This is a genomic window from Cytobacillus oceanisediminis 2691 (assembly GCF_000294775.2).
Lineage (GTDB): Bacteria > Bacillota > Bacilli > Bacillales > Cytobacillaceae > Cytobacillus > Cytobacillus pseudoceanisediminis.
Genome location: NZ_CP015506.1, coordinates 2,110,815 through 2,341,500, shown reverse-complemented (window position 1 = coordinate 2,341,500; position 230,686 = coordinate 2,110,815). Strand labels below are relative to the sequence as shown.

The 230,686-nt window shown below is 40.4% G+C and carries 233 protein-coding genes, 3 pseudogenes and 3 riboswitches (2 of these 239 only partly in view); of the genes and pseudogenes, 47 read left to right on the top strand and 189 right to left on the bottom strand.

The features are described 5' to 3' along the window. Nucleotides 1-476: the 3' portion of a YczE/YyaS/YitT family protein gene (locus A361_RS11930; RefSeq protein WP_009334785.1), read on the top strand. Its footprint begins 151 nt before the window's first position; only the last 476 of its 627 coding nucleotides appear in the window; the start codon falls outside the window, past its left edge; it ends in the stop codon at nucleotides 474-476. Nucleotides 477-510: 34 nt separating this feature from the next. On the opposite strand, the gene A361_RS11925 is transcribed toward A361_RS11930, so the two are convergent. Continuing rightward, complete coding sequence (locus A361_RS11925) at nucleotides 511-2,802, bottom strand: ATP-dependent DNA helicase (RefSeq protein ID WP_019382951.1); 2,292 nt, start codon at nucleotides 2,800-2,802, stop codon at nucleotides 511-513. A gap of 159 nt (nucleotides 2,803-2,961) precedes the next feature. Between A361_RS11925 and A361_RS11920 the strand changes: the two genes are divergently transcribed. Together A361_RS11920 and A361_RS11915 are read left to right on the top strand one after the other, a co-directional pair. After that, a complete protein-coding gene (locus A361_RS11920) occupies nucleotides 2,962-3,396 on the top strand; it encodes a hypothetical protein (RefSeq protein ID WP_019382950.1) in 435 nt (144 codons plus the stop codon). Nucleotides 3,397-3,501: 105 nt separating this feature from the next. Beyond that, a complete protein-coding gene (locus A361_RS11915; RefSeq protein ID WP_009334788.1) occupies nucleotides 3,502-3,687 on the top strand; it encodes a hypothetical protein in 186 nt (61 codons plus the stop codon). A 71-nt stretch (nucleotides 3,688-3,758) separates the two neighbouring features. On the opposite strand, the gene A361_RS11910 is transcribed toward A361_RS11915, so the two are convergent. After that, on the bottom strand, nucleotides 3,759-4,793 hold the full coding sequence (locus A361_RS11910; protein ID WP_019382949.1) for a mechanosensitive ion channel family protein: 1,035 nt from the start codon (nucleotides 4,791-4,793) through the stop codon (nucleotides 3,759-3,761). A gap of 138 nt (nucleotides 4,794-4,931) precedes the next feature. On the opposite strand from A361_RS11910, the gene A361_RS11905 reads away from it, so the two are divergent. After that, nucleotides 4,932-6,017 carry an AI-2E family transporter gene (locus A361_RS11905; protein WP_009334790.1) on the top strand — a complete coding sequence of 362 codons (1,086 nt, stop codon included), beginning with the start codon at nucleotides 4,932-4,934 and terminating at the stop codon, nucleotides 6,015-6,017. 111 nt (nucleotides 6,018-6,128) lie between these two features. Continuing rightward, a complete protein-coding gene (locus A361_RS11900; RefSeq protein ID WP_009334791.1) occupies nucleotides 6,129-7,178 on the top strand; it encodes a M42 family metallopeptidase in 1,050 nt (349 codons plus the stop codon). A gap of 44 nt (nucleotides 7,179-7,222) precedes the next feature. On the opposite strand, the gene A361_RS11895 is transcribed toward A361_RS11900, so the two are convergent. From A361_RS11895 to A361_RS11885, 4 genes are all read right to left on the bottom strand, one after another. Next, on the bottom strand, nucleotides 7,223-7,780 hold the full coding sequence (locus A361_RS11895; protein WP_019382948.1) for a M15 family metallopeptidase: 558 nt from the start codon (nucleotides 7,778-7,780) through the stop codon (nucleotides 7,223-7,225). 128 nt (nucleotides 7,781-7,908) lie between these two features. Further along, nucleotides 7,909-8,283, bottom strand: coding sequence for a Mov34/MPN/PAD-1 family protein (locus A361_RS11890; protein ID WP_157380242.1), 375 nt, complete (start codon nucleotides 8,281-8,283; stop codon nucleotides 7,909-7,911). Between the two features lie 52 nt (nucleotides 8,284-8,335). Further along, on the bottom strand, nucleotides 8,336-8,539 hold the full coding sequence (locus A361_RS29925; RefSeq protein WP_009334794.1) for a hypothetical protein: 204 nt from the start codon (nucleotides 8,537-8,539) through the stop codon (nucleotides 8,336-8,338). A gap of 28 nt (nucleotides 8,540-8,567) precedes the next feature. Further along, nucleotides 8,568-9,995: a hypothetical protein gene (locus tag A361_RS11885; RefSeq protein WP_019382946.1), complete on the bottom strand. Its 1,428-nt coding sequence runs from the start codon at nucleotides 9,993-9,995 to the stop codon at nucleotides 8,568-8,570. 124 nt (nucleotides 9,996-10,119) lie between these two features. Between A361_RS11885 and A361_RS11880 the strand changes: the two genes are divergently transcribed. After that, nucleotides 10,120-10,722, top strand: coding sequence for a hypothetical protein (locus A361_RS11880; protein ID WP_009334796.1), 603 nt, complete (start codon nucleotides 10,120-10,122; stop codon nucleotides 10,720-10,722). Nucleotides 10,723-10,743: 21 nt separating this feature from the next. Continuing rightward, nucleotides 10,744-11,628 (top strand): glycosyltransferase, encoded by an 885-nt coding sequence (locus tag A361_RS11875; protein ID WP_009334797.1) that lies wholly within the window; start codon nucleotides 10,744-10,746, stop codon nucleotides 11,626-11,628. 91 nt (nucleotides 11,629-11,719) lie between these two features. On the opposite strand, the gene sat is transcribed toward A361_RS11875, so the two are convergent. From sat to A361_RS11835, 8 genes are all read right to left on the bottom strand, one after another. Next, nucleotides 11,720-12,883, bottom strand: coding sequence for a sulfate adenylyltransferase (sat, locus tag A361_RS11870; protein WP_009334798.1), 1,164 nt, complete (start codon nucleotides 12,881-12,883; stop codon nucleotides 11,720-11,722). A 19-nt stretch (nucleotides 12,884-12,902) separates the two neighbouring features. After that, nucleotides 12,903-13,496, bottom strand: coding sequence for an adenylyl-sulfate kinase (cysC, locus tag A361_RS11865; protein ID WP_009334799.1), 594 nt, complete (start codon nucleotides 13,494-13,496; stop codon nucleotides 12,903-12,905). Nucleotides 13,497-13,529: 33 nt separating this feature from the next. Beyond that, nucleotides 13,530-14,387, bottom strand: a complete 858-nt coding sequence (locus A361_RS11860) for a sulfite exporter TauE/SafE family protein (RefSeq protein WP_019382945.1) — start codon at nucleotides 14,385-14,387, stop codon at nucleotides 13,530-13,532. 135 nt (nucleotides 14,388-14,522) lie between these two features. Beyond that, the gene (locus A361_RS11855; protein ID WP_019382944.1) at nucleotides 14,523-16,271 is read right to left on the bottom strand and encodes a glycosyltransferase; all 1,749 of its coding nucleotides are present in this window, start codon (nucleotides 16,269-16,271) and stop codon (nucleotides 14,523-14,525) included. Continuing rightward, complete coding sequence (locus A361_RS11850; protein ID WP_226280721.1) at nucleotides 16,264-17,007, bottom strand: glycosyltransferase; 744 nt, start codon at nucleotides 17,005-17,007, stop codon at nucleotides 16,264-16,266. Before A361_RS11850 ends, A361_RS11855 begins: the two co-directional genes overlap by 8 nt. 139 nt (nucleotides 17,008-17,146) lie before the next feature. After that, nucleotides 17,147-17,920 (bottom strand): sulfotransferase domain-containing protein, encoded by a 774-nt coding sequence (locus A361_RS11845; protein WP_009334803.1) that lies wholly within the window; start codon nucleotides 17,918-17,920, stop codon nucleotides 17,147-17,149. 441 nt (nucleotides 17,921-18,361) lie between these two features. Then, nucleotides 18,362-19,075 carry a glycosyltransferase gene (locus A361_RS11840; protein ID WP_019382943.1) on the bottom strand — a complete coding sequence of 238 codons (714 nt, stop codon included), beginning with the start codon at nucleotides 19,073-19,075 and terminating at the stop codon, nucleotides 18,362-18,364. A gap of 20 nt (nucleotides 19,076-19,095) precedes the next feature. Then, complete coding sequence (locus A361_RS11835) at nucleotides 19,096-19,491, bottom strand: DUF4915 domain-containing protein (protein ID WP_064328214.1); 396 nt, start codon at nucleotides 19,489-19,491, stop codon at nucleotides 19,096-19,098. Nucleotides 19,492-19,690: 199 nt separating this feature from the next. Here A361_RS11835 and istA point away from each other — a divergent pair, with 199 nt between their 5' ends. Further along, nucleotides 19,691-21,199: an IS21 family transposase gene (gene istA / locus A361_RS11830; RefSeq protein ID WP_019380290.1), complete on the top strand. Its 1,509-nt coding sequence runs from the start codon at nucleotides 19,691-19,693 to the stop codon at nucleotides 21,197-21,199. Between the two features lie 17 nt (nucleotides 21,200-21,216). Next, on the top strand, nucleotides 21,217-21,939 hold the full coding sequence (gene istB, locus A361_RS11825) for an IS21-like element helper ATPase IstB (RefSeq protein ID WP_019380289.1): 723 nt from the start codon (nucleotides 21,217-21,219) through the stop codon (nucleotides 21,937-21,939). Here istB and A361_RS11820 read toward each other — a convergent pair. Further along, complete coding sequence (locus A361_RS11820) at nucleotides 21,917-22,354, bottom strand: hypothetical protein (protein WP_064328213.1); 438 nt, start codon at nucleotides 22,352-22,354, stop codon at nucleotides 21,917-21,919. The genes istB and A361_RS11820 overlap by 23 nt on opposite strands. Nucleotides 22,355-22,484: 130 nt before the next feature. Here A361_RS11820 and A361_RS11815 point away from each other — a divergent pair, with 130 nt between their 5' ends. Further along, a complete protein-coding gene (locus tag A361_RS11815) occupies nucleotides 22,485-23,627 on the top strand; it encodes a glycosyltransferase family 4 protein (protein WP_019382438.1) in 1,143 nt (380 codons plus the stop codon). 205 nt (nucleotides 23,628-23,832) lie between these two features. Here A361_RS11815 and A361_RS11810 read toward each other — a convergent pair whose 3' ends face one another. The 5 genes from A361_RS11810 to A361_RS11790 form a co-directional block, all read right to left on the bottom strand. After that, the gene (locus tag A361_RS11810) at nucleotides 23,833-24,735 is read right to left on the bottom strand and encodes an NAD-dependent epimerase/dehydratase family protein (protein ID WP_009334807.1); all 903 of its coding nucleotides are present in this window, start codon (nucleotides 24,733-24,735) and stop codon (nucleotides 23,833-23,835) included. Beyond that, complete coding sequence (locus A361_RS11805) at nucleotides 24,732-25,559, bottom strand: dTDP-4-dehydrorhamnose reductase family protein (RefSeq protein ID WP_009334808.1); 828 nt, start codon at nucleotides 25,557-25,559, stop codon at nucleotides 24,732-24,734. Before A361_RS11805 ends, A361_RS11810 begins: the two co-directional genes overlap by 4 nt. After that, the gene (locus A361_RS11800) at nucleotides 25,560-26,546 is read right to left on the bottom strand and encodes a polysaccharide biosynthesis protein (RefSeq protein ID WP_009334809.1); all 987 of its coding nucleotides are present in this window, start codon (nucleotides 26,544-26,546) and stop codon (nucleotides 25,560-25,562) included. Then, the gene (wecB, locus tag A361_RS11795) at nucleotides 26,539-27,630 is read right to left on the bottom strand and encodes a non-hydrolyzing UDP-N-acetylglucosamine 2-epimerase (protein ID WP_009334810.1); all 1,092 of its coding nucleotides are present in this window, start codon (nucleotides 27,628-27,630) and stop codon (nucleotides 26,539-26,541) included. Before wecB ends, A361_RS11800 begins: the two co-directional genes overlap by 8 nt. Before the next feature lie 187 nt (nucleotides 27,631-27,817). Continuing rightward, a complete protein-coding gene (locus tag A361_RS11790) occupies nucleotides 27,818-29,053 on the bottom strand; it encodes a hypothetical protein (protein WP_236888030.1) in 1,236 nt (411 codons plus the stop codon). Between the two features lie 154 nt (nucleotides 29,054-29,207). Here A361_RS11790 and A361_RS11785 point away from each other — a divergent pair, with 154 nt between their 5' ends. From A361_RS11785 to A361_RS11770, 4 genes are all read left to right on the top strand, one after another. Next, entirely contained in the window at nucleotides 29,208-30,392 is a 1,185-nt protein-coding gene (locus tag A361_RS11785) for a hypothetical protein (RefSeq protein ID WP_019382440.1), read from the top strand. A 97-nt stretch (nucleotides 30,393-30,489) separates the two neighbouring features. Continuing rightward, entirely contained in the window at nucleotides 30,490-31,434 is a 945-nt protein-coding gene (locus A361_RS11780) for a hypothetical protein (protein WP_019382441.1), read from the top strand. 44 nt (nucleotides 31,435-31,478) lie between these two features. Beyond that, complete coding sequence (locus A361_RS11775) at nucleotides 31,479-32,180, top strand: hypothetical protein (RefSeq protein WP_019382442.1); 702 nt, start codon at nucleotides 31,479-31,481, stop codon at nucleotides 32,178-32,180. A 116-nt stretch (nucleotides 32,181-32,296) separates the two neighbouring features. Continuing rightward, nucleotides 32,297-32,488 (top strand): CsbD family protein, encoded by a 192-nt coding sequence (locus A361_RS11770; protein ID WP_019382443.1) that lies wholly within the window; start codon nucleotides 32,297-32,299, stop codon nucleotides 32,486-32,488. A 43-nt stretch (nucleotides 32,489-32,531) separates the two neighbouring features. Here A361_RS11770 and A361_RS11765 read toward each other — a convergent pair whose 3' ends face one another. The 11 genes from A361_RS11765 to A361_RS11715 form a co-directional block, all read right to left on the bottom strand. Further along, entirely contained in the window at nucleotides 32,532-33,518 is a 987-nt protein-coding gene (locus A361_RS11765; protein WP_019382444.1) for a LysM peptidoglycan-binding domain-containing protein, read from the bottom strand. 294 nt (nucleotides 33,519-33,812) lie between these two features. Next, nucleotides 33,813-35,690: a selenocysteine-specific translation elongation factor gene (selB, locus tag A361_RS11760; protein WP_033196596.1), complete on the bottom strand. Its 1,878-nt coding sequence runs from the start codon at nucleotides 35,688-35,690 to the stop codon at nucleotides 33,813-33,815. A 76-nt stretch (nucleotides 35,691-35,766) separates the two neighbouring features. Beyond that, the gene (gene coaW, locus A361_RS11755) at nucleotides 35,767-36,570 is read right to left on the bottom strand and encodes a type II pantothenate kinase (RefSeq protein ID WP_019382446.1); all 804 of its coding nucleotides are present in this window, start codon (nucleotides 36,568-36,570) and stop codon (nucleotides 35,767-35,769) included. Next, nucleotides 36,545-37,297, bottom strand: coding sequence for a TIGR02206 family membrane protein (locus A361_RS11750; RefSeq protein ID WP_019382447.1), 753 nt, complete (start codon nucleotides 37,295-37,297; stop codon nucleotides 36,545-36,547). Before A361_RS11750 ends, coaW begins: the two co-directional genes overlap by 26 nt. A gap of 66 nt (nucleotides 37,298-37,363) precedes the next feature. Next, the gene (locus A361_RS11745; protein ID WP_009334820.1) at nucleotides 37,364-37,738 is read right to left on the bottom strand and encodes an SET domain-containing protein; all 375 of its coding nucleotides are present in this window, start codon (nucleotides 37,736-37,738) and stop codon (nucleotides 37,364-37,366) included. Nucleotides 37,739-37,773: 35 nt separating this feature from the next. Further along, the gene (locus tag A361_RS11740; protein ID WP_019382448.1) at nucleotides 37,774-38,451 is read right to left on the bottom strand and encodes a diphthine--ammonia ligase; all 678 of its coding nucleotides are present in this window, start codon (nucleotides 38,449-38,451) and stop codon (nucleotides 37,774-37,776) included. A 64-nt stretch (nucleotides 38,452-38,515) separates the two neighbouring features. Continuing rightward, nucleotides 38,516-41,650, bottom strand: a complete 3,135-nt coding sequence (locus tag A361_RS11735; protein WP_019382449.1) for an AAA family ATPase — start codon at nucleotides 41,648-41,650, stop codon at nucleotides 38,516-38,518. Then, complete coding sequence (locus A361_RS11730; RefSeq protein ID WP_019382450.1) at nucleotides 41,647-42,792, bottom strand: exonuclease SbcCD subunit D; 1,146 nt, start codon at nucleotides 42,790-42,792, stop codon at nucleotides 41,647-41,649. Before A361_RS11730 ends, A361_RS11735 begins: the two co-directional genes overlap by 4 nt. A 179-nt stretch (nucleotides 42,793-42,971) precedes the next feature. Further along, nucleotides 42,972-44,255 (bottom strand): Na+/H+ antiporter NhaC family protein, encoded by a 1,284-nt coding sequence (locus A361_RS11725; RefSeq protein WP_019382451.1) that lies wholly within the window; start codon nucleotides 44,253-44,255, stop codon nucleotides 42,972-42,974. Nucleotides 44,256-44,341: 86 nt separating this feature from the next. After that, a riboswitch (SAM riboswitch) is annotated at nucleotides 44,342-44,446 on the bottom strand. 161 nt (nucleotides 44,447-44,607) lie between these two features. Continuing rightward, nucleotides 44,608-45,192 carry a DUF421 domain-containing protein gene (locus tag A361_RS11720; protein WP_019382452.1) on the bottom strand — a complete coding sequence of 195 codons (585 nt, stop codon included), beginning with the start codon at nucleotides 45,190-45,192 and terminating at the stop codon, nucleotides 44,608-44,610. Between the two features lie 117 nt (nucleotides 45,193-45,309). Next, nucleotides 45,310-45,510, bottom strand: coding sequence for a cold-shock protein (locus tag A361_RS11715; protein ID WP_009334826.1), 201 nt, complete (start codon nucleotides 45,508-45,510; stop codon nucleotides 45,310-45,312). A gap of 335 nt (nucleotides 45,511-45,845) precedes the next feature. On the opposite strand from A361_RS11715, the gene A361_RS11710 reads away from it, so the two are divergent. Further along, complete coding sequence (locus A361_RS11710) at nucleotides 45,846-46,124, top strand: phage holin family protein (RefSeq protein WP_372675447.1); 279 nt, start codon at nucleotides 45,846-45,848, stop codon at nucleotides 46,122-46,124. 52 nt (nucleotides 46,125-46,176) lie between these two features. On the opposite strand, the gene A361_RS11705 is transcribed toward A361_RS11710, so the two are convergent. The 4 genes and pseudogenes from A361_RS11705 to A361_RS11695 all read right to left on the bottom strand — a co-directional run bounded on the left by A361_RS11705 (nucleotide 46,177) and on the right by A361_RS11695 (nucleotide 49,088). Next, nucleotides 46,177-46,503 carry a hypothetical protein gene (locus A361_RS11705; protein WP_019382453.1) on the bottom strand — a complete coding sequence of 109 codons (327 nt, stop codon included), beginning with the start codon at nucleotides 46,501-46,503 and terminating at the stop codon, nucleotides 46,177-46,179. A gap of 128 nt (nucleotides 46,504-46,631) precedes the next feature. After that, nucleotides 46,632-47,387 (bottom strand): SDR family oxidoreductase, encoded by a 756-nt coding sequence (locus A361_RS11700; RefSeq protein WP_026041758.1) that lies wholly within the window; start codon nucleotides 47,385-47,387, stop codon nucleotides 46,632-46,634. 351 nt (nucleotides 47,388-47,738) lie between these two features. Beyond that, nucleotides 47,739-47,889: pseudogene (rpmG, locus tag A361_RS29375) on the bottom strand (50S ribosomal protein L33). Continuing rightward, nucleotides 47,886-49,088 carry a GTP-binding protein gene (locus A361_RS11695; protein ID WP_019382455.1) on the bottom strand — a complete coding sequence of 401 codons (1,203 nt, stop codon included), beginning with the start codon at nucleotides 49,086-49,088 and terminating at the stop codon, nucleotides 47,886-47,888. The pseudogene rpmG and the gene A361_RS11695 overlap by 4 nt, the downstream one beginning before the upstream one ends. 297 nt (nucleotides 49,089-49,385) lie before the next feature. On the opposite strand from A361_RS11695, the gene A361_RS11690 reads away from it, so the two are divergent. Further along, nucleotides 49,386-50,378 (top strand): permease, encoded by a 993-nt coding sequence (locus A361_RS11690; RefSeq protein WP_009334831.1) that lies wholly within the window; start codon nucleotides 49,386-49,388, stop codon nucleotides 50,376-50,378. Nucleotides 50,379-50,388: 10 nt separating this feature from the next. Further along, nucleotides 50,389-51,363: a TIGR03943 family putative permease subunit gene (locus tag A361_RS11685; protein ID WP_009334832.1), complete on the top strand. Its 975-nt coding sequence runs from the start codon at nucleotides 50,389-50,391 to the stop codon at nucleotides 51,361-51,363. Nucleotides 51,364-51,395: 32 nt separating this feature from the next. On the opposite strand, the gene A361_RS11680 is transcribed toward A361_RS11685, so the two are convergent. The 9 genes from A361_RS11680 to A361_RS11655 all read right to left on the bottom strand — a co-directional run bounded on the left by A361_RS11680 (nucleotide 51,396) and on the right by A361_RS11655 (nucleotide 59,576). After that, nucleotides 51,396-51,947 carry a methyl-accepting chemotaxis protein gene (locus tag A361_RS11680; protein WP_019382456.1) on the bottom strand — a complete coding sequence of 184 codons (552 nt, stop codon included), beginning with the start codon at nucleotides 51,945-51,947 and terminating at the stop codon, nucleotides 51,396-51,398. Between the two features lie 365 nt (nucleotides 51,948-52,312). Beyond that, nucleotides 52,313-53,341, bottom strand: a complete 1,029-nt coding sequence (locus tag A361_RS11675) for a VanW family protein (protein ID WP_019382457.1) — start codon at nucleotides 53,339-53,341, stop codon at nucleotides 52,313-52,315. A 169-nt stretch (nucleotides 53,342-53,510) separates the two neighbouring features. Then, a complete protein-coding gene (locus tag A361_RS30460) occupies nucleotides 53,511-53,672 on the bottom strand; it encodes a hypothetical protein (protein WP_019382458.1) in 162 nt (53 codons plus the stop codon). A gap of 23 nt (nucleotides 53,673-53,695) precedes the next feature. Beyond that, complete coding sequence (locus tag A361_RS30455) at nucleotides 53,696-53,839, bottom strand: hypothetical protein (protein ID WP_019382459.1); 144 nt, start codon at nucleotides 53,837-53,839, stop codon at nucleotides 53,696-53,698. A 119-nt stretch (nucleotides 53,840-53,958) separates the two neighbouring features. Then, the gene (locus A361_RS11670; RefSeq protein ID WP_019382460.1) at nucleotides 53,959-55,458 is read right to left on the bottom strand and encodes a sodium/proline symporter; all 1,500 of its coding nucleotides are present in this window, start codon (nucleotides 55,456-55,458) and stop codon (nucleotides 53,959-53,961) included. After that, on the bottom strand, nucleotides 55,455-55,580 hold the full coding sequence (locus A361_RS31240) for a hypothetical protein (RefSeq protein ID WP_019382461.1): 126 nt from the start codon (nucleotides 55,578-55,580) through the stop codon (nucleotides 55,455-55,457). The genes A361_RS11670 and A361_RS31240 overlap by 4 nt, the downstream gene beginning before the upstream one ends. A gap of 23 nt (nucleotides 55,581-55,603) precedes the next feature. Next, nucleotides 55,604-56,395, bottom strand: coding sequence for an enoyl-CoA hydratase (locus A361_RS11665; protein ID WP_019382462.1), 792 nt, complete (start codon nucleotides 56,393-56,395; stop codon nucleotides 55,604-55,606). A 13-nt stretch (nucleotides 56,396-56,408) separates the two neighbouring features. After that, nucleotides 56,409-57,956 (bottom strand): AMP-binding protein, encoded by a 1,548-nt coding sequence (locus A361_RS11660; protein WP_019382463.1) that lies wholly within the window; start codon nucleotides 57,954-57,956, stop codon nucleotides 56,409-56,411. 252 nt (nucleotides 57,957-58,208) lie between these two features. Beyond that, nucleotides 58,209-59,576, bottom strand: coding sequence for a sigma-54 interaction domain-containing protein (locus A361_RS11655; RefSeq protein ID WP_019382464.1), 1,368 nt, complete (start codon nucleotides 59,574-59,576; stop codon nucleotides 58,209-58,211). 171 nt (nucleotides 59,577-59,747) lie between these two features. Between A361_RS11655 and A361_RS11650 the strand changes: the two genes are divergently transcribed. Continuing rightward, the gene (locus A361_RS11650; protein WP_009334884.1) at nucleotides 59,748-59,930 is read left to right on the top strand and encodes a hypothetical protein; all 183 of its coding nucleotides are present in this window, start codon (nucleotides 59,748-59,750) and stop codon (nucleotides 59,928-59,930) included. Nucleotides 59,931-60,019: 89 nt separating this feature from the next. Here A361_RS11650 and A361_RS11645 read toward each other — a convergent pair whose 3' ends face one another. Further along, entirely contained in the window at nucleotides 60,020-61,561 is a 1,542-nt protein-coding gene (locus A361_RS11645; RefSeq protein WP_019382465.1) for a DHA2 family efflux MFS transporter permease subunit, read from the bottom strand. A 189-nt stretch (nucleotides 61,562-61,750) separates the two neighbouring features. On the opposite strand from A361_RS11645, the gene A361_RS11640 reads away from it, so the two are divergent. Together A361_RS11640 and A361_RS11635 are read left to right on the top strand one after the other, a co-directional pair. Continuing rightward, complete coding sequence (locus A361_RS11640; RefSeq protein ID WP_009334886.1) at nucleotides 61,751-62,641, top strand: TetR/AcrR family transcriptional regulator; 891 nt, start codon at nucleotides 61,751-61,753, stop codon at nucleotides 62,639-62,641. Nucleotides 62,642-62,763: 122 nt separating this feature from the next. Then, nucleotides 62,764-64,254 (top strand): spore germination protein, encoded by a 1,491-nt coding sequence (locus A361_RS11635; RefSeq protein WP_019382466.1) that lies wholly within the window; start codon nucleotides 62,764-62,766, stop codon nucleotides 64,252-64,254. 25 nt (nucleotides 64,255-64,279) lie between these two features. On the opposite strand, the gene A361_RS11630 is transcribed toward A361_RS11635, so the two are convergent. Continuing rightward, nucleotides 64,280-65,695 carry an FMN-binding glutamate synthase family protein gene (locus A361_RS11630; RefSeq protein ID WP_009334888.1) on the bottom strand — a complete coding sequence of 472 codons (1,416 nt, stop codon included), beginning with the start codon at nucleotides 65,693-65,695 and terminating at the stop codon, nucleotides 64,280-64,282. Between the two features lie 135 nt (nucleotides 65,696-65,830). Here A361_RS11630 and A361_RS30450 point away from each other — a divergent pair, with 135 nt between their 5' ends. After that, on the top strand, nucleotides 65,831-65,986 hold the full coding sequence (locus A361_RS30450; RefSeq protein WP_009334889.1) for a hypothetical protein: 156 nt from the start codon (nucleotides 65,831-65,833) through the stop codon (nucleotides 65,984-65,986). Nucleotides 65,987-66,021: 35 nt separating this feature from the next. Here the strand turns inward: A361_RS30450 and A361_RS11625 are convergent, their stop codons facing one another. From A361_RS11625 to A361_RS11570, 13 genes are all read right to left on the bottom strand, one after another. Then, nucleotides 66,022-67,107, bottom strand: coding sequence for a nitric oxide synthase oxygenase (locus tag A361_RS11625; protein ID WP_009334890.1), 1,086 nt, complete (start codon nucleotides 67,105-67,107; stop codon nucleotides 66,022-66,024). A gap of 753 nt (nucleotides 67,108-67,860) precedes the next feature. Next, nucleotides 67,861-68,148 carry a DUF3986 family protein gene (locus A361_RS11620; protein WP_009334891.1) on the bottom strand — a complete coding sequence of 96 codons (288 nt, stop codon included), beginning with the start codon at nucleotides 68,146-68,148 and terminating at the stop codon, nucleotides 67,861-67,863. Nucleotides 68,149-68,399: 251 nt separating this feature from the next. Beyond that, nucleotides 68,400-68,885, bottom strand: a complete 486-nt coding sequence (locus tag A361_RS11615; RefSeq protein ID WP_019383537.1) for a DinB family protein — start codon at nucleotides 68,883-68,885, stop codon at nucleotides 68,400-68,402. A 2,270-nt stretch (nucleotides 68,886-71,155) separates the two neighbouring features. Next, entirely contained in the window at nucleotides 71,156-71,644 is a 489-nt protein-coding gene (locus A361_RS11610; protein ID WP_019383533.1) for a hypothetical protein, read from the bottom strand. A gap of 361 nt (nucleotides 71,645-72,005) precedes the next feature. Next, nucleotides 72,006-72,551 (bottom strand): GNAT family N-acetyltransferase, encoded by a 546-nt coding sequence (locus A361_RS11605; RefSeq protein ID WP_009330420.1) that lies wholly within the window; start codon nucleotides 72,549-72,551, stop codon nucleotides 72,006-72,008. A 256-nt stretch (nucleotides 72,552-72,807) separates the two neighbouring features. Then, a complete protein-coding gene (locus tag A361_RS11600; RefSeq protein WP_019383532.1) occupies nucleotides 72,808-73,692 on the bottom strand; it encodes a GGDEF domain-containing protein in 885 nt (294 codons plus the stop codon). A 279-nt stretch (nucleotides 73,693-73,971) separates the two neighbouring features. Continuing rightward, nucleotides 73,972-75,300, bottom strand: a complete 1,329-nt coding sequence (gene ltrA, locus A361_RS11595) for a group II intron reverse transcriptase/maturase (protein WP_019382772.1) — start codon at nucleotides 75,298-75,300, stop codon at nucleotides 73,972-73,974. Nucleotides 75,301-76,132: 832 nt separating this feature from the next. After that, complete coding sequence (locus A361_RS11590; protein ID WP_019382748.1) at nucleotides 76,133-76,933, bottom strand: protein phosphatase 2C domain-containing protein; 801 nt, start codon at nucleotides 76,931-76,933, stop codon at nucleotides 76,133-76,135. A 213-nt stretch (nucleotides 76,934-77,146) separates the two neighbouring features. Next, the gene (locus tag A361_RS11585) at nucleotides 77,147-78,832 is read right to left on the bottom strand and encodes a glycoside hydrolase family 13 protein (RefSeq protein ID WP_019382749.1); all 1,686 of its coding nucleotides are present in this window, start codon (nucleotides 78,830-78,832) and stop codon (nucleotides 77,147-77,149) included. 226 nt (nucleotides 78,833-79,058) lie between these two features. Continuing rightward, the gene (locus tag A361_RS30225) at nucleotides 79,059-79,256 is read right to left on the bottom strand and encodes a hypothetical protein (RefSeq protein WP_026041784.1); all 198 of its coding nucleotides are present in this window, start codon (nucleotides 79,254-79,256) and stop codon (nucleotides 79,059-79,061) included. 76 nt (nucleotides 79,257-79,332) lie between these two features. Continuing rightward, nucleotides 79,333-80,343 carry a LacI family DNA-binding transcriptional regulator gene (locus tag A361_RS11580; protein ID WP_009330424.1) on the bottom strand — a complete coding sequence of 337 codons (1,011 nt, stop codon included), beginning with the start codon at nucleotides 80,341-80,343 and terminating at the stop codon, nucleotides 79,333-79,335. A 220-nt stretch (nucleotides 80,344-80,563) separates the two neighbouring features. Continuing rightward, a complete protein-coding gene (locus A361_RS11575; protein ID WP_019382750.1) occupies nucleotides 80,564-81,364 on the bottom strand; it encodes a uroporphyrinogen-III synthase in 801 nt (266 codons plus the stop codon). A gap of 266 nt (nucleotides 81,365-81,630) precedes the next feature. Continuing rightward, entirely contained in the window at nucleotides 81,631-83,634 is a 2,004-nt protein-coding gene (locus A361_RS11570) for an LTA synthase family protein (protein WP_019382751.1), read from the bottom strand. 286 nt (nucleotides 83,635-83,920) lie between these two features. Between A361_RS11570 and A361_RS11565 the strand changes: the two genes are divergently transcribed. Then, a complete protein-coding gene (locus A361_RS11565) occupies nucleotides 83,921-85,135 on the top strand; it encodes a serine hydrolase domain-containing protein (RefSeq protein ID WP_019382752.1) in 1,215 nt (404 codons plus the stop codon). A 13-nt stretch (nucleotides 85,136-85,148) separates the two neighbouring features. Then, nucleotides 85,149-85,340, top strand: coding sequence for a hypothetical protein (locus A361_RS11560; RefSeq protein WP_236888065.1), 192 nt, complete (start codon nucleotides 85,149-85,151; stop codon nucleotides 85,338-85,340). Between the two features lie 36 nt (nucleotides 85,341-85,376). Here A361_RS11560 and A361_RS11555 read toward each other — a convergent pair whose 3' ends face one another. The 22 genes from A361_RS11555 to A361_RS11450 all read right to left on the bottom strand — a co-directional run bounded on the left by A361_RS11555 (nucleotide 85,377) and on the right by A361_RS11450 (nucleotide 105,259). After that, entirely contained in the window at nucleotides 85,377-86,051 is a 675-nt protein-coding gene (locus A361_RS11555; RefSeq protein WP_009330429.1) for a lysozyme family protein, read from the bottom strand. A 249-nt stretch (nucleotides 86,052-86,300) separates the two neighbouring features. Beyond that, complete coding sequence (locus A361_RS11550) at nucleotides 86,301-87,194, bottom strand: NAD(P)-dependent oxidoreductase (RefSeq protein WP_019382754.1); 894 nt, start codon at nucleotides 87,192-87,194, stop codon at nucleotides 86,301-86,303. Further along, nucleotides 87,191-87,952: a hydroxypyruvate isomerase family protein gene (locus A361_RS11545; RefSeq protein WP_019382755.1), complete on the bottom strand. Its 762-nt coding sequence runs from the start codon at nucleotides 87,950-87,952 to the stop codon at nucleotides 87,191-87,193. Before A361_RS11545 ends, A361_RS11550 begins: the two co-directional genes overlap by 4 nt. A 201-nt stretch (nucleotides 87,953-88,153) precedes the next feature. Beyond that, nucleotides 88,154-89,032, bottom strand: coding sequence for an MBL fold metallo-hydrolase (locus tag A361_RS11540; protein ID WP_019382756.1), 879 nt, complete (start codon nucleotides 89,030-89,032; stop codon nucleotides 88,154-88,156). 111 nt (nucleotides 89,033-89,143) lie between these two features. Continuing rightward, entirely contained in the window at nucleotides 89,144-90,754 is a 1,611-nt protein-coding gene (locus A361_RS11535) for a glycoside hydrolase family 43 protein (RefSeq protein WP_009330433.1), read from the bottom strand. Nucleotides 90,755-90,782: 28 nt separating this feature from the next. Further along, complete coding sequence (locus A361_RS11530; protein WP_019382757.1) at nucleotides 90,783-91,445, bottom strand: YesL family protein; 663 nt, start codon at nucleotides 91,443-91,445, stop codon at nucleotides 90,783-90,785. Between the two features lie 27 nt (nucleotides 91,446-91,472). Continuing rightward, nucleotides 91,473-92,372: a carbohydrate ABC transporter permease gene (locus tag A361_RS11525; protein WP_019382758.1), complete on the bottom strand. Its 900-nt coding sequence runs from the start codon at nucleotides 92,370-92,372 to the stop codon at nucleotides 91,473-91,475. Between the two features lie 18 nt (nucleotides 92,373-92,390). Beyond that, nucleotides 92,391-93,266, bottom strand: a complete 876-nt coding sequence (locus A361_RS11520) for a carbohydrate ABC transporter permease (RefSeq protein ID WP_019382759.1) — start codon at nucleotides 93,264-93,266, stop codon at nucleotides 92,391-92,393. A gap of 77 nt (nucleotides 93,267-93,343) precedes the next feature. Further along, nucleotides 93,344-94,657 carry an extracellular solute-binding protein gene (locus A361_RS11515; protein WP_019382760.1) on the bottom strand — a complete coding sequence of 438 codons (1,314 nt, stop codon included), beginning with the start codon at nucleotides 94,655-94,657 and terminating at the stop codon, nucleotides 93,344-93,346. A gap of 101 nt (nucleotides 94,658-94,758) precedes the next feature. Beyond that, entirely contained in the window at nucleotides 94,759-95,550 is a 792-nt protein-coding gene (locus tag A361_RS11510) for a response regulator transcription factor (protein ID WP_019382761.1), read from the bottom strand. Continuing rightward, nucleotides 95,519-97,303, bottom strand: coding sequence for a sensor histidine kinase (locus tag A361_RS11505; RefSeq protein WP_019382762.1), 1,785 nt, complete (start codon nucleotides 97,301-97,303; stop codon nucleotides 95,519-95,521). Before A361_RS11505 ends, A361_RS11510 begins: the two co-directional genes overlap by 32 nt. Before the next feature lie 196 nt (nucleotides 97,304-97,499). Continuing rightward, nucleotides 97,500-97,973, bottom strand: coding sequence for a RidA family protein (locus A361_RS11500; protein WP_019382763.1), 474 nt, complete (start codon nucleotides 97,971-97,973; stop codon nucleotides 97,500-97,502). A 302-nt stretch (nucleotides 97,974-98,275) separates the two neighbouring features. Further along, a complete protein-coding gene (locus A361_RS11490) occupies nucleotides 98,276-98,626 on the bottom strand; it encodes a 2Fe-2S iron-sulfur cluster-binding protein (protein ID WP_009330441.1) in 351 nt (116 codons plus the stop codon). 106 nt (nucleotides 98,627-98,732) lie between these two features. Beyond that, nucleotides 98,733-98,903, bottom strand: a complete 171-nt coding sequence (locus A361_RS29915; protein WP_157380155.1) for a hypothetical protein — start codon at nucleotides 98,901-98,903, stop codon at nucleotides 98,733-98,735. Nucleotides 98,904-99,115: 212 nt separating this feature from the next. Beyond that, complete coding sequence (locus tag A361_RS11485) at nucleotides 99,116-99,823, bottom strand: GntR family transcriptional regulator (RefSeq protein ID WP_019382766.1); 708 nt, start codon at nucleotides 99,821-99,823, stop codon at nucleotides 99,116-99,118. Nucleotides 99,824-99,847: 24 nt separating this feature from the next. Continuing rightward, nucleotides 99,848-100,378, bottom strand: a complete 531-nt coding sequence (locus tag A361_RS11480; protein ID WP_019382767.1) for a chromate transporter — start codon at nucleotides 100,376-100,378, stop codon at nucleotides 99,848-99,850. Then, nucleotides 100,375-100,971 (bottom strand): chromate transporter, encoded by a 597-nt coding sequence (locus A361_RS11475; RefSeq protein WP_019382768.1) that lies wholly within the window; start codon nucleotides 100,969-100,971, stop codon nucleotides 100,375-100,377. The genes A361_RS11480 and A361_RS11475 overlap by 4 nt, the downstream gene beginning before the upstream one ends. A gap of 84 nt (nucleotides 100,972-101,055) precedes the next feature. Then, the gene (locus tag A361_RS11470; RefSeq protein WP_019382769.1) at nucleotides 101,056-101,535 is read right to left on the bottom strand and encodes a GlcG/HbpS family heme-binding protein; all 480 of its coding nucleotides are present in this window, start codon (nucleotides 101,533-101,535) and stop codon (nucleotides 101,056-101,058) included. A gap of 18 nt (nucleotides 101,536-101,553) precedes the next feature. Then, entirely contained in the window at nucleotides 101,554-103,026 is a 1,473-nt protein-coding gene (locus A361_RS11465) for an aldehyde dehydrogenase family protein (protein ID WP_082919433.1), read from the bottom strand. 112 nt (nucleotides 103,027-103,138) lie between these two features. Further along, entirely contained in the window at nucleotides 103,139-103,870 is a 732-nt protein-coding gene (locus tag A361_RS11460; RefSeq protein WP_019382771.1) for a TenA family transcriptional regulator, read from the bottom strand. Nucleotides 103,871-104,095: 225 nt separating this feature from the next. Then, entirely contained in the window at nucleotides 104,096-104,866 is a 771-nt protein-coding gene (locus tag A361_RS11455; protein ID WP_009330448.1) for a creatininase family protein, read from the bottom strand. A gap of 60 nt (nucleotides 104,867-104,926) precedes the next feature. Then, the gene (locus A361_RS11450; protein WP_009330449.1) at nucleotides 104,927-105,259 is read right to left on the bottom strand and encodes a 2Fe-2S iron-sulfur cluster-binding protein; all 333 of its coding nucleotides are present in this window, start codon (nucleotides 105,257-105,259) and stop codon (nucleotides 104,927-104,929) included. A gap of 919 nt (nucleotides 105,260-106,178) precedes the next feature. Here A361_RS11450 and A361_RS11445 point away from each other — a divergent pair. After that, entirely contained in the window at nucleotides 106,179-106,514 is a 336-nt protein-coding gene (locus A361_RS11445; RefSeq protein WP_009330450.1) for a hypothetical protein, read from the top strand. Nucleotides 106,515-106,972: 458 nt separating this feature from the next. Then, nucleotides 106,973-108,355: a hypothetical protein gene (locus A361_RS11440; RefSeq protein WP_019382032.1), complete on the top strand. Its 1,383-nt coding sequence runs from the start codon at nucleotides 106,973-106,975 to the stop codon at nucleotides 108,353-108,355. Between the two features lie 25 nt (nucleotides 108,356-108,380). On the opposite strand, the gene A361_RS11435 is transcribed toward A361_RS11440, so the two are convergent. Both A361_RS11435 and A361_RS11430 read right to left on the bottom strand, forming a co-directional pair. Beyond that, the gene (locus A361_RS11435) at nucleotides 108,381-109,061 is read right to left on the bottom strand and encodes an NAD(P)-binding domain-containing protein (protein ID WP_019382031.1); all 681 of its coding nucleotides are present in this window, start codon (nucleotides 109,059-109,061) and stop codon (nucleotides 108,381-108,383) included. A gap of 91 nt (nucleotides 109,062-109,152) precedes the next feature. Further along, on the bottom strand, nucleotides 109,153-110,598 hold the full coding sequence (locus A361_RS11430) for a hypothetical protein (RefSeq protein WP_009330453.1): 1,446 nt from the start codon (nucleotides 110,596-110,598) through the stop codon (nucleotides 109,153-109,155). Nucleotides 110,599-111,144: 546 nt separating this feature from the next. Between A361_RS11430 and nadX the strand changes: the two genes are divergently transcribed. After that, nucleotides 111,145-111,951, top strand: coding sequence for an aspartate dehydrogenase (gene nadX, locus A361_RS11425; RefSeq protein ID WP_009330454.1), 807 nt, complete (start codon nucleotides 111,145-111,147; stop codon nucleotides 111,949-111,951). A gap of 29 nt (nucleotides 111,952-111,980) precedes the next feature. On the opposite strand, the gene A361_RS11420 is transcribed toward nadX, so the two are convergent. Next, nucleotides 111,981-112,655: a GntR family transcriptional regulator gene (locus A361_RS11420; protein WP_009330455.1), complete on the bottom strand. Its 675-nt coding sequence runs from the start codon at nucleotides 112,653-112,655 to the stop codon at nucleotides 111,981-111,983. Nucleotides 112,656-112,747: 92 nt separating this feature from the next. Further along, complete coding sequence (yyaC, locus tag A361_RS11415; protein WP_019382030.1) at nucleotides 112,748-113,368, bottom strand: spore protease YyaC; 621 nt, start codon at nucleotides 113,366-113,368, stop codon at nucleotides 112,748-112,750. Between the two features lie 273 nt (nucleotides 113,369-113,641). Between yyaC and A361_RS29910 the strand changes: the two genes are divergently transcribed. Further along, nucleotides 113,642-113,791 carry a hypothetical protein gene (locus tag A361_RS29910; protein WP_019382029.1) on the top strand — a complete coding sequence of 50 codons (150 nt, stop codon included), beginning with the start codon at nucleotides 113,642-113,644 and terminating at the stop codon, nucleotides 113,789-113,791. A 39-nt stretch (nucleotides 113,792-113,830) separates the two neighbouring features. Here A361_RS29910 and A361_RS11410 read toward each other — a convergent pair whose 3' ends face one another. Beyond that, nucleotides 113,831-114,958, bottom strand: coding sequence for a M14 family zinc carboxypeptidase (locus A361_RS11410; RefSeq protein WP_019382028.1), 1,128 nt, complete (start codon nucleotides 114,956-114,958; stop codon nucleotides 113,831-113,833). A 308-nt stretch (nucleotides 114,959-115,266) separates the two neighbouring features. On the opposite strand from A361_RS11410, the gene A361_RS11405 reads away from it, so the two are divergent. After that, a complete protein-coding gene (locus A361_RS11405; protein WP_033196557.1) occupies nucleotides 115,267-116,217 on the top strand; it encodes a DMT family transporter in 951 nt (316 codons plus the stop codon). A gap of 35 nt (nucleotides 116,218-116,252) precedes the next feature. Here A361_RS11405 and A361_RS11400 read toward each other — a convergent pair whose 3' ends face one another. Together A361_RS11400 and A361_RS31235 are read right to left on the bottom strand one after the other, a co-directional pair. Next, on the bottom strand, nucleotides 116,253-117,500 hold the full coding sequence (locus tag A361_RS11400; protein ID WP_019382026.1) for a helix-turn-helix domain-containing protein: 1,248 nt from the start codon (nucleotides 117,498-117,500) through the stop codon (nucleotides 116,253-116,255). A 684-nt stretch (nucleotides 117,501-118,184) separates the two neighbouring features. Further along, nucleotides 118,185-118,376, bottom strand: coding sequence for an alpha/beta hydrolase (locus A361_RS31235; RefSeq protein ID WP_082919373.1), 192 nt, complete (start codon nucleotides 118,374-118,376; stop codon nucleotides 118,185-118,187). A 17-nt stretch (nucleotides 118,377-118,393) separates the two neighbouring features. Here A361_RS31235 and A361_RS11395 point away from each other — a divergent pair, with 17 nt between their 5' ends. Further along, nucleotides 118,394-119,089: a response regulator transcription factor gene (locus A361_RS11395; RefSeq protein ID WP_019382022.1), complete on the top strand. Its 696-nt coding sequence runs from the start codon at nucleotides 118,394-118,396 to the stop codon at nucleotides 119,087-119,089. Between the two features lie 49 nt (nucleotides 119,090-119,138). Here the strand turns inward: A361_RS11395 and A361_RS11390 are convergent, their stop codons facing one another. The 6 genes from A361_RS11390 to A361_RS11365 all read right to left on the bottom strand — a co-directional run bounded on the left by A361_RS11390 (nucleotide 119,139) and on the right by A361_RS11365 (nucleotide 125,495). Continuing rightward, entirely contained in the window at nucleotides 119,139-120,413 is a 1,275-nt protein-coding gene (locus tag A361_RS11390) for a serine dehydratase subunit alpha family protein (protein ID WP_009330461.1), read from the bottom strand. 139 nt (nucleotides 120,414-120,552) lie between these two features. Further along, a complete protein-coding gene (locus A361_RS11385; protein ID WP_009330462.1) occupies nucleotides 120,553-120,900 on the bottom strand; it encodes a hypothetical protein in 348 nt (115 codons plus the stop codon). Between the two features lie 116 nt (nucleotides 120,901-121,016). Continuing rightward, nucleotides 121,017-122,534 (bottom strand): osmoprotectant update ABC transporter permease/substrate-binding subunit OpuFB, encoded by a 1,518-nt coding sequence (gene opuFB, locus A361_RS11380; RefSeq protein WP_019382021.1) that lies wholly within the window; start codon nucleotides 122,532-122,534, stop codon nucleotides 121,017-121,019. Continuing rightward, on the bottom strand, nucleotides 122,531-123,484 hold the full coding sequence (locus A361_RS11375) for an ABC transporter ATP-binding protein (RefSeq protein WP_019382020.1): 954 nt from the start codon (nucleotides 123,482-123,484) through the stop codon (nucleotides 122,531-122,533). Before A361_RS11375 ends, opuFB begins: the two co-directional genes overlap by 4 nt. Before the next feature lie 177 nt (nucleotides 123,485-123,661). Then, the gene (locus A361_RS11370) at nucleotides 123,662-123,958 is read right to left on the bottom strand and encodes a hypothetical protein (protein ID WP_019382019.1); all 297 of its coding nucleotides are present in this window, start codon (nucleotides 123,956-123,958) and stop codon (nucleotides 123,662-123,664) included. A 331-nt stretch (nucleotides 123,959-124,289) separates the two neighbouring features. Further along, nucleotides 124,290-125,495 carry an NAD(P)-dependent malic enzyme gene (locus tag A361_RS11365; protein ID WP_019382018.1) on the bottom strand — a complete coding sequence of 402 codons (1,206 nt, stop codon included), beginning with the start codon at nucleotides 125,493-125,495 and terminating at the stop codon, nucleotides 124,290-124,292. Nucleotides 125,496-125,637: 142 nt separating this feature from the next. On the opposite strand from A361_RS11365, the gene A361_RS11360 reads away from it, so the two are divergent. After that, complete coding sequence (locus A361_RS11360; RefSeq protein WP_019382017.1) at nucleotides 125,638-126,531, top strand: LysR family transcriptional regulator; 894 nt, start codon at nucleotides 125,638-125,640, stop codon at nucleotides 126,529-126,531. Between the two features lie 48 nt (nucleotides 126,532-126,579). Here A361_RS11360 and A361_RS11355 read toward each other — a convergent pair whose 3' ends face one another. Next, nucleotides 126,580-127,284, bottom strand: coding sequence for a gamma-glutamyl-gamma-aminobutyrate hydrolase family protein (locus tag A361_RS11355; RefSeq protein ID WP_019382016.1), 705 nt, complete (start codon nucleotides 127,282-127,284; stop codon nucleotides 126,580-126,582). A gap of 132 nt (nucleotides 127,285-127,416) precedes the next feature. Further along, a complete protein-coding gene (locus A361_RS11350; protein ID WP_009330470.1) occupies nucleotides 127,417-129,066 on the bottom strand; it encodes a catalase in 1,650 nt (549 codons plus the stop codon). A gap of 236 nt (nucleotides 129,067-129,302) precedes the next feature. Here A361_RS11350 and A361_RS31230 point away from each other — a divergent pair, with 236 nt between their 5' ends. The 3 genes from A361_RS31230 (at nucleotide 129,303) to A361_RS11340 (ending at nucleotide 131,579) form a co-directional block, all read left to right on the top strand. Continuing rightward, entirely contained in the window at nucleotides 129,303-129,428 is a 126-nt protein-coding gene (locus tag A361_RS31230; RefSeq protein WP_019382015.1) for a hypothetical protein, read from the top strand. 138 nt (nucleotides 129,429-129,566) lie between these two features. Then, on the top strand, nucleotides 129,567-130,508 hold the full coding sequence (locus A361_RS11345) for a nucleoside hydrolase (RefSeq protein ID WP_019382014.1): 942 nt from the start codon (nucleotides 129,567-129,569) through the stop codon (nucleotides 130,506-130,508). Between the two features lie 441 nt (nucleotides 130,509-130,949). Continuing rightward, nucleotides 130,950-131,579 (top strand): hypothetical protein, encoded by a 630-nt coding sequence (locus A361_RS11340; RefSeq protein WP_019382013.1) that lies wholly within the window; start codon nucleotides 130,950-130,952, stop codon nucleotides 131,577-131,579. 42 nt (nucleotides 131,580-131,621) lie between these two features. Here A361_RS11340 and A361_RS11335 read toward each other — a convergent pair whose 3' ends face one another. Together A361_RS11335 and A361_RS11330 are read right to left on the bottom strand one after the other, a co-directional pair. Next, a complete protein-coding gene (locus tag A361_RS11335; RefSeq protein ID WP_009330474.1) occupies nucleotides 131,622-132,407 on the bottom strand; it encodes a glucose-1-dehydrogenase in 786 nt (261 codons plus the stop codon). Nucleotides 132,408-132,426: 19 nt separating this feature from the next. Next, nucleotides 132,427-133,279 (bottom strand): annotated as a pseudogene (locus A361_RS11330) (GRP family sugar transporter). 295 nt (nucleotides 133,280-133,574) lie between these two features. Between A361_RS11330 and sstT the strand changes: the two are divergent. Further along, complete coding sequence (gene sstT / locus A361_RS11325) at nucleotides 133,575-134,807, top strand: serine/threonine transporter SstT (RefSeq protein WP_019382012.1); 1,233 nt, start codon at nucleotides 133,575-133,577, stop codon at nucleotides 134,805-134,807. Between the two features lie 113 nt (nucleotides 134,808-134,920). On the opposite strand, the gene A361_RS11320 is transcribed toward sstT, so the two are convergent. The 28 genes from A361_RS11320 to A361_RS11185 form a co-directional block, all read right to left on the bottom strand. Further along, nucleotides 134,921-135,316: a VOC family protein gene (locus A361_RS11320; protein WP_019382011.1), complete on the bottom strand. Its 396-nt coding sequence runs from the start codon at nucleotides 135,314-135,316 to the stop codon at nucleotides 134,921-134,923. A gap of 596 nt (nucleotides 135,317-135,912) precedes the next feature. Next, nucleotides 135,913-136,326: a class I SAM-dependent methyltransferase gene (locus A361_RS11315; protein ID WP_236888025.1), complete on the bottom strand. Its 414-nt coding sequence runs from the start codon at nucleotides 136,324-136,326 to the stop codon at nucleotides 135,913-135,915. Nucleotides 136,327-136,530: 204 nt separating this feature from the next. After that, complete coding sequence (locus A361_RS11310) at nucleotides 136,531-137,430, bottom strand: NAD(P)/FAD-dependent oxidoreductase (protein WP_009330479.1); 900 nt, start codon at nucleotides 137,428-137,430, stop codon at nucleotides 136,531-136,533. Nucleotides 137,431-137,520: 90 nt separating this feature from the next. Next, nucleotides 137,521-137,937: an Rrf2 family transcriptional regulator gene (locus A361_RS11305; protein WP_009330480.1), complete on the bottom strand. Its 417-nt coding sequence runs from the start codon at nucleotides 137,935-137,937 to the stop codon at nucleotides 137,521-137,523. Between the two features lie 185 nt (nucleotides 137,938-138,122). Beyond that, complete coding sequence (locus A361_RS11300) at nucleotides 138,123-139,577, bottom strand: SLC13 family permease (RefSeq protein WP_019382009.1); 1,455 nt, start codon at nucleotides 139,575-139,577, stop codon at nucleotides 138,123-138,125. Between the two features lies 1 nt (nucleotide 139,578). Further along, entirely contained in the window at nucleotides 139,579-140,760 is a 1,182-nt protein-coding gene (locus A361_RS11295) for a glycerate kinase (protein ID WP_019382008.1), read from the bottom strand. A 391-nt stretch (nucleotides 140,761-141,151) separates the two neighbouring features. Further along, nucleotides 141,152-141,586 carry an SRPBCC family protein gene (locus A361_RS11290; RefSeq protein WP_019382007.1) on the bottom strand — a complete coding sequence of 145 codons (435 nt, stop codon included), beginning with the start codon at nucleotides 141,584-141,586 and terminating at the stop codon, nucleotides 141,152-141,154. Between the two features lie 14 nt (nucleotides 141,587-141,600). Then, nucleotides 141,601-142,377, bottom strand: coding sequence for an SRPBCC domain-containing protein (locus tag A361_RS11285; protein ID WP_019382006.1), 777 nt, complete (start codon nucleotides 142,375-142,377; stop codon nucleotides 141,601-141,603). 194 nt (nucleotides 142,378-142,571) lie between these two features. Continuing rightward, complete coding sequence (locus A361_RS11280; RefSeq protein WP_019382005.1) at nucleotides 142,572-146,960, bottom strand: TIM-barrel domain-containing protein; 4,389 nt, start codon at nucleotides 146,958-146,960, stop codon at nucleotides 142,572-142,574. A 33-nt stretch (nucleotides 146,961-146,993) separates the two neighbouring features. Further along, nucleotides 146,994-147,947, bottom strand: a complete 954-nt coding sequence (pfkB, locus tag A361_RS11275; protein WP_019382004.1) for a 1-phosphofructokinase — start codon at nucleotides 147,945-147,947, stop codon at nucleotides 146,994-146,996. Then, nucleotides 147,934-148,764, bottom strand: coding sequence for a tagatose bisphosphate family class II aldolase (locus tag A361_RS11270; RefSeq protein ID WP_033196579.1), 831 nt, complete (start codon nucleotides 148,762-148,764; stop codon nucleotides 147,934-147,936). Before A361_RS11270 ends, pfkB begins: the two co-directional genes overlap by 14 nt. 29 nt (nucleotides 148,765-148,793) lie before the next feature. After that, nucleotides 148,794-149,948, bottom strand: coding sequence for an N-acetylglucosamine-6-phosphate deacetylase (gene nagA / locus A361_RS11265; protein WP_019382002.1), 1,155 nt, complete (start codon nucleotides 149,946-149,948; stop codon nucleotides 148,794-148,796). Next, on the bottom strand, nucleotides 149,948-150,370 hold the full coding sequence (agaF, locus tag A361_RS11260; RefSeq protein ID WP_019382001.1) for a PTS galactosamine/N-acetylgalactosamine transporter subunit IIA: 423 nt from the start codon (nucleotides 150,368-150,370) through the stop codon (nucleotides 149,948-149,950). The genes nagA and agaF overlap by 1 nt, the downstream gene beginning before the upstream one ends. A gap of 22 nt (nucleotides 150,371-150,392) precedes the next feature. After that, nucleotides 150,393-151,268 (bottom strand): PTS system mannose/fructose/sorbose family transporter subunit IID, encoded by an 876-nt coding sequence (locus A361_RS11255; protein ID WP_019382000.1) that lies wholly within the window; start codon nucleotides 151,266-151,268, stop codon nucleotides 150,393-150,395. Further along, the gene (gene agaW / locus A361_RS11250) at nucleotides 151,258-152,034 is read right to left on the bottom strand and encodes a PTS N-acetylgalactosamine transporter subunit IIC (protein ID WP_019381999.1); all 777 of its coding nucleotides are present in this window, start codon (nucleotides 152,032-152,034) and stop codon (nucleotides 151,258-151,260) included. The genes A361_RS11255 and agaW overlap by 11 nt, the downstream gene beginning before the upstream one ends. Before the next feature lie 20 nt (nucleotides 152,035-152,054). Then, entirely contained in the window at nucleotides 152,055-152,528 is a 474-nt protein-coding gene (gene agaV, locus A361_RS11245; RefSeq protein ID WP_009330493.1) for a PTS N-acetylgalactosamine transporter subunit IIB, read from the bottom strand. Nucleotides 152,529-152,548: 20 nt separating this feature from the next. Next, on the bottom strand, nucleotides 152,549-153,718 hold the full coding sequence (locus A361_RS11240; RefSeq protein WP_019381998.1) for an SIS domain-containing protein: 1,170 nt from the start codon (nucleotides 153,716-153,718) through the stop codon (nucleotides 152,549-152,551). A 36-nt stretch (nucleotides 153,719-153,754) separates the two neighbouring features. Then, nucleotides 153,755-154,666 carry an ROK family protein gene (locus A361_RS11235; protein WP_019381997.1) on the bottom strand — a complete coding sequence of 304 codons (912 nt, stop codon included), beginning with the start codon at nucleotides 154,664-154,666 and terminating at the stop codon, nucleotides 153,755-153,757. Nucleotides 154,667-154,792: 126 nt separating this feature from the next. Beyond that, on the bottom strand, nucleotides 154,793-155,524 hold the full coding sequence (locus A361_RS11230) for a GntR family transcriptional regulator (protein ID WP_009330496.1): 732 nt from the start codon (nucleotides 155,522-155,524) through the stop codon (nucleotides 154,793-154,795). A gap of 283 nt (nucleotides 155,525-155,807) precedes the next feature. Continuing rightward, on the bottom strand, nucleotides 155,808-156,641 hold the full coding sequence (locus A361_RS11225; protein WP_019381996.1) for a carbohydrate ABC transporter permease: 834 nt from the start codon (nucleotides 156,639-156,641) through the stop codon (nucleotides 155,808-155,810). 14 nt (nucleotides 156,642-156,655) lie between these two features. Beyond that, complete coding sequence (locus tag A361_RS11220) at nucleotides 156,656-157,609, bottom strand: carbohydrate ABC transporter permease (protein WP_051005556.1); 954 nt, start codon at nucleotides 157,607-157,609, stop codon at nucleotides 156,656-156,658. A 56-nt stretch (nucleotides 157,610-157,665) separates the two neighbouring features. Further along, nucleotides 157,666-158,916 carry an ABC transporter substrate-binding protein gene (locus tag A361_RS11215; protein ID WP_019381994.1) on the bottom strand — a complete coding sequence of 417 codons (1,251 nt, stop codon included), beginning with the start codon at nucleotides 158,914-158,916 and terminating at the stop codon, nucleotides 157,666-157,668. 217 nt (nucleotides 158,917-159,133) lie between these two features. Continuing rightward, nucleotides 159,134-160,408, bottom strand: a complete 1,275-nt coding sequence (locus A361_RS11210; RefSeq protein ID WP_019381993.1) for a Gfo/Idh/MocA family protein — start codon at nucleotides 160,406-160,408, stop codon at nucleotides 159,134-159,136. A 93-nt stretch (nucleotides 160,409-160,501) separates the two neighbouring features. Then, nucleotides 160,502-161,551, bottom strand: a complete 1,050-nt coding sequence (locus tag A361_RS11205; RefSeq protein ID WP_009330501.1) for a LacI family DNA-binding transcriptional regulator — start codon at nucleotides 161,549-161,551, stop codon at nucleotides 160,502-160,504. A 105-nt stretch (nucleotides 161,552-161,656) separates the two neighbouring features. After that, a complete protein-coding gene (locus A361_RS11200; protein WP_019381992.1) occupies nucleotides 161,657-161,989 on the bottom strand; it encodes a rhodanese-like domain-containing protein in 333 nt (110 codons plus the stop codon). Nucleotides 161,990-162,129: 140 nt separating this feature from the next. Next, entirely contained in the window at nucleotides 162,130-163,047 is a 918-nt protein-coding gene (locus tag A361_RS11195; RefSeq protein ID WP_019381991.1) for a macrolide 2'-phosphotransferase, read from the bottom strand. A gap of 43 nt (nucleotides 163,048-163,090) precedes the next feature. Then, a complete protein-coding gene (locus A361_RS11190; protein ID WP_019381990.1) occupies nucleotides 163,091-163,687 on the bottom strand; it encodes a TetR/AcrR family transcriptional regulator in 597 nt (198 codons plus the stop codon). A 449-nt stretch (nucleotides 163,688-164,136) separates the two neighbouring features. After that, the gene (locus tag A361_RS11185) at nucleotides 164,137-165,804 is read right to left on the bottom strand and encodes a M4 family metallopeptidase (protein WP_009330505.1); all 1,668 of its coding nucleotides are present in this window, start codon (nucleotides 165,802-165,804) and stop codon (nucleotides 164,137-164,139) included. A 522-nt stretch (nucleotides 165,805-166,326) separates the two neighbouring features. On the opposite strand from A361_RS11185, the gene A361_RS11180 reads away from it, so the two are divergent. Beyond that, the gene (locus A361_RS11180) at nucleotides 166,327-166,653 is read left to right on the top strand and encodes a hypothetical protein (protein ID WP_019381989.1); all 327 of its coding nucleotides are present in this window, start codon (nucleotides 166,327-166,329) and stop codon (nucleotides 166,651-166,653) included. 54 nt (nucleotides 166,654-166,707) lie between these two features. Here A361_RS11180 and A361_RS11175 read toward each other — a convergent pair whose 3' ends face one another. Both A361_RS11175 and A361_RS11170 read right to left on the bottom strand, forming a co-directional pair. Next, nucleotides 166,708-167,358: a YdeI/OmpD-associated family protein gene (locus A361_RS11175; RefSeq protein ID WP_019381988.1), complete on the bottom strand. Its 651-nt coding sequence runs from the start codon at nucleotides 167,356-167,358 to the stop codon at nucleotides 166,708-166,710. A 90-nt stretch (nucleotides 167,359-167,448) separates the two neighbouring features. Continuing rightward, nucleotides 167,449-167,901 carry an SRPBCC family protein gene (locus A361_RS11170; protein WP_019381987.1) on the bottom strand — a complete coding sequence of 151 codons (453 nt, stop codon included), beginning with the start codon at nucleotides 167,899-167,901 and terminating at the stop codon, nucleotides 167,449-167,451. A gap of 138 nt (nucleotides 167,902-168,039) precedes the next feature. On the opposite strand from A361_RS11170, the gene A361_RS11165 reads away from it, so the two are divergent. Further along, nucleotides 168,040-168,438, top strand: coding sequence for a polyketide cyclase (locus A361_RS11165; RefSeq protein ID WP_009330509.1), 399 nt, complete (start codon nucleotides 168,040-168,042; stop codon nucleotides 168,436-168,438). Between the two features lie 347 nt (nucleotides 168,439-168,785). Continuing rightward, nucleotides 168,786-169,775 carry a GMP reductase gene (gene guaC, locus A361_RS11160; RefSeq protein ID WP_009330510.1) on the top strand — a complete coding sequence of 330 codons (990 nt, stop codon included), beginning with the start codon at nucleotides 168,786-168,788 and terminating at the stop codon, nucleotides 169,773-169,775. A 115-nt stretch (nucleotides 169,776-169,890) separates the two neighbouring features. Here guaC and A361_RS30445 read toward each other — a convergent pair whose 3' ends face one another. Then, the gene (locus tag A361_RS30445; protein WP_019381986.1) at nucleotides 169,891-170,067 is read right to left on the bottom strand and encodes a hypothetical protein; all 177 of its coding nucleotides are present in this window, start codon (nucleotides 170,065-170,067) and stop codon (nucleotides 169,891-169,893) included. A gap of 143 nt (nucleotides 170,068-170,210) precedes the next feature. Continuing rightward, nucleotides 170,211-170,660 carry a GNAT family N-acetyltransferase gene (locus tag A361_RS11155; protein ID WP_009330512.1) on the bottom strand — a complete coding sequence of 150 codons (450 nt, stop codon included), beginning with the start codon at nucleotides 170,658-170,660 and terminating at the stop codon, nucleotides 170,211-170,213. 228 nt (nucleotides 170,661-170,888) lie between these two features. On the opposite strand from A361_RS11155, the gene A361_RS11150 reads away from it, so the two are divergent. The 3 genes from A361_RS11150 to A361_RS11140 are packed head-to-tail and all read left to right on the top strand — an operon-like array spanning nucleotide 170,889 to nucleotide 171,948. Continuing rightward, on the top strand, nucleotides 170,889-171,254 hold the full coding sequence (locus A361_RS11150; RefSeq protein WP_009330513.1) for a DUF2089 domain-containing protein: 366 nt from the start codon (nucleotides 170,889-170,891) through the stop codon (nucleotides 171,252-171,254). Between the two features lie 12 nt (nucleotides 171,255-171,266). Next, complete coding sequence (locus A361_RS11145; protein WP_019381985.1) at nucleotides 171,267-171,656, top strand: SHOCT-like domain-containing protein; 390 nt, start codon at nucleotides 171,267-171,269, stop codon at nucleotides 171,654-171,656. Nucleotides 171,657-171,666: 10 nt separating this feature from the next. After that, nucleotides 171,667-171,948: a hypothetical protein gene (locus A361_RS11140; protein ID WP_009330515.1), complete on the top strand. Its 282-nt coding sequence runs from the start codon at nucleotides 171,667-171,669 to the stop codon at nucleotides 171,946-171,948. A gap of 127 nt (nucleotides 171,949-172,075) precedes the next feature. Here the strand turns inward: A361_RS11140 and A361_RS11135 are convergent, their stop codons facing one another. Together A361_RS11135 and A361_RS11130 are read right to left on the bottom strand one after the other, a co-directional pair. After that, complete coding sequence (locus tag A361_RS11135) at nucleotides 172,076-173,266, bottom strand: PLP-dependent aminotransferase family protein (RefSeq protein ID WP_009330516.1); 1,191 nt, start codon at nucleotides 173,264-173,266, stop codon at nucleotides 172,076-172,078. Between the two features lie 68 nt (nucleotides 173,267-173,334). Next, entirely contained in the window at nucleotides 173,335-173,907 is a 573-nt protein-coding gene (locus A361_RS11130; RefSeq protein WP_019381984.1) for a GNAT family N-acetyltransferase, read from the bottom strand. 92 nt (nucleotides 173,908-173,999) lie between these two features. Between A361_RS11130 and A361_RS11125 the strand changes: the two genes are divergently transcribed. Further along, the gene (locus A361_RS11125) at nucleotides 174,000-175,376 is read left to right on the top strand and encodes a PLP-dependent aminotransferase family protein (protein WP_019381983.1); all 1,377 of its coding nucleotides are present in this window, start codon (nucleotides 174,000-174,002) and stop codon (nucleotides 175,374-175,376) included. A 34-nt stretch (nucleotides 175,377-175,410) separates the two neighbouring features. Here A361_RS11125 and A361_RS11120 read toward each other — a convergent pair whose 3' ends face one another. The 7 genes from A361_RS11120 to A361_RS11090 all read right to left on the bottom strand — a co-directional run bounded on the left by A361_RS11120 (nucleotide 175,411) and on the right by A361_RS11090 (nucleotide 186,461). After that, the gene (locus A361_RS11120) at nucleotides 175,411-175,794 is read right to left on the bottom strand and encodes a PH domain-containing protein (RefSeq protein WP_019381982.1); all 384 of its coding nucleotides are present in this window, start codon (nucleotides 175,792-175,794) and stop codon (nucleotides 175,411-175,413) included. 24 nt (nucleotides 175,795-175,818) lie between these two features. Beyond that, nucleotides 175,819-176,397 carry an O-methyltransferase gene (locus A361_RS11115; RefSeq protein WP_009330520.1) on the bottom strand — a complete coding sequence of 193 codons (579 nt, stop codon included), beginning with the start codon at nucleotides 176,395-176,397 and terminating at the stop codon, nucleotides 175,819-175,821. A gap of 105 nt (nucleotides 176,398-176,502) precedes the next feature. Further along, nucleotides 176,503-176,609: riboswitch (SAM riboswitch) on the bottom strand. A 73-nt stretch (nucleotides 176,610-176,682) separates the two neighbouring features. Next, nucleotides 176,683-181,143, bottom strand: a complete 4,461-nt coding sequence (locus A361_RS11110) for a hypothetical protein (RefSeq protein WP_019381981.1) — start codon at nucleotides 181,141-181,143, stop codon at nucleotides 176,683-176,685. After that, nucleotides 181,121-181,870, bottom strand: a complete 750-nt coding sequence (locus A361_RS11105) for a DUF6063 family protein (RefSeq protein WP_157888533.1) — start codon at nucleotides 181,868-181,870, stop codon at nucleotides 181,121-181,123. Before A361_RS11105 ends, A361_RS11110 begins: the two co-directional genes overlap by 23 nt. Continuing rightward, complete coding sequence (locus tag A361_RS11100; RefSeq protein WP_236888064.1) at nucleotides 181,867-183,378, bottom strand: hypothetical protein; 1,512 nt, start codon at nucleotides 183,376-183,378, stop codon at nucleotides 181,867-181,869. Before A361_RS11100 ends, A361_RS11105 begins: the two co-directional genes overlap by 4 nt. Beyond that, a complete protein-coding gene (locus A361_RS11095; RefSeq protein ID WP_019381978.1) occupies nucleotides 183,369-184,442 on the bottom strand; it encodes a Wadjet anti-phage system protein JetD domain-containing protein in 1,074 nt (357 codons plus the stop codon). The genes A361_RS11100 and A361_RS11095 overlap by 10 nt, the downstream gene beginning before the upstream one ends. Before the next feature lie 843 nt (nucleotides 184,443-185,285). Next, the gene (locus tag A361_RS11090; protein WP_019381977.1) at nucleotides 185,286-186,461 is read right to left on the bottom strand and encodes a styrene monooxygenase/indole monooxygenase family protein; all 1,176 of its coding nucleotides are present in this window, start codon (nucleotides 186,459-186,461) and stop codon (nucleotides 185,286-185,288) included. Between the two features lie 702 nt (nucleotides 186,462-187,163). Between A361_RS11090 and A361_RS31450 the strand changes: the two are divergent. Further along, nucleotides 187,164-187,350, top strand: a pseudogene (locus tag A361_RS31450) (toxin C-terminal domain-containing protein); the annotation flags it as partial. A 422-nt stretch (nucleotides 187,351-187,772) separates the two neighbouring features. Here A361_RS31450 and A361_RS11075 read toward each other — a convergent pair. The 3 genes from A361_RS11075 to A361_RS11065 form a co-directional block, all read right to left on the bottom strand. Then, the gene (locus A361_RS11075) at nucleotides 187,773-188,144 is read right to left on the bottom strand and encodes a DUF5367 family protein (RefSeq protein ID WP_019381974.1); all 372 of its coding nucleotides are present in this window, start codon (nucleotides 188,142-188,144) and stop codon (nucleotides 187,773-187,775) included. 107 nt (nucleotides 188,145-188,251) lie between these two features. After that, nucleotides 188,252-188,734, bottom strand: coding sequence for an AraC family transcriptional regulator (locus tag A361_RS11070; protein ID WP_019381973.1), 483 nt, complete (start codon nucleotides 188,732-188,734; stop codon nucleotides 188,252-188,254). Between the two features lie 126 nt (nucleotides 188,735-188,860). Beyond that, a complete protein-coding gene (locus A361_RS11065; RefSeq protein ID WP_019381972.1) occupies nucleotides 188,861-189,391 on the bottom strand; it encodes a cell wall hydrolase in 531 nt (176 codons plus the stop codon). Between the two features lie 232 nt (nucleotides 189,392-189,623). Between A361_RS11065 and A361_RS11060 the strand changes: the two genes are divergently transcribed. After that, a complete protein-coding gene (locus tag A361_RS11060; RefSeq protein ID WP_019381971.1) occupies nucleotides 189,624-190,127 on the top strand; it encodes a GNAT family N-acetyltransferase in 504 nt (167 codons plus the stop codon). 87 nt (nucleotides 190,128-190,214) lie between these two features. Here A361_RS11060 and add read toward each other — a convergent pair whose 3' ends face one another. From add to A361_RS11025, 7 genes are all read right to left on the bottom strand, one after another. Next, a complete protein-coding gene (gene add, locus A361_RS11055; RefSeq protein WP_009330532.1) occupies nucleotides 190,215-191,216 on the bottom strand; it encodes an adenosine deaminase in 1,002 nt (333 codons plus the stop codon). Nucleotides 191,217-191,270: 54 nt separating this feature from the next. After that, nucleotides 191,271-191,370, bottom strand: a riboswitch (purine riboswitch). Between the two features lie 45 nt (nucleotides 191,371-191,415). After that, nucleotides 191,416-192,438 (bottom strand): multifunctional transcriptional regulator/nicotinamide-nucleotide adenylyltransferase/ribosylnicotinamide kinase NadR, encoded by a 1,023-nt coding sequence (gene nadR / locus A361_RS11050; protein ID WP_009330534.1) that lies wholly within the window; start codon nucleotides 192,436-192,438, stop codon nucleotides 191,416-191,418. Further along, on the bottom strand, nucleotides 192,439-193,134 hold the full coding sequence (pnuC, locus tag A361_RS11045; RefSeq protein ID WP_009330535.1) for a nicotinamide riboside transporter PnuC: 696 nt from the start codon (nucleotides 193,132-193,134) through the stop codon (nucleotides 192,439-192,441). A gap of 30 nt (nucleotides 193,135-193,164) precedes the next feature. Next, entirely contained in the window at nucleotides 193,165-193,929 is a 765-nt protein-coding gene (locus tag A361_RS11040; RefSeq protein WP_019381970.1) for an NUDIX domain-containing protein, read from the bottom strand. A 202-nt stretch (nucleotides 193,930-194,131) separates the two neighbouring features. Further along, nucleotides 194,132-195,499, bottom strand: a complete 1,368-nt coding sequence (gene glpT / locus A361_RS11035; protein ID WP_009330537.1) for a glycerol-3-phosphate transporter — start codon at nucleotides 195,497-195,499, stop codon at nucleotides 194,132-194,134. A gap of 263 nt (nucleotides 195,500-195,762) precedes the next feature. Continuing rightward, a complete protein-coding gene (locus A361_RS11030; RefSeq protein WP_009330538.1) occupies nucleotides 195,763-196,737 on the bottom strand; it encodes a bile acid:sodium symporter family protein in 975 nt (324 codons plus the stop codon). Between the two features lie 4 nt (nucleotides 196,738-196,741). Then, complete coding sequence (locus tag A361_RS11025) at nucleotides 196,742-198,133, bottom strand: FAD-binding oxidoreductase (RefSeq protein WP_019381969.1); 1,392 nt, start codon at nucleotides 198,131-198,133, stop codon at nucleotides 196,742-196,744. A 199-nt stretch (nucleotides 198,134-198,332) separates the two neighbouring features. Between A361_RS11025 and A361_RS11020 the strand changes: the two genes are divergently transcribed. Then, nucleotides 198,333-199,043, top strand: coding sequence for a FadR/GntR family transcriptional regulator (locus A361_RS11020; RefSeq protein ID WP_019381968.1), 711 nt, complete (start codon nucleotides 198,333-198,335; stop codon nucleotides 199,041-199,043). A gap of 128 nt (nucleotides 199,044-199,171) precedes the next feature. Here A361_RS11020 and A361_RS11015 read toward each other — a convergent pair whose 3' ends face one another. The 5 genes from A361_RS11015 to A361_RS10995 form a co-directional block, all read right to left on the bottom strand. Continuing rightward, entirely contained in the window at nucleotides 199,172-199,777 is a 606-nt protein-coding gene (locus A361_RS11015; RefSeq protein WP_019381967.1) for an ABC-2 transporter permease, read from the bottom strand. Next, nucleotides 199,770-200,636, bottom strand: a complete 867-nt coding sequence (locus A361_RS11010) for an ABC transporter ATP-binding protein (RefSeq protein ID WP_019381966.1) — start codon at nucleotides 200,634-200,636, stop codon at nucleotides 199,770-199,772. The genes A361_RS11015 and A361_RS11010 overlap by 8 nt, the downstream gene beginning before the upstream one ends. Nucleotides 200,637-200,640: 4 nt before the next feature. Beyond that, nucleotides 200,641-201,012 (bottom strand): GntR family transcriptional regulator, encoded by a 372-nt coding sequence (locus tag A361_RS11005; RefSeq protein ID WP_009330543.1) that lies wholly within the window; start codon nucleotides 201,010-201,012, stop codon nucleotides 200,641-200,643. 159 nt (nucleotides 201,013-201,171) lie between these two features. Continuing rightward, the gene (locus A361_RS11000) at nucleotides 201,172-203,247 is read right to left on the bottom strand and encodes a DUF4179 domain-containing protein (protein WP_236888023.1); all 2,076 of its coding nucleotides are present in this window, start codon (nucleotides 203,245-203,247) and stop codon (nucleotides 201,172-201,174) included. 160 nt (nucleotides 203,248-203,407) lie between these two features. Then, on the bottom strand, nucleotides 203,408-204,319 hold the full coding sequence (locus A361_RS10995; RefSeq protein ID WP_019381963.1) for an SDR family oxidoreductase: 912 nt from the start codon (nucleotides 204,317-204,319) through the stop codon (nucleotides 203,408-203,410). Between the two features lie 97 nt (nucleotides 204,320-204,416). On the opposite strand from A361_RS10995, the gene A361_RS10990 reads away from it, so the two are divergent. Continuing rightward, a complete protein-coding gene (locus A361_RS10990; protein WP_019381962.1) occupies nucleotides 204,417-205,385 on the top strand; it encodes a helix-turn-helix transcriptional regulator in 969 nt (322 codons plus the stop codon). A gap of 255 nt (nucleotides 205,386-205,640) precedes the next feature. On the opposite strand, the gene A361_RS10985 is transcribed toward A361_RS10990, so the two are convergent. The 4 genes from A361_RS10985 to A361_RS10970 all read right to left on the bottom strand — a co-directional run bounded on the left by A361_RS10985 (nucleotide 205,641) and on the right by A361_RS10970 (nucleotide 208,268). Continuing rightward, nucleotides 205,641-206,135, bottom strand: coding sequence for a DUF1456 family protein (locus A361_RS10985; RefSeq protein WP_019381961.1), 495 nt, complete (start codon nucleotides 206,133-206,135; stop codon nucleotides 205,641-205,643). A 396-nt stretch (nucleotides 206,136-206,531) separates the two neighbouring features. Further along, nucleotides 206,532-206,876 (bottom strand): YolD-like family protein, encoded by a 345-nt coding sequence (locus A361_RS10980; protein WP_019381960.1) that lies wholly within the window; start codon nucleotides 206,874-206,876, stop codon nucleotides 206,532-206,534. A gap of 100 nt (nucleotides 206,877-206,976) precedes the next feature. After that, complete coding sequence (locus A361_RS10975; protein ID WP_157888532.1) at nucleotides 206,977-207,366, bottom strand: hypothetical protein; 390 nt, start codon at nucleotides 207,364-207,366, stop codon at nucleotides 206,977-206,979. An 86-nt stretch (nucleotides 207,367-207,452) separates the two neighbouring features. Then, nucleotides 207,453-208,268, bottom strand: coding sequence for an RNA ligase family protein (locus A361_RS10970; protein WP_019381958.1), 816 nt, complete (start codon nucleotides 208,266-208,268; stop codon nucleotides 207,453-207,455). 121 nt (nucleotides 208,269-208,389) lie between these two features. Between A361_RS10970 and A361_RS10965 the strand changes: the two genes are divergently transcribed. Beyond that, complete coding sequence (locus A361_RS10965) at nucleotides 208,390-208,935, top strand: DUF2441 domain-containing protein (RefSeq protein ID WP_019381957.1); 546 nt, start codon at nucleotides 208,390-208,392, stop codon at nucleotides 208,933-208,935. A 43-nt stretch (nucleotides 208,936-208,978) separates the two neighbouring features. On the opposite strand, the gene A361_RS10960 is transcribed toward A361_RS10965, so the two are convergent. The 28 genes from A361_RS10960 to A361_RS10830 form a co-directional block, all read right to left on the bottom strand. Next, a complete protein-coding gene (locus tag A361_RS10960) occupies nucleotides 208,979-209,395 on the bottom strand; it encodes a hypothetical protein (RefSeq protein WP_019381956.1) in 417 nt (138 codons plus the stop codon). 37 nt (nucleotides 209,396-209,432) lie between these two features. After that, nucleotides 209,433-210,059, bottom strand: coding sequence for a hypothetical protein (locus A361_RS10955; RefSeq protein WP_019381955.1), 627 nt, complete (start codon nucleotides 210,057-210,059; stop codon nucleotides 209,433-209,435). 122 nt (nucleotides 210,060-210,181) lie between these two features. After that, entirely contained in the window at nucleotides 210,182-210,361 is a 180-nt protein-coding gene (locus tag A361_RS10950) for a hypothetical protein (RefSeq protein ID WP_019381954.1), read from the bottom strand. 19 nt (nucleotides 210,362-210,380) lie between these two features. Then, nucleotides 210,381-211,148 (bottom strand): peptidoglycan recognition family protein, encoded by a 768-nt coding sequence (locus A361_RS10945; protein WP_019381953.1) that lies wholly within the window; start codon nucleotides 211,146-211,148, stop codon nucleotides 210,381-210,383. Beyond that, nucleotides 211,148-211,423, bottom strand: a complete 276-nt coding sequence (locus A361_RS10940; RefSeq protein ID WP_019381952.1) for a BhlA/UviB family holin-like peptide — start codon at nucleotides 211,421-211,423, stop codon at nucleotides 211,148-211,150. The genes A361_RS10945 and A361_RS10940 overlap by 1 nt, the downstream gene beginning before the upstream one ends. 67 nt (nucleotides 211,424-211,490) lie before the next feature. Then, a complete protein-coding gene (locus A361_RS29905) occupies nucleotides 211,491-211,631 on the bottom strand; it encodes a hypothetical protein (protein ID WP_019381951.1) in 141 nt (46 codons plus the stop codon). Between the two features lie 3 nt (nucleotides 211,632-211,634). Beyond that, a complete protein-coding gene (locus tag A361_RS10935; RefSeq protein ID WP_019381950.1) occupies nucleotides 211,635-211,868 on the bottom strand; it encodes an XkdW family protein in 234 nt (77 codons plus the stop codon). Nucleotides 211,869-211,882: 14 nt separating this feature from the next. Next, nucleotides 211,883-212,617 (bottom strand): hypothetical protein, encoded by a 735-nt coding sequence (locus A361_RS10930; RefSeq protein ID WP_019381949.1) that lies wholly within the window; start codon nucleotides 212,615-212,617, stop codon nucleotides 211,883-211,885. Beyond that, nucleotides 212,617-213,204 (bottom strand): YmfQ family protein, encoded by a 588-nt coding sequence (locus tag A361_RS10925; protein ID WP_019381948.1) that lies wholly within the window; start codon nucleotides 213,202-213,204, stop codon nucleotides 212,617-212,619. The genes A361_RS10930 and A361_RS10925 overlap by 1 nt, the downstream gene beginning before the upstream one ends. Continuing rightward, a complete protein-coding gene (locus tag A361_RS10920) occupies nucleotides 213,201-214,262 on the bottom strand; it encodes a baseplate J/gp47 family protein (protein ID WP_019381947.1) in 1,062 nt (353 codons plus the stop codon). The genes A361_RS10925 and A361_RS10920 overlap by 4 nt, the downstream gene beginning before the upstream one ends. Continuing rightward, nucleotides 214,262-214,678 (bottom strand): DUF2634 domain-containing protein, encoded by a 417-nt coding sequence (locus A361_RS10915; RefSeq protein WP_019381946.1) that lies wholly within the window; start codon nucleotides 214,676-214,678, stop codon nucleotides 214,262-214,264. Before A361_RS10915 ends, A361_RS10920 begins: the two co-directional genes overlap by 1 nt. After that, the gene (locus A361_RS10910) at nucleotides 214,679-215,002 is read right to left on the bottom strand and encodes a DUF2577 family protein (RefSeq protein ID WP_019381945.1); all 324 of its coding nucleotides are present in this window, start codon (nucleotides 215,000-215,002) and stop codon (nucleotides 214,679-214,681) included. 13 nt (nucleotides 215,003-215,015) lie between these two features. After that, nucleotides 215,016-216,014 carry an XkdQ/YqbQ family protein gene (locus A361_RS10905; protein ID WP_019381944.1) on the bottom strand — a complete coding sequence of 333 codons (999 nt, stop codon included), beginning with the start codon at nucleotides 216,012-216,014 and terminating at the stop codon, nucleotides 215,016-215,018. Further along, nucleotides 216,014-216,670 (bottom strand): LysM peptidoglycan-binding domain-containing protein, encoded by a 657-nt coding sequence (locus A361_RS10900; RefSeq protein ID WP_019381943.1) that lies wholly within the window; start codon nucleotides 216,668-216,670, stop codon nucleotides 216,014-216,016. Before A361_RS10900 ends, A361_RS10905 begins: the two co-directional genes overlap by 1 nt. Nucleotides 216,671-216,672: 2 nt before the next feature. Continuing rightward, a complete protein-coding gene (locus A361_RS10895) occupies nucleotides 216,673-218,406 on the bottom strand; it encodes a hypothetical protein (protein ID WP_019381942.1) in 1,734 nt (577 codons plus the stop codon). A 176-nt stretch (nucleotides 218,407-218,582) separates the two neighbouring features. Beyond that, entirely contained in the window at nucleotides 218,583-218,987 is a 405-nt protein-coding gene (locus A361_RS10890) for a phage tail assembly chaperone (RefSeq protein ID WP_019381941.1), read from the bottom strand. A gap of 62 nt (nucleotides 218,988-219,049) precedes the next feature. Continuing rightward, the gene (locus tag A361_RS10885; RefSeq protein WP_019381940.1) at nucleotides 219,050-219,487 is read right to left on the bottom strand and encodes a phage tail tube protein; all 438 of its coding nucleotides are present in this window, start codon (nucleotides 219,485-219,487) and stop codon (nucleotides 219,050-219,052) included. A 19-nt stretch (nucleotides 219,488-219,506) separates the two neighbouring features. Further along, complete coding sequence (locus tag A361_RS10880; protein WP_019381939.1) at nucleotides 219,507-220,553, bottom strand: phage tail sheath subtilisin-like domain-containing protein; 1,047 nt, start codon at nucleotides 220,551-220,553, stop codon at nucleotides 219,507-219,509. 18 nt (nucleotides 220,554-220,571) lie between these two features. Further along, nucleotides 220,572-221,033: a hypothetical protein gene (locus A361_RS10875; RefSeq protein ID WP_026041714.1), complete on the bottom strand. Its 462-nt coding sequence runs from the start codon at nucleotides 221,031-221,033 to the stop codon at nucleotides 220,572-220,574. Next, the gene (locus A361_RS10870) at nucleotides 221,027-221,437 is read right to left on the bottom strand and encodes a hypothetical protein (RefSeq protein ID WP_019381937.1); all 411 of its coding nucleotides are present in this window, start codon (nucleotides 221,435-221,437) and stop codon (nucleotides 221,027-221,029) included. The genes A361_RS10875 and A361_RS10870 overlap by 7 nt, the downstream gene beginning before the upstream one ends. After that, nucleotides 221,437-221,757, bottom strand: a complete 321-nt coding sequence (locus A361_RS10865) for a hypothetical protein (RefSeq protein WP_019381936.1) — start codon at nucleotides 221,755-221,757, stop codon at nucleotides 221,437-221,439. Before A361_RS10865 ends, A361_RS10870 begins: the two co-directional genes overlap by 1 nt. Then, nucleotides 221,757-222,140 (bottom strand): hypothetical protein, encoded by a 384-nt coding sequence (locus A361_RS10860; protein WP_019381935.1) that lies wholly within the window; start codon nucleotides 222,138-222,140, stop codon nucleotides 221,757-221,759. Before A361_RS10860 ends, A361_RS10865 begins: the two co-directional genes overlap by 1 nt. A 153-nt stretch (nucleotides 222,141-222,293) precedes the next feature. Beyond that, the gene (locus tag A361_RS10855; protein WP_019381933.1) at nucleotides 222,294-223,100 is read right to left on the bottom strand and encodes a N4-gp56 family major capsid protein; all 807 of its coding nucleotides are present in this window, start codon (nucleotides 223,098-223,100) and stop codon (nucleotides 222,294-222,296) included. 67 nt (nucleotides 223,101-223,167) lie between these two features. After that, nucleotides 223,168-223,755 (bottom strand): hypothetical protein, encoded by a 588-nt coding sequence (locus A361_RS10850; protein WP_019381932.1) that lies wholly within the window; start codon nucleotides 223,753-223,755, stop codon nucleotides 223,168-223,170. 76 nt (nucleotides 223,756-223,831) lie between these two features. Then, nucleotides 223,832-224,662 (bottom strand): phage minor capsid protein, encoded by an 831-nt coding sequence (locus tag A361_RS10845; protein ID WP_019381931.1) that lies wholly within the window; start codon nucleotides 224,660-224,662, stop codon nucleotides 223,832-223,834. Next, a complete protein-coding gene (locus A361_RS10840; protein ID WP_019381930.1) occupies nucleotides 224,662-226,125 on the bottom strand; it encodes a phage portal protein in 1,464 nt (487 codons plus the stop codon). The genes A361_RS10845 and A361_RS10840 overlap by 1 nt, the downstream gene beginning before the upstream one ends. A 15-nt stretch (nucleotides 226,126-226,140) precedes the next feature. Next, the gene (locus A361_RS10835; protein WP_019381929.1) at nucleotides 226,141-227,862 is read right to left on the bottom strand and encodes a hypothetical protein; all 1,722 of its coding nucleotides are present in this window, start codon (nucleotides 227,860-227,862) and stop codon (nucleotides 226,141-226,143) included. Between the two features lie 121 nt (nucleotides 227,863-227,983). After that, nucleotides 227,984-228,250, bottom strand: a complete 267-nt coding sequence (locus A361_RS10830) for a YjcQ family protein (protein ID WP_019381928.1) — start codon at nucleotides 228,248-228,250, stop codon at nucleotides 227,984-227,986. Between the two features lie 293 nt (nucleotides 228,251-228,543). Here A361_RS10830 and A361_RS10825 point away from each other — a divergent pair, with 293 nt between their 5' ends. Continuing rightward, nucleotides 228,544-229,257 (top strand): recombinase family protein, encoded by a 714-nt coding sequence (locus tag A361_RS10825; protein WP_019381927.1) that lies wholly within the window; start codon nucleotides 228,544-228,546, stop codon nucleotides 229,255-229,257. Nucleotides 229,258-229,391: 134 nt separating this feature from the next. Here the strand turns inward: A361_RS10825 and A361_RS10820 are convergent, their stop codons facing one another. The 3 genes from A361_RS10820 to A361_RS10810 form a co-directional block, all read right to left on the bottom strand. Next, nucleotides 229,392-229,787, bottom strand: coding sequence for a phBC6A51 family helix-turn-helix protein (locus tag A361_RS10820; protein WP_019381926.1), 396 nt, complete (start codon nucleotides 229,785-229,787; stop codon nucleotides 229,392-229,394). Between the two features lie 15 nt (nucleotides 229,788-229,802). Beyond that, nucleotides 229,803-230,099: a hypothetical protein gene (locus A361_RS10815; protein ID WP_019381925.1), complete on the bottom strand. Its 297-nt coding sequence runs from the start codon at nucleotides 230,097-230,099 to the stop codon at nucleotides 229,803-229,805. Between the two features lie 275 nt (nucleotides 230,100-230,374). Next, a protein-coding gene (locus tag A361_RS10810; RefSeq protein ID WP_019381924.1) for a hypothetical protein crosses the window boundary here: on the bottom strand, nucleotides 230,375-230,686 show its 3' portion. Its footprint extends 150 nt past the window's final position; the window shows 312 of its 462 coding nt (coding positions 151-462); its start codon lies beyond the right edge, outside the window; its stop codon occupies nucleotides 230,375-230,377.

Here is a 230,686-nt window from a genome sequence, read left to right as displayed (position 1 = left end):
TTTTTATAAATGGAGTCATTCTCATTTTTATAAACGCTTTTTTAATGAAAAAAAAGCCTGAAGTCCTTGCAGCCATTTCCATTTTGATTATTGGCGCACTAATTGACTTTTGGCTTCTCGTTATTTTTGGTGACCTTACCCCGCAAACATTGGCAGGTCAATCATTCATTTTGCTTTTTGGGATCCTTTCGATGGGTATGGGAGTGGCCATCTATCTGCAGGCCAAATTCCCCGCTAGTCCGATGGATACATTGATGGTGGCCATTCACACTAGATTTGGATTGAATTTAAGAAACTCAAGGATTATCAGCGAAAGCTTTGCCCTGCTCCTTGCATTCTTATTCAAAGGTGCAATCGGTGTAGGCACGATTGTGGTCACATTAACACTTGGTCTGGTTGTACAATTCTTTTACCCGGTTTTCGAAAGAACGCTTGAAAGAATGCAGGCGCCCAAAGGCCCGCTTATCACCAAATGATTACCCTCATCCTGCTCTTCCTGGGCAGGATGTTTTAACTTCTTAACAAAATAGAATCCTTCCATTCATCAGGCAGCAGGGTCTGATACTTTGCCTGTAAATACCTGTCATCCATTAAGACAATCATCCCTGTATCGTTTTCAGAACGAATAAGCCTGCCCCCTGCCTGAAGAACTTTGTTCATTCCAGGATAAGTATAGGCATAATCATAGCCGTTTTTCCCTTGCTGCTGGAAATAAGCTTTCATCATATCACGTTCAAACCCGATCTGGGGAAGACCCACACCAACCACAAATACACCATTCAGCCTATCTCCCTGCAAATCAATTCCTTCTGAAAAAATCCCGCCCATGACGGCGAACCCCAACAGAGTACCAGAAGCATTTGGCTGAAATGCATCCAGAAACTCCTCCCTTTCTCTTTCATCCATTCCTGTCTTTTGAATAATTGCATGTACTGGCATTTCCTCATCGAGGAACCTTCCATAAACAATTTCCATATATTGATAGGATGGAAAGAAGATTAAGTAATTCCCCTTCTGTCCCTTTAGCATGCTCTTGATTGTTCTGACAATCGGTTCGATAGATCCTTCCCGGTCACGATATCTGGTGGAAAGCGGCTGTATGTAGACCTTAGCCTGATCTTTGGAGAAAGGGGAAGGAACGGATACAATGAAATCTTCCTCTTGAAAGCCAAGCATGTCCAGATAATAGTTAAGAGGCATTAAGGTAGCGGAAAAAAAGATAGCCGATTTATATCCTTTTCTGGCCTTGTGCAGAAGACTCGAAGGATCCAGGCAAAATAACTTGATGATCAGGTCATTCCTCTCCTTTTGAATATACGTTACAAACCTGTCATCATACAGTTTTCCTATTCTGATGAAATTCTGGGCAGCAAAGAATACTTCCAGCAATTCTTCTTCCGTATTGTTTCTGTTTTGCCCCAGGTAGTTTTCGGAGTATTGAACAAATTCTTCAAGAATCTCAAAAAGTTCTTCTGGGGGATTTTTTTCTGCGATTTCCTGATTTTCACCACATTTCTTTTTTAATGCAATAAAAATTCCATTAACCTGTTTTGCGCTTTTTTGAATCCCTTCATCCTTCCCCTTAAAGCTTCTGCTCAACTGAAGAAAGGCTGATTTCTCCAGGGAACTTGAATACATTTCCCTTCCGCGGTCCACCAGGTTATGAGCTTCATCGATCAATAGAGCCGTTTTCTTTTTCTCCTCTTCCAGTAATCGCTTAAGTGAGACCCTCGGATCGAAAATATAGTTATAATCACCAATAATGGCGTCAGCGGCATATGCGGCATCCAATGAAAATTCAAAAGGGCAGACTTTATGCTTCTTAGCATATTGTTCAATTGCCGTTCTGCTTATCATGTTCTCATTCTTCAGGAGGTCAAGTACGGCCTGGTTGATCCGGTCGTAATATCCATTGGCAAACTCACAGTTGTCTTTTTGGCAATTGGTTTCTTCCTTAAAGCAAATTTTGTCTTTAGCTGTGATTGTGACCGATTTAAGATTCAATCCATCATCCCCCATCATGGCTATGGCCCCTTCAGCAGCCTGACGGGTAATGGTTTTGGCTGTGGCATAAATGATCCTCTGAATATGGCCTTCCCCAATGGCTTTTAATGCTGGAAAAAGAGTGGAAATTGTTTTGCCGATGCCTGTAGGTGCGTTGGCAAATAAGTTTTTCCCCTCTGCAATGGTTTTGTATACTGCCCCGGCAAATCTTCTCTGGCCATTTCGGTAGGCAGGAAAAGGAAAAGCCAATTCTTGTATGCTCTTTGTTAATGCCTGTTGATGCTGAATCTTCCAGTCGGCGTATGGAAAATAGGATTCCAGAAGGTAAAGTATAAATTCTTCAAGTTCACGTAAAGAATAGCTTTGCTGAAATCTTTTCACTTCATCTGTTTTAGATTGTACATAGGTTAATTGAACTGTCATGTCTGGAAGATTATGATCTTTTGCATACATGAAAGCATAGCATTTAGCCTGAGCCCAATGGACTGGATATGCAAATTCATCTATTTCAGATAGCGGGAGGGAAACAGACTTAATTTCATCGATAATGTGTTCTTCATTTCTGATGAAAAGCCCGTCACACCTGCCCTCAAGCTGAAAGTCTAGGTGATTGAAGGTTAAGACTGTGTGCAGATACACTTCTTTTTGGTCTTCTTCCCCATAAAGTTTTTGGATTCTTTGATGAATCCTTGTTCCTTCTGAAAGCGGCACTGCAGAACGGAAGCCTGTTTCAATGCTGCCGCTTTTATAAACATATTCAACTAACGATCTAACCGATATTTTTATCTTATTATCCATTGAAACGGCTCCTTAGTTTATTATTTCTCTATTATAGCACATACGTTCTATTGATAAGAAAGATTTGCATAATAAGGAAATGACCCTTTACAATTTAAGGAGATAAAAAATGGGAGGAGAGTGAGCGGATCTGTTCGTTGTTTGGGCAGGCCATAAAAATTGAAAAAAATTATTTTTTGGACAATTACCGGAGGATCTTTTATTTTATTGGGATTCCTCACCTATTTTGCTTCAATGGATCTGATATCAAATAAAGTAATGACAGAAGTTGCCGGCAGCATCACTAATGATGATCTGGTGATGCTTGCCGCTGATCCAAATGTAGAGGCCCTGCTCGGAAGCAGCCCGGAGGATTTAACAGCAGTAAATCTTGAAAAGACATCGTTGCCGATCAAGACAAAAGAAGAGGCTGTGAAGAAGATTTCAGAAAGCTTTTCGTTGAAGGAAATCCAGCAGAGTGTCTCAAAAGTAAAAGGCGGACTGACCGCTGAAGAGCAGAATGAATTATACAGCCTTTTAACAGAAAGGTTATCAGAGGAAGAATTAACTGCCCTGAAAATCATTGCTGTACAGGAAACAAATAAGAATCAATAGATAATTCTAAAGAACTGTTTTTTACCTTATTCGGAAGATTCGGGATATTAGACCAAGCAAGATTCCGCCCTTTTCATACCTTAGTATGGAAGGGAGGGATCTATAATGTATCAATTGGCATTATTATATCTTGCTTGTATGCTTGCAGGCTACGGATTGACAATGGTACCTGTTTCTGCAGTTATTACTTCAGGCATTGCCAGCTTTTTCACCATTGTCGGCAGTCTGGCTATGATCATCTTTGGTCTTGCCATTCTTTATCTTGGAGTGAAAGCTTTGTTAGGGAAATAGAGTGCACATTGGAAATCACCAGCCCTGAGCGGCTGGTGTTTTTCGCTTTATCTCCTTTTAACTAAAACCCGTCATTCGTTTGACAGCAGCTGTACTGTGGCAAGTTCGATCCCATTTTTATAAAACTTCTCAGCAATTACATGTCTTAACCGGCTTTCAAATTTCTGTTTGGCTTCAAAGTTTGCAACAGGGACTTCTATTAGAAAGTCCATGGCCTTATTGCGGAAATCCACAAAACGGATATCAGGTGCAGGTGCCGTTAAAACCCCTTCTGTTTTAGGCATTACAACCTCGACTGCTTCTCTAAGAAGCTTTTCAACTTTATCTGTATCAGTACCGTACGCTACGCTGATTAGGACCTGGGCAAGCATTTCTGAGCCTGTCCGGTTCTTGATGATTTGTTCGATGAAGTATTGGTTTGGGACGATGAGGGTTCCCTCTTTAGCAGTGCGGACGATAGTGGATCTGAGACGGATGCTTTCTATTTTACCGATCTTATTATTGATCTCGATTACTTCCCCAATTTCAATAGGCCGTTCGAAGAGGATGATGATGCCTGAAATAAAGTTACCGGCAATATTGCGCATGCCGAATCCTATACCAATGCCGAGAACACCCAGCATGGCAGCAGCCGCTGTTAAATCAAGCCCAACCGTTGTCAGGCTGATGGCGAGCGCTGCAATCATGACGGTATAATAGATCATTCTGTTGAATGAATAGCCGAGCCCCCGATCAACTCCATAGAATTCATAAACAGATGTTAATACATATTTGGTGAATACTTTTACGATCCGATTTGCAAGCGAGACTGTCAAAAACGCTACAATTATTAAATATAGCGTCACATCTACCTCCCCAGCTGTGAACAAGGTATAAAAAAGCCATTTCTCCCTCGAAAAATAAAACAAGAATAGAATGATAATTCCATAAAAAGCTGCCCAGTTCACGAGTGAAGAAATTCCCTGCATGATCCGGTCGTTTTGTGCTGACTTGCCCTTTCTCTTTTTCACGAGTAAGTTAACGGTCCATTTGGCAGCCAATATTACTCCTGCAAACAATAAAAACAGCATTGCTTCCTTAATGGTTACATTTTTTATAAACAGCATAATTAGACTCCCTTACCTGTTGCGTTTTTAATGTTTTACCTATTCCTCTTACATCGATTCTTAAACGGCTGTGTTTAACAATGTTTGAAAAAAGGAAAGGTGAATAGTAAATACATATCTTAAGGTTGGGGTATATGAATGTGGATCAATAAACCATTTTTTAAATATGCAGCAGGTACTATTTTCGTATTAATCATCATTTTCCTGCTTGGGAAGATTGATTACTTCCTATGGCCAATTCGGGCTTTAGTTGCCACTATTTTCTTTCCGGTAGTGATCTCCGGTATTCTTTACTATATATTGAGGCCCCTGGTAAGATTGGTTTCCAGGTCTTTACCCAAAACAGCCAGTATTATCGTCATTTTTGCCGTTGTGCTGGGTGCAGGGTATTTAGGATTTAACGCAATCGGCAATTTGATTGGCAGCCAGGTTACTGAACTAAGCGAAAACCTGCCGGCAAAGATGGAGGATTTATCGGATGAAACGGAGAAAGTGGTTGAAAAAAACAATATGGGCATGTTTTCTTATGACCAAGTCAAAAACAAAGCCTTGAACTTTTTAGAAACCATCCTATCAGGCGCTGGCGAGAACGTGATGAAAGTCTTCTCCACCATTACAAGCATTGTGACTGTCATGGTTGTGGTGCCGTTTATCCTTTTCTACTTCCTTAAGGATGATCACAAGCTCCGCCCTTTTCTATTAAAATATCTTCCTGATAAACACGAGGAAGAAGGCAATAAAATTCTCGGAGATATTGATAAGACCTTATTTTCCTATGTTACTGGCCAGTTTATTGTGGCAGTCGTAGATGGTGTGTTAATGTATTTCGGATATAAGATTATAGGTTTGGAATATGCATTAACTTTAGCATTTTTTGCGATGTTCCTTACTGTCGTGCCCTTTCTTGGTCCGGTACTTGGCATCATACCCGCCATTTTCATCGGATTACTGCAAGGCCCCGGAATGGTATTAAAAATAATACTGGTATTGATCGCTGTTCAGCTGCTTGAAAGTAATCTCGTTTCCCCTCATGTGATGGGCAAAAGGCTTAATCTCCATCCCCTTACAGTTATTATTATCCTAATGGCTGCAGGATCAATTTATGGTTTTATCGGAATCCTCATTGCCATTCCGTTCTATTCTGTCGTTAAGGTACTTGTAAAAGACTTTAGAAGGTTTTACCGTTTAAGAACAAGGAAAAGCTTGCTTTCAGAAGAAATATAAAGTTACAAACTGCCGTTCTGGCAGTTTTTTTTATTTATAGGGCATGCTTATCCCGAGAAATAACAGTATAATAAGAATTGCGCGTGAATAATTTGAGAGGAGATTTTCTAATTGGCATACCCAAATACAAAAGAAACCATTAACTTGCTAAAAGAAATCGTTTCTATTCCAAGTCCATCCGGCAATACCAATGAAGTGATTACATATGTGGAAAAGTTTTTGAATGAGCTTAATATTGAAACAAAACGAAACCGCAAAGGAGGACTAATTGCTGCCCTTCCCGGTAAAGACCAAAATCGTCACCGGATGCTGACTGCCCATGTTGATACTCTGGGAGCGATTGTGAAAGAAATTAAGCCAAGCGGACGCCTGAAGATTGACCTGATCGGCGGATTCAAATATAACTCGATAGAAGGCGAATATTGTGAAATCGAGACATCATCAGGCAATAAATTCACCGGTACCATTCTGATGCATCAGACTTCAGTTCATGTATACAAAGATGCCGGGAAAGCTGAAAGAAACCAGGAGAACATGGAAGTCCGAATTGATGAAAAAGTACATAATGCTGAGGATGTCCGTGCACTGGGTATTGAAGTTGGGGACTTTGTTTCCTTTGATCCGCGTGTGCAGACGACACCGGCAGGATTCATTAAATCACGCCATCTTGACGACAAGGCAAGTGTCGCCATCCTTCTTCAGCTGATTAAACAGCTGAAGTCCGAGAACATTGAACTGCCGTACACAACCCATTTCCTTATCTCAAATAATGAAGAAATCGGCTATGGCGGCAATTCCAATATCACACCGGAGACAGTAGAATATCTGGCTGTGGATATGGGTGCTATGGGAGACGGGCAATCTACTGATGAGTATACCGTTTCCATCTGTGTGAAGGATGCAAGCGGCCCTTATCACTACGAACTAAGAAAGCGTCTGGTTCAGCTTGCAAAGGATAATGGAATTGGGTACAAGCTTGATATCTATCCTTTTTACGGATCTGATGCTTCGGCAGCCATACGTGCCGGACACGACATTGTCCACGGCTTAATCGGACCGGGGATTGATTCTTCCCATGCATTCGAGCGTACACATGAGGATTCAATTGAAAATACAGCTAAGCTGCTGTATCACTATGTACAGTCGGAAATGGTCCTATAACAAAAATAAGAAACTGCACATCTTGAGTGCAGTTTCTTTTATTATCATTCCGTTTCAGGCGGTCTCTTCCCTCTTTGCAGTTCCCAAATGGTAAGTCCAAAATCCATTTGGAGATGAGGATAGTCCTTAAATTGCGTCCAATCCCCGCCCCATTCAAAACCAAGCTCTTTTGCGATTTCGACGACCTCATCCCAATCTGCTTTACTGTTGCCGTTGCTGTCATAATTCATATCCCAGATAACCTGGCCGTCTACAGACATAAGGGCAAAGTCAATCGCCAGTCCGAAATTATGGTAGGACTCTCCCCCTTTTGCATGAGTAACAATACTCCCCTCAGCCGTGCGGCCTTTTTCATATAAAGCATCCTGTTCTTCTATGCTTCTGAAATCCTGGGTGATGACTACGTTAATGCCTTTGTCGGCAGCCTGGGAGATCAGCTGATCCTTTTTTTCAGCAACTGCAGGGTGAAGAGCAGTTGGGAGAGAAGTGTCCTCTAAATTAGGAGGGCCTATATAATATCTGCTATATTCATAAACTATTAAGCCAATGGCAGATAGTATGAGCAGAAAAACAACTAGTTTCAAAAGTGATTTTACTGGCAAGATTTTAAGTTCCTTTCTTAGCGGTATTCCCTATATGTATATTAAATCATAAAAAGCCTCGGATTTCCCGTATCCGAGGCTTATATGACGATCTACACAACACACCTGTTAAATTAGAAAGGATAATATTATCTTATAACTTCAAATTTCACTTGAAAAGCTTTATGGTCAATTATCTTAAAACACTTTACACTTGTCTTCCTATTTGCGAATGAAATAATAAAATAGGCTGCAGCAGGGTCATGAAAGTTCCTGATGTCATCTCTTGAAGGCAATGGGGCTGCGGAGGGATGTGAATGGTACATGCCTGTCATTGTTTGAGAGAGCTTTTTCATCCCAGATAGGGCAGCTGAGACCTGTTTCATATCCATTGCAAAAGAAGTCGGACTTTTTTCCGTGCTCCTAATTTTCCACATCATTTCGTTTCGGCCATGTTGACCGGAAAGAAGCCCGCATGCTTCATAAGGAAGATCTTCTCTGCAATGATTAATTATTTCATTCAAAACCGAACGATTTATATAAACAACATTTTTGTTGTAAAAGTCAAATTTTTGGTTAACGGCCGCAGCAGCTCCTGCGTCTGGGTTGAGTGGCACTCGCAGTTCCCGAAACATAGATTTTTTTCTTGCCATTGCTCGATGTTTGTTTTAATTCTTGATTTTTCCCTTTTAAAAGCCCTGATGCTTTCTTGGCTTTATTACCAGCTGGGAATTTTCTTGCTTTTTTAAAACTCTCATAAAATTTTTTCGGTGTTTCCACTTCAACCACTCCCGTTAGTTTTTTATTTTTAATATTTAAAAGGATTAAAAACGCTGCTCTGCGATCGAGCCTGAGGGTAGAATTTCTGGATTAAATCCAGTTTGTTCTGAGCTCGCTGCTGACTTGGATTCAATTGTCTTGGCTGATTATTCATATTCCTTGGCATTCCATTTACATTAGGGGTCCTGGACCTCCTAACGGAGCTTTGTTTTTGTTCAAATTGTCTCATTTCTGTTCTTTGGCTGCGTTGAGGAATTGCATTTTGCTGCTTCATCTTTTTCGATAATTTTTCCTTCTTCTGCATATTCTGCGGAGGTAATGAAGGTTGGTTATTCATATTTTCATATTCTTTTAACTGCTGGGATTTTGCATCCAGCTCTTCTTTCAAACGATCCAATTCTGATATCTTTTTTTCAAGACTAATATTTTTCTGCTTATATTCCTGAATCTCTTCTTTGAGCTGCTGGATTTCATATAGATACTCATCTTCACTGCCAGCTATGGCCTGCAGATTTTCCTTTAGGTCAACCATTTCCTGCAGATAAAGTTCCTCATTTTTTTCATACTGGTCAAATTGCTTACTAAGCTTCTCCAGAACTTCTTCATATGAACTAACCGTAGCTTTCAACTCATTGATGGTACTTTGTAATTCTGCTGTTTTTTCCAAATACTGAGTTTGTTTATCTCCATTAAGCCAATTCCAAGCCAACTCTAACCAACTCCCTCTCTTTATGTTATTCATGTCCATTTCATGATGAATAGGCATAATAATCTCTTTTATTGCCCAATTTTCATGGATTATCTGGTAATCGGTGCCCAACTTCTGTATCATCAAATAATCCTTTTTCTTTAACTCGGATAATTCGTTAATCTTTCTTTCGATCAGTTTAATGCTCTGCTTTTTATCTGCCCCTTTTTGAGTTACAGGGTATGAAGCCCCTGGTTCTAAGCTTCTTGCTTCATGCTTTAACTGGTGACGCACTTTTTTATTTCCGTTTCCATTTTTTCGCTGTAGTGCGTTCTTGTAAAACTGTGTTCTCTTTTCGTGAATAGCAGCCAAATGTTTATAATCGGATATTTCTTTTTTCATTTGTTTTTTTTGTAATACAAATTCTTTGATCATTAATTCTTTTTTCTTTTTATCTTTTCTCCATTTTCCCTCCTCGAGGCGAAGATGCTTTAAATAATGCCTGATTTCACCAATGATCATTTCTGTTTGGAGGAGAGCATCCTGCGGGTTATTAGATTTCTCCTTATGGACTGAAAAGCTGAGAGTCTTTTGATTTGTTATCTTATTAAAGGAAATCTTATTATCCTGGTCGTTTTGTAAACTTTTTCTGTTTGGCTGTATATCATGTTTGGAGGAAAAAAGTCTGCCTTGAAGATTTTTCATCTCACACGAGTATAGTTGCCAAGTGCCGTTCCTCACTAATACCATTTTGGCCCTTTTCAACATTTCACTCTCCTCCCTCTGCACAGATTCTTGATATATCTATATGTATTTATTTTTGTCACGTTACAAGCTTAAAGAACATTAAGTTATTACTACTGATGACAATGTTAATTCCGAGGTGTTAAGCATGGAAAAGATTTATCTTCTTGATGAGTTTTTAACTGTTCCCTATTTGAAGGAACTCGTGAAAAGCAATGGTTTGAAAATGGTAAATCCCCCGCCGCAAGAGCTTGAAGAGACCCTGAGATATTATAAACAGCGACTAAGAAGCTCATTAGACGAGCCATTTATCATGAATGATCACCAAAAAGCTAAAGTGAGAATCCCGCTAAACCAAGACGAGTACTATTGCATGGAATGGAACATGACGAAGCTGAAGTACCTTATAAACCGAGCACAAATAAAAAAAGTGGAAGTCACAGAAAAGATCATTGCTTCTTCTCTCCCGGCTCATTGCGAAGGTGATAAAGATGGTAATTGGACACTGCTATCCTTCCCTCCAATCACAAGCAAATATATCCTTGCCGAAGGAAATAAGGAAAACATAAGCACCGATCAAAAAATATGGGATGCCTATCTAATCCAGCCTCAAATACACCTCCAGGCAGTGACCCGTTCTATTTATAGGTATTTATTTGCTATCCATTTTAATTATTCCCTTATATGCAGTTATATCGCCGGGCAGCTTACCCTTAAGGAAGTGGAAGCGAGGGTTCTTCCAGTAATATAACAATAAAGGAGTGAAATAAATTTGCTTGCTTCCATCATCTTTCCTGTAAAAAACGAAGGAATAAACGTAAAGAACACACTTGAATCTTTTTTCTCCGTAGAGATTGGCTCTCCATATGAAATCATTGTTGTAAATGATCAGTCTGATGATCATTGCTGTGATTTTCTTCGGGATCAGTTTCTGAATAAAAATATCACAGTAGTGAATACATCCGGTGTCGGGGCAGCAAATGCAAGAAATGCAGGGGCAGAAAAAGCAAATGGGAGCATTCTTGTGTTTTGTGATGCCCATCTGGAATTTGAAGATTCGTGGCTAGACAGACTGCTTGAACCAATTCTTGAGGGGACCTGCGATTCCATTACCCCTGCCATTGGCGCTATAGGTAATCCCAATTTTATCGGGTATGGCCAAACACTATGGGTAAATGAAAGATCAAATAAGTTCAGGACCCACTGGAACACAAAAAGAGATTATCTATTTGAAACCGCCGTTCTGCCAGGCGGATGCTTTGCGATCAGACGGGATGTATTTGAAGATGTGGGAGGATTTGAAACAGGGTTTCCGACTTGGGGACATGAAGATGTGGAACTTTCTATTAAGCTCTGGTTATTCGGCTACAATTGTTATGTACAGCCAAAGACGAAAGTACTGCATTTATTCCGGAAAGTACAGCCCTACAAAATTGAACTGGAAGATTACTACTATAACCTATTAAGACTTGCCTATCTGCATTTTAACCCCAGCCGCATTCAAAAAATCCGTAAAATGATGATAAAGCATACTAAATCAAAAGATGTTGAAAAAAGAGTGATTCAGAATGGGGCAATGGAGAAGAAACAGGTTTATTTGAAGAAAAGGAAATTTGATGATGATTGGTATTTTCGGAGGTTTGGGGTTGAGTTTTGATAGCATTTATAAAAATTAAAGCAAACAAGGAACCAGCCTTCAGCATCAATTAACAGACTCCGAGGATGATTCCTCAAATGAACTCTAAATGTTAAACGTTATTGCTAAACCCCTTCCTTAATATATCCGCTACTTCAGGCCTTGTAATTTCAGGTGGAAGCTGCTCTCCATTTCTTAGCATCTCCCTAACTTTGGTGCCGCTTAGAAAGAAGCGGTCCTCTTCTAAGTGGGGACACGTCTTAGCGGACGCCATATTCATGCATTTTTTACAGTAAAAACTATGTTCAAAAAATAACAGTTTAATTCCAATTTTTTCGGGGTCAAAATTGGAAAATATTTTTTGAGCATCATAAGTTCCATAATAATTTCCGACACCTGCATGATCTCTGCCGACAATGAAGTGTGTGCACCCATAATTTTTACGGATAATAGCGTGATGCACAGCTTCTCTCGGACCTGCATAGCGCATAGCACCTGGAAATACTGCCAGCTTAACTCGATCCATTGGATAATATTTATCAAGCAATACACTATAGCTTTCCATTCTGATATCTGCTGGTATATCATCCTTTTTTGTTTCTCCGACAAGGGGATGAAGTAAAAGACCATCTACCATCTCCAATGCACATTTTTGCAGGTATTCATGGGCCCGATGTACTGGATTACGTGTCTGGAAGCCAACGATAGTACTCCACTTCAAGTCATTGAACATTTTTCTTGTTTCAGCTGGTTCTTTTAGATAGTCTTCAAAAGGGGCATGTGAAGGCTGATTAATTGCATAAACCGGACCTGCAACATAAATATCCCCCTGGGTATTTAACTTCTTCACACCAGGATGATTATGATCGTTTGTGCCGTAAACCATCAATGCCTCATATTCTTTGTTGTAACTATATATTTCCTCTATTTTAATTACTCCGTAGGTAATATCATCTTTCCCTCTTAGGAGGACTTCATCTCCTATTTCAAGTTGTTCAGCCTCCTCTTTATCAACGGGAAGAGTGATGGGGATTGTCCAAGGAAGACCGCTTGGGAGATGCATGTTTTCCAAAACACTAAGGTATTCCTTTTGATTCATAAACCCGCGAAGCGGACTGTAACCGCCATTCGTAATCAGTTCAACATCAGATATTGTCCACTTCGAAATTGAAATATAAGGCATGGAATCTTGTTTTGATAAATATTTTTTTCTCTCTCCTTCAGATAACTTGCCATTTACTAAATTTCCACCGTGGGGGTCAATAATTGAATTCATTTTTTCCCTCCTTAGCCATTTACAGTAATCTTTTCAGATAATCATAAAGAATTTCTGTACACTCTTTTATCGAATAGTTAGAAGTCTCTAAGATGATTTCTGGATTCTCAGGCACTTCATAAGGCGAAGAAATCCCTGTAAATTCTTTGATTTCACCATTTTTTGCCCTTTGGTACAAGCCCTTTGGATCTCTTTTTTCGCACTCTTCCAAAGAGCAATTGACATACACTTCAATAAACTCGTCCTTTTCAACCATATCTCTGACCAGTTTACGCTCTGAAGCGAATGGTGATATAAAGGTAACCAGAACCACAATTCCGCTATCTACAAATAATTTTGCTACCTCTCCGATTCTGCGAATATTTTCTTTTCGATCTTCCTGACTGAATCCTAAATCGTTATTCAGTCCCTGCCGAATATTATCTCCATCTAAAATAAAGGTGGAGATACCTTTTGAATGAAGAATGTCTTCCAGTTCATTTGCGATGGTTGTTTTACCTGATCCTGATAAACCAGTAAACCAAATAATCTTACTATTATGTCCATGAAGAGCTCTTCTTTTTTCTTTTGTTACTTTAAATATAGGAGAATATAAATTCTTGTCTTTTTCCATGCCTTCCCTCCTTTTTGTATGACAGAACCTGTATCAGCTCTTATTCTTTTTAATTGTATAAATAATGGCTATTATCCAAAGCATAAAAAGACAGGGATATATAAAGTAAGATAATGTAATCCCTATGCCAGATAAATTAATAATGGTATGCAAATTGGTTATAATGATCACTCCACCTACTGCGACTCCAAGGAGGTAGGAAGGAAGGATCCTTACGAGCCATGCTGCAATAGGAGCAGCAAACAATCCACCTAGCATTAACGCAAGAACCCAAAACCAATCAAATTCCTTCCAGCCTAAAGAGATAAGAAACCCTGCCGTTGCTGATAATGCTATTACAAATTCACTCGTATCAACAGTTCCAATCACTTTTCTGGGAGCAGTGTCTTTTTGGGCCAGAAGAACAGGTGTTGTAATGGGCCCCCATCCGCCTCCACCGGTAGCGTCAGCGAACCCGCCTAATAGACCAAGGATTGCAGCTTTCCTGTTAGATAACTGGATTCCCTTATTCTCATTTGGAGTACTATTAAGAAACAAAAAGCGGAATAAGATATAAACTCCCAATAACAACAAAAAAACAGATATAAAAGGCCTGACAGCTTCTCCTGGCATGCTGCTTAAAAAGCATGCTCCAATAAATGCCCCTACACCACCGGGTAGAATTAATTTCATTACTGTCCCTCTATCTACATTTCCAAACTTAAAGTGAAAAAAACCTGAAGCAGCAGTCGTAACCACTTCCGAAATGTGAATACTGGCAGATGCAACCGCAGGAGCCATACCTAGCATTAAAAGCAAAGAGGAGGATGTAACTCCGTAAGCCATCCCTAGTGATCCGTCAATTAATTGGGCAATGAATCCAACAAATGTAACAGTAAGTAATTTTCTCAATTCTTCTGCTCCAATCTGTTTTTTTTATACACGAGGGTATACCTTTATTAGATTCAAAACTCTTGTATCATGAAACGGCTAATGCACCAAGGTGAAAGAAAAAAACTGGAAAGCTATATCTTCCCAGAATTTGTTTTACATCTTAATAATGTTCTTAAAATTACTTGCAAACGGCTTAACTTTAGGATAAATTTCTAAATCTTCAAGATTTTTTATAATTTGTTCTTTATTTACTGAACTAGTATTTAGTAAGTTTGTTAATGGTTCTTCTTTCCATAGTTTAACAGATATTCTTTGGAGTATTTGCTCTAATAACTTCGGAATTCCTTTATAAATATTTGAATATCCATTTAAAAAGTTCAAGTATGAATCATAAATTAAGTGTACATTAGGAACGGATATACCCAAGAAATGCAATATAAAAATCCTTAATTGTACCTCAGGATATTTATTAAACACTCGGACAAAATTTTTAATAGCATCTTGAGGATTTGTCTTTGAAATAGGGTGTTCTTGATGATAGGCTGCTAACCCATTATGATTAAAAAATCTATACCCCTTTTTATATAAACGATATCCAAGTTCATGATCATCCCAGCCGTATCCTGGGTACTCTTCAAATAGGCCTACTTCCTTAATGGCCTTTGCCTCAACAGAAACATTCCCAGTGCAAAATAAGAGCCATGGAAAGTGAAACCCATTCAGATTATTCCCAAAACGATTAAAAAGCGTTTCTTTGTAAACCTTTACGAATGGTTTATCAAATGAATAATTTTGATATGATTGATTACTAACCTCTTTTTCAGTTAATAGTTTAACAGTCTTACCACTTTTTATCTCATTCAAAGTACTAGGAGTAAAAGTCGGATAGTTTTTCAACAGCTTCATTATATGAGTCTTTTGTTCCATGTTGTATCTTGGATGATATATTGTATATAATCCTTTAAGTACCAAGCTTCCACAAATGACTATTTTTTTGTTCTCCTTATGTCCTTGGTAATGCAGAGAAACAAAGTCAGGCTTAACAATTATCTCTGCATCCAAAAATACAATAACTCGGCCTCCAGCATTCTGAATCCCAAGGTTTCTCATACTAGCCCTTCCAATATTTTGGTTGGATCTTATATATTTTAAATCAAATGAAAAATTGTGTTCATTGATTATAGAAGCAGTATTGTCAATTGATCCATCATCGACAATAATTACTTCATACTTTCTCTTATCAAAATGCTGGCATTCTAAGGAATGAAGTGTTAACAATAATTCTTGATATTTATTAAAGGTCGGCAATATTATACTGACTTCGTAGTCAGATTTCTTCCCATTTTTATAGGCAGACCCGCTTAAAAAGTCATAACCCCACACAATATTTTGATTTACATTCATATCTTCCCTCTTTAACCGAATTTCTGATTGGTTTGGGGGTACTTTCCAAAGTTTTATTGATTGGATTTTTCCATAGAAACACCCATCTTTAATGTTGCCGCCAAAAACCAAAGATGGACAAATGTGGGTATATCTGCTTTTTGTCCCCACGGCTACTTCCTTTTCATTAATATACACTGTTGGTGTCTTATCTATATAAATAAGGACTACTTTAATCCACTCATTCTGATTTATAGGCAAACTTATAACTGTTTCAACATTATTTTGATATTTTTCAACCACACATAACCTATTACTTTGGAATAATATACCTGCTACAGCAAAATTTCCTTCAATATTATTTACCTCTGGTGAAATAAGATATGATGCATTTTCATTATTTGACCTTCTTTGTGGTAAAATCACACATTCATATTTAAAATTATCAATTATTTGCCGAGGGTTAAATTGTGCAGCAATATATTCATTCCCTCTAAAAGTAAATGGAGAGTTAAACATGGTTCTCTCCTCTCTGTTCTGAAAAAAATTTATTATATTTGACTCTATAATTCTCTCTAAGTTCATAGAATTCTTTCATTTGATCTTTATTATGACGAATTGATCCCATTAAATCATGGACCCGGTAGTTAGTTAAAGTACAATGGAAATAATGAAGAGGAAAATGGGCCGAAGTTCTTATCCAGTAATCATAGTCTTGTGCATATTTTAAAGTTTCGTCAAAATATCCAATTTTTTCAATAACCTTCCTGGACATCATAACCGTACAACCATTTATAGGATTAAAATCTTTTAATGATTGTAAGACTTCTATTCCGCTCTTGAAATGTATCCCAACATTATATTTTTTTATCTGATTATGGCTATCGATAATATTAAAATTTGTAAAACTAAATAATGATTTATTCTCTTTCATAAAATTAAGCTGTAGTTCGATTTTCTTCTCAGAAAATAAATCATCTGAGCTTAACCAAGCTAGATATTCACCATTAGCTATCTTGATTCCCTCATTTAAAGCAGACGCAACACCTTTATTTTTTTGTTCTATATATATAATTCTTGATAAGTATGGTTTTAATAATTCATTATACATATAGGACCCATCATTAACTAATATAATTTCGATATTCTTGTAAGTTTGTCTTAATACGGTTTCAATTGCCTGGGGAACATATTTACAATTATAAAATGGTATTAAAACACTTACTAATGGCAGTTCTTTACTCAAACTTCTCACTCCTTTGTTCGAAAAATAAAAGATAAATCAGTTTCCATATACTATTTTCAACAACTGCTAATAAAATCATAGACCTTTTGTGGATTTTTAGATTTGGCCTAATCTTCCTTAGACTCGATCGCAAAATCGGCCATGTAAATCACCAATTATTGTCCTTTTCATAACCTAGTTTAATGATCAAATCACCAGCTACTTTTTTAAAGTTCGCTTTATTTCTAGATGTAAATTCTTCACGCCACCCTCCAAATTTGCCTTGTCTATATGTCCATGAGTTTTTAGTATCAATGTTGTTTTTCATTATTTTTAAGAATTCACTTTTACTTATGTTTAGGTTTCTTAGATCTTCCCATAAAAAATTTATTATTTTTAATATTTCAGTATCTGCAGTTAAATTATTTACTAGATCTTCGTAACGTATGCAGCACACGCTGGGATCTTTACGCCATTCATAAATTTTATAAGTTTCCTCATAAATGCCTGGATAATGTTTCTTAACCCCCCACTTATTTTCATTTTCTTCACCAATCAGATCTACTCCAAGAATGACAGCATCTAATTGATCTTCAAATAAGGTAATTCTCTTTTTAAAAACTTGATGAAGAGGATGATCAAAAAATACATCATTAATAAAGTAAACCATTGAAACAGCAACATCTCTTAAGTCTCTGTAAATGAATATCTGATTTATTGACATACTTTGAAGTCCGCTTGAAAATTTTTCATTATATGGCAGGTGACTATAGACCAATTCACCTTCCTTAATACTTAATACATCATTTTCATTGTTTACCCAATATGATTTACCTTGATATAATTTAGTTATGCCTTTTACTAATTGTATTACTAAATTAGTACTGCTTTTTGGGACAGAGTTAATAAATATCTTAGGTTGTTTAAAAGATTTGTTTTGCACTTTTTCACTCCTATTTAATGTTTTTATGATAGTAATTTAATCTCTTCTAATACAAATTCTTTCATAGTTAAAACGCCATGTTACATTCAAACATTCTTTCCACACAAATCTCCCTCGATAATTACTTAATACGGAAATGAAAATTAAATTTAAATACCCTTCAACCTGTCTTTTATAAGTTATGTCTAATTCTTATTCTTGCTATAGGCTAGTTTTATAGAATTATTCTTTATATTTACAAAATCCTCTTTTGCCTAGCCATGATCAATATTTTCAATCCTGAATTGATTTGAAAAGCAAAAAAATTTATTTAAAGCAGGCATAAATTAATGTCACAAAATATTTTTTCAATTAGAAAGTTTATTAATATAGGATATACCGGCAAAAGATCTAGCTAAAAAAACAGCAGCTTGTCTATAGAAGCTACTGTAAAGTAATTAATTATTTTTCTTTTAAATATTTCTCCAGTTCTGTTTTATATTTTAGTTTTACTTTCCTTGATTCCTTCAACACATCATTTAAATATTGTTTACTTCCCATTTTCCCATGAACTCTATACAATGTGAGTGGAATATTTAAATGCCCTATTTTAAATTTTAGAAACACCCTAATCCAATAATCATAGTCATTGGCATATCTCAGTGATTCATCAAAAAGCCCAATACTTTTAGTAACCTCTCTCCGCATCATAATAGTGGAACCGTTTATCGGGCAGCCTACTATTAGGCTTTTTAGGAGCTCTTCAGAGTTTAAAGGACCAACAGAATCAGATATTATTCGATTCTTTTCATTAATGCAAAAGTAATTGGTATAACAAAACATATACATTTTGTTTTTCATAAAATCTAATTGTGTTTCGACTTTTGTATTAATAAATAAATCATCTGAACTCAACCATACAATATATTCTCCCTTTGAATTCCTTATTCCCTCATTTAATGCTGAAGCAGTTCCACCATTTTTTTTTCTTATATAGAAGATCTTGTCCTTAAGTGGTTTTATCATTGGTATATGAGAAGTTGATCCGTCATCCACCACAATAACTTCAATATTTCTATAAGTTTGTTTTAATGCACTAGAAATTGCTCTCTGGACATATTTACAATTATAGAATGGAATAATAATAGAAACTAAAGGATATTCATTTAATTCCACAATCTTTCACCTCTTTGTAATCAGATAAAAATAATTCCATATATTTCCAAGGAGGGGATTGGCACAAAAGTTGATAGTTTATTATTCATATTTAATAAATAGACTCCACAGTCTGAAGAAATATTAGGATGCTTTTCTAATAATTTATTTATATGTCTAGTTATACTTTGGCCAATTAGAACCGTTTCATTCTGAACAGCTAGACCTCTCGTATAACCAAGACATTTAAATAATATATTATTTTCTTTACGTACAGAGAATTCTTCCGAATTACAAAAATACAGATCATTTTTATATAACATAACACTATGAGGCTGAGATATTCCTTCATATAGAACATTCTTAACTTTCTTCTTTTTTAAAGAATATTCAACTACCCCGCCTCCAATATTAAATTGGCCAGGTAAATGAAACATTGATACAAAAAGACTATTTTCTTCAATAAATATATCATTAATATGGCAAATATCTGTTGCTCTGTTGGAAGATGTAAACGCTAAAATAAAAGTTGACCACTTTAGCGCAATTCGCTAACCAAAAAGTTGACCACCCTTAACACCCAATCCCTTATCATAGAGTTTGTCGAGAACTTCATGATTCGGGAGGAAAAAAAGGATGTTAAAGATGGCTAATATAGAGCTTATCAGAAAATTGCACTTTAAAGAAGGTCGTTCTATACGACAATTAGCGAAAGATCTTACATTATCAAGACAAACCATTCGAAAAGCTTTACAACAGAATAAAATTCCAACCTATCAACGATCAAAGCCGGTTACCAACCCGGTCATCGACCCCGTTAAACCAATTATTATCCGATGGTTAACGGACGATGAAACAGCCCCCCTAAAACAGCGTCACAGTGCTGCTCAAATCCACAGACGCTTGGTGAAAGAATATGGCTTTAAAGGTGGAGAATCCACTGTACGCCGTTTTGTACGCCAATATAAGCAGCTCAAAGAAACTCCTAATTCCTCTATACCGTTGGAATTCGATCCCGGTGAATTTGCCCAATTTGATTGGGGGGAAATCATTGTGCTTTTAAATGGGATTGAAACGAAGGTAATGCTTTTTTGTATGAGACTTTTGTATAGCCGTAAGATTTTTGTAAAAGTGTTTCAGCATCAACGGCAGGAGGCGTTATTTCAAGGTCACGCAGATGCCTTTGATTATTTCGGTGGTGTCCCGAAAACGATTGTCTATGACAATATGAAAACAGCGGTAAAGAAGGTGTTAGAAGGGACCAAGCGTGAAGAACAGGAGGCCTTTATCCAGTTTCGATCATACTATCTTTTTGATGCCCAATTTTGTGCACCCGCAAAAGGAAATGAAAAAGGACAAGTAGAGAAACTAGTTCAAACAGCACGAGCTCAATTTTTAGTTCCCGTTCCACAGGTAAGTGACTTACAGGTACTTAATCACTATCTTTTAGAACAATGTGATGCCTATGAAGAAACCTATGTTCCAAAAACGAAAGAACAGGTGGGTGAACGATTTTTACTAGAGAAGCAACAGCTTCTGCCGATTATTGGTACTCATCCTTGCGCAAGGAAGGTAAGAGCCTCTGTCAACAGTCTTTCGCTTGTTAATTTTGAAACAAACGCCTACTCGGTACCTACTAGGTATGCCGGTCGGAAAGATGCACAAATAAATGCTTATGTAAATCACATTGAAATAAACATTGACGGAAACTGTGTAGCCAAACATGAGCGTTCATACGAAAAGCTTCAAGAAATTTTTGAAGTGGATCATTACTTGGATGAACTGGAGAGAAAACCAAGGGCCATCCAGCATGCGCGCCCAGTTCGAAGAGCTAATCTTCCACCAAGTTATCAAGAATTTTATAAGAGAAGTCTTTCAAAGTATGGGCATGGAAAAGAGTTTATTCAACTATTAAAACTCCATCGGGAGTTTACGATGGAAACAGTAGAAAGGGCAGTGGCAAGTTGTGTAAAAGAGCAGCTATATACAGCTGATAGTGTAAGGCATTATCTTTACCTCATGACTCAGCCGGAAGCAACAAAGCCAGCCCCAATAAAATATGAAATGGAGCAGTCCGTCACCGTCAAGGCTCCTACATTTAGCCCGTATGACCAACTATTACAGAAAGGGAGGTATATTCACTGAATACACACCATTATCAAATGGATGAATATCTAAAAAGGCTGCGCTTGCCGACTATACGTGAACAAGTTGACGCTTATTTGCGCGAAGCAAATGAGCAACAAATTACCTATGAAGAATTTCTCTTTCAATTATTATCGATTGAAATAGCTGAGCGAGAAATCAAAAAGAAAGAGTTAGCCAGAAAAAAGGCGCAATTCCCTGTACATAAGGACCTCCTCTCTTTTCAATTTGAGGAGGCTCCCCACGTACCAAAAAGACGCATTCTGGACATCTTTCAAGGAGAGTACATTCAGCAGAAAAGGAATGTCATTTTTATTGGGAACTCAGGTACAGGAAAGTCGCATTTATCAATTGCGTTAGGGGAAGAGGCGATTAATCAAGGCTATACTGTCAAATATTATACGGCCGCCCGCCTATCGAATGAACTGATGGAAGCCCAAGACGAAAAAAGGCTCCTCCAGTTGGAGAAACAATGGTTGGCTGCAGATGTCACGATTATTGATGAACTTGGCTATATCCCCTACCACCAGAGAGCAGCCGAATTACTGTTTCAATTTTTTTCTACTCGTTATGAAAGAGGAAGCATGATTATCACTAGCAATCGGGAGTTTAGCCGATGGGTAGAAGTTTTTCACGATGAACAGATGACCGCCGCCTTGTTAGATCGAGTGACTCACAAGGCCCACATTATCCCAATGAACGGAGAGAGTTATCGTCTCAAAGAAACATATTCGAAGTAACAAGAGGGTGGTCAACTTTTACATGAGCGACATGGTCAACTTTTGGGTTGACATTTACAGAAGAAAAGCAAATCTCATCGACTCTGTTTAATCCATTTGATAAATCATATATGCCAATACAATTAAGCTTAGTTTCTGCTAAATAAGCAAAATCTCCACTAATAGCTATACCATGCAGATCTAATCCTTTTCCTGCATGGCTAAAATTTACAACATTTAAACTTTCATCCAATAGAATAATTCCTTCCTCATTTGATGCAACAACAAATCCCTTACCATATCTAGCTATTCCTCTGCATTCAATATCTAATATTATTTGAAGTGTATTCATTCCTTTTTGGCGTTTCAGATGGTATAGTCCCCCATTTTGGTTACAGCAGCTTATCAGTGCATTAAAATCTTTAACTTGTAACATATACAACACTCCAACAATTTTAACTATGTTTTAGTTACTTTTTTTTTCTTAGTAAACAAAACACCTTTCAAGGTATTTTATGCATATATAATAATGAGTGCGCAATATATTAATCATAGGATTAAAATATTTGGAAATAAACTTATTCAAATTAATCGAGGTGGAATTATTGGACTTATCTAAAAAAACCGGAGCAGGCGGAATTAAAGTTTTATTTACGTATTATATTCCCAGTGGAGGTATCGAGACACTAAATAGACAGCGTTTTTATGCTCTAAGTAAAGCAGGAGTTACCTGTCACTTTTTGTATAAACAACATGGAACCGGATTACAGAATATGTTAAAACCAGTTTTTGTTCTTGATAAAGAAGAACTTATCAGGGAGTTAGTTATTCGTGAAAAGTATGATGCTATAGTAGTGGCATCAGATCTTCAAATGCTTGAGAATTTAAAGAAATGGGGAATTAAAAGTACATTAATCTATGAAGTTCAAGGACTTGGCTTCTATAAAGAATATGCAGAAAAATTCATTAAAACTCAAGCTTATGATATTATTAATAATTTTGCTGATGGAATTTTATACCCTAGAACGCCTCATTTAATAAAAGCTTTTGAAAAATATTTTCCCAATAAAAAAAAATTTTGCTTTCACAATTGCTTTAACTCAAAAAGTTTTCATTATAAGAAACTGCCTGCTCCTAAGAACCCTATCCTTGGCTGGGTTGGAAGGATAGAAGAAAATAAAAATTGGAGGGATTTTTTAACAATAGGGTCAAAGTTAAGTGAATCTATCCCCAATATCCAAATGTGGATGTTTGAAGACAATACTCTTTCAAAACCTGAATCAAGAAAAGAATTTGAAAATATGGTATCTTCCCTCAAACTGAATAACAGATTAACAATCTACCCTAATCAACCTCATAGTAAGATGGCAGACTACTTTTCAATGATCGGGGATTCTGGTGGCCTGTTATGCTCTACCTCAAAAGTTGAGGGTTTTGGATACGCAGTTCTTGAAGCTATGATTTGTAGATGTCCTGTCCTTACAACAGATTCAGATGGAGTCCGAAGCTTTATTGTTCATAACCATACAGGAAAATATTATAAACAGGGAGATATCAATCATGCTATCCAGGAAGCTAAAATATTACTAACAAACATTCCTATTAGAAATGAAATAAGAAGAAATGGAGTAGCACATATTGAAAAAATATTTTCGCCTGAAATTTATGCTGCTAATTTTCTGAATATGCTTATTACATTAAAAGAATAAAAATAATTTCAACCATTACATTCTTCAACCACTAGCTTTTTATAGGATTTGTATTATTTTGTTAGTTTCATAGCTGTGTTTACATTTTAAACTAATGATTTTACTTTTAAATTATAAATGGCAGCCATTCAAAAGATCGTAAATCAAGAACATTTTAATATCTCATCTAAGTTAATCTGTAAATTTCTAATAGAAGAAACCCATTTTAATAAGGGTTTCTTCTATAATATTTAAGATTATCCTCAAGTGATTTTTTAAAAGAGATAATTGGTTTCCACCCCAATTGGTTTATTCTTTCAGATGATATCTTAACTTTATCTTCTCTAATGCTCCTTTCAGATATTTTAACTTTAAAGTTAATGGGTGTCATCGTTTTAAATATTTTTACAACTTCCCCTAATGAGCGGCTTTTTCCTGATGAAATTGGATAAATTTCTTTACTTACCCCGTTCTTTAAAAGAATTTCATAAGCTCTGACGGCATCTCGAACGTCTATGAAGTCACGCTGAGCGTACAGATTGTTCACATTAAGAATATGTTCTGCTTTTTGGCTTTCCATTTCAGCAATCTTTTTTGCAAACATAGAACATACCCCGTTTGAATTGCCTGGACCTATTAAATTCGTTGGTTGGGCAATGACAATCGAAAGGCCATAAAGTTCTGCCCAAGCTCTGGCAGCTAGCACTTGAAATGTTTTACTGAGACTATATGGATGGGTAATTGCAGAGATATTGGAAGGGTCGATTTGAAGAGCGGATCCTACTATGACAGACTTTGATTCAGGGCATTCTTTATGGATAGCATCCAGTATATATACAGTTGAAAGCAGATTGGTTTCCAACGTTCCTGTTGGATCGGACCATGATTGACCAACATGGTTTTGACCGGCCAAATGCAACAGATATTGCGGTTTTACTTTCTTTATTAAATTTAGCACCAATTCTTTGTTATGAAGATCGCATTGTTCTACCATAACATTATCAATAGCAATATCCTTACTTCTTGTAACAGCAGTTACCTCATATCCGGCAGATGCAAAATACCTGCAGGAATGGAGGCCAGTAAATCCAGCTGCACCAGTAATTAATATTTTAGACTTCCCGCTCACTTTTTTTTCATCCAGTCTCTAAGTTCCAATAGCATTTCCTTATAAGGCGGGACTTGATACTTCCAATCACTTCTTGTATTTATAATGGTTCTATCCTGTTTAATTTCGCTATCAGGCTGAATGACAACATCTCTTTTATTAAATATCTCTTTAATTAACATCAGCAAATTATATTTTGAAATTTTTTCATCACAAGATAAATGATAAAGTCCCGTTATATTCTGCTTAATCATCCAATCGATTGCCTTTGCCAATTCAAGAGTAGTAACACCATTCCAATAAACTTCCTTATATCCCTTTATGTTCCCTTTTTGCTTCATGAACCACAAAAATAATCCGATCCCACTTCCTTTTAATTCAGGGCCTATTATAGAAGTCCGAATGGTCAAATGTGTATCACTGATGATTTCTCCAAGCTGTTTTGATTCAGCATAAACAGAAGTCCCATCTGGTATATCATTTTCAGAATAATTCCCTTTCGTCCCTAAAAATACACAATCAGTGCTAATGTGAATTACCTTCCCATTGTATCTCTCTGCAAATTTGACTAATTGATGGGGAAGCAAACTATTAACCTGAAAGGCTAGCTTTTGGTTTTTTTCTGCAAATTCGTTCAATATTCCAATACAATTAATTATTACATCGGGCTTTTGCTTATTAATTACGTCCTCAAGCTTTAAAGAATCTGTGATATCAAGATAAATTCCATCTTCATCTTCTTTATTCCTTGAAGTATAAATGACATTATATTGTGGCTGCCTCTGAAGATAATCTACTATCATATGGCCTGCCATCCCTTTTCCTCCAAGGACTAATACCTTCATTTATATAAACCTGCCTTTCTTTAAAACTTTCCTGATTTCATCCGTGCTCATTAGGTCTTTGCTGGAATTATAATTTATTAGATTAACCGGTTTATAATTTGCATATTTTTCCTTCAAGCCATCAATATGAATACTTGGCAATATAACAAAATACTCTTCATCATAAGCAATTGTTGTTTCACTTTCATACTCTGAAAGCAGAAGTTCATGAATCTTCTCTCCTGGTCGAACACCCAGAATCTCAACATCGATTCCTTTTTTGCCCATATCCTCAGATAAAACATGTGCAAGATCCAGGATTTTACATGCTGGCATCTTCATGACAAAAATCTCCCCGCCCAAACTTTCAAAAGTGGCCTTAAAAACCAGTTTGATAGCTTCTTCAATTGTTAAGAAAAATCTTGTCATCTCTGGATCAGTAATGCCAATCCTGCCTTTTTCTATTATCTGTTTCTTAAAGACATGAATCACGCTTCCATTTGTTCCAAGAACATTCCCGCCTCTTATGCAAACAAATTTTGTGTCAGTGTTAAGTGTATTTGCATGGATGATTAGCCTTTCTCCCATCGCTTTAGATAATCCATAAAAATTTGATGGATTTGCCGCTTTATCCGTGGAAATGTATACGACTCTTTTTACCTTGTTATGAATCGCAGCTTCAATTACATTCTGGGTACCGTGAACATTTGTCTTTAATGCTTCTAGGGGCTGATATTCACATACAGGAACATGCTTCAGAGCAGCAAGGTGAAAAACATAATCAACACCCTCAGATGCTTCCATGATAATTTCTTTTTCTTTAATATCTCCGATCACAAAATGAAGCAGCGGGTTATTGTCAAATTCTTGCTTCATCGAAAATTGGTTAGATTCGTTCCTGGAAAAAATTCTTATCTCCTTAGGCTTATAATCTAAAAGCTGCCTAACGAGTTCATAGCCCCATGATCCCGTTCCTCCAGTAATTAGAATTGTCTGGTTCTTAAACAACTTCCATGCCTCCCATCAATAATTTCACCACTTTATCAGAAACACCTGTCTCGCCATATCCCTCAGGCAAAGACCAGTCTCTTTCTCCTTTTAGCATGACATTTACACAATTCAATATCTTTCCCGAGTCTATACCTGATAGAACATTGCTTCCGCAATCAATTGTTTCAGGTCTTTCCGTTGTCCGCCGTACTGTAACCGTTGGCACCCGAAAAATACAGCACTCTTCCTGGACAGTTCCACTATCCGTTAAGACACATAACGCCTTTTGCTCCAATTGAACAAAATCAAAGAAACCAAAGGGTTCATGAAATTCAACAAAGGTATTAAGCGTAAATGAATCAAGCTTTTGAAGCTTTGATCTTGTGCGGGGGTGAATACTGCAGATGATTCTTTTTCGATAAATCTCTGCCACCCTGTTGATTCCATTCATAATTTCTCTTAGGTGGCATAAATTATCTACATTCTCAGCCCTGTGAATAGTTACTAAGAAATATTCTTCCTGCTGTAGACCAAGCGTCTTAATTATCTGACTCTGATCAATACTTGTTTTGTAAGCACTTAATACTTCTTTTATTGGGTTCCCGGAAAGGATGATTCTGTTTTTTGGAAATCCTTCTTTCATTAAATTTTCTTTACTTTGTGGTGTATAAGGCAGATTAAAGCTAGCAATAGCATCAATTACTTTTCGGTTCTTTTCTTCAGGAACGTTCAAATCGAAGCAACGATTCCCGGCTTCCATATGAATAACCGGGATTCCCATTCTTTCAGCCAATATTGCGCTTAATCCACTATTTGTATCTCCCAGTACCAAAACCTTATCCGGCTTTTCTTTTAGAAGGATATTTTCTAATTGATTAAACATATTTCCAAGCTGGCCACCTAAAGTGGCCTGTTTTTTCGATAAGATATAATCCGGTTCCCTGATCTTTAATTCCCGAAAAAACAAGTCGCTTAATGATTCAGTAAAGTTTTGGCCGGTATGGACAAGTATGTGTTTTGAGGCTAATAAATCAAGCTTTTTAATAATAAGGCTAAGACGGATTATTTCTGGTCTTGTCCCCAAAATTGTCATAATTCTCACTTTGTGCACTCCTTTCTGCTAAAATCATTATTTCAATTCGTCCCTATTAACCTATTCATATATCTTTAATTTGAATAGGTTTGTATCATTCATTTAAGTTAATTTTTTTGCTGCCAAAACGGATTCTTTGAAAAAAAAAGAAGGGTTGCCCCTTCTAATCATAGCTATTTAACATTTATACTTGGGATTAGTCATCTAGTAAGTTAGGAAAAGTAACACAATCCTGTACAACTAAATCTTCATCTGGTACAAAATCTACTGCAGCAGCAGCAAAAGTTATCAGAGCTGTTCCAGCAAGATCAGTAAGGGTAATGGCATATGTGTCATCAGCTGATCTGATATTTTCTACTAATGTCAATGTGAACAATACAGTCCGGTCAGCAACTCCAGGGTCTGCAAAGCTTACTGTACCTGCCCCTTCAACAGTCATCGTTGTTACCCCAAGAACCTCTGTACATTCCGGCATTCCAATTTCTGAAGCAGTAAACGTAAAGCTTTGATCTACAGTACCTGTTCCTGTTCCTGTTGGAACAACGAAATCTTCGACAATCCAGGAAATAGTGCTCCCAGTTAATTGACAGTTATCGCAAATCTCAGCATTAAGTTCCGTAGTATAAGTTCCTGCAGCTAACGGTGTATCAAAAAGAATTGGTGCGAAGGTAATATCAACTGGACCAGTCAATGGATCTGTATCCACAAACGCCTGGCAATCACAGTTGTCGCGAGGGAAGAAGTCACATTGTGCAGGCCATTCGAATTCCGGACATACGCCGTTAGTAGGAAGTTCAATGTCATTTGGACGCGGGAAGCAGAATTTAGCAAGTACTTCTAGTTTTACATCTGCTTCTACTTGAATCTCGAAACAGATATCCAGCATAACCTGAAGGCCAAGGTCTGGGTCTCCAGTTTCGATGAAGTTAGTGTCACAGTCTAGTGAAATTAAACGGCAGAACACGTTATCAGCTGTAAACGGTTCTGGAGCACAAACAACTAAACGGCGGGATTCACTGATAGTAGGACGGAATTGGCAAATGATAGCACCTGTGCTATCAAAGATTGTAATTAGCGGTCTAATAGTGAAAATGACTTTTACAATGGCCACTTCTACTAGTCTGCCGCCTAGCGGAATTTCACGTCTTTCAATTCTGGAAGAAACTGTACACAATGCGTTTCCATCCGTATCTGGAGGATCAAGCGGGAAGAAGCCTCCTACATCTGGAACTTCGCATGTTACATCTAGCGGTGTTCTTCCTGCTGCAACCGCTGCAGCAACTGCAGCTGCGCAATCATCCGGCAAGGTTATACCTGTATCGGTAGAAATAGCATCAAAAACCCAGTCATAAACCTTGGATACCCGAATACATTCTTCTTGAACGTTATTAGGAGTCAATTGGGATCCTCTAATAGGTTTCAAGCAAATCATCCTTTCTAATAGGTTGTGTTTTCACTTCATAGTATGGATATATTTAGAATTGTGTTCTAATCAAATAGCCTGTTTTTGTTGATTCTCACGAATTCGGTCTCTTCTTCATATATATAGGTGTTACAAATGCAATTGATAAAAGGAGACTGTACACATGACCTATTCTGTTTTTATTGATGGCGAACTTTTAGGCAAAGCTCTCTATCAGTCAGCAGTTAGCCTAGCATTATTTTGTGAGCAGCAGGGATTTGAAGCAGTTATTGATCAACACAAAGAAACGATTAATATTGAAACCGGAAGAAAACAGCACCCTATCTCAATTTCTGCTCGTTCAAAGAACCAGCCAAGCCAGGACGCTGTTCTAAAATTGAATGATATCCTTAAAGCTGAGGGTCTGGATCTTTTGAAAGAGCCAAGTATCATTATATATTTGGATAGCATTGACCAGCAGTATTCTGATCAGCAATTGATCATTGAACATAATGTTCTTCTTGATGAAAGGCTCAAAAATCTTCTCATTATAGAGTTTAATAAAGCAAAAATACCTTTTGTTTTAAATGAAAAGAAAAATTTAGCTGCTGATGGGAAACAGCAATTAGCCTTCAGATCTCAATTTAACGAAGATGATCGACTAATATTAAGCATATCTCGTGCTTTGATCAGGTACTGCAGCGTCAAACCTGCTGCAAATAATTCGGCTATAGTGCCAATGCCACTTATAAAGTCCTGGTTAAGCTCCTTTTTAGATCAAGCACCACTGCCTAATACACAAGAAAAGAAAGCTGTAACAAAGGGTCCTGAAAAAACCATGAAACCCGAAAAGAATAAAAATAGCTCAGCAGTCAACAGCCAAGACCAAAGATTAAAGAAAGCCAATGCTGAAGTATTCCTAAATTACACAATGCTCATTCCAAGACCGGATGATGAACAAAAAGAGTATATGGTGAACGGTTCAATCATAATGAAAAATACTGGGGATCTTGATTTAAAGAATCCTGTCATATGCATTAAAATCCCCGTCGAACAAGGAATCTCTTTACAGGGCCAGATCCTGCCGCCTAAACTGGTTGCAGGTCTGGCAATGAAGGGCAGTGATGGAGAAAAAGGCTGGAAATATGTATATGATGATTGGAGAGATAGGGTGAAAACCAAAGGGGAATATTGGATTACTTCCATTCAGGAATTAACTATTCCCCCTGGAGGCTCTGAAGTATTCAACGGGTTAAAGGTCCTTATAAGAGAACCTAAAAATTCCTCAGTCGGTATCCATGCATTTGTATACTTTAATGAAGGCAAACAACAATACGCATCCAACAACACCATTTCACTTTCATTTTAAGCCTGTGTTAAACAGGCTTTTTATTTTGCAACAATCTGCCTATTAGCACATAGGATAGTGTATATGCTCCTAATTGTAAGGTCAGGAGGGCACATACATGTTGAATGCACCTTTCATTAAAGATAATGGGAAACAAGACTATAGAAATCTTCAGCAAAAAGTGATTTATCTTACTGCTGAAATCTCAAAATATAAAAATAAAATTAAGGATTATCAAGAAAATTATCATTACAGCCAATTGGAAACTTTGAAAAATGAGAACCAATACTTAAAGGAACAAATCCAAAAAAACCAGCAGGATGAATTAGATATAAAAGAACAACTTAGTTTTGCAATAGCCCGTTATGAAATGAAGCTGAAAGAACTTTCTTCTATAGAAGCAGATTACCTCTCTAAGATTGAATCATTAAATGAACAGATCCTAAAAAGTGAGAAGCAGATTTCAAACCTGCAGGAAAATAACACCTCTTTACATCAGGAAATTGAAGAGTTCCATAAAAATAGAATCTACCTGCATAAACAACTTTCTGAAAAAGATTCTGAACTTATCAGATTGAAAAATGAGAATAAACATCTCCAATCAAAGAATAATGACTTTAAAGACTTAGTTGTAAGTATGAAAGATGAATTGAACAAATACTCAAATCAATTAGAGACAATCGAAAAAAAGGATCAGCTAATTATAGACGACCTGCAATATAACCTATCCATACAAAAAGAGGAAAATGAAAAGCTTCTTCTTGAAATACTGGAATACCGTGCCTTAATTAGTGAATATGAAGATAAAATAAAGAAAAATGAAATGAATATAAAAGAATTAAAAATAAAAGATGATAAAAACCTTCAGCTTCAACAGCAAAATGAGCAGCTGCAAGCATTAAACAGGGATTTGTATGAAGAAAAGGTGTTGTTGGAGCATGTACAAAAAGAAATAATTGCTCAGTTACTATTAATTAGAGATGAGATCAAGGAATATCCAAACTCCCCAATTAGTTCGGATGTTATATCTAACTGTAAACTTGGCGCCAATGCTAAAAAATAAGTTAGTTGCTGAAAAGTTAGTAAATATCAGAAAGGAGAATGAACATGCTCCGCAATCATACTCCAAATATGGATAGCCAGATACAGCAGAAAATAACTAACCTAAAATCAGAATTAGTCAAATGTCAGTCCATGCTTAGCTCCCCTTTTAAAAGAGATGACTCAATAGAATTCGAAAATAACATGATGCAAATTAATGAATTGATCAATAAAAATGATACCTTGAGAAAGAAATTAGCTTTACAATCTGAAGAAAATAAAAAACAAAGGTCATATTTGCATAATTTACAGAGATCAGCTTATGAGCTTTATCATAAAGATTTAACTGATGAACTTTTTATTAAAGAAGATAAAGAGCTGATTTACAAATTAGAAAGACGAATTTATGAGCTTGAATTAGCGTTTTGGGAAATGCATTGTAAAATTGAGAATTTGGAAAGGGAAAATGCAAGACTGATTCAATTACCTGAAAAAGAAAATTCACTTCACTTATTCCAAACATCAGATTCTTCTGACACCTGCGGTGAGATCATTGTATTAAAGGAAAAAAAGAGGCTTGAACAATTAGTAAGTATAGAAACGAACACAGTAACAGCCTTCAGCAATCCAAAGCTCCCAAAAAAATCTTATGATGAAGCTGAAATTATTAACCCTTTAACTGACCGTAATGTAGAGCTTGAAAGGGCTATAAAACTATTAGAGGGAAAAATTTTATCATTAGAAAACAAAATGAATCATCAAGAATAACACGCCTTTGAATGGGTCGTGTTTATTTTCTTTCCTTCTCCATTAACCGTTCAGTTTGTTTTAGAATGCTCATTTTGGGTAAATAAGAAGCAAGCAAACACAAGGAGGAGATACTTATGAACAAAGACCAGACAAATGGCAATGTGGACCAATTTAAAGGCGAATTTAAAAAGCAATACGGCAAACTGACCAATAATGAATCTAAAGAAGCTGAAGGAAATATGGATAAATTCAAAGGACAGGCACAGGAAAAATGGGGAGATGCAAAGGAAGCCCTGTCAAAAACTTTTAATGACCGAAGAGATTAAAAAAAGTACTCAGCGCCTTAGAGCGTTGAGTACTTTTTAATGATTAAAAAGTCGTTTTCGCCCCTAAATAACGAGGCTTCCAATATGAATTATTCATATCGCTGATTTCTACACCGCGTGAAGAACCAGCATGAATGAACTTGTAATTGCCAAGGTAGATACCTGCATGTGATGGACCGGACTTGTATGTTTCAAAGAAAACCAAATCGCCCACTCTTGGTGCTGCAACATGTTTTGTCGCGCTCCAAATGGATGCTACAGTACGAGGAATAGAGATTCCCACTTTACCATATACATAGTTCAGGTAGCCGCTGCAGTCAAATCCAGCAGGTGTGCTTCCTGCCCATTCATAAGGTGAACCGATGTATTTCTTAGCCTCAGAAATCAGTTCATTCACCTTTGATGTCGTTTGGCCTGCAACCTGTGATTCTGCCGGCTTGCTTGATGCCGTACCAGATACTTTTAAAGTTTGACCAGCATAAATCAAGTCAGAAGAAAGGTTGTTCATTGCCTTTAGTTGTGAAACCGATAAGTTATGGCGAGATGCAATACCTGAAAGAGTGTCTCCTTTTTTGATGGTATAGGATCCAGTGCTTGCAGGAACAGAAGGTGCAGCAATGTTAGCCGAACCTTTCACTTTTAGCTTTTGACCTGGATATATCGTGTCACTGCTGATTCCGTTTAAACTCTTTAGTGTACTGACGGAAAGGCCGTGTGTTCTTGCAATTCCCCATAAAGTATCGCCCGATTTCACTGTGTAGCTGACTGTACCGCCAGAAGACCCTCCTGTTGAAGCGTCATGGCTGTGCGGTGCCAGAAGAGTCAGAGCTTGTCCTTTATATATTATCGATCCTGATATATTATTCCATGTCTTTAACTCTTCAATTGAAAGATTGTTAGAGCGGGAGATTCCCCATAAGGTGTCGCCAGACTGAACTATATATTTATTTTCATGAGCACTTGCTTCTCCATTGAACGGTGTAATCAAAAAACCAGCTGTCGCAGCCATTGTAAGTAGTTGTTTCTTCAAGTTGTACACTCCTTAAATTTCTTTGACAACCTAATATTAGTAATAATTCTAGTAAAATCCTATCTGAAAATAATGGACAAATAGGTAAAATCATCTATAATTTCATGGAATTCCCTACACTGGTTAAATTGTAGTAACTTTGTCCTGTATTTATTAGTAGTTATTTCCACAATAACAGGGATAACCGGGTAAATCTTCGTCATATTTCGGACTATTCTGATTAAACTTTCTTTTCCCCAAACAAAAAATAGATCAGCATTTTAAAGCTGATCTACTTAAAGAAAACTCCTTACTTTAAATCCATATTCTTTTATTTTCTGCTCTGCGTGTCATTCCCAAAGTATCAAGTTTTTCGAGAAAAGGAATCATATACTTTCTGGAAAGACCCAATACATCCTTTGCATTGCCCACTTCAAATTCAGCAGCTGTACTCTTTTTCAGTTCTTCTACTGCTTTTCTAAAATGATCACCATGCCAATAGTATTGTGCATCTAGCGGTACGACGATTTCCTGGTCTTCTAAATAGCGTTTTAAATCGCCTTTGAGATTCTCTGGGATTCCTGCAGAAGCATAATATTCATCGAAAGGCTTTACTTTATAGCCATCTTTTTTTAAGTCAGCAAGAAGATTGTCAGTGCGTTTTTGCCAGCTTTTCGGTACATGCGGATAAAAACCTTTATTCTGTAAAAACTGGCCTTTTCGTTGGAACGCGCTCTTTTCAATCCCTGAATTCAAAACAAATTCAACCAGCATTTTAGGATATTTATTCTGCATTGCCTGCAGCAATTCTGCTTTATTGGCCCCTTGCTTCATTGGATTTTCCAGGTGGAACTCATTCAGGCGGTCAGCTATTTCTTCCTCTACTGCCTCTTTGATGGCTACTAAAGTGAATTCCTTGCTGTTAATGCTCAGGAAATCTTCTCCTTTAAGTATTTCTTTAACCGTCAATTCAACCAGTGAGGTTTTTGCTGTAATCTCTGAAACCGTAAGTACCTTATCATCTGACAACGCCGTTTTTATGCGATCTTTCGGTGTCCCTTCTTTTTTCCGGCTTAAGTTTTCAATGGTTTTTTGGCCGAACCGGTATTTTTCCCCGTTGGGATCTATAACCCAGCCCCCGCCGATAGTCTCCTGGGGACTAGGCCGTCTTAAAATGAACCTGTCTCCCCTTTTGGCGACGACTTCTTCTTCTAAACGGAGCTGGCAGAGAATTTCTCCCTCTGAATTGGATAAATCATTACGGTCAAAAAAGACGATTTTGCCCATGACCTCAGCTGTACCAATATGGCATTTGATCGGCATTCTCTGTTTGACGATATGCTCTAAATCTCCCACCATTCTTACTGCCACATCAATGGTTTTCGTGACGCTGAAATGCTCAGACGATACAAGGACCTCTCCCCGCTCAATATCCTCCTTCGAAACACCCGAAAGGTTAATGGCTGCCCTTTGCCCTGCAAATGCCGCTTTTGCAGGCTGATGATGTACCTGCAGCTGGCGTGCCCTGGTCTCAATACCATTTGGCATGATTTTCAGAAGCTGTCCTTCTTCGACTTTTCCTTCATAAACAGTTCCTCTGACTACGGTTCCCTGGCCTTTCACCGTAAATACCTGATCGATTGGAAGGCGGAATGCGCCTTTTGCATCCCGTGTGTCCCTTTCTTTCAGCGTAAGAATAATCAACTGCTTTAACTCTTCAATCCCTTTGCCTGACAAGCTATCTGTTAAAATAAATGGAACATCTTCAAAAACAGTTCCTTTCAGTTCCTCAATAATTTCTTCTTTTACAAGGCCGGTGAACTCTTCGTCCACACGATCAATTTTTGTTATGGCGACAATGCCATTTCGGATCCCCAGAAAATCAAGAATTTCCAGATGTTCTCTTGTTTGCGGCATAACACCTTCATCTGCTGCAACAGCCAGGATGACTAAATCAATACCTGCAACACCTGCAATCATTTGCCTGATAAAACGTTCATGACCCGGTACATCCACTACTGAAATTTGAATTTCCTCATCTTCATGTAAAGGGGCAAATCCTAGTTCTATGGATATTTGCCTTTCTTTTTCTTCTTTTAGCCTATCTGTATCCACGTTTGTTAATGCTTTAGTCAATGTAGTTTTTCCATGATCGATATGGCCAGCCATACCGATTGTAAAGTATCTTTTCATCAAATCTGCCACCTGCTTCTTTTTGCATTCTTGTTCAACTGTATCCTGAAAAAAAGAATCTTTCAATCATCTGGTTTTATAAGGACAGCATCGCACCTAATGCTCCACAATACGCCCCATTTTGAATAAAGACAGGTTTCTTGCCAAGCATGGCGGTATATTTCTCTAACAGGTGCTTTAACGGGGCATTATGCCGAAGTGTGCTTCCTATATAAATTATGTATTCAATTTGGTGCTGATCTGCAGCCTGAGTGCTTAAGAGTACTATCGTTTCAGCAATCATGCTGGTTAAACTGGCAGCTTTGTCTTCCTTGCTTACTTGATCATCCTTAATTTTCCCAAAATTGCTCGCAGTTAGGCTTCCATCTAACGGTGAATCGAATGGTGAATAAATATCTTTGACCAATAAATCTGCATTCTCTGCTTTCCCGCTGGCAGCCAGCGAAACGAGCTTGGAAAAGTCACCTTCACCAGTCAGCAATCTTCCCAGTCCCATCAACGTGCCCCCGCCAATGCCGCTCCCAGTCACCCTTGAGATACTCCCGCCGTTGTTTAGGGAAATCGAGGTTCCTGTGCCTATACTTATGAAGAGAAAATTTTCATAGGATAATCCATCTTGCTTCATCAAATAGGATGCACCCATACCGCAAGACTCAAATTCAGGAACAATCCGGGCATTTTGAAAAAACTCATTTTGAAGGTATTCAGCCTTCCCGCCTGTCAAGGCAATTGGCGCATCAGCAGCAGTCATTTTCAGCCAATTCATTGAACTGTACAGCTCATCAATCGGATAGCTTTTGTAATGGATTTGACCTTGTTCTTCAAATGCCATTTTCAGCAGAGAACCTCCAGCATCAATCCCTATTTTTGCAGGTTTCATGCAGATTCCGCCTTTCCAGCTTTATTTTTCCAATCATTTTGAATGGCAGCAGCAATAATGAAAACAGCATTAATGCCGCTATCTCCAGTGTTATTATGTAATAAGGGTAAGGTCCGAAGTAATCTAATAATGAAGTATTCTCAGGCTTACGGGAAAGGAACATATAATTTCCTCCTGTTAGCTTGTTTGCGAAAAATGCCGCAGCTGCACAGAGATTCAGGAAGATAAAAGATTGGAACAGACCCTTTCCTGTTGGCCTGAATTGATGAACAAACACGAAATAAAGGCAAGTCCAAACAATTAGATTATGAGTAATAAAAAATTGAAAATAGCGAAAATGAGGAAAGCCTAAAAACAGCTCAGGAGTCAGAATGGCCATTATTGCCCCCGTGACGCCTATGTAATAGACAATCTGGAAGACGGCCTTAGATTTTGATGCCAATAATAACAAGCAAAGGACTAAGCTTATGGAGCAAAGCTGGAGCGGCAGAGTGAAGGAAAGATCCCATTTCCCGCCATGATAAAGCCAGAAATGGTAAAGCAGCTCCAGTGTAAAAAGCAGCAGAAACATATACAGCCTGAATTTTTGATCAAGCCGGTATAACCCTTTTCTGAATATGAATAAAAGCGCTGATGCTGCTGCAAATAACACAATCATGGCAATATGAGGCGCGGAAAAAGACATAAAAGGGAAAGCTTTATAATCATGAGAAAATACATCGGACAAACTATTCTCTCCCTTCCGGGCTGGAGACTGCTCTCCAGGCCTGGAAAGGACTAGACTCCAATTAAATTATTTATTAAACCAAAGGGGATCATCATTATCAGCTTCCCCATTATAATTAATCAATACTTCTTCACCTGCTTTAATGTCTCTATAAGCGAAAAAGTCAAAGGTATGATTGTCAAAGTTAATATCATATACTGCATTTGGCTTGTAGGAATGGTTAAAAAGCATCCCATAGCCTAATAAAATGGCACTGTGATTTTTTCCGTATTCAAATGCATAATCAGCCAGAGCCGTTTTTTCAATATACTGATGCTCTTTGTTTGGATAAGGAAGGACCGGAGCCTCATGAATCAGTTCACCCTTCTTAATATCACGAGTAGCAAAGACTCCTCTATTATGTTCGCCATCGCTTACTGCTGATGTCTTAATTTCGATCATTTCATTACCTGCACATTCTCGTCAATGACGTTTTTTTATTTTTCAGCGAGCCTAAACTCACCAAATTCCAATTTCTTCGTGGTTTCAAGCTGAATCACTACAGGAGAGTCCAGCTGGATGCTTTTATAAAATAGCGGACCGTCATAAACAAATGTATGATACTCACCTGATTCACCCATTGGACAGACAGGCTCATCTTCAATTTTGCTTACAAAGTCTTGATTAAGTTCCTTGCCAAGCCAGGAGCTGTCCAATACATCTTCCCGGACACGTATGACTTTGGCTTTATAGCCTGATTCTGCAAAGGCCTTTAATGCCTTAAGACTATCTTTCTCCTCCATCCATAGAGGATATACCGCATCCAATCCTGCTTCGGCAGCTGTTTTTTCTCCCCATTCGCGGTGACCATCCAAGTACAGATCCCCATATGCAATGCCTGTAATCCCATATGTATCTTTTATTTTTCTTAAATCACTCACGAAACGTTCCGAGTAATCCTCAAAAGTACAATAAATAAACTCTGCAGGTATGGACAAGCTTTTAGCCTGAAGCTGGATTAATTCCTTTTTTTCACCATGCCCGAACGTTCTGCCAATTTCCTTTGGAACCGTTGTCAGAAGGCATGCAACCTCGTACCCCTGTTTTATTAGAACATCTAGAGCCAGACAGCTGTCTTTGCCGCCGCTCCATGATAAAACGACTTTCTTCCTCAACAGTCTTCACCAACTTTAATAGTATTGGAAAAAGGATAGAAGGTCTATCCTTTTTCCTTGAATCCTAATTTAAAAATTGAAACTGTGTACGGCTTCCTGTCTGGCTTGCTGTTACTTCCAGACGTGCATCAATTCTTTCCTTCAGCTCAGGAACATGAGAGATGATGCCTACAAGCCTTCCGCTGCTTTGGATTTCGATCAATGCTTCTATTGCCTGATCTAATGATTCGGGATCAAGTGTTCCAAATCCTTCATCAATGAACATCGTCTCAAGGGATACCCCTCCTGCGTATTGCTGCACCACGTCCGCCAGACCAAGAGCAAGTGCGAGCGCGGCTTTAAAGCTTTCTCCGCCAGATAAAGTTTTAACATGCCTTTCCTGTCCAGTGTATTGATCGAACACTAGCAATTCCAGGCCGCTTTGTGCGTTGCCCTTTGACCGGTCTGTTTTTCGAAGCAGCATATATCTTCCGCTAGTCATCTTTGATAAACGTCCGTTGGCTTCCCTCAGTATATCATCTAAAAAGGCCGCCAGGACAAATCGTTCAAAAGTAATTCGGTAAGTGTTCTGCCCTTTTGAAATTTCATACAAGTGCCCGATTACTTTGTACCTTTCCTCCAGGGCTTTCATATTTTCATTTATTTCTTCGATTTTTTGCATAGTCTCTTTATTTTGCTTTTTCATCATAAACAGATTTGTATATTGATCCTGCAGCAGTTTCAATTGATCATCTGTTTCCTGCAATAATAGCTGCAAGCTATCCAGGTCAGGTTTTTCAATCCCTTCCAAGAGCTGCCCCAGCTCAGCGTATCGATCATGAACAGAACGGACTTCTTCCCGATATTCCCTTACTTCACCTTCAAGCTGCCTGATCTGATCCTCTGATTTTTTGGCATCACGGTATTCTCCGTAGACTTCAAAGCCCTGGTCCTTCATGCGCTGCACAAAATTCTGCCTTTCGGCTGCAAGCTTTTGCTCGATTTTATCAGCCTGCTTTTGAAGTGTCTCCAGTTTTGCCTGTTCTGCCAAGAGGGCCGACTTTGCATCTTGATAATTCTGCTGGGATGATTCCAGCTGCCTTTGCATAATTTCAAGTTTCTCAGCAGCAGTTTTCAAACTTGACTCATAAGCATCAATAGACCGCAGGTTTTCAGGAATAGTATCCGTCATCCTCGCCAAGTTGCTTCTCTTTTCCGCATGCAAAATGGCTGCGTCATTTATTTGGTCTTGCAGCCGGTCAATTTCTGCAGTTAGAGCTTCTTTCCTCTGCTGTGTTTTTTCTAACTCAGCAGTACAGTTTTCCAGCCTTAAAGATTTCTTCTTCAGTTCAGCATGAATTTTCAGAAGATCCTTCTTTTGATCGGCAAGAGTATTTTTCAGCACAAGCAAACTTTCTTGTTTAAAGTCAGGACGGTGTTTTTGTATTTGGGCTGTGAGTTCAGCCAATCCACTCTCGCTGGAATTCATGCGGGACTGGGCTTCATAAAAAGCAGACTCCGCTTTCGCTTTCTCGGCTTCAATTTGAGCTGCCTGTTTTTTTGCTTCCTTTAGGTCTTTTTCATCCGGAATATCATGCGGAGATACAGCCGGATTTGGATGGTGTTCTGAGCCACAGACCGGACATGCCTCCCCGTTTTGCAGCCTGTTTGCCAAGAACGATGCCTGTCCATGAAGCCACTTGCCCTCCAGTTCTTCCACAAGCAGTTTGGCATCAGTCAGCCTGGATGAAGTCTGATCAAAATAATTTCTCTTATTGCTGAAGGCATTCATTGATAATTGATGCTCTTTATGCAGCTCTTCATATTTATGAAGCCGTTCTATTTCGTCTGTCAGTTTCTCCAGGTTTCGTTCATTCTCAATCTGTGCAAGCTTACTCTTTTCAATGTCCTGCTTTTCTTCAGAAAGTGTTTTTATTTGTAAATCAGCTTTTTGATGGGCTTCATCTTTCTGTCTCTTTTGAAGCCGGAGGTATTCAAGATTTTTTTCAAGAGAACGGACCAGCTTTTCCACTTTTGCATACGAGAGAATGTCCTCTTTCATATTTTGCAGGTGATTAACCTGTTCGGCAGCTTGTTTTCTTTCTTCCTCGCGGTTCTTTTCAGATTCCCATTTATCTTGCTTTTCTTTTAGGAGAGTTTCAAGAGTGCCTATATTTTTCTGAAGCTCATGAAGATCGGCATGTGCTGCATCAAGATCTTTCTTCAGTTCATGACAGAGCTGCTCCTGCTGATTAAGCAGGGCTGCTTTCTGGGCAAGAGCAATGGCATTCTCTTTGGCAGTATATTGGCCCCTAAGCCCCTCCAGCTCTTCTTTCCTTTGCTTTAGCTCTTCTTTCGTCTTCAGCTGTTTGAGTACCATTTCAGCTTCATAGAGCTTTTGCTGAAGATGATCTCTCTGTTCCTTCTTTTTCCTGCCTGCTTCTGTCAGCTCAGCAAGGCCTGCTTCCATTTCCTTAATTTCCTCTGCAAGAAGCGGCATGAGCAGGGTGTCATTAACACTTCCTGCTTCGAGGCAGGATTTCAGCTCCTCGCTATATAAAGCCTGAACCTGATTAAAATACTGATCTCTCAGTTTTATCTGTTCTTCTACCGTTCTTTTTAATTCAGTTGCATCTTCTTTTAGTTTTTCTTCTATGCTTTTGTATATTTGAGTATGGAATAACCGCTGAAGAATGACTTCCTTATCCTTGCTTTCAGAAGTTAGGAGCTTTCGGAACTCTCCCTGGGGAATCATCAGAATTTGCCTGAACTGATTGCTGTCAATGATCATAATTTCTTTTATCTTTTCATCAACATCCCTGACATTTGAAGCCAGGAGCTTTTGCTCTCCATTTTCACCATACATATACAGTTCTGCTTTGGCACTTACTGTCGTCGTGCCATCGCCGCGCTCTTTTTTCTTTTCCTGCTGAGGAGACCTAGTAATATAATATCTTTTATTTCTTAAAATGAATTCGAGGGAAATCTCGGTTAGTGTATTATTTTTCGCAAACTGGCTTCGAAGTTCGGGGCCATTTCGATCCTCCCCGCTCGCCTTTCCGTAAATCGCATAGCTGATGCCGTCAAAAATAGTGGTTTTACCTGAACCCGTCTTTCCGGAGATGACAAACATGGTCCGATTTCCAAGTTCCGTAAAATCAATGCTCTCACTGTCTGCGTAGGGGCCGAACGCCTGCATCGTTAATTTTAATGGCTTCATTTCAGCGCCTCCTCCCTTAGCACTTTTTCGATCACATCCGTCATAACCTGCTGTTTATCTTCTGTAAATTCGGAAGTGGTCATTTGTTCATAGAATTGTTTAAACAGATCAAGCTCCGACTTTTTCTCTTCCTTCATCGAAAGGAAGGAGCTTTTTTTCTTCATATCTGTAACGGCTATCCTTCTTTCAAGGTGAAGAACATTTGGGTAGACCTGTCTCAGCTTATTAATCGGATCAAGCAATGCGCCTTCATCAAAAAGGGTGATTTTCAGATAGTCATCAAGGTTCTGTTTTTCATAGAAAGCTGGATCCATCAGTTCATCCAGATGCCCTTCGATCTCTCTCAAGTCTTTTTTAGGCTTTAATGAACGAGTACGCAAGTCAAATTCACCATTCTCCTTCATTTCTATAATAGAAATGGATTTTTCCTGTTTAGCTTCGGAAAAAGAATATTTTAATAGGGAGCCTGAATAGCGGATCTTGTCATGCTTTATGGCATCAGGACTATGCAAATGACCAAGTGCCGTATAGGAGAAAGGATCAAAGCTGCTTGAATGGACACAGCCTGATCCTCCGACAGAGAGGGTCCTCTCCGAATCACTGGTAGCACCGCCCAATACAAAAGCATGTCCGACAAGAACGTTCGGTTCATTTGGATTCAGGTACTCTTCAATTCTGTTCACAATTGCCTTCATTGCATCATCATGGGAATGCACACGGTCGTCATCAAGCAAATGCCTGACCATTCCGGGTTCAGCATACGGAACCAGATAAAAGTTCACACCATTAATATGTATGGGCCTAAAATCATTTACCAGTTTTCCAGACAGGTAGAACTTGCTTTGTTTGTACCAGGAGCTACCAAAGGACAGCCTTTCAGCGCTGTCATGGTTTCCTCCTATGGCAACCACAGGTGTATTGAGCTCTACATTTATTTTAAAAAGGATTTCATTCAGCAATTCTACAGCATCAGTCGGAGGTACGGAACGGTCATATAAGTCTCCTGCAATAACGACTGCATCCGGCTTTTCTTCCTCTACCACATCAATAAATTGATGCAAAAAATGACGCTGATCTCCGGTCATATATACACCATGGACCAGCTTGCCCAAATGCCAATCAGCGGTATGGATAAATTTCATATCTAACACCCTCTTTTCCTTGCCTGAGATTCTTTCTGCAATGTTACCATTATACCAAATCAAAAAACGGCAATGGCTCAGCAAAATTTGACAGAACATTCGTTCTAATTATATCAGAGATTATTTCCAAAACATAGCATTATTCGAAAAGAAAAAGAGCCCAACAAAGGCTCTTTCATCTATTGCTTTTTTAGCTTAGGGAAGTTAATCAAAATGGCAATAACACCGCAAATGCCAATTAATATTGGATAAATGGAATATGCCATGATGCTCACCGGCGAAATGGCAGCGAGCCCGGAAGCAGCCAGCATCTGTGCCCCATATGGGATAGTCCCTTGTACAAAACAGGCAAATATATCAAGAATACTTGCTGATTTACGTGGGTCAATCTCATATTGATCTGCAATTTTTTTGGCAAGCGGCCCTGCAATAATGATGGCAATTGTGTTATTGGCTGTAGATAAATTTGTCAGGGTGACAAGTGACGCAATACCAAATTCAGCTCCCCTGCGAGATTTTATTTTGCTTGTAGCCATGTGAAGCAAGTAATCGATTCCGCCATTAAATCGGATGATCTCAACCAATCCGCCAATGAGGATGGCAATTATCGCAAGGGTCTGCATACCAGCCATTCCTTCAGCAACCATTTGCAGGAATGAAACAAAGGTATAGCTGCCGTCTGCAATTCCGATCAGCCCTGCAAGAAGGATACCCCCGCTAAGGACAAGAATGACATTCATGCCAAGCAAAGCTGCAGCCAATACGCCAAGATAAGGGACTACTTTCAAAAAGCTGTAATCCCCGCTGGTTACCACGCTTTCCTGACCTGCTGTTAAAATCCCAAGAATCAAAGCCGTAAGCAATGCAGCAGGCAGGACGATTAAGAAATTCACACGGAATTTATCGGTCATTCTCGTTCCTTGTGTCCTGACCGCTGCAATGGTCGTATCAGAAATGACGGAAAGATTATCCCCGAACATGGCACCGCCTATTATTGCTGCCATGGCCAATGCGACGGAAATATCGGTCTCCGCAGAAAGAGCTACACCAATTGGAGCGAGAGCTACAACTGTCCCCATTGATGTTCCCATTGATAATGAAATAAAGCATGCAATGATAAAAATTCCGACCATAAGCAGATTCTGCGGGATAAAAGAGAGTGCAAGGTTCACTGTTGAATCAACTGCACCCATACCTTTAGCTGTACCAGAAAAGGCCCCTGCCAGGATAAAAATGATGGACATTAATATAATATCGGGATGACCTGCCCCTTTAGTGAATATCTCTACTTTTTCCATGAATGGCTTTTTTCTGTTCATTGCCAGTCCTATTCCGGCTGTAGCGGATACAATGACAATGATTGGAATGCTATTGAAATCTCCTGTTGCTATGCCGCTTCCAATAAAAATTAGAAGGAAAGCCAAAAGCGGCAATAATGCCCAGGGATTGCCCTTGTTTTTCATTAAAAATCTCCTCTCCGAATGGATTTTCCAGCAAAATAAAAAGACCTCTTCAAGCAAGAAGAGATCTTAACAAATCAATCGTTCTCTTCTTATCTGCCAAGCACCTATGCTTGCTGGATTTGGCACAGCGCTCTATAGAGCCCGCTGCCGAGACATCTTCGGGCCAGTCCCTCAGTCTCTCTTGATAAGTGATTTATATGAAATTATTCTGAAATAACTCACGTTTGAAAATTATACAGGAAACTCGCGAAACTTCAAGCACTTTTTTGTTATAGATTAAGAATCTGAATAATACTTTAAAAGGGGAAAGATGGGGATTATGAATTTAAAAAAGCCGCAATGCGGCTTAAAATTAGTGCAGATCTTTTGAATTTGGCGGGGAATGCCCCTTTTTCAGCTCCTGAAATATATCACCTGATGCTTGTGGTGCAGGCTGAACGGGTGACTGCAAAATCATTTCTCCTATCAGCCTTTTAAATTCTCCAACAGTCAAAGGCTTCGCATCATTCATTAACTCATACCCAAGCTGTCCATTCGGTTCAAGCGTAGCCATTTTGACATCTGAAATTTTTGTGATTCCGTTGGTTCTAAGCCTCATTTCCAGCTGATCAGCTGTAAAGCGCAGCTTCCTCATATTTGCTGTTTTTAGCTTCCCATCCTCAATCACAATTTTGGATTTGCCCGTTATAAATTTTTCAATAAAATTAAACTTTACCTGCAGATATTCCATTAATATTAATGATCCGATTAAGATAGCTGCTGCCACAATCGTTTTCCAAACACTTGTCTCAATGATCGGCTGAATGATAATGGTACCTATTGAAATCATCACAACTGTTTGAGCTAATGTCATTTGCGAAATGGATTTTCTTCCGGCCACACGTAAAAGCAATACCCCTGAAAAAATTAAAAGGACTGATTCCCATAAAAAATCCATCTTATACCACCTTCCCTTTTTCCCATAGGTTGTGGCATAGCAGGTACTTATATACAATCGTTGATAAATAAAACAGCCTGACCAAATGGCCAGGCTGTTTTTGTATGGGTCTGTCGATTATAGTTTAGTTACGTTAGCTGCTTGAGGTCCGCGTGCACCTTCAACAACTTCGAAAGAAACTTCTTGGCCTTCTTCTAAAGATTTGAAACCTTCAGATTGGATAGCAGAGTAATGTACGAATACGTCGTTTCCGTCTTCACCTTCGATGAATCCGAAACCTTTTTCAGCATTGAACCATTTTACTTTACCGTTTTTCATGAAAAAAATCCTCCTATTGGCTAGAAAAAGCCATGTGTAAATTCACCATATACACGCTTATAACTTTACGTTCATTACTCATCCAGACCATTGCCTAACGGTTGAAAAAGCAGCTAGCAAAATATAACACGATGCATAACGGCTGATTCAAATTTAGCACTTATAGGAAGGAATGTCAACTATACCACCCGTTTGCAAAAGGAATTTTCAAACTATTTCGTCTTCCGCGGATTCCAAAATGTGTAAATCTATCATGATATATCTACCATTTTAGAGACAATCAGACAAACAAATTATATGATGCATTCATAAAATATAGAAAACAGGATCAGGAGGTGAGTGGATTGAACTTACTGGATTTTTTAAACCAGAATTATTACATGCTGGTCCCGGCCTTGTGGGTAATTGGGTATGCATTGAAACAGACACCAAAAATTCCTGATTGGTCCATCGTATGGATTCTTGTAATCATTTCTGTTTCCGCAGGCAGCCTGGCATTTGGCTTTTCTTTTGAAGGGCTCCTTAACGGAATCGTTGCAGCAGGCGTTGCGGTGCTTGGACATCAAATGATGAAACAGACTATAGAAGGTGCATATAGCAATAAAAAGAATTAGATGATATCAAAAAAGGTTCATCCCAATTAGGATGAACTTTTTATTTACTCTATTATTTTAAGCTGGCCAGAACTTTTTCAATATACTCACCAGTCATTTCCTGTGCTTTTGCCAAACTGTATACATGATTCGATGCCCAGTAATCATAAAGCCTGGCAAGATCATTTCGGTCATATACTTTATTCGCAAATGTGCTGAAGAAATAAACGATCAGGACATTCACGACATTTGCCGGCAGCTGTTTTCTGTTTGCAAGCGTGCCCAAAGCAATTTTTTCCAATCCTCTAATATTACCGCCTGTTAAGTATTCAACCATCTCAAGCGGGGAGGAAGTTTCACACTTTTGAATAAAATCAGGGTCATTTAATAAATTTAACATAGGTCTCTCCCCTCTATAACTTCTATTTATACACATTTGGAGGAGATCAATAAACCCTTTTGGGTATTTTGTATCAAAAATGATATAAATAGCTGAGATTTGTTAAATAAATGTCACTTGCTTTTAGGTTAACCGCGAATGAACCCTCCCTCGGAATGGATCACCTGCCCTGTTATCCACTTTGACTCTTCACTTGCCAGAAATGCTGCAAGATTGGCTGCGTCTTCAGGCTGGCCGATTCTGCCGGCTGGAAATTTAGGCAATAGGTGATTTCTTATGCCTTCATCCATCCATGTAGAGTCTGTTGGACCAGGGTTAATCGCATTGACGGTTATTCCTAAATGAGCAATTTCTGTTGACAGAGATCTGGTAAACGCCGTGATGGCTGCTTTAGTAGAAGCATAAGCCAATTCACCGGGCATTGGACCCAGCTCTTGTCCGGAAGTCATATTAATGATTCGACCGTAAGGCAAATTCCAATCCGGAAATCTTTTGGCAAATTCAGTGCAGAGAAGAAATAGGGCTCTCATATTAACCGCATAGTGTGCGTCCAGTGTTTTTGCATCAAGCTCCAGATATCCATCTCTTGTTGAATGAGCTGCATTATTAACAAGTATCATCGGCTTTCCAACTGTCAAGGCAGCAGATTCAAGCACCTTTTCTGCTGATTGAACATCCGATAAGTCTGCTTCAAGACCTTTGCATTCAACCCCGATTTCCGATATCTCATTGCTGAATACTTTTTCCCAATGGGGCTCGGCATCCCAATAAGTAAAGAATATGTTAAAATTTTGAATAGCCAGCTTTCGGCATATAGCAGCACCTATGCCTTTATGGCTGCTGACACCTGTAACAATAACGGTCTTATTCTGTTGATTCATCAGCTTTCCCTCCAATTTGGCCTGCTGCGGGGTAGCCAGGAGATAAAGATTCCAATAAAAAAGCAGATACACAACAAGGTATCTGCCAGCTTATGGTTTAAGAATTCACAGCAGGGCATACCTTGTTTTCATCATTTTTAAAAATAGAGAGACCTTTCCGACATTATGAGAAAGCTGCTCTATTTTAGCTTAAAATGATTACATGTTCTGCCACATAATAGAATCTCAATTCCCCTTCCGTATATCTCCTAGTTTGAGAATATCTGCAGGGCCGGGAAAAATCAACATAATTTTTCAGATTGCTCTGTTAGTTTCCGTCAGAGCTCATCCAGACATTAAAAGGAAACGATTATGTTATTTTGTCTCCCTGTGCAGGGTGTGTTTTTTTAGCTTTGGAGAGTATTTCATTAATTCAATCCTATGTAGATTATTTCTTTTATTTTTGGTTGTTATTATAGTTGCGATACCCTGTTTCAATGCATGCCAAAGTAATTTTCACTTTCATACTATTTCCTCCATCCTAGTAGAATTAAAAGGTGGCAGCCTGTCAGCCAGCCTGCTCCAGGCTGAACTCATTTCTTTGTCGGTTAGTAAACAATCATCCAGGCTTGATGCAACCTCTTCTTGTTTCATATCCATGCCAATGAATACAAGCTCTGTCATTCTGTCTCCAAATTCCTTATCCCATCTATTAAGAAGTTCTGGGTCATTTTTTAAAATTTCGTTTCTTTCCACTTCTGGAAGGGCTGCTATCCATTCCCCGGCACCTTGCAGTGTTATGGATGGCCCAGCCTGAGACAGGAGCCCAGCCATGTCATTTCGGGAAGCCAGCCAGAAAAAGCCTTTGGCTCTCACAATATCTGCAGGGAAGTCTTCTAGCCATTGCATGAATCTTTCTGGATGGAAAGGCCTTTTCCTTCTATATACAAAGGATGAAATTCCATATTCTTCAGTTTCCGGTGTATGTTCCTCATTAAGCTCCTTAATCCAGCCTGCTCCCTGGCTCGCCGTTTCAAAATCAAAAAGACGAGTATGAAGGATCTCTTCCGGTTCAACCCCTGAATTTACGGCATTAATAATTTTCGCTTCAGGATTTAACTTTTCTAATATAGCCCTAAGCTCATCAGCGCTTTCCGGATCAACCAAATCCATCTTGTTCAGCACTATAACATTTGCGAATTCTATTTGATCAATTAATAAGTCAACAATTTCCCGAACGTCACTTTCATCTGTGCCCTGTTTGCGGTCCAGCAGAGTTTCTCCGGATGCAAAGTCATGCCAAAAACGATTTGCATCTACAACTGTAACCATGGTGTCAAGAGTGCACCATTTTGAAAGGTTAATACCCAAACTTTCATCCATATAAGTAAAAGTCTGGGCAATCGGAATAGGTTCTGAGATGCCTGAGGATTCAATCAGGATATAATCGATATCCCCTTCTTTAACCAGCCTTTCCACTTCTATCATTAAGTCTTCTCTCAGGGTACAGCAGATACAGCCGTTTTGAAGCTCAACCAGCTTTTCATCGGTTCTGGTAAAACCGCCTTTTTTTACCATGGATGCGTCTATGTTGACTTCACTCATATCGTTTACAATCACTGCAATTTTCTTATTGCTGCGATTATGTAGTATGTGGTTGAGCAGAGTGGTCTTTCCTGAACCTAAATAGCCGCTCAGTACAGTGACGGGTAACTTCTTTATCATGGATTCTCTCCTTTTCGGTATAAATAGTAATTATTACGATTTATTTTTGATTACTCCCCCTCACCCTGATTAGATATAGTGTTTACTCGAGAATATTGGTGGATTTTTATTAAATCGTAATTGTTACGATTTAAATCATATTAAAATTTTCTTTCGATTGCAAGGATAGACTTTATATTTTTTTATCCTCCAATTCTCCTATCCTTTCAAAATGCTCATAATCCCATTTACAATATCATAAAATTAATATAGAGTATAAAACGAAATCATTACGATTTTTAAACACAGGAGGATACTATGAATCGAGTTGTTCGCAGCCATATCATTGATATAACGGGCATAATTTTGATAGCCATTCTGGTATATTTAATATCTTTCAGCTCTGGCTTAGGTTTATCCTTTGATATTCCCCCTTCTCTGTTAAATTTGAATGTTATCTTTATCAGCATCTTAATAGAAGCGTTGCCTTTTGTCCTGATAGGTGTGCTGATTGCAGGGTTTATCCAAATTTTCATTACAGAAGACCATATAAAAAGGTGGATACCGAAAAATAGAACGGCTGCTGTTGTCATGAGCTGCGTGGCGGGCGCCCTTTTTCCAGCGTGTGAATGCGGAATTGTCCCCATTATCCGCCGTCTTATGTCCAAGGGTGTTCCAGTATATGCAGCGATTGGTTTTATGCTGACTGGGCCCTTGATTAATCCCATCGTCATTGCTTCTACATACATGGCTTTTGGAAACGATTTTGAAATGGCGGGCTTAAGAATGGGACTTGGATTCCTAATTGCTATAATAGTCGCCTTTAGTGTGAGCATCTTCTTTAAGTCCGGGCAATTGAAAAATAATCTTCATTTACCCCACAGCAGCGAATACAATCGTTCTTTCCTGGACCGGATTTGGTCGATGCTGACTCATTCAATCGATGAATTTTTTGACATGGCCAAATATTTAATAATTGGTGCTTTATTAGCTTCCATTGTACAAGTCTATATGCCCGCAAAAACATTTCTGCAAAATGCTGATAATCCGGTTGTATCCTTGCTGATCATGATGGGCTTTGCTTATGTGTTGTCACTATGCTCCGAGGCAGACGCTTTTATTGGTGCCTCATTCAGCAGCATATTTCCTAAGTCTTCCGTACTGGGGTTCCTGATCTTTGGTCCAATGATCGATTTTAAAAATACAATCATGATGCTTAGTGTGTTTCGGATGAAGTTTGTTCTTGGGGTATTAGCGCTGACCGCTTCCGTTGTCTTTTTCACGCTGGTTCTTGTACAGAATTTCATTTAGGAGGATTGCTATGAAAATCCATTTTCAGCAGGCATTGAGGGCGCTGATTCTACTGGCTTTTTGCGGACTGATTTTTCAGCTTCATTATACAGGCGATATAACCAAATATATTAATCCGAAGTATGTCCGCTTAAGTCAATCCGCTTCCATACTGTTTTTATTTTTATTTTTTATTCAGATTACCAGGATATGGAGTTCCAAAAGAGAAAAAGAGGATCACGAACACCATCACGGCGAGGATTGCTGCCACCATGACGATCATAGCTGTTCTCATCACCATGATCATGGTGATACACCGTTTACAGGTAAAAAGCTGCTTTCATACTCTATTATATTATTTCCACTTTTAACAGGATTCTTCTTACCCGCGAGGACGCTTGATGCTTCAATTGCTGAAAAGAAAGGCGGGCTGGCCATACTTGGGAATCAAAAACAAGAGGTGAATACATCGGCAGGCTCTGAAGAATCAGACTTTGACCTTGAAGACTATTCTTTTGAAGAAGAGCTGGAAGAAGTTGAGGAGCTGGAACATGACCTGTCTGTAAATGAAGAAGTAGAGGAAATATCCAATGAAGAGTTTGAGCAATTAAAAAAGGACCTTTATTCGGCTTCTGCTATTAAGATGGATGATAAAGTTTTTAGCTTGTATTATGAGGAAATCAGTAAGGATATTGATAAATTCATTGGCAGGGAAATTGAATTTCAGGGATTTATATATAAAGAAGAAGGACTTGCTTCCAATCAGCTTGTCATTTCGAGGTTTTTGATTACGCATTGTGTGGCAGATGCAAGTATGATTGGCTTTCTTTCAGAAATGGAGGAAGCTCCGGAACTCTATGATAATATGTGGGTTAAAGTTAGCGGAGTCATAGATAAGGCATCCTATAATGGGACGGAGCTTCCTCTGATTAAAATTAAGGAATGGAAAGAAATTGAGGAGCCGTTTATTCCATATCTGTATCCCTTAACCATTAAAATCTTATAATACAAATCAAAAGGGACTCAGCTGAGTCCCTTTTATAATTTAAATCTCGATACAACCTCCTGCAGTTCTTCCGCAAGCTTTGCAAGTGATCCTGCTGATGTTGATACTTCTTCCATTGTCGCGAGCTGTTCTTCTGTTGCGGCAGAAGTTTCCTGTGAAGCTGCTGCATTTTTTTCTGAAATGTCCTGCACATTTGTCATGACTTCAATGATCTGGCTGGTTAAGGCAGTCAGTTCCTCCACTGAGGATGAAACTTCCTCGACTTTATATGTTACATTACCCATTGAATCGGCGATTTCGGCAAAAGCAGCACTTGCTTCCATCGTGTCTTCAAGGCCTTCTTTTACCTGGTCATTCCCTTTCTCCATTGCCTGAACGGCCTGCTTTGTTTCTTCCTGAACAAGTCCGATCATTTGCTGAATCTGAACAGCAGATTGTTTGGAACCCTCTGCCAGTTTGCGGACTTCATCTGCGACAACCGAAAAGCCCCTGCCATGCTCACCAGCCCTTGCAGCTTCAAGACCAAATAATAAAAGGACAGATAAAAACCCGAGGAACAGTTTTTTTGCCACAGATAATTTCATGACTTTCCTCTTTTCCAGATAAAATAGGATATTCTACTTATAATTTAACATGAACACACCTGGTAAGTCAGGTCCTTTTTACCTATCAGCTCATGTATTTACAGAAAATTCTCTTCCTTTCTCATTATTTGCATATAACAAAGAAAATGCCGCTAATCCGGCTGGCAGATTAGCGGCGACTATGCAGACCAAAGATCCTTAGGGAGGAGATCTTCTATATTATTGTATTAAGAGGGACTAAAAAGGTGTGGACAAACCCCTCCGCTTTTTGCTTATTTTTTCAGCAATTTATTCTGTCAATGCAAGAGTGGTTTAAAAACAAGACAGGCACCTTACCGGAAACCTGGTATAGGTGCATGCTGCCATCATACTGCTTTCTTCAGTAATCCTTCATATTTTTTTGCTGTTCTGATTTCAATCGTTAAAACACCATTTCCAAAGTTTGCTTTTACAAGAAGAGGGATGCCCGTAGTATTTTCAAATCTGAAGTCTTTTCCTCCATAGGACACGGTTGCATCCCTGCCCTTAGGGACATAGCCCACCGTCACGGAATGGTGGTGTTTTTCGACATAGCTGACCCCGACTTTATCGACGGCATTGAAAAGTGTGGAGGATGTTTGGCAAATACCGCCGCCAATGCCCATCACGAGCTTGCCATTAATGGCTTCTTCAGCAGGCTGATATCCATGAGCTTCATCACTGGGACCCACAGTTGTATTAAAAGAAAAATGATCTCCGACACCTAGAATAATATTATTGATGGCTTCTGCAGAGAGTTCAATATTTTTTGTTCTGCCTGCCACACCACTGTTAAAACGGGTTGTATATGACGCAACGACCACTTCACCCAGATAGGGTACATCTGCAGGGTCATATCCACTTTCAGATACATAGAGCGGCAGTTCGACATCGCCTCCGCTTACAGACGAATCAATAATCCTCTGCACCAATTCACTTTCTTCAAGGATAATTTCAGGCTGCCCCTTAATAATTTTCCCATCCGGACCTAATTTATCAAGGGTCATTCTTTGATCATACCCTTGCTTTGCATCCGTGCCCCGTGCTATTTCTTTAGCCCATTGGGCAAGTTCTGCCTTATATTTTTCATCTTCACCTCCAAAGCCCATCTCAGCAGGGCTGAAGGTTTTAAGTACTGCTTTTGTATTGGGATCGATCACATTGACCACAACCGGTTTTACTTCTTCCTTCTTTTCTTCCTCTTTGGCCTGCTCCTCTGCTTTTGCCTCCTCTTTGGACTTTTCTTCATCTTCTTTAGCCTTTTCCGCTGTCTTTTTCTCCAGCTCATTATCGCCGGCAACTTTACCTGAACACCCGGCTAATCCTATGAAACAGACAATCAACAAAAGTGATATTCCCCATTTTCGCTTACTCATTTTTCCCCCAGCTTTTTAAATATTAGCTTCCTCTCTCTATTTAGGAAACTGTTTCCATTTTCTAATTGTATTCACCGGCGATATGAGGTATTCCTGCATTGCTGCAAGTTAAGTTGTACCTTTTTTACTATTTAAAAACGCCTGCGGGTTGCAGACGTTTTACAAGCTATTATACTCCTCCGCAGCCGGACGGATTTTCCCGTTCTTTTTCATGAGAATTAACTTCACTTTCTGAAACAGATTCTAAACCATAGCCTGTTGAACTGATTTCAAGCACTTCTTCAGCCGTTTCAACTTTTGATTTTTCATTTTCATCTTTGTCCCATTTCATGCTAAAACCTCCCTATTTCTTACTTAACCTTTTATCCCATGAAGCCATTCACTATAACATTCTTTGCAGAGGATTTCTTCCCGTTCATTTTCTGCCATATCAAACGAAATCAAATGCATTTGTTTGTCCGTGATCTCTTTCGTACAATAAAAACACGTTTCTCTCATGAATAATCCTCCCTATTTGAAAGTGTTTTTATTTTGGGATCAGTGGTGCTTATTTATTCATGAAAAGTACCAGGCACCTATACCATGTTGTTAAAGCGGTATAGGTGCCTGGCGCCATTTTATGAGAAGTTAGCTGCTGCCGGATCTTCGGTTTTGGCAGATCCTTTTGGCTTATCTTCAAAGATTGGGCTTGATGCAGGCTTTGTGATAAGGGAGATACCAACTAATGATATGGTCGAGATGATCATAGCAATCGCCCCTGTATCAAGTGCTGGAACATAAATTCCTTTTACTTTCAGAATGTATAGACCAAGGCTGGAGATGAACCCTAAAGCAGATGAACAAATAGCAGCTGTCTTCGTTGCACGCCTCCACAATAGGCCGATGCTTAATACAGGCAGCAATGATGCTGAGAAGATACCCCATGATGCATTGCCCAGCCAGCCAACGAGATCAGGGGGATTTAGGGAAAGCAGGAATGTGACAGCTATAATCGCAAGAGTGAACCATCTGGATAGCGCCAATTCCTTTTTCTCAGACAATTTTTCACCTTTCTTAATGATCTGCTGGTAGATGTCCCTTACAATCGATGAACTCGCGACTAGAAGAAATGCTTCGCTAGTCGACATGATCGCTGCCATGACAGCAGCAAATATGATTCCTGCAACAACAGGCGGGAAAAAGTTTTCGATAAACATCGGCGCCACCATATCAGGAGTTGCCGGTGCTGCCATTTCTCCGCGATTTACCATTACTCGTGTATAAAGGCCAACAAACCACAATAAAGCTGTTATCGCGTAAGTTGAAGCCGCAATAATACAAGCCCACTTTAGCATGGAAATTTTTCTGATCATATAGAATTTGGTTACAACATGCGGCTGACCCTGATGACCGATTACGTAAATAAAGAAATAGGATATGAAAGCAAAAATTCCGATTGGGCCTGTAGTATGGAAGGCCTGAACCATATCAGGATTAATAGCTGTCAGCTCAGCATTCATTTGGGACATGCCGCCAACCATTTTCATTCCGCCTATAAAAACAATTAAAGCGCCCGCAATCATGACAATCATTTGAATAAAGTCTGTCCAGACGGCACTGATCATTCCTCCGCCGACAACATATACCGTTAAAATGGCCACTCCTATAAATAAAGCAAGCTTATAATCAACCCCTAATACGGTTTCAAGCATATTGCCCAATGCTTTATATTGAGCCATCTGATAGCCAATTGCTCCGCCAAGGATGGCAAGTGCAGTAATGCCCCGCACAGTTTTGCTGTTATAGCGGATTTCCAATAAGTCCGGAATGGTCAGTGCGCCAAATTTTTGTGTAATTCTCCTCATCGGCTTTGCCAATATCAAGAAGCTTACAAAGATTCCGGCAGTGGCAAAAATACCGATCATAAAAATGGCATAGCCATGCTCATATACCAGCCCGGTCAGTCCAATAAAACCGTAACCTGACATGGTTGTGGAAGAAACAGCCAAAGCGACCAGCCACGGGCCAAATCTCCGCCCCCCGGTATAGAAGGTGTCCATGTCTTTTTGGTGTCTCATGGATAATAACCCGATAACGAGTATGACAAGAAGATAAATAATTCCGATGGCCAATATCATAAAGCATCCTCCTCTTCCCCTGAATTTTTAAATGCCAATACTCCCCATATACCTGCGGCTGCCAATGACAGCGGCCAAAAACCAAATAACATAAAAGTCATTAATGGCGATAATCCAAACATACCAATACCTCCTATTCTTTTAGCTACTGATCAGTAAATTTAGGATCCCTTTTTTGAATAAAAGCACCGACACCTTCTTTTACATCTTCAGTTTGAAATACCTGTCCAAAATATTCAGCCTCGGTGATTAGTGCAATCTCAAGTTTTTGCTCATAACCTTTATCGATCGATCGTTTGGCAAAAGTAAGTGCTGGCAAAGAATGTGCACTGATTGACTCAGCAAGATCCAGAGCCATTTCAAGCGACTTTCCTTTTGGGGCAATACGGTTAATTAACCCTATCCTCCAGGCCTCCTGTGCAGATATCGGCTCACCAATGAAGATCAGCTCTTTGGCTTTTGATTTACCAACAAGACGTGAAAGCCGCTGAGTTCCTCCCGCACCTGGAAATAAGCCAAGCTTTATTTCAGGCAGCCCAATTTTTATGTGCTCCTCTCCTATCCGGATGTCACAGCTTAAAGCCAATTCACAACCGCCGCCCAAAGCAAACCCATTGATGGCAGCAATCGTTGGCTGAGGCAGCCTTTCAAGTTTATTTAAGGGTTCCTGCAGCCAAAGAGACTTTTCTTTTGCGAATTCAATTCCTTTTCCCATCCAATCCGGAAAGCCTTTTATGTCGCCTCCGGCGACAAAAGCCCTTTCTCCAGCCCCTGTTATGATTACAGCCTTAATATTGGAATCGCTTTCAATCTTATCTGCTGTATGTGACAATAACTCAATTACTTCGGCACTCAGAACATTTAATGGCGGATTAGCAATCTTAATAATGGCAATATTACTTTGAACTGACCAGGAAACAGCTTTTGTCTTTTCCAAATCTGTCCCTCCTTCATGAGCTATATTGTTCTCTGAGCATGAACTTTTGAACTTTACCGGATGGTGTGCGGGGCAGTTTCTCTGTAAAGATGACTTTCCTCGGTTTTTTGTAACTCGCAAGATACTTTTTGCAGTGGTTGATAACCTCTTCTTCTGTAAGAATACAGCCATCCTTCCTGACTATGACTGCACAAACAGCTTCAATATATTTCGGATCAGGGACACCGATAATGGATACTTCTTTCACTCCCTCAAGCCGGTACAGGACATCTTCAATTTCAGCAGCGTACACATTTTCTCCACCGCTTCGGATCATATCTTTTTTCCTTCCAGCAATGGATAAATATCCATCCTCATCCAGCCCTCCTAAATCACCTGTTCTGCACCATCCACCTGTAAATGTCTCTTTGGTGGCTTCCGGCTTTCGCCAATAGCCAGCTGACACTGCAGGGCTTTTGATCACAATTTCTCCAATTTCCCCTGGAGGAAGAGGCCTTCTATTTTGATCAATAATCTGGATTTCAGTCAATGGCAATGGCCTACCTACCGTCTCGCCTTTTTTACAGGCATCTTCTGGATCCAGACAGGCCGCAATCGGCGTACCTTCTGTAAGTCCATAAACCTGAACCACCCCGATATGAGGAAAATTCACTTTTAATTTTTCAATAGCCCAAGGCATTAAAGGGTCTCCGCCTGTATAAATAGTTTTTAAATGTGTAAATCTAAAATCGGATAATGAAGACAGGTTAAGCATTTCATAAATCATAAACGGAAAGAGAAAACAGTCGGTGACTGATTCCTTTTCAATCACTGCCAGGATCCTGTTTATTTCAAAACCTTTGCTGCCGGTTATCACTACGGTACCGCCCATCATTAAAATAGGAAGCGCGATATCTTCCATCGCTCCCACATGATAGAGCGGTCCTGTTGTCATTCCAATTTCCTTGCCATTAAAATTCCATTTAAGCGCCTGCATGACAGAAAACCAATAAGTCGTTTCGTGTGTCCAGATGGCTCCTTTCGGTCTCCCGGTAGTCCCGGACGTATACATTAGCATTAAGGGATCGCTTAATCCTATGGAATCTGTATTGATTTCATCCTCGGCGCCCCCATCCAGTAAATCCCAGCCTTGAGCCCATGCAGGCTTTGATTCATCCTTATCCGCTAGACAAAGATATCTTTCCACTCCTACATGTTTACGGATGTCTTCAAGCTGAGGAGTTAGCTTTGAATGAAAACATAGTATTTTTGTACCAGAATCATTTAAGGCATACTCAAATTCATTGCTGGTCAGCCGGAAGTTTAGACGGACAGCAATAGCCCCGATTTTCGCAGCTGCAAAATACAGCGCGAAATATTCAAGACAGTTATAAAGCAGTATACCTACACGCTCGCCTTTTTTGACGCCAAGTTCCTTAAGCTTATTTGCATAGGAGTTTGAAGTCCGATGAAGACAGTCGTATGTCCATTTCCTGCCTGTTTCTTCTTTTATTGCTACTTTCATAGGGTTTTCACTATTGAAATCAAGTGCCATCTTCCGTGTAAAATGTCCAAGATCCAAAAAAATCTTCCTCCTTCACTAATATAAGCGTATACATTTTATATAAAGGCTTTCCTGCTAAAAATCTATTGCAAGTTTTGTGCCAGTTTGAAAATACTTTAGATAATAGTTTTACAGCCAGATAAGCAGATTATTTTTCCGACTTTTCAGAAAGTAAATTACATATTCTTGTATTTAGCTATGTAATGCTACTAGGAAGAAAACAAAAATCCGGGATTTCGGATTGAATTCCGAGTTCCCGGATTTTTGGCATTATGAGGTAATATTATATTTTTTTATTTTATCGTAAATAGTAGAATTGCCTATTCCCAATGATTCGGCAGCTTTATTTTTGTCCTGGCTGTATTTTTTTAAGGCTGTTTCGATAGCATTCTTTTCAGTTTCCTCCAAAAGAAGTTTTAAATTTTTGATTACTGATTTCTCTTTCCCGCCTTTTAAATAATCAGGAAGTTCTTCCAGTCCAATTGTTTCGCTATCCGTTAAATGGACACTGGCTTCCAGAACATTCTCTAATTCACGGATATTCCCCGGCCAGTCATATTGTTTAATCAGTGCAGCTGCTTTTGGACTTGTTCCTGTCACCCTCTTGCCTATCCGCTTTGACGCTTTCCTTAAAAAGTGTTCAGTCAGGAGGGGCAAATCAGATCTTCTCGATCTTAAAGGCGGTATAAATAACTGAACTGCATTAATCCTGTAAAACAAGTCTTCCCGGAATAAATGATCATTGATCATTTTTTCAAGTGGACGATTTGTTGCGGCAATAACACGCACATTCACTTTTTTAGGCTGCAGGGCTCCTATAGGCTCAAATTCCCTTTCCTGCAGAACTCGTAAAAGTTTCACCTGCATATGTAAAGGCATGTCCCCTACTTCATCAAGGAAAATGGTTCCCCCATCAGCCAAATGGAATTTTCCTATCTTACCGCCTTTTCTTGCGCCTGTGAATGCACCATCCTCATAGCCGAACAGCTCAGATTCCAATAAATGCTCAGGTATGGAACCGCAATTTACTTTTACAAAAGGTTTGTCGCTTCTTTCACTCAGCTGGTGAATGCTTTGTGCCAGGATCTCCTTTCCTGTACCGCTCTCCCCCCTCAATAGTATGGAGATATCCCCTCTTGAAATGCGCATGACCCTTTCCTTTAGATCTATAATCTCCTCTGTTTCCCCTATCAAATCATGAAGAGAATATCTTAATCCATTTGATTCATTCCACTCGCTTCGATAATAATTAAGCTCGGATAATACCCCTTTTATATGACTGTTCAATTTCTTCCATTCATCCAAATCACGAAAAATTATCGTCCCGACTGCTCCGATAATTTGATTATTTTCGATAATCGGAATTCGATTTGCGATAACAAAATCGCCCTGCAGAAATTGCAGATCAGCAAAATCTTGCTTTCCTGTTTGTGCAACCAGGTGCATTTTGGTATTTTCAATCACCTCTGTGGCATGCCTGCCAATTACCTCGTCTCTCTGGACATCTAGAAAATCACAATAATTATTGCTCATATATTGTATGATTCCTTCAGTGTCCACGATCACAATCCCATAATATGTACATTCAAAAATTAAATCCAGCAAATGATTATTTATGAAAAGTGCTGTATTTTTCATAATAAATCTCCTTTTTATGTACTCATTAGACATATTTTAGCATAAAAGGGCCAACTAAAAGCTGAAAATTCTAATAATTAAAACAGGGTCGATTTTAATTTATTAATCCCTACTTGACTAATCGGATAAATATGAATTAAAATAAAACTAACAAAAGGGAGGGTTCATTACATGCCATTAAACAGAGAAACGTTAATCAGCAAATTATTATCTCTATCTAAATTCCAGCATAATCATAGCTTGTTCAATTTAAGTGACCGAAAGCTGGAAGCTCTGTATCTGGATCATATTCTTTTTTCACCTCACCCTCACAGCGGACATCAATCAATCAAATTAGTTGGAAAAAATAGATAATAAGAAAGCCTGCTAATGCTCAGAATGCATAGCAGGCTTTTTCATAAAACCATAAAAAAAAGGGAATCCTAAGATTCCCCCTCTTCTAACTAATTTTTTGCTAATTTAGACACCATATTCTCCTGCTTTGGCTCTTCAACCGGGTCTTCCATTGGTATTGCACGTTTAATGAAGAAGGCCAGAACCAGTGCAGCTGCTGCGATGAAGGTTGCTACGAAGAAAGCATCGTTGATTCCCTCAAGCATGGCTTTCATTAAAACTTGCTGCTGCATTTCCGCCACAGCGGCTTCAGTCATTTGGCCGCCATTAGCCATAGCCCCGCCTTTCATCGCTTCTTTCGCGATTTCAGCAGCATGCGTTTCCGTCCTTGTTGACATAACTGTTACCAATAAGGCTGTACCAATGGCTCCTGCCACCTGGTTCAGCGTGTTGTTCATTGCTGTTCCATGAGGATAAAGTCTTCTTGGCAGCTGGTTCAAGCCATTCGTAGAAACTGGCATCATGACCATGGACATCCCAAACATCCTGATTGAGTTCAGAATTATCAGCTGTGTATAAGTTGTTTCCAGAGTCAGCCTGCTGAATGCATAAGTAGTTCCCACTGTAATGGCTAACCCAATGATCGCCAGTATCCGGCCGCCGATTTTATCGAACAGCTTTCCTGTTAATGGCGACATCACGGCCATAACAATGGCACCTGGAAGCATCATCAATCCTGCATCCAGCGGTGAAATTCCCCTTAGTGTCTGAACATAAATCGGAATCAGAATCATCCCGGAGAACAGCGCCATATTTACGGTCATGCTGATGGCTGATGACAAGGCAAACATCGGGTACTTATATACCCCAAAGTTGAGCATTGGACGATCAGATTTCGATTGTTTTAGGATAAACCATACTAAGCTGATGACACCTACAGCAATTGTCAAATATACATGAGGGCTATCCCAGCCTTTGTTCCCTGCAGAACTGAATCCATAAAGTATTCCGCCAAACCCTACACTTGATAGAATTAGGGAAAACAGGTCCAGACGAATATTCACTTTTTCCTTTTTGTCCTTTAGCATGACGGCACCAAGCACTAGTATGACACCGGCAATTGGTGAAAGGAAGTGGAATAGCATTCTCCAATCATAATGTTCAATAATCCATCCGGAAAGAGTAGGCCCAATAGCAGGGGCAAACATTAAGATCAGGCCAAATACACCCATGGCTGCTCCGCGTTTTTCCACCGGAAAGCTGATCAGCATAACATTCATTAACAAAGGCATCATGATTGCCGATCCCGATGCCTGCAGCATTCTGCCTGCCAGCAATACCGGGAATGCATGAGCAACACCCGCTACAAGCGTACCAATTGTAAATAGCCCCATTGCCACAATAAATAACCTGCGGACTGTATATTTTTCAATTAAAAAGGCAGTAGCCGGGATCAAAATACCATTTACCAGCATAAAGCCGGTAGTCAGCCACTGCACTGTTGCCGCTTCAATTTCTAAATCTGCCATAATAGATGGCAAGGCAATATTTAACAATGTATTATTCAAAAAGGCAATAAATGCCCCAATCATTAAAACAGCCAGAATCCCATAGGGCGGTCGATCTGTTTTATTATTTATTGCTTGTTCCATTTGCATTTTTCCTCCTGTACTATCAGTTCATTCTTTTATACTTGCGTTACACACAAACCATATAATATACCATGAGTACAATTTTTGCAACAAAAAAATCCTTGTTAAATAGAGGGTTTGTGAAAAGTCTTAGAATGATGTACTATTAAATTATACACACAGTTCAAATAAAATGACAGGTGATAATAAATGAATGACAGGAAACTGCATGTAATAGAAAAAGCACATCAATTATTCCTGGATAAAGGGTTTCAAGCTACCTCCATTCAGGATATTTTAGAATACAGCGGGATCTCTAAAGGAACCTTCTATAATTATTTTTCCTCAAAAAATGAGCTGCTTATGTCCATTTTTAAAACATTGCATAAAAAAATGGAGGATGAACGCAATAAGCTCCTTATTGGCCAGGATCCAAGCAGCTTAGAAGTATTCACACAGCAGATAGAATTACAAATGAATATGAATCGGACGAATAAATTGGTTGCCCTTTTTGAAGAAGTGCTTGTTTCAAATGATCCTGAACTCAAGCAGTTCATTAAAGAAGGCCAGCTTAGAATGGTGGATTGGATTTTCAACCGGTTTATTGAAATTTTTGGTGAAGACAAGAAACCCTATTTGCTGGACTGCGCTGTGATGTTCCTTGGAATCCTCCATCATAACGTAAAATACTATACAAAATTCTTTGAGTTCTCTTCAAGCATTAATCCTGTGGTCCGTTATAGTGTAGAAAGAATCAGGAAGGTCGTTGAAGAGGTCAGTTCTGCCGATGAATACCTGCTGAAGCCTGAACTGATTGAAAACAGATTTAAGCAGACAGATCATAGAAATGTGCATATTCTTTGCAAATCCATTTTGACTTTAAAAAAGTCCATACAGCAGGAATCTCAGAACGATTGCATGGATCTTCTGGACTTTATTCAGGAAGAAATGGTTCATTCGAAAAAGCCAAGAAAATTTCTCATTGATAGCGCACTGAATACGTTGCGCAGCTGCATTTCCTTTTTGGATGCTAAAGAATTTGAGAATCTTGAAATGCTTGTTTCTGCCTGTTTTAAACAGCCGGAAGAAGAACCCGTGTAATTAAAAATGCCTTCCTCCTTCTTCAGGAAGGCTTTTTTTAGCTATTCCCCGTCTATTCATTCATAATCCTTCCAAAAACGGTAACACTACACATAATGCCGAAACAAACTGGTGATTTGTGTATGAAAAAAGAGTTAAAAAAGAAGAAGAATATATCCGAGTATGAATTTGTCGAGCTGGAAAAGTCCTTTTCACGATCTCACGATTTCCAAAAGGTAAATTATAGCAATAGGCAAACAGGTCTTTGTTTTTCTTTTATTTATTTCAAAACACTGACTGACCAAAAAATGATCACCAAGAGTTTGCTTCCTCAGCTTCTTCAGGGTGAGTTCAACAAGATCGATGATTTGAAAAAGCTTTTGCCATCGGCAAGCATACAAATTTGTGAGGAACTTTCAAAAGCAGAACATTTGCTTTTAAATGGCTATGTGATGGTTACAGTAGAAGCAGAAAAGCAAAAAGCGGCTTTTATGGCTGCTAAATGTTCATATGTAAGGGAGCTGACGCATCCGGAAGTCGAGCAAACGGTTATTGGACCGAAGGAAGCTTTTGTCGAGTCTTTAGACAATAATTTAAATTTAATCCGCAAACGGCTGCCCGTCTCTGAACTGATCATTGAGGAATATATAATCGGAAGCATATCCAGAACAGTGGTGGCCGTTCTCTATATTGAGGGAATCACGAATGCAGATTATGTCAGCATGGTTAAAGAAAGAATTGAAAATATCGATTTTGATGAAATCACTGACAGTTCTTATATTGGACAGCTCATTTCTGATAATAAGAACTCTCCTTTCCCTCAGCTGCTGGATACAGAAAGACCGGACAGGGCAGCCGCTGTCCTTGCAGAAGGAAAAATCGTGATCGCCATAGATGGGTCACCGCATGTGCTGATTACCCCTACAACGTTTTCTGAATTCTTCAGTTCCTTTGAAGATTATTTTTTAAATTGGACTATCGCTTCTTTTGCAAGAATATTGCGGGCCTTTTCTGTTATATTTTCCATACAGATCACGTCCATTTATGTTGCAACGCTTACTTATCATATGGAGCTTATCCCCACGGATTTGTTAGGTACACTGGTGACTTCAAGACAGCATATTCCCCTGCCGCCTTTCTATGAAGCTTTAATGCTTGAACTGGTAATTGAGCTTTTAAGAGAAGCTGGAGCCAGACTGCCCACGAAAGTCGGGCAGACAATCGGTATCGTAGGAGGGATTGTCATTGGAACTGCATCTGTACAGGCAGGACTGACAAGTAATGTCTTGTTAATTATTATCGCATTGGCAGCTCTTGCCTCTTTTACAACACCTGTTTACAAGATGAATAATACGATTCGATTTCTAAGATTTCCGTTTTTAATTTTCGCCAATTTATGGGGTTTTGTAGGTGTGTTGTTCTGTTCCTGCATCTTGCTGACGCATATGATCAGGCTTACCTCTCTCGGAAGACCGTTTTTGGAGCCGTTTTACCCGCCAAGATACCGGGACTTGAAAGATTCATTTCTCAGATTTCCGTTTCAGCCTTTAAGGCCGGTGTATTTAAGAACTCAGAATCCGCATCGGTTTCAGCCCCCTCAGAAATCAAAAGTTAAGAGAGATATTGATGAATAACAGCCTGGCTAAAAGCGCCAGGCTGTTATTCAGTTTTCTTTGATTTGTCTTCCCAAGGTTCAAAGGAAAATGGAATCCCGATCATTTTTGCCGTCATCTCATCATAGGACACAAGATCTTTCTTGGACAGTTCTTTTAAAGTCTTTTTCCCCATGGCTCGCAAAGCCATTTTGATTTCCTCCGTGCTCGCGGTTAAAAACTTTTCTGCAGATTTTGTCCCATCTTCGATTTTAAAGGTATCCTTGAATTTACCTTCGTTCCACACAGATTGTGTTGGCGGTTCAAAAGGCAGCGAATTCAAAGTCTGCTTATGGGAAACAGTAAACAGCATAACAGATCCAAGGTAGACAGCATCAGCGCCAAGAGCGAGGACTTTTAAAAAGTGTCCTGGTGTGAAGAGGCCGCCTGATACAATTAAGCTGATTTCCCCCTTCTTTTTTCGTTTTTCAAGGTGATTGGATGCACGGATGAGAGCATGTAAAGTTGGAATCCCAAAATCATCTGACAATAAAGGCGGCGCACCGACAGATGCTCCCTGGCCCCCATCAACTGCTATAAAATCAACGCCCATTTCGATTAAATGGTCAATGTCTTCTTCTATTTTTCCTCCTGCCCCTATTTTTGCACCAATTGGAACACCTCCGGTCATACTGCGGAGTTCATCCACCAGTTCCTTTAAATCCTTCAATGTCTGTTTATCAAAAAAGTGTTCCATTATATGCGCAGTTTCATTTTCCTTTAAGCCCATTACTTCCCTTGCACGGCCGGTTAAATTTTCAGGAGATATGTTTCCTCCCATCCCCATTACAGCTCCCTGCCCCAGCTTAATTTCAATCATGTCGGCACGTTTGATGGTTTTTTCTTCCTTCCCCCATTCGGTTTTCGAGAACTGAAGGATATACTTTCCTGCACTTTCAAGCTCTTCGGGAAGGATTCCTCCTTCACCGGAATTGACAGCCGTACCTGTATTCTTGGCAGCTGTTGCCAGCGCAATTTTCACTTGCTCACTCAATGCTATTCCATAGGCCATTCCACTAATCATCAGGGGTATTTTGATTTTCATTGGTTTTTTCGCTTTTGGCCCGATTGTCACCTTCACATCAACATCTTCATCCCCGTCAATCGGAAAGGGCGAAGTCTGTGCAGGAATAAAGGTAATCTCATCGAAATGAGGCCATTTTTTCGAAGAGCCAAATGGGCGGTGCAGGACATCACCCGTTTCGGCTCGCAGGTTATTTTCAAGTGCATTTTGAATGCCCATATGCTTGAAACCAGGGATCAGCTCAATGAGATTTTCCTGGTAGCTGTCTGTCATAATTATTTTCCCTGCCTGCTTAACGAGCCGCTTCATGATCCAGCGCCAGCCGATCAACATTAAAATTAAAAAGATAAATAATATAAAAATCATAGCCAGAGTTGCAATCAATAATATATTTGTCATACGTTTTCTCCAAAAGATCTTTTAGCCTCCATTATTTCCATTGGAAGGGAATTTAACCTATGACTTCTCGGTTTTTGGAATAATCATTAAGCGGGAAGTAAATTCTATGAAAAATTAGTAAAATGAGGTGAAGTGATGGACAACCGCGATACTATTCAGCCGGATAATATGGATGAACAGAATCAAGTTAAAGGAAGTCTTCTTGAATCTATGATGGAGCCTATGGACCAGCTTTCCAAGATTCCTCCTGAGAAGACAGACCGGAGAACCAGTGATGAAGAGATGAATTAACCAATGCAGAAAGCCAGCATGATTGATGCCGGCTTTCATTTTTGATAAGGAGTATCCTGATAGAAGTAATTAGGCGTTTTTACTTCATTAATATACTGTTTATGAAAAATGTGTGTAGCTGCAGGGGATACGGGCGGGATCAGCCAGGTCCAGTCACCGGTCAGATCCCTTCCCTGGCCCTTTTCGTTTTCTTCAAATTTCTTGAACTGCTGTGCAGCAGTATGATGGTCTACTATGCTGACACCTTCTTTTTTAAATGAATGCAATACAGCTGCATTCAATTCCACCAGTGCCCGATCCTTCCAAAGCGAAGAATGCGACCTGGTATCCAGCCCCAATAATGAGGCAATCTGCGGGAGCACGTCATAACGAAAATCGTCTGCCAGGTTTCGCGCACCAATTTCAGTACCCATATACCAGCCATTAAAAGGGGCTGCTTTGTAGGAAATGCCCCCAATTTCCAGCTTCATATCCGATATCATCGGGACTGCGTACCATTTCAAGCCGAGGTCACTGAACCAATTATATTCTGGATGCACAATCGCGACTTCGAGAATCAGCTCTTCAGGTATTTCCCTTAATCGGGGCTGCTGATTGTACATTTGAACAACTAATGGCAGCACATCAAATTTGCCGTACTTCGGCTCCCAGCCCAATTTCACGCATTGTTTAGTAAAAGGGATGGAGTGGGGATCGCCAATAATCCCATCCGCAGTCTCATAGCCAGCATACCGGATTAGCTGATGGTTCCAAATTCTGATTTTCTGTTCGGAAGTGTCAGGAGAGAAGATGGTGATGGCCGGACGAAGCCTGCCATTGTTAGTGGCAAATTGTATATGTTCAAACAGAGCAGAAAATACTTCATCCGCTTCTTTCGCCTCCCGCTTATCCAAAACTTTTAGATGATCCCAGAACAGTCTCCCTATACAGCGATTGCTATTTCGCCAGGCAGCTTTGGCACCAAATTCCAATTCTTCATAAGTATGTTCATAAACTCCGTGCTCTGCAATTGAATATTCGATTTCCCTTAGTCTGTTGCTTAGTTCAGCAGGACTTCTATTCTGTTCACTATAAAACATTTTTATAAATTCTGCTGCTTTTTCAAATAAGTCCTTTTTCAAAGATAAATCCTCCCAGAATAGACTATTGGTTAATGATAGCATAGGGAAGGTTGGGGAGAAAGAAATGATGTTCTGGGGTTTGCCGGATCGTCTAAGGATGTTGGTTTAGAGTGGACTTGGCAAAATTATCTTTCTGATTAACATCCGTTATTAAAGAGGGGTTTCTTTTTCGTCGTTATTCATTTCGATTAGCTCTCATTTTTTGAGTAGAGGTTTCTTTTTTGTCGTTATTCACTTCGATTAGCTCCCATTTTTTGAGTAGAGATTTCTTTTTCGTCGTTATTCATTTCGATTAGCTCCCATTTTTTGAGTAGAGGTTTCTTTTTCGTCGTTATTCACTTCGATTAGCTCCCATTTTTTGAGTAGAGATTTCTTTTTCGTCGTTATTCATTTCGATTACCTCTCATTTTTTGAGTAGAGGTTTCTTTTTCGTCGTTATTCATTTCGATTAGCTCCCATTTTTTGAGTAGAGGTTTCTTTTTCGTCGTTATTCACTTCGATTAGCTCCCATTTTTTGAGTAGAGATTTCTTTTTCGTCGTTATTCATTTCGATTAGCTCTCATTTTTTGAGAGAGGTTTCTTTTTCGCCATCCTTAGAGTAAAGGGTTCCGTTTAGAACTGCTTTTTAAAAAACCTGCACCGAAATGACAGCCCTTTTGACAAGGTTTATGTCGGATAAAAAAGCAAAACTCGCCCTTTCATAAAACTGCCCCGTAAGAACAACAAAAAACGCAGCAGCAGTCATCTTCTTCATTAACCAACAATTAAGATTATCTTATTAATGGATAACCATTGCTTAAACTGGTATACCCCACTATCATAATCAATTTCTTTATTGCGTATTGAAAAAATTCTCGTTCCGTATGAGTTTAGTGTTAATTCGTTTTCTGGGGTATTATTTTTAATCCCATACGCTTTAAAGTCAAAGAATATATCCCATATATCCTCTGATTTTCTTTTAAATGCTATCGACTCATAATCACAATCATCCTGGTAATAACCTAAATGCAGATGATATTTATCATCATACAAATTATCCATTAAGCACCTCTTTTTTTATCATTTAAATTTCGAAGATAAAAATCAACAATTCTTCTTCATATTCCTCAATAAAAAAAGTTTGTTCAATATGGTATTCAACAAAAATAGCGGTTAATGCTTCCGAACTCAACGACTCGCTACTTTCTTAACAAACTCATAATCTACATAAAACCGAATAAGCAGCAGAATAAGTAAATTAAATTATCACACCCAGAATATACAGAAACCGGCTATATTGCTTTCTATTTGCACTATTTATAGGAATGAGAGGAAAGACCCCGACCAATAAGGTTTGCAGAAACAGGGTTTATTCCAATATCCCTTGCCCAAATTGATAATTGTCCTATATGGTGAATTTCATGAGCAATAGTATGACGCATAATCTCACCCCAGGTATCCGTCACTATTCTTCCATCTGGTAAGGTATCGTAAAATATACGATTTTCCATACTGGCATCCCAATTTTTCACAAAGTTTTCTACTTCTAAATGAAATTCAGCGTCCAATTTTCGAACCTTATTCAAACTTTTATAACCATCGAAACTCTCTTGAAAGTCGGTTTTTCCTTGTAAGAGCCGTATCCAGCTCCATTCGACATCAACTATATGGAAAAGTGTATACAAAATACTTCCCATTCCACCCGTTCGGTTTTGCTGGAGTTCTTCTTCACTTAACTCTTCACACCAGCGATACCAGTCTTCTCTTACCATCCAGTTATATTTAAAAAAAATTTGCAAAAAAGCCCCTCCTTATTTAGGAAATAATTGACCTTGAAAAAAACAGTATAAAAGCAAAACGAAACATTGTTAATTATTACTATTTCACAATTATTATTAGAATTCCTTGTTCCACAAACCTGCCCTATAGTTTTTATAAAAAAAGCTGACCGGAATGGAAGCCTGTATTTAGCACCGATTTCTGGAAATAAAATTCTTTAGTACAAGGCATTAAATCTCTTTTACCATTTTAGTACTTCAGTTTCATAGTTTAAATGCCTATAGAAATTTACCGCACGATCATTCTTGGCAAAGACATCAGGAAGAGTTGATGATATCCTTTTTGCTGAGCCCAACTACTGCCTTCTCCATTATGCTCTTACCGATACCCTTCCCTTCACCTTTAGATGAAACTGCAATGGCTACTAGGTTCCTTGTTCTATACCGCTTAAAAAATCTTTATGTGGTTTTACTTCTATGAAACCTAATATATCATCCCTATCTCTTCCTCTGCCACAAAGATCTCTGTATAAAGTGAAGGATCGTTAAGAGATTCTTCAGCTATTTTTAATTGTGCCTCTTCCATTTTTTGAGGATCACGCGGCCATAAGGTCGAATTTCGCAAACCGTGTTGAAAGACTTACAAGAAAAGCTTTATCTGTCTCTTTATATGGTCTAATATTCATTCTATTCCCCTTTAAATTGAATTTTTTCTATCCATCAAGAATAAATAATTCTCCTCTCTTTAAAATAATCCCTTTTTTCGCTAACCTGCCTTTTTAGTAAAATAATAAACAGCCACCAAATATGGCAGCTGATCTTTAACATACACACAATTAATTGATAAACGTCCTTTTTCTTAGTGCAAAGTTTGGTTACGGATGAAACATCAATAAGACCATCTGAAATACTTAAATCCCTTTTCTTTGGGTAAGATAAAAATAAAGAGTAAAGATAAGGCAAGCTTTCCAGTTTACTCGCTTAAGCCCTGCTCCTTACTCGCATCCTCATTCAATTTTGAACCTATACTACAGATCAATTCACAGGGTAGCTGCAAATCTGCGGGTGTTTTTGTATTTTAAATTAGATATTTTCACAAGCACTGGGCATAATAATATCTGGAGTAAGGGCTTTGTATATTCTCCTTGTATATTGAATAAGTTTCAGCCCTTGCTCTTAGCAATATGAGGTGATATCATGCTTCATTGGATAGATCAACATATTTTAAACACTCCCTGGTTTTTACTAGCTATTTCAACAGTAATTTTTTTTACTTGGGCTATAGCTACTACCCTGGTATATATAGCGGGAAGAAAAGATTAATGAAACAAGATGCTTATTAATACAACTTCTTCGAACTTTGCAGGAACATTATAATTTTTAAATGTCTGGGAACAAAAAAGTAATACAACCTCTTTAGCGAAAGGCATGATTTTTGTGTTTAAGGATACCCGAATGCTAATTAAATGGCTAACGATATTTAATATAGCGAATATTATTATTGCTGCAGTAGTAGGACAATTGCAAACTGAATATCTTATACGTCGAATAAATAAAAATACAAATCGTAATAAGAATTAGCTAACCATGGTCACTTTTATTGTTTTACAATCATTAATACTCTTTTCTCTGTGTAACGCCTTAACTAGGAATTCCCTTACTCCTTTGTTTCAAAAGCACTATCTCCTTTAAAGTAAATAAAATGTATACGGCTCCTCTGATAAGCTTGCTCCAACCTGGTCCCTCTATAAGGGAATTTTTCAATGTTTATAATTAGGCTCATAAGCAATCACCTATAAATTTAGTCAAGCTTATAGATTTATTAACTCCTTCATGATAATCGTTTTTTTCAGCACATCCTTTTTTCCCTTTAATGGGCTTTTTCTTTTGTTGAGGAAATTTCCCCTTTAAATAAAATCCTACAATATGCTAATTTAGAATTGTCCCTTAACCATGCATTCTAGGAGGTATAACCATTAGTATAGGAGCCAAAGTTGTTTATAAAACTGACACATATACCGTATTATGGATATATGAAAGTGGTTTCTGTGAAATCAAGAAAGATTACCAAACAAAATTAGTTCCTCAATCAGAAGTTACACTTTTAGAAAGTTAGTTCTTTACTATTGCAGCGGTTAAGGGACATCACTTAATAATTGAAACCTATAACCATAAGGCAAAACCTTATTGAACCCCCTTTGTTTAATACCGTTTTCTCAAATCTGTCCTTTAGTTGAACAAAAAAAGCCGCCAGAAATGACAGCTGAATCTTTTCCCTTGTTTTGAATAGTTTATAAGCTGCCAGAATCCTTATAAGTGGACTTAAACACTTCCTCGAGCCAATAATGGTAACCATAAATAACAATTGATAGTGTGATGAAAATACAAAGACGACCCCAAGGAGTTATGTTAATCAATTGATAAATTTTTAATTTTTCCTGAAGGATAAAATGGACAGGGAAAATTGCAAACATAAAATCCAGTACAATATTAGTCACTAAGTAAATCCAAAACTTACCATATGTGAAGTAAAAAATCCATATAGTTACAATTAAAAAAGCACCTAGTATACCTGAAGCAAAGGAAGGTTTTAACCATGGTAAAATTGATTCTTTAATTATCCAGTGTTTTTGATTGTGAGCTATCAAGTTATAGAGAACCATTAGAAATGCAGCTAATATTGCAACAGGCATAAAACGCTTAATATCTTCTCTCTTTAAAAAGAATAATGTGAACCATGGAGCAATTAAAATTGTCCAAAGTACAACTTTACTTAACAAAATAAACCCACCTTCTTTTATTTTGTAGTTTCTCCTGGTAAAAGTTATTTATACCATAATTTATCAGCTGTATTATAAAAGATAATGCCCTTAGTCAAATAAGAAAAAGGCTGTATTTTTTAGCAGCCAGTTCTTTAAGGGAAGCACCCGGTAGTTTAAGCGAAACACTTCACAAAGCACTATAAAAAAGTGAGTTGCCAAGCAACTCCTTAGGTAAATACCAAATCCCTCTTATGATTTACAGTTTTGACGTTAATATTTTTCTTGAAGTAGAGTTGGTATGATTTATAAAATTTGTATCAGGCAGTCTCACTCCAGAACACGTTTCGTTTACAGAAAAATTATCGGAAGTGAAACGAGCTTATGCATCCAAGCTGTTGATGATAGCTAATACTTGATGATCTGTCCACTTTCCATTAATCTTTAAATTTTCTTTAGCTATACCTTCTTTTTTAAACCCCGCTTTTTCTAATACACGAATAGATGCTATATTATCAGGCATAGCTCCTGCTTCAATTCTATGTAGTTTTAATTCTTTGAAAGCAAAATCTACAACAAGTTGAAGAGCTTCTGTTGTATATCCCTTTCCATTATACTCCTTATCTAAAGTAAATCCCGTATAACAGCTTTGTTGGTCTCCCATAGTAATTTGAGTTAATGAAATGTCTCCGATAAGTTTATCAGTTGCTTTTAAAAAGATTCCAAAAGCATATAATTGCCCTTCACCTGTCTTTTTTAAAGCCTGTTCAATGCGTAATTTTTGATGTTCTTCCGTATAAAAGGCTTCCGGGAGTAACGGGCTAACTCGTTGAAAAAATTCGCGATTTCTAGTATGTAAGTTAGCTAACTCGCAGGCGTCAGAAGTTTTGTAAAGTCTAAGGTAAATTTGTTGTCCTACTAGCTCCATAAAACCCCTCCAATATCATTTTACAGCCATTTTATTCTAAATAGTCAAAAGTATGATATTAACACCTAGGTATTTACCATATTTCAGCATTTATTGTTATAATATAAATCCTTATTGACTAACCAGCCTCTTTAGTTCAAAAGAAAAAAGCTGCGTTTAGCAGCAGATTTTGAACATAAGAATCCGTAAGTTGAATTCAACAAAAATTGCATCAATCCTCCGTGGATCAACGCTAATAATAAAGTCATATTTAGCTTTATCTGATCTGTGAAACTTGATAATTATTCTTTCCGTTCTGTTTTGCTTGATACATAGCTTCATCAGCATATTTCAGCAAATTCCTGACATCCATATTGAAATCATCGCAAAAAGCAATTCCGATACTGGGAGTTATTGAGATAACAACATTCTGCACCGACACTTTATTAGATAGAATGTCGATGATCCGTTCGGCAACATGTTTTGCATTATCGATTGTCGTTTCCGGAAGTAAAATCGTGAATTCATCACCTGCAAGCCTGGCCACAGTATCCTTATTTCCTATACAACCTGTAAGCCTGCTCGCGACTTCTTTTAACAATAAATCTCCTAAGTCATGACCGAAGGTATCATTTATTTGCTTAAACCCATCTAAATCAAGATACAGTACTGCGACTAGCCCTTTATTGAAATTAGCTGATTCAATTGCATGATTAAGTCGTTCTTCAAATAATCTCCGATTTGGCAATTGGGTTAGAAAGTCATAATGAGCCATTTGTTTCAATATTCTTTCTGAGTTTTTACGATCGGTTATATCTTGTATTTGAGAAATAAGGAATAATGGCTTGTTCCCTTCCCGCACTATGGATACAGATAATAACACCCATACAATCTTCCCGCTTTTATGGACATACCTTTTTTCCATCTCAAAAGAGTCTCTTTTTCCTTCCACTAATTCTTGTGTGTAAGATAAATCAGTATCTAAGTCCTTTGGATAGGTTAACGTTTGAAAGTTCGTGGTAAGGAGCTCGTCCTCTGTATATCCAGTAATTTTAGTTAAAGCATGATTTACCCTAATCCATTTTCCCTCTAATGAGACTATCGACATCCCAATCGGAGCAAAAAAAAAGGCCTGATTAAATAAATCTATATTTTTAAACATATTTATATCCTTTTTATAAAAAGTTGAAAAGCATTCCCAATTTTTTTATTTTATCTCAAACTAAACTGGCAAGCAATAAATTTCAACTTTCCTGGTTAGCTTAACAGACAGAAAAGGGAGTAAGGAGAAAAGAGCTGCAAAAACCGTACGGAGTATTACTCACCATCATATATAAGTCGAGTAGAAGGGAGCCTTTCTACCTTGCGGTAAATTGTACTCCTCCCCCCTCACAGAACCGTGCTTGCGCTATTAACGCACACGGCTCCTCCTAGTTATCATTTACAGAATGTAGTTAATCTCTTTTCTAAGTTCATAGATATTCACTTTGATTCTTGGTGAAGGTAGTGGATATTTATTAAGAAAGAGCCTGAATTTATTCCATGTAAAGGATTTCCTTTGACTTCTTCTGTTTAGCCATTTAAATAGTAAGCGCTGGATTTTCTCTTTAAAGTTGTTAACAGTTTGGGTGTTATCAGTGATGCAATAATAGTTGTAATAACCTATTAGTGAGCGTTTAAATCTATCCATAATCATATGAATATCTTTATTCCTATTATTCTTCAGCCATTCTTTCGTTTCTTTTAGTTTACCTTGAACTTTCCTCCTGCTGGTTTTCCGCTTTACTCGGAAATTACCCTGTTTACTTACGCCACAATAGTGGGTAAACCCGAGGAAATCAAAGGTGTCTGGTTTGCCAGTCCCGTCACGTTTTGCATTCTTTTCCGCAAACCGTCCGAAGGGAATTATTTTAGTTTTATCCTCGGCTATTTCCAGGTTAAATTTCTTTAATCTCGCTTTTAATGAATGGAAGAATTGCTGGGCTTCACTTTTATTCTGAAAACAACAAACAAAATCATCTGCGTATCTAACTATATATGCTTGGCCTTTACATTGTTTCCTAACCACTTTTTCAAACCATAGATCAAGAACATAATGGAGATAGACATTGGCTAATATCGGAGATATCACTCCACCTTGCGGTGTACCATTGTCTGTCTTGTATTTCTTACCTTCCTCCATATATCCACCTTTAAGAAACCTGCTGATTATTCTCAGTAGGTTAGGGTCAGTGATTCGGAGTTTCAAGAATTCCATCATCCATTTGTGGTCAACGTTATCAAAGAATCCTTTAATATCTACATCGACTACATAGCTTACTGCTCTCTTCTCAATATATTGATTCAGTATTTTCAGCGCATCGTGGCAGTTTCTATTTGGACGGAACCCAAATGAGCAGTCTAAAAAGTCATTTTCATAGATGGCATTTAGTATTTTCGTAATGCCCTTTTGAACAATTTTATCTTCATGTTCCGGTATTCCCAATGGTCTCATCTTGTTTGAGTTGAGCTTTGGGATATACATTCGTCTTACTGGAACAGGACGGTAACTTTTGCTTTTAAGCCTACTTACTAAATCCTCTATGTTTTCTTCTAGGCTGTCACTGTATTGTTCTTTTGTCGTTCCGTTGATACCAGTTGCCTTTTTATTAGGCAATTCATGATGACACTGAGTTAAAGATTGCTCATTCAATAAATGTGCAAGAGAGGTAAACTTCATTTTAGGCTCAGATTTTGCTAATTCTGCTATCCTTAGTAGTTTTGTTTCCATTTATTATTCCTACCTCTGTGTGTAGTAAATGTGTCCCTAGTAAGGGTGATAACTGGTAGCTAGCCTTCCCTCCATCGGCATTACCCAACTTCATTGGTACTACGCTGCTATCCGACTCCCTACCATCGGCATTTGGTTTCCTTGCTTGTTATCGCTTGTAGACCATACTCTTCAGAAGAAAAGACCGGTAGGGTCTCCCGAGTTGCCGTATCATATCAATGTGTAACGTGCCAAGGTCTCTGACTCCAGAGAGGTCTTACCCTTCTTGCCTTTGACAAAGGATAAAATGTAGCTTTCTGCACGCAGGTAAGGCATCAGCCCTCTCGATTTACAAACGTTTATGGAGCTCAATCCCTTCAACCATATGGCTTTCGGCCCGCCACCTAACTGTCTACGCTTAAAGACTAAAGTTACCTTTAGCCCTCCAAGACTCGCTACGAGCGAATGGCTAGTTCTTACTCGGCGGGAATCCCACCCGCTATATGATACGACCTACGCTCGGCCGCACACCTGCCCCGTTTGTTCAATATGAGTAAGAAATTGCGGCAGTCCAAGTGACATTGAAATTGACAGCATCTTGGCACTACATTTTATTTGCACAATATTTATCGTTCCATTATAAATTATAAAGTCTAGAAAACATAAAATAAGTTAAAAACCTTATAGGAAAATGACCTGTGCCAATTCACACGTCATTTTTATGCCCTTTATCCAATAAATCACCCCGAAACGGAACCCTTTTCCTTAGAGTGGAGGCTTCTTTTTCGACGTTATTCATTCTGAGTCTCTTGTCTCCAGTTTTATCTCCTTTTACTGCCAAGTTTCAGTAAAATCAGCCGCTGGGCTGGCATCCTTCATGCTCTGCATCAATTATCCAGGATATGATGGTCGTACTGTCCCGGACATCCCTATCTTTTATTATCTTTAATAGCTCACGGACCCCATCCTCATTCCCGAATAAGCTAAAAAGATTAAATATTTCTCTTGGTTCAGCAAAGTTGGTGTTGGGACATTCCGTCAGCCCATCTGTTGTTAAAAAAATATGATTCCTGCCTCTTCTGAGCTCCTTTGTACCCGAGCTATAACAGGGAACCGGCAAATCAAACGTATTGACTTTGCCCACCCATTCATAAAAACTTCGGTGGTTTTGCTGATATTCGTTAAATGCAGCCAGTTCAGGGTGGAATAAATGCAGAATACAATCCCCGATCGATAGCCACCAAAGAAATGAGCCTTTTCTGATCACACATAAAAAAGCTGTTTCACCTTTAATCCTTCTGCATTCCTCCTTGAAACCCTGACTTTTAAATTGTTTAAGCAGTAATCCGCCAACTTGTTCAAACACTTCCCGGGGCGGCAGCACTAATAAAGCAATGATTTCCGTTTTCATTGATTTGACCGTTTGAATAACTAACTCAGCGCTTTCCGCAGTAGTATGGGCATCCAGTAAAATAGTAAACTCCCAATCTTCGTTATTACCTGTCCATAACAGGCAGCCGTCTTCATTTTTATTTTGCCCAGCATTCCTGTTTCCGCCGAAACGCCCTAATACCATTCTACCGATATGCTGAATGCTTATTTCATCCAGGTAAGGCTCCTCACTGCCAACCCAGGAATATTCTAATAAATTCATTGAAATGGCCCCTTCCATGTTTTAACATAATAATATTTATTAATAAGAATATGTCAACAAAAAAGAGAACCTCAATGGTCCTCTAAGCAATACTTCTTCACTTTTTCCCCTGTCACTCTTGTAATTAGAAAGAATCAGCTTCCAGCTTGTAAATCGATCAAAGGAAAATGTCTGTTTATTAACACCAATAAGGGCCCTAAACAGGCCCTATCTTTATTTCTTCAAACGATACACTCTAGCTTCATAAGGCTTGAGTGGCAGATTTTCAATTTCTTCATTTTCATCTGCATTCAGGTTGGAAATCAGCAGTTCCTTAGAAGAGTACCGGACATGGACTGGAAGTTTAAAGTCAGGAGTTTCTTCACTGAAGTTGCAGATCACAAGCAGCTGGTCATCTCCAAGAGTTCTTGTAAAGGCGAAGATCTGCTCATCTTCTTCCATGATTAAATCGAATGTGCCATAAACAATCACTTCATTTTGCTTTCTAAGCTGAATGAGCTTTTTATAAAAATGGAAGATGGAATCTTCATCTTTAAACACTGCTTCAGCGTTAATTCTCTCATAATTTGGATTCACATTAATCCAAGGCGTTCCGTCGGTAAAGCCTGCATTCGGGCTGGCATCCCACTGAACAGGCGTTCTCGCATTATCCCGGCCTCTCTCATGAATGCCTTTAAAGATTTCATCATGTGTTAGGGAATCCGGTGTAAGATCACGGTATGCATTTAACGTTTCGATATCACGGTAATCATTGATATCAGTGAACTTTACATTTGTCATGCCGATTTCTTCGCCCTGGTAAATATAAGGCGTCCCCTGCATCATATGCAGACATGCCGCAATCATCTTACCAGAAATAACGCGGTATTCCTCTGATTCATTTCCCCATCTGGAGATGGCACGAGGCTGGTCATGGTTGCTCCAGTACAAGCTGTTCCATCCATCTTCCTCCAGACCCTTTTGCCACTTGCTGAAAATCTCTTTCAATTCAGTCAGTTTCCAAGGACGCGGATCCCATTTGCCGTATTGCCCGTCGCCAAGCCCTACATGTTCAAAATGGAAAACCATATTCAATTCATTTCTGTCTTTGCCTGTATAGAGCTTGCCTTCTTCTACTGTTACACCCGGCATCTCCCCAACCGTAATGGTATCATACGGGCTAAGGGCTTCTTTGTTCATTTCCTGCAGGAATTGATGAATTCTTGGTCCATTCATATAATACTTGCTGCCGTCCCCATATTTGTGTCCTTCACGAATCTCCCCCTGTGGATAGCTGGTATCTTTTGAAATGAAATTGACGACATCCATGCGGAAACCATCAATCCCTTTGTCCAGCCAGAAGCGCATCATATCATACACTTCATTTCTTAATACAGGATTTTCCCAATTCAAGTCAGGCTGTTTCTTACTGAAAAGGTGCAGGTAATATTCACGTGTTTCTTCATCATATTCCCATGCACTTCCGCCAAACGCAGCGCCCCAATTCGTAGGAGGTTCGCCGTTGTCTGTTTTCTTCCAAACATAATAATCTCTGTAGGGATTATCTTTGGATTTTCGTGATTCCTGGAACCACTGGTGTTCATCGCTTGAGTGGTTGACAACGAGATCCATCATGATTTTGATGCCGTGCTCATGGGCTTTGTCCAGCATACCGTCGAAGTCATTCATATTTCCGAACTCGTCCATGATATTGCGGTAATCTGAGATGTCATAGCCATTATCATCATTAGGCGATTGGTAAACGGGGGATAGCCAGATGACATCGATCCCCAGTTCGCTTAGATAAGGAATTTTTTCAGTGATTCCGTTGATATCTCCAATCCCATCCCCATTGGAGTCATTAAAGCTTCTTGGATAAATTTGATAAATGACACTTTCTTTCCACCATGTTTTGTTCAATTTATTACAACTCCGATCTAAGAATAATATTTATTTTATAAAACCTTTCATTACATCGCTTATAATCCATTTCTAGGCAAAGGTATACATAATAATCATAGTGCAAGTGCCATTAAGCAGGACGCAGATGAAAGATCTGTGCTGAAATGGGCCTTGGAAAATATACAGGAGTAGCGGCAGTGTGGCCATTTTCCGGTCGCTGATCAAAACGAGGTGCAGCATGTAGTCATTCCATGCACCAAGACTTGTGATGATTGCCACCGTTGCATTCAGGAATAGCACGAATATAGCCAATATAGATAAAAATAATATCGGAAAGATTGAAAGCGATATACAAAATGATCAATCCAAGCAGCTCATCCATACCCCAGGCACTCGTTTGCATGACAAGCTGCTGAATGAAGATCGGGAAAGGAATGGACATTGAATTTAAATTTGTTATTTGTTATTTAGCTCTCAATTACGTAAACGTTTACGTAATTAAGCCGAGAAAAAGAGAGTTATTTTTTCCTCTCTTTCACACTCATTCTTTCAATGATTCTATGCGGCATAATCCGGCTTTCCGGAATTTCGCCAGTTTCCATTATGGTAAAGAGCATTTCTGCGGCAGCCTCACCCATTTTTGCGAGAGGCTGTCCCACTGTTGTCAGCGGCGGAATGGACATCTCAGCAAGGTTTAAATTATCGTACCCCATAACAGATATCTCATCCGGGACCTTAATTCCTAATTGATAAGCTGCTGATAAGGCCCCGATAGCCATTTCATCACTTGCTGCAAATATCGCTGTAACATCCGGGAACTGCCCGATTAGCTTTTTCAAGCCCTCGATCCCATCAGGAAATGCAAATCCCCTGCTGAACACAACATTTTCGGAACCCAGCGATATGCCATGATCTGAAAGAGCTTTCTTAAAGCCTTCAATCCTCGGAATCCCCGCGATGATATCATCCTTTTTTCCGCTTATCATTCCAATTTTGGTATGCCCCTTGCCGATTAAATACTTGGCTGCAGCATATGCTGCATGAAAATCGTTGACCTTTACAAAAGGCACAGGGTACGCATAGGACTCGGTTGAAAGCAAAATAATCGGCATCTTGGTTTTAGCTACAAATTGATAATACTCTTCTTTTAATATTTCACTTGCAAAAATTATCCCGTCTACCCTTTTTTCGATAAGCAGCTGGAGATATTTCATCGTTTTTTCGCCATTTGATTCTGTATGGCAGACGATCACACTGGAACCATTGTCATTTGCAGCCTTTTCAATGCCATCCAGCAGATCGGTAACCAGAGAACTGGAAAGCTTCGGGAAAAGCACCCCAATCGTATGTGTTCTTTTGTTAATTAATCCTCTTGCCACTGCGTTTGGCTGGTATCCCAGCTCTTCAATCACTTTAAGAACCTTGAATTTTGTTTTTTCCGAATAGCCTCCCTGGTCATTCAAAATCCTGGAAACGGTTGCAATGGAGACATTTGCTTTTTTGGCAACATCTTTGATGGTATTAGTCATATCCCACCTGCTTAAAATTGATGTATTATTTTTGGTGCGAAAACGTTTACGTTGTAACATTATCATCCCTTGTATGCATTTTCAATATATTTTTTATGATTTTTTGAAATTAGTATATCCATGAATTAATTAAAAAGGAGCCTAAAGGGGCCCCTTTCAAGAGTATATTCTGCGCTCTAGAAGCTTATTTATTTTTACAAATTAGTCCTTAAATGACTTCTTAATTATAAAAACGGGCTAATTCAATAACCGCACTCCCGATCCTCTCGGCTTCCGGAAAAATGACTCTTTCAATTCCTTCTTCATGTAAAGCTTGTGCAGTTACTTTTCCAACTGATAAAGCCACAACCTGTTCTGATAGACAACTTTTCAATTGCGTATCTGCCTTCTTTTTCCGGGCGAAGGTGAATAAATTCCTTACTTGAGGTGTGCTGGTGAAAAATACTGAATCAAGCTTTCCGTCAAGGAGCTCGGACAGCAGCTGATTCATTACATTTTCATCAGGAGGAATATGGGTATATGGCAGTATTTCTTCATAGTCCGCATGGTTATCTTCCAGCCACTGTTTAAGGCGTGGTGCCGGGTCCCCGTGAAGCTGCAGGGCTACTTTCCGGCCTGTTAGGGAATGAGCTGAGAACTCTCGGATTAAGCCTGCCGTACTTCCGTCATCATCCCGCACTGAAGGTGTGATATCAAGTTTTTTCAGAGTATTAACGGTTTTATAACCCCTTGCTGCAATATTTGCTTTTTGCAGGCTGTTGATTAGGGCGTCACCCTCATTCATATCAAGAGCCGTTTGATATATGGTTTCGACCCCGATTCCGGTAGTAAAAATAATCCATTCAAAGCTTTCCTTTATTAGCAGTCTTACATGATCCTGGAGTTTATCGTCTTTGAGCAGTGTTGTCCCCTGGGCTGGCCTGCTGAAGGCAATCCCTCCCTGATTCTCCACCAATTTGCCAATTTCTTCTATTTTCCGAGAACCTAAAAGTGCAATCCTTTTGCCAGCAAGCTTCCTCATCTTAATCCCCCTAGAAATGTATCTTTTTATTTTTAATTATAAAGGTTGAATGTTTATTTATCACATAATATTAGGCTTGAACCAGATTTAGCTAATGCATAATGGTATTCCACACTGAATCAAAGTAAACACCCTTACTTTTGTTTATTTGATTTTACCTGCTTTATAAAAGTATTTAGTTTGGTATGTGACTTATTTATTTTCGAATAGAGGAGTTATCCAGCAAAAAAAACTGCCCGCAGGATTTCCCGCAGACAGTTTTTGAATTATTTATCAGCTGGCTCTTCTTCAGCCATTTCTTCAGTTACTTCGTTCTTCTTGTTGACCCCATTGCTTTCTGCTTTGTAATCGTACTTTGAACGATCAACCGGTTCGAAGTTTTCCGGTGTGTAGAAGCGGAGAAGATCTCCGTTTACGACTTTATCAGATAGCGCCAATTTCTGCTCGGCACTTTCCTGAAGTTTTTTCGCTTCTTCAAAACGGCTTTCATCCAGCAGTTCACCAGTTGTTGAGTCATAGAACTTTCCGTCAACAGATGAAATGGTTGGACTCATGAAATCTCCGTTACGGAAAGGAACAAGATCATCATGCTGTTCTGATAATAAGTCTGTACCGAATTGCAGATACTGTTTAGTATCAATGCCAAGCAAGTGCATCAATGTTGGCATCAAGTCGATCTGACCGCCAAATTCATGGTTTACCCCGCCTTCCATGCCAGGTACGCGGATGAATAGAGGCACACGCTGCAGACCGGCACTATCGAACGCTGAAATTTCCTTGCCTAGCACTTGTTCCATTGCTTTATTATGGTTCTTGGAAATACCATAATGGTCACCATACATGACAATCACTGAGTTCTCATACAGGCCGGAAGCTTTAAGCTGCTCAAAGAACTGTTTAAGTGCTTCATCAGCATAGCGGGCTGTCTGGAAGTAATTATCCACTGATTTGTCACCAGTAGTATGAGGCTCAATTGTCGCCAGTTCCTGATCCATATGATAAGGATAGTGATGGGACACAGTAATGAATTTAGAATAGAACGGCTGTTTAAGTGACTTAAGATACGGCATGGATTGTTCAAAGAACGGCTTATCCATTAGACCATAGTCAGCCATGTTTTCTGGTTTTAAATCATAATATCCTGCATCGAAAAAGTTGTCATAGCCAAAGGATTTGTAAATTTCGTTACGGTTCCAGAAACTTCCCGAGTTACCGTGAAAAACTGCAGAAGTATAGCCTTTATCCTTCAGAATTGCTGGTGCTGCATTGTAGGTATTCATGCCCTTTGTTGTAAAGGCAGAACCCTGCGGCAATCCATATAGGGAGTTTTCAAGGATAAACTCAGCATCAGCTGTTTTCCCTTGTGCAGTCTGATGGAAGAAGTTATCAAAATACGTTGTATTTTCTTCTTCAATCAGTGAGTTCAAAAATGGTGTTACTTCTTCACCGTGCAGTTCATAGTTCATCAAGAATGTCTGAATGGATTCAAGGTGAAGGTAGATCACATTCATGCCTTCCGCTTTTCCGAAGTACTTCGGGTTCGGTTCAGCATAATTCGATTTTGTAAAGTTGATGACTTCGGTTGTATCACTGCTATCCGCCATAACTCTTTGCGCGGATGCCTTCGTGCTTTGTACTGCATCATAAATCGTATAATTGTACATGCCTAAATACTTAACAATGTAATTGCGGTCAAAACCTCTTGTCAAAAGTTCAGGGCGGTCTGTTTCAGCCAATCCCAGGTTTGCAAATGAAATGGCCAGAGAAGCATAAATTAATGCTGCTGATCTGCGGCGCGTCAAATCCTTTGTTTCCACTTTTACAACTTTAAATACAAGCAAGCCGGCAAGCACGATGAAATCAAGGAAGAAAAAGATATCAGTCGGCTGTAATAATGAGCTGATGCTTCCGCTGACGTCACCAAAGTTCTGTGTCTGCGTCAAAGTCGGCAATGTAATAAAATCATTAAAAAAACGATAGTACACTGCGTTCGCAAACAGCAGGAACGATAGCAAGAAATACATTACCATCAAGGCGATATATTTTCTTCTGCCTTTGAAAAAGAATGCAATTCCTAAAAACAGCAATGAAGACCCCAGCGGGTTGATGAATAAAAGGAAATGCTGCAAGGCACTTTCAATGCCTAAGTTAAATTGTGTCATTTGAGTAATATACGTTTTCATCCAGAGCAGAAATACTGCTAAAAAGAAAAAGCCAATATATTTATTTAATATATCCTGACTTTTATGAAGTAAAGTATTCAAAATCATACACCTGCCTTCTAGCACTTTATTCTAACATACTTTGCTAGTAATTTAAAAATCTTATGTTGGCAATCAGCCCAATAATTATTAGTTTACCTGATAAATATTAAGAATCTATGAACATCCAAAAAAGCACTGCACAAGAATATAACTATACTCGCATTTAATAAAATGTCAAGCATGTCCAGATTAAATGCTCTTTTTATGACTATTAAACAGAGTAAGTGCAGTTCACAGCCTAAGCTGGGTGTTGCCCATTAATAAATGCTGCACGTCTATATAGACGAATGAAATGCCATTTGGTTTCACTTTTTATGTAAAAACTTATAAATCTAATTTTTCAAGGAAGGAGAAAAATCAGACAACAGCCAATATATATGAAGAATGTAAACGAATTATACATAAAGGCGGAAATTCCTATGGACCAAAAACAGCAAATAACGAGTATATGGACATTCTTGCTGAGGGCAATTATTTTAATGGATGTGTTTTTGCCTCCCATAAAGTCAAAGTCATCCTGAATGAAGGATATGGACTATCAAGCTATCAATATGCCATTGAAAACACTCCTATTACCAAATTCCGCATTGGGTCTTTGACAAATTCATTTACGGCAGCAGCTACTCTTCTGCTTCACCAGCAAAAGAAGCTGAATCTGTTTGATATGATTCATACTTATATTAATGATTTTCCTGCTGAAAAAGGTGTGACCATTCAGCACTTATTAAGTCATTCATCAGGCGTAGCCGATTTTACCTTTTCTCCTGAATACTGGGAAAAATTCATGCGTCTGCCCTCCAGTCTGGAAAAATCCATCAATTGGATTAAGAGGAAGCCTCTGCAATTTCAGCCCGGTAAGGACATGCAATACAGCAATGCAGGATATTTACTGCTAACTGCTTTAATTGAAAAAGTTTCAGATTTACCCTATGAACAATTCCTCCTGGAGAATATTTTTAAACCTCTTCAATTAAAAAATACAGGAATTGATAATGGCCGTAAGATTGTAACGGACTTGGCTTCCGGTCATTCGGTCTGGGAAGAGGCCATTCACCCAGAGTATGTCGCTATGAGCATCCCTCAGGGAGCATATGGAATGTACAGCACTGCAGAGGATTTATTTAAATGTACAGAAGCTTTGCAGAATGGTTTGCTGCTAAACAAATGTATGACATCAAAAATGTTCACTGCCAACCCTGGAGGCTATGGGTATGGCTGGTTTATTAACGGCGAACAAGGGACAGCGAGACACTCTGGGGATATTAATGGCTTTACAAATGAACTGTTAATGAACTTTAAAGAGGATCTGACTATCGTCATCTTGAGTAATATGAATATCACTCCAGCAGACAAAATCTGTGAGGATCTATACCGCATCACTTTAAAAGAAAAGGTGCGAATGCCTCAAAGGTTAGCATACTCAAACGATCCCGTTCCCTGGAGAATGCTGACAGGAGAATACCGGGCGCATGAATTATATGCTGCGGTCCATTGGGGGGGAAAATAAACTATTTGTGACTATGCCAAAAAAATATGGGGCGTTATATAAATATGAAGTAAAACCCATTACCATTGCAGATGACAAAGTATTTTTCAAAATGAATTTTATAAATGAAGATTTTATTTTCGATTTGAAAGGTCAATGCCTCGAGATTGTGGATGTATATGAGCAAAAGCAGACACTGAAAAAACAAACCGCACTTATTAGCTAAGTGCGGTTTTAGTTTACCATAATATTATTATGTTTTTTACCATACTGATTTAAATTCTCCGGATTTTCCTGTGTCACTTGCTGTAAGTATCTCAATATTTTCGGTTACCTTTGTTGTATAAGTAAAATCCCCATAACAGTATGGATAGCGGAAATTATTCTTGTCGCCTCCGCAATTATAAATTTCCGGATTTTTTTCGGCCTGTTTGAGTGAGAATTCTTTCGCGATTTCTTCACTGTGTTTTCCGCCCTGATCTGCAACAAAGTCAATATATCCGATTCCCATATTGTAGGCCTGGATAACGGCAGGAAAGTCTACATTTTTCTGACTGCCATAATTTAGTGCTTTCTGAAAGTGTTTAACACCCTGCTTAATGCTTTGTTCCGGATCCTGAATGGAATTCGGGGGCAATCCAGCTGATTCCGAAGCCTGCATCGGGTCCCCGCCCTTCCCTTTGCTTTCCTGCTGCATGATCGCGGCTAATACGAGAGTATATTCTTCAAGGTTAACTTCCTTCAATTCCTTCTGAAGGATCGGCGTATAATTCTGAACATCCCTTGACACCGTATTAGGCAGTAAGGATACCGCTGTTTCCTTAATATTAAGCTGCTTGAATTGATCAAATAAGACAAAAATCAGAACCAAAAAAAATAACAGGAATGCTACATTTGATCTGCGTTTTGTACGCTTTTTGCTTTTTTTGCGTTTCATTGCTGCTCTCCCGGTTTCTCTATTATTTCAGATTATCATTATAGCAGAAAATACTGATATTTTAATAGGAATAGCTCCTTTAGAGAAGACCGGAAGAAGGTTTTCCGGAAAGTTCGGTTTTTATCATTGGTTTTTATCTGCCTGAATTTTGGTTTAACCCAGCATTTAAATTATATCGGTCAGTTTGCTTACACCGGCTTTCTGCTATACATACCAAATGAAGTAACTGAGCCTTCCTGTCTCCGCTGATTACTTCTTCCTCTTCACCATAATTCCGGCCTCTTCCTCAAGAGGCTTAATGACTGCCGACATATCCTGATCGCCATGGCCTTGCTCAGCGGCTGTCTGGAATGCTTTTTCAGCCAGTTGCCCGGTAAATTGGTTTAAGCCGGCTTCCTGTAAAAGCTGGTTGGCAAGCCGGACATCCTTGTGGACATATTTCACAGCTCCTCCTGGTGTGAAGTGGCGATCGAATACGTATTGTTCCATATGCCTGCGCAGGATTCTGCTGTCGCCATAGCTTGTCTTCAGCACTTTTAAGAGCTGTTCGGAATCCAGCCCATAAGCAGATCCGGCTACCATTGCCTCTGATGCAGCCAGAGAGTGAACAGCAACAAGATACTGATTAATCAGCTTGGCAATGCTGCCTGAACCCGAAGGTCCCAGATATTCTATGGTGTCACCGAGCATCTCCAGTACCGGCTTAACTTTTTGAAAAGCCACTTTTCCGCCGCCTGCCATGATCGTTAATGTCCCGCTTTCTGCTCCTTCAGGACCTCCGCTAACCGGACAATCCAGATAACTGATCTTTTTTGCATCTGTCATCTCAAAGATAGTTTTACTCGTGTCTGCCCCTACCGATGTGAAGTCAACGCATATCGTTCCAGGCTTGGCACTTTGAATGATCCCCTCTTTACCTGTATAGACGTTCAGCACATCGTCTGGCATAGAAAGACAGGTACACACGACTTGACATTGGCTGGCCAGATTGCTGATCGTTTCCGAATAAAAGGCACCCAGATCAATAAGGGGCTGTGCTTTTTCAATTGTCCGATTATGAACGATGACGTGAAAGCCATTGCCCAGGAGGCGCTTGGCCATCCGCGAGCCCATTACTCCTGTTCCAATAAATCCAATCTTCATGATATCACCCCTTTCTGCCAGGCAAAACTCTCTTCACTTCTGCCTTGCGGATTATATTCAAGACCAATTAAGCCTCGATAGTGTTTACTCAAATATTGAAGAATATCGGTATAATTCATTTCACCTGTCCCTGGCTGCTGTCTGCCCGGATGGTCAGCAATTTGCACATGCGAAACCAGCTCAGCGTATTTTTGATACATGGAAAGAGAATGGCCATAAATTCTTTCAATATGGTAAAAGTCGAATTGAAGCTTCACATTCGGCAAAGCGACACGATGGATTATGTCTGATGCCTGATGGATATCATTTAAGAAATAGCCAGGCATGTCGAATGGGTTGATAGGCTCAATTAATAGGGTTATCTCATGCCTAGACATTGCAGTGCCCGCATAAAGGAGATTTTCTATAAATACTTCCAGATTATTGTCTGGGTGTATCCCCGCCATACAATGTATCTTTTTAACTCCAAGGCCATTTGCATAACGGATCCCCCTTTCAACTGATTTTCTAAATTCCTCTATACGTACGGGGTCTGCTGCCAGGCCACGGTCCCCTTTTTCCCATTGACCTGGCGGCAGGTTAATTAAGTCCATCGATAACTGATTTTGCTTAAGCTCTGCTTTGATTTCTTCTATTGTAAATGTATATGGAAACTGGCACTCCACATAAACAAAACCAGCTTCACGGGCTTTTTTAAACCGCTCCAAAAAAGGAACTTCTGTAAAAACGGTTGAAAGATTAACAGAATATCTATTCATGATAGCCTCCTGGAATAGGGTTATTGTTAATAAAATGGTCTTTTCTCATAGATTGTTGTTTTTGGTTTTGAAATCAGCGGGGAGGACGTAAGCCTCCTGCTGGAGTCAAGTGACCTCAGCTCCAATCAACTCAGCAAATTAAACGAAGGTATTTAGAAAGAAGGAGACTTCACAAAAATAGCCTTTAAAACACGCAGAACTTTAAATATCTGATCCTGTTGAAGGCCCTTTTAGTTCATAGCCATTTGCAAAGTACTGTATCGTTTCTAGCTCATTGCCATTCAGTTCACGATTGACACTGGATTGATAGGCATTCTTCATTTCTTCCATTTGTCCTTCGAATTCTTCTGTTAGTCTTGCTGCCTTCCTGAGCATGGCCGTTTCCACCTGGTACTCTGCCTTTGAGATGGCCGTCCCGTGGGACAAAATATATGTATCTGCATCAAACTGTTCCAGTGCATCCAATAGCTGAAGCACACAGTCTGCTGTGTAATTCCATTTACTTGCGTAAAGATTCGCGTAAATCGCATCGCCGAGAAATAATATTTTTTCTTCTTTTATATATACCACCACCGAGTCTGGAGAATGGTCCCCGCCGACTCTTTGCAGTTGGCAGCTCACACCGCCAAGATCGATTTCAAGAATATTCTCAAAAGTGATATCTGGAAGTTTAACCTTAATGCTTCGATCATTACCATACTCGTTCTTAATAGCGCTCGCGCAAAATTCTATTTCGATTCCGCTTTTCACACGTTCATCCAATGCCTCATCTGTCCATTGGTAAGGGATTAGCTTTTCCATTTCAGCTTTGGTGAGATTAGAAGCAATAGATGGAATATCCAGTGCAGGCAGGCCGAAAATATGATCCCAGTGCCAATGAGTCAGGACCACCATCCTCGGTGAAGGTATTCGCAGTTTCTCCAGCTCGCTTAAAAACAATTGAGCATGTGCTTCAGAATTGCCTGCATCAATCATCAAAGTCATTTGATCCCCGACCACAGCCCCTAAAATAGGACGGTCAGTTTCTGAAACAGGAGTTTGATACCAAACCCTGTGCTTAAGTTTTTCTAAAGTTTGCATAAAATCCTCCCTCCGATTCTTTTGTACATTAATTCGTTAAAAGTGAATAGAATCCTTTTTCTCTATTATATAGAAAAAACTGCTCAATACTTGAGCAGCCCCATTTTATGATTAAGATTCGCCTTTATAAACAAAGTAATCAAAATCGGCAAATTGATTTTGGCCGGAAGTGTCCTGACATTGCATGCCGACGAATGCACCTGTAAAAAAACCGCCGCCCTTTATGTAATCATCCGATAATTTATGGGATTGGAAAGGAACTGCAAGTTCTGTCCAGTTCTCACCGTCGAATGAATAAGAATAATTATATTCATGGATATGGACATTTACACGAAGGTAAACATATTTCACTTCTGCCGGGATTTCAATTTCACTCCCTTTTAACGGCTGGGAGAAAGTAAAATTATCGCATGACACCAATTCCAGGATTCGTCCTTTATCTTCATCCCAGCTGACCTGGCATGACGTCCAGTTTTCAGTATTATAATAATTAACGAGACCGGCAGATTGCTGGAAGGTTTCGGGCTCAAATGCCACCTTTGTTTCAGCAGTAAAAGAAAAGTGCTGCCATCTTCTCGCTATGAAGGCCTGTGTAAATTTGGATGTTAAGCTTTCTTTCCCATATAACCGAAGATGGCCAGGGTTATCCTTCAAAGAAACAATATTCTCACCGAGCGGAATCCTTAAATTCTGGAAATGCAGGTTTAGGGTTTCACTATCAAAATCGTCTTTTTCCGGAAAATCTCTTCCCCACTTTACTTCCTTAATCTTTGGCCCTTCTATTTCAAGGGCAGGCTCGTTCCCGCCAGTTACATAAGGCCAGTCATTCTTCCATTCCAGCCTTTGTATGGCAGTCTCCCTTCCAAGAGGACAATAACCGCGCGGGTCAAGTAAAGGATGACCCTCTCTTGTTAAGGGGCGTCCTGTAAGATGGACAAGAAACCACTCATCTGTGTGAGTTTTTACCATTGAAGCGTGACCTGCCTTTTGCAGAGGGTTCCTCGGTGACCCGAAAGATGAAATGAGCGGATTTTCAGGGTGTACTTCATATGGCCCCCTTATGTTCTTTGATCTCGCAATGGTGGCCTGATGATCATATTTAGTTCCGCCTTCAGCAGTCAGCAAATAATAATAACCATTGATTTTATACAAATGCGGAGCTTCTGTCAGTTTGATATCAGTCCCCTTGAAGATGACCTCCGCTTTCCCTTTCAGCTTTTGCTTCTGTACGTCATATTCCTGCAAAGCGATTCCGTAAAAGTTGTGATGGCCGGCACGGTGATCCCACACCATGTTGACCAAATATTTTTTTCCGTCCTCATCATGGAACATAGAAGGGTCAAAGCCTGAACTATTTAAATACACAGGATCAGACCATTCCCCTTCTACGCTTTCACATACTGAAAGGTAATTATGGCAATCCTTCCACTGGCCATCCACCACTTTTACATCCGTATAAATAAGCCAGAACCGGCCATCGTGATAGGATAAAGCAGGTGCCCAAATCCCGCCTGAATCCGGACTTCCTGTCATATTCAGCTGGCTTATCCGGTTTAATGGCCTTGCAGCCAGACGCCAATTTTTCAGATCCTTAGAATGATAGATTCCAACACCGGGAAACCACTCAAAAGTGGAAACAGCAATATAATAATCTTCTCCCACCCGGCAAATGCTCGGATCAGGATTAAATCCTGTTAAAATCGGATTGCGTATAAGTGCCATTTGACCATACCTTTCATTTTATTATTCCTTAAATATGTCTGCTTAAGCCCGAATGCCTGAACTGTTCAGGCTGCCGGTGCTTTTGCCTCGCTTCAATTTTCCTAAAACTGTACATTCCCCCATACATCAAAATCCATGTAATGGAAACAGCGCTAAAGAAGGGAATAAATGCAGGACTGTACAAAAGCAGAAAAATGATGGATCCGGCAGAGGCTGCTATGATCAGGGTAAGATGCAGGTTAAGGATCCCAAGTAAACATGAATTTTTTATATATTCGCTAACTCTTAAATCGTAATGTACATAAACCGGAAAAAGATACATCAGAGTAATGAAATAAAGAGCTGATATAATAAGCAGCAGTACGAAAAACATCAGCTGCAGAACCCCTTCTAAGCCATTTACAAAATGCAAATCCAAAAGAATGAACCCCGCGCAGATGACAAGTATGAAACCAAGCAAATTAGATTTAGTAAATTCCTTTTTATAGATTGATAGGAAAGTATCCCAAACAGGCACTTCTGTCTCTTTCATCTGCCACTTGCGGACGATAGTGAAGAGGGATACGGTTGCAGGCATGAAGCCAAATACGATTAGCCCCGCCATCGTAAATAACAGCCAGAGCAAGTTAACATAAGCAAGCTTCATGATCCATTCACATATTGTAAATAGCTTGCCCAGCATATTTTGCATGTTTGTCACCTCCTCTGATTCAAATCATTAGCCTTTAACCGAACCAGATGCTATTCCCTCAACGATGCGATTGCTTAATATCAGAAAGGCAATTAATATTGGCAGGATGCTGATGACCAGTGTGGCACCTATAGCACCCCAATCCGTAGTATACTGGCCAATGAAATTCTGGATTCCAACTGTAAGTGTCTTAAAGCTATCCGAACTGATAAATGTATTCACAAATACAAATTCATTCCAGTTGTAAATCATATTAATAATCGCAGCCGTTGCCATTACCGGCATCGTCATAGGCAGTGTGATTTTAAAGAAAATATGATGGATGGATGCACCATCCATGACTGCTGCTTCTTCTACCTCCCTTGGCAAAGCTTCATAGAAGCCCAGCAAAATCATAATGGTGATTGGAAGGTTGAAAGCTGTGTAAGTTAGAATAATGGATAGCGGATTATCAATCAGATTGATATTGGTAAAAGTGCTGAATAAAGGGATCAATGTCGAATGGACCGGTATCATTAAACCGACCATAAACAGTCCCAGCACCAGCCTGCTGCCTTTCCAATGCATTCTCGTAATGGCAAAGGTAACCATGCTGGCTAAAACAACAGTCAGAATGACAGCTGCAAGGGTGTACGTTACACTATTTATAAAATAGAGGCTGATGTTTCCTTCCGTCCAAACCTTTGCGTAATTTTCCCATTTAGGGTTTTCCGGCAATGAGAATGGAGACATATTGAATACTTCCTGGTTGCTTTTCAGGGAAAAAAGAAATAGCCAGATAATCGGGAAAATCTGAAACACGGCGACAAGAACCAGGAACACATACATGATGCCATATGCTAAACGGTTCACAATCGGTTTTGAGACAAGCTTTGTGTCCAGTCCATTTCCTATGCGTGGGGCGCCATCAGGTTTTACTGTTTCCATACATTTTCCTCCCTTCCATTAATAGATATCTTCATTAGCAGCTGTAAATCTGCGGATGATGTAAGTAACAACAAGACAAATGACCAGCAGGAAAAATCCGATGGCACTCGCATATCCAAAGTCAAAACCCTTAAATGCTTTCTGATACATATAAGACGCCATTACTTCGCTTGCTCCATTCGGACCGCCTCCGGTCATGACATAGATCAGGTCAAAGTATTTCAGCGAGCCTACGACTGCTAGAACAATTGTTACTTTAATTACATTCATAATCAAAGGGAGCTTTATTTTAAGGGCAATCTGCCAGGGAGAAGCCCCATCAATTCTTGCTGCTTCAATAAGTGATTCAGGAATATTTTTTAATGCTGCATAATAAATGAGAATATAAAAACCGGCGTATTGCCATATAATTGGTATAATGATGGCATAGAGTGCGAGATTGGCATCCGCTAGCCATGCAGGCGGATCTTCAATGCCGATAGCTACTAACACTGTGTTCAGCATGCCATTTGAAGGGTGGTATATCTTCATCCAAAGCTGTGCAATTGCGACTGATGCCAGCAGCATGGGGATCAGGTATATCTTCCTTAATAAATCTGCACCTTTGATTTTACTGGCGAGGATAATGGAAATGAACAAGTAGCCGATCAGACTTAATGCAGAAAACAGGGCCAGCAAAAAGGAATGCAATGCACTTTTCCAAAAGAGTGCATCTTTCATCAGTACCTTGTAATTCTTTAGGCCGATGAAATCCATTTCTCCAATGCCATTCCATTTCATTAAACCAAAGTAGCCTGTCTGTATAATCGGCACATAGATCAGCGCAAGGACCAGGAAAAGGGCAGGTGTGATGTACAGTGCGATGACTTTTTTATTGGAAAGCACTTTATTCATTTCATTTCAGCTCCTTCCTGTTAGAATTAGAAAGGATATACCCCAACAGCAGATATATCCTTTTTTCGGGAAGGCTGTTAATTCCCTTCCTCAGCCTTAAGAGCCTCTTCATGCTGTTTGGCATAATCAGCTGGTTTTACTTCATTGCCGAACAGTGATTGGATAAGGTTTAAATGTGTTTCTGCAACCGAAGCACTCATTTGGACATCAGCAAATAAGGTTAAGCTGCTGGCTTTATTTAACTCATTTAAAACATCAATATACAGTTCCGGAAGATCCACTTTACCGGTATCAACCTTCGTGGCAGGAATTACACCCGCTTTTTCAACAGATTGCTCTCCCCATTTTTCAACAAAGAACTTTACAAATTCTTTTGATTCATCTTTAACCTTTGAATTTTCAGCTACGAATAACCCTACTCCCGGGCCGCCCACCCAGCTGTCGATATTTCCTTTGCCTCCGTCAACGGTCGGGAATTTAAAGAATCCAACCTTTTCCCTGAAATCCTGCGGAATTTCTTCATTCGTCGTAAAATTAGGGAGCTCCCAGGTTCCCATTAGATACATTGCAGCATTGCCGTTCAGGAACTCAGCCTTTCCTTCGTCATTTGAAAGTCCATTATAGCCTTTATTAAATGCGTTCTCTTTGACAAGGTTTTGAACTTCTTCAGCAGCTGATACCAGTGCCGGATCTTCGAACGAACCAGAGCGGTCAATGGCTTTATTAAGAACTTCAGCCCCTCCAATTCGGTCTGCCAGGTACATGTACCACAAGGATCCTGTCCAGCGGTCTTTATTTCCAAGTGCAATCGGGGCAACCCCGTTGTCTGTCAATGTCTTAACAGCATTTTCAAACTCACTGTAAGTGTGGGGTACATCAAGATCATATTTCTCAAAAATTTCTTTATTGTAGTAAATAGGTGCAATGTTCAGCTCAAGAGGCAAACCATAGGTTTTTCCATCGAGAGCGTAGGCTTCCGTAGTCCCGCTTACAAAAGATTCCTTCAAACCATCATTCAGTACATCATCCAGCTCTGCAAATAGATTGCCTTTCACAAATGGGGTCATATATCCGGCTGCCCAGGTAAACCCTACATCCGGCAATTCATTAGAAGATGAAAGAACTTTGATTTTATTTTTGTACTGTTCATTTTCCAGAACTTCGACTTCAATTTTCACATCTTCATGCTCGGCTTCATATTGTTCAATAATATCTGTAACAATCTGATTTTGCTGCTTGGAGCTTCCTGCCGGCCATAAGTGCATGAATTTAATGGTTTTTTTGGAACCGTTTTCACCACTGGCCGTATCGGTGTTTCCGCTGCATCCTGCGAGCGCTGCTGCCAGGATCAGCACTGCAATAAGTATTAATGAATGCGCTTTCTTAAGCATTTTCCTAACCCCCTATTTCTTAATTATTCTAACAATTCTAATGATAACACCACTAAAAAATCGCGGTAAGGTAACCGCGATTGGGAAAAATTCCACTATTTTTAGATGGGAGTTTCATCAAGTTCGGTCAGCTTCCGGTATTTGCTTGGGGTCACACCTTCCGAGTCTTTAAAAAGTTTAATAAAGTACTTGGCTGTTTGATACCCGGCCTGCCGGGCCACTTCATCTATTGGCAAATCCGTGGTTATGAGCAGCTTTTTCGCCAATTGCAGTCTTTTTCTTGTCAAATATTCACTAAAAGTAATGCTGGTCTGCTCTTTAAACATCGCACTAAAATAACTGGCATTCAGATGCACTGCATCAGCGACTTCTTTGAGAGAAATTTGTCCCGGAAGGTTTTCGTTCACATAAGCAATGGCCTGTTTGACAGATGAATTTACATACTCTTTTTTTGCTTCCAGCTCAAGCAGGCCTTGGTCTGCGACTTTTTCCAAATAATCTGCCCTGACCATATGTTCTTCCGTTTCAAGGGCTTCTTCAATTGCCTTTATAAGACTTTCCTTCCGCAGTGGTTTGACCAGATAGTTGAGAACACCAAGCCGGATGGCTTCCTGGGCATATTCAAAATCAGGATAGCCTGAAATTATCATGACAGCCGGCTTGTATCCTTGGTTTCTGATGTTTTTCAGCAGTGCCAAACCAGTCATTTCTGGCATGCATATATCTGTAATAAGCAGGTTCACTCTGGTCCTCTGGAATAACTCTAAAGCTTCCTGTCCATCAGCTGCGCTTAGAATCTCAAGTCTCCCTGCTGACCATCCTTCCAGTGTCTTTTTCAGCCCCTGTCTTGTTGTCTCTTCATCATCCACTATTAAGATTATCTTTGTATTCACCTTTATTTCCCTCCCCCGCAGGTATTACGAACACAACTTTAGTGCCTGAACCCAACTCACTTTCCAGATGAAGACCGCCAAGGGAATAGGCATCATAATAAAGGCTGAGCCTTTTGTTAACGTTTGTCAGCGCCATCCCAATCCCTTTAAATGAAGAAACATTCTCTTTTTTTATCTCCTCGTTTAACTGATGAAGCTCTATCTGATCAATCCCCGGGCCGTTATCCTGCACCGTGATTTTGACCGAGTCCCCACCGGCTGATTCTTCTAATTTGATAAGGACAGTTCCTTGTATTCTCTTATTTTCAATTCCATGCTGTATAGCATTTTCAACTAATGGCTGTATAATCAGTTTTGGTATTTTCACACCAAGGAGCTTGGGCGGTGCAGCAATTTTCCATAACAGTCTTTCGCCAAGCCGCATTTTCATTAGGCGCATATACCGTTCAATATGATCAAGTTCATCATGTATGGTAACCCATTCAGCAGATCTGCGATTCCCGATTGTATATCGGAAAAGTTCAGACATTGAAATGACAATCTCAGCCAATTCCTCTTCCTCTTTCTCCTCCAGGGACCAGTAAAGTGCGTTTAGAGTGTTGTAAAGAAAATGCGGATCAATTTGGGCCTGCAGTGCCTTCAGCTCCGTTCGGGACCGAAGCAATTCTTTTTCATAAACAACCTGTATTAAGTGGTTGGTCCTTTCAACCATTTTATTGTAGGTGTTATTTAATTCAATAAATTCAAGTGAGGAATTACTCTCAGGATTCAGTTTTAATTCATCCATTTTGGCATTTTTCATCGTATTAGTCAGTTTTTTAATCGGTCTGGTGATCATGGTGGCAAGCACTATGGAGGAAATGACAAATAAAAAGAATCCAATGGAAACTGCTAAAATGATTACTGCTCGAACTTTCGTAACGCCCTGCAGCAGAAAACTCATCGGCTTCAGGATGACAAAAGTCCAGCCTGTCAGAGCTGACTTTTCAGTAACAGCCATATATTCCTGATCACGGATCATAATCGATTTTTCCTCTTGCTGGATAATGCTTTTTATGTCGAGTCCATAATCATAAGTAATGGGTGTTAAGTCGCGATCGAGAAGCATCATATAATCGTTTTGTCCGTTTTCTTCACTATTGCCCTGAACCTGAAAATAACTGTTGGAAATACGGACGACAAGATAACCGCCATTCGAGAACCAGCGATCCATAAGACTGACTCTCCGTATGGCTGCAGAATAGCTGGTGTTTCCCTTATCCTTCCCAGTCCAAACAAGCTTCCCCTTTTCCTTGTCAGCGGCCTTCACCCACTTTGAATCGATTACTTTAAAAATATTTTTCCCATCGAATGGATAAATCCTTTTGCCTTCTGCATTATACAGTTCAATTGAAGATATTCCATCTGAGTAGGCATATGTATTATTGATGATTTTTATCAGGGATTCCAATTTTCCATAATCCATGCTTTCCCCTTCAAGCATCTTTAGCAGCATTTGCTGAACAGTGCTATTGGTCATGAGCTGATTAGTCAGAGTATCAATCTGTTTATAAAGCGTTTCCATTCTGCCGTTGGCTTCTGCAGCGGTTTGCTGAACCTGGCGTTCCGCATTTTGCCTGAAAAAGCCGCCTAATTGGTCATAGACAACGAGTGAAACAAATGCCAGGACAAACAGCATGACGCTTAAAAACACTGCTAAAATCTGGTTTCGCAGTGTATTGAATTTTTTTAAAGAAGAAAGAAAACTCTTCATATGAATCACCTATTCTCAGGTTATCTTATATATTTATTTAAATATAGCAGATTTAAAGCTGGATAACATGAAAACCCTTACATTAATTTATTTGGGCTTACATCCTCCATTCTCCTTTTTGAAAGTATGCTAGCATTTTATTTATGGAGAATAAATAGAAAAACTGCTCAATATCTGAGCAGCCCTTGTTCGGAAGTTATTCTATTTCAACGATCATTTCAATTTCTACAGGGGCTCCGCCTGGAAGGGAGGCAAGCCCCACAGCTTTGCGGGCATGTCCATTTTCCTTGCCGAAAATGTCATGAAGCAAATCTGATGCAGCATTAATGACTATAGGATGATTTTTAAAGCTGCTTGTTGAGGCAACGTATCCATCCATTTTGATGATTCTTTTTACTTTATTTAAATCTCCAATGATCCCTTTAATGGCTGACAGCAAATTCAGCGTACAAATTCTTGCTGCATCCTTTGCTTCCTCGATTGAGATATCTTCCCCGACAATTCCTGCATATTTTTGCGCGCCATTTACCCTGGGTGTTTGTCCGGATAAAAAGACTGTATTGCCCGAGATAACGCCCGGTTCGAAAGGCATTCGGATATCAGCCAATACAGGGAGCTGGATATTCAGCTCTTCCAGTCTTTCTTCAATTCCCTTTTTTACCCCTTCCATCACTATGCCTCCTGGGAAACACTTTGTTTTAATGAAGAATATAGTTGTTTAGTGAATTTAAATGAGCGGTGAGTATAATAGACTTTGGCGAAAGCTTGATTTTCACAAAGTGAGCATTTGATTTCATATGGAGCTTTTCGAATATGAGGAGTTTTTAATATTTGCATGGCTTCTTTTAAATGTGTGCTGCAAACCCACATAATGTCACCTTCTTCTATTTTATTGGGATTCTATATACTATTACATTCTGTAATGGGCAAATGACGTTATTTCATCCATTACAGAATGCAGTATTCGCAATCTCATTTTCCTGTTGTAACGGTTTGCTTTAATTTATCCGGCTTTCTCTTTTTCACCTGATCTGTAACTTCATCGTCCCATGAAATGGTGATATCCCCGTCTGTAACGAATGTCTGGCAGCCTAAACGATAGCCTTTCCCCAGCCACTCTTCTCCCAGCTTCCTTCTTTCCTGGATTTTTACGTTGTCCAGGTATTCTGCTCCTTCTTCAGTTTTAAAAACACAAGTACCGCAAATTCCTCCGCCGCAGCGATTTGGCAGATCTCCATCATAGCGGAGCGACATTCTTAATATATTAGAATCCTCAGGCACTTCCAGAGTTTTGTTGCTATTGACAAAATGGATGTTTGGCATGATTGAATTCCTCCCTGTGGTTTCGTTTCTTAGTTCTTGGTATACAATATACCATATAAATAATATTCAGACAATACTAAACTTTTAAATATTTTATTTTAAGTTATTACTCTAATCCCGTAACTGCAGCACTGCTTTGCCCTTGACCCTTATGCATTTTCCATAGTCGACATTCTTTGAACATATCCCCATTGGTTTCTTCTCCCTCTAAAGAAATGGCCAGTTCGGACTGATTTCTTCCTCTTCTGTCCCGAAGGTGGCCCAAGTTCGGACTCACGCCCTCCGGTTTCTTTCTCTTCTGTCCGAAGGTCGCCCAAGTTCGGACTCACGCCCTCCGGTTTCTTCCTCTACTGTCCGAAGGTCGCCCAAGTTCGGACTCACGCCCTCCGGTTTCTTCCTCTACTGTCCGAAGGTCGCCCAAGTTCGAACATTATTCCTATGGTTCCTTGCTCTCCTGTCCGAAGGATGCTTCATTATTTTCTTTTACTTTCATTCATAAACGTTTTGCTGTTGAAATTTTAGCAGGTCCCTCTTTTTAACACTGTTTATATACGCCATGTAGGCTTTCTTCGAATTTTCAATATGAATCCTCATCAAGTATTCAGCTATTTCGGCATCTTTATCGCGCAGTGCCTTCATTATATCGATATGTTCTTTTAATGAGTCCTTCCTTCTTCCTGGTGTTTCATATCCCATATTGGCCGCCATATGAATAAAATCGATCAAGCCTGATAGGATTTCATATAGTTTTGGACTTTTAGATGCCTTATTAATCAGCCTATTCATTTGAATATGTTCGGAATTGAAGTTTTCTTCATCCTGTTCACTTAGCTCCATTAGTTCCTTAATTTTGAGATCCAGTTCTTTTTGTGTACTTGTATCCATTCTTTGTGCTGCCAATTTTACAGCCAGCACTTCCAGTGAAGAGAGAATCGTAAATACCTCCAATACTTCATCCTCTGAGATATTGGAGATGACAACCCCTTTTCTGGGAACTGTTTTCACGAAACCTTGAGATTCCAGCCTGAACAGAGCCTCCCGAATCGGTGTGCGGCTAATGTTTAGCTTGGCTGCAAGTTCTCTTTCTACCAGTCTGTCTCCTGCCTGGTATTCTCCTTCTAAAATGAGTCTTTTCAGGTACAAATACGCATGTTCGCGTATAGATATTAAGTTGTTTTCCTCCCATGTTCTATCCATTTTTCCACCTCCTATTTTTATAACTTAAGATAAAAAGATTCCTCCATAAAATAAAGCTCCAAATATAACAAGCGAAGGATGAACCTTGAATTTAATTAATGTTAAATAGCTAACGGCTGCAAGAAGCACAAGATGCAGCATTCCGCTGTTTTCAAAGGCTGTCAAAAAGAACTGGTAGGCCATGACAGCCAGGAGGACAGCAATGATCGGCTGCACGGATTTGGTCATTAGCTTTACTTTAGGGGAATCTTTGAATAGATTAACAAACTTAAACAGGACGATGACTGCCAGCGCTGATGGCAGGATGGTAGCTGCCAAAGCCACTGCCGCCCCTAAAACCCCGCCTAATTCATAGCCGATGAATCCAGCCATTTTTGTTGCAATGGGACCCGGCAGCGCATTGGCAATGGCGAGAACATCCCCAAATTCAGTGAGTGTCATCCAGCCATTGTTGTTCACTACTTCTATTTGAATGAGCGGGATCGTTGCGGGTCCCCCTCCGTAACCCAATAGATTTGCTACAAAAAATGCCCAAAAGATCTCCCAATATATCATGAACTTTTCTCCCTTACTGGCATGTACTCTTCAATTGCCTTTTTATTCGCCTGCTCCTTCCGATGGGCAATATAAAATGCTGTGCTTAAGACTATCGCAATTAAAATACCGGGATGCCATTCCAAAAACTGAACAAATACCAGTGATACGGCAGCCAGCATAAGATTTTTTGGCAGCCCTAAGCCCTGGCTGCCTTTCTGGTAGAAACGATAGGCCATCTCTGCCAGCATAAAGCCAATGACTGGTGTCACTCCCTGTACCATTCCGCTGACAATCGGGGACTGGCGAAAAGAGTATAAAACGCCAAGCAAGGCTAGCATGGCAATAATAGAAGGAAGGATATGAGTAAGGATAGCTACTGCGGCACCCATGCTGCCTTTGACTTTGTAGCCGATATAGGCAGCCATTTTCGTTGCAATCGGTCCTGGCAGCGTATTGGCTAATGCCAGAATCTCCCCGAATTCCTCCTCCGTCATCCATTTATATTTCTTAACTGCTTCAAATTCAATCAGCGGTATTGTCGAAGGACCTCCTCCATACCCTGTCACGCCGGTGCGTGCAAATCCAATTGCCAATTCAAGATAAGGCTTCATGCGATCCTCCCCTTATTTAGGTGTTATTGACTGAAGAAGGACCTCATTCCGCTACCTATTAATAACGAATGAGGTCCCTTTCTATTATTTTTTAATATCTGCTTCGGTTACAACTTCATAGCCGTCTTTTTCCACGTGGGATTGAAGGGCTTCTAATGCAGCGATACCAACAGCCGTATCCTGCTCTCCATTTCCTCCGCTGATGCCGATTCCGCCAACGACTTCCCCATTAACAACAATTGGGAACCCTCCGACAAACACAGCAAATTTGCCATTAAGCATATGCTGGATGCCAAATGCCTCATTGCCTGGAAGGGCAGGCCCGTTCGGTTCTTTATTGAATAGATGGGTGGAGCGTTTATGGCCGGCTGCTGTGTAAGCCTTGGCAATTGCAATTTCTGGCCCGGTGATTCTTGCTCCATTCATGCGCTCCAGGGCAATCACACTTCCTCCGTCATCGACAATTGCAATGGTTTCAAAGACATTGATTTCCGCTGATTTTACCTTTGCTGCTTCAATCATCAATTTTGCTTCTTCCAATTCAAGTTTTAGAGCTGTTTTCATCATCATTCTCCTTCTGATTTAATAGCCAATATAAACGGTTTTCACTTGAGTGAAAAATTCCAGGCCCACTCTTCCCGATTCCCGGAACGTAGCGGTGCTGGATTGCTTTAATCCGCCAAAAGGTGCATTGATTAAGTTGCCGGTTGTTGTCCGATTCACTTTTACCGTGCCTGCCTGAATGTCTTTAGTAAACCGGCTGGCTGTTTTTAAGTTATTTGTCACAATGGAAGCAGACAATCCATAGTCAACGTCATTGGCAATCGCAACGGCCTCTTCATATGTATCTGCCTCGATCACGGCAATGACAGGTCCAAAGATTTCTTCCTTGGCAATGCGGTGATTTGGCTTAACATTAGTAAAAATGGCCGGCTGCACAAAATATCCTTTTTCATATTCACCTGATGTGAGGTGCTCACCGCCATATGCTAGTTCCGCACCGTCTTCTTTGCCAACCTCAATATACTTCAGGACATTTTTCAGCTGTCTTTCATTTGCAAGCGGGCCGATCTTAACTCCTTCTTCAAACCCGCTGCCAATTTTAAGGGCGCTTGTTTTTTCAATCAATTTCTCCAAAAATGCATCTTTTACTTCGTTCATCACGATCACTCTGCTTGTTCCTGTACAGGCTTGCCCGGTTAAAGAAAACCCGCCATTCACTGTTAATGCAGCGGCAAGATCAAGGTCAGCATCTTCCATAACTAGAAGCGGGTTCTTTCCTCCAAGTTCCATTTGAGTGCGGGTGGTGAAAGAGCATTTGCTATGGATGTCCTCTCCTGCAGCTGTTGAGCCAGTGAAAGTGACAGCCTTGACTGCAGGATGGGTGACCAGTAAATCACCAACATCAGATGCCTTCCCAGTAACAAAGTTCAAAACGCCATTTGGTATACCGGCCTCGTGCAGCGCTTCAACAAGCCGCACGGCAATCAGAGGGGTATCTGAAGAAGGTTTGAACACCACTGTGTTTCCAGTAATTAATGCCGGAGCAATTTTTCTCGCAGCAATGGAGATTGGAAAGTTCCATGGCGTGATCACACTTACCACTCCAAGCGGCTCTCTTTCTGTCGAAACTCTCATATTTGGATCATCATTCGGGAAGGTTTCACCTGTGAAGCTTTGTCCCTCGACCGCATAATAGCGAAGTGTCTGTGCGGAGCGCAGCACTTCATTTTTCGCATCATTGACATGCTTTCCTTCTTCCCTAGTCAGTTCTTCTGCATATTGGGCAGCATTTTCTTCGAGATGTGCTGCGGCCTTGTTTAAAATGGCAGCACGCTTTGATGGAGCTGTCTTTGCCCAGCCAGGGAAAGCTTCACTGGCAGCTTCAATTGCCTCTTTCACATCGGTTTCAGTGGATGCCTGAAAAACGCCGACAACATCTTCTGTATTTGCAGGGTTCACACTATAAAACTTCTTTTGGCTCGCGGATTCCTGCCACTCACCATTAATATAGTTATTGAATGTTTCTACCTTTGTTGTAATCAAACCTATCACCTTACTCTCTGTTAATTTCTCTCTTTCCTGAGACAACTTCTCCTATTATAGAAAGAGCCGCCACATAGACCTCGAAGGACAAGATTTAGTGTGACGGCCTGGATATTACATATTATTTTGCTTCTACTAAAGAACCAAGATCTTGTTCAAGATATTCCCTCCATAAGCCATCCATGTACATACGGCGCATTTTCGCACCTGTGCGGACTACTTCAAGGCAGCGCTGCTGTAATTCAGGAGTATCTGCATGGTCCAAAACGATTTTGTAGCCGCGTTCTCCATGGATTTCATCGGATACGATATGAAGATCGAAGAATTCGATTTCTTCATCCGTGAATCCGTATTGTGCACGGAGAGCCGGAGTCTGCTTTCGATAAATGTCCGGAACCTGGGATTCCAGGCCGACAACTAGAGCAGCTGTTGCTACAACGAAGTTTTCACGGGCAGCTACTGCGTAGCACCAGCTTTGCAGGCCTAATGTTGTTGGAGCCATGTTTTCTGGATTGATTACTCGTTCGCGGGTTGTTCCACATGCTTCCGCAAAGCGAATCAGCAAGTCTGTATGGCGGTCTGCCGCAATTTCTTCTTCATACATGTTTTGAAGTGTGAAATCTTTTGCTGCTTCAAATTTTGGATCGGTTGGAGTGTTGTGATAGATGTATGCTAAGTAGTCAGCAAAAGGTCCAACATAGTGGTAATGGTTTTCTGCCCATCTGGCAAAATGCTTTCTTTCCAATTTTCCTTCAGCCCAAGCTACAGTGAATGGAGCTTTCTGGCTATGGTTTCCTTTAATGGCTTCCTCTAGTTCTTTGCGAAATTCATCTTTCGATAATAATTCTGGCATGTGTAAACTCCTCCTCGAAATTTATGTAGCCTATTGGCACTTGATATTTTGTATACCAAAACTTATTAAAAAATAATAGGTTGCTAATTTACAACCTTATATTACCTTGTTTTTTTGGTCTTTGGTATACCTTAATGAAATCATAACCTATTCTTTTTGAATTGTAAACATAATTTTTAGAATTTTTTAAAGATTAATTTTTATCGTATGATAGATTGTAAGTAACTAATAAAGCAGCTCTTCTTTAAGATCAAGCAGCTCGGAAAGTTCTGCAGACAGATTATCCAGGGCTTCTTCAACGATTTGCTCTCCGATTTCCCTGCTCCCTTGCCGGCCATCACCTATACAGCCGTTTCCAGTCATTTCTTCATAGAAGTAAAATCCCTGGACAGCTTTCCCAGGCCGGAGCCTTTCCCATCTTCCGCCTTCCTTGATATCTCCTTTTTCCAAGAGGTCCTCTCTTACCAGTTCAGGAGCAAGATACAGGGCTTCAGACACTTCCCGTTCGCAGCTGTGGCCAAATAAAGGGGATTTTACATATTTCCCGATAGATCCCTTTGCAGATGACGTGGTCTTTGCATAGTAGACTTCTACTTCCAGTTCCTTGGTGATAGTCATGGCGGCCAAATTCAGTGTAGATTGGTTTCCGCCATGTGAATTCAAAAATAAAAACTTCTTGATTCCATGCTGTTTCAGTGAGGAAACCATGTCTGTAAGAATGGCAATCAAAGTTGAAGGCTGAAGTGTTATTGTACCGGGAAAATGGATGTGATGCTCGGAAACCCCCATGTTAACAGTCGGCGTCACAATAGCATATGGGAACATTCTCTGCCCCAGTTTATTAGCCATTCTCTCCGCAAGCACCGCATCACAGCTTTCGGCCATATGTGGACCATGCTGCTCATGTGCTCCAACAGGAATTATGGCAAACTCTACTGTGTCTAGTGATTTCTCGACTTCCTTCCAAGTCATTTTAGTAAGATCATAACAATTCATTTCTTGATACCCCGCTTATTTTAGGTATTTTGTATACCAATAATAAATAAAAATAAAAAACTATTTTGTAATAACTGCAGTAGTCTTCTTAGGGGGCTTTACAGAGATGTTTTCCTGGGATATTTCAATGTCGTTTTGGATCGTCATTTGACAGGTTAACCGATACCCTTCTTTCACTTTGTCGCCAAGCATTTTTTCTTCCTTCCAATTTGGCGGAGCGAGATCATCTCCCCCATTTAATACTATGCACGTACATTTTGTGCATCTTCCCATGCCGCAACCATATTTTAATTCGGGAAACTGGCGGATCCCTGCAAGGACAACCAAATTGGCATTATCCTTTACCTGCTTTTCCACAATCTCTCCATCCACATGAAGCGTTACCTTCGGCATAATATTACCCCTTTCAGTTAATTCTAAAGATTTTGATACTTTTTCAAAGTATACAATCTTTCGGGAAGATTAGCAAACTCGTTTTTTATTTTTTTGTGTTTGGCGGATATAGGTAGGTGTCTCTTACTGGATTAACTACGATTTTCCTTTGAGTGCGATTAATTTCGTCGTGATTCGGCTACATTAACTACCATTTTCTTTGGGTTTAATTATTTCGTCGTGATTCGCTCACATTAACTACCGTTTTTCCTTGTGTGTGATTAATTTGGTCGTTATTCAGCGAGATTAACTACCATTTTCTTTGAGTTTAATTATTTTCATCGTGATTCGGCCGCATTAACTACCGTTTTTCCTTGTGTGTGATTAATTTGGTCGTTATTCAGCGAGATTAACTACCATTTTCTTTGAGTTTAATTATTTTCATCGTGATTCGGCCGCATTAACTACCGTTTTTCCTTGTGTGCGATTAATTTGGTCGTTATTCTGTGAGATTAACTACCATTTTCTTTGAGTTTAATTATTTTCGTCGTGATTCGGCCGCATTAACTACCGTTTTTCCTTGTGTGCGATTAATTTGGTCGTTATCCTGTGAGGTTAACTACCATTTTCTTTGAGTTTAATTATTTTCGTCGTGATTCGGCCGCATTAACTAACATTTTTCCTTGTGTGTGATTAATTTGGTCGTTAATCTCCCAGTTGGCTCTCGCCCTTTTCCTCTTTAATGAACAATAGATAAACTTTTCGCTGAATTATTAAAAAATTTAGAATATATTATTGAATATTTCAAAATCTTAGTATAAAATAAGCTCAAGACAAATGGTATACAATATTCCAAATAGAAGGAGGTATGCTCTCGAGCTACATATGAGCAATTCTGCATTTGCAACTAAGTTCAAATAAAACTAAAGGAGTGTTTTAAATGGGTAAATATATTGTATTAACAAATAAAGATACTTTCCAGACCATTCTTGAAAATGAGGGTCTAAAGCCGGTTGAGACATATCATTTTTATTTTTTCGAAAAGCTGAAGGCTAAGTACACAATAGCGGAAGTTTTGGATGAGAATATGAAAATCCAGCTTTATGAAGAGTATGAAGGAAAAGAGTATGTAAATCATATAGGTGTTAAATTTTTTGAGCGGTTTGAAACGCTGGAAGCAGCCAGAGAAGAACTGGATGAAATAGTAAAGGCATCCGGCAATAGTGAAGACTCCATACATTCCAAACTGGTAAAATCTGATGAAGTAGCAGTATAAATGTTATTACTAAACCCGGAGGAAGCCGCTCTTCTTCCGGGTTTCCTGTTCATAAAAAAAAGCGGAAGCGGCTTGTCAGGGGGCAGGCTTCTTGCACTTGACATTTTTCTGTGTTCATAATTCTAACTTTCTTATACTATTGAAAAAACCGCCAAAGATAAGGCGGCTTTACTAGAATTTTAAAGTTCTTCTCAAACGGGCTAATTTTCTTTCTGTTTTCTCAATTGCATATTTGGATCCAAATAGAAAATGGAACATCGGGGCGTCCTCCTTTTTTTCTCTAACCTGTTATCATTATTATATTATGAATTTTTGAGATTCACAACAAAATTGTATACCAAATACCAAAATAACAATAGAAATGTGGCTGATTTTTGAATAAATAAAGAAAAAGTGAAAATTTGGTATACAATTTACTTTTTACCATATATTTCATTTAAGATCGCGAGGGTGTTGATATGCTGAGAGTTTTATTTTTGACCGTGATTGGTTTATATTTGCTGTCCACTTTACTTCCGCAATGGAATATCGATCCCCTCCTCTCTATCTTGTGTTTTATCATAGTAGTTTTAACATTCAGGCTTGCGAAGAGATTTGTACAGATTCTTGGGGGCGTATTCCTGGCTTTTGGTGCTGTGCTGCTTTGGACAAGCGGCTCAGACTGGCAGCAATATATTCTTGCCTTTGGACCAATGCTTGATCTGCTTACCATGTTTACGTTAATACCGATACTGGGGATTCCGGTTAAACTTGGGCGATACGGGGAAGGCATCCAGGCCATTATCCAAAATCGGGTAAAAACATCTGGTCATTTATATATGATGACTTCGGGGATCTCTTACTTTTTTAGCATTTTCATGAATCTTGCCACTCTTCCCATGACGTATTATTCAATCCGGCCGGCACTCGGGAGCTTTCCGGTGCGTAACAAGGAACGATTCATGAGCAGAGCGATTTCCAGGGGGTTTGCAATGCCATTAATCTGGGCGCCTGTTACGCCTATTGTGGGAATTGTGATTACAATGACAGGAGTCAGCTGGGTATCCATCCTCCCCTATGTCATTCCGCTGAGCATATTGGGTTTAGCAATGGATTGGTTTATTGGTTCCCGTCAGTCCCAGCCTATGAAACTCCCCCAGCCCGGCGAAGTAACTGTGCATGAAACGGCTGCAGCCCTGGAAGCAGGTTATGCCGGCCGGCCTGGCAGAGTTTTTCAAATCCTGATAGCCATCGCAATTTTTAATGTTCTTGTATCCCTAGCTGAGACGCAGCTATCTTTGCCTTTCTTAATTCTTGTTTCTTTAATCGTTATTCCATTCGCATTCAGCTGGTCTCTTTTATTAAAAAAAGGGAAAAAATTTGGCGAACAGCTTGCTGAGCATTTTAATACCTTCGCCTTGAGCATGAAGGATCAATTTTTCATTTTTTTATCAACAGGCTTTTTTATCTCAGCCATGAACTTGTCGAATGCAAATGAAGTCCTTTTTGATTGGATTGCAGCTTTTATAAATGTGGCCGGGGTCGAATTTTTCCTGATCATCTTGCCTTTGATCCCTTTAGGGCTGGCATTTCTGGGCCTTCATCCAGCGGTCTCACTTGCATTGATGATTGAAGGCGTCAACCCGGCAGACATCGGAATATCACCGCACATTCTGACAGTTGCGATGCTCTCCGGGGCTGTTTCCGCCTTTTTAGTGGGTCCATATAATGCCACTCTTGGCCTCATGTCAAACATTATCAAAGTCGATTCCTATAAAGTCTCCAACTGGAATATGCCCTTCGCGGCAGTTTATGTTGCTTGTGTGATGTTCTATTTGTTTTTACTGGAAAGATTACTCTAATAGAAAAAGCTGCTGATCAACTAGTTTAATCAGCAGCTTTTTTAGTGGATTCCTTTATTTCTTTCACGATCTCCTGTGCAAAATGCCCCAGGGTGCCTTGACTGTAAGAGCGGATGACTTCAGGTGCCAGGGAGGCAAGAGCTCTTTTAATATAAGCTGGCGGATAGTCTTTGCTGATAAATTCGTTCTCGATTTCGACAGCTGTCTTTATGGCAAAGAATGTTGCCAGTTTGTTAACTTCTACTAATCTTCCTTCACTATCCTTTACGGTTTCCCCCAATGGCTTGATAAGGTCTACTATTGGACCTGGCAGTTGGTCCTCTGAAATAAACAGTCCATTTCCATTCTCCATTAAATCTCTCGAATGCCCCATATACTTCAATCCATATACCTTGAAGGAAGGGAATCTTTCTGAAATGCCTTTCGTTGGAAGTGCAGTCGCCATGTTGATGAAAGCAACTGAAGACTCCACAGGAAACATGCTTTCCATGAAAGAAATCACTTTTCCGGCCGGCAAAGCGAGCAGAATTATATCCATTTGTTTCAGTTCGTCATCGTTTAAAGGGCGTCCGTTAGGGAACTTTTCAGCAAATTGTTCTGCCTTTAATCTGTCGGGATGATAAATGCCGATTGGAAGGTTTGCTTTATGCCAGTGAGTCATCATGGCAGTCCCCAATTTTCCAATCCCTGCTAAACCTATTTTCATCAAATGCCTCCTATTCTGAAAAAAAGACTATCCTCTAAGTTAGTTTATTCTAACTTTGCAGGATAGCCTTTTATTTTTCAAGATTACTGTTTTACCAGATTAAAATAGCTATTAATGTGGCGATAAAAAGGCTGGCGACAACAGGGATAAAGTTTTTCCTGGCCAGTTCCAGCGGTGAAAGCTGAAGGAATCCTGCTACTGCCACAAGGGAAGACCAGGCAACAATTGTTCCTCCGCCCCAGATGGCACCCATCTGCCCGATCGCTGCCAATGTTGAAGGATCGATATGACTTCCATTTGCCAAAGCACCCGATAAGGCACCTGTTAACGGCAGCCCCGAAAAGCCTGAACCATCCAAACCAGTGATCAGACCGACGATTAAAAGACCAAAACCGGCAATAAAGGCATTTTCCGGAATATAAGCCTGTCCTGCCTGTATCATATCAAACAAGAACGCAGGCTTGGCAGCGCTTTCATCCAGGGATAGTATCGTGCCGGTGAAGTCCGAGCTTCCCATAAAGAAGAAACCTGCTATTGGAATAACGGGGGCCATCGCTCTGAAGGCGAAAACAAATCCTTCCGTTAAATGCTCGCTAATTTTATCCAAGGCATGGATGCGATTAAATGCCACGGTGGCGAGCACCAATAAAAGTGTCGCTACCCCTCCGATAAAGGCAGCTCCATCTGTTCCTTCAAATCCGGATCCACCCGCCAGCTTTGTTGAGAACATATAGAGCATAACAGCCAGCATGGATAAGGGCACTACTACGGCAAAGACCTTTCCCCATGTATTTTTTCTCTGGATAGTTTCAGCACTTTCTTCAGCTGTGGCCGCAAGCTCATTGGCTACACCAAAAAATGCTGAATCCTCAGGGTTTAGCGAGGAGTCATGGTGTCCATTTTTAACAATAGATTTTCTATGTGCCAAATAAATATAGCCTAATGCGCATACTCCTGTAATGATGGAAAGAACCAATGTCTTATCAGCAACCAGTGCCTTATCAATTCCAGCTGCTTTGGCGCTTAGCATCGGTGCTACCTGCATGATATAATCAGATGAGAGCGCCATTCCCTGGCCCGCAATGACAATGACCATGGCAGCCGTCATCACAGGCAATCCAGCCCTGACCGCTGCCGGGACAAGCAATGCACAGATAAGCGGGACAGCAGGAGTCGGCCAGAAAAAGAGTGAAATTACATAGGTAGTAACCATTAATACTAAATAGGAAACATGCCCATTGATCATTACCTTCTCAATCGGGCCGATAAGCTTTTTATCAGCTCCCAGGTCTTTCAAAGAATTAAGAAGCGCGATCATAAGGGAAATGATTAAGAATATACTGAACAACTCTTTTGCTGCGAGGAGATTAGCGTTAAATACCGCCTGGAAGCCGGCGATCAGACTTCCTTTATAGATGACTGCCACAAAGAAAGTTCCGATGATAACCGGCAAGACAACGCCTCTTCTAAAAAGCATTGTTGCGATTACAGACACAGTAACAATTGCATAGACCCAATGAGCAAATGTTAACTCCATATATTCCCCTCCGTTTTTCGTATTAAAAATATCTCTCTATAAATAAATTGCAAAAGACAGATTGCAGGAGGCATGATCTGTTTATCTACAGCTGACTATGTAATACCTCAACACTTGGCTTATTCAGGAGGTTTTGAAACATTTTCCAAAAAGCATACTGCATTTGGTGGATTGTATACCAAACTAAGCAAAAAACAAAAAAGCGACAATCTTCGATGTGTTTGTGATATGTGAGTTCGCCAGCCGAATCATCCAATACTATTGACTTATGCTCCTTCAGAAATACAGTTCTAAAGATCAGCCTTACTTCCTCTGGTTGACCACCTCCCATTTTCACTATTTTAAACTTGTATACTATAATAACACTAAAAATAAATATTGTGCAAATAATTTTGAAAATTTAGATGTTTTAATATTTTCTATAAAATATATTGCTCTCTTTATGGATTTAAGTTAAAATCTAGAATAAAATTGCACAAAGTATATCGTATACCGATTTATAAATTCCTAATTTTTAGGGGTGATTCCCAAGAAGGAGTGATAAATATGCTTAAAGCTGGAATTATCGGTTATGGAACGCTGGGGAGAACCATTTCGGAATTAATTGAAGCCGGTCATGCTGGCGACGTGGAATTAAAGTCTGTACTGGTTAGAAGAAAAAAGGGAGCAGAGCATGCTGATAAAAAAACATTTGCTCTAACATCAGATGAAGCAGAATTTTTTAATGGGGATTTAGATATTATCATAGAAGCAGCGGGTCATCAGGCTTTACATATGTTCGGGGAAAAAGTGCTGGCAAATGGAAGCCATCTTGTGGTGCTTTCCGTGGGAGCATTGGGAGACTCCGGTTTTTATGAACAACTGCAGACCGCGGCCAAGCAGCATAACCGGCAGATTTTTATCCCGTCTGCTGCTATCGCCGGTCTGGATCGGATTGCAGCAGGTTCATTGGGGGAAATTGAAAATATTACCTTAATTACAAGAAAGCATCCCCGCAGCTGGAAAGGTACGATTGCGGAAGAAAAAGTGGATTTACATACGCTGACTGAACCATTTTGTATTTATGAAGGGAATGCACGGGAGTCATCCAAGCTGTTTCCGCAGAGCGTGAATGTGTCAGCGGCCCTTAGCCTTGCAGGAATCGGCTTCGAAGATACTAAAGTAAAAGTCTATGCTGATCCAACGATCCAATCGAACAAACATACCATCAAGGCAAAGGGTTATTTTGGCGAAGTGGAGATATCCGTATCGAATGTTCCTTATGAGGAAAATCCAAAATCCAGTCCGATTGTCGCCATGAGTGTGGCAAAGGTTTTAAAAAATTTAACTTCGCCATTTGTGATTGGAGTGTAAAAAAATTAAGAAAGAGCTTCTGCTCTTTCTTAATTTTTCTTTTCACTCTGCTGCACCGCTTCAATATATGCTTTTTTGGAGTTTTCAATATGTATTTTGGTCAGATATTCAGCCATTTCCATTTCTCTATTGACGATGGCTTCCATAATTTTCAAATGCTCCTCCATTGATTTCTTTGCCCTGCCCGGGTTTTTATGCCCGATTTTGGCAAATGCGCGAATGTAATCGGATAATCCGCTCAGCATCTCATAAAGCTTCACATTCTTGGCAGAGCTGTATAGGAGATGATTGAGTTCCCTATGTAATTCAGAAGCATCCTCTTCAGGATTGTTCAAGTATTCCTCGACCTTTTTTATGCTGGCAGTGAACTTGCTTTCCATATCATTATCCAGCTTTTGAACAGCCAATTTTGCAGCCAGTACTTCAAGTGATGATAAAATGGTAAATACTTCGATAATTTCCTTTTCGGAAATATCGGCAACAATTACGCCTTTTCTTGGGACTGTCTTAACAAACCCCTGGGATTCCAGGCGGAACAGCGCTTCCCGAATTGGTGTCCTGCTGATACTTAACCTCTCAGCAAGTTCTCGTTCCACCAGACGGTCTCCCGCTTTAAATTCTCCGTCCAAAATAAGATCCTTAATATGCAGATAAACCCTCTCGCGTATCGAGATCAGATTATCTTCCGTCCAGTTATTCCCCATCCCTTTCCCTCTTTCTCTTTGGTATCCTTACGCTCATTATATCTTACCTATCGGGGTACAGCAATTTTTTGGCTGATTTACCCAATTTATGTTTACGGAACATTCATTTTTTCAATCACTCCTCTGGAAGTACGGTCATTTACCGCTACACGTGAAATGATTTCCGCAATGATTTCAGCCAGTTTTAAAACCAGGTATAATCTCGTGCTATTTAAGGAATTTACAGGTGATAATGGATCAAGCGTGTTGACAATGGCCTTCAAATGATAATCACCCACACTCGGAAGAGCCCGATTCACTGCATTTCCCGGAATAAACGATCCTTCCCTTATTAAAATATAGCCAATTTGCCGCTCGTCGCCGAGGCAGGCATCAATGCCAAATATAAACGGATCATCATAAGTTTCTTTGATTTCTTTAAGAACCTTTTTGATATTCAATGCGTGAACAGGCTCCTTCAAAGTCCCATACACTGGATAGGGAATGTTCTTTTCTTTGAGGATCTTCCCTGCCAGTGGCCCAAGAGAGTCTCCTGTTGAGCGGTCAGAACCGATGCACAAAATTACGATTTCCCTGGATGTGCTGTAAAAAATCTGTTCCAGCTTAGATACCATCTTTTCGATTTCTGCTTCTTCCGTCGTTTCTTTAAAGGAAATATAACTGGCTGCATCGACGGAATTTTTGTTCTGTTTGCTGGATGAAAATGGCCACATCTTGGTCCCTCCTTTCCGGTAATCGTTATTTATATTCCAAATCGTCTTTATTTTTTAATTGATATTCATTCTTAGTGTATACAATGAATGCAGTAATTGTAAATTTTTTTACCAATATATTATGTCCTGCCCAGACTTTTGGCGATATATCCCCGTTAATATCTTTCTACAATCATACTAGAAGCCCAAGCTTTAGTTCATCTCCTTTTTAGATTCCTTTGAAGAATATTTTATTTCCTTATACAAAAAATATTTTTTATGGAGGTGATCAGAATGAAAAAGGATATTAATGATGGAATTGAAAATCGAAACAGCACTTCCCAGGATATTTTGATGGATCGGGTAAATCAGGCTTTTAATAAAGTGGCGGAGGATGTAAGAGGAATGGTTGCAGAGAGTACAGTGAAGAAGAACAACAGATAAAAAGAAGCTGGCTCCATGACCAGCTTCTTCTTTATTAACTTAAAAGCCTGATGATTCCGCAGGAACAATCCCATTATAATCTGTCCAATAGCCTGCTAAAGGATAAGCCGGGATACTATTCCAACTCTCAGGATCCACATCATTTACTTCTCCTGTAACATAGCCATATATCAAGGATTTTAAAGCTAAATAGTTTTGTTTTGTTAAATATCCATTCGATTTCTGCCCCAGGCTGCCATCGCTTGAATTGCCTTTTGTTTCAAAAAACACTGCCGGATGGCTGTGATTTTCCGGGTTTAAACCATTATAATTCAATCCCATCATCATAGCTGAAACGACTCCGCCTTTAATGTCGATATCATAACCTACCTGTTTTTCACTATCAACAATCTGGTAGCGGTCAATATGGGTATAGCCGTATCCGTTCATTTCATCGTAGACAAATGCCATCATCTGTTTCGTTACATCATTGTAGTCTGTTTCCTTTGGCAGTGTTGGCCCGTCTGGTGCTAAGGATATTCCTAAGGAGAAAGATGTTGCTTCATTTGTTCCATAAACCTGTTTTAAGCCTTGATGATGCAAATCGATTGCAAAGTCAGGTTTTAATTCGGCCCAATAAGAATAAACGACTTTAGACTCTTTGGCTTTAAAGCCGCCATCAACTGACCAATCCCGGTTCAAATCCAATAATTGTCCTGTCTCCGTAATCTTTGTACCACGGGTATTCATTTCTGCTCCATCCGGATTGTACATTGGAATGAAGTATAGTGTGGACTCTTCCAGAACGGTCTGTACCTCTTTGGAATTGTTGCTCGCATAAGTTTTTAACAGCTGAAGCGCTGCCTCTGTAACCAGCTTTTCATTTCCATGGATTTGAGCCTGTACCCAGATTTTCTTTTCCCCGGTTCCAACCTTGGCGACATAAATGCTTCTGCCCTGCTCTGATTTGCCAAAGCGGTCGAGTGTAAAAACTTCCACTTTCCCCTTGCTAATCTGCTCAATGCCGTTGAGCGTTTTCACGACCTCCTCGTAGGAGAGCATGCTGTTAATACTTGTGTTTCCATTTGTAGATGGCCCTCCTGGTACGGTTGCCGCAAAGGAAAGTGTGGAGTACAGCATAACAAGAAATGCTGTCAGCAATGTGATTTTCCCTGACGGTTTCTTCATATGTATTTCATCCTTTCTATTAGCCCCTTTCTTCGGGACTCTAAAGAAATGATAAGGGATGGGCTTGTCCCTTGACAGAGAAAAAAGAATGAATTTTCCGCTAATTCAGAAGATCATTTTGTTAATTGTGGTAATTTGATTAAGAATAAAGAACTGTTTTGTGCTGTAAATCGATAAAGTGTGACAAAAACCAACATATTCCCCTCTTCCTTTTTTCCTAAAGTTAAAAATGATAAATCTTTATTAAAAATTAACTATTTCGCCTTCCGAAAAAGGTGTTATAATACTATTTATAAAATTTTACAGAAATGAAGGCGAGTTGTTTGAAAAAGAGATTATGGCTTATTTATGGAATGCTGACTTTGGCTACTGCTACATGGGGCAGTGCTTTTATTGCCGGCAAGTTTGCTGTTCAAAGCTTTGAACCTGCAACAGTTGCTTTTTTGCGGTTTTTGGGAGCTGCCATTTTGCTTTTTCCGCTCATGTGGATCATGGAAAAAGACCGGAAACGACCGAATTTGAAAGATCATGGATTGTTTGCTCTTTTGGGCCTGACCGGAATTGCCTTATATAATATTTGTTTTTTCCTGGCCACAAAGCATGCGCCCGTGATTAAAAGCTCATTATTTATTGCTTCAAACCCGGTGCTGATTGTCCTTTTATCAGGGTTATTTCTAAAAGAAAAGATAACAAAAAATCATATCATTGGAATGGTCGTTGCTTTGACAGGTGTAGTGTTTATTATAACAGATGGCCATTTGCTTACTCTTTTCCAATATGGCTTTGAACCGATTGACTTCGTATTGCTGGGAGCTGTGGTGAGCTGGGCCATCTATAGTGTTGTGGGGAAAGTGGTTTTGAAAAAATTCAGCTCAGTGGAGTCCACTACTTATGCAGTTGCCTATGGAACCTTATTTCTATTGCCATTCGCTTCTGCTGAAACATCGTGGATGGATATCCAGCAAGCCAGCATGACGACATGGACTGCTATAGCCCATATGAGCATTTTTGTTACCGTGGTTTCATTTGTCATGTATTATAACGGAATTAAAGAGGTCGGTGCGGCCAAAGCCTCAATTTTTATTAATGTGATGCCTGTATCTGCCGTTATCATGGCTACGGTCTTTTTGGGTGAAACATTCACCATGGCTCATGGAATAGGGGCAGCCTTTGTTCTGACAGGTGTTTATATAGGAACAAATGCGAAAATGTTTAAAAGAAGGATGCATAAACAGTCAATGAAAAATGAGACAGCATAAGAATGCAGTCTCATTTTTTTCATTGCGAAAAAAGGTTACTCGTGATCATAATAGCTTTTTTGTTTCTGTATAAAAGAACGGGCGAGCTCAATTGCTTTTTGTGCCTCACCTATTTCTGAATAAAAATGGAAAAGCTTTTTCTTATAATGGTCGATTAAAATGCCATAGCCAATTTTCTTAAAGTACGGCAAAGCTGTTTCCTCAATAAATTGATAGTATTGCAGTTCTTCTTTTTTCAATAGATAGAGATGAAGCTGAAAATAAATCCAGGTAAATGAATCAGCTGCTTTTGCCCTCTCCATGCCCTCTTCAGCTAATTTTATTAGCGCACTGCCGGCCTGAAGTTTTCCTTTATAACAGGTATGGATGTAACCATCTAAAGCAGTTAAATAGTGAGGAGCATTTTCGGCAGTAAGCTTAAGTGCTTCTTCATAAAGGCCTGCTGATTCCCTGTATTTCTTTCGGCGAAAATATTCGAATGCCAGATTATGATAAAGCTTGGATTTCCGGTCACCTGAATTACACGCATCACATAACTTAATTAACTGTTCATATTTTTCCTTTGTTTCATTAAAATCATGTAGTTCTTTGGCATTTAGCTGAACAATCAGCAGCATTTCTGTGTCTATAATGCGGAGAATATTTAAGGTTCTTTGAAAATATTGAAGAGCCTTTTTCCCGTAATAATAGGCTGTAATATTTGAATGGATGGAATGGTAAGCAATCGCTAGGTGGTAATAGTATTCATCATAGTTGTACTGATCTCTGTCAATGGAAGCTAAACAGCTGATACAGTCACGGTATTGACCTGTAAGAAAGTAATAGATGCCCTGGATATGTTTCAACAGATTCGCATCATGAGGCGAAAAGGCAGCGGAAGCTTTATTAAGATCCGAGATTAATTTTGAGGCTGACTCCAAATCACTCACAGATAAATAGAACCTTGCTGACAGAAGCCCATATAGAGTCTGAAAATCTGGCATATGAATCAGTTTTTCAACCTGCAGCTCCTTTTTTATCTGTTTTGATTCCTGTATTCGCTGCATGATCATGCTCTCATGCCATTCATCCAGCCTCTTTGCAAGCTGATGATATCGAAGTATTTCTTCTTCGGGATTAATGCCGAGCCTCCTGGCCAGGAGGTGTGTAATTTCCCCGGAGTATTCGGTAATCCCCCTTTCAATTTTACTTAAATGGGTTACTGAACAAATCCCTTCTCCCAGCTGACCCTGAGTTAGGCCTTCTCGTTCCCTGTAAAACTTAATTATTTTCCCAATGATCATGCTGCACCTCGATATTAAAGTTTCTATTATTATAGTGAAATCACCAGTGATTTTCTATAGGTTAATAGAAACAGGCAGTAGACCTGTCTCCCGCCATCTGTGGAAATGTATCTTAATAGATAGGAGGAAGCTTAAAAAGATTACCCCACAATGGCAGTGGCAGCTCGTTTGCTGGATATTTTTGATCTCTGTTCTTTATGACGACTGTTTTCTTTTCCCCGATTTCGCTTTCGTCTTCATAAACGCTTTATGGCGACCGTTTTCTTTTCCTCTCTTACATTTTCGTCGTCATGAGCCCTCCATGACGACCATTTTCTTTTCCTCTCTTGCATTTTCGTCGTCATGAACGCTCCATAACGACCATTTTCTTTTCCTCTCTTGCATTTTCGTCGTCATGAACCCTCCATGACGACCGTTTTCTTTTCCTCTCTTGTATTTTCGTCGTCATGAGCCATCCATGACGGCCATTTTCTTTTCCTCTCTTGCACTTTCGTCGTCATGAACGCTCCTTGGCGACCGTTTTCTTTCCCTCTCTTGCATTTTCGTCGTCATGAGCCCTCCATGGCGACCGTATTAATTCCTTTAGTCGCCATGAGCTCTTCAGAAAATCTGGCAAGTAATTAATTTACAAAACTAACACAAAAAAGGACACTCCTTCAATCAGAAGTGTCCAATCTGCATATATTATTTCGAAGCGACACTGCCCTGGAACACACGCTTTAAAGCATTTGCCGCCTGCTCAATCGATTTTCTTCCCTGCTCCAGTACACCTGGCATCCAGAAGAAGCCATGGATCATGCCGTCATACCGTTTGGCTTCGACCGGGACGCCTGCTTCTTTTAAGCGTTCAGCATAGGCTTCCCCTTCATCCCGCAGCGGGTCAAACTGTTAATATGGCATTAGAATCTACCATTTTGGATAATATCCAGAATTTAGAGGATGTCGAGAGTCATGAGGAAAAGCTGTATAAAATTCTAGAGGTTTATATGAACGTTTTCCCTGTAAAGAATGCCCATTTATTCCGGTATTCACCTTTAGGTTTTATTGGTGAAGGAAAAATCGCAATAACGTGCCACGGATTAATTCATATCAGAGATATCAGGGATGATATTCGTTCATTGCCGCTCATTTACTCCGCCCTTTATGAACGAAAAGCAAAATATTGTTCTGGGATCGAGTACCTTAAGCAAATAAACATCAAATACATAACAACTTCCAATGTCAACTCCTTCCTGGCTATCCCTATCTGCTTTGGTGCCGTTCCTATCGGCTATATTTGCACAAACGAATTTGATGAGCACGGAAAAATATCTGATCAGCAGCTTTCTTCTTATACACAATTTGGTCAACACGTAGGAAAAACCCTTGAAAAAACGGAAGGAAAAGGAGATGCCCGGCTATTAAGCAGAAGAGAAATGGAGGTCATGAAAAGGATTTCCTGGGGGGAAAGCATCAAAGAAATGGCTGATTCCATGTTTATCAGTCAAGTCACCATCAACCAGTATATTAAAACAGCTATTAGGAAACTGGGAGCTCAAAACCGGACACAGGCAATTGCGGAGATGTTTCGACGAGGGATGATTTCGTAATTAGCACACCAAAAAGGCCCTTTTCTTAAAGAGAGGGCCTTTTTTCAGTTTATTTCTCCATCATCAATTTTAAAATCAGCTCATCCGTATGACGGGTTCCTTCATTCCCTAATTTACAAAAACTCTCGATGCTCTTTTCAACGTCATCGTGAATAAATCCATCGGTTGATTTGATTTCCTGATCGTTGAGCGCAAGGAGGGCAGACTGCACAGCTACATTGGAGCAGGTAGATACTTTCATGGCACAGCCGGCTTTTGCTCCGTCACAGATCATTCCGGAAACATTCCCAATTGTGTTTTGTATGGCTGCTTTAATTTGCTGAAGCTCTCCATCCAGCAAATATACGATGGCTCCACTTGCCCCCATTCCTGCAGCTGTTACACCGCATAATGCTGAAAGCCGGCCAAATTTAGATTTAATATGAATGGTTATCAGATGACTGAGTGCCACTGCCCTAATCATTTTTTCCTCAGAAACCTTTAGTCTTTCTGCAGCAGCAACAACTGGAAGTGTGACTGCGATTCCCTGGTTGCCGCTTCCGGTATTTGCCATGACAGGCAGAGTGGAGCCTGCCATTCTCGCATCTGATCCAGCTGCTGCCAAAGACATTGCTGCAGTGGCAATATCATCAGACAAGATGCCCATTTTCACATTTTTCTTTATCGTTTTCCCTACCTTTAAGCCATATTCGCCTGAAAGGCCTTCCATTCCAATGACCCGATTAAGCTCGATACTCTTTTTGACAAGTGATAAGGAACTGATTTCTGCATTAAGCACCCATTCATATATCTCATCAATAGAAAGTGCAATTAATTCATCTTCTTCCGATTGAATTCCTATATTTTCACATCCGCCCTGGTAGATAGCCTTTCCATCAACCTCTATTAAAGTAATATTGCTGTGGTTATCAGAGATTACCACTCTGGCAGTCTGCATATCTGTTTTTAATTCCGCTTCGATAAACAGCCTTTTTGGCGTCTCCGCCTGGAGGGAAATTACTTTTCCTTCTTCAATAAGTTTCAGCGCCAAAAGTTCATCTTCTGGCCCCACTCCCTCTAATACTTCCAGCTTTCTTGCAGGGTCCCCTGCCACAGCGCCGATTGCCGCTGCGAAATCAAGACCATAGGAACTCATGCCGGGTATTCCTACTGACTTAGCATTTTTAATAATATTTCCGCTCGCTTTTAAGCAAAGCTCTTTTATTTCCCCTTTTGCATGGCTCTTTGCAGTGGCTGCAGCAAGTGCAATCGCAACAGGTTCCGTACATCCAAGGGCAACCACTAATTCTTTTTCCAGAATTCTTAAGATCTTGTGCTTCTCCATTTTTCATACCCCTAATTGTTTAAAGTAAAAGAATAAACTTTAACTATTATAATCCAAATAGTGAAAAATTAAGAGAGGCAATATTTCCTTCCACGCTAAAACTCATAGGAATCAGAAAAATAGGAGCAGCTCTGTCTGTTTAATCTTTGCTGAATAATGCACTGAGATTCTTCAACGTATATAATCTTCCAGTCACCATAAACAGGCTGTTATAGTTTCTATGTACATATTCATCTATAATGGTGAGCCCTTTTACAAACCGGTCCACCAAATAATTTGTATACTTTGGGTCCCAGACAAAGCGATTGATTCTGAACAGCTCATCTGCGAGGATATGAAACTTAAAGTCTGCAGCAATCAATTTGATTTGATGTATTTTGTCAGTGTCCATATAAAAGATATTTCTTTCAAGATTTTTATCGAGAAAGTCAAGAAAGTCCTTAATATTTTCAGCGAGCAGGTTAGCCTTTTCCATCTCAAATAGCATATCAACATCTCCTTAAGCACAAGTGCGATTAAGAAATGTGTATGATAGTCGGGCATAATTTAAAACAGTTCACCATGCAAAAACCGCCTGGATTCTCCCCAGACGGTTTTCGAGTACTACTTCAGAAGCCCCTCCTTTTCCAAATACTCCCGGGCAGTTTCTTCTGCACTTGCCCCTTCCACATTGACTTTATAATTCATTTCACGCATTTCATCGTCGCTAATTTTACCACTCAATTTGTTCAAGGCTCTAACCAATTCGGGGTGTTCCTCGACTGTTTCAGCTCTTAGCAATGGTGCACCCTGATACGGAGGGAACAGATTCTTGTCATCCTCCAGGACAGTGAGGTTATATCTTGCTATTTCACTATCTGTTGAATAAGCATCCACTAGGTTGATTTCGCCTTTTTCGATTGCTCCATAGCGCAGCTTAGGCTCCATGGTTAAAACAGTTGGAAATTCCACGCCATATAGCTCCTGGATTCCACGATAACCATCTTCCCGATCCGAAAATTCAAGGGTGAAGCCAGCTTTTATGTTTTTCTCGACAGCTTTTAGATCTGAAATAGATTGCAGGCCAATTTCCTCGGCCAATTGCTTAGGAACTGCCAAAGCATAGGTATTATTGTATGCCATCGGTTCTAACAGCTCCATGTCGTATTGTTCTTTCATTCCTTTTCTCGCCTGCTCATAAACCTCTCCACTCTCGGTGCTTACCGCTGTCTCTTTTAAAAATTCAGCAATGGCCGTACCGGTAAACTCAGGATACGCATCGATGCTGCCTGATTTCAGCGCATTGAAGACAAACGACGTTTTTCCTAATCCTGGCTGTAACTCAACGTTAAGGTCGGTTTCATTTTCAATCAGTAATTTGTACATATTGATAAGGATTTCCGGTTCTGAACCAAGCTTCCCGCCAATGACAAGATTCTCTTCTGATTTATTTGTCACTAAAGGGATGGCCATAACCAGTATCATCGCACAAATAAATATCCCCAGCGCTGTGAGCGATCTTTTAAATGACATATGCTCGAAGCGGCGCAGCAGCATGTCAAAAAGGATTGCCAATATGGCTGCAGGTATGGCCCCAAGAACGATCAGTGCCGTATTATTCCGGTCGATTCCAAGGAGGATCAGTTCTCCCAGTCCTCCTGCTCCAATTAATGCTGCAAGTGTAGCCGTTCCAACAATTAAAACCATAGCTGTCCGGATTCCGGCCATTATCACCGGCATGGCGAGAGGAAGCTCTACCTTCAAGAGCCTTTTCCGCCTGTTCATTCCCATTGCCCTTGCCGCTTCGATAATGGAATCATCCACTTCCTTTATGCCTGTATATGTATTTCTTAGTATGGGCAGAAGTGCATATACGACTAGTGCGATAATTGCCGGAACTTTCCCAATGCCGAATAAGGGAATTAAAAGACCAAGCAAAGCTAAAGAGGGCACAGTCTGCAATACTGCCGTCACTCCAATGATCCCTTCTGCTATTTTTTGTTTGTTAGCCAGATAAATTCCAAGCGGGATCGCAATCAGGACTGCGAAAAACAAAGCAATAAGCGAAATCTGTATATGTTCAATAAGTACACTTAATAATTGCCCTTTCCTTTCATTAAAAACAGAGCTGAAGGTGTTCATGACCTCACCTCTTTCTTCATGCTGCCAGCCAGCTTACGAATAACGGCCTGCCTGTTAACCATTCCAATGATGTTTCCGCCCTCTTCCACAGCAAGTTCATCTTGAGCGGCCAATAAGTTAAGAGTTTCTTCCAGTGAAGCCGAGACGGAAATGACTGCCCCGTTCTGTTCGGTTTCTGAAATCGGCTGGAGGATATCTTGAAGGCTGAATCCCTCCATGTAAGGTCCCCGCTCTTCCCCGACAAACTGCCGGACAAAGTCATCCTCCGGGTTAGCAAGAAGCTCCTCTGGAGTGCCAACTTGCACGATTTTCCCGTCCTTCATGACACAAATGCGGTCACCAAGCTTTAAAGCTTCCTTCATGTCATGTGTGACAAAGACGATTGTCTTCTCTATTTTTTTCTGGAGATGGATTAGGTCGTCCTGAAGCTTTTCCCTGCTTATGGGATCCAGCGCACTAAAAGGCTCGTCCATCAGGATGATAGGCGGATTGGCGGCCAGGGCTCTTGTTACTCCGACTCTCTGCTGCTGTCCCCCTGAGAGTTCATGTGGCCTTCTGCTGCGGTAGATGTCAGGCTCCAATCCGACCATTCCCAATAACTCATCAATCCGTTCTTGGATTTTTCCCTGTTCCCAGTTCTTTAGCTCGGGTACTATTGCGATGTTCTCCGCAATTGTCATGTGAGGAAAAAGGGCAATTTGCTGGAGGACATAGCCGATATCCCAGCGGAGCTCATGAATGTCATAGTCACTTATCCGTTTGCCTTTAATGGATATCGTTCCTGATGTCAAAGGAATCAGTCTATTAATCATCTTCAGAACGGTTGTTTTTCCAGAACCGCTCGGACCGATAATAACGAAGAACTCGCCTTCTTTTATATGTAAATTAATTGAATCAACAGCCTTGGTTCCATTCCCATACTGTTTTGACACATTGTCAAATCGAATCATTGCTCCACCCCTCTAATAAGTTCACATCTGGATTGTTCCCTAAATATTTTACGGAAAAACAGCCGTGCAGAAGTTTTCTATTTACCGTTATACCATCATACAGATAGATAGGTTATTTTTCCATTATGGGGTTCTATAAAAAAAGGACAGCCTCCATCAAATAGAGGCTGCCTGTTATTATGCGGGAGACCTGTTCAGTTTCTTAAAGAGGTCCGGAAAGTCGTTTCTGATTGTTTCTCGAATATCGCGGAATGCAAGGTGGCGAATGGGATAGGCTTTTACTTTTTTTAAGGTGGAGTGCTGGTTTCCTTTAAAGACATTAACTGTCTCTTCTAAAAATCTTTCCTGCTGAAACAGATGATTGTTTCGATTTTCAAAGATTTTGTTTTCTGTTTGCTCATAAATAATATAATAGTCTTCGATGATTTCACCACGGAACATTTCCTGCGTCTCGATTACTTCGTATACTTTCATCGGTATCAATCTCCTTAATAAAATTAATTTGCTCTTTTCTAAAGATAGGAAATTTTATAAGGCTGTCCGCTGATTTCCGCTACGGACACATGCTTTCCGCGGGGAGGAACGGGAGCCTCCTCGGTTTTACAGGAGTCAAGTTTCCTCCGCTTTAATCAACTCAGCTGATAAACTTAGTTATCCGCTTAGAAACATAGAACCTTAAGAAAACAGCCATTAATTCAGAGTGACGAAAGTGATAAAATAATTCCCATTGGCAAAACCAGCATCCTGATACTTTGGATACTATGATTTACTTCGCTTGAACATGCCTCCGCATGCAAATTTCAGTCTATTGGCTTATCCTCTCGCTCTGCAGGATTTCGATCCTGGCAGCACCGGTTTTCTGGGCGGCTTTTACTACGGCATCCCTTACGGCCGGAACAACTCGGCTGTCGAGCGGTCCTGGTATTACATAATCCGGTGATAAGTCTGTAGCGTCGATTAATCCGGCGATGGCCTCGACAGCTGCCATCTTCATTTCTTCATTAATTTCAGTAGCCCTGACGTCCAAAGCCCCTCTGAAAATCCCCGGGAATGCGAGGACATTATTCACCTGGTTAGGCAAGTCAGAGCGTCCTGTTCCTACCACTTTGGCTCCTGCCTCCTTTGCCTCTTCCGGCATGATTTCTGGAACCGGATTTGCCATGGCGAAAATAATGGAATCCTGACTCATTGTCTGGACCATTTCCTTTGTTAAGGCTCCTGCAGATGAAACCCCGATAAACACATCAGCGCCGATAATAACCTCTTCAAGCGGACCCTGCCGTTTGTCTGGATTGGTGGTTTTCGCCACAGACTCTTTGACAGGGTTCATACGCTCCTGCCTTCCTTCATAAATCGCTCCCTTTGTATCGCACATGATGATATCTTTTACACCCATATTGAGGAGCAGTTTGATAATCGCGATTCCTGCGGCACCTGCCCCATTGATTACGATTTTTATTTTTTCCATTTGTTTATCAACAAGCTTTAAAGCATTTTTTAAACCGGCAGCCGTTACGATGGCTGTTCCATGCTGGTCATCATGAAAAACGGGAATGTTCATTTCCTGCTTAAGGCGTTCTTCAATGTAAAAGCAATTAGGTGCCGCGATATCTTCCAGGTTGATGCCTCCAAAGGAAGGCTGCAGCAGATTAACTGTTTTAATGATTTCTTCGGGATCCTTCGTATCAAGGCAAATTGGAACGGCATCAATTCCTGCAAAAGCTTTAAATAGGGCAGCCTTCCCCTCCATGACTGGCATGGAGGCTTCAGGGCCAATGTCGCCAAGCCCCAGCACCGATGTTCCGTCAGAGACAACCGCGATTAAATTGCCTTTTATTGTATAATCATAGACTTTCTCAGGCTGGTCATGAATTTTCCGGCATGGCTCTGCTACTCCTGGGGAATAGGCTAAGCTTAAATCCTTCATGCTGTTCAGCGGCATTTTCACATCAATTGATAACTTCCCTCGAAACTTCTCATGAAGCAATAAAGATTCTTTCTGCAAATCCATCTTAACCATCTCCCCAAATTGAATATTGTTAATTTTCAGTATTATATTGTTGTAGATTATTATATAATGAATGATATCCATAAATGAAATACATATAATCTATAATCATTATGCCTTTTGGTTATATGAAGGGGGGATCTGTTTGGATATACGGCATTTGGAATATTTTGCTGAAGTAGCTCAGCACTTAAGTTTCACAAAAGCATCACAGACCCTGCATGTCACCCAGCCATCCATCAGCAAAGCCATAAAAAACCTCGAAGGCGAACTGGGGGTGCCGCTTTTTTACCGGTCATCGAAGCAGCTTGAATTAACGGATGCGGGAAAAGCGGTGCTGATTAATGCAAAGAAAGTGCTGGACGCATTTAAAAACCTGACTTTGGAGTTAACAGATGTGACGGAGCTGAAGAGCGGTGAAATCAAAATTGGCATCCCTCCTATTGTAGGTGCCGCTTTTTTTTCGCAGCTCATCAGCCAGTATAAAGAAAAATTCCCATTGATTGAAATTAAATTAACAGAGGTAGGCACAAAGAAAATTAAAAAGGGCGTAGACGATGGAACATTGGATATTGGCCTTATTTGTACGGTGCCTGCACAAGGCAGCAGCTTTGAAATTATTAATGTTTTAAAGGACCCCTTAATGCTTATTGTCCATCGTGAACATCCGCTGGCTTCAAATAGTGAGGTACACTTTTCACAATTGGCGAATGAGCCCTTTATACTCTACCGGAAAGATTTCACCCTTTACGACCTGATCATTGAGGAGTGCTCGAAAAGCGGATTTCATCCCAATATTGTCTGTGAAAGCTCACAAAAGGACTTCCTGCTGGGGATGGTTGAAGGAAAACTGGGGATCACTATGCTGCCAAGTAAAATCTGTCAGAATATATACAGCCAAGACCTTGTTGTTCTGCCAATCTCTGAATCTGCTATAAATTTGGAGCTGGGGATGATCTGGAAAAAGGAAAAGTACTTATCGTTTGCGGTTCGGGAGTTTATCGCCTGTTCAGAGAGTTATTTAGAGAATGGACTATGAAAGAGCCGTCGCAAAAATGAAAAATGCGACGGCTTTTTATTTCTAGTTTTATTGTTTGCAAGCCTTTATAAATGCATCAAAAATAGCTAAGGATGGGTGATCGTTCTTTTGTGTCATGCATTCAGGGTGCCACTGTACCCCTAATACAAAGCTATGCTTGTTACTCTCAAAAGCCTCAATGACTCCATCATTTGCCTCGGCACATACCTCAAAGTTTTCAGGCATCTTGCGGACAGCCTGATGATGATAGCTGTTTACTTTAAAACTTAGCTCACCAGTGGCTCTGTGCAGAAGAGAATTTCTTTTTACATTTACAAAGTGGGACGCATGCCACCGGGGTGCTTTTTGGGCATGCTGCAAAAGAGGGACGCCCATCTGGAAATAGATGTCTTGATACATATCACCCCCAGCAGCAATACTGAGGATTTGGCAGCCCCTGCATATGGCTAAAATTGGTTTATCAAGAGCCAGCATTTTTTTAATAATGCTGAGTTCAAACGTGTCTCTTTCAGGACAGATGCTTCCCAGATTTTGATGGGGTTCTTCACCAAATAGGGTGGGATCGATGTCCCCTCCACCCGTAAGAAGCAGCCCATCCATCTCTTCAGCTAATTTTTCAATTTTGCCATCTTCCAGCAGATTAGGCAAAACAATTGGAACGGCCCCTGCGTTTACTAATGAATGGATATTATCCATTGAAACGGAAAGCTGCTTGTCATCTAAATTCGATGTAACCCCTATAATTGGTTTCATTCGGCACCTCTGGCTATATAGTTTAGGAGATTATTCTACAAAACCGGGAGGAAGTCCTACCTGCCTGCAATTAAAAAATGGAAAAAACAAAGAAAAAAAGCTGTCCACCTTTGGACAGCCCTAGCTTCTTAATTAATATGGATCCGTTTCACGGCTTTTCTCAACAGCTTCCTTTGCTGCCTCGTTTTCAGCAATCGAACCCTGGCCATATTTGGATCTTCCAGCGTCTCGGCCAGGCACTTGCTCTTCCCCGCTCATTGCCAGCAATTCTTTCATGACTTTCTCGGTTCCTTCCTTCACACGGCGTCCATAATCTTCATCAGCCTGTGTGAAATGCTCAAACATAGCATCCTGAATACGTTTGTCACATACCGCCAGTGCTTCAGAGAGGTTTTTGATTAATTCCTCGCGCTCCCAATCTTCAAAGCTCCGATATGTATGGCCTGCCTGACCATAATTATTTGGACGATCGATAGGTGCGCTCATGGCTGCAGCATTATAGGTTGGCCGATGCGGTGTGCGCCCTTCCTCAGGTGCTTCCTTGAAGCCGCCCTTCATCGATGGCTCATAGTTAATATGCGGATTTTCTCCCGATTCTTTAGGGTCACGAGTATCCATTTGGCCGCGCTGCTGGTTTGTGCGAACAGGTGCTTTCGGCGCGTTCACCGGTAATTTCAGATAGTTTGCCCCTACGCGATAGCGCTGTGTATCGGAATAAGAGAATGTCCGGCCCTGAAGCATCTTATCATCAGAAAAATCCATTCCGTCAACGAGTACCCCTGTACCGAAGGCAGCCTGCTCAATCTCTGCATGATAATCCTCTGGATTGCGATCAAGAACCATACGGCCAACAGGAAGCCAAGGGAACTTATCTTCCGGCCAAAGCTTTGTATCATCAAGGGGATCAAAATCCAGTTCAGGATGGTAATCATCCTCCATAATCTGTACAAATAGCTCCCATTCAGGATAATCTCCCCGTTTAATTGACTCAAATAAATCCTGTGTGGCATGACCGACATTTTTCGCCTGAATTTCGTTTGCCTCTTCCTGTGTCAGGTTGCGGATGCCCTGCTTCGGCTCCCAGTGATATTTCACCAGTACCGCTTCCCCTTTTTCATTCACCCATTTATACGTATTGACGCCGGAGCCTTGCATATGACGGTATGTAGCGGGTATTCCCCAAGGTGAAAACAAGAATGTAATCATGTGTGTGGCCTCAGGTGTCCTGGATACAAAGTCAAACATCCGCTCGGGATTTGACACATTTGAAACAGGATCAGGCTTGAAGGCGTGAATCATATCAGGGAATTTCATCGCATCTCGGATAAAGAAGATTTTCAGGTTATTACCGACTAAATCCCAGTTTCCATCCTCTGTGTACATTTTTACTGCAAAGCCGCGCGGATCACGAGCCGTTTCCGGTGAATCTTTTGCCCCTGCAACTGTAGAAAAGCGTACCATCAATGGCGTCTTCTTCCCTGCACCAGAAAAAACCTTTGCGCGTGTATACTTTTCGACCGGCTCATCCCCAACTTTTCCGTATGTCTCAAAGTAACCGAATGCCCCTGCTCCTCTTGCGTGAACCACACGCTCCGGTACTTCTTCCCTGTCAAAATGGGAGATCTTCTCAATGAAATGGTAATTCTCCAAGGTCGCTGGTCCCCGATTGCCTATCGTACGGATGTTTTGGTTATCAGTAACAGGATGTCCCTGCCGAGTCGTCAGCGTCTCACGCTTTACATCTTGATCATTTGCTGAATTCCTATCATTATTCTTTGCCAAAATCAGACCTCCTAATATTTTATGACGATATTTTACCTCGGTTTTAGAAATTTATACCTGGATTTTCCTGTATTGTTAGGTGATGGGGTTTCTTCCAAAACACAATTACTTCAGGTGTTATCATACCCTGTGTGGCTGAAATGAAACCTTTTTACGAAAAAAGCTCCTCGTTTATTTGTTCGAATAATGTTCTTGCCTTTGTAAAAAAATACTCTTGTCCAAAGGGGGGTGAAGACGTGCCTAATCTAAATGATAACAAGTTCAAAAAAATTCAATCGGAAAGCCAGAAGCAGGGTAAAACATACGAAGAGTATGCTGCTGAACTGGAAGAGAACAAAATGAAGGCTCAAAAAAGAAAATAGAAGAAAAGAAGACACGCGCTTTTCCCTTCAGCTTTTACGGGAACAGGCGCTTTTTATATTTTTAGACCTTTTCTTAAAACAACATATTAAAAGTCATTTATGAATATTTTTGTATAAGCAATTTAGGGAGGGGTTTAAATGGCGAAAAGAAAAACGAAGAAAATTTTATTATTTTGTGACCCTGGAATTGACGACTCTCTTGCAATTATTTATACATTGCTGGACCCAGATCTTGAACTGGTCGGACTTGTTACAAGCTATGGGAATGTAACGGAGGACCAGGCAACATCAAATGCCTATTATCTGCTAGATCTGGCTGGACAAAAAAATATTCCTATTATTCCTGGTGCTGCTCAGCCTGTTCAGCAGGAAAAAGTTACGTACTATCCGGATATCCATGGAGCCGAAGGGATTGGACCTATTCAGCCTCCTGCTGATATGAAATATCAAACCTATCCATTTGATACAATAGGTATCCTTATTGAAAAGTATCAGAAAGACTTGATTATTGTTGATACCGGAAGATCTACTAGCTTGGCGATAGCTTTTATACTCTTTGACGAACAGATCAAGCAAGTGGGAGCTTTTTATATCATGGGCGGTGCTTTCTTTGTTCCCGGGAACGTTACACCTCTTGCAGAAGCCAATTTTTATGGTGACCCTACCTCTTCCAATTACATTTGTAAATATGCCAATAACCTTACGATTACCCCTCTAAATGTAACAGAATTCGCCTTATTGACCATGGAAACAGTGGAATATGTAACAAATACAGCTACAAACCCTTTCACCATTTTATTAAAACCTATTTTCGAGTACTATTATAAGGCTTATCAGAAGCTGGTTCCCGGCATTAAAGGAGCACCTATTCACGATCTGCTTACTATCATGATCATCAATAATCCTGCTATAGCAGAATACATTTATTACGACGTAAGTGTTATAGATGGAACTGTAGAAGGAAAGGGTTTATCATACATTGATATCCGGCCTGGCAGCCAGAAGGGAAAGACCAGAATAGCCGTTAAACTTGACTACGATGGCTTTATCAATGAGTTTGTCAAAGTTATGCTTGCCTAAAATTATGAATGTCTGATGCCGCCTATGCTGCTGACTCCCTTAGCAATTTGTATGTCCCCCTGTAGGTTCAATTTCCTCATGTATTTAAAAGTTAACTGCAAAGTTAGAGCTCATGTTAACCCGATTTCTGCTGCAGGATTTTTTGTCCAGCCTAGATTGTATACTCATTTAAAAATTTGAACAAATATCCCTTTCACCTTTATATCGACAGGAGATATTTAATAATTTGTCCGCATCCCGTTCATAGTTTGTTAACATTTACGTATTACAATGAATTTGTACCGAAACATCATACAGCCCTTTTTCTTTACCCCTTCAGGTCCGGCCCTTATTGAGAGGCCGGATTTTTTTATTTATGTCTTCCACACTTCCAAAAATTTAATCACCCTGCATGCTACTATTTCCCTGTAGAGTTCAAGATAACTAACTGGAGGGATTAATATGAAACATAGGAAATTAGTAAAATTAGCTGTGGCCGGTTTGGTGTCTGCATTGTTTCTAACTGCGTGCGGTGAAAGCGAGGGTTTATCAACAAAAAGCAAAACAGAGGAAAATGGCGAGGAGCAAAGTGCAAAGCCTGAGGAGAAAAAAGAAGAATCAAAGGCTGGCTCCCGCTCCAATCCGATAAAAGTAAATGAGATGACTGCGATTGAAACGGTCACATACGATGATTCATCAAAAGAATATAAAACAAAGATCGAGCTGTCAGTAGAAGAGGTCATTCGCGGACAGGATGCACAGGACAAACTGAAGGAAATGAATGAGTTTAACGAGGATGCACCTGAAGGTTATGAATGGGTTCTTGTAAAGAGCAAAGTAAAAGTTGCCGACTCTGAAACAGAGGACCATCCATTCACGATCGATGGAATCATGAACTTTAAATTTGTCAGCGAGAGCGGCGATGTATACAGCGGCGATACTGTCGCAACAGCAGAACCTGATTTTTCTTTTGAAATGTATAATGGAAACGAGAAGGAAGGGTATATAGCCGGTTTAGTAAAAACCGGCGAGGATGCCAAAATGGAATATGATTCCTGGGTAGGAAATACCGTGTTTTTTGATTTGAAATAAAACTTCAAAGCCCCTCTCATTAGTGAGAAGGGCATTTTTCCATCATCCTTTTCCCGCCTGGAATCCGGGATATTGTGTCATGCCTCCGTCAGCATATAATGTCAGTCCGGTGACATAGCTCGCTTCTGTGGAAGCCAGCCACACTGCACAAGCTGCGATTTCTTCGGGCTTCCCGATGTAGCCCATAGGAATGAGCTCAAGGACACCTTTTTTCAATTCAGGATCTGAGAATTTTTCAGCATTAATCGGTGTATCAATAGCACCAGGGGCAATGCAGTTCACCCTGATTCCGTGCGGGGCAAATTCAAGAGCGAGAGTCTCGGTCATCAATTTGACCCCGCCTTTGCTTGCGGCATAGTGAACAAAATGGGGCCAGGGAATTTCCTGATGAACAGATGACATATTAATGATCGAGCCTTTTATTTTGTTTTCCAGCATATAATCAAGGGCTTCCCGGCAGCCAAGAAATTGTCCCGTCAAATTCGTCGATATAACTTTATTCCAATCCTCAAGGGTGAGTTCTTCAGATGGGACTTCATTTTCGATTCCCGCGTTATTGATCATGACATCGAGGGAACCGAACGTGTTAATTGCATGGGCAATCATTCTTTTAATATCCTCTTCCTTTGTAACATCCCCCTGGATGGCAGATGCACTTCCGCCTGCATTTTCAATCGTTTCAATGATTCCCTGCAGTTCCTGTTCCTCATTAAAATAATTGATGACAACCTTCGCTTTTTCAGCACCGAATCGCTCAGCCATTGCCTTCCCGAGCCCGGTAGCTCCGCCGGTAATGACGATAACTTTGCCTTCAAGACTTGGATACATAAGATCCGCTCCCTTATTTTTATTTTTTCGTAAAGCCCAGCAAAACTCCACCTGCGATAATAAACAAACAGCCCAGGAGAACCATAAACACCTGCTTTTTGCTTTTGCGTTCATTTAAAAAGAAAAGCCCGCCAATCGTCGATATGACAATTCCGGTCTGGGAGAGTGAAAAGCTGGTGGCAACGCCGATTTTCGGCAGTGAAAGCAGCAATCCCAGATTCCCGGTGCTCCAAATCAGTCCCGTAATGATATTCCTTATAGCAAATTTGTTATATGGCTTGCGGCGCAGAGTTATGAGGAATGCTCCTGTTACCATCCCAATCGCCTGCGGCAGAATCGCAGACCAGCCGTCAATATCAAACCAGCGTATTAAAACGACATACCCCACAAAACCTGCCGTCGATAAAAGCAGTACAAGCAATCCTTTCTTGAGACTTTTCCCCTGTTCCTTGTCATCCCCCTGTTTCAGAGAAGTCAGAACGGCACCAACAATGATGCAGACAAGAGAGGAGACCCCGATGAATACTCATCGTTGTTTCCCATTCTTTAAAAATGAATACCCCAAAAAAAGTTGTTCCAATAAGCTGCAGACCTGTGGACATCGGAGCTGTCTTGGCAACTCCCAAATAGCGGACTGCCCCAAACTGATTTTTCTGCCCGATTGACCAGAACAAACCAGAAATAAAGCCGACTGCCCAAACAATATTGGACAGATCCGGCCTCTTGAAAAGATAGACAGCGATGGCAAATAACAGGGCACCTATTGTCGTACCAAGTGTCTGGCTGTCCTCGTCACCGCCAAGCTTGTTGCTGACAAATACAATGCTGCCCCAGGAAACCGCTGCTATGAGGGCTAGTAGAATTCCAGTCATGGTGTATACCTCATCTTTCGATTTTATGTACATTTTTAGATTGCGGCTATAGAAAGGCTCTTATTCCACAAGCAAAAAAAGTATTAAATTCTTTATTATTCTTTCCACAAAAATAAACAAGTGAAACCAATAGCATCAGCAATCTATCTTAATAAAAGCTGTTTGACAGATATTTCAATATAATAATTTATCGCACAATTTATAATATTTGTGTTAAACTAACAAATATCACTGTCAAATAACAGTGACAAGCAATTATTCTCTTTTATATAATAATCACTTCGGAGGGAATTCTATGAAAAACGCAATCAGCAAGTGGAACCAAATAAGCCTGGTCAAAAGAATTCTGCTGGGCATCATCGCAGGTGTCGCCCTGGCTTTGACCATTCCTAAAGCAGCGGGATGGATCACTATCTTCGGCACTCTTTTTGTAGGTGCATTAAAAGCTGTAGCGCCGGTATTGGTATTTTTCCTGGTAATGCACGCCATTTCCAAGCATAGAAGCGGCCATAAGACGAATATGAAATCTATTATCGCCCTTTATGGATTAAGTACTTTTCTGGCTGGATTTGTAGCAGTTGTTGCCAGCTTTATTTTTCCGGTTACCCTGTCACTTGCTCCCGGAGCTGAGGATGTAACACCTCCTGGAGGGATAGCAGAAGTTCTTCAAACCCTTCTGACTAACGTAGTGGACAACCCGGTCAATGCACTGATTAATGGTAACTATATCGGTATTCTGACTTGGGCAATTCTCCTCGGCATTGCTTTAAGAAAATCTGCTGATACAACAAAAAACATGCTCGCAAACTTCTCAGATGCAATCTCGACTTTAGTAAAATGGGTAATTAGCTTCGCTCCAATCGGGATCATGGGTCTCGTGTTTGATGCGATAGTCACCAATGGTCTTTCAGCATTGCTTGATTACGGAAAACTGCTTGCAATCCTGCTCGGTTCTATGTTCTTTATTGCTCTCGTTGTGAATCCGCTTATCGTATTCTTAAACATTCGCAGGAACCCATATCCTCTAGTATTTAAATGTCTGAGAGAAAGCGGAATGACAGCATTCTTTACGCGCAGCTCAGCAGCGAACATCCCTGTAAATATGAGCTTATGCGAAAAGCTTGGGCTGGATGAAGATACTTATTCCGTATCCATCCCATTAGGCGCAACGGTTAACATGGCAGGTGCAGCTGTTACAATTTCTATTCTGACTCTTGCTGCTGTCCATACACTAGGCATTCAAGTGGACTTTGCAACTGCTCTTATCCTTAGCGTATTAGCAGCAGTATCTGCCGCAGGTGCATCAGGTGTTGCAGGCGGTTCGCTTCTTCTCATCCCTTTAGCAGCCAGCTTATTCGGAATACCGAACGACATCGCGATGCAGGTTGTGGGTGTAGGATTCATCATAGGAGTTCTTCAGGATTCTTGTGAAACGGCCCTTAACTCGTCATCAGATGTTCTATTTACCGCAACTGCTGAATATGCAAAGAAACGCAAAGAAGGCAAAATTGTAAAAATCAGTGCCTGATTACGAAATACAGTTGCCAGTCCTTCTGGCTCCTAAACAAAAAAGCCCTCTCATGGAGAAGGCTTTTTTCAATTATGTATTTTTCCATTTGATGATATAAGTTTTAGATAGATTTACTTGGCACTTGCATCCGGCTGGTGAATTCCGAAAATATTCCCTTCAGTATCCTTATAATAACCCTGCCAAGCCATTCCAGGAAGAGCATACTTCGGCAATGCGACAGTGCCGCCATTCTCAATGATTCTGGCTTCAGCTGCATCATAGTCCTCCACACCCATCGTGCAGGCATATCCGTTTAACGCTTGATTAGCTTCTGGTGGCGGTCCCTGTCTTTGCAACAGAGCACCGTTAATGCCAAGTTCTTCTTCATTTCCAGTCACTGCTCCATAATAAGGCATTCCGGCATACTCACTCCAATCCTGAAATGACCATCCGAATACCTCGCCATAAAACTTCTTGGCGCGCTCCATATCGTCCACATGAACTTCAAAATGAACTAATCTGCCCATAGACTCCTCCTTTTAATTTCGTAATCGCTTACAAATCTATTATAATGCCTATGGAAAAAAGTACAAGGCGCCTTCTTAACCTCTTATTGCTCTTGTTTCTGAAAATAAACAAAAAGATTCGTTAACCAAATTGATACGGGTGCTACAGAGAAATAGGTTAGATACAAGTAAAAATAGACGGTTCCTATTTGCAGGATAAATAGGAGAAAAGGATACGCTTGATACAAAAGTAAAAATAGCACTCAAAGTTTATTTATAAACACCCTTATACAAAATCAAATACAGCACCGGAACTAAAGCGAGTAGCGTTCTCTTATGGTATCAGTGCAGGTGAACGTTTTCCTTCCCTGTGCAAACCCGACAACGTTTATAAGTATGAAAATAAGAAGCGAATGAAACCAAAATTGATGAGTACTCCAGCTCGAGTATTGATTCCAATTATCGCTAGATTGATTTCATAGCCATGTCTCACTCCTTAGGTCTATACTGCCCGCTAAAGAAATGGAGAAGTTCACAGCTCTTCCTCATTTTCAATTATAATTTTTTTAGCTATAATCATATAGATGGCATCTGTTAAAAAAGCTTCATGGATACATTCAGCCCTGCAAGTTTAATTGCTTCTTCCATTTCAGATGAAGCAATTCTGGGATGTCTTTCTTTTGGAAAGTCTTTCTTTTCAATTTCGATACATACGAAATAGCCGCCAGGCTTAAGCACTCGTTTATTTGCCTCAGTGCACGTGGTAAGGATGGCATCTCATGGAGAACTAATGATGCCAGTGCAAGACCAATACTATTGTCGGGTAATGGAATATGATTAATACTTTCTTTTAGTATTATGATATTTCCATTTTTTTCCTTTTCCACTTTGGATTTGATCACATCCAGCATATCTCCATCAATATCTAATGCATAAACCATTCCAGCTGTGGCTCTTGCTGCCGGGACTGTAATATAACCAGTGCCAGCACCTATATCCGAAATCTTGTACGTATTCTTAATAGGGATCATTCACAGCAGTTCTTTAGCGGAATATCACCTCTTATTTTGGATTTTCCAGAAATTCTATTTTTCTTTCTGCACGTTCCATTTTTTCTTCCATATTGATCAACTCTTCCTTTGGACAATGTGTAACTCACCAAATAATATTAATGGATATTAAAGACACACATACTCTTTAATTATAGTAAAAAAAAGTTTTACTTCCAACACCTTTTAAAAATCTTCATTTACTAAATCATGAACGATTCCTATAGCCGCTTTACTTCCCTCACTGGCAGCAATAATCAATTGTGAAGGTGCCAGGATAGAATTATCACCACTGGCATAAACACCTTCAATATTTGTTCGGCCAAGGGTGTCTGTTTCAATTCCTCCCATATTATTCATCTTGCATCCTAATACTTCTGCAAATGGCGCAGCTTGGGTTAAACCCGTTGTGACAAAGCCTCCAGCCCTAAAAAGTTCATTGCCATTTCTAAATTTTATTTTGGCCAAGCGCCCGCTTTCCCCTTCTAAAGCAGCTATCTCATCATCAAATACCCTTATTTGTTTTCTTATTAATATTTCTTTTTGTTCTTCCGAAAATATCAAATTGCCATTCGTACAAACAGCAAGATTATTACTCCAATTTGAAATCATTTTTGCCATATGGAAAGCACGGTTATCCTCTGAGATTAGAACTAATGGGCGGTCTCTTAATTCCCAGCCATCGCAAAATGGGCAACTAAATAAGGTTTTGCCATAAAACTGGTGAATTCCTTCAATTGCTGGAAGTTCATCTTTTAGACCTGTAGCCAAAAGGACCTTTCTGGAGCGAAACCTTCTGCCGTCTTCTGCACGAACCACGAAAGCATCATTTTCTTTCTTTATATCAGTAACCCGCTGGTTCTCCATTGTGATGTCAGGATAGTTCATTAAATCTTCCCTGGCAATTCTCTTAAACTCAGAAGGTTTGATGCCATCCCTTGTAATAAAACCATGAGATTCGTGAGTTACCGCATTTCTGGGTTTATTCTCATCAAAAAGGATAACCTTTTTCCTTGCCCTTCCAAGAACAAGTGAAGCATTTAATCCGGATGGCCCTCCGCCGATAATGACACAATCTAACAGCATATTTATTTCCTCCTCAATTAAATATATTATAGACTTTTAATATCTATGATTATCACAAAAAAATTACTTAGACTGATTACAATTCTTTTTTTATTTTTTTGTGGAATCAATCTCTTTTGCAATATCAGAAATATATTTTGTATTCAGCTCATCTTTCATCTTTTTCTCAGCTTCAAACATTACCTTTTCAATTAAGCAATCTTCATTTTGTAAATCATCATGTTCCAAAGAACAATGAAACAAGGTGGTGTGCCCTTCGATGGCATGAATGACATCCAGAAAGGAAGTTTTACGCGAATGGCTTACAATGCTGTATCCGCCCTTAACACCAGGAGTTGATTCAATAAGGCCTGCCTTTACAAGTTTCGTGAGAATTTTCGACAGGTAGGTCGGGGAAAGATTTTGGATTTTAGCCAGCTGTTCAACGCCAACAGATTTCCCCTTGGGTGTTAAAGTTAAATATACCATTGTGTGCAATGCATAGTTGGTGGCTTTTGAATATTTCATTTCCTATCTCCTTTATGAATACATTAAAGATCTTTAATGTCTACAATTAACTTTACCCTAAATTTAAGTAACATTCAAGCACACTATCTAATTTTCCCTAACCAGTTCGTTCGGTTCATCCTAATTAAATATATTTCCAATTCAAATGAAAAACCGCATTTTTAAAAACGCGGTAAGTATTTCAGTCAATATAGACTCATACCCGTCCACTGCCAATAAGTACAGTAGAAAATAACTGCAATGGCAATGTAAAGGGGCATTAGGATTGCACTTAACTTAGCTAAAATACCTGCATCATAACTTAATTCATCATCTTCATAAAAAAGGAGCAGTGCCTTAGAACTTACTGGAAAAGTGATGCAGTAGTTCATGCCAATTAAACTGATAAAGACGGCTGCGTATGGATTCATTCCCATTGACTGACTAAACAGAATGATCCCTGGAACCAAAATAATTGCCCTTGTTGTATGGGATGTAATGTATAAATGGCTGGTGACGGTGAAGATAAGGATTACTGCTGCCATAATCCAATCCGGAGCATCAGTGAAGATTTGAAGAAAACCTGTAATCTTTCCTTCCATCCAATCTGCCACACCATTTTCAACAAGAATTTTTCCTAGTGCGGATGCTGCTGCAACAAAAAGAATCAAATTCCAAGAAACTGCTTTAAGCCCCTGTTTCCAGGTAATTACACCCATATTCGGCATGGTCAGCGCAATTGCCCCGATTATGGAAACAAATGCAAGATCATATCCATGGAAACTGTCAGTCATCCATCCTATGATCAGAAGAGAAACTATTATTAGAGTTTTAATTTCCGCTCCTGTAAGCGGCATTTGAGGTGGCGTATCCTGTATATTAGGTATAAAAGGTGATTCTTCCAATTCCTTATCGCTCCTCACCATCCACTGAACGGCTATTGAGCTCACGATTGTCATGATCAATGCAAAAGGCAGTCCCCACATTAGCCACTGCAAATAAGAGATGGATTGGCCAGCCCCAGTTTCCAAAAGACCAACACCAATGACATGGGAACCAGCACCAATAAGTGCTGCCGATGTACTCATTAAAATGACAATAGGTATAGTGATTGTTAGAGTTTTTTTCTCTTTTACGGTCAGCCTGCTTGCCAGATGAATAATGACCGGCCTTGCCATGGCAGCTCTGGCGGATGTTGAAGGTATAAAAAAAACAGAGGCGAAAAGAAAGGATATCATCCCACTTTTCAGCTTTGCCGGCGTCCGGCTTTTTCCTAAGATAAACTGAATGAACCGTCCGGTTAAACCTGATTGTTCAACTGCCTCCCCTATGATAAATGCCCCCACCATCAGCCATACCACTTCCTCCGAAAGGGACAGATATAATAGCTCCTGACTCGCTCCATTCATTAAAATGATGAATACGATGCTGGCAAATGCAATGAATCCAGCAGGGAGTTTTGTTGAAATCCATAGTGTTACAGCGGAGAGAAATATGAAAATCGATAACTTTGCTTTATAATCAACCCCATCAGCGAACGCAATCAACAGAAAGAAGAAGACATGGGCGCTGATTATGGCCAGGCTTCTCCCGGAAATACAGTCTATAAGCATAATTAATGGATGGCCGGATTGCCCATGCTTTCCCATTCTAGTCTGCATATTAGACTGCCCCTTCATTGACCCGGTTTCTGCTGGCCATTTTATAGCCAATGTCCACTTGCCGCATGACTGATTCTGTACTGTCCTCAATCCACTGAGGAGCATACAGAATTGCTTTTTCCAGAGATGTCGGCTTTGGAATTATGCTCAAAAAGGCATCTATGCCGGCATCATAATTCAAGGATGCCCCTTTTCCAACCGAACCTGTGATGGCTATGACGGGTATATCGTATTTTTTGGCAATTCTGGCGACTTCAGTCGGTATTTTTCCATTTGGAGTCTGGAAATCGATACTCCCTTCCGCTGTCAGCACGATGTCAGCGGAAGCAATTTTTTCTTCTATCTTTATGTATTTTCTTATAAGGCTGAAACGAGGATGAAGCACTGCCCCAGCAAAAACAGCCAAACCTGCCCCGAGCCCTCCTGAGGCACCGCTTCCCTCGAGGTATCTGACATCGAACCTATAACTTTCTTCTAAAAGATTCGCATAGTGCTCCATGGCTTCGGATAATATTTTTACCTGCTCTTTGGTTGCACCCTTTTGCGGGCCAAATATCCTCGCTACTCCATTGTCCCCGCATAAAACATTTTTCCAATTGCAGGCCACGTCAATTTCAATTTGCCTGACTCGCTTGTCCATGTCTGAGTCATCTATTTGCTTTATTCTTAATAAATCAGCACCTCCCTTTATTTCGGCTACTTTTCCATTACCATCCAAAAACCGGACACCAAGTGCCTGGGCCATCCCTGCCCCCCCATCTGAAGTGCCGGAGTCGCCGCAGCCGATTAAAATACGATCAGCTCCAAAATCCAAAGCAGCAAGAATCAGTTCCCCTACCCCATAAGTAGTCGTCAGTAAAGGATTGCGCTCCTGCAGGGGAACATGCTTCAGACCTGCCACTGCAGCCATCTCTATAACAGCAGTCATTTCACCATTTTCTGCAAAAATGCCGAAATGGGCATTTACCTTTTTGCCGACAGGACCCGTCGCATCTACGTAAATCAAGTGACCGCCTTTTAATCTCGTAATGGTTTTTGCAAACCCTTCTCCGCCATCAATCATAGGAATTATTTCAATGTCGGCTTCCCCGTTATAACGCTGCGCTCCCCTTTCCATCGCCAGCGCCACATCCTCCGCATCCAGGCACTCTTTAAAACCAGACGGTATAATCACAATTTTCATTTAGCTTTCCTCCTAAATTAGTTAGTAATTGTAATGTACCTTCCAAAAACTAGAATTCTTTTAAAATATCATTAAAAAATGATGAGAATGGCGCTGCCCCTATCTGCTAAAAGGAGCATCTACTATAAATTAGTTTTATAAAAAAGGGGAACATAACCAAACTAAGCCGCCCTAAATAGGACGGCTTAGTTTGATTTGATAGGGATTGGACGGTTTTAAAATTGCTAATTGAATAATGAGGCATTAGTATCGCCATATGTATGCTTTAAGGTGAAAACTGCAGCTTATTAATAAGGTGCCCAGCCCTTTAAACAGCCTTTTTAAAGCTGCATAGGGCATACACCTTATGTGAACCCACAGGAAAACCTTCCTGCCGGATGGATGATAAAAATTATTTTTCAAGTATGGCTTTGATTTTTTTTAAATCCTTCATATTTGCTCTTCTCATCATCGGTTCCATCAATGGAGACATGACCTTATTAAACCCTTTTGGGTTCCCTTTATTTCTTAATGTCATGAGGGTATGATTTTCATCGATCGCTTGCCATGTATAGATAGTTTCCATTGGAAATGGGCCATTTGCAGTTTTCATTACCAATATTGCATCTGGAATATAATCAGTAATTTCGTAAACATAAGCAAGTTCCCGGCCAAGAAACTTCGCTCTAAAAGCAATCTGTGATCCTAGTTGAAGCGGTTTTGGTGTCTTCCACTCAACAGCATGTATATTGACATACCATTCAGGAGCATGATCGGGATTTGAAGCATACTCTGACACTTGTGAAGCAGGACAATTAATTGTTATTTCTGTGATTACATCTACCATCTTGTCCTCCAGAATTAGTTCGATTCTACGTATTTTTTTAGCAGGGTTCCAAGCAGGTATTCCCATCCCTTGGAATGCTCCTCTTCCCATTGCTCCTGAATAACACCAGAGGCTGTATGGGAAAGCTGCAGCAGCGTCCCTCCTTCTTTCTCAAGAAGACGATACGTATAGGCACTGTTTACCGCTCCATGCATGCCAAGATGGCCGTGCAGCCGTATTTCTTCAGGCGCATTCACATAGTATACATTCCCCCAGACTGCGCCTTCTTTTTCACCCCATTTTTCGGTGAATTGCCCTCCTGGAACAGGCTCAAACGTAAAGTGGGATGTTACTCCTTTTGGAGCTATGCGAAACTCCCACCACTCTTCCACCTTTTCGGTTAATGCCCTAAATACTTCTTCTCGTGGTGCATCAAGAAATATCTCCTGTTCAATGCGAAATTCCTTTGCTGAATCCATCGGTTTGTCTCCTCCTTTATCTTGAACGGCCCTCCGTAAATTCAACAGCGATCTGGCTGCGGATTTCATGTATTTACCTACCCAGCGCTCATGCATTTCCTGAAGGGGCACTGCATTAAGAAAATGCCTTTTATATTTTCCTTCTCTCCGTACCAAAACTAATTTGCCTTCCTCTAAAATATTTAGATGCTTCATAATGGCATACCTTGTAACTTCAGGAAAATAGTCGTTAAGTTCTCCGGTCGTTCTTGGCGATTTCTTAAGAATATCGAGAATTTCCCTGCGGATTGGATGTCCCAATGCCTTAAAAACGGTGGAAAGCTCGTCGCTCATTACATCGGCCCTTTCGTTATAAATAAAAGTTTAACATGTGACGTTATGGTAACATGTTGATCATCACCAGTCAAGATAACCATGAAAACCCCTCTATCTAAATCCGTTGTTACTTATAAATTAATTTCTTAAATCCTAACGAAGAAAAGCCATGGAACTATCCATGGCTTTCTTCAATTCTTTTTTAATTGCTCTCAATTGGCAGCGTTTCTCTTCCAGAATTGCACTTCTGCAACTGAAAGCATAAGCGGCCCACTATGAGATTCTTCAAATATAATTTTGAACTTAACCATTTTCTTGCCGGATGGCATTTGAGTATGTTCAGTTAAATCGCAGGTTACAGATTTATCGCTTGACCCGACTTCCATTCTACCCAAATCATACTCATTCCCTTCTTCATCAAAAGCTTTTGCACGAAGGGCTTTTATTTTCCCATTGGTATAAAGCGGTCTGTTGAATACTTCAAATCTGGTAAGTTCTGTTGGACTATTAAAGCTGAAATCAACCTCTAATGGAAGAGAAATACCATCGGCTTCCGTAATGCTCCACTTAAGCTCAGCCAGGGAAGATTCACTTATTTCACCGTCAATTAACCGCGGGAAGGCTTCAGCACCATCCTGCATTTTATCTGCTTCACCAGATACAGCGATATCCCTTGCCGTCATGAGCAGTTCCTTCGGCTCTTCAGGCTGCTCGACTTCTCCAGGCTCTTCTCCAGGCTTTAAAACCTGACCGATTTCATCGATGGTATCAAAGCTTGTATTCACAAGCAAGGATCTCGTAATCGGTATATCAAACTCTAAATCTTTCTTCGCTTTTAGCTTAATGACTGCCAGAGTTGATGTGCCTTCTAACGTTTCAAAAGAACCTTTGTTTGAAAAAGCAGCCATAATTCTTTGCTTCTCATTGCCTATTCCTGCAAGAATTGAATAATTCAGCATATTCGCGGTAGAAGCAGCAGAGTCGGCAATTCTCTCCCCACATTCAGATCCTTCTAAACACTCTTTTACAATTTCATACTTATTTGGATCAATTTCAAGTTCAAGATTGAAGGCATTAATATCCTTCATCCCTGCACCTATTACCTCTACTGCAAACTCTTCCCCTGCTTTTAATTGCTGCTTATCAGGACGAATGCTCAGCAGTCCTGCTGCAGGACGCTTAGTCGGCTGGAGCTGTGTCTCACCAAGCTGTCCTGCTACATACATTAAATCATAAGAATCAATCACGCCATTATAGTTAATATCAACTTTGGACACCTGATCCCAAGAAGTATCTGTGGTGTCCACACCCATATAACTGGCAAAGAAAAGCAGGTCCTCTTCGTCTATGGCACCATTAGGTATATTTTCACCGACTACCATTCCTTCAGTTTTATCCTTTTTGTAAGGTCTGAATTCCTGTGCAGATCCGAATTTTCCCACAGCATCCTTAATCGTTAATTTAATATACCGTGCAGTTACCTCTTCGTTGAATTGAATCGTTTTTGTCTCATTGCTCCTAATAAAAGTGCCATCGGTAATAACATTTTTGTATGTCTTCCCATCAAGGCTGACATCCAGGTCATACTTAAGAATTGTTCCGTTCCCTGCATCCGGCCTAGGCACATACTCCAGCTTATCTAATTGATAGGCAAGCTTCATATCAATCTCAAAGGTATGAGGAAGAACGTTTCCTGACCCCCAAGCTGTATGCCATTGTGTTTTTTCATCTCCGTCTACTGCTCTCGATGCTTCGCTCCCAGGCTGATTGCTTGAGGCATTGGCTGTCATATTCTTCGGAACGTTTCTGAATCGATCAAGCTTGGTTTTTACGGTTATTTCATCACTCCAGTCTGATGCACCCTTTGTATTAACTGCCCGGATACTATATCTGTATTCTGTGTCAAAGTTTAGATTATCGTGCTCGAAAAACGGCTTCTCATTTTCTTTTTCGAAATAAACATTTTTGTATATCATTCCATTAATTTTAAGGTCATAGGAAAGATTTTCACCTTCAACTTTATTCCAATTAAGTTTTATGCTTTTATCTGTAATATTTTCATCTGCGGCTCCGAGTCCGTAAGGCACATCAGGCACTTCTGTATCTTTTACTTCTTTCTCTTGCGTGTTGTTAAATCCATTTACCGTAAGCATCACTTGATTCTTGGTTATATCCGTTTTTGCAATCTTTACAAATAACTTCGGTGCAGTAGTTACCTTTGTTTTGGCGAACTCAGAGCCTTCCGTTGAATATTTATTAAGATTCGGACTTTCATTGTAGAAATAAACATTTTCAGAGCGGCTGTATTCTTCCTCTGTTAAAGCTTTTCGCAGTTTATTATTTTTGCCGCCAACCTTTACAGTTACAGATTCAGGCTGCTTTCGTGTATTAACGAGGAATTCGGTTCCTCTTTCCTTGACCATTCCTTTGTAGCCTTTTCCTTTTGCTTTATGAACGGTAATTTTTACTTTATCATTTGCTACGACAGATGAAATCCTGGTTTTTGTATTCTTCCCAGATTTGTAATCAGTTGTTTTACCGTCATCCTCATAAAGAGTAAATTCAGATTTCCCTGCTGGATATATATCAAAAATTCGATTTTCAGATCCATCCAGCTCATTAATCGCATTGTTTTCAGGAGCCATTGGGATGATAGCTCCATTTTTCACGAAGACTGGTGTCTTCCACAATGGGGCGTCAAAATTATTTAAAACTGCTCCGCCCTGATACTGCTCACCTGTAAAGTAATCGATCCAAACCTGTTCAGAATCCGGTAAGTAGATTCCGTTTCTTACACCAGCTGCATGATCCTTTTCATTGTAGACAGGCGCTATCAGTAAATTTGGCCCCCACATATATTGGTACTGTGTATCAGTGCCATACGTAAATGGATCTTCTGGATACTCCAGCATCATTCCCCGGACAGAAGGCATAGAGGTAGAAGTGGATTCTTCTGCAATCGTATAAATGTATGGCATCATTTGCGCTTTTAGCTTCAGATACATGCGGTTTATGGAAGTATAAGGTTCGCCATAATTCCAAGGTTTTTTGGATTTGCTGTAATCGTTTCCGGATGACGCCCATCCATCCATATCAATTTGAATTGGCGAGAAAGCCTTCCATTGAAAATCTCTTGTCTGGATGACTGGATCTCCTCCAAAAATACCATCCATGTCCGAACCAACATTCGGATTGCCGGATAATCCCGCTCCAATGTATGTTGGGATATGCATGCGGATGTATTCCCACTCCCCTCCATACTGGTCACCAGACCAAAGAGTGGCATAACGCTGGGTGCCTGCCCATCCATCGAGACTAATCACAAACGGGCGTGCTCCGCCTGAGTTTTCCTGCTTTTCGATTCCTTCAGCAGCCTGGCGTGTTGCGTTAAGAGCCATGGAATAGCCCTGTCCTACCCATGCAACATCCGTTTTAACAGCTCTTACTCCCGCCTTCACTTCACCATCAAGATCCCTTCGCAATGGGCTATCCTCAGGCAGGCTCGGGTCTGGGTATAAATTGCTTTGTGTCCAGAGGCCTACTTCAACATCTTTCTCATTTGCTTCATCCGCAAATTTCTCCAAATTCTCTAATCCACCATAGCCGCATCCATAACCGTCATTCGGCAAAAACCAGCCGAGCGGCATATCCTTCTCCACATATTGATTTAATGTATCCAAGCCTTTGCCAAGGAGGGTTCTCTGGTCTTTATGACCGTTGTGAGTGCCATTAAAGCAATCTGCGTGCCCTAAATAAAACGCATATTCCGGCATTAATGCTGCTTCTCCAGTCAGCTCGGTATATTCGTTAATAATTTCCGGAATGGAGTCTTCAACAAAATAATAAGCGTCAAATCTATTTTCCTCATGTGAAAAAGTTGCCGTTTTGGAAAAGTCATAGACACCCGGCTTAAACGTATTTCTCATCACTCCATATCCTTCAGTGCTCAAGTAGAACGGAACAGGGCTTGATGCTGCACCTGCATCCCATCCGCCTCCGATGGAGATATTTATTTTATTATTTTTGTGAGAGTAGTAGCCGTTTTGCTGTCCTCCACCGTAAAAGTATTCACCATCTTTTGTATTAAGTGTCTGAACTGCACTATTCGCTTCAAGAGAAAGCGGCTCCTTCTCACTCCAGATAACCTTGTTATTTTGTTTATTAATCAGGCTCATTTTGGAGTCCGTTTTGGAGATTTTTAGTTCCAATATTTTTGTATATATCCTATAAAAATCGGAATCTTCTTTTACCTTTACGTTTACGGTTCCATATTCTTTTTGATAGTTGTTTTTATCCTTATCCACAATTTTCGTCACATGGTCAGGCTTGTTTGGTGTTGGGTATTCAGGAAATTCACTGCTCGGATCCAGGTGAAGCCTGAAAACATTGTCTTTCAGAAAGCTTAATTTAATTCCTTGTCCAGAAGAGAAATCAAGATAAATATCACTGCCTTCTTTTTGTATCCCGCTAACTTTGCCGATGGAAGAAGTATCTGTATTTTCTTCAGCTTCAGCTGCACTGACTGGAATAAGCGATATGACCAATAGGAATGAAAGAAAAATAGAGGCAAATCTTTTCAGTTTATTTCGCTTTCTTAACAATATCCGGCACCTCCGCGATCTTTTGAAAAATTTTTATAAACTGCCTGACCAAGTTGAGTTTATTGAAATTTGTTCAATCAATGTATTCAAGTTTTGGAGATTTATATATCCAGTCCTCTCTTCCATTGCGTTTGCTGAGCCGCAAGCAGAAGCCAGGATCAGAGTATCCTTTACTGAATATCCTTTTGAAAGTCCAGCGGCAAAACCTGCAATAAATGAATCTCCGGACCCCACAGGGCTAACTGCCCGAATTTCTGCAGTTGCCACTTTCATCCGTTCCCCTTTATAATAAACGAATGATCCCCTTTCACCGTCTGAAACAATTACAATCTCTATGCCGTTTTCAGCAATCTTCTCCATCGATTTCCAGATTTCTGTTTCTTCCCGGCAGGGACGGCCAAGAAGCCCTTCAAGTTCCTCACGATTAGGTTTGATTAAATAAGGTCCATAAGACAGAGATTCGGCTAGTGCCTCCCCACTGGTATCCAAAAGAACTTTAACTCCATGATTTTTAGCTTCTTTTATCATCCATTGATAGAGGCTATTCGATACCCCCAGGGGCAGTGAACCACTTACTATAAGGATTTGAGCTTCAGGTATTAAGATGCTCAGGCGATGCCTTAATTCTTCCTGCTCCAAACCGGAAATAAAAGGCCCTTCCTCAAGAATTTCTGTCTGGTTGTTTCTGCTGTCATTGAAGGCCAGACATTGCCTTGTTTCACCAGCAATCTGAACAAATTCATCACGCACACCCAGATTTGACAGTTCTTTCCGAATAAAGTTTCCGTTACTTCCGCCTAAAAAACCGGTTGCCGTCACACTTTCTCCAAGAATGCTCAACACCCTTGTAACGTTCAGTCCTTTTCCTCCTGCAGTTTTAAGGGGACTTTTCGTACGTGTGCTTCTTCCAATCTTAAGGTATTCCAGGCGGTAGACAGTATCTATAGCGGGGTTAAGGGTAACGGTTAGTATGCTAGGCTTTATCATTGCTGCCACACATAAGAATTTTTTCCTCGACTACCTTCTTCATCGCGTCTTTGCCTGGAGTCATATATTTTCGGGGATCATTTGCGTCCGGGTTCTCGATAAAGTATTGTTTGACCGCATTAGAAAATGGGATTTTTAGGTCTGTTGCAATATTTACCTTGCAAATACCGAGTTCTATTGTTCTCTTCACCATTGTATCCGGGATATCGGAAGCCCCATGAAGGACGAGAGGAATAGAAACCATGGAGCGGATCTCATCCAGCCTATCAAAGTCAATTTTAGGCTCACCCTTGTATAATCCATGTGCAGTTCCAATAGCAACTGCCAAAGAGTCAATCCCGGTTAACTCCACAAATTTTCCAGCCTGCTCCGGATTGGTATACTTCGCGTCCTTTTCATCCACAACGAGGTCGTCTTCTACTCCCCCTAGACGGCCTATTTCAGCCTCAACAGAGACCCCATATTCATGGGCATAATCGACAACTTCCTTTACAATCTTGACATTTTCTTCAAAAGGATGATGGGAGGCATCGATCATCACAGACTTAAAACCAAATTCAATATATTTCTTGATTTCTTCAAAACTCTCAAAATGGTCAAGGTGGAGAGCGATCGGAATCTCATATCTTTTTGCTGCAGCATTTCCAATTGACACCAAATAGTCACCGCCTGAATAAGAAATGGTACCTGGTGTGGAAGCCAGTATGACAGGTGAGTTCAATTCTGCTGCAGTATCCACCACCACTTGGAATGTTTCAAGGTTGTGGATATTAAAGGCAGGAATCGCATATTCTTCTTGCTGGGCTTTTCTGAACATATCAATGGTGTTTACAATGTTATTTTTACTCAATTTATTTTCTCCTCCATAAAAGCAACTTTTCCATTAACAAAGGTGGCTATTACATTGAATGCATCGTCAATAACAGCTGCATTTAACTTTTTTCCAATTTCAATGGTGCCGATTTCATGATCAACACCCAGCAATTTAGCTTGATTTATAGTAGCCATCGGCAAAATGGATTCAAGCGGCAGCCCTAGAACCTCCTTTGTGTTTCTTAAGCAGCTCATTAAATTTGCAGTACTGCCTGCCAGGGATCCAGTCTCCATTGTTCTGGCTATTCCGTCTTTTACTCTGACAGTTAGGCTTCCAAGCTTATACTTCCCATCCGGTAAATCCGCTGCGGCCATACTGTCGCTAATTAATAGAATCTCGTCTGCTCCTTTTGCTTTGTGAAGCAATTGAATACCTGCTGGATGCACGTGTTCCAAATCAGCTATCAACTCGCAAAAAATATGTTCATTTGTCAGGAAAGCTCCCAGACATCCCGGATCACGATGGGTGAATCCACGCATTCCGTTAAACGTATGAACTGAAATACTAGCCCCGCTATCTATTGCCAGATTGGCAGTTTCATAGTCTGCATTGGTATGTCCCAGTGAGACAAGAATTCCCAGACTTTTCAGATAGGGAATAACCTTTAAAGCCATCTCCTTTTCCGGTGCCAGCGCTAGAATTTTAATCATATTTTGGGATGCTTTAATTAACTCATCAATTTCTTCCATTGATATTTCTCGCATGTAATTCACAGGATGCGCGCCTCTGTGCTCAGAGGCTAAATAAGGTCCTTCAACATACGAACCGAGGATTTCTGCTCCAGCTGTCTTTCCTATTTGTCTGCCAATCTCGCTAACGGGTGCCTTTATTTTCTCAAAATCATGCGTAAGAGTTGTAGGCAAAAAGGACGTCACCCCATGCCTTGCAAGTGATATAGAAATCTCCTGCAAAGCTTCCGGCGCTGCATCCATCGTGTCATTCCCTGAAATGCCATGGATATGAATATCAATAAGACCAGGGATAACGGAAAATCCCGAGAAATCATGTATCTGGCAGTCTGGTTCCTCTTCCGTAATATCCGTTATGAATCCATTCTTATAAATCACAAATCCTGAATGTATTCTGCTGTTAGGGCCATAGATTTTATCTGCACAAATAGCCTCCATTAAATACCTGCTCCATCTCTCTTGAGGCGATCAGATTTCTGGAAACATTTTATCGCTTCTTTTCCTGAAGTGATGGCTATTTCTTTTAGTTCGTCTATGGAGACATTGTCTTTGATAATGGCGGTTTCCATAACCATTGCCAGATTTGCTCCGCCAATAACAGCAGTATCCTGTTTGTCGTTTGTTAGAGAAACAGCCGTTTTAAAGGGCGAACCTCCCACAAGGTCGCACAGAACGAGTACCCCATTGCAGCACTTTAAGTTTGCCAATGCTGCTTTCATCTTTACTTCAAGATCTGATGTAGATTCTGATTCTAAGAAATCAACATACTCTATACGTGGCTGTTCCCCTGCAATCAACTTCAATGAAGAGTGAAGACCTGCAGCAAAGGAACCATGCCCTGAAACAATTAAACCGTTCATTATTTTTCCTCCTCACTCCCGTTTAAAGAATGGTGCCGAATGGGAATGGTATCTTACCAATAATGCCAATAACAACTGTAATCAGAATTAAAATAACAGGGGACAAGCCTCTTTTTAGCAAGTAATACATTAATAAGGTATAGCCTAACGGCAGCATGTTTGGCATGATCTTATCCAGCAAATCTTCCTGCAGGGCAATTTCAGCTTTGCCTGCATGAATGACCAGATTTGCCTTTAACTGCACAAATGAGGCAATAAGCCCGCCTACCACTGTCAAGCCAACGATAGAGGCAGCATGAGACACTTTCTTGGTGTTTTCTTTTAATGAGCTGATGGCATTGGTTCCAGCATTATAGCCATATCGCATAAGACCGAAGCGCAGTCCAAAATGGACGACATTGAATATAATAAGGAACACAAGTGCACCTATTGGATTGCCATCTGCTCCGAGCGAAACACCTATACCAACACAAATAGGCAGAAGTGTTAACCAAAACAAGGCATCCCCGATACCACCCAGGGGACCCATCATGGCAACCCGGATAGCACGTATGGTATTCCGGTTTTGTTTTCTCTCCTCCATTGCGAGGACAATTCCCATAATGATGTTTACTAGAAAAGGATGGGTATTAAAGAATTCCATATGGCTTTTCATTGATTCACTAAGGTCATGCTTATTTTTGTGAACCTTCTTTAGTCCTGGAAGAATAGAGTATAGCCAGCCTGCTGCCTGCATTCTTTCATAGTTGAAAGATGCCTGAAGCAATAGTGAGCGCCAGACCATTTTGTTGAGGTCTTTTTTTGTAATTAACTGTTCGGCTGAAGAATCTTCATAAAACTCAGGATTGTTTGCCTGAACAGAAATTTCCGGTTCAATCGCTGCATTTTCAGATGCCACGGCCTCTCGCCCCCCTCATAGCAGCTCCCTGGCCGCCAATTGTTTTATAAAAGTCATACATAGCAATTGCCAGACCGATTAGCGCGACAGCAATAATCGGCATTTGTAAATAAGTAACAAGGATGAATCCAACTATAAAATAGGCAATATACTGTTTCTTAAGCATAATTTTTAAAAGCATGGCAAACCCAATGGCTGCCATCATACCGCCAGCTGTACCGAGACCTGCAATGATCCAGGCAGGAAGTGATTCGACTACACTCTTGGCTGCATCAGCTCCAAAGTAGATTGGAAGGAATGCAACCACAAAATAGAAAACGAATAGTGTTGCTATTCCAAGGTAATTAATCCTGTCGATGCCTTTTGTATTTGCTTCTTCGGCATATTTGTCAGCTTTATGCATGACAGGTGAAAAGGCCGTAAACATTAATGTGATACAAGCCTGGACTGCAACGGCAAATGGAACAGCAACTCCGATTGCAACTTGAGGATCCTGGCCAGTCAAAATTGCAAATGCTGTACCAATTATTCCGCCAATAACTACATTTGGAGGCTGAGCTCCTGCAAGCGGTACCATTCCTGCCCATACTAATTCAATTGCAGCCCCAGTCATCACACCAGTAGGCAAATCGCCTAGAATTAACCCAACGATGACTCCAGTTACAATGGGGCGGTGAATGTGTAACAAACCGTTAAATAAGTCGATGCCGGCAATGCCAGCCCATATAGCAATCAACAATGCCTGAAGCAATATTTCCTGATCCATCCTTCACACCATCCTTTCCCTTAAAGGAATTTATAAATGTCATCCGGCCTTTCATCAGGAACACGGCGCACTTCGAGTTTCACACCATGTTCTTTTAGTTTGCGAAATGCTTCTTTGTCAGCATCATCAACAGAAACGGTGGAGTAAATTTGTGTCTTCCCTTCAGAATAGTGCATATTTCCAATATTCACTTTGTCGATCGGAACACCTCCTTCGACAAGCCTCAGGACATCCTGAGGAGTTTTAGAAACTAAGAAGATATATTGATCTTCTGATGCATCATGAATAATGTCTGCAGTTGTCTGGATCGAGAAAAAACGGACACCGATTGCTTCAGGGACTACCATTTCCATTAAGTCTTGCTGTACTTCATCTTCAGCTACCTCATCATTGGCTACAACAATGAGGTTAGCCCCAAGGTGATTAACCCAGGTAACACCTACCTGACCATGGACAAGCCGGTTATCAATTCGTGTCAATAAAATGTTTGGCACTTTGTATTCCCCCTCTTTTTTTAAAAGTTATATATGTTAACTCCTTTAACAACCCTATTAACTATTCCGGTTGGGCTAGGATTATCAGGTGTCACACCCAGGTGGATGGAGTTAAACAACGCAAATAACTGTCCGATAATTAAGTAATTCAAAGCAATCAAGTGGTCTTCCAGGTGAATATTCTCCTGTTCCGGAATAATAAAAGCGCAGTCACATAATTCATCAATTCCTTCATCAATGGTGTTTGCAATTGCTACCACTGTTTTACTGCCGCCATCATTCTTTAACTCTTGCAATAAATCAATCTCGTATTTTCTGGTATAAGGATCATTGGAAATAAAAACGAAGATCAGGGTTTCGTCATCAACCAGTGACTTCGGGCCATGTCTAAACCCAAGAACCGATTCGTGAAATGTTGGTATCTTCCCGGAAGTAAGCTCCAAATGCTTTAAGCTCGCCTCCTGGGACAAGCCTTTTAAAGTTGACGAACCAAGATACACAACTCTTTTCTTATTGAGGCTGACAATACTTTTTAACGTTTCATATTTCGTGGTTAAAATGCTCTCAGCGTTTTTGGAAACAGCTTCTGCTTTTTTCTTTAACACTTCGAATCGATTTAACTGGAAAGTAAGGAGAGCAGAAAGGTACATACAGCTGAATGAGCTTGTCATCGCAAACCCCTTGTCATTTGCTTTTTTCGGCATTAAAAGGAGCAAAGAATTTTCGTCTTTTCCAGCCTCCTTTGCAAGCTGTCCATCTGGATTGCATGTGATGATTATTTGGCTAACATTGTTGATCAGCTTTTTAGCCAAACTGTAAGTAGCAACTGATTCAGGGCTATTTCCACTTCTGGCAAATGATACTAAAACGGTGGGAACCTCTGGCTTCAAATAATTCAGCGGGTTTGTAACAATATCCGTAGTCGAAATTGAGTCAATTTGATAAGGGAGTTCTTTTCTTAAATGAGGTGTTAAAGTATCCCCAACATATGCCGATGTACCTGCTCCAGTAAAAATAATCCGTGCCTGTTTGGCAATCAGCTTTCGACTGATAAAATCCTTAATGACCGCTTTTTGTTTTTCGATAATACTAACTGTCTGAAGCCAGAGTTCCGGCTGTTGAAGAATTTCTTTTACAGTGTGCTGCGCGCCTTTTAGTTCTTCTTCGTGTAAATTTTTTACTGAACCCATAGGAATTCACTCCATTCTTGATATCTATTAACTTTCTTATAAAGGGCTGTTTCCCATCCTTTTTACCGAAGTTCGATACAGACATCCAAATAATCCGGCATCCGCTTTTAACTTGCTTAAATGCACCCTTTTTTCAATCCCCTCCTGGAGCGGGTTTTGCACTATATTTTTAAGTTCCTGTTTTATAAGATCAAGAAATTCAGGCTGGTTAATAATAACCCCTCCACCAACCACGACCAAATGTGGATCGACTATGGTAAATAGCTGATGTAATCCTCTTGCAATACACCTTGCAGCTCTATGAATCATCTCAGAGGCCTGAAGGTCTTCACGATGATATAGATCCATCACTTCAGCAACGGTGAATCCCGGGTTAAATATTTTATTTGCTTTTACTCCAATGGCCGTTCCTGAAGCAAGATTCTCTAAGCTTATGAGTTCATCCCCATTCTCCAATAGGGTGAGTCCGATCTCTCCAGCAATTCCTGCTCCTCGCAAAAACTTACCTTCAGATAGCAGACATGAGGAAATACCCGTACTAATCGTTACATAGGCAAAAGTCTCCTTTGCCATTTTCCATTCAGTCCATTCACCATAAGCAGCCATATACACATCGTTATCCATCACTATTTCTGCATAAGGAAAAAATATCTTGAGCTTTTCTCTAAGGGGAAAATTCCTCCATGGCAAATTATTTTGATAAACAGCAAGCCCATTAACTGAATCCACTTTTCCTGGAATCCCCAATCCAATGAAGCTGATTTCTTCCGGTTTTAGTTTTTCGGCTTCCATTATTTGAAAAAACAAGGCAAGTATACGTTCAAATAGCGCATTTGCATCAAGTGATATACTGCCAGCCTGTACTCGTTGTTTTAATGTCTTTTCATTATCAGAAACAAAGGCAGCTGCGATCTTTGTACCGCCGATGTCAGCTACTAATGCTGTCATATTTCTACTCCCTTCTGAATGGTTTCAACAATTGCATTACAACCCATCTATAGGAAGATGGGTTGTTGGTACAAGTTAACGGAAAATTTAACTCATAGCCTTGACACTATGAGTCATTAATACTTATTAGGTCAGTTCAGTATAGAAACGGCAGCGGTCACCGCGGACAATAGATCGGCAAAACTCTACAGGCCTACCTTCTTTATCAAATGCTGTCCTTTCTAATAGTAATGCAGGAAGACCTTCCTTGGTTTGAAGAAACTTGCTCTCATCTCCCCGGATTAGAACTGGTTCAAAAGCTTCTTTTGCTCGCGTAACGACAACATTAAATTGCTGATCGAGCAAATCATATAGTGATATCGAACCAACTTCATTTAACTTGGTCATATCAGGTACCGTCTCTTTTGTAAAAAAAGATGATTCCAGAATAAAGGGTTCGTCATTCGCACATCTCAAGCGTTTTAATTCAATGACATTGCTGTCATTTTTCATTTGCAGCCCTTCTTTAATTTTGGCACCAGGCTTGACTTCCCGAATATCTATAATAATGTCTTTAGGATTCATTCCATGTTCTTTAAGGACTTTGCTAAAACTATAAAAACCCATTAATGGCTGCTGAAACTTGGGCTTTGAAACAAAAGTGCCTTTGCCTTGGATTCTATACAGAACCCCATCCTGAACAAGCTCTTCGATCGCTTTTTTTACTGTATTCCTGCTTACCCCATACTCTTCCATTAATTGATTTTCAGAAGGAACTTTGTCTCCAGTATTCCAATTACCATTGTCTACCGAATCCTTTAATATCTCTTTAAGCTGATGGTAAAGCGGGATAATACTATCGTGCTGCAATTGTTTCATTGAATCCATTTCCTCCAGTTCGTGCTTTAGCAATATTAATTATTTGAAAATTTAATTAAATTATACCATTTCAAGTTACCGTGTCAACCCAACAACCCGTTTTATATGGTATCAATTAATGGGCATTTTCGATAATAGTCTGAAATTAGCCCATAATCTATTACCCGCCTCCAATAAACACTCTTCGAAGATGGATTGTTGGGTTAAGTGGATTCAAATAAAACTTATAGAAAACCAAAAGAGGAGTTTTTTGAATCTGAAAAAATATAAAATAATTTTCTTTTTATTTTCCTCCCGCAACAGCAATCCCTTCAATAAACTGCTTCTGCAGGAAGATAAACAAGATTAGCATTGGCAAGATGGCTAAGAATGATCCAGCCATAAGAATTGGGTAATTAGTCAAAAATTGACCCTGAAGTGAGGATAATCCCACTGATAGAGTCATAGACTCAGGAGAACTATTGACAATCATCGGCCACATCAATTCATTCCAGCTCCAGAGTGTTGTAAAGATCCCAAGAGCGATTAAACCCGGCTTTGCAAGCGGGAGCATCACCTTCCAATAAATTTGGAAATGATTACAGCCATCTAGTCTGGCTGCTTCCTCCAATTCTTTTGGCAGTCCCATAAAAAACTGCCTCAATAGAAACGTGCCAAACGCGCTGAATAAACCCGGTACAATGACGGCCTGAAGGGAATTGAGCCAGCCTAATTTCACCATTATCATATATTGCGGCAATAGAAAAACTTGCCCAGGCACCATTAAAACAGTAAGCGCTAACAAAAATAGAATGTTCCTTCCCGGAAATTCAATTCTGGCGAATGCATATGCAGCTAATGAACATAAGAACAATTGGCCGGCTGTTCGAAGAACTGTAATAATTACGGTATTGTACATAAATTTGAAAAAGGGCAGGAGTCCAAATACCTCTTTATAATTTCCCCATTGAAAATCTTCGGGAATCAAAACCGGGGGGACTTGAATCGACTCAGCATATGTCTTTAACGAGGTAAGGATCATCCATAGGAAGGGCAGAACCATTGCTGCAGCCCCAATAATCAGGATGAAATGGAAAAGGAATGTTTTACTTGTAATAAGCTTAATTGCTCTGTCCATCAACACCACTCCCTTTAATCATAATGAACCCACTTTTTCTGAAGAACCATTTGGATGGCTGTAATAATTAAAATGACCGCTAATAAAAGAACGGCAATAGCCGCAGCATATCCTTTATCATTTAATACAAATGCATGCTGATAGAACAAATAGACTATAGACTGTGTACTTTCAAGCGCGGTGCTGCTTTTCCCAATCATCATGAAAATCAAATCGAATACTTGAAAAGCACCAATCAGTGACATAATGGACACAAAGAAAATAACCGGTGAAAGCAGCGGCAGTGTAATTTTAAAAAATACAGTGACAGGGCCTGCCCCATCTATTTCTGCTGCCTCATAATACATCTTTGGAATACCTTGCAGCCCTGAAAGAAAAATGACCATATTGTAGCCAATACCGCTCCAAATCGCTACTGCGATAATCGAATATAAAGCAATACTGGGATCACTTACCCACTGTGGCCCGTCAATTCCGGCCAATGATAATAAATAATTAAACATCCCATAGTCTGCGTTATATAGCCATTTCCAGACCATCGCAATGGCAGCTGGCATAGTGATGACTGGTAAAAAGTATAAAGTACGGTAAATAGATTTACCTTTGAAATTCTGATTTAAAAGAACAGCCACAATAATGGAAAGGAAAATTCCAATCGGCACGGTAAAAATGATATAGATGCTTGTGTTTTTAAATGCTTGCAGGAGAGTTGCATCCTCAAGCAATCTCTTATAATTGTCTAAGCCTGTCCATTCATACTGTCCAAATGCACCCCATTCGGTGAAGCTAAAGTAAAAATTCTGAACAATGGGCCAGAGATAAAAAATAAACAATCCCAGCATTGTAGGTGCAATCATAAGATAAGCCCAAAAATAGTCTGAACGCTTCCTTGTTTTGGCGAGGCTCGAAACCTTTATCCTTTTGGCTGATTTTACTTCTGTCTGAAGAGGTACTTCCTTCAAAGTCATCCCTCCTTATTAGAATGGAAGAGAAGAATAGCAAAATCCTTCTCTTCAATTAGTAATTACTTGGACAATGCCTCATTTGCTTTCTTTGTCAGCTCTTCTGCTGCTTCTTCAATACTTATTTCCTCACTCCACGCCTTTTTAAGTACATCTGTTTCGTACTGCCAGATTTCCCCCGTGTTTTCCACACTTGGCAGAGGCACTGAATATTCTGCTCCATCAATAAATGCTTGAAGGTTTAAATTAGGGACTGATTCTTTCCATGCATCCTGTGTACCATTAAATGCAGGAATAACGGTTCCTGTCTTGGCATAGACTACTGCTGCTTCTTTAGAACCAAGGAATTGAAGAAACTTCCAGGCTTCTTCTTTATGTTTTGTATTCGAAGATATTACATTGGAAAGCCCGTGAATAGAAACGGCACGTTTTTTCCCTTGTGGAACCACCGCTACATCTAAATCGGGATTTTTCTTATATTCAGGAACCATCCAAGGACCATCAAACATCATCGCTATCTTTCCAGAAGAAAATAATTCAGAAGCCGCCGTTTCGGTCATCTGTGCTTGAGTAGGAGAGAGTCCTTCTTTAATAAAGCTGACATTGTATTCTAATGCCTCGATTGCTTCAGGCTGGTCGAACCCAACAGACTTACTATCCTTAGAAATGATATAGCCGTCATTCTGCCAAATGAAATCATAATATCCGCCTTGATTCCCCATCAATGCCGCATAGCCCCAAATTCCCTTTTCTTTGTCAGTCAGCTGTTTTGCTGCTTCCTTCAATTTCTCCCAATCCCATGTTTCATCCGGGTAGGACACTCCAGCTTCATCGAAGATTTTCTTGTTATACCATAGCCCAGTTGTATCGTAATCTTTAGGGATCCCATAAATATCTCCATCTACCGTGTACAGATCAATCAATGATTCCGGATAATTATCTAAGCTATAGTCGTCCTTTTCCGCCATTTCACTTAATGGGAGAATGACCTTCCCTTCTGCATACTGAACAACGTGTGCACCATTCATCCATAAAACATCTGGCAAAGCACCTCCCGTTGCCGCTGTTTCGAGCTTTTGAAAGTATTGGCCATAAGGAGTGATTTCTGTTTTCACTTTAATATCCGGATATTTTTCATTAAATAGCTTAATAATTTCTTCAATCGCAGGAACCTGCTTTTTATCCCAAAAACCATACGTAATCTCAACCTTGCCATCTTTTTCTCCGCCGGATGCTGCATCACTATCACTGCAGCCAGATAAACCAATCAAACCTAATACAACGGTTACCAGCATGATGATCCATTTCTTCATCCCATTTCCCTTCTTTCCTAAAGTTTTTTGTTAACCTAACTCTAAACATAAGGGGTTTATCTCTAGATGAATCAAAATGTTATGGACAATATGACTTTTATAACGTTCACCACCTCCTTGGATAACGTTTTCCAAACACCCATTTTTCTGCATTAAGAACAATCTTAACTGGCCAAATATATTACAACACTGCTTAAAGAGCTGTGCTCACAAACTTTTAAACTTGTATATTGCCAATTAAACCAAGATAATATTCATCTATATTGATAGATTGTCCCTGGTTTAATCGTGACTCTTCCGCCGCGAATGCCATTAGATGACTTCTTACAGATGCGGAAACAGAAGTAACACTGTCATTTTTATTACCGTTCCGGACTTCTTCCAGGAAAAGTCTCATAATTCCGCGGTCTCCACCGCCATGCCCGCCTATTGGCTGACCAAAATGGATCACAGTTTCCTGCCTGGTTAGGAAATCATAAATTGTGATTTTATTTTCTTCCATGTTCCCGCGGATTTCACCTTTGGTTCCCATTATTTGTACGATTCGAGTTTGTTCTCTTGTAAAGCCGCACATGCTAAAGGTTGCAGTTGCCCCGCCATCGAATTCCATATTGACGACCTGATGGTCAACGACATTATTATCTGAACGATATACACACTTTCCATAAGGGGTTTTATTCAAGGCTTCAATTATGCCTTCATTTGTATAGTCTTCTGTGAATTTTTTTGCCCATCCTCTTCCTTCACCGAGATAATACCGTCCTGCATGGAATGGACACTCCAGCTCGGCAGGACATCCATCCAAGCATCGCAATGGGGCTCCTACCGGGGCATTTTCCGCTTTAAAATGCATCAGGGATCCATACGAACTTAATCGTTTACATGGTTTTTCCAGTATATATGAAATGATATCCATGTCATGACAGGACTTCTGGAGGATCATCGGACTTGATTTTTCTTTGTTATTCCAATTGCCTCTTACAAAGCTGTGTGACATATGCATAACTTCAACATTTTCATTTAATTGAAGAGATACAACATCACCGATCTCCCCTCTGGAAATTACCTTCTTAATAGCTTTCCAAAAGTCGGTATACCTGAGCACATGGCAGATGGTCAGCTGCCGGTCATATGTTTTAGCTTGCTGTTCCATTAATATACATTCCACCGGGTCTGGTGACATTGGTTTTTCCAAGAGGACATGATACCCTTGCTCTAAAGCTCTCATGGTAACTTTGAAGTGATTTCTATCCAGGGTGCAGATAATGGCAATATCGGCAATTTGTTTGTCCAGCTGTGAGATCTCTTCCCATGATTCATAGCAATTTTCATTTGGAATCTGATGTTCTTGCTGGATTCTCCCTCTCCTTTCCTTATTTGGTTCTGCAACAGCAATAATCTTTAGTTCATGCGGATAATCGAGCGCATACGGTGCATATGCTCTCGCCCCTCTGTCTCCAGCTCCTATAAGGAGCGCTGTCATTGTCTTCATGTAAATTTCTCCTCTCTATTGAGCCAAATAAATCCGGAAATTTTCCGTTTTTTATCCAAACGTTTTCCAAGCGTTTTTAAAAAAAAGAACCGATTAGGTCCGTTTTTTAGAAGATGATTCACGAATAACTAACTCAAATGGTAAAATAATTTTGATTGGCAGTACTACTTTTTCCTCTACCATTTCCATAATCGTTTTCGCGGCCATTTTCCCCATTTCATATTTTGGGATTTCTACTGTTGAAAGCGGCGGTGATGAATATTTCCCCATTTCAATATTATCCACTCCAAAGAAAGCAATATCTTCGGGTATTCTTAACTTATTTTCTATAACTGCTCTCATTGCGGCCAGTGCCATTAAATCACTTGCACAAACCATAGCTGTCGGCAAATCTCCCGGACTGCTTTTAATGAGCTGATTCATTCCCTCATAACTGTTTTCCATTTTCCATCTGGTATTGATAACCCATTCATCCCGAATAGAAAGGTCTGCTTCTTTCATAGCAGATTGATAACCTTTAAATCGTAATTCTTCATTTAAGTCCTGGAAGGCTTCATTTATTCCACCGCCGATAAACCCAATATCACGATGCCCCAGACTCACTAAATGCTGTACAACTTTTTCCAATGCGGCCACACGATTATAATCTATTATGGCAATATCTTTATCGGAATAGTAGAAGTCAAGTCCCACAACAGGAATCGTTTGCTGTATGTAATCAATTAAGCTCTCATCAATACTGTCTATGAGCAGCAGTCCTTCAATACCCAGATCATGAATGGTCTTAAGAAGAAGTGCTTCATTCTCAATCTCATCCTTCGTAATACTTATCAATGTATAATCATTTTCTGTTAAAGTATCACGAATACCAGTATAGATATTAGAAAAGTATGGGTTGATTTCAGCCTGTGTAGGATTGGCAACCCATCCAATTTTCATTGTCCTGGCATCACTTTTATTTTGTCTGTTGTTAACGAGATTTCTTGCATGCTGATTAGGTGTATACCCCAGCTCTTTAACAGCCTGCCAAATTTTATTTCTCGTTTCCTGGTTAACATTCCGTGTCTGGTCATTCTGAATGACTCTGGAAACAGTAGAAATAGAAACTCCAACATACTCCGCAATATCCTTTAATCTAACCACAAACCACACCTCTAGGCTGTAACTTCCTGCAGTAATCGCCGGAATTTTTTGAATTTAAATAGACTATAGCACCTGGATTTATTTTAAGTCAATAGCTTTTAATAATTATTTGCTTCTAATAAACTCCTTCCAGGCTGTAATCCCACCCACTAAAACAGTAGCATTGAATTCTTTTTCAGAAAGGACGGCTGCACAAAGAGCAGCTGAATTTCCTGTTGTACATGCAACAATTATTTCTTTCCCCTGTGGCAAAGAGTCAGTTTTGGCATCGAAAGTGTGATTTAAGATATGTGTTTTTGGTATATTTAAACTTTCGATGTTAGAACCTTCTAGATGATACGCTTTGTATTTTTCCTCTGCTCTTACATCTAATAAGATGACATTCTCTTGCTTCATTTTTTCATATAATTCTTTTGGAGTAATTTTGTTAAGTGCCAATTTAATCTGCTCCTTCAATTTAACTTTAATTTAATTTTACGACAGATGGAAGGATCTCTCACGATTCAAAGAATTAAGATAGGACGTCCACGCTGCACAATACCATTTACAGTATGGACAGACCCATTTGTTTTTCATTTTTAAGCTTTATTATTCCCACTCACACCTAACACCTGTCTTGCCATCTCCACATATTCCTCCTCCCCGGAAACTATAGCAAACTCTGCTATGGCAACTGGAAATGCTGCTTCCAATTCAATGATGTGCTCTTTCATCTTAGGCCATGTGTATCCCCCTGCTTTCCGATATGCTTTAATGAGGGATTCAAGCCCATCTTCGCCGAATGCTTTATATTGGAATACAAAGTCATTTGATACATCTGAGACCTTTGCTTCAGTCCAATCTATTAAACCTGTTACATTTGCGTTTATATCAATTAAAGTATGGCCTGCATGTACATCACCATGAATAAACCCCGTTTCCATTGGCCACAGCTCATCATCGGTTAACCAGGCCTGCCATCTTCTCCACAGCGATTCACCTGTTCCGAATTTTGCCTTTACTGCATCCATGCGCTCTCTCATTGACTGTCTCAGCTCTTCTGGTGTATGAACCACCAATCCAGCTTCGGCCGCCTGATCCTTTGGAATACTATGAATATCAGCCAATGCCTTTCCTAGGGTTTCATGAAAACTCTTCGGCACATTATTGATATCAATTTCCCAAACATAGTTTTGAATTTCATGGTCGATTGTCCCGGCAGGTATTCCATTTAACTTCTTATATGCAATCAATTCATTCGTATAAATGGACCAGTCTGGTGCCTGGTAATTCGTTATGTTCTTATTCACCAAATCTAATGCTTTTTTCTCATCCTTCGTTCTTGGCATAACATCATCACGTCTGGGAAATCGAAGCACCCACTCATTTTCCTCCAGATCAAATGCAAAAACTACCTGAAAGTCCATCCCTGATTCATTAAATACTAACGTGTCTCCCTTAAGCATTAGACCATGACGTTCTGCAATTTCTATCACTTGCTTTTTCGTTCTACTCATTTTTTCACAACCTAACTTTTAAAAATAATACTGGTATTAAAGATTATCTTGTAAGTTCTTTTGCTGCAGCATTGAAAAGAATTTCCTGAACTGCTGGATAAATCTCCTCACCAAGATCTTTTTTATGAATAACCATTGCTAAACATGCTCGTATTACACCCGCGATTACTTCTACATCTTTATTTATGATTTTGTTAAGTTCCTTATTCTCCTTTATAAATTCCAAAAGGGGAACAATGCTTCTTAAAGTATTCGTTGCTGTATATTCGTGATTTATCTTTCGGGAAACCAGGTTGTATTCTTCCAGATTGGTGATTAATCTCTGTGTTAATACATTTGATTCCAGTGCAGAAGACATTTCATCAAGCAAAACTTTTATGGCTCTGCCTGTATCCTTTTCCTGTTTCACTTTTGGCCATACCTGTCTTTCAACACTTTCCCCTTCTAAAGTTAATAACTCAAGGTAAAGCTTTTCCTTTGATTCAAAAAATACATAAAAGCTGCTTTTTGCTATAGATACAGAAGATGTTATTTCTTCAATGGATGTATTTTTCAGCCCCTTTGCTATAAAAAGCTGATGTGCATTCCGCAGCATATCCTGCCTGATTCTTTCCTTTTCTGCTTCAGAAAATTTCGGCATTTTTTTACACCTCCGGCTTAAAGATTCTCATAAACATAAAAACAATTTGGTTATTTGTTTTTATAATATGCAAACTCAATATAAATGTCAAATAGAATATAGGATTACAAGAACAGGAAGAACTCTACGCAATCCTGCATTGCCCCGCTGTCAAAGCTGTCAGATACAAGCACAAGCAATTCTAAAAATCTATAAGGACAATTTATATTCGAGACAATTAACATTATCCCGGTCATTACTTTAAATGTAGTCTACTGCTTTTCGGACTCCTTCAGAATTGAATTTAACATGGATTCAATTCTGAAGGAGGATATTATCCAGAAAGTTATTAGTTTTATAAAAACACATATATATACTCTCTAACATATATGGAAACTAACGAATGGACCAAAAAAGTAAAAGGAAAGGCATTATTCAATTGAATAATGCCTGACTCCCCAAGTATTTACTTAGTTGATCCCCACTGCATCAAATCCCGCATGAACGGCTGCTTCTTCCACGCTGCCTTCACCATATAGATCAATGGCGGACTGAACGATTGCCTGTCGCGCATCACTAAAATCAGAATTTGAGGTTAAGTAAACCGTTAAAGCACGGTAGTAAATTTTTCCCAATTTCTCCCTTCCAAGTTCTTGACCAATCAAGTATGCAGCATGGTTGGTAATAGAGGAGTTCACATGTACACCGCCATTGTCCACATTAAGCGGCATATTATAAAACTCATCCATATGATCCGGATATACTCCGCTTCCATAGGCTGCTCTTTGAGGGTTACTTACTACAACACTGTTTGGATCACTTAAGCTGCGCAATCTCGTTACACCGTCAGCTTTGGCGCTTGGGGCCATAATGTCCTCACCCATTTCCCAATCTTCATCATCAACAAGTACACCAAAGACATCGGCAAATGATTCATTCAGTGCACCAGATTGATTCCGGTACGCCAGATTAGCAGTATGGGAGATAACACCATGCGTCATTTCATGTGCCGCAACATCAAGTCCCGCTGATAATGGGATAAAGAATTCACCATCTCCATCCCCATAGGTCATAAAACGCCCATTCCAGAATGCATTGTTGTAATTGCTGCCATAATGAACATACGAATTAATAGCCATTCCTTCCCCATCGAGGGAATTGCGGCCATGCTCATTTAGAAAATAATCATAGACCTTTTCAGAATTATAATGGGCATCAACAGCAGCACGATCATAATCGCCAATAAAGGCAGCGGAATTCCCAACATAAAGAGTATCATTACTAGAATTTCCATCATTTTTAGCATCATAGGTAAGAATCCCACCGAGATTTTCATGAGAATAATCTGCCAAGGCAAACTTTGTACCTGAGGCCTCTTCCTTTACTCGGGTAATATGCAGCTCCCTGTGGTCACCATGTACCCCTTTACCAAAACCTTTTTGTGTTTTGTTTTCTTCAGCATGCATTATGCCATTGTATTTATCAATAACATGGCCTGTCTTTGCATCAACAAACACAAACCAGTTCCCAGGCTCTTCCCCCATGAAGTTCACATTTACTTTATAAGCTGTATGATTCTTTCCTTCAAATGGATAGACAACAAGCTCGGAAGTTGGGGTATATGTAAGTTCTTTTGGAGCACTGACAGCGGATAAGGCTTCTTTTATTGCAGCATCATTGCTTAAGGAAACAGACGAGTCCACTGCATCATCGGCAATTGCCTGATTTACTCTTCCATTAACGGATACTACTTCATGTTTCTCATTATAATGGACAGTCACTTCAGCCCCTTCAACAGTCACGCCATTAACTGCCTGTTTGAAGCGGACGTGAGTCATTCCGAGTTCATCCTTTTGAACATTTTTCAATTTCAGGTTTTTATCCGGATTTTTAATTCCTGTTTTATCCTGATTTTTCTTCAAATAATTTAACGCGTTTGAAGGGCTGCTGGAAGAGAATTTTGTTGCAGATCGCTCCTTAACAAACAATGGGACACTTGCATTCTCATTCCACTCCTTTAAAGCTTGTTGATGATGGTCGTTTGCTGAATCTGCCGGCTTGGCAAAAACATTTACAGGGATCGACCCCGCCAGTAGAGCGGACGACAGTAATACGGGTAAAAGCAGCTTTTTTTTCAAACTTTTGACCTCCTATTATTTAGATACTCTAAATTATAGAATAGGAGAGTATAATTTAAATGAATAATACGAATTATTTTTATATTATGAATTTTGTCGATTAAATAGTGAAAATTTACCAAATTGAATCTTAATACAGGATTCAACTCATCAACTAATTTATTGCACAGACTCTTATACCACTAATAGTATATATTTACAAACAGTTTCTCTATTACTCTTCAAAAGCATAAGGTTGGCAGTTTGCAGCAGATATTCAGTCATGAAGCGAAACGTACATATCACCAGTACATACCTAAGTTAACCTGGCTGCATCAAAGAAATGGTGAGGTAACGCAGTGAAAAGCAATATACGACAACATTAAGAAAAGAAAAGGATAAATCCTATTAATGGATTGCTGGATGACAGCACCCTTTTCTAAAAAAGATATGCCTATTAATCTATTAAACAATAGTTGGTATGAAATTTTACCTTATAATAGTATTTAGGGATTTAATTACTTCGAAAGGGGGAAAGATCATATGGGAAACATACATAATACGTTTGGTTTAAACAAATTCAAAACAATGAAAGAAACATCAAAAGCTGTGGAATTTAGAAATATCGTAAACGGTGAAGTCATTTATCTACTTCCAAACAAAGAAATTACGATCGTTTTAAACCCGAAAAAAGTTGAAGGAAATAAGGAACTGGAGGAAAAATCCACAGGTCTTAGTCATAGTACTGCTCTCAGGGAATTCCCTAAAAGGGAACACACAGGAAATGGACCGATTTGCTATGGTTATGCATTTAAATTTTTATCCGTTGAGGAATTAGATGTATTCTTAGATGAGTTAACTAAATTATAGTTTTTTTCAATGTGCCTGCCCCCAAATTACAAAAGTCTGGGGCAGGCACCTTGCTTATTTCTTCTTCTGCCTAAACAAATCCACCGATTTATACCCTTGTGATAAAATCTCCACCATCTGGGCTTCGCGTTTCTCACGTGTTTTCTGCTGCTTAACAGAAAAGACATAACGGGCCCAATCCCTTTGATAGCCAGGGGTTAATTCCAGATAAAATTTCAATTCATCTGGATAATTTTCTAATAGCTTTTCAATGTCTTTCACGTTATCCTCGTAATCAGCTACGCATTGACTCGGGGCGGATGACTTTTTTTCTTTCTTTTTCTCCCGTTTTAATCCAACAACAGTAAAGACATCATCCATACTCACCATCCGTGAGAATTTCACATCGCTATTCCCCACAAATCCATCTTCGCCTACTTTCATGGCTGGAAAAATCTCATCTCTGTGAACGAAGGTATCATACCGCTTGTTCCCTTTTTTGGGGTAAGCGAAAAATAAATATCCTTTATCAAAAAGCTGATCCTCTTGGATAACTGTTTGAGTATGCTTCACCATTTCATCAATCGTTTCAACAAAAATGAAAATGGCATCATGCTCTCCTGATAATTCCGTCTTAAATCCATTAAATATATCATAATCACTTGGCTGATTTAGCACAGCCATATTTTTATATTTGCTCAGCTTTAATTTATCTATGATTGTCATAACTTGCTCCTTTTTAACTTTGGTCTTTAGACCGAACACTTTATCTCAAAACAGTGTTTAATTTTGCGGTTCGACTTTTCTACAAAATCATCACATCTCTAAATAGCTTTTCAAGGAATCCAGATCTTTCGCACAGGCTTTTTTAAAAGCACCAGCTATCATCTTTCCAAACAGCTTTGACAAACCAGTAAGCCCCTTTATCTCACCAACTAAAGTAACTTCTGAAGCATCACCTGCTGAATCGATTATGTAGGTAAATATAAATTCTCCTTTGCCTGTTGTCCCTTTGGTCCCGTCACAGCGAAGGACAATTTTGCAGGGCTCATCAAGATCAATAACTTCAAAATGTTCAGTAGCCTCGTTTCCAAACATTTTCCTTGTCTCTTTCCACTGACTCCCCACCTTCAATGGCCCGCTTTCGAACCGCTCTATTCCAACTAGGCCTTGCATCCAGTCCTTGGCCGAATCAAGATCAATTAAACCGTAGTAGGCCTTTTGTGCAGATACCTGAATGGTTCTTTTCACTTCAAAACGGATACTCAAGCAAACTGCCCCCTCTCAATAACTAATAAGAATCTCCATTTCACACTAATATTTTATTATATAATTGTCATTACTTTTAGTATATTTTATACTTCTATTAAATTAAGTAATTTCTGTGATATGAAAGGATGAATGAAAATGAGTGCGGAGCAGCAATCGACTTCAAGCCTATCACTGAAAGAAAAAGCAGTATCTTTCCTGCAGCTCGTGGCATCAGGCCAAGTCCGCGAAGCCTACCAGTGTTACATCAGCCCTGGTTTTACTCACCATAATCCCTATTTCAAAGGCGATGCAGATACACTCATGCTCGCGATGGAAGAGAATGCAGAGAAAAACCCTGACAAAATACTTGAAGTCAGACTCGCAATCCAGGAGAATGAAACCGTCGTGGTTCATTCCCATGTGAAGCAGAATCCAGAGGATCGCGGAGGAGCCGTCGTACATATCTTCCGGTTTCAAGGTGGCCAAGTGGCTGAGCTTTGGGATGTTGGGCAGCCTGTGCCTGAGGACTCACCTAATGAGAATGGCATGTTTTAATCTATTTTTATGAACTACCAGAAAATAGGTGCCCATCCAAGAATCCAATAATTTATGAGCCGGACAATGCTCTTATAACCTTTTGCTTACCCCAGCTGAAAATTTTAGCACATTATCACTTTTACGCGTTTTCACTTTAATTAGTTGAAATTACATTCTGAATTGTATAAAATTAAATTGGTCGAACCCTCACAATTCGACCCCCTATTATCCATTGGGCTTAGGAATTTTCTAAGCTCTTTTTTAATGATGCTTCCATAGGTGCTTGTATAAGATCAATTGAAACTGAAAAACCTATCCTTGCAATGGATGTGCGTATCAGCTTTGTTTTCAATAGGAGGATTACTATGGAAAATGTATTCGATTATGAAGATATTCAATTAATTCCCGCAAAAAGTATCGTCAATAGCCGATCTGAATGTGATACAACGGCATTCCTGGGGGGACGTGCGTTTAAGCTTCCGGTGGTGCCTGCTAATATGCAGACGATTGTAGATGAGAAAATTGCCATATACTTAGCAGAGAACGGGTATTTCTATATCATGCATCGTTTCGAACCGGAGAAGCGAATTTCTTTTATAAAAGACATGAAGGCGAGAGGGCTATACTCTTCGATCAGTGTAGGGGTCAAAGAAGGCGAATATGCATTTATACAGCAGATTGCTGATGAAAAGCTTTCACCCGAATACATTACCATTGATATAGCTCATGGCCATTCCAATGCTGTCATCCAAATGATCCAGCATATTAAGAAATACCTTCCTCAAAGCTTTGTGATTGCCGGCAACGTCGGCACCCCCGAAGCCGTCAGAGAATTAGAGAATGCTGGAGCTGATGCTACAAAAGTTGGCATAGGACCTGGCAAGGTGTGCATCACAAAGATTAAAACTGGATTTGGGACGGGCGGCTGGCAGTTAGCTGCACTTCGCTGGTGTGCAAAGGCAGCAAGCAAGCCGATTATAGCTGATGGAGGTCTTCGCACCCATGGTGACATCGCTAAATCGATTCGATTTGGTGCAACAATGGTGATGATTGGTTCCTTATTTGCAGGACATGAGGAATCTCCTGGAAAAACCATCGAGAATGAGAAAGACGGAAAGCTCTATAAAGAATACTTTGGCTCAGCCTCTGAATTTCAAAAAGGCGAAAAGAGAAATGTTGAAGGCAAAAGAATTTTAGTAGAGCACAAAGGATTTTTAGCAGATACCCTGAAAGAAATGGAGCAGGATCTTCAGTCCTCCATTTCTTATGCAGGCGGCAACAGGCTGGATGCCATCCGCCATGTCGATTACGTTATTGTTAAAAATTCGATTTTTAATGGTGACAGGGTTTTTTAACCCCTAATTTATAAAACCACAGAAGATGCCTTCCTTTTCCCATAAGGAAGGCATCTTCTGTGGTCTCAGCATTCTCTTTTAAATTGAACAAACACATATTATGTACACTTTGAGGTTAAGATCCTATAGACTGCTCTACTGCATTTTCCCAGCTCGGAAAATAATACAATGCATTTTTCATTAACTCTGGGTTTGATTTTTTTACTTGCTTCTTTCGGGGCGGCTGCCCTTCTTTTTCCAACAGTTCAGAGATCCCGGTCAATACTTCTTCAACACTCATGCTTGTTTCCACATCATTCCTCCTTTTTGAATTCAACTATATAATCTCCATATGACGAAAAATTATTCAGTATTCCTTCAAAATGATTCTTCCGTATTTAGCTAGTATTCTATCTTGTACAAAAATCGCGACTAAATAAGTAATAAGGTTCCGGATTAAAAGATTAGTTTCATCCCTTCGTGACTCGCCATAAACCCCAGCTTATGATAAAAACGATGTGCATCATCACGCTCCTTATCAGTCGTCAATTGAACAAGACCACACTCCTCAGACTTTGCTATGGCAATCGCTTCTTTAAACAAGGCTTCCCCCACCCCTTTACCACGGCAGTGCTGATCAACACGCACCCCTTCAATTTGTGCTCGTTTCATCCCTTGACGTGCCAGCCCAGGAATGATTGTTAATTGAAGGCAGCCAATCACAGCCTGACCGTCTATCGCCAAAATAATCTGATTTCCCGCCTGTGCTTCTATTGCCTTAAATGCTTTATAATAACAATCCGGCAGCGGGTCTTCATACCTCTCACGCTTTGCTCCTAATTCATCATCGGCAAGCAAGCGGACAATAGCTTGTAAATCTTTTTCATCTGCATTTCGAAAATGCATTGAAAATCACTCCTTCAGCTAGAAAATATTTAAATGCATCACTGATTACTTTCTATGAATATTTTATTTTCCCTTTATTAGGATATTTTCACAAAACCTCTGCATTTCACCTAAAAAATCAATAAATTTAAATTTTTAATTAAAATTATTAATTTTTTTCATTTTAATTATTTATTTATTTGATTCATTATTATATAATCAATTCAAATAAAAGGAAGGAATTTCATTATGGCTTATAAATTAATCACAGATTGTCCTGTTTGCAGTAAAACATTGAAAATTACAAAGCTGCAGTGCTCTCATTGTCACACAACGATTGAAAATGAGTTTGAATTATCTAAACTGGCATCATTATCAAAGGATCAGCTTCATTTTGTGGAAGTATTTTTAACATGCAGAGGAAATATCAAAGAAGTTGAAAAGGAACTGGGGATATCCTATCCAACGGTTCGAGGCAAGCTAACAGACATCATATCATCCCTAGGATATGTACAGAAGAAGAAGAATGAAGCAGATGAGAAAAAAGTTGTCACCATGTTGGAAAATGGCGAAATCACACCAGAAGAAGCCATTAAGCTATTAAAAGAGGAATAGGGAGGATTTATCATGAAAGAAGAAATTACGAGAGTGTTAACAATGGTTCAAGAAGGGAAGATTGATGCAGATAAGGGATCAGAACTGATCCAAATATTAAAAGATAAAGAAGAAACAGGTAATAAGCCAGCATTAAAAACAACTAAATATTTAGATAAAACTTTAAAAATCCGTGTTGTATCCGCCGAAAATGATAACGTCACGGTCAATTTGCCAATAAAACTTGTTAAGGCAGTATTAATGGCTGGACACAGCATCGCAGCGAGTATCCCTCAGTCAGAAAAATACGTTAAAGATATAGACATAAGCCTTATTATCGAAGCAATCGAAAATGAATTAGACGGCCAAATCGTTGATATTAAATCGGCAAACGGAGATACCGTTTCGGTCATCATTGATTAGTGAGTTGATTATGCTGCATGTAAAAGTGAAAGCAAAAGATGTTCGGTTAACCATCCCAATTCCATATGCAATTTTAAACATTGCTATTTCCATTTTTTGTTCAAAATTGTTTCATCAAAATGTAAACAAATGGACAAAAGTGCACTTCGAAAGAAAAAGACTGGACTTTACATTTCCATTAATAGATAAAGAAGCGCTAAAGCCTATTGTCAAGGAACTGAAAAATCAAAAGGGGCTCGTGATAGTAGATGTCAAAGCTAAGGACGGTTCTGAGGTTCGGGTAAGACTATAATTTATTTACATCTATCACTGACTGGATTTAAAGAAAAAGCCTAATTTCTGGCTTACAATACCAAGATAATTAGGCTTTGTTTCCTTTATTCCTCTTCATTTTTAAAAGTTCCATAGAAATATTTTCATTAAAGATAGGCCTCTGCGGCTTTTCCCAGCCTGCGAATCCCCTCAGTTATTTCCTTCTCATCCGCATAACTGAAGGAAAGGCGCAGAAATTCCGTTCCGTCTGCCTGATCTTTGAAAAAGTACTTGCCAGGAATAAAAGATACCCCCTTTGCCAGGGCATGTGTCAGCAGTTCCGATGTATCGGCACCGGGAATTTTCATCCACACGAAGTACCCCCCTTCGGGCACATACCAGGAAGCTGATTCAGGAAAGTACTGTTCCAGTGCGGAGGTCAGAACATTGCATTTGGACCGGTATGTATCTCTCATGGTTACTAGTTTATTATTTAAATCTGTGTTTGCTAAATAAACAGCCATGGCAGCTTGAGCAAACGGATGGTTCAGATCTTTTTTAAACCAGGCGCATGCATGGATTATTTCACTTGCTCCCGCTATCCATCCTATACGCATGCCCGGGGCCACTATCTTGGATAAGGAACCAACATGCAGAACTTGAGAGTTTTGATCCATTGCTTTTAAAGTGGGGAAACTTTTATTAAATGATAATTCCCCATAAGCATCATCCTCAACTATTAGGAAATTATATGTTTTGGCAAGCTCCAATACATGCTGCCGGCGCTCTCCTGTCATCGTAGTGCCTGTAGGATTTTGAAAGGTTGGGATTGTATAAAGAAAACGCGGCAGAGTGAGCCCTTTTTGCTTCCTATCCTCTAGAATCTCTTCCAATACACCTGTTTGAAGTCCGTGCTTGTCTACAGGAATACTAATTATATGTTTGGTGTAATTTTGGAAAATTTCTAAAGCCTCCATATAAGTAGGTGATTCTATTGCCACGATTGACTCCTCATCCAGGAGAATGCGGGCAATCAAATCGATCGCCTGACAGGCACCTGAAGTGATCAAAAGCTCTTTTTCCGTAACAGATACCCCCCGCTCTTTCAACCTCTTTAAAACCTGTTCCTTGAGTTTTATTATTTTGGGACTTCCTATATAATGGAGCGGCAAATCATGTTCTTCCTCTAATAAACTGTTAACAGCTGCCTTTACCTCTTCATCAGGTATAAGGGCAGGAGCTGGATAGCCGCAATGCAGGCGTATACACTTATCTGGAATCTCCGGAATCCACTCCCCAGGGGGAGTATTCTGAAGCGCCCCTTTGATATTATCAGGAAAAAAAGAACCAGCACTCATTGTATCCACACCCTTCCAGCAGTTTTATTATTCATTATAAACTTCTTGCCTGAGATGCTCCACAAAAACTATATAAGCAAGTGCTCCTGGAAAAGTTTTTTTACTTTTGCCCAATCTTCCTTTATGACACTATACAGGACAGTATGACGAATAGTCCCTTCTTTTCTTATCATATGATTTCGAAGAATGCCTTCTTTTACCGCACCGATTCGTTCTATCGCTTTCTGTGATCGGATGTTTTCATGTCCGGTTTTGATTTGGACGCGATTAAGTGACAGTTCTTCAAAACAGTATTTCAATAACAAATATTTACAGTTTGTATTGAAATTCGTGCGCCAATAAATAGGGTTCATCCAAGTGGAGCCGATTTCTAGATGTTTATGCTGGGCTGAAATATCGAGAAACCAAGTAGCGCCAATGATCTTCCCTGTATTTTTATGGATAATGACAAAAGCAAAATCGGTGCCTTGCTCCCGTCTTTGTATGGCATCTTTGACATAATGAATGACCCGGCCTTTCTCAGTTAAATCAACAGACATATGGTCCCATATTCGTTTATCCTGAGCTGCTTCACAAATTCCTTTAACATGATCAAGTTCCATAGGAATTAACTGCACAACATTGTTTTCTAATTTTCGCATGCTATCACTCTCCTTGAATCAATTAAAACCGATTTCTGGTATGATAAAAATAACCAAAAATGAATTTTAATATAATACCAGGGAATGATTTGATGGAGCTTCAAATTCTGCTTTCGGAAAATGGAATAAAGTATAAAGAAATCTATGAACAAATTCGGCTGGCGATTTTAGATAAAAAATTGTCAGCTCATGAAAGACTTCCTGCAAAGCGGAGGCTGGCTGAACAATTAAACGTAAGCATCATAACTGTTCAGATGGCTTACGAACAATTGCAGAGTGAAGGGTACTGTTATTCAGCAGAACGCAAAGGCTATTTTGTTTCTGAAATTCAGGATGAAATGCATTATAGTCAGATTAATACAATGGGCCTGGAGAAAAGAGATCAGCAAGAGTTTCTCATTAATTTTAAAAATGGGCAGATTGATGCCTCTGCATTTCCTTACAAACAATGGAATAGACTTTATCGAAAAGAGCTTAAGGAATCCAATGCCAGCAATGGCCCGTGGCAGGGTGAATATTCTTTGCGTGTTCAAATTGCACAATACCTTCAGCAAGCTAGAGGGCTAGCCTGTCAGCCGGAACAAGTGTATCTATTCAGCGGATTTCAGCCGCAGCTGTTAAATGTCTGTTTGTTTTTTAAGCGGAAAGCCATCGGGATTGAAGATCCAGGTTTTATTCGGGCAAGATCTGTTTTTGATCAATTACAGCTGCCTTGTTATCCGATTTCTGTGGATGAGGATGGATGCTGTGTGCCTGATGCTGAAGAGCCAATAAAATTATTGTATACGACACCTGCTCATCAATACCCTACCGGTACAATTATGTCTATTGCTAGAAGGATTGAGCTGTTAAATTGGGCAATCAAACAGGACGCTTATATTATCGAGGATGACTATGATTCTGAATTCCGCTACAAAGGGGCACCAATCCCGGCATTGTCCCATTTGGATTCAACCGGGCGGGTACTGTACTTTGGCACCTTTTCAAAAACATTGCTGCCATCACTTCGGATCAGCTATCTGATTATGCCAGTATCTCTGCAGCAAGACTTTGAAAAATTTAATGCTTACCAAAAGACGAATGTTTCAAGAATCGATCAGCAGGCTGCTGCAAAATTTATGGAAGAAGGACTTTATATATCTCATATAGCAAAAATGAGAACGTTATATCGATCCAAGCGGAGCTGTTTAATAGAAAGCCTGTCAAAACACTTAGGAGACCACTTTGACATAATTGGAGATACAGCGGGCTTGCATATCATCGTGAAATTACCCGAAGGATTGAATGAAGCGAAAGCAATTGAACTGGCAAAGTCGGCAGGTGTTGAAATCGATGCTGTTTCGCCTATGTATCAGCTGCACAAGCCAAACCATCATGTGATGATTGGATATGGCGCACCCTCGATGGACGAGATTGAGAGAGGAGTCCAGTTAATCGCTAAATCATGGAAAAGTTGTCTGAGCAACTAAGCTAAGCTATAAATTCCACAATTTAAAAGGGCGTTTATCCTACGGGATAACGCTCTTTTGCCGAAGCAGCAAACATACACATCTTTTCCTTAACCGCTGCCATAAAATCAAACATATTCATCCCCTGGATTTGCTGAAATTTATACAAGTCCTGGTTATAGTACATATGAATATGCCTGCCGGTGATTCCCCTTTTTTCTTCAATGGAAGTTATATTGATATACGCAAATTCTTCAACTAAATCCTTGGTTGTTCCTGATGCAGGAATTCCATAAAACAGCAGTCTTTTGTTTGTTGCCGCAAAGAAGCCTGGATGCGGTGCTAAACAGAAATGAGCCACTAATGAACAGCTTAGACATTCAATAATGGTTTCACCTTCATACAATACATGTTTAACCTGATTTTTAACGCTACTCATGGAACGTCCCCCCTTAATAAACTATCAAACCGCTGTCTTCACTGCCAGTATCAGCCCAGTAGACCAATCCAATTCTGTAATGTCCAGGTCAGGTCTGTCCTGCAGTGTTTTCAGGAGTTTAGTGGCTTTGATCCGAAATTCTTCAGGCAATTTCTGCTGCGGAAACACATCATGAATCACATAAAAACCGCCGATATTTAAATGATCCAGGGTTTTGTCCAGAAGCTCGAATTTCCCTGGCCACGTATCTGCAAAAATAAAATCGAACCTTTCCGACAGGTTTTGAATAAAAGCTGCTCCGTCCTCACAGCAAAATGTAATTCTGCTGTCATACCCGAGGTTTTTTTTCGCGATGGATTGAACTGTCGAATCAATGTCAACGGTTGTTAGCTTACTGCTTTCATCCATCCCATCTATGATCCAGGAAGCAGATGCCCCCGTACCTGTGCCCAGCTCCAAAAAGCTTCCTCCTGGTTTGGAGGCAGCCAGCCCCTTTAGTAAAAACCCTGTTTTTCGATCACATGATTGCCCGAAACCCAGCACATCAGAATCCTGTAATATTCTCGAATATGCTTCCGGTACCTGTATAACACTGTTTTCCATTTTGTTTTTCCTCCTCTTTCTTCGTTATTATCTAAACCGAGATCAACCTAAAAAGAACATCAAAAAAAGGCCTCTTTATAAGAGGCCTTTATTATCAAAAACGACCTCTTATCTCCCAGAGCGTCAACTCTGTTGGAATTAGCACCTTCCTGACATAATCAGGGGTTGCTGAGGCTTCGCAGGGCCAGTCCCTCCACCTCTCTGGATAAGAATTTGTATAAAATATTATTTTCAACCAAGTATTGCATATTTTTTGCAAGATGGCAATACTTTAATTCCTTTAATCTAATGAACTGCTTCCTCTCCCTGATAAATTCGAAATGCCGGTACAATCGTATCCGACACAATCTCTTTCCCTTTTTCCCGGATGAAATCCAATTTATAGTACGCATCAAACCTCTGGCTGATCTCTGTTTTCACCAACTCAGGCGGAGTAACGACGATGAATTGAAACTTCAGCTTATCAGCTACAGCGAAAATCGGGTCAAGCACATGGGCAGAAGCCGCTTGTCCGAACGGATTATCACAGACTAACGGAACCCAGCTTTGATCAGTTTCACTCTTAACCGAAAGAAGCATCATCATCATGACCATGCGGGCAGATAACTTTTGGCCGCCGCTGCCATCCGATTTCGTCTTTGAACCCTGGTTGATCGTCTGCCAGGTTGAATAATGCTCACGCTGCGGTTTTCCATACATGAAGGCATTATCAGTACGCATATTATATACCAGCAGTTCCGGGTAACGATTCCTGAGGGAGACAAATAAAATCTGCTCATCACTGATGAGCTGTTTGATTTCCTGATCCAGCTCCAGATTATGGTCATCAATCATCTCGAATCGTTTCGTAATTTTGTTAATGGCCGAAACAAAATGCTGTTTCAGTAAAGGTTCAATATCTTCCGCTTTTTTAGGCAGGATGTCTTCTTTGAGCTGGACGAGCGGGAAAGACCCCCGTTCATTCTTCAGCTTCATTTTCGCAATCATCGAGCGAATCGCTTCCGAAATACTCATCACCTTCATACTCGCACGGCTTGCCCAGAAGTTTTGCGCCTTTTCTGCCCGTTCTTTATCGCGTTCCAGCTGCTCTAAGCCGCTCTGTGAGAAGCGCTTCATGTTTTGGACCACACTTTGAATATGTGCATAATGCCTCGTATCCATATGATCAAGCGTAGTTAAGACTTCATTCTTAAAGCGGATCTCCCAATCCTTGCCTTCAATATTGAGTTTTAAATTGCGCAGGGATTGTTCAATTTTTGCGTGCTTCTCCTGGCCTTCATCCTGGATACCCTGATGTTTTTCACTCCAGGAAATGATGCTTTGCTTTCCCTGGCTCTTTATTTTTTCAATATCTTCATCCGTAAAAGCTGCTGCTTCCTCTTTAAGGATTACAGATAGATGCAATTGATTGTTTTCAAACTCAGCAATGTTTTGCTCCGTCTCTTTTTTGCGCTCTTCCGTTTTCTTAATTTCTGCATTCGTCTGTTTGGTCTGGTCTGTAATCTCAACCGTCTTCACTTCCAGATCAAGTTCTTCCCATTCTTCAGGCTGTTTATCATGCTTGGCCACTTTTTTAACAGTCTTATCACGCTGCGCCTTCGCATGCTTTAAAGAAGTGTCAGCAACTGTTACAGCTGTTCCCTGCTCTCGCTCTTCTTTCTCTGCTGCCTTTGTTTCCTTTGCAGCTGTTTGAACCATCTTTTCCAAAATACTCATAGGTTCATCCGGTACAGACGCATCCTTCCACTCTTCGTTAAGAGCATGAAGTTTTTTCTCCAGCTTCTTTTGCTGTTTTTGCTCCGATTCTCTTGTCGCCTGGATCGCCAGCAATTCACTGGCTTGTTCTTCTTTTGATTTTTGCAGCTGTTTAAGCTCCTCAATGCTTCCAATGATTTCTTCCAGCATATGCGATGATAATCGCGGAACCTCTTCAGAAGCTTCTGCTTTCTCAGCGGCTGGAAAAACCGCACCATCAATAAAGAAGCTAATCTCCTTAATATTTTGCTCAGCTGATAGCTTCCATTCCAAGTACGTTTGGCTCCACTTTTCCTGCAGATCAATGATGGTCTGATGCTCGTTTGCAAGCTCTTTCTGTACACTTTCGAAAGCTTCCTTTTGTTTCTCTTTTTCCTGCTTTACCCGTTTATTTTCAAGGTGCAGCGACTTTTCACGATTAAAGCTTTCCAGAGACTCCACATCTTTAGATAGATTTTCAATCTTTTCCTTCGTCTTTTCAAGCTGATCTCTAAGTCCCAGCTGCCGTTCTTTTTCTTTTTCCTCCTGAACGATGATGGCCTGTAATTCGTTTTTCTTGGAAAGCAGGGCTTCTTTTTCCTGAAGCAGCGCTCTTTCAATATCACCCGCAAGGTCATTGGAAAGGAAACGGTCGATTTCTTTTAAAATGCGGCGGAGAGAACTCTCTGTTTGTTCCATTTCTAGAAGTGCATCTTTTTTTTCTTCTATTTCTTTGGCAATCTTAATTTTCCAGTTCGTGAACTGATTTTTATCTGTCAGAAGTTCCTTCTCCGTACCGGTGATCATCACAAACGTATTTTGCTGATTTTCGCCCGCCATTTCTTCCCTCATAAAAATCGGGACAGGGCTCTTAAACATTCTTCCTGCAAGGACCTGTTTATTCACTTTTTCCCATTGCGGCCTGCTGACCACTAAGCCGTAGGGCAGGAGCGGATGAGTGAGCATGTAGCTAGCCATTTCATCCGGTTTTAAAGATTGCAGAAATTGTGAGCCGTAGAACACATCTATCCCTGTTTTCTCATCAATCCATTCCTTCAGTTCCTTCACATCATTATTCGCAATCCAGAAATGCTCATCATTCAAAGCAAAATCCAGCTGCGTTTCCCAGAGCGCTTTCTTTATTTCTTCCCCTTGCTCACGATTTTGAACGAGGAGCTCTTCCACCTGCTGGGCATATTTGGATAAAAGAGCATTCGTGAACTGCGCTGAGACATCGTCAAGCACAACTTGTAGCTTATCGTACAGCTTCGCTTCTTTTCGATGCATCTCTTCACTTTTCATCTTTAACTCTTTACACTTCTCTTCAGAAAACTGAATGGATTGAGCAAGCGTACCATGCGCAGATGCTAGCTGATTTTGCTTTTCATTTGATTGTTTCTCTTTTGCCTGTAAATCTTCGACAGCCTCTTTTTTGGTTTCTATCTGCTTGTTAAGATTTTCGATAAATCCCTGTAAATCATAGGTTAAGCGATCACCGAATTCTTTGATAAGTTGTTCTTCTTTTGATTCAAATTCATGAATTTTAGTATAAAGAAAATCAATTTCCGTACGAAGCTGGGCAATCTCCCGGGTCTTTTGTTTATCCTGCTTTGACAGTTCGTTTGTTTTCTTCTTTAAAAACTTCTGATATCCGGAATAATGCTGAACGGCTTCCCTAATAGCTGCGGCGGATTTTTCCCAATGCTGTGCCGCTTCTTTTTTGATTTCATCCATTCTTTGATTCACTTGCTCCAGGCCGCTGTTTTGCTCAAGCTTCACAATCTGCTGGGAAAGAGCGCGGATGCTCTGTTCCCCTTCATGCCATTCTTTCAATAAAAGGTGAAAAGCCAGCTCATCTTTTCGCTCCTGCTTTTCTTTCACCGTTTCCTGCAGGATCGTATGCTTCTTCTGTTCTTCCCCTAGTTTCTTCTCCCAATCCAGCACTTCCCGGTGAGCTTTTGCATACTCAAGGTTATCTTTCTGAAAGCGCAGTTCCACTTGCTTGCCCGTTAATTTTTCGATTTCCTTTTCCAGCTCAATGAGTGTTTCTTCTTCCGTTTTCTTCAAATGCTCCAAAGCACCAAGCAGCTGTCTCCCGACCTTAATGCTGTCTTCAACAATTTCTTTATGCTTGATGCCCTTTGCCAGACTCTCTTCAAATGGAATAATATCTTCCAGGAACTCTTTATGAGCCTGCTCTCTTTTGAGCAAAACAGGCAGGTCCTTTGCAATACTTGCCTGACTCTTAAAAATCTCCACCAGATCGTTCTTCTGATGCTCCGTTCGGTGCAGGATCTGACTGACTGTAGGAATAATCCGCTTTTGGAACAGGGAATGATCATCCTCAGCGCCTTCAAAAAACTTTCCAACGCCGCCTTCATCCTTGTTAATGTCTTTCATAATATCCCAGTCTTTGCGGTTAATGCCGTATGTATCAAGGATGCGGTAGTGCTTCTTTGTATCGCGGTAGACATCATAGCCATTCCATTTTAAATAATCCTTCAGGCCTTCCGTATCAGCCAGTTCACCATCTTCATAGAGCGGAATATGTTCAAGGGATGCTTCTTCTTTCCGTTCAAACTCCCTTGTATAAAACGTAATATTCGGGACAATTTTTGCTTCCTGTTCAAGTGTTTTGGCTTCTCCGCCTTCTTCGTTCATGGAAATCCGCTGTTCTGCTGAAAACATTCCGCCCGTCACCAAATGCCTGCAATCAGCCCCGTCGAGCTCCCATTGCATAAGAACATGAAAGGTATAAGGAATGAATTGCTCTTTATTATTAAAAAAGAATTGCTGATAATAGCGATTATTCTGCTTTCCCCAAGAAGTTCCTGGCTTAAGAATCTGGAAAATGGTCTGCAGGAAAACCCCTTTCCCTCCTCCATTCATCATGGAAATAAGGCCATTTGTGGAGGTCTCTTCATTATGGAAGTTAAATGTTGTATCCTTGTATTGCTTTTGCATGCCATCATATTTCAGGCCGGCAATTCTAATTCGATGGATTTTCGGCATGCTGATCCTCCTCTGTCGTTATTAATTCCTTGAACATTTCATAACGGTCATAATCATGATACAAATATTCAATCCGCTCAAATAATTCCTGTTTCGGAATCGCCTTTGGAATATCCTCCCGATCGAGAATGACGATAAGTCCTTCTGTCTCCAAAAGACGCATACTGCTTGCAATCAAACCGATACGCGTCCGGCGATTGGCTTTCTTAGATCCATAATCATCGGTGTCGACCTCCATGTATTTCCATGTTGTCACAACATCCTTCATATCAATTTTTTCCTCTTCTCCAAAATCCTGCTTTACCTTAAGTATGCTATCCCAATTCATGATGACATCATTGACTTGCCGTTCCAGGGTATAGAAGCTAATCCCTTCACGCTTCGTACGGATTTTAGCCGCCTGGCTGCGGTCGATGCTTGCCAGGAATGCCATAATGACTACGCTCATCAGGTGAAAATGTTTCTTCGTTTCAACCTGCTTATGCCTATCCTTCATATGAGTAAAATTTGTAGCAAAAACAGAGCCGGTCGGCTGCACGACGAGCTGAATCCGTTTTGGCGATTCAATGATAAAGGTGCCGGATTCGTCTGCCAATAAAAGTACCGTCTGTCTTACATCAGGATCGAAATACGCCTGAAAGTGCTCGCTGTTTTCGTCGATGACTTTGTCTTTTAAAAGCGTAAAATAAATTGCTGATGCTTTCTTGATACTATCTGCACTCATCATTTCTCCTCCTGTACACAAATTTTAAACGGAGTGATTTTCATTTTATACCAGAGGAAGGGTTCAGCCCGATGATCAAATTCGGTATAAATTTTCAAGCCTTCAAACACCTGGAATTGCGGGTATTCCTGCATCAGTTTAAAGAGGAGAATCTCCCGTTCATCACTTAATGACTCTTCTTTCCGATGCAGCACCTGAACCTTCAGCGGTTTTTTATCAAACATCATCCATAAATCAATCGTTTCCGATTCTTCAAACCATAAATCCTGGACTTCGAGCGGCAATGTCGTTAAATCAGCCAAGGAAAACTCTCCGTATGTCTGCAAATATTGAAACACATAGCTCCAGGCCTTGATGACAGAATCCCAGTTCGTTACCCTCTGATGGATAATGCTTTCCTCTTGCGCTTCTTCCTCCATTACCTCTGTCAGCTGCTTTTCATCAAATTCCTGCTCTCCCCAAATCCAGTCCAAAGGTAAGATAAATTCATTCCTTGGCGAAAATAAAGGACCTAATACTTTTTCAACTCTATCGAATGAAGAAAACCCTTCTTTCATGAACCAGTTCTCATAAATATGTTCCCTGAATGAAACAAGGCTCGTTTCCCAAAACAGGGATGGGTTTTCCGCTTTCAGCTTCATTTCATAAGAGATATTTTGAATCACAAGCTTTGCGAAACGGTCATGCAGCTGCCTTGTATGGCCGATCTTTTCCTGGAGAAGGATCAATTCTTTTTGAATAAGATCATCTTCCTCATTTCTTCGTTTCGTTTTCTCAATCATGCTGCTGATGGTGCGGAAGTGATTCTTCTCTTCTTCGAACTGCTTTTCAATTTCCGCACGGTTATCAGCCCTTTGCATTTCTTCTTCCATCAATAAGATTTTGGGATTATTGATCATTTCTTTTTGAAAGGAAAATTCTTTTGCCATTAAGCGGTTAACCCGTGAAATGAGGTGATCGAGGTTTCGAGTAGCTTTGCGGAAATTACCGTTTTTTATCAGCTGCATACTATAAAGCTGTTCAATGGTGATCGAGAATTCCTCTGCCATTTCCCTGCTCATGAAAATCATCTCCTGTGAGACATCGGTGAGCTTGTAGACAATGGATCCGCCTATCTCCAGGTTCGTATATAATTCATCCATCGTCACATAGCGGAAAACCTGAGTCTCCCATGATTGCCTGATTTCATCGTAATATAGGGCTTCAAAAGGTCTGCTGTACTCTTCTTTCCCCTGATACAGAAGCCCGCTTGTGATCCGTTCAACCTGCTTCTCATCGGCCAAAAGCTTCATTTGCTTAATTGAATCTTCGACCATATACTTAATATCCGATTTTCTCCGATGATCATCATCATTCAATTCCCGATAAAAAATGGTAAGGAGCACCTGCATCAGAATCGTTTGGATATGAGGCTTCAGCTCTCCGACTTCCATTCCTCTCCCAAGTTCAAACAGCGGGTTCAATCGCTGCATCCGCTGGGCGAATCCTTCCCATGATTCGTTCACATCCATCTCCTCCATGTTTCAATTGTTAAGACTTCCTGAGGAATCCGTTTTTTTTCCTGCCATAATTGCATTAAGAGTTCCTGCTCTTCTTTCGTAAACCACCTGAAGAACGCATCTCGGTATTTAAGATTTTGAAGCTGGCCAGATTTCTGTTCATTTCTTTGATCCAGACATTCAAGCATTTTACGATAAATCTTTAATGCAGGCTGAATGCAGCAATCCGGGTATTTTTCAATCAGCCGGGTCATGATCCCGTATCCTGCCGCATCAAGATCTCCTGCATAGTAGAAGAGATACGATTTAGCCGGAAAAATTTTAAAGAAAAACGAAAAGCTCCGTTCAATTTTAGTGCCTTCCCCATAAATGATGAGTTCCGGCTCATAATCAAGCAGATCACTTTCCAATAATTGAATGGAAGTATGAAAGAATGATAGTTTCTCGACAATCAGCACTCTCTGAATATCTTTGATTTCTTTTCCCTGCTTCATCCAAAATACAAAAGGCTCCCCGTATTTCACTACTTTCAGCTGCTCTTCAGATACGCCAATTCGGGCTAAAAAGCCTTTTCCATCAGGAAAACTGACCCCGTCATGCAGGAATTCTTCATGGCCGAACAGCTCCAGGCTTCGTTCTTCTAGTGAAACGACTTCCCGTTCACCGCTGGATTGGAGAAAACCATATAAACTCTGAATACGGCTCCATTCCTCTTTCGTCTGCCATTCCGGGTGCCTTTCATAAAATGAAAAATCAAACAGATCACTCAGCTTCATCATCCCGAGCCGGTCCCATTTGTCGGCTTGAGCCTTCACATTAACCCAGTAATATAAAGGCAAAGACGGTGTTTTCCCATTGTGTTGATTATTATGTATAGGAGTCAGCTGCCCTTCATCTTGCAATGATTGAATGGCTTCATAAAACAGCGAATAACCATCCATTTCGTAATAATCATCCAGCAATTTTCGCAGCTGAAATTCTAAATCGTTTATGTTTAACTTCTTCTTTTGCTTCGGGTGCTGAATATCTTCAATGAAACTTCTCACCCTTGTTTCGATGATGTTGATTTTTTTCACCTTCTTAAACATCTTGGGGTCAGTAGAGACCACTATTATCCATGAGGACATCATTTTTATTATAAACTAGTTGAGGAATTGATGGTAATTGGATTTTAAAATGGATGGTAGTAAATAGGTGCTTGCCCCACACTTGTTAACGTATAAATTAACAGAGGGCATGCACCTTTTTTTGTAATCCTATTGAGATTGGAAGAGGCGAAGAGGACAACTTATAAAGATGAAAAAGTCTTTAGCACATTTTACTAAAGTTTGAAATAGTGTCTTTATGAATACTATTTTATCGTAAAAAACAATTTTTACGAAATGTAGTTTCACTCATCAGACCATACTAGGTCCAGCATACAAAGTTGATTGTTTTATAGGTTTATTAATATTATATTTCGTTAGAAATCCCTGAACTTGTTGAAAAAACCATTTTGGAGCATTTGGGTGTATGTAATTTCATCAATTAACCGATTTAGATCCACATATAATCCGGCACCCTCTTCTTTGATAGATTCATATATCGCCAAATCGAAGAATTTCCACCACTCACGCTGTTTTCTACTGAAGATGGTAGTTATGCAAGGACATCAAGGGTTGTTCGTAGGGTTTTAAATATTTTATAGTCATAAAAAGTATGGCTATCAATCCGTTCCTATGTCGGTAATTATAAGGGAGATCTAAGGAAGTGTCCGTTTCCAACAGTTGGATATAGATATTTAATATACCTTTTTTTCCTTCATGTATTAAACCAGCTATTTATAATAGCCTGGTTCTTTCTTCATTTTGGGATTATTAGTAGAAATGGGAGCTGCCATATCCTCAAAAAGAAATTAGGTTTTTTATTTTGTTCTGTTCTTAATGTAGTGGTTGGAAAAAAGCTTCATAAGCTTTTCGTGGATTTGCAAACCATTCTGCAACTTCATCTGCGAACTTTTGATTTTCTGCGCCCGATAACAGGGTTTGAACAACATGCTCAGGCAGTACCTGAGTCATTGCATTTGTCCATGCTGTTACTTCTTTTACAAATGTTTTTGTACGATTCCAATATGTCTCTCCAAGTTGGATGTCCCATTTTGAATTTCTATATTGAATCAAGGTCTCATACAATTGTTCAGCACAATGGGAAGAAAGATTACAGCCTTGGCCAGTAATCGGATCATTAAGAAAAACACTATCTCCACAACCAACTATTAGTTTGTTTTTAAACGTTACGTAAGGTTTTCTAATTACAGGCTTAATGGCAACCTTAAGGAAGGCATTTTCATCGGAAAGAGCAAAGATATCTTGTTCGATACGTTCATGGATATCTTGGAAATATTTTTTTGTTACATTTTTCATTTGATTTGTAAATTCTTTTTCGTGCTTAATTTCTTTAAATACATCTAACTCTCTGTCTGGAATTGCCATAATGAACAATATAGTAACAGGCCCGTGTTCTGTGATTGCAGGAATCTCAAACATTTCACCTATTTCAGGCAGAACTGTTACGCTTATACCAAGAGGATGAACTGGCTTCACCCCCAAAAAATAACCAACGATGCATTTTCGTTGAGGCACTTGGAAGGGAGAAAACTCCTTTTCAATAGGAAATGAAAAGAGAGGGCCCGATTTTCCAGTACAATCAATTATTAAATCAAACTCATCTACCAAACTTTCTACCCGTTCTTTATTTACTCTTAAAAGTCGAAAAGAGACACCCTTGTTTTCAAGATCCTTCAAACAGTGTGAAAAGTAGAAACGCTGGTCAACAGATAATGCTGGCTCTTTTAGCTTTCCAACAAATAGTTTTTGTTTACCAATTGTCATATGGATACTTTTGAGAAGAGTTTTATCTTCCCACTTTGGCATTTTAAAGCGATTTTCACGGGTTCTTGTTGAACCAAAGTGTACTTGGGTAGATAAAATTCGTCCATTTCGGATCTTATCCGAAGAGTTTGAGTGAATAACAGTCACATCAAATTCTTCTCTAAGAGAATAAGCCAGCTGTAAACCTGCTGTGCCACTGCCTATAATACATATTTTCTTTCTCAAGATTCTCTCCCCTTTGTTATTTGGTAGCCGTAAAGATAGTATAATAACATTGTTAATTTTCTGACTTTTATAGTCTAAATAAAACACAGAGTGATGTAAATGCGACGATTTATTTAATTTCTATATTTATGATGTCTAAGTCAACGATCGCTTTTTCCGCAATCTGGCCCGATTGCAGAATAAAAAATTCCTGTATATCAATACAGGAATTTTAACCAAACTTTTTTATAGATTATCGAACTTTATTTTAATTCAACAGCTGATCAAAAGATTAGCTTAAATGGTATTTATGCCACTATCAGTTCTGTAAACGATGGCTGCCTGTATTTTATTTCTTCAAGTCCTAATAAGAACAGTATATTTTGTTTGATTATATTTAGTGTGGACATTGATTCAGGAACATTGATCCGCTCGCCATTTGAAAGATTTATTTTGTTACCCCCTTCCCTCTTTCTTGCATTAAGAACGCTTGTGGAGTCTGCAAAGAATAGATTAAACTCCAGGAGCATTTCGTCTGCTAAGCCTAATCCATGAAAACAAACACTAGGGAGTCTCTTCGTGACTTATCGAGTTTATCCCTAACATGTTTGCTTCTTTGGAAAGGTACACAACAGCCTATTCCTAGCTTTTATCGCTAAACAGATATTAAAGGCTGCAATAAATATGGAAAAACAACTTTAAACCAAACTTCTTAAAGATGATGAATCTGTTGCAAAAGAATTAGTTTATTCTGAAGTAAAAGGTCAATACTCACACGGAGCTAAGATTTATTTAAGGGGAAATGGTATTTAGGAGTAAAGATGCTCATATAGGGGGAGCGTGGAAGGACGCAACCACAACCAAAAACCCCGGAAGTAAAAAGACTAGGTCAGGCACCTATGATATTGAAAAGTTGCTGCGTATTTTGCAGAAAAAGCATATGAAAAGGCAAAGAAAGATGGTTCTAGACATCAAATCACTCAACGCAGTCGACATCAACTAAATCCTCCTTAGATAAAACAGGGAAGCCATTATCATCTAAAGATTTAAAAGATAGTAAAGGTGTAAAGCAGCGAAGATATTATGATAAAAATGGAAAAGCGGACTTAGATATTGATTAACGTCATGCCGGAAATTTTAAATTCAAAATATCTAATTTTAAAAATTAAATTTAGTATTTTTTTGCTAACAAAAAACGCGGAGCCTATGCTGTCCGCGCTTTTTTAAAACAAACGTATGTGATTACCGTTCTTCATAATATCATGAGAAAAGATCAATGATTTGTAACTAAAAAGATCTCCAAATTTTAGCCCCTTTTTATCACCTCACATATCATTTGTTATTATTTTTTATTGAAAATCCAGTTATTAATATCAGACTGTACGCCCAAAGCAGCCAGGAAGCGAATAAAGGAAGAGAATCATTAGTTAAATTCGGAAACACTTTTGCAAAATAAATAATGCTTAATATATCCAGCAGCATTCCTGGGAGAGCAATTTGCACAGCTGCCTTTAAACGTTCTGTTTCTGGAATTTCCCTAAAATAATAGTAAGGATAGGTTGCAATTATAATCAAAGGAATCGCCAGAATAAAAATCGAGAGGACTAAAAATACCTGTCCAGGAATTAAAAAAGTTTGTCCAAATAAACGGAATAATATAGTTGCTGACATCCATAATAAAAAGCCCCATGCAAAGTTAATCATAAAATACACCTCCTGCAAAGATGTGCTTTAATATCCGCTGGAAATCATTTACCTCCTGCTAATAATTGGTGAATTTTATGTGAAGATTCTTCAGGTCGTACCCTGCATCAGGAAATTCTTTTTCTGACTGGTACATATAAATCAACCTTACATTTCCCCTCTTCATCTTCAGCGGGACTATTCAAATTAAACTCAAGGTTGTACCGATCGTAATCCGGTTCATATTCGCTATTGGGCAGCCATTCCCCAAACATGTATTGGTAGGCGCCATTTAATTTATCAGGGATATCATAGAAACGATACAGAGCATAATCTCCGCCAGGCAGCTTTCTAAATTTCACTTCTTGATGTTTTTCTTTATCAAAACCATCGGGAATGGTAACACAGGCATCGTGGCGGCAATCCTTGCTTTCCACCAGTTCAGGATTATCCAATGAAATGCCGATAAAAGATTGCTTCGGCGGCCTCAGCCCATTGGTGTTTGCCCAGCTAATCAAATCTCCCCAATGATCCTGCAGTTCAAAATAACTTCCGGTACGCCTGATAAACGCAACTTCAGTTTGTGGTAATTCCATTACAATGATATTCATTTTCACATCTCCTTCATGGAAGTATTTACCTCAAAAAAAATTCGCTGCCTTTCTTAAATTTCCTCCTCACTTTGATTTTTTATTGCCAATAAAAAAAGCGCGCAGCTTTTATGACTGTACGCGCTTTTATATAGCAAAAGCATGATTGCCGATTTTTTTCACAACTTCACGTGAAAAGATCCACTGGCTTGTAGCTGTTTCAGGGTTATAAAAATATAGGAGCTCTTCGTTTTGCTCCTTATCAACAAGAGCTGTCTCAACGGCCTGAACTGCTTCATTACTTGCCGGCTCATTGATGGAACCATTTTGAACAGGTTCAAAAGCATTCTTTTGATAAATAACATCCTTGACTGTATCCGGGAATTGTTCATGCTCGACACGATTCAGCACTACGTCAGCAACCGCAACTTTCCCTTCAAACGGCTCCCCTTTTGCTTCAGCCTGTACAAGTCGGGCAAGCAGTTTTTTTTCTTCCTCTTTGATGAAGCGATGATCCGTTAATGATGACTCCTTCGCATCAACCTCTACTTTTTTATATGTCAGTGTTTCTGCGGCTTTTTGACCCACTGTCTCAGCATCGAAATGATCAGCAGGAAACACGCTATATGAACCCATAATGAGTGAAATGGCAGCAACAAACGTTACTAAATTTTTCATTTGTAAACCTCCTGTTTGTAGTTTTTAGGCAAAAACAGGCCACTTACAAGGCTAACAGGTTTACAGGGATAACTCATTAGTGAATCTATGGGAGAATTACCAATCTAGAAAATGGAATTTTTAATTTGCTCATGTAATAACTTAACTTATAATTTGTTATAGCATGACTGAAAAAAATAATTTTACGAATCAGTTAAACAGGTATAAAGAATTGAAAGAGGTGTTACTTTAATTGAAAGTACTTGAAACAGATCGATTAATTCTTCGCTGGTTAACACCAGATGATGCAGCCTTTATTCTTGAACTTTTAAATGAGCCTTCATGGATTCGTTTTATTGGAGATAAAGGTGTACGTACCCTCGAGGATGCTAAGAATTATATTGTTTCCGGCCCCATGAAAATGTACTCCCAGATGGGCTTTGGCCTTTTTATGGTTGAACGAAAGGAAGGAAGCATTCCTATTGGAATGTGCGGATTGATAAAACGGGATACTTTAGATAATGTTGATATTGGCTTTGCTTTTTTATCAACATATCAAACGCAAGGTTATGGGTTCGAGTCAGCTTCTGCTACATTGAAATATGGTCATGAGGAGCAGGATCTGAAACGGATCCTTGCCATCACTTCCTTGGAAAATCAGGCTTCCTCCGGGCTGCTTGAAAAAATCGGGATGAAATATGAAGGAACGATTATTTTGGATAAGGAAAAGCTTAAATTGTTTGCATCCGAAAAATAAGTTCTTGGAGTATTTTTTCTATCCTTTAAAAAAGGTGTCTCCCCCACTCATTAAAAATTATGCAGGGGCAGACACCTTCTTTCAAACTTAAATATCCATTAAATTTCCCATCAGTTTTTCCTTTGTCGCTTCATCCGCAAAAGAAGCTTCCACACTATTCATATATATTTGTTTATAATCCTCAGCACTCATAGCAAATTCATTTGAGACTATATCACATTCCTTTGTCATTGTTGTATCTGATACCGTTCTGTTGTCCGTATTAACTGTTACTTTTATGCCATCCTTATGGAAGTCGTAAATGGGATGATCGCTGAATTGGTTAACAGCTTTGGTTTGAACATTACTGGTTGGGCATAGCTCTAGCACCACTTGTTTTTCCTTCACAATTTGGTACGCCTCTTCACAGTCTTTAATAAATACACCGTGTCCAATTCTTTCAGCTCCCAGCCATTCAACGGCCTCCAGCACATTTTTACCGATTCCCGTTTCACCGGCGTGGATGGTAACTTTGTATCCATATTCTCTGGCCAGTGCGATCGGTTCAATGAATTTTCCGCAGAAGCCTTCCTCCTCGGATGCACATAAATCGATTGCGACAACCCCTTTTCCGAGGAATGCCTTTCCCTTTTCGACGACCTCAAATGCACTTTCCACACTCATCGTTCGCATACATGACAAAATGATATTTCCTTTAATATCAAATTCTTCTTCTGCTTCTCTCATCCCTTCAATCACACTTTGGATGATTTCTTCTACGGTTAATCCCTTTCGCGTATGAAGTAATGGGGCAAAGCGGACCTCCATGTATTTCACATTTTCCTTTGCTGCATCTTCAAAGAGCTCAAAGGAAATTCTTTTTAAATTTTCCTTTGACTGCATGACTAAGTTTGGAATGGAGAATCTTTTTAAATATTCATCCAGGGAATCGCAATCCAACGGGGCAATTAGTTCTTCTTTGATTTTTTCTTTATCAAAGGAAGGCAGGCTAATGCCTTCTCTTTTGGCGATATCTATGATGGTTTCTGGTCTGACACTCCCGTCCAAATGGCAGTGAAGTTCAATTTTAGGCAAAATAGTAAAATTCATAGCTGGACCTCCTAGATTTTTTACAAAAAAAAATTCCTGATTACGAAGAAAATACAGCACATGTATCTTCTTCGTAATCAGGAATTATTGGTTCCTGGTAGAGACCTCCAAACCATATTATTGGAGTTATACGAATGAAAGTATTTCATTAGGTTTTTTTAAAGGTTAAATAATATTAGCTTTTTTGTCAATCACTTTTTTAAAGCTTTAGCAGCTCTTCAATATGCCCTATTGCACTATGAAGCCGTTCCTTATAATCTCCGCTCAGGGTTTTGTAATCAATCTTATGATTGTTCAGCAGTGTTTTTAGAGCATCGTTGTTTTGGAGCCTTATATCGTGCTCTCCATGAACACGAAGTCCATCGTCCACCCATTTCACATCAGGTTCAAGGTATAGCCAAAGGTCATAATCCTGCAGGCTCGCTATTTCATCCAGCACTGTTTGATGCTCATTGTTGTATAGATTTGAGTAAAATTGAGTCACGATTGCCTCTGTGTCGATAAAAACAATCCTATTCGCTTTTTCAATCGCCTTCATTTCTTCAAGCTTATGGCCGTAAGCGATTTTGTGGTAATCTTCCTTCACTATGATACCTTCGCAGCCGCCTAGTTCTTCACATACAATTCGGCCATATTCCTCAACATAGGAAGTATTATAAACTTTAGCAAGATTTCTTGTCAGGGTAGATTTCCCGCAGCTTTCGGTTCCTACCAAAACAACCTTTTTAACGAAATAAGGTTTAACAAAGTCAGGAATGTACTCCCAATGATGAAAGACGCCTTCATTACGGATCGCTGTTGCTGATATATTCACATGTCCCCGATTCGGATCAATCAATTCGTGTTTCGCCTCAGGATAAAGTTCATTAAAGATATCGCTATATTCATACTCTGAACTAAAGACATAATCAATGTGCTTTCCAATTGCCTTTTTTATATTCCCGGCACCTTCAGCCCAGTTGTAATCTTCATTCCCCTGATCGTCTTGAATGGAAATGACCTTAACATGCGTCATATCTTTTGTTAATTGACTGAGCCACCGCAAACGGATCTGAGGCGGAATATAATCCATTTTAGAACGCTGGCACAATTGCCTGTCACGCAGTTCGCTATGGGACAGTACAACGTACAGTTCGTCAACGATGGATGAGGCCTGCACGATGGCATAGACGTGGCCAAGATGCAGGGGGAGAAACTTGCCTCCAATAAACCCAACTGTCATTTAAACCGCCTCCTTATTCTGTTTCACATATAATTTCCGCCAGTTGATATAACCATAAATGCTGTTGAACAGGAAAGCAGTCCACATGACTAGCATCGAAAAGTCATTGCCTCCCTGTGAGATGAGAGCACTTGCCCAAAGAATAATGGATAATACATTAACGGAAATCCACAGGAGCCATTGCTCCGCAAATCTCTTCAGCATCAGTATCTGCGCAGTTATTGAAAGGACGTTTGTAGCTGAATCCGTCCAGACAAAATTGCCCTCTAAATATCTAAGGAAATACCCATATCCAATTGTAAGGACGACAATGGATACTAATGTATAGAGCCAGCCCTTTGTTGTCAGACTATTAACCTTCACATCTTCCCCTTTAACATCCCGATTTGTTTTATGCTGTCTCCACAGATAAATCCCGATAAATTGCACCGGAAAATAAAACAGGGCATTGAGCATGGCTTCTCCATAAAGACCATAACCGTAAGCAATATAAGCATAAGTTAAGGTCTGCACGATACCAAAGTAATAGTTTGCAATCTTCCCCTTCGCCACCAGAACCACACATAACATCCCGCTTATGGATGATATGAGGCCTAGAAGTGAATCTGACCAGGCAAAGAAAAGATAAATGTTAACCAGCGTAAAAGTGATCAGCCATATAATTTCAAACCGCGTCCAGTTCTTAAAAATCCCCATGTGAATCTCTCCCCTTATATGATTTGCTTTTCACCCTTGCAGCTTATTTCTATACACGGACACAATCGGCTGGAAGTCATTAAATCGATAAAGCTGAGCCGGCGTCTTGGAATATCGGTTCGATTTCTTAGGCTTCCCGTCTTCAGATACCGCTTCAATAAAAGGAAGTGTCGGTGCTTTTCTGAAAAAGGCAGCATCAGTCGAGATCGAAGGATCATCCAAAACTGTCAATAAGACGCCCTGAAGTTCAGAAAGCACAAATTCCTCCGGAAGAAAATGCTTAGCAAGTGTTGTGAGTGCCATATCTTTTTTAATAAACCAAAGTGCATCATCCATAATGGTCCGATGATCGAATGCAAGATCAAGTTCAAGTGCCTCTTCAAGAGTAAACAGCCCAATTTCAGAAGCATCATAAGTCTTTTTCCGGCTCCTTAATGCCGCTTCATTTGCAATGACATAATGTGCATTAGACATAATCCATCCCCGCAGATCCCGGCCAGGAGAATCATAGACACCAAAATGCTTTATTTTCAGCCCTTCCACTCCGGTTTCCTCGGCTAACCTTCGCTCTGCTGCCTGAAACGCTGTCTCATTGGGACGTACAAATCCTCCCGGGAGTGCCCACTTTCCTGCTTCCATATTTGGATTTCCATCATGGTCCAGCTCGCTTCTTTTAATCAGCATGATTTTCAATTCTTTTTTTGGAGGTTTATATTCTCCCGAGAGCTTAGATGTAATTGTAAAAACCGCTATATCACTTGTATAACCGTCTGGGGTAATATATTTATTCTTCAATTTTGTTCACCTCATTTTTAATTAACATTTTGTTAATTGTTAATTAAAATATATTCCATAATTTGCTGTTAGTCAAGATAATTTTACAAAGAGGATTTCTTTTAAGAGAAAGATGCTTATTACCTTAGTTCATTTACCTTTTAACGCATTTTTGAGCATAAAAAAAGAAAGTGCCAAATGATTAGACACTTTCTTTTTTATCTTAATGCTGATTTTTAACTACTTCTTGACCACGGACATTCCACGTTACAGCGAATATGATGGCTGCAAGGACACAAGATGCGGTTAACAGCATAAATCCTGCATCCCATCCAGATGCATCTACGATAACACCCATTAACGCATTAGCTGTTACAGTACCTCCGAGGTAACCAAACAATCCAGTTAATCCTGCTGCAGTTCCGGCAGCCTTTTTAGGAACGAAATCAAGTGCCTGAAGGCCGATTAACATTACCGGTCCATAAATAAGGAAACCGATCGCAATCAAACAAATCATATCGATCGTTGGATTTCCTGCAGGATTAAACCAGTAAACAAGAACAGCGATCAATACTCCCAGCATAAACACAAAGCCTGCAGGACCACGGCGCCCTTTGAAAAACTTATCTGAGATCCAGCCGCATAATAGTGTTCCTGGTATACCCGCCCACTCATATAGAAAATAGGCTACGCTGGACTTGCTCATATCGAACCCTTTTTCTTCGCTCAAATAAGTTGGTGCCCAGTCCAGTACACCATAGCGGACGAAATAAACGAAAATGTTTGCAATAGCAATGGCCCAAACCCATTTATTATTTAATACATACTTGAAAAGAATTTCTTTTGTTGTTAATTCTGTTTCAAAAGTTTTCTTGGTTTTACTTGGATAATCATTGCGATATTCTTCAATGGATGGCAGCCCAACCGATTGAGGAGTATCACGAATGAGGAAGTAGGCAATGAATGCAACAACAATAGCTACAAGTGCAGGTAATATAAATACACCTTCATAGCCTGAAGAAGAGCTTCCGGCTATGCCTGCGAACATCGCTGCACCCGCCACGGCAAGAGGTGCCATCAGCCCCCCGCCGACATTATGGGCTACATTCCAAATGGCTGTTTTGTTTCCTCTTTCATTGATGCTGAACCAGTGTACAAGAACACGGCCAGATGGCGGCCAGCCCATTCCCTGGAACCAGCCATTTAAGAAAAGCATAATAAACATAATAGCAACAGACGAAGTAAAGAAAGGAACAAACCCCATTAATAAAGAAATAATAGCAGATAGAATTAACCCTGCAGGCAGGAACATCCTTGGATTGCTCCGGTCTGAAAAGGTCCCCATGACAAATTTACTGATGCCATAGGAAATAGAAATAGCAGATAGCGCAAAGCCAAGTTCAGTTTTGGAAAAACCTTCTTCAATAAAGTAAGGCATGGCCAGTGAGAAGTTTTTCCGGATCAAATAATACGCTGCATAACCAATGAAAATTCCCAGAAATACTTGAAATCTAAGTTTTTTATACTCAGAATCAATTTGTTCTTCAGGCAATCTTTCAATTGGGGGAGCAGGCTTAAACAGTTTAAACATTTAGGTTCCCCCTAAGATAGATTTGACAACAATATTAACTGCTAAAAAAACAAAACCCATACTTTAATAACACTTCCAGGAATGGAAGTGCAAAAAAGCATGGGTTCTCCGTTTCTCCACCATAGTTAACTTGTTATGTCACAATTCTAGTATTATTTGTAAACGTTGTCAATAGCCTATAAAACTATTTAGATTGTTTTCGATAGGTACAAAAAAGGTGCCTGCCCTCTTAATCTTTAAGGGCCAGACACCTAAATCCATACCTATAGCTTCACTTCAACTGGCTTAACTGCCGTTTCTGCTTCACTTTTTACAGCAGGTTTCTTCGACCAATAAGTCGCAAGAATCGGCCCTGAAATGTTATGCCAGGCAGCTGCCAGCACACTTGGAAGTGCTGCCAATGGACCAAAGTGTGCAGTTGCAAGTGCAACACCTAAACCGGAGTTCTGCATTCCAACTTCAATGGCAATCGCTCTTCGGTTTACTTCATCCTGCCCAAGCACTTTTCCTGAAAAATAGCCAAGCAGGAGTCCGAATCCATTGTGAAGCATGACGGCTGTAAAAATCAGAAGCCCAGATGCGGCAATGGTTGCTGAATTGCCTGAAACGACTGCAGCTACAATTGTGATAATAGCTGCTACCGAAATAAGCGGTAATATAGTTAAGCTTTTTTCAACGGCCACAGGGAAGAATTTCTTGATGGCCAGACCTAGAACAATCGGTACAATGATAACCTGGACAATAGACATAAACATGGCTACAGCATCAACCGGCATCCATTGGCCGGCAAGCATCAGGAGAAGGAGCGGTGTCATGATCGGTGCCAATAGAGTTGAAACGGAAGTCATAGCGATGGATAACGGTACATTTCCCTTTGCCAGATACACCATAACGTTAGAAGCCGTTCCCCCAGGTACACACCCAAGCAAAACAAGTCCTGCTGCCAATTCCGCCGGCAAATTCAACAGTTTTGCAATGACGAAAGCGACCAGCGGCATGATGATGAACTGTGCACAAACTCCGATTAACACAGGCAGTGGTTTGGTAAAGATGATTTTAAAATCGACTGCCTTCAGTGTAAGCCCCATTCCAAACATGACGACGCCGAGAAGGATGGTGATATAGCCCCCCAATCCCAAAAATGGGTCTGGAAACATAAAGGCAATAACCGATGTTAAGATAACCCACACGGCAAAATATTTTCCGGCAATGGTACTGACCGCTTCTAATACCTTCATATCATCACGCTCCTTCTTTAGTCTTTAAGATTTTATTTGGATTAAAAAGGTTTTCTGGATCGAGTGCCTGTTTGATTTTTTCCATCACTTGCAGGGCTTGCCCATGTTCTTGTTGCTGATATTTCTGCTTGCCTACACCCACTCCATGCTCACCTGTGCATGTTCCGCCCCGCTCAAGAGCATAGAGGACAATTTGTTCATTGAACTTTTCTGCCTTAGCCACCTCATCCGGGTTACTCATATCAATCATGAGAAGTGTATGATAATTTCCATCTCCCACATGACCGACGATGCCTCCAGGAAGCCCCAGTGAATCTACCGCTTCCCTGGCATGGCTGATAGCGCCAGAAAGTTCTGAAATCGGAAGGCATACATCAGTCACCATCATTTTCTTACCGGGATGGCCGTGGATATAAGCATAAGCAAGGTTATGCCGGGCCTCCCACAAACGATTTCTTGCGGCATTATCTGTTTCAAATTCAATATCGAGGCAACGGTGGTCCTCAACTATTTCTCTTGTGAATGCGACATCCTGTTTCAAGCCGGCTTCATTGCCGTGAAATTCCAGAAAGAGTGTTGGACTTTCGTTATAGTTTGTTTCACTGAACAGGTTCACCTGCTTCATGGATGGTTCATCGACAAGCTCCACCCTGGCAATCGGAACACCTGCCTGTAATATGGATACAACCGCTTCAACCGCATCGTTCAAGGATGGAAATGAGGCTCTTGCAGCCATCACATTCTCGGGAATTCCATATACTCTTAATGTCAATTCCGTAAAGCAGCCAAGCGTCCCCTCAGAACCAACAAATAAACCATTCAAATGGTATCCCGATGAAGATTTAGCAGCTAAATTTCCTGTATGTATGATCGACCCATCAGCCAGAACCACTTCCATATCACGCACCTGATCACGCATGACTCCATATTTGACCGATGTTGTTCCGCTGGCATTGGTTGCCGCCATTCCGCCAAGCGTAGCATCCGCTCCCGGATCCACAGAGAAAAACAATCCATATTTTTTCAATTCCTTATTAAGCTGCGTGCGTGTCACACCAGGCTGTACACGGACAAGAAAATCATTTTCACGCACTTCGAGGATTTTATTCATTAAGGAAAAATCAATCGTAATTCCATGTTCGTAAGGTATGACATGCCCCTCGAGACTGGATCCCAGACCAAAAGGAACGATGGGAACTTTATATTGGTTTGCCAGCTTTACAACTTCACTGACCTGCTGGGCTGTTTCAAGAAAAACCACAATATCAGGAAGGCTCTCCTTATGGTAGGATTCATCCCTTCCATGCAATTCTCTTACTGTCTGATTTTCTGTTACCTGCTGCTCAGAAAGAACCTCCTTTAAAGCATGTACGAGGCTCATACTAGCTGTTTCCATCCTATACTCCTTCTTTCTTCTGCTGAAAATTTGGTCAAACCAATGGTATAATTGGTCCAACAAGTTAAGTCAATTATACTAACTTATCAGAAAAATTCAATTATTAATTTAATTATTTTTTCATTATTGATTAATAGATTTTAGGTCTGTTACATTTAGAAAAGTGAATGAGGCCTATTTTGAAAAGAGGTTACGGGGAATGTCGGAGAAAAAAAAGACCTATCTGGTTTTAGTAGATAAAATTATAGAATGCTATTTAGGAGGAACTCTCAAACCGGGTGAAAGACTGCCTTCAGAAAGAGAATTGGCAGGCCAATTTAATGTCAGCCGGACAACCATCAGAGAAGCCCTGAGAACCATGGAACTGAACGGGCTCATCGATATCCGCCAGGGAGGCGGAAGCTACGTTAAAGTCTCAGATGTCCATTCAAGAAAAGAGGAAATCATCACAGCTGTCAAAGTAGAAAATCCGCTAGTATATGAAATGCTGGAGCTCAGGCGTGCACTGGAAGTCGAATCCTCCTTCCTTGCTGCCAAAAGAGCCACTTCTGTAGACCTGGAGAAGCTGCGTATAGCTTTGAATCATATGGCTCTGTCCAAACAAGACCCGGTGTTAGGGTTAAAAGCCGACCTTGACTTCCACATTGGGATTGCCGAGGCTACCCATAATTCGATTTTCATTGAATTGATACATACCCTCAAAGGACATATGGAAGATACCATTAAGGCTACACAGAATCATCGCTTTAAGGATCCCTCTCGTTACGAGGATACAATGGAAGAGCATAAGGAAATTTATCTGGCTATTGCCTCTGGGAATGGGGATAGAGCGAAGGAGTTGATGGAGGGGCATATTACGAAGATACGGGAAGAATTGGTGGCGTCGATGGTGTTTAGGATAGGAAAATGAAAAATGATAAGTTCCCTGCCCCTTTTATTGAAAAAACCGGTGTGTAAGAAAAATCTCCAAAAGTGCCTGCCCCAGTTTTAAAAACCAACCGGGGCAGGCACTTGTTTTCTCCCGCTCCATATTCGGACTTAGAATGCTTTTCGCTGATAAATAACTGTAGTAACTCCCCAGGAAACCGCATAGAAAGTTAAGATTACAGCTGCTGCTCCCATATATAAAAGCTGGGTGGATAGACTGAAAATAAAATCTGTAATCACCGTTAGGTTTTCGTTAATAAACGACACAATAGGCCCAGTTAGATATGTTAAAAGCAGGAAACTTATAAGAACGACAGTAGTAATATAGCCTGATTTAAATAGATGAAATAACGGGAAGGTAAACGCAGCAAATAATAAAAATAAGCCACTGCCAATTGCAATATCAGTAATGGAAAAAGGTTTATTAAAAGCCAGCAAAGCCAAACTTGCGATCCCAGTTGAAAGAATCATATATAGGAGTGCACCAAGATAGCGCGATGCGATAATTTCCCTGCGTGTGTAAGGCAAGGAATTTAACAATATATTGGTCTCTGCTTTTTCATCATAAGCATAAGTGTTAAATGGAATGAAGATACTGGCAACCAGAAAAATTAGAGCAGGCTGAGCCCCCATTATAATAAAGAATAAGATAAAAGGAATAAAGATTAACAGCTGTCTTTTCTGGAGGATAACATCACGTCTGATTAAATTAAACATGGTGTACGCCCCCTTTAAAGGAATACATAATATCTTCCAGAGAAGCGCGTTCAATGACAACTGTGTTTCCGAACGTATTTTTCACCGCATTGACATTGGCAGTTAAGGCCTGGAATCCCGTTGGTGCACGATGAATATGGACAAAGTCTTTTTCCGTGTCTCGATCCAGGAGGTCCAATCCGCCTTTAACAAGTGCATAGTTTTCAGCTATGTCGTGAATGGACTGATTAAAAACCAGTTTCCCACCCTGCATAAAAGCTATATAATCTGCAATCCGATCTAAATCTGTTGTAATATGCGTAGAGAAGAAAATGGTACGGCTGCCATCGATCATCAATTCCTGTAAAAGATCCAGCAGCTCGCGTCTAAAAATGGGGTCCAAACCTGCTGTTGGCTCATCCATAATAATCAGCTCCGCCCGATGTGAAAGTGCTATTGCTAAGGATGCCTTCATTTGCATTCCTTTTGAGAAGGTTTTAATTGCTTTATTAAGAGGCAATCCGAATGTTTCAATGTATTGATCAAACAGTTCATCATCCCAGTGTTTGTAGGCTGGTGCTACAATACGTTTGATATCTCTTAAGTTCAGTCCTTCAAAAAATACATTTCCATCGTACACAAAACCAAGGCGCTCCTTGATCGCCTTCTCATGATTCTTGTAATCCAGCCCAAAAATGTTTATTTCCCCGGCATCCGGCTTTAACAGATTCATCATCATTTTGATGGTAGTCGACTTACCAGCCCCATTTGCCCCGATAAACCCTGTTATAAAGCCTTGCTTCACTTGCAAATCAATATTTTTAACTGAAAAATCTTTGAAATGTTTCGTTACATTTTTTAACTCCACTACATTTTCCATCTTCTCACTCCTCATATAAAATCTTCATCAATTCCTGCAGTTCATCGAAAGTCAGGCCAATTTCTCTGCTATTGGTAATGACTGCACTCAGCTGCTCTTCAATGACCTTCAGTTTTTTCTCTCTAATTACCTCTAGATTTTGCTCTGCGACAAAAGAACCTTTTCCCACAATGGAATAGATAAAGCCCGCCTTCTCCAATTCCTCGTAGGCACGCTTTGTCGTTATTACACTAATTTGCAGATCTTTTGCAAGTTGACGTATGGAAGGCAATGCAGTACCCTCTTGCAGATCACCTGCTAAAATAGACGATTTAATTTGATTCGTAATTTGTTCATAAATCGGCTCCTTTGAACTGTTGGAAATAATGATTTGCATGCCAATCCCTCATCTCGAAATAAGTGCCATTATTATTGTTACATTTGGATCAAAGTTATTATTTCACACCCTAATATATTGTGTATATACTATATATACACTATACACACGTATTTTGCAATAGTTTCCATTTTGGTGAAGTAAAAAAGCAGGCAACCCTTATTGGGTTCCTGCTTTATCTTTTACAATAAGCTCTGTCTCAACCTCTACTACATCATCCAAATATTTAGTAGTATTATATCCTGTAATATCTAAGCTTTTAGGAATTACTTTATTACCAGGTAATTTCACGCTTTGAACAGTAAAGAAGTGGCGGGGCTGTTCCATTTCTTCGTAAATTTTTGTTGTGATTTTATTCATATCATATTCTTTCCCATTTTTATCAACAATGACTCCTTCATAGTCTCCCTCCATTGAATTTTCCCCTTGCTCAGTCTCAATAAAGTAATGAAGCGATTCATACGCTCGGTTCTTAATTTCATGATTACTGAAGATAACTGTGGACGGCTGACCTATTTCCACCTTATTAATGGTGATGGTGCTGCCTGCATATTTAAAGGTTTGAGGGTATTCCTTGGAAGCATCAAGTTTAATTGTTTTATGATCTTCAATTGATAAATACACACTGCCAAATTGAACCTTAACCTCATTTGTTTCTTTTTCAAAAAGAGGTTCAAAATTCGCCTGGAAAATGCTCCAATTTATGTCTGGCTGATTATGCACATAAGAATTTCCATATAGATCAGCTTTCAAAAATTTATTGTTAACTTCAAGATCATTAAAATTAATAATTTCAATTCGCTTCGCTGGCTGTTCATTATTTATGCTATATTGCAGAATTGTCGCTGTTGGAGCAAGGATCAGTTTATCCAGCCGAACCGGAACTCCCTCAAGTTCGATTTTTTCATTTAACGCATATTCGGTGGATGGCTTTTTGGTGACAGGAATTTCAAAATTCCATTCCCCTTCTTCCGGCACCATATTCACGTAGGAATCAGAGGGGTTACGTTTTAATTTCATAACCTTATTTATTTTGAGTTTAACTTTACCTGTATCCTCTTTCAGCGGCCTAAGGCTTATCTTCCCATGATATATGTTCTTTTCCTTATTATTAAGCTCCATCTCAGTATCAGGAGGGAAGTACCTTGGAAAGGTGTTTGCCACCATGATCTCCCGTTCGTTCTCTATAAAAACGCCATCATCAATGTTAATCATATATTGATTGTTTTCTTTTGAATCTTCTATCTCATAAAAAATAAGGGTCTGAGTATCATCGGCAATCGCACTCTTAATCTTTATTTTCACCCCACCACTTTCTGCTTCCAGGTTCAGCCTTTCACCCACATCCTCCTGCAGAAAGGCACGCAGCTCCTGATTTTCTTCTGTCCAGGTGTAATAAAGCTTTGAAAAGACACCTGAAAAAATCCCTGCAAAAATGGCTAGAACGAATATACTTGCGGCAATTATGCCATTTCTTTTACGTTTATTGTTCTTTTGCTGAATATGCCTTTCCCTTTGTGCAACTCGTTCTTTGATATTTCCAATAAAACCATCAGGTACACGGAATTTCTCAATCGCTTCAGTAAAGCCCACCATAACTTCCTGTAAGGCTGCTAAATCCTCCTGGCAGTCCTGGCAATGATAGATATGCATTTCAAAATCAATTTTTGCTGGCCGTTCGAGGTTTCTCTCCAGATAATCAACGTAAAGCTTTTGGTACTCATTACAGCCGTGATAGTGCTCTCCATATCCCATTCCGTTTCTGAGTGACTGAAGTCCTGATAATAAAAGCTCCTTAACCTGTTCGGAAGAAACCTGAAGAAGCTGTGCTTTTTCGTCCTTTGAAAGTCCTCTTATGTATGTTAAACCTAGTACTTCTCTTTCCTTCTCTATTAACTTTTGAAATTCATGAAATATCTTTTGATGGGAATCACTTTCCTCCGAAGCTTGTAAACTTTTATTAAGAGAAAGTTCCCTGCAGATATGGATAAAAATAGATAAAACCCATATTTCGAAAGATGTGCTGCTTTTAAACCTAGGCAGCTCCTTATGCACCTGTAAAATGGCCAGATAAAAAAGCTCCTCTATCTTGCGTTGATTCCCAAGATAGGACCAGCCAATTGCATATAAGGATCGCTGATGCTGTTCGAACCAGTTAACGATGGATTCTATGTCTTTTACTCTAATCGTCACTGGTAAAATGGGATTATTTTTTACTGGGATGATCAAGACCATTCTCCCCTCTATATATGCCTAATTATTTATATACCTGGCTTTATTATAACGATTAAAGCGATATTATTCACCAAAATTTGGATAAGAAAATCGTGTTCCCTTAGACATATTAAAAAACTCCTTTTGCAGAAGTTCTGCAAAGGAGTTTTCCAATGAAAAGCTATCTATATCCCTCAGCATTTGCCGGTTTCCCCGCCTCCTGGACCTCCACCAGATATCTGAAGGCATCCGGCTGCGAACCGTCCAGATCTTGAAAGTTGTACATTTTAGCCAGCTGGCCACTGGAATAGGAGCCGCCGTTTAACCGTTTTTTATCTGGATCTTTTGCAATGGCACTAATCGCTCTTCCTATATACCTTGGTGTTTCAGAGATCACAAAATGAGGCTCCTTAACGGCAGCATCTCTCCAGTTCTCCTCTGTTACCCCAAACACCTCCAGCATGATTTCCGAACGCATCCAGCCGGGTGAAACAGCAACCGCTGTGCAATCATAAGGAGCAAGTTCATGTGCCAACGCTTTGGCCATCCGGATAACCGAGCTTTTAGCCAAATCATAGAATAGAGACAGACGGTAACGATTTAGATTGTACTCCTCTGTTCCGTCTGTGATTTCGGCAACTAATCCGCCTTTATTTTTGATCAGGAGCGGGAGGGCATAATGACTTGTGATAATATGCGTATCAATCGCCAGACGAAGCATTCTCATCCCCTTCTCCAGGGAATGCTCCCAGACAGGAATATCCCATTCCATCAAATTTTCGCTTCCCCATATATCATTGACGAGGATATCCAGCCTCCCCTGTTCTTTCTCAATTCTTTCAATCAATGACTGCACCTGATCAGGTATCAGATGATCCACTTGGACAGCAATACCTTTACCGCCAAGTACGCTGACTAATTCAGCTGTTTCTTCAATGGTTTCCTTGCGGCCATATTCCGACATCTGATTTCGTGTCGTACGGCCTGTAACATACACAGTCGCACCTGCAGCTCCCAGTTCCATGGCAATGCCGCGGCCAGCTCCCCTTGTTCCTCCGGCTACCAATGCTACCTTGCCATTTAATGATATCATTCCTATCTGCCCCCTTTTGTGTTATATCTATACTATAATCATTAATGTTGACATCTAATGTCATATTTAACATTTTTATTGTCCAGGAGTGAACAGAATGCGGGCAGACAGACTCATTTCTATATTATTATTGCTTCAAAATAACGAAAGAATGACCACAAGGGAATTGGCAAAAGAATTGGAGGTAACAGAGCGGACCATACACCGGGATATGGAAGCATTAAGTGCTGCAGGCATTCCTGTCCTTGCTGAACGCGGAAAATTTGGCGGATGGAAACTGCTTGAAAAATACAGAACAAATCTTACAGGTTTAAAAGCAGATGAAATCAAAACACTGCTTCTATCCCCTTCTTTCGAGCATCTTGCGGACCTTGGAATCAGTGAGGAATGGAAAGAAGCACGCCAGAAACTCCTCGCGGCCATTCCTGCTCCCCTGAAAAAGGATGTTAAAGACATTTCCAATCGGATTCATATAGACACCAGCACGTGGAGACAAACACCACGGGAAATGAAGTCATTTGGAATAGTCCAGCAGGCGGTATGGGAAGAAAAAAAACTTCAAATTCAATACGAGAAGGCAGGTAAACAAACGAGCGACAGAATTGTTGATCCATTAGGTCTGGTCGCTAAAGGGAACACTTGGTATCTCATAGCTGCTTCTGATGAGAAGATAAAAAGCTATCGTGTTTCAAGAATATTGGATGCCGAATTGATTAATGAGAACTTCAGCAGACCGAATGACTTTGATCTCTCAGGCTATTGGCAGGAATCGAAGCAGAAATTCATTAGCAGTCTGCCTCGGTTTGAGGTAGAAGTGGAGATGTCTCCGTCCATTATTCAGCGGATTAATTTTACTGGGCGATTTGTACAGGTGATGCACATGGATAGCCCTAAGGATGATGGATGGATTTCAGCAAGTCTTTGCTTTGATACTGAACAAGAGGCAAGGGAGTATATACTTGGGTTTGGGGATCAGATTAAAATTGTAAGTCCTGTTTCGCTTAGGAAAAGTGTGGGGGAAATGGCGGAGAGTGTTGTTAATCTATATAAAGAGTATGAGGAATAAGCAGAGAAAAAAGGTTTACTAGATGATCAGCGCCTTTCCCGCAGTCATTTACCGATTAACGCATACCTGGTCAAGCACTAAAATTAAAAACGAGCCTCCTCAACCATTTCTGAGGCTCGTTTTTAATTTTGGCGGAGTCCATTTATACTTTCTAAAGTTAAATTAATTTTGATGTACTATTAACTTTTTAAATAATCTCAGACAGCTTTGCTTTATAGGCTATTTTTATATGTATCACTCCAATTCTTTTCTTCCTTAACTCCTATACTTGATCGCTAGACCTTTTAAGAAGTTTCTGGCAAAATTGTCTAAGCATACTTTATAATTTTTATGTCCCTCTTTTCTTAAAAACGCTCCGAGTTCTCCTTTTGATACGTTTAATCCGGCTTTTTTGAATACATCTATCATGTCCTCTGTTGTTAAAGATAAGGCAATTTTGATTTTCTTTAAAAGGATATTGTTTACATTTGCAGTATTTTCTTTGGATGGTTCTGGCGTATTATTTTGACCTGATTTTGGCTCTTGTTTACCTCTTTTATAAATAATGAAGCCATTCAAAAATGAATTTAACATATTATTTGTCAATTTTATTTGGCTGCCATTCTCTTCTTCATCATCTGACTTTTTCAGGATCTTTACTACATCAGGTACGGACACTTCTACTCCTCCAAGTTTAAAGATCTCTGACATTTCACTATTTTTGATTTCTAACGCATATCTTAATCGGATTAATATATCATTACTATCCATCAACTTACTTCCTCCTATTTTAAAGTGGCCACTGGTCTTTATAGCAACAGGCCCTTTTAACTATCTTAAGTCTATCATCAACGCATCCTCACAATGCATAGATTACGCAAACAATTATTTAATATGTTTTATCACATATAGATAGGCACAAAAAACCGCACAGCATCCCACTATGCGGCAATTATATGTATATTTGGCGGGACCGCCTGGGAATCGAACCCAGCTGACCACACACGGTGGTCACAAGCGGTTTTGAAGACCGTTATGTATTTTCGGTAGGTCAATCCGTTCAATCAACCGATAAGGTCAACGGTCAATCACCCGCATACACAGTCTTCGCCTATTTGTCGATATGGTTTCCGTTCGTCTCTTACGGTTTCATTATAGGCGAAAGGGTCAAGCCTTGTCTATAATTTCTACGTTAATAATGTCCGCAAATTTAATCCGACTGATCGTTCCCAGCTCCGTTTTCAGCCGAACTTCCTTATGTATCGGCTCCAGGTAATGCACGCGCCCTATTTCATCGTAAGTGAATCCGTCGCGCCAAACGGTTAACTTTACCTGCTGCGCAAACTCCATCGCCTCGCAGACTTGCCGCTCCATTTCCTCGATTTGATATTCGTCCAGTAACGGCATTTGCATCCGCATCATATCTCGCTCGATCTCTCGCAGCATCTTTACGTGCTCAGGCATGAAAAATGCGCCTTGCCACTTCATCTTGCCTCTATCGCGGATTGCCATAACGATCAACTCCTTACGGCTAAATTTAACTTAGGCCGTTTATTGTTATCATCATTATAACCGAACATACGTTCTTTTATCTACAAAAAAAATAGAGCCGCTATATTGCGACCCATCCACTTTTTTCATAAGAGCTTTTTAGTATCAATATAAATTCTTTAAATTGAGGGCCACTAAAATCAAATATATCATCATCCTCATAAATCCTTAACCTAATGTGATCACAATTTTTATTTAAATTTAAACAAGTTTTTCCTCTTTTCTTAATAGGGATTTTAGTAATACTTGAGATTTCCATTAAATCAATGTCATCTTTTAATACATTAATAACTACAAATAAATGATCTTCTGCTGTTACTACCATCATCCATTCTTTTTTTAAGTAAGGATTTAAAAAGACAGTAAAACCATCTTTCCGGTTATTTTTAACATTTATTGAATAAGGAATTGATTTTACCAACTCGTCTGCCTTTGTAATTGAAAACATCATTTACCTCCCTCTATTTAAAGATTCCAACTATACTATCCATATATTAACAGCATTTAAAATGCAGTAAAAGAAAAAAGAGCGGGCGATTAAACCCACTCTACGAAACTAGGCAGACGCAACAAGCCCGCCTTGGTATAATTACGAAATTTAACACGACATTTAACCGGATCAGCCAAATACGCAAAGTCAGCCGTTTCTTCGCGGACCTCAGCCCGGTAAACCTTCGCTCTTGCATGCGGAGGCACACCGAGCTCCATTACGCCGAGGTACTTTCCGTCATCAGCGAGCAACCATCCGAACTCCTTTGTACGGTATCCAGTAACGTAAACATCGGCGTATTGGTAGTTAATCACCTTCAGCCACGCGTCCGATCGCTTGCCGACCTGGTATCGGGAGTCTTTTCGCTTCAAGACGATGCCTTCAAGTCCTTGCGCCTGCACAGCGTTGTAATAAGCAGCACCGTGGCCTTCGACGAACTGAACTTTCGAAAGCAAGCCAGAGTCAGTCGGCACCAAGTCCGCAAGCAATTCCTTACGCTCAAGCAACGACATGCCAGTTACGCGCTCGCCTTCGCGCTGAAGGACGTCAAAAACTACGAAACTAACAGGCGCGGTCGATTTGCTCGACTGAAACCGACTCATCATCGCTTCAAAGTCCGGCTTGCCTGCACTGTCAGTTACGATCAACTCACCATCAAGCACGGTACCGGGCGGAAGGTCGAGCGAGTGCAGCTCCGGAAACTTTGCGGTTATCTCATTATTGTGTCGCGAATACAGGCGGACTTTGCCGGCTGTGTCTACGGAATATATTAAGCGGATGCCGTCGAGCTTCAATTCGGTAATATAGTCCGAATTGTCGAACGGCTCCTCCGATTTTTGTAATAGCATTGGCGATATGAACAACGTAATTCACCTCGCCTTTAATTTTACCACGGAACTAGCTGCGTATTCGTTTCCATAGATTAGTAGACTGCTGGAAAATATTCAAATACAATAAGATTAAAAAACATCGAGGTGTGAATTAGTGCTAAGAGAGGTAAATAAAGAAATTTTTGTACATATTCAATCATTCGCTGAGTGGAAGAAGACATCTCCCTTCAAAGTAGGTTTTGAAGGAACAGCAGGAGTTGACCAAGGGTTCAATCCATATTATAGATACCTGCACGAGAACCAAGAGCCTGGAATGTACGATATGGGGATTGGACTAAAGATGCTAAGAGAATATGTTTTCGAAGATATTCGTAGCAAGCTTTTCCCTGAATTACCTTCCCGACAAACATGTTTGTGGGTCGTGCCAATGAAAAAGGCTGAAGATATTATTTACTGGAAAACCCAATTAGATGTTGATCGTCAGTTTATTTTACTTGAATTAACAGGCAAAGTATTCAGTACTGACGAATCGCACTTGCACATTAGACCAGAAAACTTTAGAAACATAAAAGAACTTGAGGGAAAAGCCAAAGATTATTGGGGAGCAGAGCCCGGAGATTCTGTTGAGGAGAATTTATTTGAGGGTAAGTTCAAGGTTTTAGAAATACTTTCGGAAACCGGTGATATTGTTCAAAAATAAAGAAAAATGCCCTAACAGAACTTTGCTGGGGCATTTAATTCCATCAGATCATGGAAGAAATTTCTGTATAAGTCTTTTGGTCGCAGCGAATATGGATTGTAACTTCCGCGTTTGTCTCCGGATTAATTAAATATACGAAGGCTTTTGAATTGTCCTTCTTGCGTCCGCCGATTGCAGCACCAGCAATAGTTCCGACTGGACCAGCGAGAGAGCCAACAATGGCACCAACAGCTGCTTTGCCAGCACTTCGAGTTGCGGATTCTTCCCACTCTATTCCGTCGAGGATAAACTGAGACTTAGAAGCGAAAGGTACTTGGATAGTTACGTGACCACGCTGATCTCCTTGTATTAATACCGCCTTACTTACCGGCACGCTTAGTTGTTTATTAGTTAGATTATTACCGCCTGCTAATACGTCAAGTGCAATGCGCTTTTTCATCGCGTCTTTAAAGAAGCCCATAATAAACACCGCCTTTTTACCGTATTATACCATTTTCCTAGGATTGTTCACTTGCTTTTTTGTAAATAATCTGCAAAATATGATCTTTAATTAGTAAAATCTCTTGATCCTCTTCTCCGTCTATCTTGATTATGTAATCACCGCTTTTAGTGATAGAAATTAGTTTAGCTTTTAAAGGGTCTTTATCCGCAATTATAAAAGTTAATTCAACCGGTTCCCCCATTGTAAATTTATCTCTAACAAACATATATGCAGAGCTATACATCAATAACATAAAAGAGATCAAAAAGATAGAAACACATAAGTTAATGATATTAAAACCTTCATAGTATACCTTTATCAGTGAAATTGAGATAAACACCGGAAGGATAATATACCCAATAAACATCGCTACTTTTTGGATATGATTCTGACGGAAAATAAATACAGCGACAAGTAATACTAATAAAGTTCCAACTGTGAAATGTCCATGAAAACCTGCAAAATCATGTGTGAGGAAGAATGAAATTGCCGAGTTAAAACTTATTAATACTAAAAGCGAAAAGGCTATTAGAATTAATTTCTTTCGATTAATTTTATATTTATTTTCCATCTTTTCGTAGTCTGTTATATTAGTATCATAATCTAAAAGCTTTTCAGCTACGCTCTTAATGAAATCAAACATAAATTTCACCTACCTATTATATATAATCCAATTATACGGGAATTTTTAAAAAAGGTTTCAATATGTACGCAATAGCCCTACGAAAGATTCTAAATTTCGCATGACCATCGCAAATAATTTCGTTACTTGTTCGGATTATGCTTAGCGAAAAAGAACGCAGTTATTGAAGAAAGCGCGCCAATCAGCGCAACGATTAGCTGGTTTACAACGTCGTTATTTTCGCGAAATACAAACAACGCTACGGAAATCACCGTCACGATAACGAAAGCAAACACGTATTCAAACTTAATTCTGTCAAACATTATTCGCTCACCCTTTCCGTTATTTTAAAAACTTCGCCACATTTTCGGCAACTTCAAAACGGTCTTTACCGGTTAACGCGACGATTTTGTCCGCTTGTAGGCCGTCCTTTGTACCTCCTACAACGTAGAGTTCTTTCGCAACTTTTCCGGCTGGTAATGCGCTGCGTGTATAAATTGGCGCTTTGATTCTGGCCGCTAATACCTCCGCAATAGCAAAGTCCGGAAACGCATTAATAACGATAGCTTTTTCGAGCATGTCATCGTCCTCCTTCGGTTTTGGCGCCGGTTTCGACGCTTGTGCAACTGGTTTCTTCGCAATAACCGCTTTATAATTAAACACCGGACATTGTTTCCACGCGTATCCAGGGAATTCATTATGACCGCGTGTACATTTGTAATTCGGTAAATCCTTCTTTAGCGCTTCATGAAGTAGATACAGCGATAATTTTTGTTCATCCGTAGGTTCCTCCGTGCGAAAATCTCCGACTAAGCAAATGCCTACCGAAAATTTATTTGAATCTCCTACGTGATAGCTCAGGACGCCCAAGTCGTGATTCCATTCGATCGTACCGTCTTTCAAGATAACGAAGTGATATGCAACTTCCGGCCACCCTAACGTTCCTACATGATAATTAGCAAATGCCGCAGAGTTTCCCGTTTTAGTTAACGAGTGGTGAATCGCTATGTCCGTTTTAACAGACGGGCTATAAACTTTATACCAGCCGTTATGCTTCGTCTTTCCGCGTAAGTTTTTAAACTTCGGCAGTTTCTGAAAATGAAATGACATTAATGTCCACCCCCTAATTTCCGCTTAATGTCCCGCAACTCATCTATAACAACATCGTACTTTTCGCTGAACTTGCTTAGCGTCTCTGTCCAAAGTGAACGCTCGTCTCGCCATTCATCACGTTCGGTTTTCATTTCGTTACGCATTTCGCTAATTTCGTTACGATAGTCAGTCTCACGCTGTTCGTTCCTCTTTTCCGACCGCAATAAAAGCCAAATGAACAGAAGCGCGAATGGGCCTTGCGTAATAAAATACTTGAGTACTTCCGGTTCCATTTTTACGTCCTCCCTTCCGCTAGTATAAAGAAAAGGCGACCAAATATATGGCCGCTATATCATCTTCTTACTGTTCTTCAGTTAATTGAGGTGTAGCGACAATCATTTCATACTCTTGTTGTGTAATCCGTGATTTTTGAATCTGCCCCTGCAAGTAAGTTTCATCAACTTTATTCATAATCCACATATTTAACAAAAATGAATACATTAGTTAACCCTCCAACATTAGTAGTAGTAAAGCTTCTTCTAAAGCGACAATACGGTCCTGGTCCGTTGGTTGTTTAGGTAGTTCTTCATCTTCCTTTTGCCAGGCTAATAATTCGGATATAGTCGGTTGGGGTTCTTGTGAATTCCAATAATGAACATAAACTCCTTCTCCGTCATCCCTTAAAACCACATCGTTAGGTGTAAGAGAGGGATATCTCTTTAAAACAGAATTTAACATGTAAAATCCTCCTTTTAAGCCACTTTGACAATATCCATATAACAGGTGTTCAGAGTATAGGCTTGACTACCTGAGTGATGAACATAGAATTCGATTGGCGTGTTAGCTGGAAGGTTTAAAGTAGCAATGCCCGTACATACTCGGTCTGTGTGTCCTGCATATATGAGATTGATGACACTTCCCGTATTAACGCTGATCGGCTTGACATAAATATGACCGTTTACACTGCCTGACCAATTTAGGGTCAACCTCAGTAAATAAATTCCGTTCTCCTTCGGTGTAAATCTCTGATTAGTCATTTCTCCTTGTCTGTCTTCGGTAGGGTTGTCAAAGGTTATACGGGTGTCAACGCCACTCGATACAGATAAAGTGCTACTACGGATGGTCCTTACAATAGGATTCCTCGGCAAGGTCATGATTCCTGTCTTACTCATAGTCATGACATAATCCAGATAATTGCCTATGGCATCGTATATAGAAATCTGGAGTTTATCCGTAGAAGAATTTCCGAACAGCTTCATTGTGCCAGAAAGGAAATTCGCCCGGTAAATATTCAGCAATTCATTTCCGTTCATATCTAAGGCTTTATCCATCCCTACATATGGCACCTTCTCCGCCAATTGTGATTCAACGTCAGCCGCATTAGCCGCGTTTGAATCAACAGCATCGGCCAACGCATTCATATCACGCACAACGTCTGCACTCATATTTCCGCTTATCTTTGGTAGATTTAAATTTGGTGTACTCATTAAGCACCTCCGTCAGTTAGTATTTGCTCGTAAGTCAAACCGCTCGCCACTACCGCATTATAGTCCGCGTATTTGGCTTCCAGTTGGCTATAAAGCACGTACGTAAATTCAAAATTAATCGCAAGGTGCGCCGGAATAATATCGGTAATAGCCTTTTGGATATCCGCAAGATTCTCCGGAACGCCAAGCGTACTGACAAATTTAATACGGATGGTAAAGTTCGCCGACTCTTCCACGACATCAACTTCTCCGTTTGCATATGATTCCGCCACGTTCTTGATGAGCGAAACTGATACCGTTCCGATACCGCGCAGTTTCGACTTTATTACGCTTCTTCGCTGATTTAACGGTTTGGTCGGATCGGTAGGTACGTCAACCAGCTGCTCCCAATTCGCAAGCCCCCAGGTCGCCGTGTCGATAAAGAATTGCGCTAGAACATCTGTAATCTGCGCGTTAAGCGACTCAAATTCCGCAGCTTCCGATTGTATAATGGCGCGTGACTCCCGGTAATCCTCATATTCTTTCGGCATGTAATCGAACATATCGCGTTCGATGTTCCGCGTTAATTCTGTTCCGAGAAACTTCATGCGAAACTCACCGTCCCGACAACAGCCACCGCGCCGTCTGCAATAGTTACGTTAGCTGTACCGGCATTGACCGTTAGATTTGCGTAGTCGAGCACAACTGTTACGTCGAGCAACAAACTCGCAATCTTCGAGTAACGTACGATCGGGTCAATGAAGGCAAGCGTCTTTAGGTAATCTTGCAATATCGATTCAAACTCATTCCGCGCTTCTTCAACGGTCGCCCCCTCAGAAAGCGTCAAGGTTGCTGACACGTTTACCACAGTTTCAGTTGCGCCTACTACTTCTACTGTTGCTCCGATTGGCCGTACACTCTCGATATAAGTTGCCGCGTCAGTTACGATGTTGGTCGGTGGCGCCGTCTTTTCTACGTCAAGCAATACGACCTTGACCGTTCCTGGCCCGTTTGCTAACGGATAAACTTTCGCATCGCCCACTCCGGCAACTTCTTTCGCCCATTGCTCGTAGTGATGTGCGTTACCTGACGTTGCGGGCTTACGTACTTTATCGTAATAACGCGCAAGTAAAGATTCATCCGACTCCGAGTCTGTACCCCCGTCAAATGATTCCGCATTACTTACTGCCGTTACGCCAGACACATCTCCCAGCGCAATGGCGATTCGACCTTGGGCTACGTTTCCGGCTGAGCCTGCGACCTCTGCTTCAGCTGCAACCGTCACTGTTCCGCCGTTAATTGTGCCATCCGCAGTAGTAACGAAATACACCGGCTCAGCTTCGTCTGTACTGACGCGCGTACCTGCAGCAACAATAATGCCGTCCGTGCCGGTGAATGTGACTTGACCGACCGCTTTGACAGCCGGCTTACGTGTTACGCCGAGTTCGGCCGTTCGCAGATCGAGGAAATTAGACGGTGTCTCTTCCGTTGCAAATCCGAAGGTAAGCGCATTGTCTAATTCGAGATAAGCTTGCGCCAGTTCTAGCGATGCAGGCGATAACATATCCCAAACGACTGAGCCTTCCCGTGTGTCAACATCGTCGGCAATCCGCTCTAGCATCCGCTGCAAAATTACGTCATTTGTTTCATTTTCATATTGCGCCATTAAAACGTCACCTCCTCGGTTATGTTCGTTCCGTCCGTTGTAATCACGCTAAAATTTACGTAAAGCTTGTCGCTCTCGCGAGTGATTTCGAAATTAACCACGTCCTGGATGCGGTCATCATATATTAGAGCCTCGCGAAGGATGCGCGGAATTTCCGACTGCAGCAACTCAGGCGAAAGGTCGTCTCCGATTAAAGAGTCAAGCTCGCACCCGTAATCGTCTGTATATATTAAAAATCGATAACGAGCCGTCCGGACCGCCTTCGCAATAAACTGACGCAGTGCCGCTTCGTCGTCGATAAATCCGCCGATTGTTTCGGTACCAAGCGCGTATGTTTTGGAAGGTGCTGCTGGTATTAATGATTCATCAATAGGTAATTCTAGCTCTTCATTTTGTTGCAGTGGACTTAATGCCAATTACTCCACCACCTTGTCTGATATGAAATAAACTTGGTCCATTGAGAGGACAGCAACTCGGTCGTTCGCCTTAAGTGCTGTCCGAACTGTAACTGTCTTTTCAACGCCGTCGATAACTAACTTACGAGTGTGTTCCGTTAAGGTATGCGACACTATAACGTCAGAACTATCGAGCTCAAGACCGCTTTTATCTAACTTAATTTTTATACCTGGTAATGGCGCAGTAACGGTCGCAAATTGCAAATCGATGTCTTTGTTGTAACCGTACTTACGTATAACAAACGCAAGCTGTCCCGCACCGTCACCGTCTGTCCTTTCGAACATTTAAATCGCTCCTTTACGCAGGTGGTTGATATTCTAATTCTGGAAGTTCATCCGTGGCCGTTAGCGTTAATGACATGGTGTGATTTCCACCTTCGAACCTGTGGCTGTCAGTAGAAACGTAATAACCGCCTTTTAGACCGGTCATAGCTTCGATTACATAAACCGCTGAACCGGCAACAACGTCATCAATTCCGATAGCCTCGATCGACGCTTCGTCCGAAAGGTTTCCGAGGTCCTTTAGCAACTGTTTCGCTAACTGCTCGACCTGTGATTTCGTCTTTGCCTCTGAGGATTCTTCGATATGTTGCATCGTGCCGTATAGTTTCGTAAGCGTGTTATTTTTCAACGTTGAGATGATTGGATTCTTCTCGTCGCCGCCAATAACTTTTACCTGAGTACGCAAATCCTCCATAGAGACAGAATACGAGGCGTCTATAAGGTTTACACCATTCTCAATGATCCACTTACGAGCCATTGTTTTCCGCTCTGAGAGGTACATTCGACCGTTTTGTGAGTAAACAAAAAACCGCTTGCCCGTTTGTTTCTTCGTTAGGGTCAATGCGGTTACAATAATCTCTTTCAGCGATCTATCTTCCATTATTAACTTCGGAATGACGTAGCCCGTATTAGCGATAGTGCCGACAGGGATGTCGAAGTCACTACAGAGCCTCTTCATTATTTGTGAAGCTGTCATGCCGGTAAATTTGCGTGATTCCTGGTTCTTCGTCAGGTAGACGAATTCATCGTAAGCAGTTATTGATTGCTCTCCGTTTGCTCTAATGTCGTAAAGGAAGACGATTCCTCGGAACAATTCTTTATTATCCTTATAGAACCGGATTTCTCCACCTTCGCGTATTGAAACGGCTCGCTTACGGCCATCCACCGTATTGGCAAGCGAAACTTCAAGCTTTCTAATGCCGTCCATAACCGAACCGGACCAAATGACAGATGTTACGATTTCTTCCAAATGAGTCGTCTTTCCATTAGCAATATACTGAACGCTGATTGCCATTACGGAATCACCAACTTTTGCCCTTGATAAATTAGATGCGGATTCTTACCGATGACCTTTTTGTTTGCGTTATAAATCGTACGCCATTTCACACCACTCCCGTAATACTTCGCAGAAATCTTCCATAGTGAATCTCCGCTTCTTACGGTATAAGTTTTCGGTGCTGGTGGCTTTGAAGCTGCAGGTCGACTTGGAGATCTCTTCACCGGGGCTTTATTTTTAACTAGCTTAGTAGTTCGGACTTTTATTTCTCGATGTTCCTTAAGCGACATTTCGAAAAATACATCTCCAATATGTCCAGCCCTCTCAACGTCATAAGAAAACGCACGCAACGTCACCAATATGTTAATGTTCGTGCCAGTAACGGTTAATCGGAAAGGCTTCCGGGAATCACGCCATTTCTCCAGGTGATTGACGTAATCAGACGGCCGAAGTAGTTGAGTAGTTTCGCAGTATACGGGATTGTATTCCGCAGGAAAGAAGGAGCCTAGCGAGAATTCCTTAAGACCTCGCTCATGAGGCACCGAATATTCACCGAGGCCTGTGACGCTGACATCTTCGTATCCGAACGGGGAGTTTATACGCAACGACTCCGGATTAACCGGTAATTGGAACCGCGTATTTCCTTGACTTAGCCAAAATTGGATTGCGCCCATCGTTACATCAACCCTCCCGTAGCGTCTACTCGTCTAGCAATCTCACGCATTAACTCGTCAACTGTTTCGGCAGTTGTGCTTCCGCCGTTTATATGAATGTCGCCAAACTGGACCGTGTTGCCTCCGCGGCCGTTCCGCCATTGATCAGCTTCTGATTTTGTTAAGACTGCCTCGCCCCTATGGAGATTCGCAACGTAATTATTCTTTGGTACATATGACAAACCGCCAGAGTGAGATCCGTCTAAAAATCCTCTAACTTTACCAACCGCACCGCTAATCTTTCCGCCAATAGAAGAAACCCATTCAGGCATCTTAAAATTGGTAATCGCAGACTTGAAATCGTTAAACTTGTCAGCTAAGCGCTTGAAGAAGTCGACGACAGGCTGGATTTTCTGAGAGCCCCATTCGTAAATCTTTCCGAATACAAATTTCGTTACTTCCCACAGCGCTTGTGCCTTTTCTTTAACTGTGTCCCAGTTTTTCCAAAGAAGAACTCCAATCGCAATAAGAGCACCGATTGCAACCGCCACCCATGCGATAGGATTCGCCAACATAGCCGTATTTAGTCCGTACTGCGCTAACGTTGCCATTAACGTACCGGTCCTAAACGCTGCCAACAACGTATTAAAGACGCCAATTGCTGCGCTGATAGTCGTAAGAGTTTTGAAGGTGGCGAGTGCACCTACAAGACCTAAAACTCCAGCTGTTATGACGACTGAATTGTCTTTTATCCATGATAATCCGGTTTTAATGCCTTCAAGTACGAGTTTCATTGCGTCTAAGCCGCCAATATTCGTAAATCCGGTCCACATAGACTGGCCAATCGATTTAAAATCGTTAAGGACTGGCATAAAGGTTTCACTCATATAACTGCCGAACGTCTGGAATCCGCTAATAATTCTACCGGTATCTACTTCTCGAAGTCGTTCAGCTAGCGACTTTAATCCGTTGATTGCAGGCTCCAATAACGGCTCACCAAGTAATGCCATCGTATCCGTCCAGGTCTGCTTTAAGTTTCCTAGTTGGTTAGAATATGAGTTGGACTCACGCGCCGCCTGACCTGTAGCTCCTGCCGCTTCCTGCATTGATTGAGCGAATTGCAAACGTGCTGTCTGCTTACCGGCTTCGTTTAGCTTTTTCCAATCTACCGATAAGTTCTTACTCGCCCACGCCGCAAGTTGAGTTTCGTTAGCGAATAAACCGATGGACTCACCGCCCTCGTAGTTCCCTTTAATAAACGAGTTAAGGGAGGCGTTTGCATCCTCGAAAGACTTATCGTAGAAAGCCGCCGCGTCAGCTACTAATGTTACGGCACTCATCGCCTGGTCCATCGCCTCGCCGGTTTCTAAGCCGAGGCCTTTAAACATACTCGTCATTTGCGTCATGGCAGGTTTGATTCGATTCGATACCATTCCGAAATCTTTACCTAAATTCTCAATGACGCCACGAGCTTCTCCGGCATCCGCACCGAAAACTTGGTCAAACTGCGCAGCCATTGCTTGAGCTTCCGCCGCAGCTTCAACCATTCCGGTCGTAAAGCTTTTTATTTTATCCACTGCGAAGTATCCCGCTATCGCGCCGCCAAGCGTTTTTAATGTTCCCGACAATCCTGACGTATTACTGTCGACATTATTAACGCTTTGGGATAGTTGATTTAAATGTCCTGCCGCATTCTGCATGCCTTGCGAAAATTGAGTGATGTTAACACTTAATGTGGCTGCTAAATTGTAAGCCAATCGCAACTACCTCCTTTCTTGCTTTTTACGTGCCTTTTCTTCTTCGTCAATCTGAACTTCCATAGACGCGTAAATAAAGGCCCGATGTCGTTGTTCCTTTTGGAATAATTCATCTGGAGGAATGTGGTGACGTTGAAATATGGCGTGCAGTATCGCCGCCTCACCGCCACCTTTTATTAGTTTTTTGCTTCTTCTATCTGATCGTTGAAGTCCTCAAAACCGCTAATCTTCATTATTTCTTTTGTTAATTTCGCCATCTCACCGGCAAGTAACGCTTTTTGGACACAATCTCCTGCATCAGATGCGCTGTAACGCTCAAGCATTTGAGGATCGCCAAAGCTAATATTCGTGCATGCAGATGCGATTAAGAGGCCGCCAAATTTCTGCTCATCAAGCTGAGGCTCGCGTTTAGAGCCACGTACGACATAATGCGTAGACTGTTCGTTAATCTTGCCGATTGTCTTTCCATCCAACGCCTTAACTATTAACTCAACGCCTAAACGTGGAATTGATACAGGTTTCTCCACTTTGATTTCGGCGGTTAGAAAAGCTGAAAGCACATCTTGTGACGTGTTAGCCATTTATATCATCCTCTCGGTTATGTTCGAATTTAAAAAGGCGACCGGTTAAGGCCGCCAGGATATTACCCTGCAACAATTTCGTCTAATAGTTCGTAGCCGCTAAATGTGAAAGGAAGTTCTTCTTCAACGATTGAGTTTACTTCAAAGCTGCTTAGTGGAATTTGGTCGAACTGAACACCCTTTAGACGGACGCGCTCAGCACCAAAAGCCTCGGGATCGTCAAGTTTGAAAATAAGTTCTGTAACATACGGAGCTTTTCTATCGTCTGCAACAGAGCCGATTAGTTTAGTGAATTTGGAAGTTACTTTATAGCCCGTAATGTTACCAGTGCCCGTTAGGCTTGTTACTTTATGTCCAACCCAGCGAGTTCCGCTGCGATTGATTTCTTCTTTATTAATTTCAACTAAAGCTTCGGCAGATTGAGTGTTAGTTACCCATTCGCCTTCGTGCCATATTTCGCCATACGAGCCGTTAATAGTACGTGAAGCATCTAAAGCCATTTATATCGCCCCTTTTCGATTAAACGTTAATAGTTAGGAAAATACGCTCCATAGAGTCGATTTCTGTGAATGATATTGATAGAAACACCTGGTCACCAACAGATTCGCGTTGAGGATCGAGCACTACAGCAGGTCCTGTCAAAACGTTGTTGTCTTCTAACGTCTCAAGGTACTTTTTAATCGCTGTTATCAATGCGACTTGGCCGTCGATGTTGTTATCTAACTTCCCGATGTAAGAATCACGGGCAGTCTTTTCGATATCAGTAGCGATCGCTTGTCTAGCACGGATTGCACGAATTTTTTTCTTTGCAGTAGTAAGCCCTTGCTCGACCTTAACCTTTTCACCGTCGTTTACTAGCACAAGTGAGCCAGCTTGAAGTGCAGCAGTAATTTCGCTATTACGAAGACGCTTAGTTACGTCCGCCACAGACACTTCAGTGTAAGTGATTGAGCGATTAATTGAGGTACCGGCGATTAATCCTGCGATAAAAGCCGCATATTGGCCGCTTGAGTAGTCCACGCCGTTAATCGTTACGCCTGTGATAAGGTTAACGACAGCTTCATCGTTAAATCTAGCTGAGCGCGCATTACCAACGGACGCGTCTTGGTCATCGGCAGCACTTCCGCCTGCAACAAACATAAAATGCTTCTTTTCCGTACGGTTAGTGTCCAACCACGCTACTGTGGCGTCTTGCTCTGCCGCATCTACTTCACCGTCAAATACGAATACATTAAACGGACGTGCTTCGAATGCTTCCCGCATTTCAATATAATCGGCAGATAATGCGCTAGATGGCATCGTATAGACAAGGACTTCTTTAGCACCACCCATAAGGGCGAATTTAATCGATTGAATGTTCGCTGCGCCAAATAGCTCGACTGCATCGGCCTCTTTTTCGACGGTATAGAACTTTTTAGCAACCGCAGTGCCGCTGTAAGTCTCTAACGGGATGGCTACGATTCCACGAGCGCCTCCGCTAATTTGAGAATTTGCTGTCTCTTCAAAATTTGTATATAAACCCGGCCTTATCGGCAAAGAAGTCGGGTTCCATTGTTGAAACGCCATATAATCGTCTCCTTTTCGCTAATTTACAGTCGTCGAAGTATCGACAACGTTAATTTTTTCGTGTATAACTTGCGTCCTTGCCTCACGGATTTCTGCTTCGAGCATTCCGATAATGGCGCAAACGCCGGTTGTTTCGGTTCTAAACGCTTGTGACAATGAAAAAGACGCTATCCGAAGATAACGCCCTGTTTGGCCTAGAGGTATTAATTGCTTGTCGCAAAGCTTTCGCTCAATGATTTGCATTTTAGACATGCAATCTAATTTGCTGGTACCGAAGTAAACAAGTTGGAAGGTGCGGTTAATACGATAGTGGTAGGCTGTTTCGGTGGCTGGCTTACTTTGCACTAGTTCAATAGATATTTCGTTAGTTTCATATGTCTCAGGCATGTGTTGTAAATGAAACTCTATATTCGGTATTTCTGGCTCAACAAAGTCTGCAATACTCTGAATTTCTAACTGTAAGTTCCCCACGTCTACCATCCCCCTCTCGACAGCTCTTCTTCAACTTCTTCCTCGATCCACTTCAGCCAATCACTTTCTCTCATCTCGGCCGGTTTGTCTAAAAATTTCTTCTCAACACCAGGAAGACGTAATCTTTTACCGCCGGCATCTTGTTCATGGATATAATAACCGTAGTTAAAGTTATCAGTACTCGCATTTGCGGTAATGATGATTTCGTGTTCATCCCGTCCCTGTGACGCAATCTCTCCGCTAATTTGTCGGCGTAAATTGCTTGAATCTAACGGCGCTACATCCCGGGATTTTAATACCCAATCGTCTTTAATGTCGTTCAAAGCCCTCCGAGTCCCTCTTGAAGCAATCTCAGGCGAGCGTAATAAAAGCCGCTGGAAGTCCGTAATGTTCATAGATACATTTCTAGCCATTACGCATACACCACCGTTAGGATTGGCTTACCGTTTAGCGCACGGACAATTTCGATTTTGATTGGTGTACTTTTGACGGTTATATTCAATTCGTTGATATATTCCAATTGATCGGAATAGCGTATATCGGCCAGCTTATCAAGCGTAATTTCCATACCGGCAACAACCTCGTCGCCAATCGAATTTTGCACCTTTTGGCTAGTATCATCGACGCGACACTTTAACGGGATTCGTTGCACTGGCGTCACGGGATTACCCCACCGGTCAACTTCACCTTGACGAATAACTGTAACGATTTGCTTTAAAGGTATCAGCGCCATTAACGCACCGACCTTCCGATACGACGGGCGGACAATACAACGCCATTGGCTTCGCCGATCATTGTTAAAACATTCGCCGGAATAAACACGCTGTAATCGTCCGAAACCTTTCCGTCAAACGCCATCGAAATACCCTTCATCGAAAACTGCTTAACGCCATATTGCTGCATTTTGTTCGTATCGTTGAATAAGACGGACAGTCTAGCCGCAAATTCATATACGGCGTTGTCCGGTATAACGTAATTGCTATACCGGTTAACCAACGTCCTGTTTGCAACATTTAATAACCGCTGTTTGCGCGATTCATCTGCGTCCATCCAGTCGTCGATATCTAATACATTGGCCGAAATATAAACGTCAGCATCAGTTATAGATAATGCCATCGAAAACACCTCCGTAATTATTTACCGGAGGCTTTAGCTTTCCGTGGCTTTTCCTCCGCCTTTTGTTTCGGTTTTTGCTTTGGTTCCTGCGACTGGTTTACCGCAGGTCTTTCTCTATGCCGTCTCAGTAGCATAAAAACACTCCTCTACTTATTAGGCTTTGTTAGTAACTCTAACTGCTTTAGCATCGTTTTCTAGAACAGCAACATAATGCTCGTCAGCAGAGATAACAGTAGTTTTTGCAAGGATGTCACGCTGGCTTTCAACCTCAACATCTTTCTTAAGGTAGATTGCTAGTGCGCCAGGCTTAACGATGAAGTTAGTGTAAACTCCTGCGTTGTTAGGAACTTTCTTAGAAGCAACAACTTGGCAGCCTGCGATTTCACCGATAACTCCAGTCATGAAAGCGTTAGGAACGTTCTCAATGAATTTAGGGTCCTTACGTAAAGTGCCTTTTTGAAGTGGGTGGATGAAAAGGATTTTTTGCTCATCATCTTCCTCTTCGAATTTATCAACTGCATCAACGATAGCATCATAAGAAATAACCGCTAATGCGTTGTCATGAAGTAGCGTAGCGCCGTTAAGGGCAGTAACTAGATCCTTGTCAACTTTAGCAGCAATAGAATCTTCTAGTTGTCTTTCGGCTTCACCAACCGGATCACCGTAACCTGCAAGTGCAGCTTTATCTGTGATTTCGACTGCTTTACCAGCTTGCTTGATTGTCGCAGACTGAGTAGTTGCAGAAAGTACAACAGTTCCCATTGCTACGCCTTCTGTTAAATCGTCAGCATCTCCGATGTAGCTGAATTTAGGGATTGTTACAGTGTCGCCAGCTTGACCAACTAAAGTATCATCAAGACGAGCTAGTGGTGCGAATTTAATCTTGTTTGGTAGGGATGCAGAAATCATATCTGCCATAACTTGAGGGTTTACTAGGTTTGCTAATTTTGTTTGTGCCATTGATAAAACACTCCTTAAAATTTGTTATTATTTTTTTTTTGAAAATAAAAAAGCAGATAGCTATTTGCTACCTACTTAATTTCTTGTATAAGTCTGGATTTGAAGAGAAAAGCTTATTTCTTTCCGGATAAGTCATCTTTGCGAACTGATCTTTAGTAATACCGTTATACTCGCCGCCATTAGTCATCTCGCCGACAGGTTGTTGCGGTTGCTTACCGAACAGTCCTTTTTCTTCGGCTTTATTGATCCAATCGAGTTTACCTTCTGGCGTAAGATTTCCGGGAATCAAGTCATGAAACTCTTCCGGAATTCCTTTTAACTTGCTTTCAAGTAATGAATTAACTACGCCCTCCAATTCTTTTGCGCGATTCTGCACGCTTTCGAATTGCGATTTTACTTCGCTGAATTCTTTTGAAGTTGATTCATATAACTCCTGGAACTTTCCTTGTTCTTCTTGCGATTTTTTTTCTGCGTCTGCTTTCTCTGCAAGGAACTGATCCATCTTAGCTTGAATATCCTTATAACGCTGATTCACTTCGTCAAATCTTGATTTAGGAATCATGTGCTCTTTGTTCTCGTCCGGTTTTTTCGTCTCGTCAGACGGGTTATTGTCTTCAGCGAATAACTGTAAATTCAAAGGTAATAGTTTTTTCATTGTCCATTTCTCCTTTTTTTCGTTTTTAGCGAGCAACGCCTCGAAATTTTTGCGACTTTTTATGACATTCGCCAGGTCAAATGCGGTCAGGCCTGCGAATAGGACTAATTAAATGCTTGCAGAATGGATGGAAGATTTCTTTTCGTGGTAGATCGCCGACATAAGGATAGTCTCCTTCGGCATCCCTCGTAAGTTTGACGACTTTACCTTCCCAATTTCTGCACGCGTCCTTAGCACCGTGACGGCTAATAACACCGTAATGTACGTCTCGGCCCAAAGCCTCGTTAATGGTAGCTTCTTTATGAGCCTCCATCATTTTTGTACGAACGAGCATGTCAACGTACGTAGTCGGCTTCCATCGGCGTCCGGCAGCATCGATAATGCCGGTATTCACGCTTTCACCGAGTTGAGTCCGCAATTCTTTAACGATATCCCGGCGCAAAGTGGCCGTGGCGTTAATTCCTTGCGTTAGATTGTTGCGCATTACTTCCGCACTAACCTTACGAACGGTTGAACGGACTTTTTTATCGACGTTTTGTGTTACCGCCAACAAATCCGCCTGTGTATCCGCAATGGCCGCTTGCACAAGTGTCTTATTTACACGGTTGAACGTGACGATTGCCTCTGCTTCCGCTACTGTTTCGACTACACCAAGCGAGACAATGGCGCTAACCACTCCGTCTTTTGCCGCCTTTTCAAGACTTTCTTTCGCAAACAGGCCGGCTTCCTCGTTTAGTTCGGTAATAATCTCGCCGATCGACTTCAAGACGGCTAATTGATTGGCACGCGAGAACTCCGACAAGTCCATTCGATAAAGTTGCTGCAAGATACGGTCGATGGCGTCTTGGTAAGCCTTGACTAAGCGTTTAACGTCGTAATCGTATTCCGGCGTCGGTATTTGCGGCATTATTCACCGCCCCCATCCTCATTAAAAACGGAAGATTCAACGAAACTTTCCGCCTTTTCTTCCTCTTGGATACGTTTAAGTTCGATACGCGCTTGCTCTTCAGTAAATCCGTGAATATCCATGATTGCGCTAAGTTGTGATTGCGTAGCCTTGCCGCCAGTACGGATTTGAGCGATATTCGCTTGTTCCATTTCATCGTCTGGAAGACCGTCTTTAAATCTGATTTTAGGAACCGTAATTTTATAACTTGGTTTTTTATCAGATTTTGCGTGTTCCAACATTTGCGCAACTAGCAGAACATGCTTAAGGCCTTTATTGTAGTACTGACGTTTCCGGTTAATCTTTGCAAGAAGTGAGTTCATGCGCCATTTAATTGCGTAGCCAGATGCTCCGGAAGTTCCGCTGTCTCCTTTACCTAAAGCGACCGGAGGTAATTCCGAAACAATAAGCAGATGATCCAGCAATAACTCCAACTCTTTAAACGCAGCATCAAGTTGACCGTTCCAGGTAATGTATTGAGGGATTAGTTCTGACTTATCCATAACCTCGAAGATTTTATCACGGCCTGCGTGGAATATTGGATTCCCTTTTTCGTCTTCTCCTAGCGTTCCATGAGGTACGGCCATCGCAGGATCGGAATGTTTATCAAGAATCTCCGCAATTTTACTCAGACGGTTATCGATTTCTGCGAAAATGGATTCGTTCTCGCTAATATCGTCTATGCCTTCCCACGAATCATCCGTAGATGTGTTTGGAACGTGTACGATAAGGTGAAATGATACTCCAGTATCAACTGTTCGTCTCTCACTAACGATTTCATCTTCGATTTTCCATTCGATGACAGCATTCTCGTAGCTTGAGTGGCGAAACGGTCTGATTTTATACTTCGAGTATTCAATACGGCCTGGATAATGAGATTCAACGTTCAGCACCCACTCTTCGTCTCCTGTCCCTTCAATAACGACTGGCCGCGCAATGTGATAAGCGTAAATTGATGAGCTATCGCCGGACAATGTTTCTGGAATTACGTACTCAGCTTTTTGCGCTTCAATAAAAACTCGGAAAGGATCGGCTGATTCCGGTAAAAGTCCGCCGTAACGCTGACCCCAGCGAATTTTATAAAACGAATCCCCACGGTAGGCATTGCCGTATGCAGATTCGTAGTTTGTGATATGCAAATCGTTTTCTTCTACTAGGCGCTCAATGGCCTTTTGTTCTTCGGAAGAGTCATCCTTACCTGCACTAAAGACCGGTGTCTCGCCGAATAAGAAGTCGGCTGATTTTTTCGCTAAGGTTCCCGGCAAGTTGGAAGCGATATATACTAACTGCTGCCGATGATCCGGAAAGTTATTGAAAATTAAATCGTGATTACCTTTAATAATTTGTTTATTTTTACGATACCGCTCGATTCGCTCTAAATGAGATTCCGGCGGAAAGTATTCACCTTTATTAAATAGACTCAAATGCGCACCTCCTATTTACAAACCTTCTGGCTTCGTTCTATAACTGCGACGCGTTCGGCCTGCGCCAATTAAATCGACAACACCAGCACAAGCATCGGCTAAGTCATCGTGCTGACCGCTCGGAAACTGTTCGAGTTGTTCAAGCAGTAAGCTATGATGCTTCATGAAACGCAAAAAGCCGCTTTCACATAACGGCTCCAAGGCTTCTATACGTTTTTCTTTTTTAGCTCCGTGGTGAGCAATCGGCTTCAGCTTCGTACCATATACGCGCTCTTTCGCAAGCCTTTCGCGCAACTGACGATACATGTCATGGCCGACGCCAATTGTTTCGACCGCAAAGACGCTGTGGCCGAACTCTTTTATCTTCGTTACCGCCATATCTAGCGCAATATGTGCCGGACACTTTTTCGCCCAAGCATCGATTATATAAATAATGCCGGTTCTGCGATTTCTGGCGACCGTTATGATTGCGTTATAGTCAGCTCGGGAAGACTTGCCGGCAGCGACGTCCCAAAAAGCGTAATAATCTAACGGCAACGGACGGCCGTTTTCGTCGAAGAGGTCCGACTCGTCATAATAACGGAATGATTCCGGATGGAAAATGGCGCTCTCTTCGTCACGGGGCTCGTTCTGATACTCCGTGTTAAAGGCTTTTGATCCGTTCGCCCATTTCCACGTCAATAACTTCCATAACGGCTGAACTTCCGGCCATAAAACTACGGCACCGGCGTCCATATCCGCTTTGTTGGCCTCGTAGAACTCTCGCGCCTTTATCTCACGTTCATTAATCGGGATTTGGTCGCTCAAGTAAATCGACTTGCACTCGTCCCATAGATCCATGCGATCCGGATCTTCTATTAGCGCCTTATATTTCTCCGACTTGAAGTCTGCGCGCTTATTTAGTAGTTCATTAAGCAAGCTTGCCTCATGAACGACCGTTCCCATTACGATAAAGGCTGTCTTCTCACCTTTTGCATCGCCGAGTGGCATTACCGTCTGAGAAAACCAGTCCTTCAGTTTGTCACGCTGCTCTTTTGTGGCCGCGTTGGTCTTGATGTCTTCGAGGTCGTCCCCGATTACCAAATCCGGACGCACGCCGTTCCAGTTACGACCGCGCAATGCCTGGCCGGTAGAGGCTGCTTGAACCATCGTCAGCAATTTTTGTCCGCCATTTGCTTCCGGCTCCCATGCGATAAAGGAAGTCGTATTATCTTTCGGGTTCATTTGCTGTTTCGGCGATAGCAAAGGACCAAAATCACGGCGCAACTTTTCGTTACTCTTTAGCTGTGTCGCCAGCCATTCCAAGTTAGGCTCGGAAACTGACGGCGTTTCAGAGATAAGGATTATATATTTACGTTTTCGATAACAGACTTCGCGCAACGGTGCCGCCTTGGATAAATACGACGACTTACCATGCGAACGAGGCGCTGCTCGAACAATTTTTGCATTCTTAGTAACGTTTGATACCTCGTCAATACTTTCGCAAATCTCTTTGTGGAATTGCGGCCCGTCTTCGGCCGACTCAAGTTCAAAGCCGTCCCAATTACCGGAGTTGTCCGGGTTGAAACGCTCCGAAAAGTACTCTAACGCAAAGTAAAGGAGGTCATCTTCCGCTCGATGGATGCGCTTAAGACGTCCCAGGTCGTCTAACAATTCGTCCAGCTCCACGTACTCAGCTTCCGTTAATGTGCCGGACGCGTCCCTGGCGAGCATTTCGGAAACAAGTTCGGATTGCACTTCGATCAGTTCTGCCCTTTGCTGCCGTGTCAGCCATCTGTCGTTAACCCATGCGATAGTGACCGCCTCCTTTCCGTGGAATTAAAAAAAGACAACCGAAATTAATCGATTGCCTTTTCCGTTAGCTATGTTTTCGTATTAGTTCGTCGATGTAAGCTTCACCTTTTGGCGTGATTTCTGCCGTGTTAAGGAATGCGATCAACGCTTTCCCTCTACCGTCTTTGCTATACGCTACATTCCTGATTAAGCGATCTTCGTCCATACCTTGGACTATTTCTATAAACTCCTCAGGCGTAACGTCGCATTTCTCTGGGTCGGCGTGCTCACCTTCCATAATGCAATTGAAGATGACCAGTCGCGCTGTTAATACTTTTGACTTATCAATCACTGTCGCACCTCCTTTCGTCCAATAGTTCGACGAGAGAGGCGTTTTCACCTTCATTCCTACTGTTAGGCATTCGGTAAGAGTCCGCTTTAGTTAAGTAAAGTCAAAGCGTTTTTCTGACGCTCGGATTTGTTCGACACTTAATTCTCAAAAATATTGGGCCTGACCCCTTGGCTGGGGGTCTGAAAAAATAACTCTTTATTATTGCAATCGTTATGGAAATGAAATACAATTAACTTAATAAATAACGTTTCTTTTAACAAACGTTTTTCATAACGAAAGGTTGTTGATTAAGTATGGTTAAAGTTGTCGGTTATATTCGCGTTTCAACCTCTGAACAAGCTAGCGAAGATAAGTTCGGGCTACCTGTACAACGCGAGGAGCTTGAGAGCTACTGCCGCGCAAAGGGATATGACCTGCTTGACGTGTATGTCGATGAAGGTATCTCTGGCTCCACGCTCGACCGTCCGGAGCTTAACCGAATGCTATCGGCCGCAAAGGATTTCGCAAAGGTAATCGTTCCTAAATACGATCGCATAAGCCGTGATCTATACGGCCAACTGTTCATCGAGAAGGAGCTGGCAGTCAAGGGCGTAGAGCTCGAGTCGGTGCGTGAGCCCTTCAACGGTAGTACGCCGGAGATGGCTCTTATGCGTCAGATGATGGGGGCGTTCGCTGAATTCGAAAAGCAACGTATCGCCCAACGATTAGCCACTGCGAGAGAGTACAAACGCAAGCAAGGCGGCTTCGCTGGCGGCAGGGCGCCGTTAGGTTATACCGCAGAGAAAGGCAGCAAACGCCTGCACATCAACGCTGATAAAGTCGATACAGTCCGTAGACTCTTCGCTTTACGCGCTGAAGGGCTGTCGCTGCAATCCGTTGCTGACCGGCTTAACGACGAAGGCCATACGACTCAGGACGGCAAGCACTTCACGCAAATGCAAGTCAAGCGCGCCCTGGACCGAGAAGACTTATACCTTGGCAACCTCGAAGCTGATCCGATATTATGACGGACGGCTTTTTGTTTTGAAAAAATCCCGGGCAGGCACACGTCAGGCAGCCGCAGCCGATGAAATAGCGCAAATCCACACCGATTCACATACGCCAGGACAAGCGCACCCTAGTTCTTTCTATTATATAAGCGTCATTCCTGCTCGGTTGTGGAAACGCCACGATAACGGGCAAGCTTCGCCTTGATAGCGTCAATGTCCTTGTCCGACTTAATCTCTGCGTTAACCTCTACACGGTCTGTCAGCATGTCATTCGCCTGCAGTAGCGTTTTAAATAAGGCGGCATTTCCGTCCTTGATGATGTGTTGTGGTATTGCAGCGAATATCTCCGGCAACTTATCGGCAGATGCACGGACAATCTCTCGCTTATATTCACGTTCGAATAACGGGTCTTTGCGCCAATTGTATAGCGTATTAACATGTACGCCACACTCTGCGGCAATCTCATCGTAAGACTTGCCTCCGCGTTTTGGAACCGCGAGTAGCCCGATAGCCTTGTAGTGTTCGGCGCCGAGTGATTTGAGTGCCATCGTATTACCTCCTTCTTAGTTCTTTTTTGGTGCGGCTTTCAATTTAATATCTACGTCATCCACTTTCTTATTTTCAAAGGAATAGTTTGCGTCTATCTCGTAGTACCTTGGTCGTTCTCCCTGAAATAAAACTTCAGTGTAAAGTGTCATATCGTCCCCAGAGCCTTGCAAATCCGATACAAGTAAAACTTCCGGCAAGTAATCAAGTTCGATAATATATTTATTTCTCTGCGTATCCTTCACAACCTTAGCTGGTCTACGTGTGAAGTCGGTTACTGGTTTAGTCGGCTTTTCAATATCAAATCTAGTCATTTATCATTTCCCCTTTAAATTAAAATGGCGCCGGCTGGACGCTTATCTTCTTCTTTTCTTCTTCGAATAATCTTTCATGCAATAAGGTATTAGTATCTATATCGCATATTCTTTTTGCGCAAATATCTTTTATTAAAAGATGGCAGCGACACTAGTGATTTTCTAGTGGCGCAATGTTTTGTTTGTTTTTATTACGTTTGTTTTTATTACGTTTGTTCTTATTACCGTCACTCTACGGTGATTTAGCTAAGTCACTCTACAGTGATTGACCTAATTCACTCTACGGTGATTAACGAATCTTTACCGTATAACACATCGAGATTGTGCCGTATCTGCTCGTCAGTCAACGCGGAATAGTACATCGGAAAGTAAAGCTTGTCACGCTTGTTTGACGTATAATCATACGCAGTCTTCAGCAAACCAACCGCCTCAAGCACGTTGGACAGTTTCGCTATCCTGTTGCGTCCGATGCCGGTATCAGCTGCGATACGCTCGACGGAAGTAAATGCGCTCATATAACGGTCGTTATCTCGCTGGCCGTTCACGTTCGACAGTAAGTACGTATAAACCAGCACGATGTCCGCGTT

Excerpts from the sequence above, each read along its gene's own strand:
- nadR (WP_009330534.1), bottom strand. The coding sequence starts at position 192,438 with ATGACAGTTGGGTTTATTGGAGGCAAGTTTCTCCCCCTGCATCTTGGC.
- A361_RS10935 (WP_019381950.1), bottom strand. The coding sequence starts at position 211,868 with ATGTTAAATTCTGTTTTAAAGAGATATCCCTCTCTTACACCTAACGAT.
- A361_RS11545 (WP_019382755.1), bottom strand. The coding sequence starts at position 87,952 with ATGAATAGATATTCTGTTAATCTTTCAACCGTTTTTACAGAAGTTCCT.
- A361_RS11340 (WP_019382013.1), top strand. The coding sequence starts at position 130,950 with ATGAAACATAGGAAATTAGTAAAATTAGCTGTGGCCGGTTTGGTGTCT.
- A361_RS10975 (WP_157888532.1), bottom strand. The coding sequence starts at position 207,366 with ATGATGTTTTCAATTACAAAGGCAGACGAGTTGGTAAAATCAATTCCT.
- sat (WP_009334798.1), bottom strand. The coding sequence starts at position 12,883 with ATGAATTCAATTATTGACCCCCACGGTGGAAATTTAGTAAATGGCAAG.
- A361_RS11590 (WP_019382748.1), bottom strand. The coding sequence starts at position 76,933 with ATGAATTTATTAGAATATTCCTGGGTTGGCAGTGAGGAGCCTTACCTG.
- A361_RS11480 (WP_019382767.1), bottom strand. The coding sequence starts at position 100,378 with ATGATATATTGGGAGATCTTTTGGGCATTTTTTGTAGCAAATCTATTG.
- A361_RS11190 (WP_019381990.1), bottom strand. The coding sequence starts at position 163,687 with ATGCCGAAATTTTCTGAAGCAGAAAAGGAAAGAATCAGGCAGGATATG.
- A361_RS11670 (WP_019382460.1), bottom strand. The coding sequence starts at position 55,458 with ATGATATTGGCCATCGGAATTATTTATCTTCTTGTCATACTCGTTATC.
- A361_RS11505 (WP_019382762.1), bottom strand. The coding sequence starts at position 97,303 with ATGAAGAGTTTTCTTTCTTCTTTAAAAAAATTCAATACACTGCGAAAC.
- A361_RS11690 (WP_009334831.1), top strand. The coding sequence starts at position 49,386 with ATGAATCGAGTTGTTCGCAGCCATATCATTGATATAACGGGCATAATT.
- A361_RS10815 (WP_019381925.1), bottom strand. The coding sequence starts at position 230,099 with ATGACTAGATTTGATATTGAAAAGCCGACTAAACCAGTAACCGACTTC.
- A361_RS11195 (WP_019381991.1), bottom strand. The coding sequence starts at position 163,047 with ATGAGTAGAACGAAAAAGCAAGTGATAGAAATTGCAGAACGTCATGGT.
- A361_RS11115 (WP_009330520.1), bottom strand. The coding sequence starts at position 176,397 with ATGGAAAACAGTGTTATACAGGTACCGGAAGCATATTCGAGAATATTA.
- istA (WP_019380290.1), top strand. The coding sequence starts at position 19,691 with ATGTTAAAGATGGCTAATATAGAGCTTATCAGAAAATTGCACTTTAAA.
- A361_RS11680 (WP_019382456.1), bottom strand. The coding sequence starts at position 51,947 with ATGAAATTATCTGTGGCAAAAAAACTGTTCCTCGGGTTTTTATCTGTC.
- A361_RS10980 (WP_019381960.1), bottom strand. The coding sequence starts at position 206,876 with ATGGCAATCCGCGATAGAGGCAAGATGAAGTGGCAAGGCGCATTTTTC.
- A361_RS11395 (WP_019382022.1), top strand. The coding sequence starts at position 118,394 with ATGGCATTAGAATCTACCATTTTGGATAATATCCAGAATTTAGAGGAT.
- A361_RS10920 (WP_019381947.1), bottom strand. The coding sequence starts at position 214,262 with ATGGCGCAATATGAAAATGAAACAAATGACGTAATTTTGCAGCGGATG.
- A361_RS11905 (WP_009334790.1), top strand. The coding sequence starts at position 4,932 with ATGTGGATCAATAAACCATTTTTTAAATATGCAGCAGGTACTATTTTC.
- A361_RS11305 (WP_009330480.1), bottom strand. The coding sequence starts at position 137,937 with ATGAAATATTCAAAAGCCACCAACTATGCATTGCACACAATGGTATAT.
- sstT (WP_019382012.1), top strand. The coding sequence starts at position 133,575 with ATGAAAAACGCAATCAGCAAGTGGAACCAAATAAGCCTGGTCAAAAGA.
- A361_RS10850 (WP_019381932.1), bottom strand. The coding sequence starts at position 223,755 with ATGAAAAAACTATTACCTTTGAATTTACAGTTATTCGCTGAAGACAAT.
- A361_RS11075 (WP_019381974.1), bottom strand. The coding sequence starts at position 188,144 with ATGATTAACTTTGCATGGGGCTTTTTATTATGGATGTCAGCAACTATA.
- A361_RS10995 (WP_019381963.1), bottom strand. The coding sequence starts at position 204,319 with ATGATATCATTAAATGGCAAGGTAGCATTGGTAGCCGGAGGAACAAGG.
- A361_RS11475 (WP_019382768.1), bottom strand. The coding sequence starts at position 100,971 with ATGAAGCCTTATCTTGAATTGGCAATTGGATTTGCACGCACCGGCGTG.
- A361_RS11105 (WP_157888533.1), bottom strand. The coding sequence starts at position 181,870 with ATGATGAGTGCAGATAGTATCAAGAAAGCATCAGCAATTTATTTTACG.
- A361_RS11640 (WP_009334886.1), top strand. The coding sequence starts at position 61,751 with ATGAATGACAGGAAACTGCATGTAATAGAAAAAGCACATCAATTATTC.
- ltrA (WP_019382772.1), bottom strand. The coding sequence starts at position 75,300 with ATGGAAACAAAACTACTAAGGATAGCAGAATTAGCAAAATCTGAGCCT.
- A361_RS11565 (WP_019382752.1), top strand. The coding sequence starts at position 83,921 with ATGCCATTTGGTTTCACTTTTTATGTAAAAACTTATAAATCTAATTTT.
- A361_RS11490 (WP_009330441.1), bottom strand. The coding sequence starts at position 98,626 with ATGCCAAACATCCATTTTGTCAATAGCAACAAAACTCTGGAAGTGCCT.
- A361_RS11620 (WP_009334891.1), bottom strand. The coding sequence starts at position 68,148 with ATGGATAATTTGTATGATGATAAATATCATCTGCATTTAGGTTATTAC.
- A361_RS11375 (WP_019382020.1), bottom strand. The coding sequence starts at position 123,484 with ATGATTCGATTTGACAATGTGTCAAAACAGTATGGGAATGGAACCAAG.
- A361_RS10945 (WP_019381953.1), bottom strand. The coding sequence starts at position 211,148 with ATGTCATTTCATTTTCAGAAACTGCCGAAGTTTAAAAACTTACGCGGA.
- cysC (WP_009334799.1), bottom strand. The coding sequence starts at position 13,496 with ATGGAAAAAGACAAGAATTTATATTCTCCTATATTTAAAGTAACAAAA.
- A361_RS11695 (WP_019382455.1), bottom strand. The coding sequence starts at position 49,088 with ATGATAAAGAAGTTACCCGTCACTGTACTGAGCGGCTATTTAGGTTCA.
- A361_RS11745 (WP_009334820.1), bottom strand. The coding sequence starts at position 37,738 with ATGATCGAAATTAAGACATCAGCAGTAAGCGATGGCGAACATAATAGA.
- A361_RS10890 (WP_019381941.1), bottom strand. The coding sequence starts at position 218,987 with ATGGCTAACACGTCACAAGATGTGCTTTCAGCTTTTCTAACCGCCGAA.
- pnuC (WP_009330535.1), bottom strand. The coding sequence starts at position 193,134 with ATGGGGATTTTTAAGAACTGGACGCGGTTTGAAATTATATGGCTGATC.
- A361_RS29905 (WP_019381951.1), bottom strand. The coding sequence starts at position 211,631 with ATGTATTCATTTTTGTTAAATATGTGGATTATGAATAAAGTTGATGAA.
- A361_RS11225 (WP_019381996.1), bottom strand. The coding sequence starts at position 156,641 with ATGGACAGAGCAATTAAGCTTATTACAAGTAAAACATTCCTTTTCCAT.
- A361_RS11140 (WP_009330515.1), top strand. The coding sequence starts at position 171,667 with ATGCTGCATGTAAAAGTGAAAGCAAAAGATGTTCGGTTAACCATCCCA.
- A361_RS11025 (WP_019381969.1), bottom strand. The coding sequence starts at position 198,133 with ATGGAAACAGCTAGTATGAGCCTCGTACATGCTTTAAAGGAGGTTCTT.
- add (WP_009330532.1), bottom strand. The coding sequence starts at position 191,216 with ATGAATTTTACTATTTTGCCTAAAATTGAACTTCACTGCCATTTGGAC.
- A361_RS11575 (WP_019382750.1), bottom strand. The coding sequence starts at position 81,364 with ATGAGGAAGCTTGCTGGCAAAAGGATTGCACTTTTAGGTTCTCGGAAA.
- A361_RS11410 (WP_019382028.1), bottom strand. The coding sequence starts at position 114,958 with ATGAAGAAACCGTCAGGGAAAATCACATTGCTGACAGCATTTCTTGTT.
- A361_RS29910 (WP_019382029.1), top strand. The coding sequence starts at position 113,642 with ATGAAAAAGGATATTAATGATGGAATTGAAAATCGAAACAGCACTTCC.
- A361_RS11645 (WP_019382465.1), bottom strand. The coding sequence starts at position 61,561 with ATGGAACAAGCAATAAATAATAAAACAGATCGACCGCCCTATGGGATT.
- A361_RS10990 (WP_019381962.1), top strand. The coding sequence starts at position 204,417 with ATGCGGGCAGACAGACTCATTTCTATATTATTATTGCTTCAAAATAAC.
- A361_RS10950 (WP_019381954.1), bottom strand. The coding sequence starts at position 210,361 with ATGTTTGACAGAATTAAGTTTGAATACGTGTTTGCTTTCGTTATCGTG.
- yyaC (WP_019382030.1), bottom strand. The coding sequence starts at position 113,368 with ATGTGGCCATTTTCATCCAGCAAACAGAACAAAAATTCCGTCGATGCA.
- A361_RS11855 (WP_019382944.1), bottom strand. The coding sequence starts at position 16,271 with ATGTTTAACTCTCCATTTACTTTTAGAGGGAATGAATATATTGCTGCA.
- A361_RS11455 (WP_009330448.1), bottom strand. The coding sequence starts at position 104,866 with ATGAATTGTTATGATCTTACTAAAATGACTTGGAAGGAAGTCGAGAAA.
- A361_RS10955 (WP_019381955.1), bottom strand. The coding sequence starts at position 210,059 with ATGTTTGATTTCATTAAGAGCGTAGCTGAAAAGCTTTTAGATTATGAT.
- A361_RS11210 (WP_019381993.1), bottom strand. The coding sequence starts at position 160,408 with ATGAAGACAATGACAGCGCTCCTTATAGGAGCTGGAGACAGAGGGGCG.
- A361_RS11430 (WP_009330453.1), bottom strand. The coding sequence starts at position 110,598 with ATGGAGTTAACATTTGCTCATTGGGTCTATGCAATTGTTACTGTGTCT.
- opuFB (WP_019382021.1), bottom strand. The coding sequence starts at position 122,534 with ATGAACACCTTCAGCTCTGTTTTTAATGAAAGGAAAGGGCAATTATTA.
- A361_RS11135 (WP_009330516.1), bottom strand. The coding sequence starts at position 173,266 with ATGAGTGCTGGTTCTTTTTTTCCTGATAATATCAAAGGGGCGCTTCAG.
- A361_RS11355 (WP_019382016.1), bottom strand. The coding sequence starts at position 127,284 with ATGAAACCAATTATAGGGGTTACATCGAATTTAGATGACAAGCAGCTT.
- A361_RS11675 (WP_019382457.1), bottom strand. The coding sequence starts at position 53,341 with ATGAGTAAGCGAAAATGGGGAATATCACTTTTGTTGATTGTCTGTTTC.
- agaW (WP_019381999.1), bottom strand. The coding sequence starts at position 152,034 with ATGGATCAGGAAATATTGCTTCAGGCATTGTTGATTGCTATATGGGCT.
- A361_RS11725 (WP_019382451.1), bottom strand. The coding sequence starts at position 44,255 with ATGAAAAACAAGGGCAATCCCTGGGCATTATTGCCGCTTTTGGCTTTC.
- A361_RS11230 (WP_009330496.1), bottom strand. The coding sequence starts at position 155,524 with ATGAAACAATTGCAGCACGATAGTATTATCCCGCTTTACCATCAGCTT.
- A361_RS11365 (WP_019382018.1), bottom strand. The coding sequence starts at position 125,495 with ATGGATTTGCAGAAAGAATCTTTATTGCTTCATGAGAAGTTTCGAGGG.
- A361_RS11130 (WP_019381984.1), bottom strand. The coding sequence starts at position 173,907 with ATGCGAAAATTAGAAAACAATGTTGTGCAGTTAATTCCTATGGAACTT.
- A361_RS11515 (WP_019382760.1), bottom strand. The coding sequence starts at position 94,657 with ATGCTTAAGAAAGCGCATTCATTAATACTTATTGCAGTGCTGATCCTG.
- selB (WP_033196596.1), bottom strand. The coding sequence starts at position 35,690 with ATGAAAAGATACTTTACAATCGGTATGGCTGGCCATATCGATCATGGA.
- A361_RS11450 (WP_009330449.1), bottom strand. The coding sequence starts at position 105,259 with ATGCCGAAGGTAACGCTTCATGTGGATGGAGAGATTGTGGAAAAGCAG.
- A361_RS11420 (WP_009330455.1), bottom strand. The coding sequence starts at position 112,655 with ATGGGGAATAACTGGACGGAAGATAATCTGATCTCGATACGCGAGAGG.
- A361_RS10900 (WP_019381943.1), bottom strand. The coding sequence starts at position 216,670 with ATGGGCGCAATCCAATTTTGGCTAAGTCAAGGAAATACGCGGTTCCAA.
- nagA (WP_019382002.1), bottom strand. The coding sequence starts at position 149,948 with ATGGAGGCTATTTGTGCAGATAAAATCTATGGCCCTAACAGCAGAATA.
- A361_RS11310 (WP_009330479.1), bottom strand. The coding sequence starts at position 137,430 with ATGCTGTTAGATTGTGTCATTATCGGCGGAGGGCCATCCGGATTAAAT.
- coaW (WP_019382446.1), bottom strand. The coding sequence starts at position 36,570 with ATGAAACCTGCAAAAATAGGGATTGATGCTGGAGGTTCTCTGCTGAAA.
- A361_RS11730 (WP_019382450.1), bottom strand. The coding sequence starts at position 42,792 with ATGAAATTTATCCATACCGCTGATTGGCATTTGGGCAAGCTGGTCCAT.
- A361_RS10875 (WP_026041714.1), bottom strand. The coding sequence starts at position 221,033 with ATGGTAGACGTGGGGAACTTACAGTTAGAAATTCAGAGTATTGCAGAC.
- A361_RS11180 (WP_019381989.1), top strand. The coding sequence starts at position 166,327 with ATGGGAAACATACATAATACGTTTGGTTTAAACAAATTCAAAACAATG.
- agaF (WP_019382001.1), bottom strand. The coding sequence starts at position 150,370 with ATGAACGGTTTAATTGTTTCAGGGCATGGTTCCTTTGCTGCAGGTCTT.
- A361_RS11005 (WP_009330543.1), bottom strand. The coding sequence starts at position 201,012 with ATGCAAATCATTATTTCCAACAGTTCAAAGGAGCCGATTTATGAACAA.
- A361_RS11555 (WP_009330429.1), bottom strand. The coding sequence starts at position 86,051 with ATGAAACGCAAAAAAAGCAAAAAGCGTACAAAACGCAGATCAAATGTA.
- A361_RS30460 (WP_019382458.1), bottom strand. The coding sequence starts at position 53,672 with ATGAAATGGGACAAAGATGAAAATGAAAAATCAAAAGTTGAAACGGCT.
- A361_RS11635 (WP_019382466.1), top strand. The coding sequence starts at position 62,764 with ATGAAAAAAGAGTTAAAAAAGAAGAAGAATATATCCGAGTATGAATTT.
- A361_RS11550 (WP_019382754.1), bottom strand. The coding sequence starts at position 87,194 with ATGAAGATTGGATTTATTGGAACAGGAGTAATGGGCTCGCGGATGGCC.
- A361_RS11270 (WP_033196579.1), bottom strand. The coding sequence starts at position 148,764 with ATGTTCAGAAAAGCCCAGCAAGAAGAATATGCGATTCCTGCCTTTAAT.
- A361_RS11835 (WP_064328214.1), bottom strand. The coding sequence starts at position 19,491 with ATGTTTCATTTACCTGGCCAATTTAATATTGGAGGCGGGGTAGTTGAA.
- A361_RS11110 (WP_019381981.1), bottom strand. The coding sequence starts at position 181,143 with ATGCCGAAAATCCATCGAATTAGAATTGCCGGCCTGAAATATGATGGC.
- A361_RS11460 (WP_019382771.1), bottom strand. The coding sequence starts at position 103,870 with ATGCCAGAATTATTATCGAAAGATGAATTTCGCAAAGAACTAGAGGAA.
- A361_RS11780 (WP_019382441.1), top strand. The coding sequence starts at position 30,490 with ATGTTGAATGCACCTTTCATTAAAGATAATGGGAAACAAGACTATAGA.
- A361_RS11070 (WP_019381973.1), bottom strand. The coding sequence starts at position 188,734 with ATGAATATCATTGTAATGGAATTACCACAAACTGAAGTTGCGTTTATC.
- A361_RS10905 (WP_019381944.1), bottom strand. The coding sequence starts at position 216,014 with ATGGCAATCAGCGTTCAGTATATTGCTAATGGAAAGACGACTCATTTG.
- A361_RS11535 (WP_009330433.1), bottom strand. The coding sequence starts at position 90,754 with ATGGCACTTATACGCAATCCGATTTTAACAGGATTTAATCCTGATCCG.
- A361_RS11470 (WP_019382769.1), bottom strand. The coding sequence starts at position 101,535 with ATGAAAACAGCTCTAAAACTTGAATTGGAAGAAGCAAAATTGATGATT.
- A361_RS11445 (WP_009330450.1), top strand. The coding sequence starts at position 106,179 with ATGGGTAAATATATTGTATTAACAAATAAAGATACTTTCCAGACCATT.
- A361_RS11485 (WP_019382766.1), bottom strand. The coding sequence starts at position 99,823 with ATGGATAGAACATGGGAGGAAAACAACTTAATATCTATACGCGAACAT.
- A361_RS11215 (WP_019381994.1), bottom strand. The coding sequence starts at position 158,916 with ATGAAGAAATGGATCATCATGCTGGTAACCGTTGTATTAGGTTTGATT.
- A361_RS30450 (WP_009334889.1), top strand. The coding sequence starts at position 65,831 with ATGGACAACCGCGATACTATTCAGCCGGATAATATGGATGAACAGAAT.
- A361_RS11300 (WP_019382009.1), bottom strand. The coding sequence starts at position 139,577 with ATGCAGACTAGAATGGGAAAGCATGGGCAATCCGGCCATCCATTAATT.
- A361_RS11155 (WP_009330512.1), bottom strand. The coding sequence starts at position 170,660 with ATGCATTTTCGAAATGCAGATGAAAAAGATTTACAAGCTATTGTCCGC.
- A361_RS11790 (WP_236888030.1), bottom strand. The coding sequence starts at position 29,053 with ATGATTTGCTTGAAACCTATTAGAGGATCCCAATTGACTCCTAATAAC.
- A361_RS10820 (WP_019381926.1), bottom strand. The coding sequence starts at position 229,787 with ATGGCACTCAAATCACTCGGCGCCGAACACTACAAGGCTATCGGGCTA.
- A361_RS11020 (WP_019381968.1), top strand. The coding sequence starts at position 198,333 with ATGTCGGAGAAAAAAAAGACCTATCTGGTTTTAGTAGATAAAATTATA.
- A361_RS11650 (WP_009334884.1), top strand. The coding sequence starts at position 59,748 with ATGCCATTAAACAGAGAAACGTTAATCAGCAAATTATTATCTCTATCT.
- A361_RS11440 (WP_019382032.1), top strand. The coding sequence starts at position 106,973 with ATGCTGAGAGTTTTATTTTTGACCGTGATTGGTTTATATTTGCTGTCC.
- A361_RS11030 (WP_009330538.1), bottom strand. The coding sequence starts at position 196,737 with ATGAAGGTATTAGAAGCGGTCAGTACCATTGCCGGAAAATATTTTGCC.
- A361_RS11915 (WP_009334788.1), top strand. The coding sequence starts at position 3,502 with ATGTATCAATTGGCATTATTATATCTTGCTTGTATGCTTGCAGGCTAC.
- A361_RS11530 (WP_019382757.1), bottom strand. The coding sequence starts at position 91,445 with ATGCAAAATATGCTGGGCAAGCTATTTACAATATGTGAATGGATCATG.
- A361_RS11065 (WP_019381972.1), bottom strand. The coding sequence starts at position 189,391 with ATGAAAAATTTAGTAACGTTTGTTGCTGCCATTTCACTCATTATGGGT.
- A361_RS11435 (WP_019382031.1), bottom strand. The coding sequence starts at position 109,061 with ATGAAAATAGGTTTAGCAGGGATTGGAAAATTGGGGACTGCCATGATG.
- A361_RS11605 (WP_009330420.1), bottom strand. The coding sequence starts at position 72,551 with ATGGAGCTAGTAGGACAACAAATTTACCTTAGACTTTACAAAACTTCT.
- guaC (WP_009330510.1), top strand. The coding sequence starts at position 168,786 with ATGGAAAATGTATTCGATTATGAAGATATTCAATTAATTCCCGCAAAA.
- istB (WP_019380289.1), top strand. The coding sequence starts at position 21,217 with ATGGATGAATATCTAAAAAGGCTGCGCTTGCCGACTATACGTGAACAA.
- A361_RS11165 (WP_009330509.1), top strand. The coding sequence starts at position 168,040 with ATGAGTGCGGAGCAGCAATCGACTTCAAGCCTATCACTGAAAGAAAAA.
- A361_RS11345 (WP_019382014.1), top strand. The coding sequence starts at position 129,567 with ATGGCGAAAAGAAAAACGAAGAAAATTTTATTATTTTGTGACCCTGGA.
- A361_RS10925 (WP_019381948.1), bottom strand. The coding sequence starts at position 213,204 with ATGAAGTTTCTCGGAACAGAATTAACGCGGAACATCGAACGCGATATG.
- A361_RS10860 (WP_019381935.1), bottom strand. The coding sequence starts at position 222,140 with ATGGCATTATCTATAACTGATGCTGACGTTTATATTTCGGCCAATGTA.
- A361_RS11525 (WP_019382758.1), bottom strand. The coding sequence starts at position 92,372 with ATGGAAACAGTAAAACCTGATGGCGCCCCACGCATAGGAAATGGACTG.
- A361_RS11805 (WP_009334808.1), bottom strand. The coding sequence starts at position 25,559 with ATGAAGGTATTAGTCCTTGGAGGAAAAGGGATGGCAGGCCATATGATA.
- A361_RS11295 (WP_019382008.1), bottom strand. The coding sequence starts at position 140,760 with ATGAAAATTGTGATTATACCGTCTGGTTTTAAAGAGTGCCTGGATGCG.
- A361_RS11385 (WP_009330462.1), bottom strand. The coding sequence starts at position 120,900 with ATGCTATTTGAGATGGAAAAGGCTAACCTGCTCGCTGAAAATATTAAG.
- A361_RS11715 (WP_009334826.1), bottom strand. The coding sequence starts at position 45,510 with ATGAAAAACGGTAAAGTAAAATGGTTCAATGCTGAAAAAGGTTTCGGA.
- A361_RS11405 (WP_033196557.1), top strand. The coding sequence starts at position 115,267 with ATGAAGGCGAGTTGTTTGAAAAAGAGATTATGGCTTATTTATGGAATG.
- A361_RS11910 (WP_019382949.1), bottom strand. The coding sequence starts at position 4,793 with ATGCTGTTTATAAAAAATGTAACCATTAAGGAAGCAATGCTGTTTTTA.
- A361_RS11150 (WP_009330513.1), top strand. The coding sequence starts at position 170,889 with ATGGCTTATAAATTAATCACAGATTGTCCTGTTTGCAGTAAAACATTG.
- A361_RS10855 (WP_019381933.1), bottom strand. The coding sequence starts at position 223,100 with ATGGCACAAACAAAATTAGCAAACCTAGTAAACCCTCAAGTTATGGCA.
- A361_RS11785 (WP_019382440.1), top strand. The coding sequence starts at position 29,208 with ATGACCTATTCTGTTTTTATTGATGGCGAACTTTTAGGCAAAGCTCTC.
- A361_RS11290 (WP_019382007.1), bottom strand. The coding sequence starts at position 141,586 with ATGGTAGATGTAATCACAGAAATAACAATTAATTGTCCTGCTTCACAA.
- A361_RS10985 (WP_019381961.1), bottom strand. The coding sequence starts at position 206,135 with ATGGATAGTAATGATATATTAATCCGATTAAGATATGCGTTAGAAATC.
- A361_RS11560 (WP_236888065.1), top strand. The coding sequence starts at position 85,149 with ATGCCAAAAAAATATGGGGCGTTATATAAATATGAAGTAAAACCCATT.
- A361_RS11400 (WP_019382026.1), bottom strand. The coding sequence starts at position 117,500 with ATGATCATTGGGAAAATAATTAAGTTTTACAGGGAACGAGAAGGCCTA.
- A361_RS11390 (WP_009330461.1), bottom strand. The coding sequence starts at position 120,413 with ATGGAGAAGCACAAGATCTTAAGAATTCTGGAAAAAGAATTAGTGGTT.
- glpT (WP_009330537.1), bottom strand. The coding sequence starts at position 195,499 with ATGTTTAAACTGTTTAAGCCTGCTCCCCCAATTGAAAGATTGCCTGAA.
- A361_RS11285 (WP_019382006.1), bottom strand. The coding sequence starts at position 142,377 with ATGAGCGACGAGCTTTCCACCGTTTTTAAGGCATTGGGACATCCAATC.
- A361_RS10910 (WP_019381945.1), bottom strand. The coding sequence starts at position 215,002 with ATGTTCGAAAGGACAGACGGTGACGGTGCGGGACAGCTTGCGTTTGTT.
- A361_RS11820 (WP_064328213.1), bottom strand. The coding sequence starts at position 22,354 with ATGTTACAAGTTAAAGATTTTAATGCACTGATAAGCTGCTGTAACCAA.
- A361_RS10870 (WP_019381937.1), bottom strand. The coding sequence starts at position 221,437 with ATGGCTAGAAATGTATCTATGAACATTACGGACTTCCAGCGGCTTTTA.
- A361_RS30455 (WP_019382459.1), bottom strand. The coding sequence starts at position 53,839 with ATGAGAGAAACGTGTTTTTATTGTACGAAAGAGATCACGGACAAACAA.
- A361_RS11735 (WP_019382449.1), bottom strand. The coding sequence starts at position 41,650 with ATGAAGCCATTAAAATTAACGATGCAGGCGTTCGGCCCCTACGCAGAC.
- A361_RS11235 (WP_019381997.1), bottom strand. The coding sequence starts at position 154,666 with ATGACAGCATTAGTAGCTGACATCGGCGGTACAAAGATCGCAGCTGCC.
- A361_RS10940 (WP_019381952.1), bottom strand. The coding sequence starts at position 211,423 with ATGGAACCGGAAGTACTCAAGTATTTTATTACGCAAGGCCCATTCGCG.
- A361_RS11570 (WP_019382751.1), bottom strand. The coding sequence starts at position 83,634 with ATGATTTTGAATACTTTACTTCATAAAAGTCAGGATATATTAAATAAA.
- A361_RS11120 (WP_019381982.1), bottom strand. The coding sequence starts at position 175,794 with ATGAGTAGCGTTAAAAATCAGGTTAAACATGTATTGTATGAAGGTGAA.
- A361_RS11685 (WP_009334832.1), top strand. The coding sequence starts at position 50,389 with ATGAAAATCCATTTTCAGCAGGCATTGAGGGCGCTGATTCTACTGGCT.
- pfkB (WP_019382004.1), bottom strand. The coding sequence starts at position 147,947 with ATGATAAAGCCTAGCATACTAACCGTTACCCTTAACCCCGCTATAGAT.
- A361_RS11520 (WP_019382759.1), bottom strand. The coding sequence starts at position 93,266 with ATGAATAAAGTGCTTTCCAATAAAAAAGTCATCGCACTGTACATCACA.
- A361_RS11580 (WP_009330424.1), bottom strand. The coding sequence starts at position 80,343 with ATGACTAATACCATCAAAGATGTTGCCAAAAAAGCAAATGTCTCCATT.
- A361_RS11500 (WP_019382763.1), bottom strand. The coding sequence starts at position 97,973 with ATGGAAGGGGTAAAAAAGGGAATTGAAGAAAGACTGGAAGAGCTGAAT.
- A361_RS10880 (WP_019381939.1), bottom strand. The coding sequence starts at position 220,553 with ATGGCGTTTCAACAATGGAACCCGACTTCTTTGCCGATAAGGCCGGGT.
- A361_RS11885 (WP_019382946.1), bottom strand. The coding sequence starts at position 9,995 with ATGTTGAAAAGGGCCAAAATGGTATTAGTGAGGAACGGCACTTGGCAA.
- A361_RS10960 (WP_019381956.1), bottom strand. The coding sequence starts at position 209,395 with ATGGGCTTCTTTAAAGACGCGATGAAAAAGCGCATTGCACTTGACGTA.
- A361_RS11370 (WP_019382019.1), bottom strand. The coding sequence starts at position 123,958 with ATGAAAGTATACGAAGTAATCGAGACGCAGGAAATGTTCCGTGGTGAA.
- A361_RS11775 (WP_019382442.1), top strand. The coding sequence starts at position 31,479 with ATGCTCCGCAATCATACTCCAAATATGGATAGCCAGATACAGCAGAAA.
- A361_RS11655 (WP_019382464.1), bottom strand. The coding sequence starts at position 59,576 with ATGAAAAATACAGCACTTTTCATAAATAATCATTTGCTGGATTTAATT.
- A361_RS10825 (WP_019381927.1), top strand. The coding sequence starts at position 228,544 with ATGGTTAAAGTTGTCGGTTATATTCGCGTTTCAACCTCTGAACAAGCT.
- A361_RS11770 (WP_019382443.1), top strand. The coding sequence starts at position 32,297 with ATGAACAAAGACCAGACAAATGGCAATGTGGACCAATTTAAAGGCGAA.
- A361_RS11010 (WP_019381966.1), bottom strand. The coding sequence starts at position 200,636 with ATGGAAAATGTAGTGGAGTTAAAAAATGTAACGAAACATTTCAAAGAT.
- A361_RS10865 (WP_019381936.1), bottom strand. The coding sequence starts at position 221,757 with ATGGCGCTGATACCTTTAAAGCAAATCGTTACAGTTATTCGTCAAGGT.
- A361_RS11175 (WP_019381988.1), bottom strand. The coding sequence starts at position 167,358 with ATGACAATCATAGATAAATTAAAGCTGAGCAAATATAAAAATATGGCT.
- A361_RS11125 (WP_019381983.1), top strand. The coding sequence starts at position 174,000 with ATGGAGCTTCAAATTCTGCTTTCGGAAAATGGAATAAAGTATAAAGAA.
- A361_RS11015 (WP_019381967.1), bottom strand. The coding sequence starts at position 199,777 with ATGTTTAATTTAATCAGACGTGATGTTATCCTCCAGAAAAGACAGCTG.
- A361_RS10845 (WP_019381931.1), bottom strand. The coding sequence starts at position 224,662 with ATGCCGCAAATACCGACGCCGGAATACGATTACGACGTTAAACGCTTA.
- A361_RS11540 (WP_019382756.1), bottom strand. The coding sequence starts at position 89,032 with ATGCAAACTTTAGAAAAACTTAAGCACAGGGTTTGGTATCAAACTCCT.
- A361_RS11000 (WP_236888023.1), bottom strand. The coding sequence starts at position 203,247 with ATGGTCTTGATCATCCCAGTAAAAAATAATCCCATTTTACCAGTGACG.
- A361_RS11100 (WP_236888064.1), bottom strand. The coding sequence starts at position 183,378 with ATGGATGTGAACGAATCATGGGAAGGATTCGCCCAGCGGATGCAGCGA.
- A361_RS11925 (WP_019382951.1), bottom strand. The coding sequence starts at position 2,802 with ATGGATAATAAGATAAAAATATCGGTTAGATCGTTAGTTGAATATGTT.
- A361_RS11630 (WP_009334888.1), bottom strand. The coding sequence starts at position 65,695 with ATGACAAATATATTATTGATTGCAACTCTGGCTATGATTTTTATATTA.
- A361_RS11335 (WP_009330474.1), bottom strand. The coding sequence starts at position 132,407 with ATGTATCCAAGTCTTGAAGGCAAAGTTATCGTCATTACCGGCGGAGCT.
- A361_RS11880 (WP_009334796.1), top strand. The coding sequence starts at position 10,120 with ATGGAAAAGATTTATCTTCTTGATGAGTTTTTAACTGTTCCCTATTTG.
- A361_RS11240 (WP_019381998.1), bottom strand. The coding sequence starts at position 153,718 with ATGGGTTCAGTAAAAAATTTACACGAAGAAGAACTAAAAGGCGCGCAG.
- A361_RS11600 (WP_019383532.1), bottom strand. The coding sequence starts at position 73,692 with ATGTTTAAAAATATAGATTTATTTAATCAGGCCTTTTTTTTTGCTCCG.
- A361_RS30225 (WP_026041784.1), bottom strand. The coding sequence starts at position 79,256 with ATGTCCATTCCTTTCCCGATCTTCATTCAGCAGCTTGTCATGCAAACG.
- A361_RS11145 (WP_019381985.1), top strand. The coding sequence starts at position 171,267 with ATGAAAGAAGAAATTACGAGAGTGTTAACAATGGTTCAAGAAGGGAAG.
- A361_RS11720 (WP_019382452.1), bottom strand. The coding sequence starts at position 45,192 with ATGGATTTTTTATGGGAATCAGTCCTTTTAATTTTTTCAGGGGTATTG.
- A361_RS11705 (WP_019382453.1), bottom strand. The coding sequence starts at position 46,503 with ATGTTAAATTTATTAAATGACCCTGATTTTATTCAAAAGTGTGAAACT.
- A361_RS31240 (WP_019382461.1), bottom strand. The coding sequence starts at position 55,580 with ATGTTTGGATTATCGCCATTAATGACTTTTATGTTATTTGGTTTTTGG.
- A361_RS10930 (WP_019381949.1), bottom strand. The coding sequence starts at position 212,617 with ATGAGTACACCAAATTTAAATCTACCAAAGATAAGCGGAAATATGAGT.
- nadX (WP_009330454.1), top strand. The coding sequence starts at position 111,145 with ATGCTTAAAGCTGGAATTATCGGTTATGGAACGCTGGGGAGAACCATT.
- A361_RS11320 (WP_019382011.1), bottom strand. The coding sequence starts at position 135,316 with ATGGGCAGATTAGTTCATTTTGAAGTTCATGTGGACGATATGGAGCGC.
- A361_RS10885 (WP_019381940.1), bottom strand. The coding sequence starts at position 219,487 with ATGGCTTTAGATGCTTCACGTACTATTAACGGCTCGTATGGCGAAATA.
- A361_RS11220 (WP_051005556.1), bottom strand. The coding sequence starts at position 157,609 with ATGACTTTGAAGGAAGTACCTCTTCAGACAGAAGTAAAATCAGCCAAA.
- A361_RS11315 (WP_236888025.1), bottom strand. The coding sequence starts at position 136,326 with ATGATCCCTATTAAGAATACGTACAAGATTTCGGATATAGGTGCTGGC.